The sequence below is a fragment of the Micromonospora sp. NPDC005710 genome (assembly GCF_040630995.1).
GTDB lineage: Bacteria > Actinomycetota > Actinomycetes > Mycobacteriales > Micromonosporaceae > Micromonospora.
On record NZ_JBEXYP010000005.1, the window covers coordinates 115,344 to 343,727 of the forward strand.

A 228,384-nucleotide genomic window follows, 5' to 3' on the forward strand; every position below is an offset into this window, starting at 1 on the left:
TCGGCCACGATCTCCAACACGCCCATGCGCTCACTGCCGTCGACCACCGGCACCCAGACCCGCGTACCCCCGTCAGCGTCGGTGCCCTGGCAGGTCGACGCGGTGCTGAACGCCCGTCCAGCCAGGGTGCCGTCGATGTCGATCGGGTCCCGGTCCGGGGCGCTGCCGCCGAGCAGCGGGAGCAGCAGCCGCTGCTGATGATCCACCAGATAGATCACCAAAGCGCGCGCGTCCAGCAGAGGCGCCGCCCTCATCGCCATCTCCGGCAGATCGTCCGGGCGCGCATGGTGGGACTGCTGCAGCAACTGCCGCAGCGATTCCAAGCTGCTCACAAAGCATCCTTCCCCGTACCGACCCATGGATTGTCACTCAGCACCGCCACTGAGGCTCGCGCTGCGGAGCCACGTCACACCGAGGTCGGCCTCTGCCACCTGGTGCCGCCCGCCCGGCCGAGGCCGCGCGGCCGACCGCCGGGGGAGATCGAGGTGATTCTGGCACCGCCGAGGATGACACCTGGTGATGGGTGGCTCGGCCGACGCGTGGGCGGCTCTCCATCCGTGCCCGCCACCTCAGCTCGACGACCTCGTCGCGGCCGTGGGCCGCGCCCCGACACGTCGGCTGCGGGCCGCCGGTCAGCGGGTGGGTGCCGCTGGTACGTCGGCGAGGTGTTTCGTGATGCGGAGCAGCACCCGGCCCGGCGTACCGCTGACGAAAGCTGCCGTGTCGGCGAGTGCGCCGATCAGGGGCAGCCCGCGGCCGCCGACGGTGAGCGGGGCGGGGAGGTCGGCGTCGAGTCGGTCGTTGTCGGGGCTGCGACCGCGGTTGCCGACCTCGATCAGGCAGACCTGGTCGTCGAGGCTGATGGTGACGTCGACGTCGCTGTCGGAGTCGGCGTGGATCACCGCGTTGGCGCATGCCTCGCTCATCAGGACGGCCAGGTTGGCGCGAACGTCCTCGCTGACCTCGGTGAGGCTCAACAGGGTGGTGAGGACACGGCGGGCGTGGGCCGAGGTGGACGGGTGGCGGGGGAGTGACAGCGTCGTGCTCACCCGCATCTGCGCAACTCCTTCCGGCCCGAGGACGACCCCGCCGGACCACTGTTGGCATCCTGGGGCGCGAGGTATCGGTTGATCAGCGCTACCGATGCCACACCGCTACCCCGTCCGAGCTCAGGCGAAACGGTGATGTTGTCCGCTCGGCGTGCACCGCCCTGCGGCGGTTGACCCGGGAAGGAAATAGGGTAGGCGGGACCGTCGGCGTCGGGAGGTTGTCGTGGAGCTGCTGCTGTCGGCCCGGCCGGGCCGAGGTTGCACAGTGCTCGAGGTGCGCGGCGAACTGGACATGGCGACGTCCCCGGAGCTGCGCGAGGGTCTGCAACGGCTGGTCGACGCCGGTGACCGTCAGGTGGTGGTGGACCTGGCCGAGGTGGGCTTCATGGACTCCAGCGGGCTGGGCGCGCTGGTGGTGATGTTCAAGGCGTGGCGGAATGCCGGAGGTCGGCTGTGCCTGGCCGCGGTGCAGCCCGCCGTGCGCAGCGTCCTGTCGGTCACCTCGGTGGATCAGGTCATCGACGTCTACCACAGCGTGTCGGAAGCTGAAGCCGACATGAGTCCCACCGACACGCCGGCCCGGTAGTCAGCCGGGCAGCGCGGTGCTGGCACGTGCCTGGTCAGCGCCGGCGGTGCTGCGCCGGTCCTCGCTGTGCCCGCCGTGCCAGTCGACGATGAACAGGGTCGCGTCATCGGCAAGCGTCGGTCCGCTGACCTTGAGCACGGCGTCGGCCAACGCCCGGACGGCCTCGCGCGGGTGCAGGCCGGCGATCGACCGCAACATGGTCGGTAGGTCCAGGGTGGCGGCGTTGCGTTCCCGCACACCGTCGGTGACCATCACCAGACGGTCGCCGGGGCGCAGCGTGACCTCGCCGGCCTGGAAGGCGGCCTCGGCGAACATGCCCAGGGGAAAGTTCCCCGGCAGCGTCACCGCCCGCGTGTCTCCGTCGCGTACCAGCATCGGCGGTACGTGCCCGGCGTTGAGGAGCGCGCAGACCCCGTTGCGCAGGTCCAGGCGGCCCAGGACCGCGGTCGCGAAACTGCCGGGCACGGCGCTGTGTGCGGCCACGTCGGCGTTCGCGGACTGGGCCTGCTCGACCAGGTCCACCCCACGGCGGCGACTGTTGCGCAGGCTGCCGACCCCGAGGGTGGCCGTCAACGCGCTCGCCACCCCGTGGCCCATCGCGTCGGTAACGCTGAAGTGCAGCGTGTCGCGGGCGAGGCTGTAGTCGAAGGTGTCACCGCCGACGCTCGCTGCCGGTTCCAACCAGCCGGAAAGGGTGAACGCGCTGGCCTCGCAGGTGAACGAAGCCGGCAGCAGGCGGCGCTGGATCTCCCCCGACAGGGTGAACGGGGTCGTTCGCGCCCCCCACTCGAACAGATCGGTGTGCCGCCGGTTGGCGATCACCACGAACGCCAAGACGTGCGCGGTGCGACCGATCTCCTCCAGATCACCGGCATCCGGCTCGTCCGGCAGGAGCATCTCCAACAGACCAATCGCCTCACCGCGGTCGGTCACCGGCGCCCACACCATCCACCCGTCACGCTGTGCGACGACTTGCACCGCCTGCGTGCGCAACGCCTGCTCCGTGGGACCCCCGTCGAACGGCATCACCGTGGCAAGCTCGTCGTCCTCCCGGCGCCCCTCTTCGACGCCCTGCAGCGGCACGTGGGACATCCGGACCAGCGCCCGGCCGCTCAGGTCCGCGATCAGGAACGCGACGCTCCGGGCCCCGAGCGCCGTGCCGACCTCCCGGGTAACCGCCTCCACCGCCTCGACCGGCGAGGCGTTCTCCGCAGCATCCAACATGTAAGCCATTATCTGACCCCGACTACTCTCCACCGTTGGAGCCTACGAGACCGTGCCGGTTGTCGCCTGGGCACACCATCGCCAGGCAGCCCCAACGCCTGCGCGCGATCCGTTGCCGGGCGCGACGGCCACCAGACGTCGACGACCGGGTCGTGACCGACAACGCCACGGTTGGCCCTCTCGCTGACCCGTTCCTCACCGTACGACTCTGGTAGTGCACTTCGTCGTGACCGCCTGGAGGGCGTCGAGGTCGCGGCGAAGGTCCGCCACACGCGCCTCAGCCGAAGCAACCAGCGAGTCGGAGACCCGCGCCCAGTCCTGCGCCGACGGCTTCTCGGGTAGCGCCTGGAAGATGTCGGCGATCTCCCGCACTGTCAGCCCGACTCGCTGAGCGAGCATGAAGATTGGTGGGGCCTGCGTCGTGTTGGTCATGGTCCCACCGTGCTGCACCGTGCTCTTGACTTCAACCATCCTTGAAGGTCCAGCATCAGCTGTGTGTGCAGGTCCCAGGAGACAGCGGTGCCCCGTCGGTCCTTACCCCACGCCCGCACCAGATCGCCCTGGCCGGCGCAGGCATGACCCGAACGATATCGAAGGAGCAGTCATGGCCCTCCCCATGCAGGCCGACGCCAACCAGGTGGCCGCGTACTGGACGCGGCTGGCGTACGAATCCATCATCCGGTTCACCCGTGACGAGCAGGCCAAGCGTGGCTTCACGCAGCCGCAGTTCTGGATCCTGCGCCACCTGTCCCCGCGCGACCTCGCACCCGTCGACGGCGCAGCAGTGACCATTCCTCAGCTCCAGCAGGCCATGGCCGAGTACATCCGCCCCGACGACGACCTCGCGAGCGAAGCCGAGGTGCTCCTCAGCCACGGATGGATCCACGCAGATCACGACGGCCACCTCCGAATCACCGACGCCGGCGAGGCAGCTTGCCTGCGGATGAAGCAGTTCGCCCCCGAGATCCGCTCGCAAATCCATCGAGGAATCGACGACGAGGACTACGTAGCGGCGCTGAGAGTGCTGCACACACTCATCGCCAACACCACCCGGGCACCGGAGACGGACGCCGCGAAGCTTGCTTGAGAGGCGATCGGGCCCTGCTCGCAGCGGCGGTACCCTCCGGACCTGACCGACGAGCAGTGGCTCCGTCGGCTGAACCGCCGATCAGTCAAGCCAACAGACCACCGCGGCACCATCCCCGGCGGCTGCGGCGAAGAAGCTCCGGACCCCCGGCAGATGGTGAGCCACCCACGCAAGGTCGCCGGGTCCTTTCCAGGGGCCGGGGTAGATCTCGGCCCGATTCAACTCCTGCGCGTCGACGCCTCGGACGAGGTCGTCTTCGGTGAGCGCGGTCAGTCGCGAGGCAGCCGTCGCTACGTGGATTGGCCTCAGATACGAGGGCGGCCCGTAGCCCCAGTCGTCTTCGAGACCGTCCAGAAAGTCGAACATCTCCTCGCTGTCAGGCTCGACGTCTGGCAGCTCCACGAACCCCTCCGCGCCCAGGACCAACGGAATGTCGAAGCCCAGCCGCTCGAGGAGGAAGTCGAGCCCGTGCCATGCCTTGCCGGTGGTCGTCCAGCGTTCGGAGTCGCCATCGCGGTGCGTCATGGCGAGCCCGTAGGCCCAGTCGAGGTCGGTCTTCGCCCGCTTCAGCTCGTCCGGCGAAACGCGCAGCCAGTTGCCGTTCATGCTCACCGCGCGAGCCTAAGCACCGGCTACGACAGTTCCTCACCGACAACCGAACGTCCCCCGGGCTTCCTCGTCATCGATGCTCATCGGCCGACCATGCCACAGCGACGTTCACCGCTGGTTCCGACCGCGACCGGCGGCCGGGGACATCTGTCGTTTGTGGAATGCGTGTGCAGGGAACAGGGCACCGCATGGCGAATGGACGGGGCAGGTTTGGCGGCCGCTACCTCATGCGACTCCTCGGTGGCGTGGCGGTCATCTTCGGGATTCTGATGCTGTTCAGTGCGCTGACCCGGGGCGACCTCTTCGGGTTGGGGCTCGGCGTCGTCCTCGTTGGCGGTGGCGCGTTCCTCCTCAAGAGGTCGGGCCGGACCGACGGGGCACGAGAGGTGGCCGCTACCCGCACGAGCTGATGACGCGGATTCCCTGAACGGGAGCAGAGACGGGCTCCCGAAAAGAGGCCGGCCGTGGCATCGCGGTGAGCGATGCCACGGCCGGATCGTGGTAGTTCAGTTGGTCGCCTTGGCGGCGGCCTCGATCTGACTGGTGACCGCGTCCGTGACCATGGGCAGGTGGGGAGCGACCGCGTCGCCCGGGGTGCTGAACAGCGTCGGCGCCCGCACGCCGGGCAGTACCCCGGCGACCCGATGCCTGCGGCAGACGCGCCGGACCGCAGCGAACGGTGACTCCGAACGGAGGAACTACCGCCAAGCGGCGTGGAACGGGCAGCTCCGCTTGCTGTAGTTGACCCGGAGGCCGGGTGTCGGGCATGAGGTTCGGAGGTGGGACGGCTGATGCGTCTCGACAATCTTGGGCACGTCGCCTACCTGTCACTCGACAGCCGACGTACGGTGCGCTACCTCTGTGCCGGGTCGGGGCCCGCCCTGATGCTCCTGCACACGATCCGGACGCAGCTCGAGTACTTCGCCGACGTCATCCCGATCCTGGCCCGCACCTACACGGTGTACGCCGTGGACCTCCCCGGCCACGGCCGGTCCTCGAAGCCGGCGGACGCCGAGTACGACGAGCCCTACCTGCGACAGGGCGTCATCGACACGATCCGCGAGCTGAAGCTGCGTGACCTTACCCTGGTCGGCGAGTCGATCGGCGGCGTTCTGGCCCTCACCGTCGCCAGTCGGATGCCGGAGACCGTCAGTCGGGTGGTCGCGTCGAACCCGTACGACTACGACACCCGCTTCGCCGACGGCGTACGCCGGGGACGACGTACGGCGAATCTCATTCTCGGGGGCGTCGCCCTCCCGGTGGTCGGGCCGTTCCTGGGTGCGGCCGAGAACCGGTTCGTCACCGCGACGATCATGAAGGGCGGTTTCGCCGGCAGCACGGGGGTTCCCGGCCCGCTTCTCGACGCCTTCGCCGCAACCCAGAAGGAACCCGGCTATCCGTACGTCGAACGCAACGTCTACCAGAACTGGCGCTCGTGGGGTGCGGCGCGCGCCTACTACGCGACGGTGCGGGCACCCCGCACCCTGATCTACGGCGAACGCGACTGGTCCCGACCGGCGGAACGGGCGCGTACCGCGAAGGCTCTCGGCGAGGAACCGGTCGTCGTGCCGGACGCCGGCCACTTCACCATGCTGGAGAAGCCCGCCCGGATGGCCGAGATCATCGCCTGAGCCGCCGCACCGTTGACGCGTGGGGCCGGATCACGGAAGGAGGAGGGCCTTGCCGGCGATCGAGCGTGCCTCGATCGCGCGGTGAGCTTCCGCGGCGGATGACAACGGGAACTCGCGTGCGATCACCAGGCGTATCCGCCCCTCCGCCGCCTCGGTCAGCGCCCTGCTGGCCAACTGCACCATCCGACGCGCCTCGAACTGAACGTCCGCGATGCCGTACCGGCGGATGCCCCGCGCGTCGGCACTCCGCGGGTCCATGGCGGCGAAGTCGCCACTCGCCGCCCCGTGGGCCGAGATGCGCCCGCCGTCGGCCACCAGATGACAGGCATCGCTGCCCAGACGTCCTCCGACCCCGTCCAGCAGCACGTCGACCGCGTGACCGCCCAGGGCTTCGCGTACCGCGTCGGTCCACCCGTCCGCCGTGTAGTCCACCACGGCGTCGGCGCCGAGCCGTCGTACCAGTGTGAGCTTGTCAGTGCCACGGGCCGCTCCCACGACCTGCGCACCGAGACGGTGTGCGAGCTGGACGAGAAGCGTTCCCATGCCACCCGCAGCGGCCAGGATCAGGACCCGGTCGCCGGGCTTGACGCCGACGCCGTCGAGGATGCCCATGGCCGTCACCCCGTCGTGGGCGAGAGCAGCCGCTTCTCGCGGGCCCAGGCCGTCCGGGACCGGCACGAGCCGGTCGACGTCGGCGCGAACCAGTTCGGCGTACGACCCGCGCGTCCCGGCACCCGCGAGGACGTGGCGGCCGAGCCAGGACGCGGAGACGCCCGGACCGATGGACAACACCGTTCCGGCCGCCGCGCCGCCCGGTACGTACGGTGGGGTGACACCGAACCTCTCACCCCAGCCACCGCGGATCTGAGTCTCGACGTAGATCGTGTCCACTGCCTCGGCACGAACGATCACCTGCCCCTCTCCGGCCTGCGGATCGGGCAGCTCCACCGGGGTCAGAACCTCCGGGCCCCCGTACTCGGAAACCTGAATCGCACGCACGTTCGCCTCCGTTCCGCCGTGGCCCGATCGACGCGGACCCGTCGTGACCACTCCTGCCACGACGCTAGGACCTCACCCTTGGTTGAGGTCAACCGGATCGTCCGGGCAACAGAGCACGATCGAATAAGCGCACCCGGTGGACGGAATGGGATCGTGGCGGCGCGACACGGCGGCCGCCGTGCCGCCCGGGGCGCCGGCCGCCGTCTTTGGCACGAGCGCCGCCCGACCGGTCCACGACCCACTGCTGAAAGGCAGGACGACAATGGCGCACATCGATCTGGGGATCGACGAGAAGCAGTTTCCCGGCATATCCGGTCCGATGCAGTACCGCCCGGCGACAGCGAAGCCGCTCAACGAGCTGGCCGAGGTGCTGCTGCGCGCCCCTCACACGCTCCCGGCCGGCGAGCGTGAACTGATCGCGGCGTACGTCTCCGGGCGCAACGAGTGCACCTTCTGCTGTGCGTCGCACTCGGCGTTCGCCGCGGCGCAGCTCGACGAGGGAATGACGCTCGTCGACCAGGTGCGCGCCGACCTCGACAGCGCTCCGATCTCGGCCAAGTTGCGGGCGCTGCTGCGTATCGCCGGTGCGGTACAGATCAGCGGCCGAAACGTCACCACGGAACTGGTCGCCGACGCCCGCGCGGAGGGCGCCAGCGACCTGGAGATCCACGACACCGTTCTGATCGCCGCCGCGTTCTGCATGTTCAACAGGTACGTCGACGGGCTCGGCACCTTCGCGCCCGAAGGGCAGGACGCCTACGCCGAGTCCACCCGTCGAATCGTCGAATTCGGCTACGGATCGGCAGTAGCGCAGCCGGCAGGTGAATCGGCTGCCTGAGCACAGACAAGGGTGACCACACCCCGATCCCCCTGCGATTCTCGACGGAGACGCCTGGCCAGGCCCGTCACCCGTGAGGTTGGAGGGATCGATGGACTACCCACGCCGTCTGCTCGACGCCGCGACGCAGCTCAAAGCAGACATGGTCGACCGGCTGAGCACGCTCGTCGCGACCGAGTCGGCACCGGGCTCGCTGCCCCACCTCGAGTCCTGTGCCGACCTGCTCACCCGCTGGGGTGAGGAAGTGCTCGGCCGGCCCGCCACGCGGGTCGTGATCGACGGTCTACCACACCTGCTGTGGCCGGCCGCCGACCAGCGGGTGCTGCTCCTCGGCCACTTCGACACGGTCTTCCCGGTCGGCACCACCGGGTCCCGGCCCTTCACCGTTCACAACGACGTCGCGACCGGGCCCGGCGTGTGTGACATGAAGGGCGGCATCGTGCAGATGTTCACGGCACTGCGCCTGGTCGAGGACACCTCGGCGGTGGGCGTGCTGCTCACCTGCGACGAGGAGTCCGGGTCCGTCACGTCACGGCCCCTGATCGAGCGTGAGGCGCGGCGCTCCGGTGCGGTTCTCGTCTGCGAGGCGGCCACCCCGGACGGGCACGTGAAGGTGGCCCGGAAGGGCGGCTCGGTGTACCGCCTCACCGTCCGGGGTCGCGCCGCCCACGCCGGCGTCGAACCACGGCGTGGGGTCAACGCCACTGTCGAGGTCGCCCATCAGGTCCTCACGCTGGGCGCGCTCGGCGCGGCGGACAGCGGTGGCACCTCCGTCACGCCCACTCTGCTCTCCGCCGGCACCACGACGAACACGGTGCCCGAACGGGCCAGCCTGGCCGTCGACGTCCGGGCCTGGACCGCTGACGAACTCGAACGCGTGGACCACGCCATCCGCGGGCTGGTGCCGTTCCTGCCCGAGGCGACGCTTGCCGTGCAGGGCGGGATCAACCGCTACCCGATGTCACCCGAGCTGGCGCGGCCGTTGCTGGAACTGGCCCAGTCGATCGCCCGCCAGCTCGGCATCCCGGATCTCGTCGGCGCGCACGCCGCCGGGGCGTCCGACGGCAACTTCACCGCCGCGCTGGGCGTGCCGACCCTCGACGGCCTGGGCGCCGTGGGTGGGGGAGCACACGCCGACGACGAGTACGTCTGTGTCGACCGAATGCCGGAGCGGACGGCGCTTCTGGCCGGACTTGTCGACGCATTGTCCACAATGGAGCGCATCGGAACGCGACCCATCGACGACATCCCATAGTCTGGCCTGGCGTCGGCGAACGACCGGCAGCGAGGGGTCGGCGTCGCCATGACCACAGGACAACGCTCGGGATCGCCCATTCCCCTGCTCGGGGTCGAGGAGGAGTTCCTCGTCGTCGACGGCGAGCGGGGTGAGGTAGTGCCGGAGGCGGCCACTGTCGTCGACCTCGCACGTCCGGCCCTCGGCACCCGGGTGGGCGGTGAGATCACCAAGCTTCAGGTCGAGACCCGCACCGACCCGTGCCGGAGTCTGGACGCCCTGAGCGCGCAACTCGTCGAAGGTCGGGCCGCCGTCCAGACCGCAGCGCTGTCGGCCGGTCTGCGGGTGATCGCGACCGGCTCGCCGGTGCTCGGCAGTGCCGTGCCGCCGCCCATCACCGAAGGGCCGCGCCAGGACCTCGGCACCGCCACCTTCCGTGGACTGCACGACGAGCTGGCGATCTGCGCCGTTCACGTCCACGTGGAGGAGCCCGACCGGGACCGCGCCGTGCTGATCGGCAACCACCTGCGCCAGCACCTTCCGGTGTTTCTCGCCCTCACCGCCAACTCGCCCTACTGGTCCGAGCGTGACACCGGATACGCGAGTTGGCGCAGCGTCACATGGGGCCGGTGGCCGGTGGCCGGCGCGCCCCCGTTGCTGAGGTCCGCGCAGGAGTACGACGACCACGTCGACATGCTGCTGGAGGTGGGCGCACTCGTCGACCGGGGCACGATCTTCTGGGATCTCCGCCTGTCGACGAACCACCCGACACTCGAGGTGCGGGTGGCCGACGTACCCGTCACCGCCGCCGAGTCCGCGGCCCTGGCCGCCCTGGTGCGGGCGGTCGTCGTCGTCGCCGGTCACGCCGTCGACCGGGGCGACGAGGGACCGGAGCTGGTCCCCGAGCTGATGCGGCTCGCGTACTGGCGCGCCGCCCGCGACGGGATGGGCGGGCACGGCATCGACGCCGTCACCGGCCGGCTGCTGCCCGCTGCGGAACTGGCCGGTCGGTTGGTCGAGCTGGCCCGACCGGCGCTCGACGAAGCGGGCGACAGCGAGCGGGTCGAGGAGTGGCTGACACGCCTCGCCACGAACGGCGACGGGGCCACCCGCCAGCGGGCCGCCGCGGCACTGCGCGGCCGCCTGACCGACGTGGTCGACGAGCTCGCCGACCAGACCGCCCCGAACGTGCCCTTTCGCGAAGACAGCACGAAGACGTAACGATGAACCCGCCGGCCTCGTCGATGCTGGGGGAACCCCACGCCGCGGCGGGCTGGCCCTACCACGGCGACCGGCACACCTGATCAGTGGAGGCCACCGGTGACCGAGGCAGACCTGCAGTCCAGGGTTCCGATCCAGCACACCCGGATGAGGCCGGCGGACATGGCGCGCGAGGCGGAGGCGTTCGCGGAACGGATGGCGCGACGCCGTTCGGTGCGGGACTTCGCCAGCGACCCCGTCCCCGACGGCGTGATCGAGGCCGCGATCCGGGCCGCCTCGACAGCACCCAGTGGTGCGAACGTCCAGCCGTGGCGGTTCGTCGTCCTGACCGACCCGGCCCGCAAGCGCCGGCTGCGCGAGGCTGCTGAGGCCGAGGAACGTGCCTTCTACGATCGCCGCGCCTCAGCGGAGTGGCTGGATGCCATCGCCGGGCTCGGCACCGACTGGCAGAAGCCGTTCCTGGAGACCGCACCGGCGGTCATCGTCGTTTTCGAGATCCACCAGGGGCCGCGCAGCCCGAAGCCGTACTACGTCAAGGAGTCCGTGGGCATCGCCGTCGGTCTGCTGATCACCGCCCTGCACCACTGCGGCCTGGTCACGCTGACCCACACACCCAGCCCGATGCGATTCCTCAACGAGGTGTGTGAGCGGCCGCCGGAGGAACGCCCCTACGTGGTCATGCCGGTCGGATATCCCACGCCGGACGCCCACGTCCCCGACCTGACCCGCAAACCCCTCGACGAGGTCATGATCCGCTGGTGAGGTCCCTGGTCAGGAACTCGACCAACGGCTCGACGTGCCGGTCCGGGCGTCGCCACTCGGCCAGGAGATCCTCCAGCAGGTGCTGCTCGGCGAGCAGTTCCGCCCCTCGGTACCGCCGGATCACCGGGTGGATGAAGGCGCTCTCCCGCGCCCGGTCCGGGGTCGGGTGCCGGTCGATGGCGAAGACGTCACCGTAGTCGTCACGGCCCCACCGGAGCGCGAGCGTGTACCACTGCGTGGCGGACGCGAAACGCTCCACGGCGTAGTCCTCGGGCAGGTCCTCGTAGTGGTGGAAGTCGCCGGTGGCGTCGTCACGCACGAGGACGTCGCAGAGGTATTCGAACTGGGTCCACAGCGCCGAGGACCAGTTCACCCGGTCGAGCATCAGCTTGGTCAGCGATGCGGCGTCCGCGGGCGTCGTCTCGAACGACAACGGCACGTCGTCGTACCGCTCCCGCAGCAGCCGGGTGAACGTGCGGAGGTTGTACCGGAAGCCGTCGATGAAGGGCGACGACGCGTGCTTGACGTCCCGGGCCTGGGCGATGGTGCCCGCGAAGTAGAGGTCGTCGACGTTGCTCGACTGCCAGTCGGGGCGTAGGCCGGGCATCCGGCCGTCACGCACCATGTCGGGTCGGGACGTGTCGTCGAACACCGTGGTGTCCATCCGGAAGCCGGTGCACCGCAACACCGTGTGGTAGTCGAGCACGGCGGTCTCACCCTGGGCGTGGGTGTAGGTGATCGACACCTGGAAACGCCCGTCGACCGGCCGGATCTCGTCGATCGTGCAGTCGAGCACCGAGTGCAGCGTCTTGAACTGGTAGCTGTCCAGGATCGCGCCGTACTGCCCACGGACGTCGCCGGGGTGTTTGGTGTTCCAGGCGAGCCGTAGGGGTTGCCGGCTGGCGAGGTGCACCATCGAGGCCCGGCCGAGGATGGACGACGCGGTCTCGAACGCCGAGTTGCCCTTCCCGATGATCAGAACCCGCTGGTCCTCGTACGCGGTGGGGTCGACGACCATGTCCTCGTACCCGATGGCGTGTTCGATGCCCTTGATGGCCGGCACGAACGGCCGGCCCCAGCCCGTCGCGACGATCAGGCAGCGTGCCCGGACCTCGTCCTGGCCGGTGCGCACCGTGAAACCGTCGCCCGTCCGCGTGATCCGCTCGACCGTCGTGCCGTAGCGGACGTTGAGCTGGTGGACCCGTTGGAACTCCGCGAGGTAGCGCACCAGGTCGTCGGCCGCCGGCAGGTACTCCTCGCTGAAGTTCGGAAACAGCAGATCGGGGGAGTCGTTGAGCAGGGAGTTCCAGTCCCAGCGGAGACGGATCTCGGGGTCGGGGCTGTCGGTGTGCACCTTGTTCAGTGAGATGAGCCGGCGGTGCCGGGGGAACCGCCGGAAGAACCCGCCCGGCCCGTCACCACTCTCGAGCGTCAGGTAGTCGGCACCGTGCTGCTGGAGGTAGTAGCTCAGTTGAAGCCCGGCGGGCCCCGCGCCGACGATGACGTACCTGTGCTCGTTGCCGACCATCCTGTGCCCCTTCGACGGAGTGCTGCGTCCATCGACCATGGAATGGATAGCGGGACGTGTCAATGCTTGATGGCGGCCGAACAGGTCGCTCGCCGAACGGGACCGACCGACGTGTGGCTCTCCATCCGGCGGGAATCCCTGTTCGCGATAGTGCGCACCAGCCGGTCGTTGCCGTGGGGGTCGCCGAACATGGCACGTGAGAAGTAGCCGCGCCGCGCGGGGGCCGGGCCCGTCGACCGGGCCCGTCCGGGCTGGGTGGAGGACGTCGCGGACCTGCCGGCGCGGGTCCGATCGACCGCCGCCCGACGGTTCGGGTCGCGGCCTGCGCAACCGGGAAGGTGACCGCGGCGCTGGGCAGTACCCATCCTCAGGTGGTGTCCCCGACCAGCGCGAGGAGTTGATATGGGCCTGATCCGGCGTCGGCTGCCCAACGGGCAGGATGTCACCCAGGTCGACGCCGCCGAGGCGGCGTTGCTCTACCGCGAGATCTTCGTCGAGGAGTCCTACCGGCGTCCCGGTGGCGCTCGGCCCACACCCGGTGTCATCTTCGACATCGGTGCCAACATCGGGTTGGCCTCGATGTTCTTCAAGGCCCGCTACCCGGCCGCGTTCATCGTGGCGGCCGAGCCCGGCCCGGACACCTACCGCGCGCTCGAGGAGAACTTCGCGCGGCACGTGCCGGACGGGGTGGCCCGCAACGTCGCCATCACCGCCACGAACGGGCACGCCCGGTTCGGTTACTACCCCAAGGCCCCCGCGGAGTCCGGGCTGTACACCGAGCAGGTCCGCGAGACCGCCCTGGCCAGGCAGTTGCTCATCGAGGGCGGTGTCCCGGTACGCGATGCGGAGCACCTGGCCACGTCCCGGCACCAGCTCTCCTACGTGGAGTGCGAGACGATGACCTTCTCCCGGCTGCTGCGGGAATCCGGCGCCGACCGGGCGGACCTCGTGAAGATCGACGTCGAGAAGGCCGAGGCCGACGTGATCGCCGGCATCGCCGACGACGACTGGGCGAAGATCGGCGAGCTGGTCGTCGAGGTGCACGACATCGACGGGCGCCTCGGCACCATCGAGGCGTTGCTGCGCCAGCGGGGCTTCGACGTCACCGACACCCAGGAACGCCGTCTCGCCGACACCGACCTGCACCTGACCTTCGCCGTCCGCGCGGTCTGAGAAACCCGTCGAGGAGTCAGCAATGGACAACGGATCACCCGTCAGGCTCGACCTGAGTGGCACCGACATCCACGCCGAGGCGGCCCGTATCCGCGCGAACGGGCCGGTGGCCCGGATCATGCTGCCGGGTGGGGTGCCGGCCTGGTCGGTCACCGGCTACGACGCGGCGAAGGAGATCCTCGCCGACGACCGGTTCTCCAAGGACCCGCGTCAGCACTGGATCGCGTACGCCAACGGCGAGATCGGGCCCGACTTCCCGCTCATCGCCTGGGCCCGCATGGAGAACCTGACCAGCTCGGACGGGCCCGAACACGCCCGTCAGCGGCGGCTGATCCGCACGGCGTTCACCCCGCGTCGGGTGCAGACCCTGCGGCCGGCGATCGAACGGCTGGTCGCTGACCTGCTCGACGACCTCGCCAAGCACCCGCCCACCGAGATCGTCGACCTGAAGGCGGGGTTCGGGCACCCGCTGGCGGCCCACGTGATCGGCGAGTTGATCGGTCTGCCGGTCGGCGAGCGGGTGGGCGTCGTCGGCGGTGGTGGCGGCTACGCCACCGCCAGCGCGAAGATCACCCCGCAGGAGGCCGCCGCGGCCTTCGCCCGGCTGCGGGCACAGATGCACGACCTGATCGAGCGCAAGCGTCGGGAGCCCGCCGACGACCTGACCAGCGACCTCATCGCCGCCCGCGACGAGGGCGCACGGCTCGACGACGACGAGATGGTCAGCACCCTGCTCCTGCTGCTCAACACCGGCACCGAGCCGGCGATGAACCTGCTCGTCAACGCCGTCCGGGCGATGCTGAAAGCGCCGGAGCAGCTGCGCCGGGTCCGCTCGGGCGCCGCCGGTTGGGCCGACGTCCTCGAGGAGACGCTGCGGGTGGACGCGCCGGTCGCACACCTGCCGTTCCGGTTCGCCGTCGAGGACGTCGAGATCGCCGGCGTCCGCATCGGCAAGGGCGAACCGATCCTGATGCACTTCGCCGGGGCGGGCCGCGACCCGGCCGTGCACGGACCCGAAGCGGACCGGTTCGACGCGGACCGGGCCGACAAGCGGCACCTGTCGTTCGGCCACGGCATCCACCGGTGCCTCGGGGCCGCGCTGGCCCGGCTGGAGGTGGAGATCGGTCTGGACACCCTGTTCCGGCGCTTTCCGGGGCTGCGCCTCGCGGTGCCCGACGCCGAGTTGACCTCCCAGGGGACGTTCGCCATGAACGCGCCCGCCTGGCTGCCCGTGCTCCTCGGAATGGAGAACTCCCGATGGCGCGAGTGACAGCCGACATCTCGATGTCGATTGACGGTTACGTGACCGGCCCCGACGACAGTCGCGTCCTGCCGATGGGCGTGGACGGCCACCGACTGCACCAGTGGATCTACGACCTGGCCACCTGGCGGGCCCGCGTCGGCCTCGACGGGGGCCGGGCCAACCGCGACGCGGAGATCCTCGACGAGGGGTTCGCGTCCGTCGGAGCCCACGTGATCGGCCGGCGGATGTACGACCACGGGGAGAAGCCGTGGGGCGACGAGCCACCGTTCGGGCTCCCGGTCTTCGTGGTCACCCACGAGCCCCGACCGACCCTCGAGCTGGCCGGCGGTACCCGCTTCGAGTTCGTACCCGAGGGTGTCGAGAGCGCCGTCAGCCGCGCGCTGGCCGCCGCGGGCGGCCGGGACGTGTCGGTGCTCGGGGGTGCCAATGTGATCCGTCAGTGCCTGCGTGCCGGCCTGCTCGACGAGGTGGTGCTGCACGTGGTCCCGGTGCTGATGGGCCACGGGGTACGCCTGTTCGACAAAACCCACGACGGCCAGGTGGAACTGCCGATCAGCCGGGTCGAGCAGCCCGACCAGGTCGTCCACCTGTGGCTGACCCCGCGGGCGTTCAGCGCGGGTCGCTGAGCCGGGCCGCGCGCGACTCCAGGTACCGGCGTTCGGGCAGGCTCGTGGTGCGCTGCGCGGCCCGCAGGTAGCCCACCCGGGCACCGCCACGGTCGCCGGCCATCTCCAGCAGGTGGGCGCGTACCGCGTCGAGCCGGTGGTTGGCGATGCGGTCGTCGAGGCCGTCGAGCAGGCGCAGCCCGACCTCCGGACCCTTGGCCATGGCGGTCGCGACCGCCCGGTTGAGCGTCACCATCGGGTTCGGATCGAGCTGTTCCAACAGCTCGTAGAGGGCGGCGATCTGCGGCCAGTCGGTGTCGTCGACGGTCGCCGCCTCGGCGTGCAACGCGGCGATCGCCGCCTGGATCTGGTAGGACTCCACCGGCCCGTCGCTCAGGCTGCGGGTGACGAGCGCGACGCCCTCGCGGATCGACTCCCGGTGCCAGAGCCGCCGGTCCTGCTCGGCGATCGGCACCAGCGTGCCGTCCGGGCGGGACCGGGCGTCGCGCCGGGCGTCGGTCAGCAGCATGAGCGCGAGCAGCCCGGCGACCTCACCGTCGTCCGGCAGCAGCCGGTGCACCTCGCGGGTCAGCCGGATCGCCTCCCGGGTCAGCTCGCCACGCTGCAGGTCCGGGCCGGAGGTGGCGGTGTAACCCTCGTTGAAGATCAGGTAGAGCACGTGCAGCACCACCCGCAGGCGTTCGCGTCGCTCGGCCGGCGGTGGCATCCGGAACCGGGTGCCGGTCGACCGGATCCGCTGCTTCGCCCGGCTGATCCGCTGCACCATCGTCGACTCGGGCACCATGAACGCCGCGGCGATCTGACTGGTGGTCAGGCCGCCGACCGCCCGGAGCGTCAGCGCGATCTGCGACGGCGCGGACAACGCGGGATGACAGCACATGAACAGCAGCATCAGCGTGTCGTCGTGCTGGTAGGGCAGGTCGTCGACACCGGCGGAGACCGCCTCGTCGGCACGGCCCATCACCGCGACGATCACCTCGCGGTTGCGCCGGGCCTGGTCACTGCGCCAGTGATCAGCCAACCGGCGGGTGGCGACGGTGCGCAGCCAGCCGCGGGGATTGTCCGGCAACTTCTGCTCCGGCCAGCGCAGCGCCGCCTCCAGCAGGGCTTCCTGCACCGCGTCCTCGCACGCCTCGAACTTGCCGTAGCGGCGGTAGAGCGCGCCCAGGACCTGCGGCGCGAGCTGGCGCAGCAGACTTTCGACCTCCGAGCGGGAGGCCACGTTACCCTCATCAGCCACGGTGCCGGGGTTCCTCCAGTGCCCTGGGCGACGAACCCGCGGGCGAAGCGTGTGGACGAGAACGTTGCTGATTACCGGCGGCAATGTCGAAAAACGAGGTACAGCTCCGACTTCACTGCGAAAGGGTACGCGGCCCTGATGGGACCGCACCGCCATAACCAGGAGGTATCTTCCATGCAGGACGAGATCGTGGCGCCGACCGACACGGCTACCGCCGTGGCCGCGCAGCTGCGTGCGGGCGTCGTCGGCGAGGTGATCGAGCCGAGCGACAGCGGTTACGACCAGGCCCGCACCATTTTCCAGGGCGGCGTCGACCGGCGACCCGCCGTGATCGTCAGGGCGGTCAACGCCGCCGACGTCGCGCATGTCGTCTCGGTCGCCAGCGGCTCGGAGCTGCCGTTCGCGATCCGCAGTGGCGGCCACAGCCTGTACGGCGTCTGGGACGACGCGATCGTCCTGGACCTCTCGAAGATGAACGCGTTGGAGATCGACGCCGACAGTCGTACGGCCTGGGCGGAGCCCGGTGTGCTCGCCGGCGAGTACACCGAGGCCGCCGCCGAGCACGGTCTGGTCACCGGCTTCGGCGACACCGCCTCGGTCGGCCTGGGTGGCCTGACCGTCGGCGGTGGCATCGGCTACCTGGTGCGTGCGCACGGCTTGACCATCGACAACCTGATCGGCGCCGACGTGGTGACGGCGGACGGCCAGCACCTCACCGTCGACGCCGACAACCACGCCGACCTGTTCTGGGCGATTCGTGGTGGCGGCGGCAACTTCGGGGTCGTCACGAAGTTCCGCTACCGGCTGCACTCCGTGCCGACAGTGCTCGGTGGCCTGCTGGTGCTGCCGGCGACCCCGGAGGTCGTGGCGGAATACCTGCGCATCTCCTTGGACGCGCCGGACGAGCTGTCCAGCATCATCAACATCATGCCGGCCCCTCCGATGCCCGGCGTGCCCGACGAGGCGGTCGGTCAGCTGGTGGTCCTCGCGATCCTGGTCTACGCCGGCGACCCGGAGGAGGGCGCGAAGGTGCTGGCGCCGATCCGCGAGCTGGGTGTGCTCGCCGACATGGTCCAGCCGATGCCCTTCAGTGCCATCTACCAGCCGGAGGACCCGAACTACCACCCGCTGACGTTCAGCCGGACCAACTTCGTCGACGAGGTCGACGAGGCCACCGCTGGTCGGATCCTGGAGACGCTGCAGACGTCGTCGGCGACGATGCCCGTCGCCCAGCTGCGTCCGCTCGGTGGGGCGATGGCGCGGGTGCCGTCCGACGCGACAGCGTTCGCGCACCGCGACCGCAAGATCATGTTCACGGCTGCCGTCGTGTTCGAGAAGCCCGAGGAGGCCGACGAGCACCGCGCCTGGGTGAACGAGTTCGCCAAGGTCGTGCAGCGCCCGGGTGGCGGCAGCTACGTCAACTTCCTCTACGACGATGCCGCCGAGCGCATCCACGAGGCCTACCCCGACGCCACCTACGCGCGGCTCGTGGAGCTGAAGCGCAGGTACGACCCGAACAACCTGTTCAAGCTCAACGGCAACATCTCGCCCTCCTGAGCAACAGGCACGAGCGGTCGTCCATACCGCATCCTCGGAGATGACGACCGATTTCCACTGGTGCCAGAGTCGTAGGCGATCAGCGGGTGGAAGTTTCGCCGGCGTTCCCCGCCCCCTCGGGGAGCGCTGGCGATCCCGTGACATCACGGCGATCCGCCAAACCCTTGACGACCTACGACCCGAGGGACCCCTCCATGACGCAGAACGCGGAGAAAGCCACCATTCGGGTGGGCCGGTCGCCGGCACACGAGGCGATCGAACCATCACCATCGGTCCCACCGTCGCCCCGGTCGTCGTCGATCTGGCGTCAGCCCTACCTGTGGCTCGTCGTCCTCGCCGGCGCCGTCATCTTCAACCTGCTGTACGCGTTCCCCCGCTACTTCAGCACCGACTCGGCCAACAGCCGCAGCATCCTCGACCCGGGCGTCCCGGTGCACTACAGCCTGGTCGTCGCGCACGTGATCACCGGAAACATCGCGATGATCACGGTGTTCCTCCAGTTCTGGGGCTGGCTGCGCCGCAACCACCCGAAGATCCACCGGATCAGCGGACGCGTCTACATCTTCGGCGGGGCCCTCCCGTCGGCAGCCCTGGGCGTGTTCACCCTGATCCCGCTGCGGGCCGACCACCAGGGCAGCATCGGCATCGTCACGATGGGCGCGGCCTGGCTCGCCACGACGATCACCGGCCTGGTGATGGTCCGCAAGGGACGCTACGCCGAGCACCGCCGCTGGATGGCGTACAGCTTCGCGTTGGCGTTGGGCACCACCTGGGGCCGCATCCTGGTCGGCATGTTCACGATCTGGCCCACGATGCCGTTGCCCATCAGCATGATCGTCGAACTCGCGAACTGGCTCGGCTGGGTCCTCAACCTGGTGGTCGCACACGTCATCGTCGAACGGATGGCCAAGCGTCAGCACACGCCGGACGGCACCGAGGTCATCACGTACCCCACTCCCGCCTGAGCCCTCCGCGCCGGGCACGACGGAAGCCGCCCCCCCACCCCTGGGGCGGCTTCCGTCGTGCCCGGCCCCCGTTCTCCGGGGTCGCGGCCGACAGCGGCGGCAACGACGAATGGCCGGACGCGTCCGGCCATTCGTCGTTCGTCGGTGGGCGCGTTCAGGCGGTGAGCCGCCCGAAGTGCGCCTGGGTGTAGACACGGGGGAGGGCCGTCGTCAGGAGCACCGCGAAGCCCGCGTGGCTGTGACAGGTGGACAGGTCCCGCCAGACCCGTTCCAGGCGCCCGTCGCCGGTGACCGAACTGGTCCCCGCCGTCGGTTGGATGACCGCCTCGACGCCCCGCCAGGCCAGTTCCGCGGCCTCGCGGCAGATCATCGCGATCCGCAGGTCCTCCTCCAGGGTGAAAGCGGCCGGTTCGCGGGTCGTCAGCTCGTGCCACTGGCGGATCGCGCTCAACGTGATCGCCTCGGCCGCCGAGATCATGGCCGTGGCCTGACCGAACCACCGCTGGTAGTCCGGATCGTCGACGCGCAGGGTGATCGGCGGCGTCGACGTCTTGCGGGTGGAGAGAACCTCGCCGTACGCCTCGAGCGCGCCCTGCGCGATCCCGACCCCGAGCGTCGCGCCTTCCAGACACATCGAGCTCATCGGTGCCCCGCCGTACTGCGGATGGTCGTGTAGCGCGCTCCCACTCGTCCCGGACGTCACCGAGACCTCGCCCAGGTGGGTGTGCTCCAGGCCGAAGTGGTCCGGGATCTCGGCCCGGTCGAAGCGGACGCTGTGGCTGCCACTGCCCTTGAGCCCCAGTTGCCCACCCCAGTCGTCGAGACGGGTCCAGGTGCCCCGAGGCGCGACGAACAGCAGCGGATGGGGTGGTTCGCCCTCGCCGCCGGCGACCATGGCGTGGCCGATGAAGTGGGTGGCGTAGGGGATCCCCGAGCAGTAGTTCCACGTTCCGTCGATGATCCAGCCACCGTCGGGGGAGCGGGTGGCGGTCCCGCCGGGGGCGATCACCGCCGGTGCGATGAAGTCACCGTCCCGGAACAACTCGTCCTGCGCCTTCTCCTCGAACAGCATCGCGGTCACCAGCGAGTGGGCCGCGCCGAGGCAGAACATCCAGGCCGTCGACGGGCAGCCCCGGGCCAGGATCATCACCACCCGCAGGAACGTCTCGAACTCGAACTCGTAGCCGCCGTACCGGCGGGGCACCGTGATCCGGTAGAAGCCCGCGTCCCGGAACATCTCGTGGACGTCCTCGCCGTAGAACGTCCGACGCTCCACCTCGGACTGCCGCGCGAGGAGTTCGGGGACCATCGCCGTGGCCCGGGCGATCAGGTCCGCCGGCGTGAGATCCGGCTCGGGCACCGGGGGAAATCCCTGGTCGGTCGACACGGGACTGCTCATTCGAGTGGCCTTCCCACGGTGATGACGGCGTATCCGACCTTGCCCGCCCCGGCCTCGAAGTAGTAACCGAGCGCCTTGCCCAGCTCGTCGACCGCCTCGGCGCCGAACTTCTCGGTGAGGTGGGTGCGCTGGCTCTCCGCCTCGGCCACGTACTTCGGCCCCTTGCCGAACACCCGCGGCCCGCACTGCAGGTACTCGTGGAACTCGAACCCGGCGCTCGTCAACGCCTCGACCCACTCCTCGGTCGACTTGAGAAACTGCGCGTTGAACGTCGCCGCGAACTCGGCCGCCTCCTCGACACCCATGCTGCTCCCACGGGTGGTCTCGGTGAGCGCCAGCCGGCCACCGGGCCGCAGGACGCGGTACAGGCCGCGCAGCACCCGGTCCAGGTCGGTGGCGTACAACAGGGTCTCCATGGCGACGATCGCGTCGAACGACCCGTCGGGGAAGTCAAGCGTGTTCCAGTCGCCGTGCTCGAAGGTGACCGAGGCACCGAGGTTCGCCGCGGCGGCGCGCTTGGTCGCCTCCTCGACCTGCACCGTGCTGATGTTGATCCCGACTACCGTGACGCCGTGATCCTGCGCCAGCTCCAGCGCGGGTGTGCCCAGGCCGCAACCGATGTCGAGGACCCGTTGGCCGGCACGCAGCCCGAGGGAGTCGCCGACCCGGCGGGTGATCCGCTGGGACGCCTCCCGCATGGATGCCTCGTCCACCGCGTCGTACCAGTACGCGAGGTGAACCTGCCCGTCGTTGAACGCGTTGGACATCGGCGTCGACTCGTCGTACATCGTCGCGATGTCGATCGGCGCGGTTGTGGTGTTCTCCATCCCTCTCCCACTTTCCTTGTCGGGCCGCCGACCGTCAGGACGGGCGGCGTTCGGCGGTGACGAAGACGAACGTGCCCGGGTACGACTCGGCGACGATGCTCAGGCCGGCGTCGTCGAGCCACTGCTTGATCTCGTCGATCTCGAAGAGCACGAACCCGTCCGGGCGGGCCGGGAAGTGGTGCGACCGCTGGTAGTAGCGATAGACCGGCGAGTCGTCCCAGCGGAACGTCATGAGCGTGAGGGTGCCGCCGGGGCGCAGGCAGCGGCCGATCTCGGCGATCGCCCGACCCGCGTCGGGCACCGCCTGCAACGCGTTCCAGAAGTTGACCGCGTCGAGGCTGGCGTCCGGGAACGGCAGATCGAGGGCGTCACCGCGGACGGCCGGCACCTCGGGCAGCCTGCTGCGCAGGTCGTAGAGCATCGCCTCGTTGAGGTCCAGTGCGAGGACCCGCTCGGTGCCGACGGCCTCGCAGACGATGGCGGTCCAGCGGCCCGCGGCGGCGGCCAGGTCGAGCACGGTGCCGCCCCGGTGCCAGAGGTGGGCGGCGATGTACTCGTCCTCGTCGGTCGGGGCGACCTCGCCGGACCAGTTGCGGCCCATGATGCGGAGGAAGTTCGGGCGCATGCCCTGCTCGTAGTGGAAGCCGATGCCGGCGAGCACCGCAGCGTTCTGCAGCACGTCGGCCTCGGCGTCGTCGCTGGAGTCGCTCTTGCCGGCGCCGGGGCGCAGCCGCTGGGACAGGTCGAGCACGCCGTGGGTGATCCCGTAGGCGGCGTCGCACTGCCCGCACCGCGCGACGGTCGTGTCGAAGGTCAACGGCCCCCGGCAGGCCGGGCACTTGAGCGCCTCCCGGTGCCGTTCGAAGGCGGCCGGGTCGAGGTCGCGGGGGTTGGTGTCCACGACCAGGTTGTGCGGGCTCGGGTCGACGGCCGCGGCGGGCTTCCCGTTGCCCTGCGCCCACAGTGCCTTGGCCCCCATGGTGGCCAGCACCGAGCGGGTGTCGCCGTCCCAGGTCGTCCGGATCTGGGCGGGGTTCAGGGCCCGGATCCACCGCCTGTCGAACTCGCGTTCCGCCTCGCTGATGTTCCACTCGGCCGGCGACGGCCAGGCCCGCCCGATGTTCGGGTCGGCCTCGTCGAGTGTGTCGAGGGCCCGCTCCAGCCGAGTCCGGTCGGGCGCGTCGAGCCCGAGGTGCCGGGTCGCGTCGAGGATCCGCGTCCGGTCGGTGGGGAAGTGCGCCAGGAGGTAGACCAGCGCGAGGGTGATCGGCGCGTCGGGCTCGCTGGCGCCGCGGGCGGCGTCGAGGTAACCGTCGATGCCCTTAAGCACCGCCGTCGCCACCGGCCCGTCGGTCACCGGGTGCTCAGCCTCGGCGAGCAGGCCGAGCAGCACCAGCAGGTAGCCCCGTCGGTCGGCGTCGACGCTGCCCAGTGCGCCGATCAGTTCCGGTACGGCCGAGACCGCAGTGGGTCGGGCCGTCCCGTCGGCCCAGAGGGCGTCGACCAGGTCGTGGAAGGCGTCGTCGATCCGGTCAGGGGCTGCGTCTCGGTACGAGCCGAGCAGCTCGTCGAAGGTGATTTCCGCGGTCTCGGTCATGTGCCCGTCCCGTCTCGGCGGTGTCCAGGTCAGCGGCAAGGCGCGTACGCGCCGGCTGCCCGACAGGTTGCCACCCTGCGTGGGGGCCAATCACCTCTGACGTTGCGCTGCGTAAAGACCAGCGGAATTTCGTCGTCCACTTCGGACAGGTTGCTGGGAATCCAGCAATCTGGAAGATGCAGCCGCGAATGATCGCCTGAAAAATAACTGCCTGAACTTCCGCTCTCGAACGACTCACGACCTCATGCCCGGCGACGCCCGAGCGTGGAGGCGTTCGATCATCTCCACCCACCGTCCGGCAAGGGGGGGCGGGCCGGTGGGCGATCTTCGGCTGCGCCGCGGATGGCCCACGCAACACGTAGGGCGTTTGTCAGGCAATCGTGAGGGGAGCGTGTAATGACAGCGACCGAGGCGACGCACTCCGACGCCGAAATCGGCACAAACCACAAGCGGCGGTACGCGCGATACGACGGCCTCCGCGGCGTCTGCGCGATCTTCGTGGTGATCTACCACATCGGTTACCAGTCCGGCATCAGTGAGCTGCCCGGCCACGACGGTGTTCCCATCCTGGGCAGCCTCGTGCCGGCGTTCCGGATCTTCCTTCCGCCGTTCTTCGTCCTGTCCGGTCTGCTGCTCTACCGGCCGTTCGCGCGGGCCATCATCGCGGGCACACCACGCCCCGCCACCGGCCCGTTCATCGTGGGCCGGGCACTGCGCCTGCTGCCCGCCTTCTACGTGCTCACGCTCGTGGTCATGTTCACCCTCAACCTCTCCGCTGTCGACGGCGCGTGGGAGGTCATCAAGCCGTTCATCCTGCTGCACTACTGGTTCACGCCGGACATGGCACAGTGGTGGCCGGGCATGGAGCACACCTGGACAGTGCCGGTCGAGATGTCCTACTACCTGGCCCTGCCGATCCTGGCCTGGCTGATCAACCGAAGCGCCCGCCGGGGCGCCGACCCGGCCGCGCGGGCCCGCCGCATCATCGTGCCGTTCGTGCTGATGACCGTGATCGGCACCGCCTGGACGATCTTCTGCTACCTGCCGTCGCAGGCCGAGCACACCTACTACTTCGTCTTCTGGCCGCTGGGCTACGCCGGGTTCTTCGCCGCCGGCATGGCACTCGCTACGCTCTCCGCGTACCGGGACGTGACAGGCGTCGTGCCGGCCCTGCACCGGGCGGTCGCCAAGCACCCGCTGCTCTGGTGGCTCGGCGCCCTCGGGGCGCTGCTGCTCTACATCCCCAAGCCGTTCGCCCCGCAGGTAGTGGTCGGCACCTGGCCCGCGATGGCCCAGCACCTGGTGGAGTACGTCCTGTTCTTCGCGTTCGGCCTCCTCGCGGTCGTGCCGCTGACAGTGCCCGAGGTGCGTTCGCGGTTCATGGACGCGGTGCTCACCAACCCGCCGATCCGCTACATCGGCCGCCTCTCGTACGGCGTCTACCTCTGGAACGTCCCGGTCATGTACTACTACTTCCAGTACGGGACGATCTTCGGCAACCAACCGCTCGGGCTCAACGACGCCCGACCCACGCTGCCCTTCGGTGAACTGGTCGGCTTCGTCCTCTACGTGATCGTCGGCACGGCGCTCTTCACGCTCGTCAGCTACTACGTGGTCGAGCGTCCGGCCCTGCGCCTGCGGCACGTCTTCAACGCGCCCACCTCCGCACTGGAACTCGGGTACGCCACGGAGCCCGCCAGCGACGCACGCCCCGCCGACCGGGCCGAGCCGCAGGACGCCAGCGCGACGCGAAGGAGCACCGAACGATGAACCGGCTGATTTCACGGCTCGGTGCGGGCAGTGTCGCCCTGTGCACCGTCCTGGCCCTCGGCGTACCGGGACCGGGGCAGGCAGCGCCCGCCCGGTCCGCCCCGGCGCCGTCGCCCGTGCGCACCGGCACCGTCACGCTTGTCACCGGCGACAAGGTGGCCCTCGACCGGGACCGCGTCGTCGCCATCACCCCGGCGCCCGGCCGAGTGGGCACCCCGTTCCGGCAGTACCGGCAGGACGGCGAGTTGTACGTCGTACCCGCCGACCAACTCGCGCGGGTCGCGTCGGGGCGGCTCGACCAGCGGCTCTTCGCCGTGTCGGCGCTGGCCCGGTCGGGTGTCACCGACGCCCGCGCCGCCGACCTGCCGCGCCGGGCCGTGCAGCGCCAGGCGGTCGCCACCGACGGCGTCACGCTCACGCTCACCTTCCTGGACCGGCGGGGCATCCCGACGGCCGACTACTTCGTCAGCCTCTTCGACACCGTGTCGCAGCAGGAATACAGCGGCTACCACGAGTCCGGCACCACCACGGTGACCGTTCCCGCCGGCCACTACTACCTGGAGGCGGGCGTCAGCGGTGCCAGCACCACCGACGTGGTGCCGTTCGACTTCTTCGTGGAGCCGGACATCGCGGCGACCGGAGACCTGGCGTTGACCTTCGACGCCCGCGACGCGAAACCCCTCACGTTCGGCCTGGACCGGCGCGGCGCCACCGGCATCATCGACGTGATGCCCAACCGCAGGACCGGCGTCGCGTCGGTCGGCTCCACCGTGCACGGCCCGCAGGAGGAGATTCGCGTCCGCCCGTCACGGACGGCCGCCCCGGGTCAGTTCACCGTCACGGTCGCCGCGCACCTCGGCAAACCGGACGGCAACGGCGGCTTCCTCGGCTCGCCGTACCAGTACCACCTGCAGTGGAGCGAGGACGGCACGGTACCGGCGGACCTGCACCGGGTGTTCCGCGACGCCGAGCTGGCCAAGGTGCGCAACGTCATCGCCGCGCAGGTGCCCGGCGCCGTCGACCGCAAGCTCTATTCGGCGTACGTGCAGCCACCGGCGACGGTCACCGAATTCACCTCACCCGGTGCGGCGTTCTTCGAGGACGTGTACGAACTGGATGCGGACAACAACCTCAACTGGCAGATAGCCGACCTGCCCCGACCGGCCGGCATCGCCGGCAGCACCCGCACCGAGAAGTGGAATCTCGGGCCCTTCGGGCCGGCCTTCGCCACCAGCCCGGTGCTGCCCGTGGTGTGGTGTGGTCGTTTCGGGGACCAGATGAACTTCGAGATTCCGCACTTCTCCGACCAGAATCCCGACCACTTCGGATTCTCCGGAACCCTCGCCGAGGAAATGCGGATGTTCCGTAACGGGCAGCCGCTGATTTCCCAGGACTCCGAGTTCGGGATCTTCACGGTGCCACCGGCGACCGCCACCTACCGCCTGGAGACCCGGTCCACCCGCGACACGTCACCGTTCTCGACCGAGGTGCGGGGCGCCTGGACGTTCCGGTCCGGGCACGTGGCGGGCGGCCCGGCCAACGAGGCGGCGCTACCGATGGCGGCCCTGCGCTTCGCACCCGCGCTCGATCAGCAGAACCGGGCGGCTGCCGGCCAACGATTCAAGATCCCGCTGTACCTGCAGGCGCAGCAGGGCGCTGTCCTGGGCGAGTGGGGCGGTGTCACCCTCGACGCGTCGTACGACGATGGCGCGACGTGGCAGTCGGCGCCGGTGGTGAAGACCGCCACCGGCTTCACCGCGACCGTCACGCACCCGGCGACGACCGGATTCGTGTCACTGCGGGCCAGCGCCACCGACAGCCTGGGCAACAAGACCGAACTCACGATTATCCACGCGTACCTCCTGAAGTAAAGGGCCGAAAGACCGCACCTTCGGAGTGCAGCCCGCACTCTCGAAGATGGCACATCTCCCATCGGCTGTGACGATGAAGTGCGGTCCCGGGAATCTCCTCATCCGGTCGATTCCCGGGACCACCCGATTCGGTCGGACCCGAAAGGGGTGAGTGGTGGGTATGAGTTCCTTCGACATCGACCGCAATGAGCCGATAGCGATCGTCGGGATGGGTCTGCGTTTTCCCGGCGGCATCAACTCTCCGCAGACGTACTGGGATTTCCTCGTCGCCGAGCGCAATGCGTTGCGCGAGGCGCCGCAGGAACGGTGGGCGGGTTACGCGGCGATCAGTCCGGCGCACGCCGCCGCGACCCGGCGGGCGCTGAAGTACGGCAGCTACCTCGACGACGTGGCGGGCTTCGACGCCGAGTTCTTCGGGGTGTCCCCGCGCGAGTCCGAGCTGATCGACCCCCAGCAGCGCATCACCCTGGAGGTGGCCTGGGAGGCGCTCGAGCACGCCGGCATCCTGCCGCACTCGCTCGCCGGCAGCGACACCGCCGTGTTCATGGGTGTCTGCACCGACGACTACGGCCGCCGCATGCTGGAGGACCTCCCCCGGCTGGAGGCGTGGATGGGCATCGGCTCGTCCATGTGCGGTGTGGCGAACCGGCTGTCGTACGTGCTGGACCTGCGCGGCCCGAGCGTCGCCGTCGACACTGCCTGCTCCGCATCCCTCGTCGCGATTCACCAGGCCTGCCAGGCGCTGCGGCTCGGTGAGACGGACCTGGCGTTGGCCGGTGGTGTGATGTTGGTGGCCAGTCCGGCGTACCTGCTGGTCCTGGAGGCTGCCGGTGCGCTCGCGCCGGACGGCCGGTCCAAGGCGTTCGACGCGTCCGCCGACGGCTACGGCCGGGGCGAGGGCTGCGGGGTCCTCGCTTTGAAGCGGCTGTCGCAGGCGCGACGCGACGGGGACCGGATCCACGCGGTGATCCGGGGCAGCGCGGTCTGCCAGGACGGGCGCACGAACGGCATCATGGCGCCCAGTCAGGAGGCGCAGGAGGAGTTGGTGCGGCGGGCCTGCCGGGCCGCCGGTGTGTCGCCCGCCTCACTCGACTACGTGGAGGCGCACGGCACGGGCACCGGTCTGGGTGATCTCGTGGAGATCGGCGCCCTGTCCACCGTCGCCGGCGCGGACCGTTCACCGCAGGCCCCGCTGCTGGTCGGCTCGGTCAAGACCAACATCGGGCACCTGGAGGCCGCCTCCGGTGTCGCCGGTCTGATCAAGATGGTCCTGTCGATGCAGCACGGCGCGATCCCGGCCACGCTGTCCGCCACCGTGCCGAACACCGAGATTCCCTGGGAGACCTCCGGCCTGTCGGTGGTCGACGAGCTGACGCCGTGGCCGGACACTCCGGGGCCCCGGCGGTCTGGCACCGGCAACTACGGCTACGGCGGCACCATCGCCCACGTCATCATCGAGGAGGCCCCGCAGGAGCCGATCGTCGATGCGCCGACGAGCCCTCCGACGAGTGTCGACGAGAGCGAGCGGGTCTATCCGCTCTCCAACGCGACCCTCGCCGGCGTCGCCGCGAACGCGGGCGCGCTGGCCGACTGGGTGGAGCGTTCGGACGCGGACCTCACCGACATCGGTCACACGCTCGCCCACCGCCGGCAGCCGCTCAACGCCCGCGCCGCTGTCGTCGCCGCGGACCGCGCCGAACTCGTCAGCCGACTCCGCAAGCTCGCCACCGGCACCGCCGCTGCGGGCGTGGCCACCGGTACTGTCGCGCGGGGCGTAGCCGCCGACGCGGTCTGGGTGTTCTCCGGGCACGGGGCGCAGTGGGTAGGGATGGGTCGGGAACTGCTCGACAGTGAGCCTGCGATGGCCGAGACGATGGCGGAACTGGGGCCGGTGTTCCGCGCCGAGTTGGGCTTCGATCCCCTGGTGGCACTGCTGGAGGACGACTTCACCGAGGTCGACCGGGTGCAGGCGATGACGTTCGCGATCCAGGTGGGGCTCACCCGGATCTGGGAGGGCTACGGCCTGCGTCCGGCGGCGATCGTCGGGCATTCGATCGGCGAGATCGCGGCCGCGGTCGCGGCCGGCATGCTCGACCTGCAGCAGGCGGCGCACCTGGTCTGTCGCCGGTCCCGGTTGCTGCGCCGGGTCGCCGGTCAGGGCGGCATGGCGATGGTCAACCTGCCGTTCGACGAGGTCACGGCCCGGCTGGCCGACGTCCCCGAGGTCGCGGCGGCGGTCGCGGCGTCCCCCACGTCGACGGTGATCAGTGGGCCGTCCGAACACGTCGACGAGATCGCCGACCGTTGGCGGACCGAGAACCTGGTGGTGCGGCGGGTCAACTCCGACGTCGCCTTCCACAGCCCGCAGATGGACGGGTTGGTCGACGAGCTGCGAGCCGACCTCGCCGACCTGGTCAGCCGGCCGGCCACCGTGCCGGTGTACACCACCGCCCTGACCGACGCGCGCTCCACGGCGGACCGGTCCGCCGACTACTGGGTGACGAACCTGCGCAACCCGGTGCGCTTCGAGCACGCCATCCGCGCCGCGATCGACGACGGGCACCGGGTCTTCCTGGAGATCTCCGCCCACCCGATCGTGCAGCACTCCGTCATCGACATCCTCGCCGTGGTCGGCGTCGAGGACGGGGTCATCGCGCACAGTCTGCGCCGGGAACGCCCGCAACGGCCGACCCTGCTGGAGAACCTCGGCGCCCTGCACTGCGCGGGCGTGCCGGTCGACTGGGCGATCCTGCAACCCGGCGGTGACCTCGTCGACGCCCCGACCAACGTGTGGCAGCACCGTCGGTACTGGATCGACAGCGCCCGGCCGGCGGCTGCCAACCTCGAACACGACGTCGAGACCCACACCCTGCTCGGGGCACGTACCGCAGTGCAGGGCACCACGCCCGTGCTGATGTGGCGGACGTTCCTCGACGACACGAACCGGCCGTACCCCGGCGGGCACGCGGTGCTGGGCACCGAGGTGATCCCCGCTGCGGCCACCCTCAACACGCTGTTCCAGGCGGCCGAGAACGCGCCGCTGCGTGACGTCGCGTTGCGGGTGCCGATCGGCGTGCTGGTGCCCCACGAGATCCAGGTCGTCCGCCAGGACGGCACCGTACGGCTCAGCTCTCGGCTCACCACCCAGCAGGACGACAAGTCCTGGCTCACCCACGCCAGTGCCGAGATCGTCGACGCGGCGCCAACGGCCGAGCGGGTCGACCCGGAGACGCTGCGCGCCGCGCACCCGGAGACGCTCGACCCCTCCTGTGTCTGGGACCGGCTCGCCGCGATCGGCGTGGTCGGTATCGGCTGGCCGTGGGAGGTCGAGGCCGTACGCCGACACTCGTCCGGGATGCTCGCGACAGTCGTCGCGGACCCCACCGGTGGTCAGTCGGAGCGGACCTGGGCCTCGCTCACCGACGCCGCGCTCTCGGTGGCGCCGGTCATCTTTCCCGGCGACCCGCTGTTGCGGATGCCGGGCTGGCTGACCGAGGCCACGCTCGTGTTGCCGCCACCACCGAAGGCGTTGATCGCGGTACGGCTGATCGCCGGCTCCGACGACGAGGTGGAGGTCGACGTCGAGGTGCGGACCCTGGACGGGGACCTCGCCGCCCGGTTCACCGGCGTCCGGTTCGGGGCGGTGCGCAAGGAGGTGCTCATCGACCTCGGTCCCGAGGAGGAGCAGACCGCCGAGGAACAGGCCTGGCAGACGCTGTCCGGTCCGGAGTTGCGGGACTTCGTACTCGCCGCGGTCCGCGAGGTGGCCGCCGGTGAGGTACGCATCCCGTTGGAGGACCTCGACGTGCACCGGCCGCTGGCGGAGCTGGGCGCGGACTCGCTGATGACAGTGGCCATCCAGCTGCGGTTGGAGCGGCGGTTCCGCACGCCGGTCCCGTCGACGCTGCTGTGGAACCGACCGACGGTGGCGGCGGTCGCCGAGTACCTGACCGACGAACTGACAGCCGACGTCAAGTAGCAGTCACAGAGGGGAACGACCACCGTGCCCGAGCCTGATCCGCACACCAGGATGATGGCGATCCTGCATGCGCCGCTGATCACGCAGATGGTGGTCGCCGTCGCCGAGCTGGGTATCGCCGACCAGCTCGCCGACGGGCCCCAACCGGTAGAGGCGTTGGCCGCGAAGGTCGACGCCCGTCCGGACGCCCTGAACCGGATTCTGCGGGCGCTTGCCGGCGTCGGGGTGGTCGCCCAACCGGCGTCGGGGGTCTACGGTCCGACGCCGCTGCTCGACACACTCCGCACCGACGCACCGGGGTCGCTCGACGCGTGGGCCCGGTTGTGGGGGCTGCCCGAGCGTCAGGCAGCCCTCACGGCCCTCACGCTCGGCCTGCGCGACGAACGACCACCGTTCGAACAGATCTACGACCGGTCCTGGTGGGCCCACCTCGAACGACGACCCGAGCAGGCGGCGGTCTTCCGCGACGCGATGGGTGATCTGTCCCGTCAGCTCCACGCCCAGGCGGTCGCCGCGTACGACTTCTCCGGTGTCCGCCGGGTCTGTGACGTCGGCGGCGGCACCGGCAGTCTGGTGGCCACGCTGCTGAGGTCGTACCCGACGCTCACCGCTGTGCTCCTGGACCGGCCGGCGGTCGTCGCGCACGCCCACGCGGCTCTCGACGCGGCCGGTGTCGCCGACCGGGTGACGGTCGAAGGTGGGGACTTCTTCACCGCGGTGCCCGGCGGCGCCGACGCGTACCTCCTGTCGATGATCCTGCACGACTGGACCGACGAGCAGGTCGTCACCGTCCTGACGAACGTGCGCCGGGTGATCGACCCGGACGGCCGCCTGTTCGTCGTCGACGCCGTCATCCCGGAGGACGACCAGCCGCACGACGGCAAGCTGCGCGACATCATCATGCTCGCGCTGCACCCGGGGCGTGAGCGCACCGAGCGCGAGTTCGCGGCGGTGTTCGACAGCGCCGGATTCCGGCTCGCCGAAACACGCGAGGTCTCGGCCTCGACCGGTCTGCTCGTCGCCGTCCCCGTGTAGCGCTCAGGAGAACCCATGACCACCGAGCAGGACAACAGACTGCCACCGTCCGACGTGCGTCAGCGGTGGGACACCGTGCCGTACCCGGCCGACGCCGCGGACAGGTATCGCGCCGAAGGGCTGTGGCAGCCCCGCACGATCCCGGGCGAGCTGCGGGAGACCGTCCGCGCCCACCCGGACCGCGTCGCCGTCGTCACGCCGGGCGTGCGGTGGACGTACGCGGACCTCGACCGGCACTCCGACGCGATAGCCGCCGGTCTGCTGGACGCCGGGTTGCATCCGGGTGAGTCGGTGATCCTGCAGATCACCAACAGCGCTCTCGCGGTGGCCACCTGGTACGGCCTGCTCAAGGCCGGCCTGATCCCGGTGTGCACGCTGGCGATCCACCGACGCCACGAGATCGAGGAGATCGCCCGGCAGACCCGCGCCTCGGCCCATCTGGTGCAGGCCGATCTGCGCGGCTTCGACCTGGTGGCGTTCGCCGACGAGATCCGCCGGTTGGTGCCGAGCATCCGCCTGTTGGCCAGCATCGGGGGTCGCCCCGGCGCGTCCGGTCAGGAACGGATCGAGGATCTCGTCGACCGCCCGCTGTCCGACGGGCAGGCGGCCCGGCTGGCGCAGATCGACGCGAACACCGACCTCGACGCCCCCGCCGTGTTCCAGCTCTCCGGTGGCACCACTGGCGTGCCCAAGGTGATCCCCCGGCTGCACCCTGAGTACTGGTACAACGCTGTCGCGACCGCCCGCTGGTGGGGTTTCACCCCGCAGGACCGGCTCGGGTTCGGTCTGCCACTGGTGCACAACGCCGGCGCCACGAACGCGGTGCACGCCGCGCACTCGGTGGGCGCCGCGCTGCTGCTCGCCACACCGGTCGCCGACGATCTGCTGGCCCTGATGGACGACGAGCGGGCCACCTGGTTCATGAGCCCGCCGGGCCTGATGATCGAATACCTGCGGCATCCACGCTTCGACGGCGCGTTCGCCAGTGTCCACAGTTGTGTGCTGACCGCGGCGAAGGTGTCCCGGGAGCTGTTCGACGCGATCGAGGCGCGCGGGGTGCACGTCACCCAGGCGTTCGGGATGACCGAGGGGTTGTTCCTGTTCACGCCACGCGACGCGTCACCGCGGCTACGCGCCACCACTGTGGGTGTGCCGATCAGCCCGCTGGACGAGGTGGTCGTGCTGGAGCCCGGCACGCTGCGGCCGACGCCGCCGGGGGAGATCGGTGAGCTGTGCGCGCGGGGTCCGTACACGGTGCCCGGCTATCTCGGCGTGCCGGTCGGCGCCGACGTGGCGTTCACGCCCGACGGGTTCTACCGCAGCGGCGATCTGGTCCGCGGGCACGACCTGGACGGCCTGGTCGCCTACTCGATCGAGGGCCGGGTCAAGGACCTGATCAACCGAGGCGGCGAGAAGGTGAACGCCGAGGAGGTGGAGCGGATCCTGCTCGGTCACGAGTTGGTCGTCGACGCGGCGTTGGTGGCGATGCCGGACGAGCGACTGGGGGAGCGCGCCTGCGCCTACCTGGTGTGCCGCCCGGACGGGCCGCTGCCGACGCTCGACGACATCCGGAACTACCTGGAGGAGTTCGGCCTGGCCCGCTTCAAGTGGCCGGAGCGGATCGAGTTCGTGGACGCGCTGCCGCGTACCCCGATCGGCAAGATCTCCAAGCAGTGGCTCCGCGAGGACATCGTGCGTCGCCTGGGTGGCCCGCGCCCCTGACCCCGCAGCACCCGAAGGCCGGCCGTACTCACGTACGGCCGGCCTTTGTCGTACCCGCCCGGAGCGTCGGATCTGAGTAGAAAGTGGCTTTGATGGCAAAATGCCGGTCGTGGCTCCGACCTACAGGGTGAGGGGCACGCAACGAGTGCCATGACGACCGGGTAGGAGACAGACGATGAGCGATCTTCAGAAGCAGGTGCAGGTGCTGGTCGACGGGCTGGTGGACGACGGCGCCGAGGACGGCGTGCAGGTCGCCGTCTATCGCCACGGTGACCTGGTGGTCAACGTGGTGGCAGGGCTCGCGGACACGGCCTCCGGCCAACCTGTTCGGCCGGACACCCTCTTCTACTCGGCGTCGACGGGTAAGGCCGCCGCATCGACGGTGGCGCACGCGCTCGTGGACGACGGCGTGTTCGACTACGACACCCGGGTCGCCGACCTCTGGCCGGAGTTCGCCGCGCACGGCAAGGGCGAGGTACGGATCCGACACGTCCTGACACACTCGGCAGGTGTGCCGGCGGTCCCCGCGGACACCACCATCGAGCAACTCACCGACTGGAACGGCATGTGCCAGCTCATCGCCGACATGGAGCCCTGGTGGGCGCCCGGCGAGCGGGTCGGCTACCACGCGGCCACCTTCGGCTACCTGATCGGCGAGGTCGTCCGCCGGGCCACCGGCAAGCCGATCTCGACAGTGCTCGCCGAACGCGTCGCCGGGCCGATCGGAATGGCCGACGAGTTGTTCTTCGGGGTGCCGCAGGAGCACCTCGGCCGGGTGGCCCGACTGACCGACGACCCGGCGGGCAAAGCGGCGTTCGCCTCGATGCCACCGGAGTTTCCGCTGTTCAAGGCCGTTCCACCGGCGATCGTGCCGAACGCCGACTTCGGCAACCGGGCGGACGTGCTGACCTCGGACATGCCGTTCGCCGGCACGATGAGCGCCCGGGCGATCGCGACGATGTACGCCGCGCTCACCGGTGCGGTGGACGGCGTACGGCTGATCTCCCCGGAGCGGTTGGCCGAGGCCACCACGCTGGCCACCGCCGGCCTCGACGACGAGATGACCGGCGGCACCTCGACCTGGGCTCTCGGCTACTGCCTGGGCTGGCCGGGCACCTCCGACCCGTCGGACCGCCCGACGGTCTTCGGCATGGTGGGCATCGGCGGCAGCGCCGCGTTCGCCGACCGGGCGACCGGCGTCACCGTCGCGGTGACCAAGAACCGGTTCAACCCGATCGAGATGAACATCGTGCAGCGGGTCACCGAACTGGCCGACGAGGCGTTCGTCTGAGCCCTCCGGACACCGGCCCACTCGCGGGACAACTGGAAAAGCCCGTCGATCGATGACACATTTGGCGGCGCGGCTCCGACTGCACTGTGAAGGGTGCCGATCCGGCACAGCCTCTTCGAAGGAGTTCTTCCGTGAAGTACATGCTGTTGATCCACGCGAACCCCGCAACTGTCACGGGACGGTCCGAAGCCGAGACCACAAAGGTCTACGCCGAGATCGACGCCATCACCAAGGAGCTGTCCGAGTCCGGTGAGCTGATCGGCGGCGAGGTCCTGGCCGACGTGTCCCAGTCGAAGGTCGTCCGCGTCACCGGCGGCGTGCCGGTGACCACCGACGGCCCGTTCGTCGAGGCCAAGGAGCACCTGGCCGGCTACCTGATCGTCGAGACCGACAGCGAGCAGCGCGCGATCGACATCGCGGCCCGGTGGCCGGACGCCAGCGAGGGCGGCGCCATGGAGGTTCGGCCCATCATGGACATCGGCGGAACCGAGATGTGAGGTGGGCTGCGGGCCGGGCCACCCCGCTGTGGCCCGGCCCGCGCCCTCGCCGGCGCCGCTGGTCAGTCCGGCAGCCCGCGGACGAACGTCCGCAGGTCGGTGACCAGGAGAGCCGGCTGCTCAAGGGCGGGGAAGTGACCGCCCCGGTCAAACTCCGACCAGTGCGCGAGCGTCGGCAGGATGCCCTCCGCGAAGCGCCGTACCGGCCGAACCGCGTCCTCCGGGAACGCCGCCACGCCGACCGGCATGGCCAGCGGCCACGGGCCACCCCAGGTCCGCGCGAAGTCGGCGTCGCGGTGCGTCGACTCGAAGTAGAGCTGCGCACTCGACCCCGCCGTCGCCGTCAACCAGAAGATCGTGACAGTGGTGAGGATGTGCTCGCGGCTGATCGCGTCCTCCGGCGCCTTGTCGGCGGCGGACCACTCCTTGAACTTCTCCACGATCCAGGCGAGCTGCCCGACCGGGGAGTCGGTGAGCCCGTAGGACAGCGTCTGCGGTCGCGTCGACTGGATCTTCTGCCAGCCCATGCCGTCCTGCTGGAAATCCAACGCGAAGCCCAGTTTCGCCTGGTCGGCGGGGCTGAGTTCGCCGAACTCGTTGAAGTCCGGCGGCGGGAACGTCACGCACATGTTGAGGTGCACCCCGCGGACGTGCTCCGGGTCGGCCAGACCCACGCGCAGCGAGATCGGTGAGCCCCAGTCACCGCCCTGGGCCACGTACCTGTCGTAGCCGAGGTCCGCCATCAGCGTGGTCCACGCCCGGCCGACGCGCTCGGTGTCCCAGCCGGCCTGCCGCGTCGGCCCGGAGAAGCCGTACCCCGGGATGGTGGGGACGACGACGTGGAACGCGTCGGCCGCGTCGCCACCATGGGCGGCCGGGTCGACGAGCGCGTCGATGATGTCGACGAACTCGAAGCCGGTGCTCGGCCAGCCGTGGGTGAGCAGCAGTGGCGTGGCCCCCGGCACCTGCGAGCGGACATGCAGGAAGTGCACCTGGGCGCCGTCGATCTCGGTGACGAACTGCGGTATCTGGTTGAGCCGACGCTGGGTGGCGGCCCAGTCGTAGCCGGAGTGCCAGTACTCGGCCAGCTCCCGCAGGTAGCCGACCGGCACGCCACGGGTCCACCCCACGTCCGGGATCTCGTCCGGCCACCGGGTCGCGGCGATCCGTCGGCGCAGGTCGTCGATGTCGGACGGTGGAACGTCGATCTGGTACGGGCGCATCGTCCTACCTCTCGGGTTGTGGCCGGCTGACCGGGGCTACCGCCAGGGTCTGCGCCGGCGGCGGTACGGGCCGACCGGCCTTGCGCAGCACGCGGACGATCCGGTCGGGGCGGAGCAGGCTGGTCGGCGGGTCGATCAGGCCGGCCACCCGGATGAAGCCGTTCGTCAGTTCCGCGTCGTGTACGGCGGCCTTCTGGTACCGGGCGATGTACGCGTTGATCGTGCGGACCTTCGCGGTGCGACGGCCCTGGACTCCCGCGTAACCGAGGTCGGCGCTGGCCGAGAAGTCCCACGGTGAGTCGATCTCGGCGGCGATTCTGCGGAAGAACTCCCGCCAGTGCGGGACCGCGCCCTGGCGCAGGAGCTCGCCCAGCACCACCGACTCCACGGCGGCAACGGTCATGCCCTGGGCGTAGATCGGGTTGAAGCTGCACACCGCGTCGCCGAGCACCAGGAACCGCTCCGGGAACCGGGTCAGGTGCTCGTAGCGGCGTCGGACACTCGCCGGGTAGCGGAACTGCACCGGGTCGTCGAGCGGCTCGCAGTCGGCGAGCACCTTGGCGATCTCGGGCACCGGCACCGAGCGGACGAACTCCCCGAAACCCTCCGGATCGGTGGGCGGGTGGTCGCCGAGAATGCCGGTCAGCGACAGTTCCAGCTTGTTGTCGTCGCCCGGCAGTCGGTAGAAGAACGCGCCGCGCGGCTGCGCCGGAGTGGCCGCCGGGATGATCGCCAGGTCGCTGCCGAACGGGTCGTACGGCGCCTGGTAGTGCCGCGTCGTGTAGGCGAGGTCGATCTTCACCTTGTCCTCGGTGGGCCGCGCGTACCCCAGCTCGGCCAACCAGGCCGGCGTGCGCGAGCCCCGGCCGGTGGCGTCGATGACCAGGTCGGCGTCGAGCACCTCGGGCGTACTTCCGGGTGTCTGCGCCTGGATCCGCGCGCCGGTGACGGTCGCGCCGTCCGCGGTGACCGCCAGCCCGAGGACGTCGCGCTTCTGCAGGAACCGAACGTTGGGGATGGCCTGCACCCGCTTGCGCAGGTGGTATTCGAGCACGGGTCGGGTGGCGGGCACCGACAGGAGCCCGGAGGTCGACGGCTTGAGCCGCTGCCCACCGAAGATCCACTGGATGTCGCCGTTGAAGTCACCGGGCCGGACGCCGGCGTCGACCAGGTCGGCCATCAGGCCGGGGAACTGCCGTTCGAAGATCTGCTGGCCCTTCGCGACCAGCCCGTGCGCATGCCGACCGTGCGGGACTCCCCGCCGGTACGTCGGGTTGTCCACCACCTCGTCGCGGTCGACGAGCACCACGTCGTCGAACGACTCGGCGAGTTCCTTCGCCGCGAGCAGCGCCCCGAGGCTGGCGCCGAGCACGACCACACGATCGCCCACCTTGCGGCCCATGGTCACCGCCCTCCCTCGATCGTCGTCAGCGCCGCGTCCGGGCGGGTCAGCAGCTCGCGCAGCAGGTGAAGGTAACGGTCGACGAGGTCGTCGATCGTCTTCTGGTCGAACAGGTGGGCGCTGAAGCCGATCGCGCCGACGATGTCGTCGGACGGGCCGAGGTGCAGCGACCAGAGGATGCCGTCGGGCATGTCCGAACCGACCGGCTGGGAGATGACCCGCCGCCACACCGCCGAGTACTCCAGGTCGCCCACCCGCTCGCGCTCCATCACGAACGGCGGCTGGATGACCTGGAAGAGACAGGGCACGACGCCGGGCCCGATCGACGCCATCAGCTCGGGCGCCTCCTGCAGGACGTGCAGCAGCGGCACCTCGTGGGAGTACGCGCCGAGGCAGGTGGCGCGGGTCCGGGTGACCACGTCGCGGAAGGTGGCGGCGTCGGACAGGTCGGTCCGCAGCGGAACGAAGTTGAAGAACGAGCCGACCGTCTCCTGGAACCGGCCGTGCCCGCGTCCGGGAGTGAACGTCGGCACCGTCAGGTCGGTGCTGCCGGTCCACCGGCTCGCCAGCACGTAGAAGGCGGACAGCAGCACCATGAACGGTGAGGTGTGCGTGTCGGCCGCCAGGGCCGTGGTCGCCGAGCGGAGTTCGGCGTCGGTCACGAAGCGGTGCCAGGTGGTGGTCGGTACGGTGTCCGCCGCCAACTCCCGGTCGGCCGCGGTCACCATGATCCGCCCTCCGGCCAGCTTGTCCCGCCAGTAGTCACGGGCCGCGGCCAGCGGCGGGCTGTCCGCCTCCTCGTGCTGGGCGGCGATGTACTCGCGGTACTGCGGGGCAGTGCCCACGCCGGGCGTCTCCCCGGCGGCACGCTGGGCGTACGAGCGAGCCAGGTCGCGCAGGATGATCTGCATCGACCAGGCGTCGGCCGCCGAGTGGTGCGTGGTGAGGATCAGCACCGAGTCCGTCTCGTCGAAGCGCCCCAGCGTGGCCCGCAGCAGGGGCAGGTCGTGCACGTCGAGCGTGCCGGCCTCGATCTCGTTGATCAGCTCCTCGGCGCGGTGCTCGCGGTCGGCGGGGTCCACCCCCGGCAGGTCGCGGACGTCCACCTTCGGCGAGGTCACCGACAACACCCGCTGCCCGTGTTCGCCGTCGCGAAGGACAGACGTCCGGAGAGCCTCGTGCTGCCCGATCACGTCGGCCAGCGCCAGTTCGAGGGTGTCCACGTCGACCCGGCCGTGCACCCGCCAACCGTCGGCGATCAGGTAGTGCGGCCCGAACGGACCGGTGGTCTCGCCCGTGTCGAACAGCAGGAGAAACTCCTGCTGCAGCGAGAGCGGGAGATCCGCTGTCGCCGGGGCTGGTTGCTGCGAGATGGTCATGAGCGCTCCTCGTGGAGAGTCGGGGCGGGGTCAGTCCACGACGAACTGTCGCGGCCCGGGCGGACCCGCCCGCAGGCCGAGGCAGTCGGCGTTGTAGTCGTCGAGCAGGTGCTGGGCCTGCTCGGACGCGCGGGCGAAGCGGCCCGCCGGGTCGGCGTCGTGCAGGAGGATGTCCTCCATCGCGTGTGTCATCAGGCCCTGGATGCGGGGAAACTCGCCGAGGACGGCCCCGCGGGCGGCAGGTGAACCGTCGGTCGCCAGCAACTGCTCGATGGCGACCCGCTGATGCGGGCGCTCGTCGAACCAGCCATCGCCGGCCAGCCTGTCGATGGCCGTCGTGGTGACCGGGATGAACCAGGTCGCCTTGTGCCGCTCCGCGACGGCCCGCGGGTCGAGCAGGTGCTGCAGGAACGCGAGCGCGCCGTCCCGGACCGCCGGCTCCACGGTGTCGGTGAGCCAGATCGCGTCACCGCCGACGATGTTGCCCGCGTAGCGGACCTCGCCGTTGTGGGGCATCCGGCCGACCTCGACGCTGAACCCGTGGTCGCGGCCGGCCTGGATCAGCCACTCCGCCTCGACCGAGGAGCTGAGGACGAACGCGACCCGCTGCTCGGCGAACGCGGTGAAGTTCTCCTGCCAGGCCCGGCCGGTGTTCTCGCCGTACGCCTGCCCGCCGGTGTAGTGGTAGTGGCCGGCGCGGTGCAGACCGCGCCACCACTGCGCGAAGGCCACCATCTCCGGCCCGGCGAGGTCGACCTTCTCGGCGCGGCCGTCCCGGCCGTTGGCGTGGTCGGCGAGCAGACCACCCTGCTGGGCGACCGCCTGCTGGAAGATCCATCCGTGGTTGGGCCAGGTGATCGCCGGCCCGCCGGTGTGCGCGCTGACCGCCGTGCAGGCGGCAGTCACCTCGGCCCACGTGGTCGGCAGCGCGCTCACTCCCGCCGCCGCGAGCAGCGTGGTGTTGGCGTACAGCAGGGTGGTCGAGACCAGCGGGGGAGCCGCGAGCAGCAGCCCGTCCGCCGAGTAGTAGCCCCGCGCCGGGGCCACGATGTCGTCGGTGACCACCGGCACGCCGAGCACCTCGGTGCGCCCAGCGAGCGTCGTCGCGACCGGCCGGAACAGCGGTGCGCCGTCGACGTCGCGCATGTCCCGGGCCAGTTGCGTGGAGGTGTGGAAGTACTGCACGAGGGCCGGGGCGGCGCCGCGTCGGGCTGCGGCGTCCACATCGGCCGGCAGAGTCTTGTAGCTCGACTCGCGGATCCGGATCCGGTAGTCGGGGTGGGCGTCGTGGAAGCTCGCGGCCAGGGCCCGGATCCCACCCACGTAGTCGGGTACGGCCGGGTAGCTGGGCAGCCAGATGTCGATGCTGATGGGCTCGGCGTCCGTCCTCACGCAACAGTCCTCCGGCAGCTCGATGGGGTCGCCCAAAGGTTGCCCGTCGCGGCGGGAGGCGGTCATCTTCGCGAGTGCTGCGCCCCGCCGTCGGCGGCGACAGCGCACGACGGAAGTCGTCCCGGGCACCGGTTCGCAACAGACCCTGAGTACGCCGCACAGACATGTCGAAAACCGCGAGTCGGCTCCGACATGGCGGTAGAGGGGCCTGGGGGCGTCGAAGACCGCCGTCGCAGGCTCATGAGGCCGAGAAGGGATCGACACGATGGATAACCCCACGTCGACGCCAGCGAACGATCTGGCGGGACGTAAGGAATGGATCGGGCTGGCGGTGCTGGCGCTGCCGGCGATGCTCGTGGCGATGGATATCGGAGCACTGTTCCTGGCGCTGCCGCACCTCAGCGCGGACCTCGGCGTCAGCAGCGTGGAGCAGCTGTGGATCATCGACATCTACGGGTTCCTGCTGGCCGGCTTCCTGCTCACCATGGGCACCCTCGGTGACCGGGTCGGGCGCCGTCGGCTGCTCATGATCGGCGCTGTCGCCTTCACTGTGGCCTCGGTCCTCGCCGCGTACGCCAACAGCGGCACCACCCTGATCATCGCCCGCGCGTTGCTGGGCATCGCCGGTGCGACCCTGTCACCGTCGACGCTGGCGCTGATCACCAACATGTTCCGCAACGAGAAGCAGCGGGGCGTGGCGATCTCGATCTGGGCGTCCGCGCTGTTCGGTGGCACCGCGATCGGGCCGATCGTCGGCGGCGTGATGGTCGAGCACTTCTGGTGGGGCTCCGTGTTCCTGCTCGGCGTGCCGTTCATGATCGTGCTGCTGGCCACCGGTTTCGTGCTGCTTCCCGAGTACCGCGACCCCAACGCGGGCAAGTTCGACCTGTTCAGCGTGGTGCTGTCGCTCGGCGCGATCCTGCCGGTGGTGTACGGCGTCAAGGAGTTCGCCGCTAGTGACTCGGACAACCCGGCCATCGCGGGCGGCGCGATCCTGCTCGGCCTGGTGATCGGCTGGATCTTCGTCCGACGCCAGTCCCGGCTGGAGCACCCGTTGATCGACCTCACGATGTTCCGGAACGCCGCCTTCAGCGGCACCCTCGTCACGATGATGTTCGCCTCGGCCGCGCTCGCCGGCGTCAGCCTGATGAGCACGCAGTACATCCAGAGCGTCGAGGGCCTGTCACCGGCCGCGTCCGGTCTCTGGCAGGCGCCCACCGGTCTGGGCATCGCGATCGGCAGCATGGCCACGCCGATGCTGATGAAGTCGCTCAAGCCGGCCACCGCGATCATGATCGGGCTCGGCATCTCCCTGGTGGCGATGCTGGTGCTGACCCAGGCCGGCAGCTCCGGTTGGCTGATCGCTGTCGTCGTCGCCGTCGCGCTCGTCGCACTCGGCACCGGTCCGCTGTTCACCCAGGGCACCGGGATGGTGGTCAGCTCCGTACCCCCGGAGAAGGCCGGGTCGGCCGCGTCGCTCTCCGAGACCAGCAACGTGTTCGGTTCGACGCTGGGCCTCGCGCTGTTGGGCAGCGTCGGTGCCGCCGTGTACCGCGACCGGATGGCGGACGCGCCGCTGACCGACGTACCCCCGGAGATTGCCGACGTGTCCCGGGAGAACGTCGCCGCGGCGACGGCCGCCGCCGACTCGCTGCCGGGCAACCTGGCCACCGCCCTCCGCGACGTCGCCGGTGACGCGTTCACCTCCGCGATGAACGTGGTGGCGGGTGTCGAGGCGCTGCTTGTCGTCGCCCTTCTCGTGCTGGTGGCGCTGACGCTGCGCAACAAGTCCGCCGCACAGCCGTCCGGGTCCGACCCGGCGTCGTCAGCCCCTGCCTCGTCCTCGGCGTCCGCGTCCGCGTCGTCGGAGACCGTGCCCACCACCGGTGCCGTCTAGTCCGGACACCCCCATACGCCAACGGCGGTCGCCCATCCCCCCGGGCGACCGCCGTTGGTCCGTCCGCAGTGCACCTACCGCAGCATCGTCGTGCCGGGGCTGGCGTCGAGGCGGAACAGTCCGCTCGGATCGATCCGGGTGCGGACCCGGTCCGCCCGGTCGATCTGCTCCGGGCCGAGGTGCCGTTGCGGCTGCTGCCAGCTCTCCACGAACGTCGGCGCGGTGCGACCGGTGTCCCAGGGTGCCAGCGCCGCCCGGACGACAGCGCAGTGTTTCTCGATCGCCGCGGTGGCCTCGGGGCCGTCCGGGATCGCGTTGCCCAGGTACGAGTAGCGGGCGTCGAAATGGTCGAGTGCCCCGCCCCGCGGGTCCGGCACGGCCAGCGCCCCACCGAGCTGGCGCAGCTCCGCCGTGATCAGCGGCGATCCCGAGCCGGTCGCCGCCAGGAACGCGGCCGACGCCCGCTCGTCGAGGTCCGCGAGCAGCAGGTGGTCGCCGACGATCGGCACCGGCTCGTCCGGCCCGAGCTGAGCGCGGACCACCTCGGCCGGCGTGCACGGCAGCCACGACTCGACCACCGGGGCGGCCACCGCGCGCAGCTCGTCCAGCAGCTCGGTCAGCCCGCTCGGCGCGTCGTCGGCGCGCACCTCGGTCGCCGCCACGCCGATCATCGTTCCGCTTCGCAGCTCGGCCGGCACCATGGGTACGTCCGGCAGGTTGAGCACCTGGAACGCGCTGGTGACCTCCCACGGCGCGGTAGCTGCCCACCGGGTCCACCGCCTCAGCAGCTCCTCCGCGTGCACCACCGGCCAGTACGCCGAACCGGTGACCACCGGGCGCGCCGGGAACAGCCGTATCTCGACAGCGACCACCACCCCGAACCCACCTCCGCCGCCTCGCAGGGCCCAGAACAGCTCCGGGTCGGTGTCGGCGTCGACGCGGTGCAGCTCACCGTCCGCGGTGACCAGGTCGACGGCTGTCACACTGTTTGCCGCGAGCCCGACCAGCCGCCCGTAGACACTGACGCCGCCGCGCAGCAGGTAGCCGACCGCGCCGACGTCGGCCGACGACCCGTGTGGCGCGGCCAGGCCGTACGGTGCCGCCGCGTCGACGACGGCGCCCCAGCGGGTGCCGGCGGGAACCAGCGCGGTACGACGCGCCGTGTCGATCCGCACCGCGCCGTCCATCTCGGTACGCACCAGCACCGACCCGCTCATGTCCCGCGCCGCCGCGGCGCCGTGGCCGGTGCTGTGCACCCGCACCGGCAGGCACGTCGTCCGGGCGTACGCGAGCACGTCCCGCAGCTCGGCGAGGGTGCGTACGGTACGCGCGGCGGCCGGTCGGGGTGCGCCGTGCAGGTTGAACACTGTCGTGGCGTGTTCGTAGGCCGGATCGTGGGGGAAGTACACCTCGCCTGCCATCGTGGCTCCCTGGGTGGTGTGGACCGCTCAGTCGGGCAGCCGCACCGACAGACCGTGCCGGAAGACGTCCCGGGGGTCGTAGCGGCGCTTGACCCGCTGGAGGCGGGGATAGTTGTCCTTGAAGTAGAGGGTGTGCCAGGGCACGCCGGAGGTGTTCCACTCCGGATCGGCCAGGTCGACGTCGGGGTAACTGATGTAGGACCCGTCACTGATGTCGCCGGACACCGGGACACCGCCGCTCTCGGCGTAGACGTCCCGGTAGAACGCGCGGACCCAGGCGGTGTTGACGGCGTCGTCGTCGGGTGACTGCCAGGCGCCAGCGCTGTACGACGCCTTCACCACGCTGTCCCGCTGTGCCGCCGCGGTGGCGTCCGACGGGACGGCGTTGACCTGCCCGCCGAACGCGGTGAGCACGATGCCGGCCGCCGGGTTGGCGTACTCGGTGTCGGAGAGGTAGCGGAAGATCGTGGCCAGCTGCTTGTCGGTGTAGCCCCGGCGCAGATAGCCGGCCTTGTTCTTGTAGCGCCCCTTCGGGTCGCTGGGCCAGCTGTACGAGGGCATCCAGCTCGCCATCCAGTCGACCACGTCCCGGTCGACGGTCTGGGGGGTCAACCCGGTCCCGTCCCCGATCGCCGCGAGTTGGTCGTCGAGCATCCGGGCGGCACCCTCGACCGCGTCGTCGACAACGGCGGTGAGCGCCACGATGCCGGCCGAGCGGTGCATGACGATGAGGTTGCTCCACAGCTGGGTCTCCGGTGCGCCGACGGCGCTGTGCCTCTCCAGCCAGCCGCAGTAGTTCGCAATCAGTCGGGTCAGCGCGTCCTCGGTCATCCCGTCCCACGACCAGAGCACGTCGCAGCGGCGGATCCGGCGTGGCGCCGTGGGCAGCAGGCGCGACGGGTCGTCGGAGTCGACTCCCGGGCTGCGCAGCCAGAACCGGGTGACCACGCCGAAGCTGCCGCCACCGCCGCCCGCCGTCGCCCACCACAGGTCGTGGTGCGGGTCGTCGGGCTCCCGGGTGGCGATTACCACGTCGACGGTGCCCGACTCGTCGACGACGACGACCTCCACCGCGTACAGGTGGTCGACGACCAGTCCGTCGCGGCGGGACAGGTGACCGTAACCGCCGCCGGTGAGGTGACCGCCGACGCCCACCTCGAAGCAGGTGCCACCGGGAATCGTGACGCCCCAGGTGTCGTACAGGATCGGGTAGAGCGCCCCGAGGGTGATGCCGGCCTCGACCATGATGGCCCGCCGCTGCCTGTCGTAGGACACCGCGTTCATCGGCGCGAGGTCGATGAGCACCTGGATCTCGGGGTTGGCGAAGAAGTCCTCGAAGCAGTGGCCGCCACTGCGCACCGCCACCCGTCGGCCCGAGTCGACGGCCTCCCGCACCGCTGCGGCGACCTCCGTGGTGGTGCGGACCTGACGGACGTGCTCCGGGCGGCCGGTGAACCGGTGGTTGTACCCCTCGACGAGTGCGGCGTAGCGCGGGTCGTCGGGCAGGATGTCGGTCATGTGGGTGGGTCCCTCCGCTGGGCGACGACCATCAGACCCTCACATCCGCCTGCTGGCGGACGCATCTCTGATCGTGCGAACAGGTCGGCCGCCCCGCCGACAGCAGGCGGGGCGGCCGTTTCGTCCACCGCGTCGGACGCGTTCAGGTCCGCGCCGGGCTCTCGAGCACCGCCGGGTCGGCGTCCGGGTCGGTGAGCAGGATGTGCGGGTCCTCCATCTCGTACCAGCCGACGCCCGGCGGGCAACGGTCGTAGCCGAGCAGACGCTGGACCTCCTCGGGGAGCGTGAGGACGACGTCGCGCGGCACCGCCAGGAACTGGTTTTCCTCCTGCCGCAGGTTGCCGAGGTCGTACGAGACGGTGAGGCTGGTCCGTGGCTCGGTGGAGACGTTGCCGCCGCCGCCGTGGTAGACGCCGCCCAGCCAGAGCAGCGCCGACCCGGCGGGCATCGCGGCCGGGATCGCCTCGCTGTAGCGCGGGGCACGTTCGTCGTCCCAGTGATGGCTGCCCGGGATCACCAGGGTCGCGCCGTTCTCCTGGGTGAACTCGCTCAACGCGAGCATCAACTGCACGCGTGTCGTCGGGCCCGGGTGTCGACGCAGGTGCAGCGAGTCGTCGCGGTGCAGCGGCTGACGCCCCTGCCCCGGGTCGATCTGGATGGCCTGGGTCGCGCTGATCTGGATGTTGGGCGTCATCTCGATGCGGGCCTGACCGACCCACATGTGCACCGGCTTTTCCATGATCTGCCGCGCCGCGCCCAGATACAGCGGATGCAGGAAGATCGGGGTCAGATGGCTGGTACGCCGGAACAGCGACGAGACCCGTCGGGTCAGGTGACCGTCGTACCCGCTCTTGCTGTAGCGAGTGCCGTCGAGCAGGGGGCCGAGGTCTTCCCAGAGACCGTCGAGCGTGCTCTGGTCGACGAAGTTCTCGATGATCACGCAGCCGTCGCGCTCGAGCACGGTGACCACGTCGTCGAGGGGGGCATCGGACGTCACCCGGACGAACTCCACCATTGTCGGACTACCTTCCTCGGGCTTCGGCCTTCGCGACGATGTCGCGGGTGAAAGTGGCCAGGTTCGGGTCTTCGAAGAGGTCGCCGAGGTCCATCTGGACGCCGATCTCCTCCTGTACGCGGGCGACGATCCGCACAGCGGAGATGGACTGCCCGCTCAGTTCGAAGAACGTTCCGTCGGTCCGGTCGGCGGGGACGTTGAGAACGTCCCGCCAGATGGATTCGACCCGCTTCTCGATATCGGTGACGGTCGTGCCGGGTGGGTCGATCGGCATGGGAATCCTCCCGAGGTAAGAGCTGATGGTTGCCGCACGGGTCGGCCGGCGAATTCGGCGACCCCCACCGAATATGATGTCGGTGATATCGCTGAATGTGTTCTTCGCTGTTGCGCTCTCGTCGGGCGTATTCGTTTGGCCCCGGACACAAGGACGACCGGGCCCGGAGCGTTTGTCGCATCCAGGCCCGGCCGCGTCTGTTCACCCGGTTACAGGTACTGCGTGTTCGGCCCCATTCCGCACAGAATCCGGCCGTACAGTTCCAGGTTGGTGTTGGGGTGCATGATCGCGTGCAGGTTCAGCGTCTGCACGTCGCGTTGGATCCGCTGGATCGGCACGTGCTGGTAGACCGAGGAGCCTCCGCTCGCGGTGCGGAGCACGTCGACGGCGTCCTTGGCCGCCTGGCAGGCGGCGCCGAGGTCGAGGCGCGCCTTGGCGCGTTCCTCGAGCGTCCACTCCTCACCCGACCTGCCCTTGCGGTCCACCCGGTCGGCGGCCCGGTACTCGTGGAACTCGGCCTGGTCGATCTTGATCTCGGCCTCGGCCACCTGGAGGTGGGTGAGTGGCGCCTGGCTCTGGTCGGGATAGTCGGTATAGGTGATCTTCCGACCGGGGAGCCGCTCGAAGAACGCCTCCTTCGCGGCGCGGGCCAGACCCAGCGCTGTCGCGCCGACCGTCGCGCAGGCCACCGGCATGAACGGACCACCCCACATGCTGGTGTTCGGGTCCTGCTGCAGCGGGTGCTGACCCATGATGATCGGCACCATCGACACGACACGTTCCTCGGGCACGAACACGCCCTCGGCGACCGTCGAGACGCTGCCGGAGCCGCGCAGGCCCGACGTGTGCCAGTCGTCGATGATCTGCAGATCAGCGATCGGGACCAGCGTCATGATCGGTTCGTAGCCCCCGTCGGGGGTGGGCCGGACGGCCGCGTTGGTGTTCCACTGACTCTGCGTCGCACCGGTGTTGAACGACCACTTGCCGTTGAGCAGGTAGCCGCCCTCGGTCGGGACGGCCATCGCGGTCGGGCTGAGGATGCCGGCGATCCGGACCGACGGGTCGGCGAAGACCTCCTCCCGCACCGAGTCCGGGAACAGGCCGGTGACAAAGCTGCTGATGTGCCAGACCGCCACGGTCCAGGCGGCTGAGCCGTCACCGCGGGCCAGTTCGGCGATGACCTCGACGACGGCCCGAGTGTCGGACTCGTAGCCGCCGAACGCCTCGGGCACCCGCATCCGCAGGATGCCCGCGTCACTCAACGCCTCCACGACCTCGTCGTGCAGTCGGCGATTGTCCTCGCTCCACTGGGCGTGCCGGGCCAGCAACGGCACCAGCTCCGTGGCCGCGCGAACGAGGTCGGCGCGGGGCGGAGCGTCGGTGATCGACATCGATCCTCCTCGAAAGGTTTGGGGAGTCCGTGAATTGCGCGTCGGAACTGACGGCGGACGCCCATCTGACCCTCGCACCACGGCTGCCGTCACGCATCTTCCGGAGTGCGCTGCTCCCCGGTGGGGCAAGAGTCGGACCGGCGCAATATGGAAGGTGCGCCGTTCCGGTTCGGGCAGGTGATATTGACTTCCGTCGTAGCACCCTTTGCTGCGCCCGTCGTCGAAGGGATTTCCGACATGGAACGGTTCCGGGTGGACATTCTTCAGGAGGACGTGGAGGATCTCCGTCGCCGACTGCGGGAAACCCGCTGGCCCGTGCTCTTCGACGCCGGCTGGGACCGCGGCGTGCCCGTCGACTACCTCCGCGAACTCGTGGACTACTGGTGCGACGAGTTCGACTGGCGTGCGATGGAGCGGCGCCTCAACGAGGTCCCACAGTTCGTCACCACGATCAACGGTGCGCCGGTGCACTTCCTGCACGTACGCTCACCGGAGCCGAACGCCACTCCGATGATCATCACGCACGGCTGGCCCGGCTCGGTGACCGAGTTCCTCGACGTGATCGGCCCACTGACCGACCCCGTCGCGCACGGCGGGGACGCGGCCGACGCCTTCCATCTGGTGATCCCGTCGATGCCGGGGTTCGGGTTCTCCGGGCCGATGCCGGCGCCCGGCTGGAACAACCTCACCGTCGCCAAGGCCTGGGCGGAGCTGATGAGCCGGCTCGGCTACGACAGCTACCTCGCGCAGGGCGGCGACTTCGGCGCCGGAATCTCGTACGCGTTGGCCCAGATCGACGCGGAGCACGTGGTGGGTCTGCACCTGAACACCCTCGTGACCACGCCGGCGGCGGACGGTTCGGACGTGCTCGACGACGAGGACCAGCGGCGCCTGGCCCGCTCGCAGCGCTTCCTCGACGTGCTGGCCGGCTCCATGAAGCTGCAGGCGACCCGGCCGCACACCATCGCGTACGCGTTGAGCGACTCGCCGGTCGGCCAGCTCGCCTGGATCGTGGAGAAGTTCAAGGACTGGGCCGACTCCGGCAAGGTGCCCGAGGACGCCGTCGAGCGGGACCGGATCCTGGCCATCGTCTCGATCTTCTGGTTCACCGGCACCGCAGGTTCGTCGGCGCAGTTCTACTACGAGACCGTCGACTATCTGCCGATCTCGAACCCCACGGTGCGCTACGCCCCGATCCGGCAGCCGCTCGGCGTCGCGGTGTTCCCGCAGGGTGTGTTCCTGCCGATCCGCCGATTCGTCGAGCGCGACTTCCCGACCCTGGTGCACTGGTCGGAGTTCGACCGTGGTGGCCACTTCGCGGCCCTGGAGGAGCCCGACCTGTTCGTCGGCGACGTGCGGGCCTTCGCCCGCGTCGTGCGGGCCGGCTCGTGACGGACACCGAACCCCGGGTGGACGATTTCCGGGCGGTGGGGGAGCGGCTGCGCAACTGGGGTCGCTGGGGCCTGGACGACGAGCGCGGCACCGTCAACCTCATCACACCGGAGCGGCTTGTCGCGGCCGGCCGACTGATCCGCGCGGGACGGACCTTCGACCTGGGGATCAACCTGGACGACAAGGGGCCGCAGAACGGCCGCTTCCGCAGCAACCCGGTGCACCTGATGTCGGAGACCGGTGCGGAGCAGGTGTTTCCCGGTGGCTTCCGGTACGCCGACGACTTCCTGTTCATGCCGATCCAGGCCTCGTCGCAGTGGGACGCGTTGGCCCACGTCTTCTACGACGGCCAGTTCTACAACGGGTTTCCCGCCGACGAGCTGACCGTCAAGGGCGCTGCCCGCTGCGGAATCGACAGGCAGGGCAAGGGGATCGCGGGTCGGGGTGTGCTGCTCGACATTCCCGCGGTTCGTGGTGTGCCGTGGCTGGAGGTCGGCGACGTCATCACCCCCGACGATCTGGACGCGGCCATCACCCGGCAGGGCGGCGTGGACGTCGGCCCCGGAGACATCCTGCTGGTTCGTACGGGGTGGCGGCGCAAGTTCGTCGAGCAGGGGCAGGACGCCGGGTTCATGGCCGGGGAACCCGGCCTGGGCCTGGCCAGCTGCCAGTGGCTGCGCGACCGCGACGTCGCCGCGGTCTGCGCGGACAACTGGGCGGTCGAGGCGTTGCCGGGCGAGGACCCGGGCGCATTCCTGGCCGTGCACATGGTGTTGATCAGGGACATGGGCCTGACGCTCGGCGAGATCCTCGACTTCGAGGAGCTGACCGAGGACTGCCGGGCCGACGGGGTGTGGGAGTTCTTCTTCGCGGCGCCGCCGCTCAAGATCACCCGAGCTGTCGGTTCGCCGATCAACCCGCTCGCCATCAAGTGATCCGACCACCCTGAAACGGGGCAGCCATGGGACGCCACCTCTTCACGTCCGAATCGGTGACCGAGGGTCACCCCGACAAGATCGCCGACCAGATCAGCGACGGGATTCTCGACGCGCTGCTGGCCGCGGACCCGCACAGCCGGGTCGCCGTCGAGACGCTCATCACCACCGGGCAGGTGCACGTCGCCGGCGAGGTGACGACGAGCGCCTACACCGACATCCCGACGATCGTCCGGGAGACGATCCTGGGTATCGGGTACGACTCGTCGCACAAGGGTTTCGACGGCGCGTCCTGCGGCGTCAGCGTGTCGATCGGGGCGCAGTCGCCCGACATCGCCCGCGGGGTCGACCAGGCGGGAGCCGCCCAGGGCGCGGGCGACCAGGGGATGATGTTCGGTTTCGCCTGCGACCAGACGCCGGAGCTGATGCCGCTGCCGATCGCGCTGGCCCACCGGTTGTCCCGCCGGCTCACCGCCGTGCGCAAGGACGGCCTGCTGCCCTACCTGCGGCCGGACGGCAAGACCCAGGTCACCATCGAGTACGACGCCGGCCGTCCGGTGCGGGTCGACACCGTAGTGGTGTCGGCTCAGCACGCCGCCGACATCTCGCTGGAGTCGATGTTGACTCCGGACGTCCGGGACCGCGTCGTGCTGCCGGAACTGGAAACGCTCGACCTCGACGTGGACAACCTCCGGCTGCTGGTCAACCCCACCGGGCGATTCGAGATCGGTGGCCCGATGGGTGACGCGGGGCTGACCGGTCGGAAGATCATCGTCGACACCTACGGCGGATACGCCCGCCACGGTGGCGGTGCCTTCTCCGGCAAGGACCCGTCCAAGGTGGACCGTTCGGCGGCGTACGCGATGCGGTGGGTGGCGAAGACCATCGTCGCGGCCGGCCTGGCACGGACGTGCGAGACCCAGGTGGCCTACGCGATCGGCGTCGCCGAACCGGTGAGCCTGTCGATCGAGACGTTCGGCACCGAGAGCGTCGCGCCGGAGCGGATCGAAAAGGCCGTGGCGGAGGTGTTCGACCTGCGTCCGGCGGCCATCATCCGGGACCTCGACCTGCTGCGCCCGGTCTACCGCGCGACGTCGGCGTACGGGCACTTCGGTCGGCAGTTGCCCACCTTCACCTGGGAGGACACCAGCCGGGCCGAGAGTCTGGCGTCGCTCGCCGCGTAGCGCCTGCGCGCCGAGAGCGCAACCCTCTCAACGCCGCAATTCGGAAGTTGAGGGATGGAACCCCATATTGACATGCTTTTCCGAGCAGAAGGGGGCGGTGGTCGCAAATGTCCATGCACGACACGACGAGCATGCTTCCTACCTCCGCGGCGCAGGACGGCCTCTGGTTCCTCGATCGTCTGACGCCCAGGACCCCGGCGCTGCACCGCTACCGGGCGTACCGGATCGCCGGACCGCTCGAGGTCGCCGCACTGCGGGCGGCCTGGACGGCGGTTGTCGACCGGCACGAGATCCTGCGCGTCCGCTTCACCGAATCCGGTCGCGCCGTCCTCGACGAGAGCCTGCCCGCCGCGATGTCGGTGGTGGACTGCTCGACCGGCGGGCGCCAGGGCCAGCCGACTGTCGAGGCGTTCCTCGCCGCCGAGGTGGCGGCCCCGTTTCTCCTCGACCAGGGCCCCCTGGCCCGGCTCGCCCTGGCCCGACTGGCCCCGCTGCGGCACTGCCTCGTGCTCGTCGCGCACCAGATCGTCGCGGACGAGCCCTCGATGTCGACAGTGATCGACGAGCTGGGGCGGCACTACGCCGCGGCACTGGGCGGCGCACCGGCGCGCCCGGTCGGCACGGAGGCCGCACCGCGGTTCTCCGACCACGTCCGCGCCACACGCGCTGTCGAGGCCGCCGCCCGGCGGGCCGAGAAATGGTGGCGGGAGTCCACCGCGCCGGCACCTGTCGAACTGCCCAGCAACCGGAGCCGGGGCGCCGACGTCGACTGGCGGGCCGGCGTGTACCACTTCGACTGGGGCGTCGAGCTGAGCAACGACCTGCACCGGCTCGCGCTCGACGCCGGCACGGCGCCGCTGGCGGTCGTGCTCGCCGCCCTGGAAGTGGTGCTGGCGCGCTACAGCGGAGAGCGCCGGATCGCGGTCGGCACCCGGGTGGGTACCCGGCTCGCGACCACGCCGACCGGGCTGGTCGGGCCGTTCGAGAACCTCGCCCTGATCGACGTCGACCTGACCGGCACGCCTACCTTCCGGGAGCTCGTCGATCAGGTCGCCGGCCGTCTCGACGCGATGTCCGACCAGCGGCACCTGCCGTTCGGCCGGCTCGTGGAACTGCTCGGCGCACCCCGCGACCCGCGCACCATCCCACTGGTGAACGTGCTCGTCGACGAGGCCGCCGACGAGCACTCCACAGTGCGCCTGGCGCACACCACGGCGACCCGGCAGGACATCGACCCTCCGGCGACGATCGCCGACCTGGAACTGCGGGTGGCGACCCGGCCGGCGACGATCGGCACCATCGCCTACCGCACCGAGTTGTTCGACGACGACACCGTCGAACGGATCGCCGACCAGATGCTCAGCGTCCTCGCCGCCGGGATCGCCACACCTGACACGCCGGCGACCGCCCTTCCAATGGATCAGCCGACCCCCGGCGCCGACGAGCTGGGCGGCGACGACCGCATCGCCGACGGGCCCCCGGTCGCCGTGCCGGTGCACGAACTGGTGCGGCGGATCGTCGACACCCACCCGGAGCGCCTGGCGGTGCTGTCCGACAGCGGCGGTCTCACGTACGCCGGGCTGTGGTCGCGGGCCCGCGAGATCGCCGCCGCCCTGCTCGCGCGGGGTGCGGGCGGACGCCCGGTGGTGGTGCGACTCCCGTCCGGGCCGGAGCAGACCGCGGCGTTGCTCGGGGTGCTCGCCGCCGGCGCACACCTGTGTTGGTTCGGCACCGGGGAGGTGGGTGGCCGCGGTCGTGCCGTGCTCGCCGACCTGCGTCCCGCGTGTCTGCTGGTCGCCGGTGACCCGGACGACGACGAGCTGGCCCGCTGGGCCCGCATCGAACTCGACATCGCCGTGCACGACGTGGCGACCCTGACCGGGGTCGGGGCGCTGCCGACTGTCGACGCCGACGCGGTGGCCTACGTCGCCTACACCTCCGGATCGACCGGACGGCCCAAGGGCATCGCCCAGCCGCACTCGGCGTTCGGCCAGTTCGTCACCTGGCTCGGCACCCGGTTCGAGATGGGCGACGGTGCCCGGGTGGCGCAGTGGGTGGCGCCCGACCACGACCCCGCGCTGTGTGAGGTGTTCGCCACCCTCACCAGCGGCGGCACACTGTGCCTGACCGCGCCCGACATCCGGATCCACGGCGAGAAGCTCGTCGACTGGATGGCCAAAAGGGAGATCACCCACCTGCAGACCGTGCCGAGTTTCGCCCGCGAACTGCTGCGGGTGGTCACCAGCCGCACGGACCGGCCCATCCGGGCCCTGCGGCACCTGCTGCTGATGGGTGAGGCGCTGCCGGGGGAGCTGGTCAACCGGCTGCACGACAACCTGCGCGGCGTACGCCTGGCGAATCTCTACGGACCGACCGAGACGATCGCCGCCACCTGGCAGCCGATCGACCGACCGGTGGATGGTGCGACGCCCATCGGACGGTCGATTCCCGGCCGGCAGGTGCTCGTCCTCGACGCCGACGAGCGACAGTGCCCGGCCGGTGTCACAGGCGCCATCGTCATCCGCAGTCCCTTCGTGGCGGCCGGCTACCTCGGTGCCGCCGATCCCTCCACGGCGTTCGCCCCGGTCGGCGGACAGTCCGACATCCGCACCTACCGCACCGGTGACCTGGGCCGTTGGCGCTTCGACGGCGCCCTGGAGTACCGGGGCCGCGAGGACTTCCAGATCAAGGTGTACGGCGTACGCCTCGAACTGGGCGACGTCGAGGCCGCCCTGCAGACGCACTCCTCGGTCCGCGAGTGCGGCGTGGCAGCGGTCCATGGACCGGACGGGCTGGTCAACCGCCTCGACGCGTACGTCGTGCCGATCCGACCCGGGGAGGGCTCGCCCGAGGTGTGGCGGGCCCACCTGCGCCAGCGGCTCGGCAAGGTCATCCCCGTCGTCTTCCGTACCGTCGACGGCCGCCTTCCCCGCAACGTCGGGGGCAAGGTCGACCGGCGGCGGCTGCCCGAGCTGGCACGCCCGGTGGGGGCTGCGACGACGACGTCGCTCACCGACACCGAGCAGACCCTCGCGGCCCTGTGGGCCGAGGTGGTCGACGCGGGCCTACCGGGGCTCGACGACAACTTCTTCACTGCCGGTGGACGCTCCGCGCTGATCCCGGCGCTGCTCCACCGCGTCTCCCAACGGTTCGGCGTACACGTGCCGATCCGCGACTTCTACGCCAACCCGTCGCTCCGCGCCCTCGCCAACGCCGTCAGCGTCGCCGGCGGCGAGGACGGACCACGACGGTAGGCACCGGGCAGAGCCCACCCGGGCGAGCCCACCAGACCCGACCTGGCACCACGGCTGTGATGAGGTGAGGACAGTGACAACGAACGAGAACATTGTCGTGCTGGACGGCGATACTCTCGACATTCCGGGCATTCGCCGGATCGCCGAGGACGACACCGCCTGCGAGGTGTCGCCGTCGGCGCTCGCCCGAGCGGGCAAGAGCCGCGCGATGTTCGAGGACATCGTGCGTCAGGACATCCCGGTGTACGGGGTGACCACCGGTTACGGCGAGATGATCTACATGCTGGTCGACCCCTCCAAGGAGGTCGAACTGCAGACCAACCTGGTGCGTAGCCACAGCGCCGGCGTCGGGCCGCTGTTCGCCAGGGACGAGTCGCGGGCGATCGTGACGGCTCGGCTCAACGCGCTGGCCAAGGGTCACTCGGCGGTACGCCCCGAGTTGCTGGAGCGGCTCGCGCTCTACCTCAACCTGGGCATCACTCCGGCCATCCCGGAGATCGGTTCGCTCGGCGCGAGCGGTGACCTCGCACCCCTGTCGCACATCGCGTCCACCGTGATCGGTGAGGGCTACGTGCTCGACGGCACCGGCAAGGTGCCCACCGGTCAGGTGTTGCGCAAGCACGGCATCGAGCCGCTGGAGCTGCGTTTCAAGGAGGGGCTCGCGCTGATCAACGGCACGTCGGCGATGACAGGTGTCGGCGCGCTCGTGGCCGACCGGGCCATGACCCAGGTGCGTCAGGCGGAGATCGTCACGGCCCTGGTGATCGAGGCGCTGCGGGGCTCGATGAGCCCGTTCCAGCCGGAGGGGCACGACATCGCGCGACCGCACCAGGGGCAGATCGACACGGCGGCCAACCTGCGGTCGCTGATGCGCGGCAGCCTGTCCACTGTGGAGCACAGCCAGCTTCGCAAGGAGGTGGCCGCCGGCAAGGAGGACGGCAAGGACGTCACGCGGACGAAGGTCTACCTGCAGAAGGCGTACTCGCTGCGGGCCATCCCGCAGATCCTGGGCTCCGTCCGTGACACGCTCTACCACGCGAACACCAAGATCGGCATCGAGCTGAACTCGGCGAACGACAACCCGCTCTTCTTCGAGGGCGAGGAGATCTTCCACGGCGCCAACTTCCACGGGCAGCCGGTCGCCTTCGTGATGGACTTCCTCACCATCGCGCTGACCCAGCTCGGCGTGCTCTCCGAGCGGCAGTCCAACCGCCTGCTCAACCGGCACCTGAGCTACGGCCTGCCGGAGTTCCTGGTCACCGGTGACCCCGGCCTGAACAGTGGTTTCGCCGGCGCCCAGTACCCGGCGACCGCCCTGATCGCGGAGAACCGCACCATCGGACCGGCGAGCACGCAGAGCGTCCCGTCCAACGGCGACAACCAGGACGTGGTCAGCATGGGCCTGATCTCCACCCGCAACGCCCGCCGGGTGCTGCGGAACAACGACACGATCCTGGCCCTGGAGTACCTGGCCGCGGCGCAGGCCGTCGACATCTCCAAGCGGTACGGCGACCTGAGCCCGGTCGCCAAGGCTACCTACGACCACGTCCGGTCGATGGTGCCGACGCTGGACCGCGACCGTTACATGGCCGACGACCTGGAAACCGTCACCGCCGCCCTGTCCCGCGGTGAGTTCGTGGCCGTGGCCGCTCAGCAGAGCGACCTACGGTGACCAGGCCCTACACCGGAGCGGAGTACATCGAGAGCCTGCGTGACGACCGCGAGATCTACCTCTACGGAGATCGGGTCAAGGACGTCACGACGCATCCGGCGTTCGCCAACGCGGTCCGCATGACCGCGCGGCTCTACGACTCGCTCCACGACCCGGCCACCGCACCGGTGCTCACCGCACCGGTCGACAGTGGCGGCACGGGCTTCACCCACCGGTTCTTCACCACCCCGCACAGCGCCGAGGACCTGGTCGCCGACCAGAAGGCGATCGCCGCGTGGGCCCGGATGAGCTACGGCTGGATGGGGCGCAGCCCGGACTACAAGGCGTCGTTCCTCGGCACCCTCGGCGCGAACGCCGACTTCTACGGCGAGTACGCGGACAACGCCCGCGCCTGGTACCGCCGCTCCCAGGAGCAGGTGCAGTTCTGGAACCACGCCGTCGTGCACCCGCCGGTCGACCGCAACCGGCCGCCCGACGAGGTTCGCGACGTGTTCGTCCACGTCGAGCGGGAGACCGACTCCGGCCTGATCGTCAGCGGCGCGAAGGTCGTCGCGACCGGGTCCGCGCTCACCCACTTCAACTTCATCTCGCACCACGGAATGCCGGTCAAGCGGCGGGAGTTCGCGCTGATCGCCACGGTGCCGATGGGCGCCCGCGGAATGAAACTGATCTGCCGGCCGTCGTACGCCGCGACGGCCGCGGTGATGGGCAGCCCGTTCGACTACCCCCTGTCGTCGCGGCTGGACGAGAACGACACGGTGCTCATCCTCGACAAGGTCGAGATCCCGTGGGAGAACGTGTTCGTCTACGGCGACCTCGGCAAGGTGCAGATGTTCGGCGGTCGCTCGGGGTTCACCGAGCGGTTCACGTTCCACGGCATGACCCGGCTGGCGGTGAAACTCGAATTCATCGCCGGCCTGCTGGCCAAGGCGCTGGACCTGACCGGTACGAAGGACTTCCGCGGGGTGCAGAGCCGTCTGGGGGAGGTGCTGGCCTGGCGCAACCTCTTCTGGGCGCTGTCCGACGCCGCCGCCCGCAACCCGGTCCCCTGGAAGAACGGGGCGGTGCTGCCCAACCCGGAGTACGGCCAGGCCTACCGGTGGTTCATGCAGGTGGGTTATCCCCGGGTCCGCGAGATCATCATGCAGGACGTGGCCAGCGGCCTCATCTACCTCAACTCCAGTGCCGACGACTTCAAGAACCCGGCGATCCGCGGATACCTGGACCAGTACATGCGGGGCTCCGACGGCAGCACCGCGATGGAGCGGGTGAAGCTGATGAAGCTGCTGTGGGACGCGGTCGGCACCGAGTTCGGCGGCCGGCACGAGCTCTACGAACGCAACTACTCCGGCAACCACGAGAACACCCGGGTGGAGATGTACTTCGCGCAACTCGCCTCGGGGCAGATAGACGGCTACAAGCGGTTCGTCGACGAGTGCATGAGCGAGTACGACCTCGACGGCTGGACCGTGCCGGATCTCGCGTCCTTCGACCACCTGCGGTGGGCGCGCAACGATCTCTCCACGAACTGAGGAGCGCTGATGTTGCACAACAAGGTCGCCGTGGTCGCCGGTGTGGGGCCAGGGCTCGGACGGGCGATAGCGCTCGGCTGTGCCCGGGCCGGTGCCGACGTCGTACTGGCCGCCCGTAACGAGTCGGTCCTCGCCGGCGTCGTCAAGGAGGTCGAACAGCTCGGCCGGCGGGCGCTCGCGGCGCCGACCGACCTGACCGACGACGCCGCGGTGGCCGCCCTCGCCGACTCGGCGCTGAAGGCGTTCGGGCGGGTGGACGTGTTGGTGTACAACGCGTTCGCCGCGCCGGCCTTCGCCGACCTCACCGCCATCGACGTCGACGCCGTGCGGGCGAGCCTCGACACCGACGTGTTCGGGGCGCTGCGGATCACCCAACGGCTCGCCCGGACGCTCACCGAGCACAACGGCGCCATCGTCATGATCAATGCGATGGTGGTGCGGCAGTCGAAGCCGTCCTTCGGCGCGTACCGGATGTCGAAGTCCGGTCTGCTCGCGCTGGCGCAGAGCCTCTCGACGGAGCTCGGCCCGTCCGGTGTGCGGGTGAACACTGTGATGCCCAACTACGTCTGGTCCGACGGGCTGCGCGGCTACTTCGCCTACCTGGCCCAGGAGCGCGGCGTCACCGAGAAGCAGGTCTACGACGAGACGGCGGCGAGCCTCGACCTGCGTCGCCTGCCCGAGGCGGACGAGGTGGCCAACGCCGTTGTCTTCCTCGCGTCAGACCTGGCCAGCGCGATCACCGGGCAGTGTCTCGACGTGAACGCCGGCGAGCTGCACCGCTGACAGATCGGGGCGCAGCACCTCGGCGCCCCCGAGGTACACGTGCCGCACGGCCGCTCGCGGCCGTGCGGTCAGCACGTGGGCAAGCATCCGCACGACCCGGGGCAACGCGCCGGGCACGTCGATCTCGGCCGCGCACATCAGCGGTACGTCGTGCAGGCCGAGCTGCCGCGCGGCGACCGCCGGGAAACAACTCACCAGGTCGGGTGTGGCGGTGAACAGGATGCTGACGAGGTCGTCCGGCGCCAGTTCGTTGCGCCGGACGACCTCGTCGAGCAAAAGCCGTGTACCGGCCCCGACCACCTCCGGACTGTCCCGGTCGACCTGGATCGCGCCCCGGATCGCCCGCAGTGTCGGTGCCGTCATCGTCGTACCCCGTCGTCAGCGCGTCGCGGCGGCGAACTGGCCGGGTTGGCGGCCCGAACCGGCCGGACCCCGGTACGCCTGCGCGATGTCCAGCCAGTGCTCGGCGTCCGGGCCGACAGCGGTCAGCCCCAGGTCGTCGCGGTGCCGCCGGCGTGTCACCAGCAGACAGAGGTCGATCGCCGGGCCGCTGATCCGCTGGTCGGCGTCCGGCGGCCCGAACGTCCACGTGGCACCGGACGGGGCGGTGAGCGTGTAGCCGAACTCCACGTCCGGCACCTCCTCCTCACGGGTCAGGTAACCGAAGTCCCAGGTGCGCACGGCGAACCCGCACAGGTGCCGGATCCGGTCGGTGTGCCGGCGCTCGACACCGAGCGCGTCGGCGACGTCCTGCCCGTGGCCGAACAGCTCCATCATGCCGGCGCCGGCCAGGATGGCGGCCGGCATCGGACGGACCAGCCACGGCACGATGTCGGCCGGCGCGTGCGCCGCCAACGCCTTCTCCGCCGTCGACCGCTCCTCCTGCCACTTGGCGAACAACGCCGGCGGTGAGGCGGCGAGGTACGGGGCCATCGCGGCGGCGACGTTGGACTCGAAGCTGCCGCTCATCGAGGCGAGGAACCGGCTGAACGTGTCCGGGTCGGACGCCGAGAGCGCCGCCAGGCGGAACACCGCGGCGAGGTGGGCCACCTGGTGGGCGACGGTCCAGCCGACGGCTGGCGTCTCGGTGCGCCAACCGGCGTCGTCCAGGTCGGCGATCATCGTGTCGAACGCGTCGCCCTCGCTGACCAGATCGGCGAACACATCGGGCTGTGCTGACATGTGGTTCTTCCTTCCGCTACAGGGCTCGTGTCGTGCCACGCGGGGGGACACCGGTGTTCCCGCGGCCGGACAGCTGGTGCGCGGTGCGCGCCTGTGGAGCAGGTCGGATCAATCATTGGACGGTCAGCCCCGCGCCGTCGTCTCGCTACGTGCGCGACCTGCGCGGATTCCCCACTGAACGCACGCTCGGAGATGTCCGTCCGGTGGCCGATCGGCCAACCTAATCCCTATGAGCGACCCCACGACGATGAGCCCGCGCGAGCTCGCGGTGTTCGTCAAGCAGACCCCCAACGGCGAGCTGCGCCGGCTGATGCACGGCCCGCGGCGGACGGACGTCATCGAGGAGATCTTCACCAACATGCCCCAGGTGTTCCGCGCCGATCGTGCCGGCGCGCTCACCGCCGTGATCCAGTGGCGGATCGGCGACCGGCCGGACGGCGGCGTCGACGTGTACGAGATGGTCATCGCCGACGGCGCCTGCGTCAGCACACCGGGCAACGGCCGGCATCCCGATCTCACGCTCTCGCTGGGTGGGGTCGACTTCCTCAACCTGGTCACGGGTAACTCGCACGCGGTGGCGCTGGTGATGCGTGGTCGCCTCAAGACCAAGGGCGACCTGGCCCTGACCGCGAAGTTCCCCACCCTGTTCGATCCGCCCAGAGGCTGACCCGGCGGTCCGCTTCCGCCGACGCCCGAGAACGACGCCGATGACTCCCGCAGTCATCGGCGTCGTTCGGTTCGGGGGCGCCGGTCGGGTCAGGCGACGCGGTCGCGGGGGCAGTTCTGGTAGACGGAGAGCAGCCACTCGCCGTCGTGGTTGACGAGAATCCAGGACGCCCGGATGGCTGCCCGGTCGGGAAGCGTCGTCTCGCCAGCCGGGATGACACCACCCTCCGTGATCAGCGCTACCGCACCCGGGGCCAGTTGCTTGATCTCCACCGGCGTGCCGGTGACCCGGGTGCCCTTAAAGGGGCCGCCGAACGCGGTCGACATGAAATCGCGAATGTTGTCCTTGCCCTGGCGGTAGACACCTGGCAGCAGCATCGACCCGTTGTCGACGAAGATGTCCGCGAACGCCTGCGCGTCCTGGGCCGCCCACGCTTTGACCAGGCGGCCGGGTACCGCCGCTATGGCCGCTTGGTCGGCGCCGGAGAGGCCGGTCACCAACGGTGCGGAGGAACTGGGGGTCATCGCTGGTCCTCGATTCTTGGATGGTGGCGAGAAGGCCGGTCGGAGTTGCATCCCGACGTTGCCGAGGCTAGTGCTGGCAGAAGCCGTTCCGTTCTCCTGAAATGCGCGTTGGTCGCGTCCAACTCGGCATTTTGAAAGAAGACTGCGCACCACTGTTGGCGGCATGCTCGGATGGCCACGACAACCACAGTTGATTCCGATCGGGGACTTCGACAGGAGGACAGCCCCGTGACCGGGCACCGTCGCGTGATCTCTGGCCTTGTCGTGGACGACGACAGCCACCGGGCTCCACCCGGTCAGCCTCCGGCGGGGCTGCTCACCGTCCGCCGCGGCGGCTCACACCCTGCGCGTGGTGGCTCACGCCGTTTCCGCGGCGGCTCACGCCCTGCGCGCGGTGGCTCACGCCGTTTCCGCGGCGGCCTCCGCGTGAGCGGGGTGCTCGGATGAGCCCTTGCCGAGCCACTGGTGTACGTAGTGCTCCCGTGCCATCCGGTGCACAGCGGTCAGCGCGACCTCCAGCAGCACCGCTCGCACCACAGCGGCCGCCCGGTCGACGTCCGCGCCGTCGGCGGGCAGTAGGGCCATCTCCTGTGCCACGAGCTGCTCGCTCACTGCCGCGTACGGCGCGAAGAACTGGATGCTGCAGTCGCAGCCGAGCCGGCGGAGCGCGGCGACGACCTGCGCGAGCTGGCCACGGCCGGCCGCGTCGGGGTGCACCACCCAGCCCAGCTCGTCGATGAACTCGTTGACGTCGGCGGTGGCGTCGGACAGGTTGGCGGCTTCGCCGACGAGTGAGTGCACCACGTCGTAGAGACCCGCCAGGGGAAGCTGGCGGTCCTCGATACTCGCGAGCAGTTGCCGGACGGTCGACAGGTCGAGCTTCCCGACGTGGGTCAGCGCACGGATGAGTTGCAGGCGGCGCAGGTGACGCTCGTCGTAGTCGGCCTGGTTGCGACCGGTGGGTCTACCAGGAGGAAGGAGCCGTTCGCGGAGGTAGTACTTGATTGTGGCGACGGGTAGGCCCGTCTCTTTGCTCAGATAGGAAATGCGCATCGGTGCCCCCAGGTAGACGCGTCATGTCGACCACTCTTCGATGAGTCGTTGTAGGTGGATCACGGCCGCGTGCCCGTGCACGCCAGAAGCGGGGGCACGGGCACGGGTGGTTGGTTGGTTCCGGTCAGGCGGCCGGACGGTCGACCGACCGGGCCGGAACGCGTGCGGAGAGGAGGGTGGCGGCCCGGGCCTTCTCCTGGGCGGCCACGACGCTGAGCGCGACCTTGCGGGCGTCGAGGAGTGCGAGCAGGACCGGTGGGTCCAGAGCCGTTACGGGCTGGAGGTTGACATCCACGGTGAGCACTGTGTCGTGGCCGATGGCGAGGGGCCCGTGGGTGGCGACGCAGACGGGACGACTGTGCTGGTCGGTGGCGATCTCCGTGGGATCACCGGTGACCGACTGGGCCAGCAGGTACCAGGTGCCCGGCGGCACGCCGGTGAAGTGGAACAACCCGGGACCGGACAGGATGGTGCACCGGATCGGTCGGCCCTCGGGTATGCGGTCCGGGAAGAGACCGACGAACACGAGACCCAGGCTGGCCTGGCTGGAAGGGTGCACCTGGCCATGGATGCTGGCTGTCGATGGTGTGCCCGCGGCCGGCATCGGTGCCACGGGAATGTGCGGGGCGTACCCGGCGAGTTTGCGGTACGCCGTCGGTGACATTCCAACGCTCTTGCTGAAACGCGAGCTGAACGTTCCAACGCTGTTGTAGCCGACTCGCACGCTGATGTGCGCGACGTTGAGCGATGTCGAGACCAGTAGATCCTTGGCGCGTTGCAACCGGAGTGCCGACAGGAAACGGCCTGGCGACACCCCGGTTGCGCGCTGGAAAATCCTGGTGAAGTGGAATTTGCTGAACATCGCCGCTCGGGCCATGTCGCTTACGGTGATTTGCTCGCTGAGGTTCTCGCGCATTGTCGCGATTGCGCGCTTCGCTGCTTCCTCGACCGCGTCCCCCACGATTCCTCCCCAGCAATTCGTGAGAACTTCTTGCCGGTCTCACCAAAGGCGTAAATCAAATATCTGAGATACGCCTCTTCGGTCACCGCCGGTGTCCGCTTGGTGATGCACCGAGATCCATGTCGACGTTAGTCGATCCCGCCCTCGGCCGCAACTGTGCAGATTTGCTTGGATACGGAGCGCAATCGTGGAGTAGGGGGCCTGCGTGGTAGATAGTGATAGTCTCTAATGCAAGCCGAGGAGTTAAAGCAGCTCAAAGGGTGCGTTAAGTTCAATCTTCCGCATTGTCTATATTCGCCCGGAGCATCAGCCTGTGGGGGCGGCGACAGCGGGCGCCGTGGCCGGGGCGGGCAACGTGCCGTTGTAGCTGACCGGAACCCCTCTCGCCTGGGCCGCGGCGACGATTCCCGGCATCGCCCGCTCGGCCAGCGCCGCGATCGTCAGGGCCGGGTTGACGGTGAGGGCGCCGGGCACCGCCGAGCCGTCGGTGACGAAGATGCCCGGATGGTCGCGCAATTCGTGTCGGTCGTCGAGGGCCGAGGTTGCCGGGTCGTCGCCGATTCGGCAGGACGCGAGCGGATGCACTGTGTACGCGCCGACCAGGTCGTTGGTCCAGGGGGCGACCCGGGCCAGCCCGTCCCGTTCGAGAATGTCCTTTACCTCGGCGTCGGACAGTGACCATCCCCGCCAGGTGTTCTTCGTCGGCTCGTAGCGCAGGGGGCCCACTCCGAGCATCTGCTGCGAGAGTCGGTGCGAGTTACCGGTCTCCGGTGGCGGGCCGAACACGCCCTCGTTGTCGTCCTCCGACATCGTGAAGATCGTCAACCACGACTGCCACTGGCGCAGCATCTGCTTCTTCTCCAGCCCGAACCAGCTCGGCTCGGTCGCGCCCGGGACCTGCGCCAGAATCGTGCCGAGCCCGGGCGGGAAGTAGAGCTGTTCCAGGGAGAAGCGCTCGTATTCGGGAAGTGATCCGTCGAGCTTGTCCCAGGAGGCGACGGTGGGGCCTCGTCCGATCTGATAGGCGGAGTACGCCTGTCCGTCGGATCGACTCAGGCCGAGAACGTCGCGTACCTTCTCCTCGTCGAAGATGGCGGTATTCAGCCTTTCGCCGTTACCCGAGAAATACCGACCGACCGCGTGCGGCATTTTCCCGAGGTGTGGCTCCGAACGTTGAAGAATGACCGGAGTAGCGCCGGATCCGGCAGCGACCACGACAATCTTCGCGTCAATCTCGCCGGAATCGTGCAGGATTCTGTAATCCTCGCCGTCAACAATCCGGTAATGCACGCGATATCCACCGTCGGGATTGCGGGAAAGGTGCTGCACCTCGTGCAGTGGACGGATTTCGGCGCCGTGGTCGAGAGCCGCCGGCAGATAGTTGAGCAACAGGGAGCGCTTGGCGTCGAACTTGCAACCGGCCATCATCCAGTTGCAGTTCGTGCAGAGGTCCACGTCGATGGCCGACGGCGCCGGGTTGGCGGTCCGTCCGGCGTGCCGACATGCCGCCCCCCAGAGCCCACCGGCATAGGGGATGCGGTCCCAGCTCTGCTGGGTGATCGGCAGCGCCTCCGCCACCCGGTCGTACCACGGATCGAGGGTGTCCCGGTTGATCGCCGCCGGCCACATGCGGCGGCCGATGCTGCCCTGCCGCTCGAAGACGAACCGGGGTGCCCGGGGCATCGTGGCGAAGTAGACCACGCTGCCGCCGCCCACACAGTTGCCGCCCAGGATGCTCATTCCGTCGCCCACGACGAAGTCGAAGATCCTGGTGTACGACTTGCCGAGTTCGAAATCGTGGTCGAACTCGTCCGCGCGCAGCCACGGCCCGCGCTCCAACACCACCACGCTGGCGCCACCGGCGGCGAGGTGATAGGCCGCGATAGCGCCGCCGAACCCGCTGCCGATGACGAGGACGTCAGTCGATTCCGTAGCAGTCATGCGGGGCTCCCCGTCGCAGTCGTCTGTGGATGGTGGTTGGCCAGTTGCCGTCCGTAGCTGAACTCCGGGAACCGGTAGACGCCGTCGGCGTTAGGTCGGGAATAGCCGATGGTGAGAAGCCCCGGATGGCCGGTCGCGAAGGCCGTCGGCGTGCTCATGTGCGCGGCACTGTCAAAGGCCATGTTGCAGAACAGGGCAAGGCTCACCCACATCTGCTTCTCGGGATGGCCGGGGTCGGTGAGGATGCGCACCAGCGCGGTGCGGTGGTCGAAGGGCAGCGCCACGAACGACGGCACCGACGTGTCCAGGCTGAGGCCTGTTTCGTACGCGTAATCGTCGGCGTGCTCGTTCAGTGTCACCGCGAGGGAATCGAGCGCTTCGGCCAGACCGCCGGCGGGCAACTCCAGTAGTGCGAGCGCACCGGCCGCGACCGCGCCGGCGCCGGTTGCGGCGCCCGCGATCGCCCGATCGTCCGGCCAGCGTTTCTCTCCTGGAATGATCGTGTCGGCAAATGCCTCGATCGTGATGGTCTTGTCTGGAACTTCCACGAAATGCCTCCAGGCCGCAGATTCATCGCTGCGGACATTGTGTTCCTGTCGCGATCCGAGCCGTTCTTCCGTCGTGCCGTCGGCCGACCGCGCACGCCTGAAGACGAACCGCCGGGGCGCCCGCACGCACGATGGAACAAACCTTGGGAGGTACGAGCGACATGCCGATGCTGGGTGCGATCCGCCGGATGGCGCTGACGCCGTCGCTGGCCGACGTCACTTTCAAAGGCCGGGGCTTCCCGGTCAGGCCGAGCCCGACAACCGAACGTCTGGAGGCGATCCCGCAGGCGGTCATCTGCGGCTTCGAATGGGGTATCGAGGCGCGCGACCAGTGGGAACTGGAGCGACGACTGGAACTTGTCGACCAGGAGCAGCGTGGTTTCGCCTACGAGGGCGCGACCATGGCACTGACCGTCCGCGACGTCATGCCGGGTGGGCGTCGCCACCAGGCCCGGGACCTGCTGCGCGGCCCCGGCCTGCCGCACACCTTCCTGACCTACATCGGGATCGGCTTCGCGATGGCCCGACTGCCCCGTCCCCTGTGGAAGAACGTGCTGCCGGATCTGACCGGCACCCCCTACTACCCGACGATGAGCTGGTTGGCAGTCGACGGCTACGGCTTCGACCGTGCCTACTTCGAGACCGACAGGTGGGTGCAGCAGCAGCGCCCGCTGCCGGCGTACCCGTGGCTCGGTCGCGCCGACTACTTTCCGCGCGCCGTCGACCAGGGGATCGGTCGCGCGCTGTGGTTCATCCACGGCGGCGAACCCGCCGACGTCACGGCTGCCGTCGACCGGTTCGCCCCGGAGCGGCGGTCCGACCTGTGGAGCGGTGTCGGTCTGGCGGCGACGTTCGCCGGCGGCACCACACCCGAAGGGCTGCGGCACCTCCGGACCGCCGCCGGCGAGCACCGCGACCACCTCGGGCAGGGCGCGGTCTTCGCCGCGAAGGCGCGGACCTTCGCCGGCTACCTGCCCGAGCACAGCGAGGCCGGGGTCACGGTCCTCGCCGGCCTGCCCGCCGCGAAGGCAGCGGTGCTTGCCGACGAGGTCGCGGCAGTGGGCTTCGGCGACACCGAGGATCCCGACTACGAGGTGTGGCGCCACCGGATCCGGGCCCGCCTCAACGCCATTCACCAAGAAGACAGGAGGGTTCGATGAGCGTTTGGCGCAGCCTGCGACGCAGGGTGCTGACCCCCAACGTCGCGGCCACCAGGATGGACGTCCGCGGCTTCCACGTGAAGTCCGACACCGGACGGGAGCGGTTGGAGAACGTCGGCAGCACATTCCTCGCCGGGTACGCGTTCGCGGCCGAGGCCAAGCGGCCCACGGACGCCGAGTCGTCGCTGGAGCAGGTGCCGACCGGCTATCGCGGCTTCGCCTACGAGGGTGCCGCGATGGCCCTGGCGATGCGCGACGGGTTACCGGGCGGCGGGTCGCGGCACGTCGCGGACTTCCTCGACGGGCGGGCCCGACACCACGTCTACATGGTCTACGTCGGGGTGGGGTGGGCGATGGCCCGACTGCCCCGTTTCCGCTGGTCCACCCTGTACGCCCCGGACCCGCTGCTGCGCTGGCTGGTTCTCGACGGCTACGGATTCCACCAGGCATACTTCGTCACCGATCGATATGTGCACAAGCAGTTCCGCGACGAACGTTTCCCGTGGCCGGGCCACCCGTACGCCAACAACGCCATCGACCAGGGCATCGGCCGGGCGTCGTGGTTCGTCGGCGGCACCGACCCCGATCACGTGGCCGGCCTGCTCAACCGTTTCCCGGAGGCGAGGCGACCTGACCTGTGGGCGGGCACCGGTCTTGCCGCAGGGTACGCGGGCGGCGCGTCGGACACCGAGCTGCGCCGGCTGCGGGACCTGGCCGGCCCGTACCGCCCGCAGCTCATGCAGGGCGTCGCCTTCGCGGCGGCGTCCCGGGTCAAGGCCGACCTCGTTCAGCCGCACACCGAGCTGGCGACCGAGCTGCTGTGTGGCATGTCGCCGGCCAGCGCCTCGAAGGTCACCGACGAGGCGCTCGTCGACCTGCCGGCTGACGGGCAGATCCCGGCGTTCGCGGTCTGGCGGGAGCGCATCGCGGCGGCCATGGTCGCCAACTTCGGCAGCTGAACTGCGACAAGGGGCCCCGCCGTCCGGCGGGGCCCCTTGTGTTCGTGCGGTGCAGCCCGCCGCTCACCTACCGCTGCGGACCGGTGACCCGGTGACCGGGTGGGCTGGTCGCCGGCGTTGCCGAGAGGATCACGGACGCGTGTCGGGTGTGTCTGACGCGGCCTGGTAGGGCCGGCGGAGGTACAGCAGTGCCAGCACGACCACCACGGCCAGCCCGTCGACGAAGAGCAGGAAGGCGCTGATCGGGTCGATCGAGTGCTGGTGCGCGGCGAGCGCGTCGGCGGTGGCCTGCTGGACGACCTCGGACGGCGCCGGAGGTGCCACCCCGGTGCCCACACTGAACCGCAGGCTTCCGGTGGCCTCGCCCCCGTTGGCGAGCGCCATGTGGAACGCGACAGTCAGGTTGCCCGGCCGGGCGACGGTGATCGGCACTGTCACCGTGCGCTCCGGGCCCTGTCGCGCGTCGCCCGACTGGATCGGGTTGCCCGCGTCGTCGAGCACGGCGACGTGGGAGAGCGCCAGGTCCGGCGCGTCGGAGAACGTGAGCGCGACGGCCGCGGGCGCCGCCGGAACGGCGGCACCCGCGGCGGGGTCACTGGTGATCAGACCGCCGTCGGCGAAGGCCGGCGACGCGACGCTCGACAGCAGGAGGACGAAGAGCAGCAGCGCCCCACCTCGGCGGACCATCAGGCCAGCGACGCTACGGGACGGGGCGCGCAGCTGCAGCGCATCACCTCGGCTTCGGCCCGGCTCGGCCGCAGGTGGTAGTAGACGGCGACGAGCATCGGGATGAAGACGATCGAGTTGTAGAACAGGTGCAGCTCGACGCGGGGCATGACGAGCTGCAGGACGCTCGTCGGCACCGCGGCGCCGAACATGGTGAAGCCGCCCTGCACCTGGATGAGGAGCAGCAAATGCTCGATGTGGTGCCAGAACTGGATGGCGAGAGCGATCGTCCACCAGGTGCGGGCCCGACCCACGAAGCCTGGCCGCAACAGGAAGAGGCCGACGAGCATCACGATGGCGTAGCCGTAGTGCAGATACTCCGAGGTGACCAGCCACGGCCAGAACTGTCCGAGCACGCCGCGCGACGCGGGTCGGGGCATGTCGAGCACGAAGATCTGGTACGCCTGCACGAGGTGCTCCGCCCAGTGGGCGATGACGACCACCATGAAGGTGTTCAGGGCGGCGCGGTGGTGCCGGCCGTTGAGGGACGCGAGGAAGCCCGACCTCGGTGGGGCCGCGACAGCGGACATGGACACTCCATTCGTCGGTGGGCGTGGCCCGGCGCTTACGGTAGTCAATGAGTCACCGAGGGATTTCTTCGAACGTGCGCTGTACCCTGCTCGGTCCCGGCGAGCCGGCCGGGGCTTCTGCGGGCACCACACGGTGTTCGTGCGGATCCATCCGATACCGCAAGTTCGGAGACGGCCCCGGCCGGTCGGCATCGACATCCTTGGGCTTGCGATCGAAGGGAGAGCACCGTGGGCATGATCATGATTCGAGGCACCCGCCGAGCCGCGGGGACGGTACGGCACGTCACGCCGGTACCGATCGCCGTGGCCGAGGGCCTGGTGGCCACTGTGTACGAGCAGGTCGAGCGTGACTTCGGAATGCTCGCCCCGCCGGTTGCCCTGCACTCACCGGCTCCCGAGCCACTCGCCGGAAGCTGGATGATCCTGCGCGAGACGCTTGTCGCGAGGGGTGTCGTGGACAGGGGAACGAAGGAGGCGGTGGCGACCGCCGTGTCCATCGGCAACGCCTGCCCCTACTGCGTGGATGTGCACAGCTCGACGATGCACGGCCTGGCTCGCGGGCGGGAGTCGGCGCAGATCGCCTCGGGCAACCTCGACGAACTCGCCGATCCGGTCCTGCGGGCGGTCGCGGGCTGGGCACGCGACAGCGGGCACGTCGCCGCGGCGGTGCCGGTGCCGGCCGCGGCGGTCCCCGAGGTTCTGGGTGTGGCGGTGGTGTTCCACTACATCAACCGCATGGTCAACCTGTTCCTCCCCGAGTCGCCCTTCCCGCCACGGCTGCCCGGCGCCGCACGGACGACGGTCCGGAGGGTCTTCGGGCGGTTGATGGACCTGAGCGGTAGCGGGCCCGAGCCGGGGGCGGCGCCGACGCTGCTCCCCGCCGCGCCGGCGACGGCGGTGCCGGGATGGGCGGCCGACAGCCCGAGTATCGGCGACGCGTTCGCGCGGGCCGGCGCCGCCTTCGACCGTGCCGGCCTGCGTTCCGTGCCCGGCCCGGTACGGTCGCTTGTCACCGATCGGCTGGACGCCTGGGACGGACGGCCTCCGGGGGCCAACCGCGGCTGGCTGAGCGAGGCGGTCTCGGCCCTGGCGCCGGCCGACCAGCCCGCCGGTCGGCTGGCCCTGCTGGCGGCGTTCGGGTCGTATCAGTCGATCGAGGCCGACTTCGCCGCAGTGCGGGCGACGGGAGCGGGCGACCAGGAACTGATCGAGGTCACGTCCTGGGCGGCGATGAGGGCGGCGCTGCGGGTCGGCACGCTCGGAGTGGGGCCGTCGGCGTCAGCGGCGTGATGCTGGTGCGACGTCCACACCCTCAACGGAGGTAACCATGGTCGCCGCCCGCGTCGTCTCGTCGGTCGTTCAGCGCCAGGTCAAGTACGTGACGCCGGTCGCACCCACCGCAGCCGACGGTCTGGTGGCCGAGGTCTACCGGCAGGCCACCGACGAGATGCGCCTGGTGGTACCCCCGCTGCTGCTGCACTCGCCGGCCCCCCTGACACTCGCCGCCTACTGGATGCTGATGCGCGAGCCGCTGATGACCGGTGGCGCCGTCGACCGGCTGGCCAAGGAGGCGGTGGCGTCGGCGGTGTCGGTGGCCAACATCTGCCCCTACTGCGTCGACATGCACAGCACGGGGATGTACGACCTGTCGACGGAGCACGACGCCGAGGCGATCGTCGCCGACCGGGTCGCGGACATCGTGGATCCCCGGGTGCGGACGCTCGCCGGCTGGGCGCGGGTCGCCCATCAGCCGGCGGCCTTTCCGGCGTTCGACCTGACGCTCACGGCGGCGGAGCGCGCCGAGTTGGTGGGCGTGGTGGTGGCTTTCCACTACCTGAGCCGCATGGTCAACGTGTTCCTGTCGAGCTTTCTGCTGCCGCCGCAGCTCGGCTCCCGGGCCAAGCGGAGGATGAAGCGCGGCGTCAGCAGGTTGCTGCACGCCAGCCTGCGCGAGGAGCACCCGGCTGGTCGCTCGTTGTCCCTCCTGCCCGCGGCCGACCTGCCGCCGGAGGCGGGCTGGGCGGTGGGCAACCCGGCGGTTGCGGAGGCGGTGGCCCGCGCCAACGCGGCCTTCACCGCCGCCGGGGAGCGATCTGTCGCACCGCGGGTGCGAGCCCTCGTCGCCGCGCACCTCGACACCTGGCAGGGCGGCGACACCGGCCTGAGTCGCGAGTGGTGCGAGCGGGCGATCGCCGACCTGCCGGAGCCCGACCGGTCCGCGGGTCGGCTCGCTCTGCTCGCGGCCTTCGCGTCGTATCAGGTCGACGAGGAGACCGTCGCGGAGTTCCGGGCCTGGCACGAGGGCGATGCCGTGATGGTCGAGACGGTCGCCTGGGCCAGTTTCGCCACCGCGCTCGTGGTCGGTCGCCGTCACCTTCGGTAGTCGGCCGGGAAATCGCAATTATCTCGCGGGGCGATGCCCCAAAAATATCGGCGCATGTCCGGTTATGGGGCGCAGCGCACGAATGAAGAAGCCCCCAGCACAGACGAAGAAGACATCGTTAAAGGGCCCCTGCGACGCTCTATCCAGCGCACTCACCGAAATCGGTGGGTCGGGAAGTGCGGTGATAGACAGTCGCCAAACTCCCTGTTAGAAGGGGTCGGAACTGGAAACTCGCGCTCACGGCTATCGGTGCTGAAGCCCTTTCCGTGGAGCCGTCCAGGCATCGGTTGAATCGCATTAACGAACCTCTGTTAATGGGATTCCCGGCCCCGTACCCGTCCGTCACAATCGGAGGTCAAGTAGATGTCGCAGAAGGGTTCATGGCTGCATCGGCGGCTACCCGCAATCGTGGCGCTGGCCCTGGTCGCCCTGCTCTTCCAACTGGGGAGGTTGCCCTCCGCCTCGGCGTCCGAGTTGGCGCAGACGGCGAGCGGCTTCGCGTTCCAGCCGTCCTCGATCGCGATGCCGGGGGGCTTCCCGCAGCAGACGGTCCGCAAGGTCAACCAGAAGTACCAGGACATCAACGCGTGGATCTCGTCGGTCGGCTCAGGCGTCGCGATGAACGATCTCGACGGGGACGGCCTGCCCAACGACCTGTGCATCACCGATCCCCGTATCGACCGGGTGGTGGTCACCCCGGTGCCCGGTACCGGCACTCCGCGCTACACACCGTTCGCGCTCGATCCGGCACCGCTGCCGATGAGCGACACGATGGCGCCGATGGGGTGCGTCCCCGGCGACTTCAACGAGGACGGCCGCACCGACGTGTTGGTCTACCTCTGGGGACGTACGCCAATCCTCTACCTCGCCAAGGCTGGTGCGGTCGGCCTGACAATGAACACCTTCCGACCGGTCGAGGTGATGCCCCAGTCGAACGGTGACCGCTACGACGGTCCGCAGTGGAACACCAACACCGTCGCGGTCGACGACTTCGACGGGGACGGCCACCTGGACATCTTCGTCGGCAACTACTTCCCGCACGGCCCGGTCCTGGACGACACCAAGAAGGACGGTGTCGCGATGAACCACTCGATGTCGCAGGCGTTCAACGGCGGTGAGGACTACTTCTTCCGGTGCACCGGCGCCACCGCCGGCGCCGAGCCGACGGCGACGTTCGAGCTCGTCAGCAACGTCCTTCCGCGCGCCGTGTCGAAGGGCTGGGCCCTCGCCGCGGCAGCGAACGACGTCGACGGGGACCTCCTGCCGGAGCTCTACGTGGCGCACGACTTCGGCCCCGACCGGATGCTCTACAACAAGTCGACCCCCGGCAAGATCAGTTTCGCCCCGGTGAAGGCGGTGCGCGACCCACTGGTCCCCAAGTCGAAGCGGGTGGGCGCCGACTCGTTCAAGGGCATGGGCGTCGACTTCGGCGACCTGGACGGCGACGGCCTCTACGACATGTACGTCAGCAACATCGCCACCACCTTCGGCCTGGAGGAGAGTCACTTCGCCTTCGTCAACTCCGCCAAGGACCAGAACGACCTGCGTTCCCACCTCGACGACGGCACCGCCCCGTTCAAGGACGAGAGCGCGCCGCTCGGGCTCGCCTGGTCCGGCTGGGGCTGGGACGTGAAGATGGCCGACTTCAACAACAGCGGCCAGCTGGTCGTGGCGCAGGCGACCGGCTTCGTCAAGGGCGAGGTCAACAGGTGGCCACAGCTGCAGGAACTCGCGATGTCCAACGACAACCTGCTCAGCAACACCACCTGGTGGCCGAACCTGCGCCCCGGTGACGACATCGGCGGCAGCCAGCGGTTGCACTTCTTCGTCAAGTCCGACAGTGGCCGCTACCTGGACATCGCGCCGCAGTTGGGCCTTGACGCGCCGGTGCCGACCCGCGGCATCGCGACGGGTGACGTCGACGGCGACGGACGGCTGGACTTCGCTGTCGCCAGGCAGTGGGACGAGCCCGTCTTCTACCACAACCAGAGCCCGAACCCCGGCGCCTTCCTCGGCCTCCGCCTGACCCACCCCGCCCCGGCCGGTGCATCGGCCCCGACCGCTGGTTCGCCGGTCGTCGGCGCCCAGGTCAAGGTCACCACGGCGGACGGTCGGGTGCTGCTCGGCCGTGTCGACGGCGGCAGCGGCCACTCCGGCAAGCGCAGCAACGAGGTCCACATCGGACTCGGCAGGGACGTGACCGGCCCGGTACAGGTCGAGCTGTGCTGGCGCGATCGCACCGGTCAGTCGCACAAGCAGCAGCTTTCGATGACTCCGGGCTGGCACTCGCTCGAGCTCGGCGCCCAGGCCCAGGAGAGGTGAACGACATGACCACCAGTACCGTCACCCCGCCCCGTCACGATCCGAAAGTCAACATCGCGCTGCGCAACTTCGCGATCTCGATCTCGGTCTTCAACATCCTCGGCTTCACGGTCTTCGGCTTCGAGCAGCCCTGGACCTGGCCCTTCATCGCGGTCTTCGCCGGCTACACGATCGAAATCGCCCTGGAGGCCATCGGTGCCCGCGTCGAGGGCCGAGCCCCACGATTCAGCGGACGAGGGATGCGAGGGCTCATCGAGTTCCTCTATCCGGCGCACATCACCAGCCTCGCGCTCAACATGCTGATCTACGTCAACGACCGGCTCTGGACGATGCTCTTCGGTATCGCTGTCGCCATCGGCGCCAAGTGGGTTTTGCAGGCCCCCGTCCGGGGCCGGATGCGGCACTACATGAACCCGTCGAACTTCGGCATCGCGGTGATCCTGTTGGTCTTCCCCTGGGCCAGCGTCGCACCGCCCTACCACTTCACCGAGTACATCACGGGCTTCTGGGACTGGCTGATCCCGGCGCTCATCATCCTCGGCGGCACGATGATCAACGGCAAGCTCACCGGTCGGATGTGGCTGATCATGGGCTGGCTGTCCGCGTTCGCCCTCCAGGCGATCGTGCGCGGGGTGGTGCTCGACACGTCCATCCCGGCGGCCCTGGGCATGATGACCGGCGTCGCGTTCGTGCTGTTCACCAACTACATGGTCACCGACCCGGGCACGTCGCCGTCGGCGCCGGCCGCGCAGGTGGTGTTCGGTGCCAGCGTGGCAGTGGTCTACGGCCTGCTCACCGGCTTCGGCATCGCGTACGGCATCTTCTTCGCCACCGCGGCCGTCTGCCTCATCCGAGGCGGCTTCCACTGGACCCTGCACTTCATCGAGAAGTCCAAGGCCGACCGTGCACCAAGCATCGGCACGGCAGCGATGCCGGTGCCGGCGAGCACCGGAAACGGCAACGGCAAGGAACACACCGGCAAGGAGGTCGTCCCCGCATGACTCGTGTAGCGATAGTCGGCATGGCGTGCCGCTATCCGGACGCCACGTCCCCCCGGGAGCTGTGGGAGAACGCCCTCGCCGGGCGGCGTGCGTTCCGCCGTCTCCCCGACGAGCGGATGCGGCTCGAGGACTACTGGGACCCGGACCCGAACACGCCCGACAAGTTCTACGCCCGCAACGCGGCGGTCATCGAGGGGTACGAGTTCGACCGCATCGCCTACAAGGTCGCCGGCAGCACGTACCGCTCGACGGACCTGACCCACTGGCTCGCCCTGGACATGGCCGCGATGGCCCTGGCCGACGCCGGCTTCCCGATGGCCGAGGGGCTGCCCCGGGAGCGCACCGGCGTGGTGGTCGGCAACACCCTGACCGGTGAGTTCACCCGAGCGAATCAGTTGCGGCTGCGCTGGCCCTTCGTCCGGCGAATGGTCGCCGCGGCGCTCAAGGACCAGGACTGGGACGACGACCACCTGATGACCTTCCTCGACTCGTTCGAGGCGACCTTCAAGAGTCCGTTCCCGGAGGTCGACGAGGACACTCTGGCCGGCGGGCTCTCCAACACGATCGCGGGACGGATCTGTAACCACTTCGACCTCAAGGGCGGTGGCTACACCGTCGACGGCGCCTGTTCGTCGTCGCTGCTGTCGGTGGCGACAGCCAGCAAGACCCTCATCGACGGTGACGTCGACGTGGCCGTCGCCGGTGGTGTGGACCTGTCGATCGATCCCTTCGAGATCATCGGGTTCGCGAAGACGGGTGCGTTGGCAACCGGTGAGATGCGCGTCTACGACCGTGGGTCGAACGGCTTCTGGCCGGGCGAGGGCTGCGGGATGGTCGTCCTGATGCGTGAGGACGACGCCCGGGCCGCCGGCCACCGCATCTACGCCACGATCGCCGGGTGGGGGATCTCCTCCGACGGCAAGGGCGGGATGACCCGACCCGAGGTGAGCGGCTACCGCCTCGCGCTCGACCGGGCGTACGAGCGCGCCGGCTTCGGAATCGAGACGGTGGGCCTGTTCGAGGGACACGGCACCGGTACGCGGGTCGGTGACGCCACCGAGTTGACGGCGCTGTCCCTCGCCCGTCGGTCCGCCGACCCGACCGCCGCTCCGGCGGCGATCGGTTCGATCAAGGGCATGATCGGGCACACCAAGGCCGCCGCCGGTGTCGCCGGCCTGATCAAGGCGGCGCTGGCCGTGCACCACCAGGTGCTGCCCCCGGCCATCGGCTGCGTCATGCCGCACGAGATTCTGGCCGACGACGACAATCCGGCGCTGCGCGCGCTGCGCAAGGCGGAGCCGTGGCCCGACCTGCCGACCGTCCGGGCCGGAGTCACGGCGATGGGCTTCGGCGGAATCAACACGCACATCGTTCTCGAGGGCGGCCCCTCCCGACGTCGGCGCGGGTTCGACAGCCGCACCAGTCGGCTGGCCTCCTCCGGCCAGGACGTCGAGCTGCTGCTTGTCGACGCCGCCTCCCGGGAGAAGTTGCGGGAGCGGCTCAACCGGCTCGTCGAGTTCGTCGACGGCGTCGCGTACGCCCAGCTGGGCGACCTGGCCGCGACCCTGCACGGGGAGCTGCGCGACCTGCCCCACCGGGCGGCGGTCGTGGTGTCGTCACCTGCCGACGCGGTCGCGCGACTGCAACGGCTCTGTGCCGCGTTGGACGCCGGCCAGACGAGCCTGGTCAGCGCCGACGAGCGCAGCTTCCTGGGCCACGTCGGCGGCCCGGGCCGGATCGGCTACCTCTTCCCCGGGCAGGGCTCGGGGCGGGGGACCAGCGGCGGTGCCCTGCGCCGCCGGTTCACCGAGGTCGACGAGGTCTACACCAAGGCGGCCCTGCCCACCTCGGGCGACATGGTCGCCACCGCGGTGGCCCAGCCCCGGATCGTCACCGGTTCGCTGGCGGGCCTGCGGGTGCTGTCGGCACTCGGCATCGAGGCGACCACCGCTGTGGGGCACAGCCTCGGTGAGATCACCGCCCTGCACTGGGCGGGCGCGTTCGACGAGGACACCCTGCTGCGTACCGCGATGGTCCGCGGCCAGACGATGGCCGAGCACAGCTCGTCGGGGACGATGGCGAGCATCACGGCGGCACCCGAGGCGGTCCGGCCTCTGCTGGCCGACCTCCCGGTGGTCATCGGTGGCTTCAACGGTCCACAACAGACAGTGATCGCCGGCACGGCCGAGGGGATCGAGGAAACCTGCCGCCGCGCCGGCGAGGCGGGCCTGGCCACCACCCCGCTGCGCGTCTCGCACGCGTTCCACTCACCGCTTGTGGCGCCGGCCGCCGACGCCTTCGGCGACCGGTTGACCGACGAGACGTTCGACAGGCTGTCGGGTCGGGTGGTGTCGACGGTGACCGGCGATGTCCTTCCGGCCGACACCGACGTGCCGGCCCTGCTGCGCCGCCAGATCACCGACCCGGTGCTCTTCGCCCAGGCGGTGGCCTTCGCGGCGAAGGACCTCGACCTGTTCATCGAGGTCGGCCCCGGTCGGGTGCTGGGGGCGTTGGCGACAGCGGCGACGGACGTGCCGTCGGTGTCCCTCGACACCGACGACGAATCGGTAGCCGGTCTGCTCAACGCCGTCGGCGCCGCGTACGTCGTCGGCGCGTTCCGGGTCGACGACGCGCTGTTCCAGGGTCGCCTGACCCGGCCGTTGCAGCTCGGGGCGAAGTTCAGCTTCTTCGCGAGCCCCTGCGAGGCCGCGCCGCCGCTGACCGTGCAGCCCCTGCGGCGGGCCGTCGAGACGAAGACGATCGAGGTCGACGCCGACGCCTCCGAGCCGCCGCTGCACCTGCTGCGTCGGTTGGTGGCCGACCGCGCCGAGCTGCCGATCGACATGGTCCGCGGCGAGAGTCACCTCCTCGACGATCTGCACCTCAGCTCGATCACTGTGGGACAGGTGGTCAACCAGGCCGCCCAACTGCTGTCGGTGCCGAGCGCCCAGACGCCGACGAACTTCGCCGTCGCCACGGTCGGGGAACTGGCCCAGGCGTTGGAGGACCTGGCCGGCTCCGCCGGGGAGGGCGGTGCGGCGACGGCGGCCACGGTGGCCGGTGCCGGCGCCTGGTCCCGGGCGTTCTCCGTCGACCTCGACGCCGTGGCGCTGCCGCCGCGCGTCGAGGTGGAGGCCAACGGCCCCTGGCGGTGCTGGTCGCGGGACGGCGACCCGCTCGCCGAGTCGCTGCGGCCGGCGTTGGAGCACGGCGGCGTCGGTGGCGGCGTGCTGGTCTGCCTGCCGGCCGACTGCACCGAGGCCGACCTGGCACTAGCACTCGACGGGGCCAAGGCGGCGATCGCCGACAAGCAACGCGACCGGTTCGTGGTCGTGCAGCGTGGTCGGGGAGCCGCCGGGCTGGCCAAGTCGCTGCGGTTGGAGATGCCCCGGATCCGGACCACCATCGTCCGCGTACCCGCCGACTTCGACGACCACGCGTTACTGGTCGCGGAGGTGGCCGCCACCGGGCGGTTCCACGAGGTGCGCTACGACGCCGACGGGGTGCGGCGGGTGCCGACCCTGCGGGCGATGCCGGTGCGACCCGCCCGGGAGTTCATGCCGATCGACGCGTCGGACGTGCTGCTCGTGACCGGCGGTGGCAAGGGCATCACCGCCGAGTGCGCGCTCGCCGTCGCGCAGGACACCGGTGCGGCGTTGGCAGTGCTGGGTCGCAGCGACCCGGCGACCGACGCCGAGTTGGCCGCCAACCTCGACCGGATGACCGCAGCCGGGGTACGCCTGCACTACGCCCGCGCCGACGTCACCGACCCGGCGCAGGTCCGGACCGCTGTCGAGGGCGCACGCCAGAAGCTGGGACCGGTGACGGCGGTCCTGCACGGTGCCGGCCGCAACGAGCCGGCGACGGTGGCCAACCTGGACGCGGAGGCGTTCCGGGCGACGTTCGCCCCGAAGATCGACGGGCTGCGCGCCGTCCTCGACGCCGTCGAGCCGGGCGCGTTGCGGATGCTCGTCACCTTCGGCAGCATCATCGGCCGGGCCGGCCTGCGCGGTGAGGCGCACTACGCGACGGCAAACGACTGGCTGGCCGACATCACCGAGGACTTCGCGGCGGCGTACCCGGAATGCCGGACGCTCTGCCTGGAGTGGTCGGTCTGGTCCGGCGTCGGCATGGGCGAGCGGCTCTCGGTCGTGGAGGGTCTGCAGCGCGACGGGATCGTCCCGATCTCGCCCGACGAGGGCGTACGACTGCTGCGCCGCCTCGTCGCCGACCCCGACGCCCCGCCGGTGGTGGTGATCAGTGGCCGCACCGAGGGCATCGACACGGTGCGTCGGGAAACGCCGACGCTGCCGCTGCTGCGGTTCGTCGGCACGCCGCTCGTGCACTACCACGGTGTCGAACTGGTGACCGAGGTCGAACTCAACGCCGGCATCGACCTGTATCTCGCCGACCACCTGCTCGACGGCAACCTGCTGTTCCCGGCGGTGTTCGGCATGGAGGCCATGGCACAGACCGCCACCGCGCTCACCGGGCGCGCCGAGGTGCCGACGATGGAGGACGTCGAGTTCCTCCGGCCGATCGTCGTACCTGTCGACGGCAGTGTCACGATCCGGATCGCGGCAGTGGTGACCGGCGACGGAGACGTCGACGTCGCGATCCGGGCCGCCGACACCGGCTTCGCGGTCGACCACTTCCGCGCGCGGCTGCGCTTCGGCGACCCCGGAGAGCTGGACGGCCCACCGGACGAGTCCGGCGCCGGCCTGCCGCTGGTGCCCCTCGACCCGGCTACGGACCTGTACGGGGGCATCCTCTTTCAGGGTCAGCGGTTCCAGCGGCTGCGCGGCTACCACCGGGCGGCGGCACGGCACGTCGACGTGGACGTGGCAGCGGTCGCGACCGACGGCTGGTTCGCCAGCTTCCTCGGCGGTGACCTGCTGCTCGGTGACCCCGGGATGCGGGACGCGCTCATGCACGGTCTGCAGGTCTGCGTACCGCACGCGACGCTCCTGCCGGCCGGCATCGAACGCGTGCACGCCGCCGGTCGGGTCCTCGCCGACAAGGGTGAGGCCCGGTTCACGGCGACCGAGCGCAGCCGCGACGGTGACACCTACCTCTACGACATCGCGGTCCGCACGCCGGGCGGCGACGTGGTGGAACGGTGGGAGGGCCTGCGCCTGCAGGCGGTGCGCAAGGGCGACGGGCGCGGCCCGTGGGCGGTGCCGCTGCTCGGCCCGTACCTCGAACGGTCGCTCGACGACCTGCTCGGTGCCCGGGTCGCGGTGGCGGTTGAGCCACACGGCGCGGACGACCCGCCCCGACGCGCCATGACCGGCCTCGCGGCCGGACGGGTGTTCGGCGGCCCGGTCGAGGTGCGCTACCGGCCCGACGGCCGCCCGGAGGTCGACGGCGACCGGGTCGTGTCGGCGGCACACGGCGCCGGCGTGACCGTCTGCGTCGGCGGTCAGGGGATGCTGAGCTGCGACATCGAGGCGGTCTCCGAACGCGACGCGGCGACCTGGTCGACGTTGCTCGGCCCGCACGAGGGCCTGGCCGGCCAGCTCACGAAGGACACCGACGAGGACATCGACACCGCGAGCACCCGGGTCTGGACGGCGATCGAGTGCCTCCGCAAGGTCGGACTGCCGGTGCAGACGCCGATCACGCTGAGCGCGGTCGGTCCGCACGGTTGGCTCACGCTGGCCTCCGGCGCGCTGCGGATCGCCGTGCTGGTGACCCGGCTGCGTGACATTGACGCCCCGGTCGTCGTCGCGGTGCTCACCGACGGGTGGTCGCTGCGATGAGCAAGTACTTCGAGTACCCGCACACTGTCGGTTTCGAAGAGACCAACCTCGTGGGCAACGTCTACTACGTCAACTACCTGCGCTGGCAGGGACGGTGCCGGGAGATGTTCCTCAAGCAGCGGGCACCGGACGTGCTGGCCGACCTGCAGGACGACCTCAAGCTCTTCACGCTCAAGGTCGACTGCGAGTTCTTCGCCGAGATCACGGCGTTCGACGACCTCTCGGTCCGGATGCGGCTCGTGGAGTTGGCGCAGACCCAGATCGAGTTCGGCTTCGACTACGTGCGACTCGACCCGGACGGCGGCGAGACGCTCGTCGCCCGAGGCCGGCAACGGGTCGCGTGCATGCGTGGCCCCAACACCCGGACACTGCCGGCGCGGGTGCCGGAGGCGTTGGCTCGCGCACTCGAGCCGTACGCGCAGGGGGAGGCGAGATGAGCGGCGAACTGCTCAGTCCGAGCGAGGTGGCCGGATCGAAGTTGCTCCGGCGGGCGTTCGGAACGTTCGCGACAGGCGTCACCGTCGTGACGGTCGGCGGCGCCACACCGCACGGCATGACGGCCAACTCGTTCGCGTCGGTCTCGCTGGACCCGCCGCTCGTGCTGGTCTGTGTCAGCCGCGACGCGATCATGCACCAGATCCTCAGCGAGGCCGGCACCCTGGGCATCTCGGTGCTCGGAAACCGGCAGGAGAAGGTGGCACGCCACTTCGCGGATCGGTGGCGGCCACTGGGCCTGGCGCAGTTCGGCGCGGTGGAGTGGACGCCGGGCACCGTCACCGGCGCCCCGCTCATCGACGACGCGGTGGCGCACTTCGAGTGTCAGGTCTGGCGCACGTACGACGGCGGTGACCACACGATCTTCCTGAGCAGCGTGGTGTCGCTGCGCTGGGAGAGCACCGGTGACGTGTTGGTCTTCGTCAACGGGCAGTTCCGCGGCATGACCGAGCCGGCGCCGGTGCCCGAGCCGAGCGAGGCGGCGACATGACAGTCACCGCGTCGCGGCAGCGGCCGCCCGGGCCACCGTTCTGGGCGGCGCCGAAGCTGCTGTGGAAGCTCGGCCGGGACCGGCTCGGGCTGATGTCGTCGGCAGCCGAGGCCTTCGGTGACGCCGCCCGCATCGCTATCGGCCCGAAGGTTCTCTTCTTCTTCAACCACCCCAACCACGCCAAGCATGTGCTCGCCGACAACCCGGACAACTACCACAAGGGCGTCGGGCTGGCCCAGGCCAAACGGGCCCTCGGCGACGGGCTGCTCACCAGCGAGGGCGATCTGTGGCGCAAGCAGCGACGGGTGATCCAGCCGGTGTTCCAGCCCAAACGGATCGCCCGGCAGGCCGACGTGGTGGCCGAGGAGGCCGGTCGGTTCGTGGACCGTCTGCGTGACCACGTCGGGCGGGGCCCGGTCGACATCGCGGGCGCCGCCACCGGGCTCACCCTCGGTGTGCTCGGCCGTACCCTGCTCGACGCGGATCTCGGCGGCCTGGGCGACGTCGGCGGGTCCTTCGAGGCGATGCAGGACCAGGCGATGTTCGAGATGGTCACGATGAGCGCGGTGCCGATGTGGGTTCCGCTGCCGCACCAGGTGCGGTTCCGCCGCGCCCGTCGTCACCTGCAAAGGGTCGTCAACCAGTTGGTGGACGCGCGCGGCGGCCGGCTCGACGGCGACGACGCCCTGAGCCGGTTGATCCAGTCCACGAACGCCGAGCCCGACGCCGCGGTCGGGCAGCAGCGGATGCGCGACGAGTTGATCACGCTCTGCCTGGCCGGCCACGAGACGACTGCCAGCACCCTGAGTTGGACGTTCCATCTCCTCGACGAGAACCCGGCCGTCTGGGAGCGGCTGCGGGCGGAGGCGCTGTCGGTGCTCGGGGACCGGCAGCCCACCTTCGACGACCTGCACCGGCTGCGATACACGGCGACCGTGATCGAGGAGGCGATGCGGCTGTACCCGCCGGTGTGGATGCTCTCCCGCATTCCACAGAGGGCGGACACGATCGGCGGGTACGACGTGCCCGCCGGGGTCGACGTGCTGATCTGCCCGTACACCCTGCACCGCAACCCGGAGTTCTGGCCGGAGCCGGAGCGGTTCCGCCCGGAGCGGTTCGACAAGGACGGCTCCGCCTCGCGGCCCCGGTACGCCTACATCCCTTTCGGCGCCGGCCCGCGGTTCTGCGTCGGCAACAACCTCGGGATGATGGAGGCGGCGTTCGTGGTCGCGATGGTGGCGCGGGAACTGCGGCTGGCCAAGGTGCCGGGATACCGGGTGGTGCCCGAGCCGATGCTGTCGCTGCGGGTTCGCGGCGGTCTGCCGATGACGGTGCACGAGGCATAGCGGGATCGGATCGGGCTGCGGCTCGGCGAGGGCGCCCTTTCGTGGTGGCCCGCGCGGAGCCGCAGCCCGATCGGCGTGAGCCCGTGCGAACCGAGCGTCGGGATCAACGGGCGCGGCCGAGCGACAGGAGCAGGCCGGTGCCGGCCAGGGCGACCCCGGCGGCCGCCGTGTACGCGGGTAGGTGGGCCGGGATGCCGAGGTGGACGGTGATGCCGAGGATGCGGGACAGGCCCCAGGGCAGCAGCGCGAGCTGATCGTTCCACACCGTCAGCGCGCGTTCCAGGCTCACCGCCGCGACCACTGCGGACAGGATCCCCAGGGGCACACCAGCGGCGGTGAGGGTCAGCCCGACGGCGCTTCGGCGGCTCCTGCCGTACCGGTCCCGCAGGACCACAGCGACGGCCACGAACAGCCAGCAGAACGCCGCGAACGCGACGGTGACGTACGCCGCCCGCAGGCTCGGCGCGGTCCAGAAGACGAACCAGTAACCGCCCGGTCCGCGCCCGGCGAGCGCCGTCAGCAGCAGCACGCTGCGCAGCAGCGCGACACCGCCGACCACTGCCCAGAGGTGGAACGGATCCCGCCGGCCGACGACGAGACGTGCGACGAGGGCGAACAACGCCCACCCACCGAGGGTGACCAGCAGGTGCGCCGGCGCCGCGAACCAGGTCGACACGAGCCGGCTCGCCACCAGCACCACGGCCGGGACCAGCCACACCAACACCCGGTCCGCCCGCCGCGCCGGCGTCGGCAGGGCGGCGACCCGCCACGGCCGGAGCGCGCCGAGCAGCAACCCGTGGGCGGCCGCCGCGCCGAAGCCGCGTGCGCGCAGGCCGAGCAGCACCACCAGCAGGATCGACCCGAGCAACGCCCGGGCCGCCCAGGCCATCGCCGGGTCCCGGTCGGCGCGCCGCGCCCCGAGGTCGGCGGCGGTGAAGTTGTACGCGGGCAGGTCCAGGTTCGCGCCGTAGCGCTGCCGGTGCGCGTCACGCGCGTCCTGGTACGCGGCGGTGGCCAGCAGCCAGTCGTGGCGGGCGGTCGGGGCACCCGTGTCCAGCCACTGGGCGTGCCGCAACACCATGGTCCGGTACGCGCCAAGCGTCTCGAACAGGTCGACCTGGTAGTCGAGCGTCGCGGTGAAGCGCCCGCGCAGTTCGGCGTCCCGCCAGGTCGCCGGTGCGGTCGCCGCGACCAGGTCGCGCATGCGACGGGCCAGCGCGACGGCCTGCGTGCCCTCCTCGATCGCCTCGTCGACGCGGCCGCCGGTCACCGCGTAGATGCTGTCCAGTGCGGCGGAGTCGCCGGTCACGATGTCCCACTCGAAGATCCACATCATGGGCGGCGGTTCCAGCCCGAGCGCCCGCACCGACCGGTCGGCGTACGGGCCGATGTAGAGCCCCTTGGTGACCGCCTCCCGGGACAGCGCCATGGCCTGCCCGATAGCGGCGACGGTGGCCGGGTCGCCGGAGAACGTGCGGTACGCCCAGTCCGCGGTGACCTGCGCCGGGTCGGCGTGCGGGTCCCAGGCCAGGCGGCCGACGGCGTACGTGTTGAGGTCGTAGAGCTGCCAGAACCCCGCACGTAGGTACAGCGACATGGGCCCGGCGCGCAGCGGCCCACCGTCCTGGGTCCAGTTCCAGACACCCTCGACGTTCGGGTTCGCGGCAAGGAACGCGCGCAGCGCCTGTCGGTGCAGCGGGCCGAGGTCGTTGGGCAGCGAGCCGAACGCCTCGAACTCGCGCCGGGCCTGGAACTCCACGATGCGGCGGTGCCCGCCGCCCAGCAGTGTGGTGTTCAGTGGCAGGTGACTGTAGAAGTCGCCGAGCGTGTACTTGGTGGACACGATGAGGTGCGGATCGTCGAGCCCGCCGAGGACCTGCGCGTACGACGCCGGGTTGGTGTGCAGGTCGCCGACCGCGCCGACGCCCACCGTCCAGGTGCGGAAGATGATCTCCTTTCCGGCTGGGCCTGCGGTGTCCAGCAACGCCCGCAGCATCGCGCGCACTGACCTTTCCGTGGTGACCGCGAGCCGTGACGAGTAGTCCCAGCCCGCCGCGGCGTACACCTCGCCGCCCTCGCCGACGCGGACCATCAGGCCGTCGACGAACGGCATGCTGTCGAACAGCTCGGCCAGACCGGCCTGGTAGACCTCCCACAGCCGGGGGTCGGCCGTGTCGAGGCCGCCGACGGTCCGCGTCAGGTACGCCTCCAACGGGGGTGACACCGCGAGCATGTCGGTCAGCAGGAAGACCCGGACGCCCATGTCCTCGGCGTACCGGAAGACGGGGCCGAACGCCGCGACCATCGCCCGGGCGCGGTCGACGTGCGGGTCGCCGGACGGGTAGACCGCGCGCCCGTCGCCGACAGTGGCGAATGTGACGTACTCCAGGAAGCCGGGCACGACGATCCCGTTGTATCCCTGCGCCACGGAGTGGTCGACGAACTGCCGGAACTGCGCGTCGATGCGGGCGACAGCGCCGGCGTCCACCCACGGCGCGTGCGGCAGCACCGCGGATCCGACGACGTCGGTGTTCAGCCCGTAGTCGTCGCCGGCGGCGAAGACGGCCGGGTCGGGCTCGCGCCCCACCGAACCCGCGTCGGTCAGCCGCAGGCCGAGCCGAGGGCTGACCACCCGACCCGCGTCCGTCGCGGGGAGCGCCTCGGCGCCGGAGCGGATCCGGTCGGCCAGCCGGTACATCCCGGCGGCCACGCCCGCGACGTCCCCGCCCTGGACGGTCAACTCGCCGCCGCGCACGTCGAGCCGGTACGACTCGGGCGTCCCGCCGAGGGTGGGCCGCACGTCCGCCCGCAGCGTCCTCACCGCCGACAGGTCCGGGGCCGCGGCCCGCTCCGTGCCGGTGCCCGGCGCGGCAGTCACGGACCTCGCCGTGCTCGACGTGGCCGCAACCAGCACCGGCCGGGGCCGGCCCCGGACGACGACCGCGTCGGCGACGGCGGCTGCCGCCTTCCGGACGCGCAACTCGTCCGGCACGACGAGGGAGGCCAACGGCGGGACCGGTGCGGGCGTCCGCGCCGGGGCGGCGACAGCGTCCTCGCGCGGCACGTCGGCGGGGGCGTGGCTCAGCCCCAGCGTGTCACCGACCCCCCAGGCCACGGCGGCGCCGAGCGCCACCAGGACCGCCGCGGCGACGAGCAACGGGTACGGCCGGCGAACCTGGGCACCATGAGCCACGCTCGCATGGTAATAGCCGACCGGCGTGGTTCGTACGCCGACGGAGGGCCGGCGCCACGAGCGCCGGCCCCACTGTGGTCGACCTGATCAGGAGCTGAAGAAGGTGCACTGGAAGGCCATGTCGTCCACCCGCACGGCACCGCTGCCGCCGAGCAGGGAGACCCGGACGAACACCTGGGACGGACCGTTCGCGTAGCTGGCCACGTCATGCCGCCGCCAGACGGTGTCGGTGATGCGGACGGTGCGCAGCGCGAGATAGGTCCAGCTCGCCGGATCGATCACCTCGACGTTGAGCACCGCCGGCCCGCTGACCGCGCGGACGAAGAACCCGCCGCCGCAGGTGGTGGAGTGCCCGGCGGTACGCGGACGTACGGTGAGCAGCTTGCCCACCCCGGACCAGCCGCCGGCCGAGGTCGTGAGAATGGCGTTGTTCGAACCGGATCGGGCCGTTCCCGCTCCCAGCTCGTAGGCTCCGCTGCCGGCGCCGGAGCGGTGGAACTCCCACACGGCTGCCGGGCTCCCCTCGAACCCGTCGGTGTGCTGCCAGAGGTCCGCCTGGGCGGGGCCGACGGCCACGGTCAGGGCCACAGTGGTCGCCAGGACGGCCGCGGCGCTGAGGCGTGCGGCTCTGGTGAGTGCGGTTCTCATTGCTGTCTCCTTCGGGTGTCGTCGCTCGTCACGGCGCGCCGTAGATGACGACCTGGTACGTGTTGATCGCCTCGCCCACCGGCTGGTGCCAGGTACGGGGCGTGGCGTTGCACTGGGTTCCCTTCCGGTTGGCGTGCGAGTTCAGCGCGTACCCGGTGTTGGCGGCGAAGAGCGGCCCGCCACTGTCGCCACCGAGGGTGCAGATGTTCGTCTCGACCATCTGGCGTACGGTGCCGCCCGCGCCGTTGACAGTCACATTGGTCTTGAGCACGGAGCCGCACCTGAGTCCGGTGGTCTTGCCCGAGTTGCAGACCGACAGGCCGCTCACGGCCGTCGCCCAACCGTGGATGCTGCGGCTCGTGTTGTTCCACAGGTTGATGGCGCCGGTCGCCCAGACCGACGGACCGTTCATCCAGACGAGGCCGAAGTCGTTCTCCGGATAGTTGCTCTCCAGCGACGGCCCGACGTCCTCGCCGTTGGGCAGCGTCCAGTGTGGAAAGCCCTGCGTGCAGTGGCCGGCTGTGATGATGTAGTTGAAGGTGAAGTCGGTGGCGGTGAAGCCGACCGAGCAGCCGCCCAACGAGTCCCCGCTGGAGATCCCGACGTTCGGCTGGATCGGGCCGTCGCTGGTCTCGAACCGGACCGCCGCGCCGAACCTGCGCGCCACCGACCGTTGCACGGCGTTCTTCGCTCCCGACGCCGGCAGGCTCACGACCACCTGGTTCGTCTCCGGGTCCACCCCCCAGGTCGTGTTCGGTTCACTCGCCGCGGCCTCCAGCGCCCGCTGGATGGTCCGCAGTTGCCGTTCGTCACGAGCGACGAGGCGTGCCTTCGCGCCGGCGGCGGTCACCTTCGCGGCAGCGGTGGCGTCGGTGACCGTGACGACGAGGTCGCCGTCGGACAGGTACGCGCCGCCCGAACTGGCACCCAGCTCGGCTGTCAACTGGTTGGCGAGTCGCACGTTGGCGTTCTCGGCACTGAGCAGCTTCTCGGCGGCATCGCGGGTGATGCCCCGCTGCTCGGCGATCGCCTCGGCCATGTCCGGCGCCCGGTCCGCCCGTTTCCCGTCGGCGGTGCCGGCGACGGAGGTCGGGGCTGCCCGGCCATCGGTGCGGGCCGGATCCGCCGCGCCCCCGGGCTGCGCCGGCCGGTCGAGCGGTCGGGCCGCCGCTGCCGTCGGGACGAAGGCCACCGACGCCACGACGGCGAGTGCCACTGCGAGCAGGGGCCCGCGGCTCGATCTTGTCGTACGCGGGTGGCTGGCAACACGTTCTGACATTCACCGCTCCCATCACGAGGGGACTGGTCGGCCAGGTCAGGAGCCGGACGGCCCGGACCGGACGGCAATCCTCGCAATCGGGAGCAGGCAGCGAGTGCGATGTTGGACGCGGCTGGACGGGGCTGGACAGCTCCCGCACGCGGTTCGCCACGAGAGCGCTGTCGCGTCGGCGCGGGAACCCGGCCTCCATGGCGATCATCGGCATCTATCGCTACGATCCGATATCGACAGATCACTGAGCGTTGATGTGTGCTGCCCGCAGGCCCCGGACGCTGACAATCCGCGCCGCTACGACAGTGGTGCCGGCCTACGGATCACGCCGTCTCGACGAAGGGAATCCGGATGACGGAAAGCGCGCAGACCACCGGGAGCCGAGTCGTTCCACCCGCGCGGCAGTACCCGTTCAGTGTGCCCGACCGCCTCGTCGTCGATCCGACCTACGGCGAGCTGCGCGACAACGAGCCGATGACCCGGGTGAAGCTCCCCTACGGGGAGGAGGCGTGGCTCGCCTCCCGGTACGAGGACGTCCGGACGGTCCTCGGCGACGTGCGCTTCGGCCGCGCCCCGGCCGTCCAACGCGACGAGCCCAGACTCACCGCGCGCCAGCAGGACAGCGGCATGCTGACCCTGGATCCACCCGATCACACCAGGCTGCGCCGGCTGGTGGCGAAGGCGTTCACGGCGCGCCGGGTGGAGGCGCTGCGACCCCGCACCCAGGAGATCGCCGACGGGCTGGTCGACGACATGGTCCGGCTCGGTCCACCGGCCGACCTGGTGGAGCACGTCGCCACGCCGCTGCCGATCCAGGTGATCTGCGAGCTGCTGGGGGTCCCGTACGCCGACCGCGACCTCTTCCACACCTGGTCCGAGGCGATCGTCTCGACCACCTCCCTGCCCATGGAGACGATCCAGGAGTACCTGAACAATCTCTGGGGCTATATCGGTGATCTGGTCTCCGTGCGCCGCCGTGAGCCGGGGATCGACGACCTGCTCGCCGCGTTGGTGCGGGCCCGCGACGAGAATCAGGATCGGCTCAGCGAGACCGAGCTGGTGGAGCTGGCCGGAGGGCTGCTCGCGGCCGGCCACGAGACCACGGTGACCCAGATCCCCAACTTCGTCTACGTCCTGCTGCAGAATCCGGACCAGCTCGCTCGGCTGCGGGCCGACCCGTCGCTGGTGCCGGCCGCGGTCGAGGAGCTGTTGCGCTACGTGCCGCTCGGCGTCGGCTCGTCCTTCGCCAGGTACGCGAAGGAGGACGTCGAGGTCGGCGGGGTGCTGGTCCGTGCAGGTGAGCCGGTCCTCGGCTCACTGTCGTCGGCTAATCGGGACGGTACCGTCTTCGCCGACCCGGACCGCCTGGATCTCGGCCGCGAGCAGAACCCGCACCTGGGCTTCGGGCACGGCGTGCACCACTGTGTCGGCGCGCAGCTGGCCCGCATGGAGTTGCAGGTGGCCGTCGCCACTCTCGTGACTCGCCTGCCCGGATTGCGGCTCGCCGTACCGGAGGCTGAGCTGAAGTGGAAGCGGGGCATGCTGGTGCGGGGTCTGCTCGGCATGCCGGTGGCCTGGTGAGTACGGCGTGGCGGATCGGGGTGGACTCGCGCCGCTGCATCGGCACGAGCATCTGCGCCGGCACCGCGCCCGAGCACTTCCACCTGGTCGGCGACCGGTCCGCGCCGCTGGCCGACGTCGTCGCCCCAGCCGATGTCATCCTCGACGCCGCCGACTCGTGCCCGGTGGAGGCGATCACGGTCCGCGACGCCGCCGATGAGCGACTGATCGCGCCGCAGGATTGACCCGAGTCCGGCCGCCTGCCCTGCCTGAGCGGGGCAGGCGGAGCAGGCGACTCGTCGTCATGCGGAAGGCCTGTCGCTGTCTCTGCTCGGAGTCAGGACGTGTCGGCTCCGGTCCCCGGTCCAGGCCGCTTCGAGGATCGCGGTCAGGCTGGCGGTGTCGGTCGGACCCGGATGGTTCTGGATCAGGCGGGTGACACCGCTGGCCATCTCCGCGAAACGGGGGAGGTCGGCCCGTGCGACGCCGATGTCGGCCAGGGTGGGAGGGATGCCGATGTCGGCGAGGAGCCCGTCGAGCCAGGTGAGGAACGTGTCGGCGGCCTCGGCCTCGGAGGCGTCGGACACGTCGAGCCCGCACACCCGGGCGAGGGTGGCCAGCCGATCGCCGATGGCATCCCTGGCGGCGTCCAGCGCATAGGGCAGGAGCAGCCCGACGCCCAGGCCGTGCGGCGTGTGCGTGGCCGCGCCGATCGGGTACTGGAGGGCGTGGGGGGCCGCGTTGCCCGCGTGGGAGAACGCGAGCCCGGCGAGCATCGACCCGTAGGACATGTCCGCGCGCGCGTCCGTGTCACCTCCGTCCCGGACAGCACGACGCAGGCTCCGGGCGATCCGCTCCGCGGCCAGGAGCGCATAGTGGTCGGTGACCGGGTTGCGGCCGAGGAACACCTGCTCCACCGGGTCGCGCGGCCCGTGGGCCCGGGGTCGGGCGGTGTAGCTTTCCACCGCGTGACACAACGCGTCGATGCCGGAGTGGGCGGTGACCGTCGCCGGGCAGGTGTAGGTCAGTTCAGGGTCGACGATGGCGAAGTCGGGGACGATGTGGACGCTGGACACCCCCACCTTCAGCTCGCGGTCCGGGTCGGTCAACACCGAGACGGGTGTGAGCTCGGAACCGGTGCCCGACGTCGTCGGCACCGCGACGAGCGGCATCGTCGGCCCCGGCACCCTCGACTCGCCGTAGAAGTCGCGCGGCGTGCCACCGTAGCGGCGGATGACGCCGACGATTTTGGCGAGGTCGATCACCGTGCCACCCCCGATGGCGAGGATCACGTCGGCGTCCACCTCGGCCGCGGCCGAGACGGCCAGGGCGACATCGGTGAGCGGCACGTCGGGAGTCGCATCGGAGAACACCTCGACGGCATCGACCTTCTCCCGAACGGCGGCCACGATCTCGGCGACGCCCGGCTGCCCCAGGAGAACCTGGTCGGTCACGATGAGGACCCGCGAGCCGCTCTCGGCCACCACTCGTGGAATGTTCTGCGCGACCCCTTCGCCAACGATCAGCTGGCGTGGTCCGCGGAAGGTCTCAAGCATGTGGGGGCCTCTCCGAAACGTCGGCGGCGATGTGCGGGGCGAGCGCGCGCAGCGGCAGGCCGGTCACGGGAGGTCGATCGCCGCGTAGGTGAGGTCGAGATACTCGAGGATGCCCTCGTGCGACCCCTCCTTGCCGATCCCGGACTGCTTCACGCCCCCGAAGGGAGCTGACGGGTCCGAGATCAGACCACGGTTGATGCCGAGCATTCCTGTATCGAGCCCTTCGGCGAACCGGAGCGCCCGCTGGAGGTCGGTGGTGAAGACGTATCCGACCAGGCCGTACTCGGTGTCGTTGGCCTTCGCCATCACCTCGTCGTCGGATGTGAACGAGATGATCGGCGCCACCGGGCCGAAGATCTCCTCCTTCAGCATCCGCGCGTCCTCGGGCACGTCGACGAGAACCGTGGGCGGGTAGAAGTGGCCCGGCCCAACCGGGCGTTCGCCGCCCACCAGGACCTGGGCGCCGCGATCGACAGCGTCGGCGACCAGCTCGTGGATCTTCGTGACCGAGGCGTCGTCGATCAACGCCCCCACGTCCACGCCGTCGTCGAGACCATGGCCCACGGACAGCGCGCCCATCCGCTCGGCGAAGCGCGCCGTGAACTCCTCCCGCACCGGCTCCTCGACGTAGATCCGGTTGGCCGCGATGCAGGACTCCCCGATGTTGCGCATCTTGGCCACCATGGCACCGTCGACAGCGACGTCCAGGTCAGCGTCGGCACACACGATCAGGGCGGCGTTCCCACCCAACTCCATCGAGGTACGCAGCACGTTGTCCGCAGCCTGTCGGAGCAGCACACGCCCGACCTCTGTCGACCCGGTGAACGAGAGCTTGCGGGTCCGACTGTCGGCCAGCAGTGCGGAGACGACCTCGCCGGAACGCGTGGTGGTCACGACGTTGACGACGCCCTGGGGAACACCCACCTCCTCCATGATGCGGGCGAGGTACAGCATGGTGAGTGGCGTCAGGGCCGCCGGCTTGGTGATCGTCGTGCAGCCCGCGGCCAGTGCCGGTGCGATCTTGCGGGCGCCCATGGCCAACGGGAAGTTCCAGGGCGTCACGAAGACGCACGGACCGACCGGCTTCGGCACGGTGAGGATGCGGTAGCCGCCTCCCGGAGCGGTGCTGTAGCGCCCCTCGACGCGTACCGCCTCCTCGGCGAACCACCGGAAGAACTCGGCGCCGTAGGCCACCTCGGCGCGAGCCTCGGCGAGCGGCTTGCCCATCTCGAGCGTGATCAGCCGGGCGACGTCCTCGGACCGCTCGCTGAGTGCCCGGTACGTGGCGGTCAACAACTCCGACCGTTTCCGCGGCGGGGTCGCCGCCCACTCCGCCGCCGCCTTGCTTGCCACGTCCAGGGCGGCCAGCCCGTCGACGACACCGGCGTCCGCCACCTCGGCGATGGTCCTGCCGGTGGCCGGGTCCTCGACGGCAAAGGTGGCTCCGCTCACGGCGTCGCGCCAGCCGTCGCCGATCCGGAGCCTCCGGTGCTCGGGGGCCAGGACGTCCGTCGGGTCACTCATTGCGTGCCTCCTGTGATGTTCTTGGTGCTCGGTGCCGTCGCGACCCGGTCCGGCTACCGCCCGGCCTCGGACAGCGCCAACCCGGTGTCCGCGTCGAACAGGTGCGCACGGTCCAGGTCGACAGTGACAAGTAGCCGTTCGCCGGGCGTACCGGTGACAGTGGGTCGTGCCTTGACCTTGAGGATCTCCGTCCCCACTCGGACGTCGACCACCGTTCGGTCACCGAGCGGCTCGAGCCCGTAGAGCTCACCCGGCAACGACGCGTCCCCACGCTGCTCGACGGACAGGTCCTCCGCACGCAGCCCCAGCAGCAGCGGTCGGCCGTCCTCAGCGGTGGTCCAACGGGGCCGCGGCAGCGTCCAGCCTTCCGCACCAACGAGACGATCTCCCTCGGCGCGGCAGGCGAGCAGGCTGATCGGAGGGCTCCCGACGAATCCCGCGACCCACTGGTTGGCGGGACGCTCGTACACCTCGGTCGGCGTTCCGACCTGTTGCACCTTCCCCTCCTTGAGAACCGCTACCTGGTCGGCCATGGACAGGGCCTCCACCTGGTCGTTCGTCACGTAGACGAAGGTCGCTCCGAGGCTGCGGTGGATGCGGGTGAGCTCGGTGCGCATCTCGACGCGCAGCTTGAGGTCGAGGTTGGTCAGCGGCTCGTCCATGAGGAACGCGCGCGGGCTACGGACCAGCGCCCGGGCCAGGGCGACACGCTGCATCTCACCGCCCGACAACTGCGCGGGACGACGCTGCAACAGACGCTCGATGTGCAGCAGGCTCGACATCTGCTCGACGGCAGAGGCGATCTCGCCCGACGAACGGCGGCGGGCCCGCAACGGTGACGCGATGTTCTCGTACACGGTGTGACGCGGGTAGAGGGCGTAGCTCTGGAAGACCATGGCCAGGTCGCGGGCGGCCGGGGAATCGCCTGTCGCGTCCCTGCCGTCCAGGTGCACCGACCCGGCGTCCAGCTTCTCCAGGCCGGCGATCGCCCGTAGGGTCGTCGTCTTGCCCGCCCCGGAGGGCCCGAGCACGACGAAGAACGAGCCGTCCGGTACGTCGAGCGTCACCCCGTCCAGGGCCTGGACCTTACCGAAGGACTTGCGCAACCCTTGCGCCGCAACGGTTCCCATCAGGCCACCAACTCTTCCGTGCTCACGTCGTAGACCGCCGGGGTCCCGCCGGTGTGCCGCAGACCGACAGTCGCGTCAGCGGCGAAGCGGACGGTCGGGGGCATCCGAACCCGTACGTCGCGCTTGCCGCTGTGGTCGACCACGTAGATGATTTCGTCGCCCAGCCACTCCGCCGAGACCACGCGGGCCGGGACCGACCGTTCCGCCCCCGGTGCGGTGACCTCCAGCGCCTCCGGGCGGACGCCGGCGACCAGGCGACGGTCGCGGGACAGGCCGGGCGGTGGGGTGAGAACCAGTCCGCCCTGACTGCGCAGCTTCCCGTCGGCCACTTCCACCTCGACCAGGTTCATCGGCGGGGAGCCGATGAATGCGGCGCAGAAGAGACTTGCCGGGCGGTCGTAGACCTCCAGCGGGGTGCCGATCTGCTCGACACGGCCCTTGTTCAGGATGGCGATCCGGTGACCGAGCGACATCGCCTCGACCTGGTCGTGGGTGACGTAGACCATCGTCGTACCGAGTTCGCCCTGCAGGTGCTTGATCTCCGTACGCATGTCCGCCCTCAGTTCCGCGTCCAGGTTGGTGAGGGGTTCGTCCATGAGGAATGCGCGCGGTCGTCGCACCAGCGCCCGAGCAAGCGCGACGCGCTGCTGCTCCCCGCCGGACAGTTGGCGCGGTCGTCGGTCCAGCAGCGAACTGAGGCGCATCAGCCGGGCTGCCTCGGCGACCCGTTCCCGCACCTCCGACTTGGGCAGTCCCTCGGCCCGCAGGGGGAACGCCAGGTTGTCGCGGGTCCTCAGGTGCGGGTAGAGAGCGTAGAACTGGAACACCATGGCGATGTCGCGCTCGGCGGGCGGCAGGTCGTTGACAAGCGTGTCACCGATGCGGATGTCGCCGGTGGTCTGCCGCTCCAGGCCGGCGATGGCCCGCAGTGTTGTCGTCTTGCCGCACCCCGAAGGGCCGAGCATGACGAACAGTTCGCCGTCGCCGATGGACAGGTCCACGTGCTCGACCGCGACGGTCCCGTCCGGGTAGCGCTTGTGCAGCGCGGTCACCTCGATGCCCGCCATCAGCGTCGCACCGCCCCGAGCGTCACACCGGCGATGAGGTGCTTGCGGACCAGGTACGCGAAGACGAGCACCGGTAGGGCGAACACCACCGAGGCGGCGGCCACGAGACCCCAGTCCGTGGTGGTGCCACCGATGAGCCCGGCGATGGCGGGTGGTGCCGTGCGCACCTCGTCGCTGGAGGTCAGGAAGATGGCGAACACGAACTCGTTCCACGAGAAGATGAGCGCGAAGACCGCCGTCGCGGCGATGCCGGGCACGAGCAGGGGAAGGGTGAACCGCCAGAACGCCTGCAGGCGGGTGTAGCCGTCGAGCATGGCGGCGTCCTCGTACTCGGCGGGCACCTCGTCGACGAAGCCCTTCATCATCCAGATCGTGAACGGGACGTTGAACGCGGCGTAGATGAGGATCAGACCGAGCTTGCTGTCGATGAGTCCGACCTGGCGGTACATGAGGAAGATCGGGATCACGACCACCACGGGCGGCATGAAGCGGGTGGACAGGATGAAGAACAGTTGGTCCTTCTTGGCCTTCACGGCGAAGCGTGAGTAGGCCCAGGCCGCCGGGACCCCCAGGACGGTGGCCAGCACCGTGGAGACCCCGGCGACGATGGCGGAGTTGAGGAACGAGACGGACAGGGTCGAACGACCGCCGCCGGGAGCGACGAACACGTCCTTGAAATGCTCCAGGGTGACCTGGAAGCCGAAGAACTTGGCCGGGATGGCGTAGACGTCCCGGTTCTCCTTGATTGACGTCTCGATCATCCACAGCACCGGAAAGAGCATCACGACGGCCAGCACGACCAGCAGCGCGACCTCCAGCCCGGAGCGGCCCCGACCGCCCTGGCGGCGTGCGGGGGGCGAGTGGTCCCGGGCCGTACCTGTGGACACGGCCTCGTCGACGGAGACGGCCATCAGTCCTCCTTGAGCTTGTTCAGGTAGCGCAGGTACAACTGCGTGAGGACGATGACGACGAGGACCATGAGGATCCCGTACGCCGAGGCGGTTCCGGTGTTGAAGCCCAGGAACGCGACCTTGTAGACGTGGAACGACAGCGTCTCGGTGGAGACTCCCGGGCCTCCGTTGGTGAGGATGTAGACGAGGTCGAACAACCGGAAGGCCTCGATCGCCCTGAACATCACGGCGATGAGGAGCAGCGGCCACACCAGTGGAAGCGTGATGGTGCGGAACTTGAACCACTCGGACGCCCGGTCGATCGAGGCAGCCTCGTATAGGTACTTGGGAACCGCGGTGAGGCCCGCGAGTGCGATGAGCATGATGAACGGCGTCCACTGCCAGGTGTCGACCACGATCAGGGACACCAGGGCCGTCCGCTGCCGGGTGAGCCACTCCACCTGCCCCAGGCCCACCGACCCGAGCATGCTGTTGACCACGCCGAACTGCGCGTCGAGCATGAATCGCCAGAACAGCCCGACCACGACCGGCGACAGCATCATCGGCACCAGGAACAACGTGGTCAGCACACCTCGCCCGTGCGTCCGTCGAGAGATCAGGTAGGCGATGGTGAAGCCGAGCACGGTCTGCAGGCCGACCGCGCCGATCACGTAGATCACCGTGGTCAGGACCCTCTGGTGCACCTGCGCCGACGTCAGGATGGCTGTGTAGTTCCCGAACCCGATGAAGTTCGCGGGCCCGCCGCGGGTGGCCGAGTAGTCGGTGAACGACAGGTACAGCGCCCACAGCAACGGGAACACCGACATGGCGAGCAGGAGCAGCAGTGCGGGGGAGGTGAAGGCCACGGCGAGCCCGCGGTCGGTCAGCCGCCGGGACCGACCCGGTGCGGGCGGCGTCGCGGACGCCACCTGCCCGGGGTCGTCGGTCGTCAGAGGGACGGGGGCACTCACAGTCCGCCGCCGCCCTTGCGGCTGCTGGAGTCGAGCACGCTCTGCTGTTCCTTGGCGATGTCGTCGAGCGCGTCCTTCGGCTTCTTCGCGCCGTTGAGAGCAGCGTTGACGTTGGTGTTCTCGATGTCGACGAGACGCGCGTACTCGGGCACGTTCCACATGTCCCGCATCCGCGGGACCGAGTCGGCGTACACCTTGTTGAACGGCCCGGCGTTGAGGAACTCGGGTGACTGGATCGCGTCCGTACGCGACGGCACGCCACCGGCCGCGGCCCACTTCTTCTGGATGTCAGCCTGCTCGAACCACCTCATGAAGTTCAGGGCCTCGGCCTGGTTGGCAGCGGCGGAGTAGGCGGACACGTGCATCCCCATGCCGCCGAGAGGGACCAGGTTCGTCTTCTGGCTCGGCAGGGTGGCGAAGCCCAGCTTGTCGAGAATCTGCTCCCGCGTGGTGCCGAGCGTCGACTGCTTCGGATCGAGCAGGCCGCCGCTCGCGGCGATCCAGTTGAACGCGATGCAGGCCTTGCCCTGGGCGACCGCGGCGTTCACCTCGTCGATGAACCAGTTGCCGGAGCCCTTGGCGGTCAGCGGCTTCATCTTGTTGACCAGGACGTCCATCGCCTCCTGACCCGCGGCATCGTTCAGAACACCGTTGATCTTGCGCGCCTTGGCGTCCCAGAGGTTGCCGCCGTAGACGCCGTTGACGGTGTTGTAGGTGACCGCCGCGGCGTCGGAGCCGTTGGCCTGGTGGAAGGCCAGCCCGCTGACGCCGGGGTTGTTCGCCTGGCACTTCTCGGCGGCTGAGATCATGTCGTCCCAGGTCTGCGGCGGCTTGTCGCCGATCAGGTCCTTGCGGTAGATCATCGTCCAGGTGTCGCCGAGCAGCGGCAGCCCGTAGAGGCTGGCGTTCTCGTCGCGCTTGCCGGTCTCCGCCTGGGGGTACTGGCCGTAGGCCGCCAGCAGGTACGGGTCATAGGCGGCGACGTCGATGTTGCTCTTGACGAAGTCGGTGAGGTCGAGGATGTTGCCGTTCGTCACGGCCTCGCCGATGTGTTGCGAGTCCAGGATCGCGAGGTCGAAGTCGGTCTTGCGCGCGGCGAACTGGGTGAACATCGCGTCGTGCCAGTTCGCGTTCGGTACGGTGTTGACCTTGATGGTCGCGTTCGGGCGTTCTTTCTTGTACTCCGCGTTGGCGAAGTCCTCCAGCGCCTGGGCGGGGGGCCAGTCGAACCAGATGAAGCTGAGCGTCAGCGGGTCCTTGGTGAGCTCGGGGATGGTCGCCGGCGCCTTCGGGGCGCTCGCCTTCGTGTCGTCGTCCTTGCTGTCGCCGCACGCCGTCACTGTCGTGGCCACCAGCAGCATGGCCGCCGTCGCCAGCTGCACCCGCCGACGGGGGGCGGACATCCGTCCTGTTCGCTTCAGATATCGCATCACTGCCTGCTTTCGGGTTGGGGACTTCTAGTGCCTCGCTATGTGCTTCGCCGAGCAGTTGCTGGGTTGTTCAGGCGCCGTGCCAGGGCTGTCGCGGGGGCCGGCGTCACGATCGGTTTGGAGCGCTGGCGGGTGGTTCCGCGATGGTGCAGGATGGCGAGCACCCGGCACTTTTCCTATACGATCGAGCGGGGCGTCAGCATCCCGCAGCGTTGTGACTGATGTCAACAGGTTCCCGAAGACGCAAGAAAGGACCTCACGTCACGATGGACGAGGAAGCGATGACCGGGCGGGGCAGACGGGCCGCGAACGGCGGAACGCCGCCGGGAAGGTCTGGCGGCCGGCTTGCCGACGAGGTGTACGACACGCTGCTCGGACAGCTGATGTCGTTACGGATCGAGCCGGGCTCCCGAGTCACGATCGACGTCCTGGCGCGAGAGTTGGGGGTCTCCCAGACGCCGATCCGGGACGCTCTGAACCGGATGGAGGCAGAGGGTCTGGTCGTGCGGGTGCCCCATGCCGGTTACCGCATTCCTCCCCAGATCAACCGTCACCGATTCGAGGACATGCTCGAGGTGCGCCTGCTCCTCGAGCCGGCGGCGGCGCGCCGGTCCGCCGAACGCGCATCCCTGGCGCAGGTTGCCGGCCTGCAACGAATGCTGGGGGAGATGGCGGAGTTGGAGGGGGGCAACGAGCCCCTGGCCTATGGCGCCTTCGGGCTCCGCGACGCCGCCTTCCACGACCTCGTCGCACTGAGCGCGGAGAACCAGGTCATCCGTGAGGCGCTCGCCCGCCTGCACAGCCACGTGCACCTTTTCCGGCTTCACCACGACACCCAGGTCACCCACCTGGCCATGGCCGAGCACGAGGAGGTCGTGGCCGCGATCGCCGCGCGTGACCCCGACGCCGCCGCGTACGCGATGCGTCGGCACATCCTGCGGTCCGGCGAGCGCTTCCGTCGATTGTTCGACGAGATCAAGGACGTGGACGCGGCGCCGGTAGAGGCTTGACGGGCGGGCGGGGCGGAGGAATGCTAGCCCAATCGGATCGGATTGGATCGTGTCCACCCCACCGCCACCAAACACGAGGAGAAGCAGGTGCCCCGAGCGCTGCTCCTGACCGGCGACGCCGCCGAGGAACTCGACACCATGTATCCCTACTACCGCGTGCAGGAGGGCGGTTGGGACGTCGACGTCTCGTCACGGACGCTTCGTGACGTGCAACTGGTCATCCACGAGTTCGACCCCAACTCCGACGCGTACGTGGAGAAGAACGGCCGGAAGCTGCCTGTCGACGTGCCGTGGGCCGAGGTCGACGTCGAGCGCTACGACGCCCTCATCATCCCCGGGGGACGCGCTCCCGAGTGGATCCGGGTCGACGCCGACGTCAGGCGCATCACCGAGCACTTCTTCGCACGCAATCTCCCCATCGCACTGGTCTGCCACGGCGCACAGGTACCAGCCGTGTACGGGCTGCTGAAGGGTCGGAAGACGGCGTGCTTCCCGCCCATCACCGGTGACATGGAGAACGCGGGCGCGACGGTCATCGACGCTCCCGACGTCGTGGACGGCAACCTCGTCTCCTGCCGGGGATGGCCCGACATGCCGCAGTTCGGCAGGGCGATGATGAAACTCTTCGCCAAGTCGGTCGACACCGCGTCGGCATGAGCGCACCCGGCCCGCCCCGGTGACCGCAGCACTTCGGACGGTCGACGTGGACGGGTCTCCCGTCCACGTTTTGGAGAGCGGCACCGGGCCCGCGGTGCTGATGCTGCACGGCTCCGGACCCGGCACGACCGGGTCCGGAGCCTGGGCACCGACGGCGCAGGCGCTGGGCACGTCCTGGTACCTGGTGGCCCCGGACCAGGCGGGGTTCGGCCGGACACCCGTCCCGGCGGGTTCCCGGGGTGGTCTCCGGCTGTGGACCGAGCAGGCCGCGGCCCTGATGGACACTCTCGGGGTCGAGACCTACGCCGTGGTGGGCCACTCGATGGGCGGTGCGGTGGCGCTGGCATTGGCGGCCGCCCGCCCGGAGCGGGTCACCGGTGTCGTGGCGGTCTCGACGATGGGCGCCCCCGGGGCGCCGCTGTCCGCCGATCTGGACGCGGTGTGGGCCGCCCCCGCCGGCGCGCTCGGGGCGCGGGACATGCTGAGTCGCCTCGTCCTCGACCAGGCGCTCGTGACCGACTCGGCAGTCGACGCCCGCGCGGCGGCGATGCGCGCAGGGGAGGCGGCGTTCGCGTCGTTGTTCCCTCCACCCAGGCCGCGATGGGTCGTCGACCTCACCCTCTCGCCGCGAACGCTGGCAGCGGTGCGCGTGCCAGTGCTGCTCGTCCACGGCGCCGAGGACCGGGTCACCCCGCTCGGGACGGCAGCCCAGCCCCTGCTCGAACACCTCACGGATGTCCGTCTGCACGTGCTCGACCGGTGCGGGCACGTGCCGGCGATCGAGCACCCGCAGGAGTTCAGGCGCCTGCTGTCGTCCTTCCTCCGCCGAAACCACGCCCACTGACGGCGGCGGCAGGTCGGCAGCCGATGTGGCACGGGCCGGCCCGCGGTCAGCGCGGCAGGCGCGGCAGCGTCGGGCTGTCGAGCCAGGCACCGAACAGGTCGTCCAGCGGTTCGCGGGCGAAGCGCTGGGCGTGCAACCGGAACTGCCCGGTCGTCACCGTCGCGTGTCGATGCTCGGCCACCCAGGCTCGCAGGAGCGCGAAGAACGACTCGTCGCCGACCCTCTTCCGCAAAGCGTGCACGGTGAGAGCGCCACGCTTGTAGACGAGCGGGTCGAACATCCGGTCGACGCCGGGATCCGCGACGACGACGGTGCGCGGGCGAGCCGCGACCCACGCGTACCACTGGGCGGCCAGGGCGTCTGTCGACTGGTCACCGCAGACACCTGACCACAGCCACTCGGCGTACGTGGCGAAGCCCTCGTTGAGCCAGATGTGGCGCCAGTCAGCCACGGTGAGGCTGTTGCCGAACCACTGGTGGGCCAGCTCATGCACGACAAGGCGTTCATGCGTGCGCCGCCCGTCGACGTGGTTCCGCCCGAAGACGGCCATCCCCTGCGCCTCGACCGGATCGTCGAGGTCGTCGTCGGCGACCACGACGACGTACTCCCGGAAGGGGTACGGCCCGAACAGCCGCTGCAGCGCCGACATGATCTCGCCGTGTCGGCCGAAGTCGTGGGCGACGTCCCTGCGCAGCGCCGGCGGGATGGCCACGCGTTGCACCACGTCACCGACGGCCAGATCCACCATCTCGTAGCGTCCGATCTGGACGCTCATCAGGTACGGCGAGGTGGGTTCGCGCCGCTCGTACACCCAGGTCGTGCCGCTCGCCCCCCGCCGCTGGAGCACCCGATCACCGGTCACCACCACGGTGTACGGGGAGGCGGTCGTGACAGCGACCCGGAAGGTGGCCTTGGCGCCGGGCTGATCGTCGCAGGGGAACCAGGACGGTGACCCGTTCGGCTGGCTGGCGACGAGCACCCCGTCGGTGAGCTCCTCCCACCCGAGTTCGCCCCACCGGCCGGAGATGGGCGTCGGCTTTCCCGCGTACCGGATCTCCACCCGGAAGGTGTCCTCGGCGCCGATCGGGCGCTCGGGTTTGATCTGCAACTTGCCCGGCCGGTGCAGGTACTTCGCGGGACGCCCGTCCACCCGGACGTCCTGAACGCGGAGGCGACCGAGGTCGAGGGTGAACCGGGACAGCGACTGGACGGCCACCGCGGTGATGTCCGCTCGGCCACCCAGACGGTTCGACGCGACCCGGTAGTCGAGGTCGAGGTCGTAGTGCCGCACCCGGTAGCCGCCGTTGCCGTGTTCGGGCAGGTACGAGTCGCCGGAGCGATCAGCGCCGGGCGTGGCACCGCGAGGCGTCGACGCCTTCGGGTTCGTCACGTCCGTGAAGCCGGCGCCGGCCAGGTGGTGATCGGGTTACCCCACCAGCGGCTGTCGCAGGGCACGGCGTCGCCGCGGGTCACCAACGAACCGGGCCCGACAGTGGTCCGCGCGCCGATGCTCGCGCCCGGCAGAACGATGCCGTGCGGGCCCAGCGCGGCGCCCGCGCCCAGCGTCACCTCGTCCATGCTCATCACACGATCATGGAACAGGTGGGTCTGCACCACACAACCGCGGTTCACCGTCGCGCCGTCACCGAGACGCACCAGGTCGTACTCGGGCAGCCAGTAGGTCTCCAGCCAGACACCCCGGCCGACCTTCGCGCCGAGCGTGCGCATCCACGCGGTCAGCAGTGGCGTGCCGGTCGCGAAACGGACCAGCCACGGCGCGGCAAGAACCTCGACGAACGTGTCCGCGAGCTCGTTGCGCCACACGAAGGAGGTCCACAGCGCGCGCTCGGTGACCCGGAAACGCCCGACCAGCAGCCACTTCGCGGCCGTCGCGATGGCGGCGGCGACGATCGCCGCGCCCAGCAGCACCGGCCCGCAGACGAGTGCCGCCACCCACCACCCGGCAGCCCGCCACACGAGCGCGAGCGCGGCCAGCACACCGACCGCCAGGGCACCGGCGCACATCACCGGCACGATCCGGCACAGCTCGATCGCCGCCCGGGCCAGCTTCAGCCGCAGAGGCGGATCGAAGGTGCGACTGGTGTCGGCCGCCTCCACGGTCCGGCGCAGCGGCATCGGCGGCGCGCCGAGCCACGACGAGCCCTTCTTCGCCTTGAACGGCGCCGACGACAGCACACCGACGAGCCCACGCTTGGGCACCGAACGCCCCGGCGCGGCCATACCCGAGTTACCGAGGAATGCCTGCTTGCCGATGCGGGCCGGGGCGACCCGCAGCCATCCGTGGCTCAGCTCGTACGTCGCGACCATCGTGTCGTCGGCCAGGAAGGCCCCGTCGGCGACGGTGGTCATCGCCGGCAACGCGAGCACCGTGGAGGCCTCCACCCCGCGCCCCACCTTGGCGCCGAGCAGCCGCAACCACACCGGGGTGAAAAGACTGGCGTACAGAGGGAACAACCCGACCCTGGCCATCCCCATCAGCCGCTCGGTCGTCCAGACCTGCCACGCCACCCGCCCCTGCACCGGGTGGTGCCCGGCGCGAAGGCCGATGCTGAGCGCCCGGACGGCCCCGAGCACCAGCAGCGCGTAGACCACCACGTAGGCGACGGTCCCCACCGCGACGGCGGCCAGCGCCGCGCCCACCTCCGGTCGGACGGTGAGCGTCCAGGCGAGCAGGGCGAGCGCCGGCAGGGTGGCCACTACCGGGACCAGCCCCAGCATCTGGGCGGTGATCCCGTACGCGAGCGGCCAGAGGCGTGCACCCGTCCGCGATCGCGGGGGACGCTGTGCGGGCCACCCGTCCGAATCCTTGCCAGCGGCGGCGGCCGGTGAGCCGGCCCAGTGCTGGTTCGCCGGTACGGCCCCCGCCACCGTCGAGCCCGCGGCGACGCGGGCGCCCTTGCCGATCCGAGCGCCGGGCATCAGGGTGCTGCGGGATCCGACCCGGGCGCCGGCACCGACGCGGACCCTACCGATGCGGACGACATCGCCGTCCACCCAGTGGCCGGACAGATCGACCTCCGGCTCGATCGCCGCGCCACGGCCGAGCTTCAGCAGGCCGGTCACCGGCGGAGCGGAGTGCAGGTCGACGTCGGCCCCGACCTGCGCGCCGAGGGCCCGGGCGTACGTGATCATCCAGGATGCCCCGGCCACACTCGTGGCGCCGGTCAGCTCGGCGAGGCGTTCGGCGGCCCACAGCCGTAGATGCACGGAGCCACCACGCGGGTAGCTGCCGGGGCGTACCCCGCGCAACAGCAGCCGCGCTCCCGATGCGGCCACGGCGATCCGGCCCGGAGGGCTGAACAGCACCAGCCAGCCCAGCGCCACCCACCACCAGGACACCACAGGTGCCCAGGGTGCCGGCGCGAGCACTGTCAGCACGTTGCCGAGGGTGGCCAGGACGGTCAGCCAGCGCAGCCCGACAAGCGCCAGCATCGGCACCGTCAGCGCGGCCTGGACCAGCCCGGCGCGCCTCGGCGTCGGCCGGACCTCCCGCCGCGTCGCCGCCGTGGTGTCGAGCGCGTCGAGCACGGCCGCGAGCCGCGACAGTTTCGGGTGCAGGTAGATGTCGGCCACCGACACACGTGGGTGCCGACGCCGGATCCACGCCACCAGTTGCGCCGCGTTCAGGCTGCCGCCGCCGTGGGTGAAGAAGTCGGCGTCCGCCCCGGTGGGGCGTACACCGAGAATCTCCGCCCAACCGCCGGCGAGCCATTCCTCCGTCGCGGTCAGCTCAGCCGCGGTGTCCTGCGGGGTGGCCAGCGGCCAGGGCAGCGCGGCCCGGTCCACCTTGCCGGACGTCCGGGTCGGCAGCGCATCCACCACGGCCAGCAGCGGCACGAGCGCGGCCGGCAACTGCTCACGGATCCGCAGCGCCGCCGCCGCGGCGTCGAACGTGACCTCGTCGTGCGGAACCACGTACCCCACCAGCAGTTGGTTGCCCGCGGCCGTGCGCTGCACCGCGGCGGCGGCACCGGCGACGTTCGGCAGCGCCTGCAGCGCGGCGTCGATCTCACCCAGCTCGATCCGGCGTCCGCCGAGCTTGACCTGCTCGTCACCGCGGCCGACGAACAGGAGCCCCTCGGGTTCCGCCCGGACGATGTCACCGCTGCGGTACGCCCGCTTCCAGCCGAGCGCGGGCAGCGCGGCGAACTTCTCGGCGTCCTTACCCGGATCCAGATAACGCGCGAGCCCCACCCCGCCGATCACCAGTTCACCGGTGTCACCCATCGCCACCGGAGCACCCGAGGCGTCGACGACGGCGAGCTCCCAGCCGACCAGCGGCAGCCCGATGCGTACCGGCCCCTCGCCGGTCATCCGCGCGGCGCAGGCGACCACCGTCGCCTCGGTCGGTCCGTACGTGTTCCAGACCTCCCGACCCTCGACGGCCAGGCGCTGCGCGAGCTCCGGTGGGCACGCCTCCCCGCCGAAAATCAGCAGCCGGACCTCCTCCAGTGCCTCGACGGGCCACAGCGCAGCCAGCGTCGGCACCGTCGACACCACCGAGATGCGCTGCTCGGCCAACCACGGACCGAGGTCGACGCCGCTGCGGACGAGCGACCGCGCGGCCGGCACCAGACACGCGCCGTGCCGCCACGCCAGCCACATCTCCTCGCAGGACGCGTCGAACGCCACAGACAGCCCGGCCAGGACCCGATCCTGCGGGCCGATCGCCTCACTGGCTTCGTCGGTGAGGAACAACCGCGCCTCGGCGTCCACGAAAGCCGCCGCCGCACCGTGGCTGACCGCGACACCCTTCGGGGTGCCCGTCGAACCGGAGGTGAAAATGATCCAGGCGTCGTCGTCCGGGCCGGGCCGGCCGACCCGGCCCACGGGGCTGCGGCGCACCGACACCTCCAGCCCGTCACCGAGCACCGCCACGACCCCCGCCTCGGCGAAGACGAGCTCGGCGCGTTCCTCGGGATCGTCCGCGTCGACCGGCACGTAGGCCGCGCCCGCCGCGAGAACACCGAGGATCGCCAGGTACAGCTCGCCCGTACCGGATGAGATCCGGATGCCCACGCGGTCGCCGGCACCGATGCCCTGCGCGGAGAGCGACTCCCGGACGGCCGCGACCGCATCAGCCAGGTCGCGGTACGTCAGCGTGCTCGCGCCGCTGTCGAGCGCAACCGCATCGGGGTACGCGCGCACGGAGTCGTCGAAAATGTCGACGAGCGTGCGGCGGGCCGAGGCCGGGGAGGATCGGAACACCGCAGGGACAGTCGGTGCGGTAGCTGTCGGCGGTAGCGCGACCACCTGAAGTTCACTCGTCACGGGCACCCGGCGTTCACCATTCTCTCCGACGGATCGGCGTCGACCAGGCGTGTGCGGTACGCGGACCGGCCCTGGGCAGCGCTCAACGCTACGTCGCGGTCGGCGCAAAGTGCCGGACAAGCGACGGCTTCGTGTCCACCACCACAGTTCACGCCCTGGTTCATCGCCGCCGTTGCGCGTCAACGGTGTTCCGGCAGGCGGCGGGAAGGCGACCCTGCCCGCCACGGTCCGGGCTGGCGATCAAGGGAGGCGATACCGCGTGCCCAGGTCTGGTTTTCCGACGGCGACCTGCGTGCTGTCCACACGCACCGGAGGATCAGGCAGGCCGCCTCCCCGCAGCCGTAGCCGCACGGTGGGGCTCGGCCGGGTCCAGGTTGTGGTGCAGCGACCAGCGGTCCCAGATCCGGCGATTTGCGGCGTACGAGTCCACCAGAACGCCGTCAACGTCGAACGGCACGGCGGTGCCGCTGTGGTCGTCTCCGCTGGTACGAGCGGGGGAGGTCTCGGTCACCGAGCCTCGTCTGCCGATCGAGTCGTCCGCTGCATCTGCTCGATGACGTTCACGGTCTGCGCTGTGAGTTCATGGATGAGCCGCCCTGCCTGTCGCACGTCCCGGACGAGCTCGACCGATTGGCCGGCGTACATTGCCATGTCCGCCAGGTCGCCGGTCATGCCGGGTAGGGGCATCAGATCCTCGTACCGGTAGTGGGCCTGGCCCTCGCTGTCGATGGCGACGACGTCGCCTTCGTCCGGCCGCCCTGGCGCTTGAGGTGGACCGGCCAGTTCCCACCGTCGGAGGGTCGAATTTCGCAGTGCGCGGTGCGCGGCGTCGGGCCATCCGCCGTCGAAGCATTGGGTGTGGACGGTGTCTTCGGCGGTGGCAGCGACCAGGCTCTGCCGATACACCTGGTGGGTGAACGCTTCGGTGGACGCCAGGAAACGCGTGCCCAGCCATGCGCCCTGTGCGCCGAGGGCCAGAACGGCGGCAAGGGCCGCGACCCTCGCTGATGCCACCGGCGGCCATGACCGGAATCGGGCCCACCGCGTCGACGACTGCCGGCACCAGAACCATCGTGGCGGTCGTGCCGCGAACATGACCTCCGGCCTCCCAGCCCTGCGCCACGATGACGTCGACGCCGCAGGAGGCGGCGTGCACAGCCTCCCGCACGCTGCCGACGGTGTGCATGTGCAACGCACCGGCGGCGCGGATCTGTCGGCTGACGGTTCCTGGATCACCCCAGAAGGTGGAGATGACCGGCAAGTTCGGGCACCGCCGCAGAGCCTATCGGCGCCTGCACCACCGGCACGTCGACACCCAGGCGCTCGCACAGTGGGGTCCGCAAGGTGAACGTCATGTCCGCCTGACTCCCCGCGCTTCGGAATTCGAATCATCAGTGAGGAGGTACCGTATCGGAAATAGAAGCACCAGGGGAAGTGGGGCAAGAATATGGCAGCGCCGAGGCCGGGAAACCCGGCTCGCGGGTCGAGCACCGGCCGCCCCTTGATGGCGGCGCTCGACCTCTTCGGTCGTCGGTGGAGCTTGCGCATCGTCTGGGAGTTGCAGCGCGGGGCACTTGGCTTCCGCGCGCTGCAGCACCACTGCGACAACATGTCGTCAAGCGTCTTGCGGCAGAGGCTGACCGAGCTGATGGAGGCGCGCATCGTCATGCAGGAGCCGGACACCGCCTATGCCCTCACCGAGCTCGGACAAGGTGCCTACCGAGCCCTGCGCCCCCTCGTCCGGTGGTCGGACGAGTGGGCTCGCGCACTCGGCCCCGGCGACCCGGTTACCGAGCCGGAGAGCCCGGCATGACGGGAAGCATCGGCAACGACGTGACAATTGTCGATGCCTGCACGCGCGGCGGTGAAGGTGGTAGCCCTACCGCCGTGCTCGTCGATGACGTCACGTTCAGCGACAGCACGCGGCGCGCGATCGTCAGGCGCGCCGGCACCTCGCACGCCGCCTTCGTCGACCCGGACTCGGGAACCACGCCCACTGTGCGGTTCTTCACCGCATCGGGGGAGCTCACCAACTGCGGGCACGGCACGATCGCCGCCCAGGCGTTCCTGTTGCACAGCCGCCGGTTGAGGGCACACCGCCTCCGTCAGCGGACCGGCGGCCGCACCTTCGACACCACCGCCGTCCAGCGCGACAACGGCATCGAGGTCTGGTTCGACCAGGGCCCGGTGGAGCTGCGGAGCTGCACTGCCGCGGCACGTGACAGCCTCCTCGCCGCTCTGGGCATCGGTGTGGACGACCTGGCCGTTGACGACGTCCCGTGTGTCGCCTCACCGGGTACGCCGCGCCTGCTCGTACCGGTCAGAACGCCGGCGATCCTGCTCTCGGTTCGTCCTGATCTGCGTCGGCTCGCAGCCGACTGCCGCCGCCTCGGCTATCTTGGCTGCTTCGTCTATACGCTCGACCCGAACCGAAACGCGGGGGCCGCGCGGATGTTCGCGCCGGCGATCGAAGTCGGCGAGGACGTCGTCAACGCCAACAGCACAGGGTGCCTCGCCGCACACCTGTTCGCGACCCGCGGCCAGCGCGGCGTCGACGTGGAGCAGGGGCATGCCGCCGGCCGTCCCTCGTCGGTCTTCGCCACCGCATCCGGCACCACGCAGGGCATTTCCGCCAGGGTGGGCGGGATGGCGACGATCCGGTCCCGTCCCACCGACACTGTCGACGGAGACGCCTCCTGACCGAGCCGGCCGGAGCGCAGCGGCGCCCCGGCCGGTCCGGTGATCTGGTGCGGAGGAGGGGTCTCTCAGGTCACCCGCAGCGTTGACCGTTGACCGTGAAGGCCGCTGGCGCCGGGTTGGTGCCGCTCCACGTGCCGTTGAAGCCGATGCTCGTGGACGCGCCGGGGGCGAGTCTGCCGTTCCAACTCATGCTGTCCGCGGTGACGCTCGTACCGCTCTGTTTCCAGGTGGCCGACCATCCCTGGCTGACCTTCTGGCCGGCGGTGGGGAAGTCGAAGGCGAGTTTCCAGCCGTCGATCGCCGTGGTGCCGGTGTTCTTGATCGTCACGGTCGCGGTGAAGCCGCCCGGCCAACTGTTCGCCGCGTAGCCGACAGTGCAGCCACCGGTCGGGGCGGTGGGCGCGGTCCGCACGGTCAGGCCGGGTGAAGGCGCCGAGACGTTGCCCGCCGCGTCGCGTGCGGTCACCACGAAGGTGTACGGGGTGTCCGGCGTCAGCCCGGTCACCGTGTACGTGGTGCCGGTGGCGCTGCCCACCTTCACGGTGCCGGTGGTGTCGACCCGGTGCACGTCGTAGCCGGTGACGGCGGTGTCGTCGGTGGACGGCGTCCAGGTCAGCGCGACGCTGTCGCCGGTGATCGTGCCGGCGGTCGGTTTGCCCGGGACGGTCGGGGCCTGGGTGTCGCCGGGCGTGGTGCCGCGCGGCAGCACCAGGTGGGTGATGGAGTTGGCCGGGAAGGTGGCAGTGAGGCCGCCGGCGGCCACCGGAAGGTCGGCCTCCCGGACGACGCCGGTGAGGTCCGCCGCGCTGTACCGGTAGACCTGGGCGGTGCTGGCGGAGGCCCCGGTGAGGGCGACCGGGCTGGTCAGGTCGTCGCCGGTCTTGTTGACGACGACCACTGTGAGAGCCTTGTCGGCGCTCCGCTCGGCGGCGTACACGGCCAGTTTGCCCTGGTCGGCGCTCGTCGCCCGGACGGAGGTCTCGCCGAACGCGCCGCCCTTGCCGTCGTAGTTGCGGTAGACGCGGAAGGCGTTGGCCACCGGTTGGTCGGCAGTGGGTGCGGTCCAGAGGGTGGCGAGGTCGAGCCCTTCGCGGCCGAAGATGCCGAGGACGTCGGCCTGGGCCAGCGCGCCGTTGAGCGAGCCGAAGCCGCCCCAGTTGTACTCGGTCATCGCGACCTTCGTGCCCGGGTAGTGCTGGTCGACCAGCTCGCGCAGGCGCGGGATGAACCGGACCGGGCTGTTGATCCAGCTCTCGTCCACGTAGGTCGGGTCCCAGAGTTGGCGGGTCGAGCGCAGTCGCAGCGCCTGGGTGTTGGCGTCGCCGGCCGCGTCGCCGAGCACGCCGGACTGCTGCGGGTAGAGGTGGACGTCGAAGTAGTCGAGGATGCGGGTGCCGTGCTGCTGCTCGTACTCGCGCATCCGATCCAGATACCACGGGCCGAGGTCCTGGCCGCCGTGCGCGGCCTTGTCGGGCGGGTTCGACCAGCAGCCGGTACGCGAGCAGGTGTCCTGGTCGAGGCCCGAATAGAAGATCGAGTTCAGGCCCCAGCCGACGGGACCGAGCGTCTTCGCGCCGGGGTCGGCGGCTTTGATCGCGGCGGCGTACTCGTAGGTGCGGTCGCGTAGCTCGTCGTAGCCCATCCCGGTCGGGCGGACGTCACGGTGGGTGGATTGCCACAGGTCCGGCTCGTTGTCCAGGTTGTAGAACTGGACCCCGCCGTTGGCGGCGGCCCCGAACTGCCCCTTGAGGTGGTTGACGAAGTCGGTGACGTAATCCGGGCCGACGGCGACGCTGGTGTCCTTCGGATCGTTGCCGGTGACGAGTGACCCGTCCGGCTTCTTGCCGTTGCCGCAGTCGGGCGCCCACTGGTCGGTGGACTCCTGCGGGCCGTACTTGGCGACGCTGAAGCCACACGCCCGCGACCGGTCCTTGGCGATCCAGCCGAGCATCGGCACTGTCATGACCGTTGCTGCGCCGGTGGTCTTGTTCTCCTGCACGAACCGGTCGGTCTCCGAGCCTTCGGGGAGGTCGCCGGGATTCGTGTTGTCGTTGGGAATGTTCTCGAAATACCAGTCCGACGCGCGGTTGGTGGTGTCGACCCGGAAGTTGTAGCGGGTGGTGGCGTTGCCGCCGTAGCGGTGCACCGGCAGCCGCAGGTCGCGAGCGAGGGCCTGGTCGGCGAAGTTCATGCCGTAGACGTACGGGCTGATCGTGTGTCGGGCGGCGGTGGTGTCCACGGCAAGCGCTGGGCCGGCTGCGGCGAGGGCGGGTTCCGGCAGGGCCAGACCGCCGAGGGCGGTGGCGAGCACGACCGGGAGTAGGGCGGTGGTGGGACGCACGAGCATTCCTCTCTAGGATAGAAGCTCGACGATGGGAGCGCTTCCATAGCGTTGCGCCTTCCCGGCCGTGAGTCAACGAGGGGCGACCCCGGTCGGCGTCATCACATATACTGATGTATATCTATATGGTCGACGTTGATGCGGTAGTCGCTGGCCCGGCCGCGGTGGCGTGGGACCAGCAGTCCTGGAGGATGACAATGCGCAGTCTTCTCGCGGTGTTCAGCACCGCCCTGATTCTCAGCGCCGCGGTCGGCGGCACTCCGGCCGGCGCATCGCAGGGCTCCCCGCCCTCGTGCCCCCGTGGCCTGCTCTTCTGCGAGGACTTCGAACGACTGCCCACCGGAGGGCCCAGCACGATGAACTGGGGCGTCGACACCCGCCACGGCACGCTCACCGTCGAACGTGCCCGTCGTGGCAACCAGGTGCTGCACATCCAGACGGTTGACAACGGACGCGCCTTCCTGCGCGTCGACGACTTCGCCGCGCCGGGCAACCGCTTCTACGGCCGGATGCGTCTGCGCGTCGATGCCTTTCCCACGGCACCGGACTGGGCACACTTCACACTCGTCGAAGCGACCGGCACCGGCAGCGCGGAGGTCGTCCGCCCGGTCGGCGGCCAGTACGCACCCACGGTCCCCGGGACCTTCTGGGGTGTCGGCGCCGACGGCGGTCCGACCGGCGACTGGACCAACTGGCGGGAGTCCGCCCCGGTCGCCGAGGACACCTGGCAGTGCTTCGAGTGGAAGCTCGACGCGACGAACAACCGCGTCACGGTGTGGATCGACGGCGTGGCGAACCCGGAGTTGACCGCCTCCACGAGTGACCACGGTGGCAACGATGTTCCCTTCGTCCTGCCGACTGTCGACACTGTGAAGATCGGCTGGCAGTTGTACCAGGGCGGCACCACGCCTGGCGAGTTCGACGTCTGGATCGACGACATCGCCCTCTCGAGCAGGCGGCTCGGCTGTTGAGCTGGACCCCTGGTAGCCCGTCCTGCGGGGGTGCGGCTGTGCAACCGGGCCCCGGCGCCGACGTCTCCATTGGCGCCTCGTCGCTCCAGACGCCGCGGCTGCTGTTGCGCCGCCTGCACGGTGACGACCTGGACGGGCTCGCCGCGGTCAACGCGCAGCCCGAGGTGATGCGCTACATCCACGACGGCCGCACCCTGGACCGGGCCGCGACCGCGGAGCGTCTGGCCACCTATCTGCGGCACTGGGACGAGCACGGCTTCGGCCTGTACGCGGTGGAGATCAAGGAGACCGGCGACATGGCCGGCTTCACCGGGTTGGCGGTGCCGACCTTCCTGCCCGAGATCATGCCGGCCGTGGAGATCGGCTGGCGGCTCGGCCGCGCGTACTGGGGTCGGGGCCTGGCCACCGAGGCGGCCCAGGCCGTTGTGGCCCAGACTCGTGCCGAGTTCGGCCTGCGGCGGTTGGTCAGCATCCACGTCGTCGGCAACGAGGCGTCCGCGCGGGTGATGACCAAGCTCGGGATGACGCTGGAGCGTGAGACAGTGCAGCCGGGCACCGGCCGGCAGGTCCGGGTCTACGCGATGGACCTGTGACACTTCAGCCTGCGTTCAGCTTCCGCCCTGGCGATGCGTCGCAACCTGTTTGGCGGTGTGTCCCCCGAAAGGGGAAAGCTGAGTGATTCTCCTCTTCTGTCCAAGAGCTCCGCTCAGCGCCGTTACGGTGAGTTTTGGGCGATCAGGCACATCATCGTCGGCGCCCCGCCCGGCCACTGTCGGTACACGCGCCGCTCGCCGGTGCGACCGACCGGTTGCGCCTTCGGAGGGGTAGCGGTGGCGCCAAGCCGATCTGCCCGCGTTCGGAGTCCAGTGACCAACGAGGGGGAAGAGACATGCTCGGTATCTCGCTACGTCGGCCGAAGACCATCGCGGCGACGATCGCCGCCGCAACACTGGTGACGGTGCTCGGCTCAGCCGCCCCAGGCGTGTACGCGGACGGGGGTGCACATCCCACCCCCGACCAGGGGCACGGCACCAGACCGACAATCGTCCTGGTGCACGGAGCCTGGGCGGACGGTTCGAGCTGGAACGGGGAGATTAGCAGGCTCCAGGCCCGCGGTCTCGACGTTCAGGTCGCGCCGCAACCCGGCCGCGGGCCGTCGATCGACAGCGGCTACCTGAAGGACTTCCTGTCCACCATCGAAGGTCCCATCGTGATCGCCGCCCACTCGTACGGTGGCTTCGTGGCGAGCGACGCCGCCACCGGCAACAACAACGTCAAGGCGCTCGTCTTCGTCGACGCCTATGCCCCGGACAAGGGGGAGACCGTCGAAGAACTCACCGCCGGATCCGGTTCGATTCTTGAGCCGGCCCTGACCGACCCGACGAGCGTGTTCAAGCTCGTGCCGTTCCCCGGCGCTCCGGAAGGGGCGGCCGACGCGTACGTCCTGCCGAAGGTGTTCATCAACGGCTTCGCCAACGGTCTGCCCCGGCGGCAGGCACAGGTGCTCGCCGTGACCCAGACCGCCCTGGCCACGAACACCCTGGGGGAGCCGGCCACCGAACCGGCGTGGAAGACGATCCCGTCCTGGGCCGTGATTGGCACCGAGGACCTGGTCATCCCGCCGGCACGCCAGGAGGAGATGATGAAGCGGGCGGGAGCCGACATCACCCGCATCGACGCCGGTCACCTGGGCCTGATCTCGAATCCCGGTGAGGTGACCGAGGTCATCCTGGAGGCGGCCCGGACGACCGCCTGACGTCTCCCCGACACCGGCCGCGGCGGCGGCGCGGCATTGCCGGTTCCGGCACGCGATGCCGGCGATACTGTCGGCGTGGAGTACGTGTCCAGAGTGCCGCGACCGCCGCTGGACGGGCTGATCGACGACCTCTACTACCTGGAGGGTGCGCGCCCGTACGCCCGGCTGACGCTGCCGCCGACGCCGGCGGCGCTGCTCATCGTCAACCTCGGGGCGCCGTTCCTCATCCGTGCCGGCGCCGACGTCGAAGCGGCCGAGTACGCCGACGGTTGCGTGGTGACCCCACCCACCCGCGCCTACGAGTTCGGCTACCCACCGCGGACCAGGTCCGTCGGCGTGCACCTCAAGCCGTGGGGACTGGCGCCGTTCCTGCCGATGCCCGCGGCTGAGCTGTGTGACCGGCCGGTGACTGTGGAACAGGTGTGGGGCCGGCGCGCCGTCGCGGAACTGCGCGACCGACTGACTTCGGCCGAGGGACCTCACGAGATGCTGACGCTGCTCGAGGAGGAGCTGATGCGACGCCTCGGCGACGCGACCGGCCTGGGGCTGGTCCGCCATACGAGCCGCGTCATCGCTGCCACCAGAGGGGCGGTGGCCATCGACGAGCTGCGGGCCTCGGCCGGTGTCAGCAGCACCCACCTGGCGCGGCGGTTCAAGGATCTCGTCGGCGTCACGCCCAAGCGGTTGGCCCGCACCTACCGGTTCACCGCCACCGTGCTCGCGATCGACCCCGCCGAACCGATCGACTGGGCGGACCTCGCCAGTGGCGCGGGCTACTTCGATCAGGCCCACTTCGGCCACGAGTTCCGCGCCTTCACCGGGCTCACACCGACACGGTACGTCGAGGTCAGGCGGCGGTTCCTGGAGGAACATCCCGGCCACGTGCTGGATGGTTGGCCGCTGCCGACCGATTGATTCCGTACAAGAGCGACAGCTCACCGCCCGCTACCTTGGGGGCACCTTCAAGCAGAGGAGCGCCCCTTGGGCACTGTCGTCATGTACAGCTCGGTGTCGGTGGACGGGTTCATCGCGGACGAGAACGACCAGCCCGGACCATTGTTCGACTGGTTGCTCAGCGGTGACGTGCCGTTGGACGAGAGCGGCGTGTTGAAGGTGTCGCAGACGTCCTACGACCACACCCGGTCGTACTGGGACCAGATAGGAGTCACGATCGCCGGTCGCCACGTCTTCGACATGACGGACGGCTGGGACGGGAAGCCTCCCGGCGGGGTCGACCACGTGGTGGTCGTGAGCCACCGGCCGAAGCCCGAGGGCTGGGACCCGGAGGCGCCCTTCCACTTCGTCGACGGCGTCGAGGCGGCCGTGGCCAGGGCGCAGGAGCTCGCGGGGGACCGCATCGTCGAGGTAGCCGCAGGCGACGTCGGAGGCCAGGTGTTTGCCGCGGGTCTGGTCGACGAGGTGCGCATGGACGTCGTACCCGTCGTGTTCGGGTCCGGGAAGCGGTACTTCGGTTCCGTCCACGTCCAGCACCTGTTGGAGGACGCCGACGTGGTGATTCAGGGCAACCGTGTGCTTCACCTCCGCTATCGGGTGCGCCGTTGACCGATGGGGTGTCGATGGCATGATGCCCTGGTTCAACCATGTTCATCGATCGAGGGGGCGACGATGTACGGAACAGACAGATCGGCGACGCGACGGCGGATACGACAGCTCACCGCAGGAGTGGTCGGCGCATTGACCGTCCTGGCCGCCGCTCCGGCGCCCGCGCGGGCGGCCACCTGGTTCCCGATCCAGGTCGTGTCCGAGGCCGGTTGGAGCGGACAGGACCAGCCCTTCGTCGCGGTCGACCGGCAGGGTGTCTCGCTGCTCGCCTGGGCTGGCTGCGACAACAACGCGAGCGGCTGCTACGACCAGGTGAAGGCGCAGATCGCGTCGGCCGACGGCGTGCTGGGGCCGGTCCAGACCCTCTCACCGCTCGGCGCGTCCGCCTCTTGGCCCAAGGTCGCGTCCGACGACGACGGCGACTCCGCGGTGGTGTGGACACAGGACGGACTCGTGGCAGGCCGCCGGTTGTCCGCCACCGGCGAACTGGGCCCTCTGCGCATGATCGCGACGTGGAGCGGGATCAGTCCAGCCGTCGCGGTGGACCCCTCGGGTCTGGCGCTGGTCACCTGGACGGAGACCCGCGACGGCACGTACACGACCAAGGCCCGTTATTTCGGCGCGGACAGCTCTCTCGGTCCGGAGCTGACCCTGGGCGTCGGTGCGGACCAGCCGGTCGTGGCCGTCGACCGCACCGGGACCGCTCTCGTCGCCTGGACGGAGACCTACGGGCGGGTCGTGGTGCGCCGGGTCCGCCCGGAGGGGGTATCTGCTCTGCGCGTCATCGCCGGGGCGGCCACCGACGTCAGGTACGCCAGCGTCTCGGTCGCCCTGGACCGGGACGGGGACGCGGTGATCAGCTACCGGTGGTCGAAGGCGGGTGAGCCGCCTCGCCTGCGGGTCAGGCACTACAGCAGCACCGACACGTTGGGCAGCGTCATCAGCGTCTCGCCGGCCGCCCACGAGCTGAGCTTGTTCGACGAACTCGCCGGTGACCTCGACGGTGACGCGGTGCTGACCTGGGGCCGCTGGACCCCGGACGGCACGCAGGTGTTCGCCCGCTCGATTGCCAGCACCGGCGCCCTCGGCACTGTCACCAGGCTCGGTGCCGGGGACTGGCCAAAGGTCACAGTGGACGACGACGGTGACGGCCTGATCACCTGGCAGGCGCCCAGCCCGGACTTCTCGACCAGTCAGGTGTACGCCAGGACGGTCGGGCAGGACGGCGCGTTCGGCGCGGCCGAGATCCTCGCCCCCGACGGGCGCTTCGCGCAGCCGGCGTCCAGCCCGACGGGTCGATTCTCGGTGATCTGGCAGAAGGGCTCCTATCCGAGCGACATCCGGGTGCGCTTCGGTGGGGAAGCGGGCTGACCCGGCACCCGTGGAGACCAGCATTCACGGAGAACGCCCTGGCAGTGATCATCCTCGCCAGGGCGTTCCCGGGGGCTGGGCCGATCGGGCTTGAGCCGTCCGGTCAGCGGTTGGCGGGGACGCAGCAGCCGTCGGTGCATGCGCTCGTGTCGCCTGCTGAGGCGGGGGAGCGCAGGGCAGCGGCCGGGGCGCAGCAACTGTCGCCGCGCCAGGCTTCGCGGCCTTCCTTCACCGCTACCGCGGCGATGACCAGAGCCGCGGCGGGGTCGGCCCACCACCAGCCGAACAGCGAGTTGACCGCCAACCCGACCAGCAGCACCGCCGAGAGGTACGTGCACAGCAGGGTCTGCTTGGAGTCCGCGACTGCCGAGGCCGACCCTAGTTCGCGTCCCGCGCGGCGCTGTGCGGCCGACAGGACCGGCATCACCGCCAGCGACACCGCGGCCAGGGCCAGGCCGACAGGGGCGTGCTCCGCCCGGTCGGCGCCGACGAGCGCGCGCACCGACTCGACTGACACGTAGGCGGCGAGGGCGAAGAAGGACAACGCGATGATCCGCAGCGCGGCGCGTTCCCGGCGTTCGTGGTCGGGGCCGGAGAACTGCCAGGCCACGGCGGCGGCGGAGGCCACCTCGATGACGGAGTCGAGCCCGAACCCGATCAGGGCGGTCGAGGAGGCCATCCTCCCGGCGGTGATGGCGATGACCGCCTCAACCACGTTGTAGGTGATCGTCGCGGCGACGAACAGGCGTACCCGCCGGATCAGGGCCGACCGTCGGGCCGGTGACGGGCCGACCGACATCAGCGGACGTGGCGCGTTCATCAGCAGCACCCTTCGGAGTCGGCGGCCGGGCAGGCGGCCGGATCGACGGCCAGGACGAGGCCGAGCAGGTCCCCGAGGGCGTGCGCGAGGCGCGCGTCGGCCAGTTCGTAGCGGCTGCGGCGGCCTTCGGGGACGGCGACGACGAGACCGCAGCCGCGCAGGCACGCCAGGTGGTTGGAGAGGTTCTGCCGGCTGGTGCCCAGCAGGTCGGCCAGGTCCGACGGATAGCCGGGCCCGTCGCGCAGCGCGAGCAGGAGCCGGGCGCGGACCGGTTCGGACAGGGCGTGACCGAAGCGGGCCAGGACCTGGCCGTGCGTGAGCGCCTCCATCCCCCGACAGTACATCAACGAGTGAATAAACAAGATGCTGAACCAACAGCTCGGGGGCCTTGACGACGGCTGGCCGACTCATCTTAGTATGCGCATGTGAGCATGATTCGTGGGATGATCGACGGGTGCGGCGCTTGCGGCACAGTCGACGCGGTCCAGGAGGATCACTGATGGGGCACGACCACGGCCACAGCCATCAGGTGACAGCGACCGGGCAGCACCGGCGCGCCCTGGCCGGCGTCCTCCTGGTGTCGGTGCTGATCTTCGCTGTCGAAGTCGTCGGCGCGGTCGTCACCGGCAGCCTCGCGCTGCTCGCCGACGCCGGCCACGTCCTCGCCGACGCCAGCGGCATCGCCCTCGCCCTCGGCGCGGCCATGCTCGCCGCCCGCCCGGCGACCGGGCGACGCACCTTCGGCTGGGCTCGCGCCGAGATTCTCGCCGCCGCCGTCAACGGCCTGATCCTCGCCGGGATGGGCGTCTACGTCTTCGTCGAAGGGATCCGGCGTCTGTTCGAACCAGCCGACGTGCAACCCGGTGGCATGGCCGTCTTCGCCGCGATCGGGCTGGTCGGCAACCTCGTCGGTGTGGCGTTGCTCTACCGGGCCCGCGCCGCGAGCCTGAACATGCGCGGTGCGTTCCTCGAGGTCGCCACCGACACCGCCACCTCCGTCGGCGTCCTCGCCGCCGCCGCGGTCATCGCGCTGACCGGCTTCACCCGGGCCGACGCGATGGTGTCCCTCCTCATCGGCCTGGTCATCGCCCCACGCGCGCTGCGGCTGCTGCGCGACGCGGTGAACATCCTGCTCGAAGCCGCCCCCGCGGAGGCCGACCTCGAACAGATCCGCCGACACATCACCGACGTCGACCACGTCCTTGGCGTGCACGACCTGCATGTCCACACGGTGACCTCGGGACTGCCGGTCCTCACCGCGCACGTCGTCGTCGACGACTCCTGCTTCCACGACGGCCACGCACCCCAACTGCTCGACGCCCTGCAAACCTGCCTGGCCGGGCACTTCGACGTCGACCACTCCACGTTCCAGCTCGAACCCGCAGGCCACGCCGATCACGAACACCCCGCTCACCCCTGAACAGCCATCGGAGGGTACGACCGACAGCGTCCGGATCTGCGGAGCGGGTCGGGGGCGCGTCGGTGCGGGCTGGCCGTGCTCGACCGGCACTTCCCCGTCCGGTGGGGGAGAATCCAACTCATGTTTGTCATCAGGGAGCGGTTCTTCTCCGTCGGCGACGACTTCGACGTCCTCGACGAGCACGGCAACAAGGTCTTCCACGTCGACGGCAAGGTGCTCAGCGTCCGCAACAAGGTCGTCATCGAGGACGCGTCCGGTCAGGAGGTCGCCACCCTGCACCGGCACCTGGTGGCGCTGCGTCCCACGTACGAGATCCGGATCGGCGGCGAGAAGGCCGCGGAGGTCCGCAAGAATCTGCTCACGCCGTTCCGCGACAAGTTCACCATCGACGTGCCGGGGCCCGACGACCTGGAGATGAAGGGTGACCTGCTCGACCACGAGTACGTGATCGAACGCGACGGCACCGAGGTGGCCTCGGTCTCCAAGCGGTGGCTGACGATCCGGGACACCTATGCCGTGAAGGTCACCGCAGGCGTCGACCCGCTGCTCATCATCGGCAGTGTCCTGGCGCTCGACCTGGCCCTGAACCGCGCCAAGAAGAAGGACGACGAGGACTGACGGCCGCCGGGGTGGGGGCAGCCTGAGCCGTGCGGCTCAGGCTGGATCAGCCTCGCGTGCCGGCAGGTGGAGATGTTGCAGGTCCTCCGGGACCGGTAGGTCCGGTTGGTAGACCAGCATCGGCGGCTGGTTGTCGGTGTCGGCGCGGGCGGCGGGAGCGTCGGCGAGGGAGAACTGGTCCCGGAGTCGACCGAAGAAGTCGTCGACGTCGGCGACGATGAGCTTCGCGCGGCGTCGGGCCGGGTAGACGGCGACCCAGTCGCCGGGGTCGAGGATCCCGTGGACGCGTCCGTCGACGACGACGGTGACCTGACCCGAGCGAGGGAGCACCTGGACCCCCACTGGTTCGTCCGGGGCGGTGACCATGCTGCGGTTGAACGCCATGTGCGGGGCGACCGGGGTGAACACGAGGGCGTCGAGGCGCGGCGACAGGACCGGTCCGCCCGCGGCGAACGAGTACGCGGTGGAGCCCGTCGGCGAGGCGACCATGACGCCGTCGGCGGAGTAGGTGGCGAACAGCCGCCCGGACAGGTACACCGCGACGCTGGTCTGCCGGTCCCGGCCGAGCTTCTCGAACACGACGTCGTTGAGGGCGCTGAGGCCCAGCGGGACGCCCCAACCCACCTGATCTGGTGTGCCTGGACGGGGAACGGGCGGGGCGGGTGCGGGACCGCGTCCGTAGCGCAGCAGGGTCTGAAGCTCCGGCGGGACCTGCAGCGGTCGCGACGCCCGCAGGGTGAGCAGCATGCGTTCCTGGATGGGCGCGCGGCCGGTCAGGGCGGCGCCCAGCACTCTCGGCAGGTCGGTGGCGGCGAACGGGGTGAGGAAGCCGACCCGGCCGGCCTTCACGCCGAGGACTGGTGCGTCGGCCTCCACGGCGACGGCCAGTCCGCGTAGGAGAGTGCCGTCGCCGCCGATGGTGACGACGAGCTGCGGTCGCTGCGCCAGGTCGGCGAGCACGTCGGCAGGGCTCTGCTCGTCCTGCCAGACGTCGAGTGCCTGCACCGTCGCGCCGTGCTCGGCGCAGATCCGGGACACCATCTCCGCCGTCTCAGCGGCCTGCGGCCTGGTCGGGTGTACGACGACACCAACGAGCATCCGAAGCTCCACGCCTCTCGGGTCGACGTCGTCTGACGTGACACTGCGGCAATACTCTACGTACACGTCCTCCGGCCAGGTGCGCGGCGTCCCGCCTGACGCTCGGCGGCGAGACGATCACGTCGTACGCTGGCCGGATGATCGACTTTCGCGCGGCGGTGGAGGCACGGGATCCCGATGCCATGGCGGCGGCCCTGGCCGACAACGTGGTGTTTCGCAGCCCGGTGGCGTTCACGCCGTACCCGGGTAAGGCAATCACCGCGGCGATCCTGCGCGGTGTCCTGCGGGTGTTCGAGGACTTCCGGTACGTCCGTGAGATGAGCGGCGACAACGGTCGTGATCACGCGCTGGTGTTCGAGGCCCGGATCGGTGACGTCGCCATCGAGGGCTGCGACTTCCTGCACCTCGATGCGAGCGGCCTGATCGACGAGTTCACAGTGATGGTTCGTCCGCTGTCCGCCGCGCAGGCTCTGGCCGCCGCGATGGCCGCCCAGTTCGAGCAGATCCAGCGGGAGGCCGCCGCCGGCTAGCTAGCGCGTGGGGAAAGCGGCGAAACGTCGGCATTGGCGTCTGGTGAACGACGGGTATCCCGGACGGGGATGCTGCGCCGATCATTGCCCGGAGATAGATGTGAGTCAGTCTCACCTCCTGGTGCGACGCCCGGGCGCGGAGGACGAGACGTCGGCACCGTAAGCCGGGCGTGACCCGTACGGCCCGACTCCGCGTCCCCGGAGGATCGCCATGCCCCGTCCCGCTCTCCGCAAACGGCTCGCGGCGTTCACCGCCGCCGTCCTGACCGCGAGCGTCCTGACGGTGACCCCGCCGTCACCGGCGCTGGCCGCCACCACGTTCGCCGCCAACGACTACTGCCTCGGCCAGTGCGCCGACATCCTGCCCCCGGGGCAGAACGGCAACGCCACGCTTGTCGCCATCCTGGCGCACCAGGCGCTCGGCACCCGCCCGGCCCACTCCAGCGACCAGCTCGACGAGTACGCGAACCTGGTCTACAACTACGCCGGGCTGACCGACGAACAGATCGCCCACTTCTACAACGACGCCTCGTTCGGTGTTCCCGCCGCGCAGGTCGAGAGCACCGTCTCACCGCGCTCGGACGTCACCATCGTGCGGGACAAGGCCACCGGCGTCCCGCACGTCACCGGCACCACCCGCGGCGGCACCATGTTCGGTGCCGGATACGCCGGGGCACAGGACCGGCTCTGGGTGATGGACCTGTTGCGGCACGTCGGCCGCGGCAACGTCACCTCGTTCGCCGGTGGTGCGCCCGGCAACCGGGAGTTGGAGCAGAGCGTCTGGGCCAACTCGCCCTACACGGAGGCGGACCTCCAGGCCCAGGTGGACGCGCTGCGCACCAAGGGCGCCCGGGGCCAGCAGCTCTACACCGACGTGGTCGACTACATCGCCGGCATCAACGCCTACATCGACAGGTCGATCGCCGACGACAACTACCCGGGCGAGTACGTGCTCGCGGGTGCCGGCAAGCCGAAGCACTTCACCATGACCGACCTGATCGCCACCGCCGGGGTGATCGGCGGCCTCTTCGGCGGGGGCGGCGGCAGCGAGATCCAGTCCGCGCTCGTCCGGGTGGCCGCCCGCGCCAAGTACGGGGCGACCGAGGGCGACCGGGTGTGGGCGGCGTTCCGGTCACAGAACGACCCGGAGACCGTCCTCACCCTGCACGACGGGCAGAGCTTCCCCTACGGGGCGACGGCGCCGGGCGCGACGAGCGCGGTGCTTCCCGACGCCGGCTCGGTGGTCGCCGAACCCCTCGCCTATGACGCCAGCGGCGGGGCCGCCTCCCGCACCGGATCGAGCACCGCCACCAAGGAACTGCTCGGTGGCCTGTCCAACCTGCGCGCCCACGGCATGTCCAACGCGGTGGTGGTCTCCGGACGGCACACCACCACCGGCAACCCGGTAGCCGTGTTCGGGCCGCAGACCGGCTACTTCGCGCCGCAGCTGCTGATGCTCCAGGAGTTGCAGGGGCCGGGCATCAGCGCCCGCGGTGCCGCGTTCGCCGGGCTCAACCTGTACGTGCTGCTCGGCCGGGGTCAGGACTACGCGTGGAGCGCGACCTCCGCCTCCCAGGACCTCACCGACACGTACGCGGTCCCGTTGTGCACCACCGACGGCACCGCCCCGACGCTGCGTACCAACAGCTACCTCTACCACGGGCAGTGCCTCGCCATGGAGGCGCTGGAGCAGCGAAACTCCTGGTCCCCGACGCTCGCCGACTCCACCCCGGCCGGCTCGTACACACTGCGCGCGCTGCGTACGAAGTACGGGCTGGTCTCCTACCGGGGCCTGGTGAACGGGCAGCCGACCGCGTTCACCAAACTGCGCTCGACCTACCGGCACGAGGCCGACTCGGCGATCGGCTTCCAGGCATTCAACGACCCGGCGGCGATGGGCAGCGCGGCGGCCTTCCAGGAGTCCGCAGCCACTGTCGGCTACGCGTTCAACTGGTTCTACGTCAACTCGACCGAGGCGGCGTACTTCAACTCCGGCTCGAACCCGGTTCGTCCGGCCACCGCCGACCCGAACCTGCCCACGAAGGCCGAACCGGCATACGAGTGGGCCGGCTGGAACCCCGACACCAACGACGCCGCCTACACCCCGGCGTCGACGCATCCGCAGTCGGTCAACCAGGACTACTACGTCAGCTGGAACAACAAACAGGCGCGGGACTTCGGGGCCGCCGACGGCAACTTCAGCTTCGGCTCCGTACACCGGGCTCAGTTGCTCGACGGTCCGGTGCGGGCGGCGATCGCCCAGCGCAAGCTCGGTCGTGCCGACGTCGTGAAGATCATGGCGGACGCGGCGGTGACCGACCTGCGCGGCCAGCAGGTCCTCGGCGACCTGCTGCGGGTGCTGGACAGCACACCGGTCACCGACCCGGCGCTGGCCGACGCGGTGGGCAAGCTGCGGGCCTGGCAGCAGGCCGGGGTCCGCCGGGTGGAGACGTCGCCCGGTTCGAAGGTCTACCAGCACGCCGACGCCATCCGGATCTTCGACGCCTGGTGGCCGCTGCTCGCCTCGGCACAGTTCCGCCCCGGCCTCGGGCCGGACCTCTACGCCGCGCTCGTCGACGCCATCGAGGTGAACGAGGCGCCGTCTGGCGGCCAGAACGGCGGGCGTGACGGCAGCGTGAGCTGGGCGTTGCAGGGGCAGGCGCACAAGGGATCGTCGTTCCAGCACGGCTGGTGGGGCTACGTCGACAAGGACCTGCGCAGCGTGCTCGGCGACCCGGTGGCCGGCGGGCTGGGCCGCGCGTACTGCGGCAACGGCAACCTCGGCGCGTGCCGGCAGGCCCTGCTCGACACGCTCGGCCAGGCCGCCGCGGTGCCGGCCGGCACTGTCTACCCGGGTGACAAGTCCTGCGGGGCCGGCGACCAGTGGTGTGCCGACTCGATCGCCCACTCCGGGCTCGGCGGCATCACCCACCCGGTGATCGCCTGGCAGAACCGCCCCACCTACCAGCAGGTCGTCTCGTTCCCGGCGCGCCGGGGTGACGACGTCACGAACCTGGCCCAGGGCCGCCCGGCAACCGCGTCGAGCACCCAGTTCCTGACCAGCTACACCCCGGGCAAGGCCGTCGACGGCAGCCTTGGCAGCCGGTGGGCCAGCAGTTACAACGACAACCAGTGGCTCCGGGTCGACCTCGGCGCGGCCCGCAGCGTCAGCCGTGCGGTATTGCGCTGGGAGGCCGGTTACGGCACCTCGTACCGGATCGAGGTCTCCGCCGACGGCAGCTCCTGGACGCCGGTGTTCGCCACCACCACCGGCAACGGCGGCGTCGACAACGCCACCTTCGCCCCGGTCACCGCCCGTTACGTGCGGGTGTACGGGGTCAAACGCGCCACGTCGTACGGGTTCTCGCTCTACGAGTTCGAGGTGTACGGACGCTGATCGCGGCAGTCGCCGTCAGAGCCTCCCCGGTGATCCTTGCCGGGGAGCCTCTGACGGCGAAACTGGTCGGCACGGCTCAGAGGCGCGGGTCCTGGTGCGCCAACCCGGTTGCCGGCCCGAGCGGGACTGCCTAGCGTTCTCATCGTGGAGCACGAGGGTCTTGACACAGGCAGGCGCGCCCGATGAGCGATCGTCGTCGCGAGATTGCCCGGCAGACGGTCGCGATCACCGACACGGGTCGCTACCGCAATGGCGCCGGTGACGAGGTCGGCATCGGCGAGATGGTCCGCACCGCGGTCGCCGGCACGCACCTGCACCTGCCGGACGAGGTGTTCGCGGTCCGGAACGTGGAGCCCGGTGAAGGCAGGGTGGAGGTGACGAACGAGTCGACGTTGCAGGCGGCCCGTCGACTCGCACCCGGAGCGGCCTGCCTGGTGTTCGCCTCGGCGCGGAGCCCGGGTGGCGGGTTCCTGAACGGAGCCGAGGCGCAGGAGGAAAACATCGCCCGCTCGTCGGCGCTGTACCCGTGTCTCCTCGCCGCCCCGGAGTTCCACGCGTTCCACAGGGCACAGCGGGACCTGCGGTACACCGACCGCGTCATCTTCTCCCCGAACGTGCCGGTTTTCCGCGACGACGAGGGCGATCTGCTCGACCAGCCGTACACGACGGCGTTTCTGACCGCCGCGGCGCCGAACCTGGGCGCGATCCTCGGCAACCAGCCCGAACACGCCGCGGACGTACCGGCGGTGCTGGCCCGGCGTGCCCGCCGCGTGCTGGAGGTTGCGGCAGCGCACGGACAGCGGGCGTTGGTGTTGGGTGCGTGGGGATGCGGTGTGTTCCGCAACGACCCCGCCACGGTCGCCGAGGTGTTCGCCGACGCGCTGCGGGAGGTCGACTGCTTCGACCACGTCGTGTTCGCCATTCGCGACAACCTGCCGGGAACACCCGTGTACCGCACGTTCGCGGAACGCTTCCCGGGAACCGCCGCGGATCCGGCGGCCAGCGAGCGGCGGTGAGCGGAGCGGACGTCACCTGATGACGGAGCGCGCAGTTGGTTGACCGACGCCCACCACCACCCTGACGGCGGGGCGCGGGCTGCCAGCGTTACGCGGACAATGAAGAGATGAAGCGAGAGGTACGCATGATGCGGGTGACCGGGGCGCGCGCCAACGGCGCGGTGGCGACAGGCGCGCGGGCCGCGGGGGCGGCTTCGCTCGGCGCGCTCGCCGTGGGCGCGTTGGCGGTCGGGGCCGTAGCCGTCGGGGCGCTGGCCATCGGGCGGCTGGCGATCCGCCGGGCGGTCGTGCGGGAGTTGCGCGTCGGCCGGTTGGAGATCGACGAGTTGGTGGTGCACAGCCGACCCGCGGCCGAGGGATGACCACCCCCGCCTGCGAACGAGGCACCCGGCTCACGGCCGCACCGTTCCTCCGCGGTCTGGCCCCGATCGGCGGCGGCACTGTCGGTATCCTGCACCCGTCATCCGACAAACTCCCCTGCGTGTTCGTCCCCCCGGTAGACCCGAGCGCACAGGGACGCGGCCCTGAGAGGACCCGGCCATGCGCCTGTCGTTCCCGTTGCAGCAGAATCCGAGCCCGGCGAACGCGGAGCGCCGAGCTGGGATCATGGCGAATCCGGGGTTCGGCAACTACTTCACCGACCACATGGCGCGGGCGGTGTGGAGGCCGGACGGCGGTTGGCAGGATTCGGAAATCATCCCCTTCGGCCCGATCCTCCTGCACCCGGCGGCGGCCGTGCTGCACTACGCGCAGGAGATATTTGAGGGGATGAAGGCGTACCGGCACCGGGACGGCTCGATCTGGTCGTTCCGGCCGGAGGCCAACGGTGAGCGCTTCGCCCGATCCGCCCGACGGCTCGCGCTGCCCGAGCTGCCGGTGCCGGACTTCATGGCCTCGGTCGAGGGCCTGGTCCGCGCCGATCAGGGCTGGGTGCCGGAGGAGGACGAATACAGCGTCTATCTGCGGCCGTTCATGTTCGCGTCCGAGCCGTTCCTGGGGGTCCGTCCGGCGAAGGAGGTCACCTACCTGGTGATCGCCTCCCCGGTCGGTGCGTACTTCTCCGGTGGCGTCAAGCCGGTCTCGATCTGGCTCTCCACCGAATACACCCGGGCGGCGCGGGGCGGCACGGGCGAGGCGAAGTGCGGCGGCAACTACGCGGCCAGCCTGGCGCCGATGGTCGAGGCCGCCGAACACGGCTGCGAGCAGGTCTGTTTCCTCGACGCCGCGGAGGGCCGCTACGTGGAGGAACTCGGCGGCATGAACGTCTACTTCATCACCGCCGACGGTCGGATCATCACCCCGCAGCTCGGCACGATCCTCGAAGGCGTCACCCGGGGGTCGATCCTCATCCTTGCCAAGGATCTGGGCCTGGAGGTCGAGGAGCGCCCGGTCGAGATCCGGGAGTGGCAGGAGGGTGTGGCGTCCGGCGCGATCACCGAGGTCTTCGCGTGTGGCACCGGCGCCGTGGTCACCCCGGTCGGCCGCCTGGCCTGGGACGGCGGGGAGGTGACGGCCCCGAAGGCCGGTGCCGAGGACTCGGTGACCATGCGGCTGCGCCGCCGTCTGCTCGACATCCAGTACGGTCGGGCCGCCGACCCGTACGGCTGGATGACCCGCCTGGTGTGACGAGGACCGTCCAGCCGCGGGGCGTCACGGCGTGCGGTAGTGGCCGCTGAGTCGACCGAGTTTCATGGCCAGGTGCAGGCACAGCCGCTCGTTGCCGTCCTTGAGGTCGGTCCCGGCGAGCTGCTCCACCCGTTGCAGCCGGTAGTAGAGGGTCGTCCGGTGCAGTCGGAGCTTCTCGGCGGTCGCGTGCGCGTTGCCCGCCAGGTCGAGGTATGCCTCCAGGGTTTCCAGCAGCACCTGGTGGGCGTCGTCGCGCAGTAGCCGCTCCAGCCCCGGGTGGACCCCCGCCACGTCGAGGTGCTGGCTGTCCAGTTGGGACAGCACCCGGTAGATGCCGAGGCCGGCCCAGGAGACGACCCGGCCCAGCGCGGGCAGTTGGATACCGACCCGGGCGGCCTGCGCGGCCTCCTGGTAGGACTCGACAGCGCTGGACAACCCGGCCCGGGGCTGGCCGATGCCGGTCACGGCTCGGCCCACCGAGGTCAGGCCGCGGGTGGCGGTGCCCAGCGCCTCGTCGAGGTGCGCGGCGGAGGCTTCCGGCGAGGGCCGGCCGGCGATCCGGTCACCGCAGACCAGCAGCACCCCGTGATCGGGCCAGACCAGGTGCAGGGTCTCGCGCACTCCGATCCACCGGCGGGTGGTGACCAGGGCCTGTTCCAGGGCGATCCGGGCGACCTCGTCGGGTTGCCGCGCGCCGGTCGGCACGAGTTGGGCGACGAGCGCGACTGTCGACCCGTCCGCGACGACCACGCCCTCCTCCAGCAGCGCCCGCGCCGCGTGTTCGCGCGCCTGCCGGCTCTCCACCAGCAGGGTGCGGGTGGCCTCGGTCTCCCGCTGCGAGGCGAGCTCACCGAGCAGGTTCTCCCGGTAGAGGGCCAGGGACAGGTCGGCGAAGGGACCGGTCGCGGTGGCGATGTCGGCATCGGTCATCGACCCGTCCGCGTCGATGAACCAGACGAACCCGAGCAGCAGGTCGTCGTGCCGGATCGGCACGCACACCCTCGCCAGCAGGTCCAGTTCGGCGCATGCCGGGGTGCGGATCGGCGCGTGCGCCGTGAGCACCCCCATGCCCCGGAACCAGGCGATCACCTCCGGCGTCGTCTGGCGGCGCAGGATCGACGTGCGACGGACGTCGTCCATCGGGCCGTCGTGCTCGCTGTAGGCGACCACCCGCTGTCGCCGGTCCTCGATGAGGGCGGGTCGCCCCACCCGGGCGGCGACGGCGTCGGCGATTCGCTGGAGCTCACCGTGCATGTGACTCCCATGGATGCGCTGCTGGACAGGGATCGCGCGACCGCCAGTCCTTACCCTCCGGTGCGGGTGGGTCATCGCGCAAGGTCCACTGTCGAAATCGCCACCTGTGACGGCGGCAACGTGACGTATCCCGCACCTGTCCGAAGACCCGCGTCCACCAACGGCTCGCCGCGGTCTGCGCGGGTGCGCGTCGGGTAGGGGCAGCGGCGCGAGAATCAAACGCCTACCGTGAGGTCATCCGCTGGTGTCAATGCAGGGGGCGCGATGACAGACTTCACCGAGGGCCCGCGCGGCTTCGACCTCATGCTCAGCGAAACTCGCCGGCAACTGGCCAAGATGGGAGCCGCCGCGGCTGCCGGCGCCACGGTGCCCGGCACGCAGAGCGCGGACACCGAACCGGAGACGGTGATCGGTGAAGGCTCAGAACCGGGAGGGTGGGCGCAGGCTACGGTGTCCGCAGGCCGGCTGCGCTCGTTGGTCGTCGACCCGCGGCTGCTACGCGAGGGCTCCGAGGCGGTCTGCGACAAGGTCATCGCCGCGGTCAACGCCGCCTACGCGGACCTCGGCCGGCGTGCCACCTCCGACCTGGATGCGGCGGACACCGCTGATGTCGAGCAACTCACCGCCGACCTGTCCCGCCTCCAGGACGAGTCGATGCGCAACATGACCATGTTCACGCAGGCCCTGACGTCCGCGCTCGAACGCATCCAGGCCCAGAACAGGTAGCCCCCGGTGAACGACGGGTTCGATGTGGAGCCGGACACCCTCACCGAGCAGGGCGCCGGCATCGCCCGGGTCGCCGAAACCCTGCAGACGGCGTGGCAGCAGCTCGCCGGCCAGGTCGACGGGCTCGGGGACATCTTCGGTGACGACGATGTCAGCAGCCTGATCGCCGCCACGTACCAGGCCGCACACCAGATCGCCGCCGAGTCGTTCGAGGCGACGGTGGCGAGCCTTCATGGCTTCGGTGCCGGCCTGCAGGAGATGGCCGAGCGCTACACCCGTGTCGACGAGGAGATCGCCGATGGGTTCCGCCAGCTGATGCGCTGACTGGCCCGAGGAGGCCGACGTGGGACTGCAACTGCCCGGCGAACTCGCCACCCTGCTCAACGAACTCGGCTACACCTGGCCGAACGCGGACGAGAGCAAGATGTTCGAGCTCGCCCAGATGTGGATCGGCTTCGCCGAGCAGATCGCCGCGCTGCCGACCGAGGCTCGTTCGTCGGGGCAGGCGGTGCTCGCGCAGAACCACGGCGCCGCCGTCGACGCTTTCGCCGCGCTGTGGACGGCGGGCTCGTCGGCCGTCACCGCGCTGGACAACGCCGTCACCGGCGCCCAGGTCATCGGCGCTGCGCTGATCGTCTGCGCGATCGTCGTCCTGGCCCTGAAGATCAGCGTGATCGTGCAGCTGACGATCCTCCTGATCCAGATCATCCAGGCGATCGCCACCGCCGGGCCCACGTTCGGTGCGTCCCTCCTGGAGATTCCGGTCTTCAAGATTCTCGCCGACTTCGTCATCGACTATCTCGTCGGGCAGGCACTGGAGGCGCTCCTTGGCTAAGGGCGGTAAGGGCGCCGCGAAGAAGGTCGACGGCGTCGCCAGTGGCATCATCGCCAAGAAGGCGGCCGAGTTCTTCGAGGTCCCCGACGTGCCCGGCGGCAGCGGGCGTCTACCGGGTGGAGCGCCTGGGTGGCCGCCGGGGAAGCCGACCGGCCCGAAACCGCCGCACGGAGCACCCGGCGCCGCGGAATGGCGCTACCAGAGGTATCTGCACAGGGCTCACGGCAAGGGCAAGGGGCCGAACGACGTGCTGCCCTTCGAGGCGTGGAAACAGACCTCCTACGACCCCGCCGTCCGGGGTGGGCGGCCCGGCCGCCGGGGCGGCCCGGACCAGGTCGCGGCCAAACAGCATCTCACCGAGCACTACGGCGTTCAGGAAGTCGAGAACGTCAAGCTCGGCTCACACTACCCCGACGGGATACGACCGAACGCCGCTGGCGGGACCGACTACTTCGAGGTGGGCGCGATGACGCAGGGTGGCCTTCCGGAGTCGCGCGAGCGGGTCAAGTTGGCAAACGAGTTGCCAGCCCTCGGTGACAACGACAGCCTGCAATTCGTCGACAAGATGAATCCCGACGAGGACCGCTGGCTCAAGTACGCTGACGGCGACGACCCCCTGACCAAGAGATACATCCCACCCGCTGCCGGGGAAGGGTGACCAGGTGTCCCAGTTCCACAACATCTTCTGCAGGTCCGACGCGCCGCTGACGGCGTCGCAGATCGCGGAGAGCGCCGACGAGTCGTGGTATGGCGACGGCGATCCTTCGTTCACGCCCCCACCCGGTGATGATCTGGCGTGGCGGCGGCTGGAGATGCGCCTGCCGGGCATCCGCCGTCCGATCATCTTCCTGCGGGACGCGGGCTCCGCCGAGACGAGGTTCTACGTCGACGCCGCCCTGGAGGAGCCGCCCGGCGCGCTCCCACCCGAGGTCGCGGACCAGATTCGCGCCACCCGGCAGATCATCGGCATCGAACTGTGGCCGGAGACCCTCGACGACGACGCATGGGAGTTGCTGGACATCGTCCAGGCCTTCATCGCGCGGACCCTCGACGGCCTGCTGGTGACCGAGGACGGGGTCTACGACGCGGGCCTGCAGCCCCTCGTCTGACGTGGAGTGAGCCGGCCGGTGTCGACCGCCGCGCAGGCCCCGCTCCGAGCCCGCCGGTCCTTCAGGTGTCGGAAGTTGCCGGCGTACCCTGCCGACATCTGCACGGTGACCGGCACCGGCCCGCCCTCCTAGATTCGCTGCGCGGCCTGCTGACAGGTGTTCCGCGAAACCCCCACCGGGGCGCCGGCGCCGCGTTTCCTCAAACGAGAGGTGGTTTCGTGCACCGTACCCCCCATCGAGCCCGGCTGAGGCGGGCCGTGCTGGCCGCAGCCGTGGCGACCACGCTCGTGGCGACCGGGGCGGCGCAGGCCGCCGCGGCCCCGGCCAACCCGGCCGGCGGCACCGCGCCGTTCCAGGTCCTCGACCCGCAGGCCTGGCAGAACCCGGACACGATGACCTGGAACGACTACAAGGCCGTGCCCGGCAAGAACTGGGCCGACCCGAGCGTGTCCGGCTCGGTCCGCAACTTCAAGATCGCCCTGGTGGCGCTCGACTATCCGGACGAGACGTTCGCGGTCTCCCAACGGGCCCGCTCGACTGTCTTCGGCAACCCCCAGTCCGTCGCGACCAACATCCCCCGGGCGGACGTGCCGAAGTTCTACCAGGACTTCCTCAACACTCCGAACACCCTCAACAAGGGCCACACCCTGCACGAGTACTGGATGCAGGACTCCAACGGCCGTTACGGCGTCGACCTCACCGGGTTCGGGCCGTACCAGGTGCCGGCGAAGTCCTACCAGTACGGGCTGGACAACGGGTTCAACCCGGGTGCCTGCCCGAGCGGGGACGTGTGCGGCAAGAACATCCGCACCGACGGCCTGGGCGCCTGGCGGGCAGCCGTCGGAGAGGAGGTCGCCAACCAGTACGAGTTGGTGTTCATCCTCAGCGCCGGGCAGGACGAGTCGTCGACCTGGCAGGAGTTCGGGCAGATGATCTTCCAGAACAAGGAGGACGTGCCGGACGCCTGGGGCCCTCCCGACCCCAACCTGCCGAACTGGGCGAAGACCCGCTACGTGGACTGGACCTCGTGGAAGGCGGCGGCGACGCTGTGGCCGAACGCCGGCGGCGGCTCCTCGACGCAGGGGGAGAGCTCCGGCATGGGTGTCTACGCCCACGAGCTGACCCATCTGCTGGGCATCGGCGACAACTACAACAACCCGTACGGCGAGCCGCTGCGTAGGGCTTACACCGGGATCTGGAGCATGATGTCGCGCGGGTCCTTCAACGGCCCGGGCGGTCCGCACACCCGCTGGCAGATCCCGCCGACGAACGGCGGCTCGATGGGCTCGCTGCACACCGTCCGGGACAAGATCAAGATCGGTCTGCTCGGTGAGGAGCACGTACTGCGGCTGTCGCGGGAGGCGTTGGCCTCCTCGGGCCTGGTGGTCGCGCAGGTCACGGCCCGGGCGGTCGACGCCGGCCCGAAGGGTCTGACCGGTGTGAACATCGCGCTGAACAAGGACCTGTCACCGACCTGCGGGGTCAGCACCGACCCGTTGTGCGACGGCGGCAGCTTCAACAACTACACGGTCGAGGTCGTCGACCGGATGGGCGCGGACTCCTTCACCCCGGACAGCGGCGTGTTGCTGAGCAAGACGAAGAACGCCGACAGCGCGCCGTTCCAGTGGGTGGTGGACGCCAACCCGCAGGACATCGACATGATCGATTTCTACCGTCCGGACGGCACCCCGCAGAAGATCACCATGGGTGACTACCGCCAGCTCTCCGACGCGCTGTTCCACGCCGGCGCGGACACCGGCAGCCAGTACGAGTACGTCGACGAGGCCAACCGGCTGCACTTCTACATCATCGACCTCAAGCGGGACTCGGCCGGCTCGCTCTCCTACACGGTGGCGGTGCGGTCGCTGGACGGCACCGGCGGGCCGAGCAGTCACGACGTGCTGCTGGGCAAGGGCGAGGTGACCGGCGGCGGCAAGCCGACCAACCGTGGTGTGACGTGCTCGTTCGAACTGACCAACACCGGTTCCTACTCGGCCGGCGGGCAGCAGCACCCGGAGAACGTCAGCGCGTACCTGAAGTCGGACGTCTACCGCCTGTCGGCGGAGGTGGCCGGCAAGGGCTGGCGGACCTGGCTGCCGAACCAGCTCGCCACCGCGCAGTTCGGCAAGGCCACCACCGTCACGGTGTCGGTCGGTGCCACCGACTCCGCCGCGGCCACCGGTTTCGTGAAGCTCACCGCGACCTCGGAGAGCGACCCGACGAAGACGGTGACCAAGCAGTGCCGGGTCGAGAAGTCCTGACCGGCACCCGAGGCTGATCCCGTAGCTGTTCGGGTCCGCGGCCGCCGCCGCGGACCCGAACAGGCGGGCGGAAGGAGGACGACGTGCGGCGAAGCATCCTGACCCTGCTGCCCCTGCTGCTGGCCGGCACGACCGGTTGTGGCGCCGTCGGCGCCGCCCAGGAGGCGGTCTCCCCGACGACCGTCCGCGTCCTGGTGCGTGACATCAACATCCGGGCCGCGGGCGTGGACTGTGCCGGCACCGGTCCGTACCAGCACTTCCACAACCGGTCGCCGTTCCGCGTACTCGACCCGGACGGGGCGGCGCTGGCCAGCGGGGAGTTGCCGGCGGGGACCGCGGTGGCCGCCTTCGCCGAGGATCTGGGGGTCGAACGCCTGCCCACCTACTGCGAGTTCGCCGTCGGAGTGCGCGTGCCGCAACGGACCCTCTACCGCTTGGAGGTGGACGGCCGCCCGGCGCTCGACCTGACGCCGGACAGCAGCGAGGGCCCGGCGCTGGTGGCGGTGGTCCCGTCATGAGCCGGGCACTCCTGCCGCTGCTGCTGGCGGCGGCGTTACTGGTCGGATGCAGCGTGCCCGAGCCCGCGCCCGCGCCGACGCCCGCCGGAGGGGCGGCGGCACTGCCCGGGCCGGTCCCCGCCGACCTGGTGTTGCGCCCGGCGCCGGGCACCGCCCCGGCCGCCCCGGCGTTCAGCGGCGCGCTCACCGACGGCACCCCGTTCACAGCGGCCGAGGTGTGGGCACAGCGTCCCGTCGTGCTCACCTTCTTCAGCTCCTGGTGCACCACCTGCGCCAGCCGCCAGGCCGCCCTCAGTGACCTCGCCCGCGCCTACCGCGACCGGGTGGTCTTCGTCGGCGTGGCCGGCACCGACCAGGCCGACGAGGTCCAGGACTACCTGCGCACCAACCGGGTGGAGTATCCGGTCGTCCTGGACGACCAGCAGACGATCTGGCGGTCGTACGCGGTGCGGGAGCCGCCGACCGTCGTGCTGGTGGCCAAGGGCGGCGCCCTGCTCCGTGGCTGGCCAGGTGGGCTGGACGCACCGACACTCGACCGGCGACTGCGGGAGTTGGTGCTGGCCGGCCAGCCGTAGCCCCGCCGCCCGGGCACCCCCGTCGAACCACACCCGGTGAAGTTCCTACACGTGCAGGTGGTGACTCGGGCCACCGGCTCGTAGCGTACGCAGCCTCGGACACATCAAGGAGACTGCATGTCTACAGTGGGAACGCGCTGGCGCACGGCCGTGGCCGTACTGTCCGCGACGGTGCTCGCCGCCCTCGGCGCGGCACCGCAGGCGCTGGCAGCGGACGGCCCGCCGTCGATCGTCGTCCAGGACGGCGTCACCCAGCCGGTGTTCGGTTACGCCGACGCCATTCGGGAACGCCTCTTCATCGACTCCACCTTCGACAGCGACAACGATGGTCTGCGCGACATCATCGCGTTCGACCTGATGCGGCCGGCGGCCACCGCGCAGGGGCTCAAGGCCCCGGTGGTGATGGACGCCAGCCCCTACTACTCGACGGTCTGCCGGGGCAACGAGTCCGAGTGCAAGGCGGACCTCGACGGCGACGGGCTGCTGGACAAGTGGCCGCTGTTCTACGACAACTACTTCGTGCCGCGCGGCTACGCGGTCATCCTGCTGGACATGGTCGGCACCAACAACTCCACCGGCTGCCCCACCACGAACGCCAACCAGGACAACCTGAGTGCCAAGCAGGCCGTCAACTGGCTCAACGGCCGGGCCACCGCCCGCAACGCCGCCGGTGAGATCGTCACTGCGGACTGGCACAACGGTAAGACGGGGATGATCGGCAAGTCGTACGACGGCTCGCTGGCCATGGCCACGGCGGTGACCGGCGTGAAGGGCCTGACCACCGTCGTACCCATCAGCGGACCGACCGAGTACTACGACTACGTGCGCAGCAACGGCGTGGTCACCCGCGGCAACAGTTACGTGGCGTCGCTCGCCAACACGGTCACCAACCCCGAGCGTCGGGACTACTGCAAGCCGGTGCGCGACGCGATAGGTGCCGCCGACGGCGACGAGCACGGCGACTACACGGCCTTCTGGAACGAGCGCAGCTACGTCAAGAAGGTCCCCAACGTCACCGCCAGCGTGCTGCTCTACCACGGTCTCAACGACGACAACGTCCGGCCGGACCACTTCAGCAAGTTCTGGTACGCCCTGGCGGAGAACAACGTGCCGCGCAAGCTGTGGCTGTCCCAGGAGGGCCACGTCGACCCGTTCGACTCGCGCCGCGCGGTGTGGGTGTCGACGCTGCACAGGTGGTTCGACTTCTGGTTGCAGAACGTCGCCAACGGCATCATGGATGAGCCGCGGGTGGATCTGGAACGGTCCGCCGACGTGTGGGAGACCCACGCCGACTGGCCGATCCCCGGCAAGGCCGACACGGAGGTGTTCCTCCAGCCCGGCACCACCGGCGCGGGCGGTCTCGGGCTGGTGCCCACCGCGAAGCCGGCGACCGGAGCGTTCCAGGACAGCCGCACGCAGAGCCAGAACACCATGATCCTCAACCCGGACGTGGTGCAGCCCAACCGGCTGGCCTTCCTCTCCGCACCACTCTCCGCGCCGCTGCACATCTCCGGCACGCCCACTGTGCAACTGCGGGCCTCTGCCGACCAGACCGACACCAACCTCGGGGCGATCCTTGTCGACTACGGCACCGACGAGCGGGTCGCCCACCGGGTCTCCGGGGAGGGAATCATCACCCTGACCACCGAGGACTGCTGGGGTGAGAGCAGCCCGACCGACGACGGCTGCTACAAACAGACCACGAAGCGGGTGGCCACGGCGGACTACGAGTTGGTCACCAAGGGGATCATGGATGCCCAGAACCGGCAGTCGATCCGGGTCGCCGTGCCGCTGGTGGCGGGGGAGTCGTACAACTTCAGCTTCCCGCTGTTGCCGGAGGACTATGTCTTCAAGCCCGGCCACCGGATCGGTGTGATCATCGTGGCCAGTTACCCGCAGTACTCCAGCCAGGCGGACACCACCGCCGCGAACCTGCAGGTCGCGCTGAAGAGCAGCAACATCGTCCTCCCTGTGGTCGGCGGCACCGCCGCCGCGCACGCCGCCGGCCTCTGACCGGCTGACCGGTGGGCCGCTCAGGGCGGCTCACCACCAGGTGCGGCCCGGCGATCACCCCTCCGCGGAGGGTCGTGGATCGTCGGGCCGCACCCGGTGCCACCCGGTTGCGAGCTGCGCCTCGCCGGCCCCGCGGGTCGCGCTCACCCCGCGCGTGGGGGTCAGCACCGGCGCACGGCGAGCACTCCGACGGTCGCCAGCAGCGACCCCGCGAGGAGGAACATCCACCGGTCGTGGGCCGCGTCCCAGCCGCCGCCCACACCGACGAGCAGAGCCAGCGGGGCCGGCAGCAACGCGACCACCGTCATCCCGGACAGCAGCATCGGGGCGGCGAGTGGACTGCCGATCCCGCGCGACGAACGCCGCCAGCCGACCGCCGCCGCGAGGAACGCGACCGCCGTGACTGCAACGGCCTCGCGGGTCAGGTCCGCGTACGGCAGTGCCGCCGTCTCCCGCCCGGACCGGGTCACCAGCAGCGCCGCGGCCCAGCACGCACCGCCGACGACCATCGAGGGCGCAGCTCGTAGCAGCGCGCCGAGCCAGGCCGGCACCGGCAGGGTCTCCGTGGTGGGCTTCGCGGGGTCGTCGAGCGCGAACGTGACACCGAGGCCGACGCAGGCCATCGCCAACCGCAGCAACGTGACGTGCTCGTCGAGAGAGAGGAGCGACCCGGTCACGGCCGGTGGGGCCACCACTGCCACCCCGACGATCCCGGCCGCCAGCAGCGGGACGGTCCGCGTCGCCCGCAGCGTCGGCCAGACCAGCACCATTGCCGTCCGCAGTCGCCCGCCCCGCCCCGGCGCGGAAGCACCGACGGGGTCTGCGCCGGACGTTCGGCTCAGGCGGTGCACGGGAGCTCGCCCTGATCCTCAGACGGCGGTTGAATCGGCACCCCGAAGATGGCGCCGAAGCGTTCCAGCGGTGTGTCGGGTGCGGTCAGTTCGGCCCAGTGCCGCTCGACGAGCGGTGCCACCTCGGCGGGCGGCGGCTCCAGCAGCGCCAACGCCGGTGCCGCCGCCCGGTCTTGCACCGAGATGCCGTACATCGCGGACATGTCGGCGAAGGCGAGCGCTCCGGTGCTCGTCTCGTCCAGCGAGCGCATCCCGGCCAGGATGGTCGGCGACGCTCGCCCGACCAGCAACACCAGGAGCGCCGCCCGCGCCCCGCAGAGGAAGTTTCCCCCGTCGTACGCCTGCCCGGCCATCAGCCGGTACGCGACTCCCGCGGCGAGGACGGCGGCTGAGCGGTCGTCGCCCCACACGGTGCCCACCCGCACCGCCTCCGCGGTGCCCGCCGCCGCGTCTTCGGCCTTCCACCCGGCCACCGTGCGCAGGTCCTCGGCGACCGAGCCGGTCTGCCCCTGCGCGGAGAGCTCATCGAGCGCGGTCCGTTGCCGCACCGCCAGCGCCGGCCCGGACACGGTGATGCTGTCCGGTACGACCGCGCGTACCGAGGTCACCACCGACTCCCAGCCGGAGACGAACCCGTCGAACCCGTCGAAGTAGCAGTAGGTGACGTCATCGCGCAGGACGCACGACTGGATGCTCGCCGGCCGGTCCTCGACAGTCGCGCGGGCCGCCGCGATGCCCGGGTCGGGTCGCGACTGGGCCAGTCCACCGCCGACGCCGAGGATCAGCCCGACGGCGAGGGCCGCCGCGACGACCGCACGTCGCGCCCCGGCCCGGGCCAGCGCCGCCGCGACGAGGAGCACGGTGATCCCGACGAGGTAGACGAGGTGCCGGGCCACGGGCCGTTCGGAGACGCCGGGGGGCACCGCGGCCAGGAACTCACTGGGGTAGACCGGCAGCAGGAACCGCCGCCACCCGGCGTCGACGAAGGCCAAGGTGATCGCCGCGAACTCCACCACCAGGACGAGCAACACGAGCAGTGCGGCGATGAGGGTGGAGCGGATCAGCACGCCGGCGAGCACCCCGGCCGCGCCGAGGAGCAGCGTCAGTGCCGCCGGCGTCACCACCGCGGCGACGTCGACGTTCCCGGCCGCGCCCGGGAGGACCGCGGAAACCCCGACCCGCAGCCCGACGAGCAGGAGACTGAGGCCGGCCAGCGGGAGCAGTGCCAGCAGGAACCCGCCGACCCGCCACGCCGGCGGCAGCACCAGCACGTCGTAGGACCCGTCGACCTTGTGCCGGCGGGCCCGTAGCGTGACCAGGTTCGCCACGATCAGCGCCGACCCACCGAGGATCGGCAGCGCGAGCAGCTCAATGGTGATCAGCTCGTCGGGGAGCACCGGATATCGGCTGGCCGAGCCGGACAGCCAGCCCCACAGCCACGGGCCGAGGAACAGCAGCGCGGCCGCGATGGTGAGCGGGTGGCGCAGCATCCGGACCGACTCGAACCGGGCGAGTGCGAACAGGGCCTGCCGACGCACGTGCGTCGACGGCGGCGTGGGACGGGTCGGCGTGCCCACCGTCAGGGTCGCGGTCATCGCGCGCCGCCCGAGGTCACCGGCGCGTCCGCGCCGACCAGCATCAGGTAGCCGTCCTCGATCGACGGCTCCACCAGCGCCGCCCCGGGCGGCGGGTCACCGACATGGCGGTGCAGCCCCGTGCCCGTCCGCCACGACGCCAACGCCCCGGCCTGCCGCTCCGCGCTCGTCCACACCCTTCCGGCGGCCAACCCGGCCAGCTCCGCCGGGGTGCCCTCGAACCGCACCCGACCCCGGTCGAGGACGACGACCTCCTGGCACAGCGACATCACGTCCTCGGTCTGGTGCGTGGAGAGCAGCACCGTCTTGCGTTCGCCCAGGTCCGCGATCAACTCCCGGAACCGCAGCCGCTGCTCCGGGTCGAGGCCGACCGTCGGCTCGTCGAGGATGACGAGTTCCGGGTCGCCGACCAGGGCGGCCGCCAGCGCGAGCCGCTGCCTCATGCCGCCGGACAGGGTCCGGATCCGGGATCGCCGTCGGTCGTCGAGGCCGACGGCGGAGAGCACCCGGGCGACCTCCGCGTGCCGCGCCGACCGGCGGGTGAGCTCCTTGAGGATCGCGACGTAGTCGACGAACTCGAACGCGGTGAACGACGGGTGGAAGCCAGGGTCCTGCGGCAGGTAGCCCAGCAGCCGCCGGACCGCGAGCCGCCCGGACGGTGTGCTCGGGTCGTGGTCGAAGACCCGCAGCGTGCCGCCGTCGGCCGCCAGGGCGGTCGCGATGATCCGCAGCAGCGTCGTCTTGCCCGCGCCGTTCGGCCCGAGCAACCCGGTCACGCCGGTACGCAGCGTGAACGTGACGTTCTCCAGCGCTGTGGTGCGCCCGTAGCGCAGCGCCAGACCGTCTGCGTGGACGGCAGTCATGGAACCCTCCTCATCAGGTTGGGGACGTGGTAGCGGTCGTAGGTGCCGCGCTGACGGGACAGTGCCACGGCGGCGATCCCGCCGACGATCACGACGCCAACCTGCCCGGCCGCTGTGAAGACGAGCCGGTCGCCGGAGGTGGCGACTACCACCGCCGCCCAGCCGACGCCGACGACGACCGCGGCCGGGCCCGCGCCGAGCCGCGCCGAGAGCAGCAGCGACAGCACGGTCAGGGCGAGCGACGGCAGGAACCAACCGGTCGCGCGCAGCCCGTACTCGTAGATGACGAGGCTGGCCACGGCGGACAGCGCGGTGGTCGCGGACAGGACCGCGAGGCACCGCAACAGCAGTAACCGGAACGAGCGGATCGGCGCGACCACCGCGATCTCGTAGGTGGGGTCGATGCCGGGCGTGAAGGACATCGCGACCGCGACCAGCGGCAACAGAGGGGCCACGGCGAGGAACACGACCGGATCGGTGACCATGGCGACCGTTGCCGTCAACACCGCCGTGACCGCGATCGCCACGAGCCACGACAGCCGCAGCGCCGGCGTCGCCGCGAGCAGCCGCGCGGTGTGGTCCGGAACGCCGACCGTGATCATCAACCGTTCGACAGGCCCCGGCCGCGGCGCGTCCAGGGCGACGTCGAGGCGGGCCCAGCCTCCGTCGATCGCCCGCCCCTGGTCGACGGTCGCGGCGGCGGCGAGGCGTTCGCGGCACTCACCGCACGCGGCCAGGTGCGCCTCCGTGGACCACAGACCAGGCGCGGCGAGGGTACGGGCGGCGTACGCGCGTAGGTCCTCGTCGAGCAGGTGCCAGGTCATGTCAACTCCTCTCGCAGCTGCCGGCGGGCCCGCATCGCCCGCGTCTTTACGGTGCCGGTGGGGATGCCCAGCAGGACGGCCGCCTCGGCGGTGGTGAGGCCGTCGAGGACGGTGGCGCGGATGACAGCGCGTAGCTCCGGGGAGAGGCGGGCGAGGGCCCCGCCGAGGTCGCCGTGCTCGAGACCGATCAGCACCTGCTCCTCGGCGGACGACTCGTCGCGACCGCGCAGGCGGGCGAGCAGCCGGCCGAGCCGGTCACGGGAGGTGCGGCGACGCAGCGCGTCGATGAGCCGGCGCGAACCGATCCTCCACAGCCAGGCAGCGGCGTCGGTGTCGCGAGGTCGGAACGAGGCCGCGGCACCGGTCCAGACGGCGAGGAACGTCTCCTGCACGACGTCGTCGACGAGGGCGTCGTCGACGCAGCGGTAGCACAGGCGTAATCGCAGCCACGGCGCGTGCCGGCGATAGAACGCCTCGAACGCGTTCCGGTCGCCGCCCGCGGTCAGGGCCAGGAGGGCGGCGTCGTCCTGGGCGGTCATGCCTACCTATCGCAGCGGGACCGCGTTCTGGTTCGCGATGCCGGCACGGCTTCGTCAGAGGATGGTGACGGCGATCACCTGTAGCACTTGAGGCGGTGCTGCACATGTCTGTCCTGGACGCAGTCGTGTGTCCAGGACAGGAGCTGAGTATGACGACCGCGATGCTCGACCGCGCGCCGACGCCGCTGCCCGTCCGCAGCCCTCCCGGACGGGCGCCACGGTTGTACGTGCTGGACGGGTTGCGGCTGATCTGTGCTCTTGCGGTGGCCGGATACCACTTCGGCGACTCGTGGAGGTTGGACGGGGTGCACCCGCCGACGTACTTCCTGCCGGACGCGGCACCGGTGCTGATCTACGGCTTCCTCGGAGTCGAGACGTTCTTCCTGATCAGCGGATTTGTGATCCTGATGAGCGGCTGGGGGCGCACCGTCCGCGCGTTCGCCGCCTCCCGCGCCGCGCGGCTGTACCCGGCGTTCTGGGTGTGTGTGGTGACCACGACGGTCGTGACAGCAGTGTTGCCGATCAGCGGCGGGCTGCCGTTCCCAGCACAGCCGGACGGGTGGGGCGTACTGGTCAACCTGACCATGCTGGCGGATCCCCTCAACACGCCGCTTGTCGACACCGTGTACTGGACCCTCTGGATCGAGCTCCGGTTCTATCTGATCGCGGCGTGCCTTCTTGCGGCCAAGGTGACCGACCGGGGAGCGAAGATATTCGGTGCCGTGTGGCTGGCCGTCGCCGTGATCATGCCGGCTTTCCGGGGTGCCGCCCTGGACGAGGTGGTGATGTCCAACTTCGCGCCGTACTTCATCGCCGGAATCACCCTGTTCCTGCTTCGCCGCAACCGATCCGATCGGTGGCTGTGGGTGCTGTTGCTCGCCACGTGGCTGGTCAGCCTGCAGCGTGTGCACGAGCGTGTTCTGGAGTTGAAGCCCGGCTTCGAGGTGGCCGTCTGGCCGGCGCCGGTCCTGCTCACCGTGGTGTACCTTTTGATGCTCGTCATCGCGCTCGGCTACACCGACCGGGTAAGCATGCGCTGGCTGGCTACTGCGGGTGCGCTCAGCTACCCCTTCTACCTTCTGCACCCGCGCATCGGATACAGCGTGATCCGCAACGTGTACGAGGAAACCGGCCTCCCCGCGTCGGCACTGATCGGTGGCACCGTGCTCGGTCTACTGGCGGCGGCCTGGCTTGTTCATCGCTTCGTCGAGCGCCCGCTCGCCCCCTTGGTCCGCGGTGTCGTCATGGGCCGGCGACGACAATGACGGAGAGACGCGACGCGCCACCCAAGAGGAAGAGTGTGGATCCAACGACAGCGGATGCCGATTCCGCCTTCCGTGAGCTGTTCGAGGCCGCATATGACGATCTGCTGCTCTTCGTCGAACGCCGTGCGCACCTCGCCGTTGCCGACGACGTGGTCGCCGAGACGTTCCTGATAGCGTGGCGCCGCTTGGACGAGGTGCCGGAATCGCTCGGTGAGGCCCGCGCCTGGTTGTTCACCGTCGCCCGCAACGTTCTGCGCAATCGGCAGCGCAGCGACCAGCGGCAGCAGAGCCTCGCGCTTCGCGTCCTGCGGGAGCCCGATGCGACGAGCAGCGTCGAGGCCGACCTGGCGGCTGCCCGCGTCGACCTGGTCACGGCCTGGCAGCGCCTGTCGTCCGCCGATCAGGAAGTGCTGACGCTGACCGCTATCGAAGACCTCACCGGGCCGCAGGCAGCACACGTACTGGGCATTTCCCGTCCCGCGTTCAGTCTGCGCCTGCTGCGCGCCCGCCGCCGTCTGCGTCAGCATCTTGGTCAGCAGCCGACCAGCGAGCCCACAGACGTCCCCGCACCGGCCGGCCCTTCACGACGCGGAGGCTCCGCATGACCCACGACGATGTCCTCGACCAGGCAATCCGCTCTGCCGCGGTTCCGGTGCCCCCACGTGTCGGGCAGGAACCCGCGCGAGAACTGCTCGAGCGGATCGTCGCCACTGATCGGCGACCACACCCGGCACCAGCGCGCTCGCCGCACCGTCGGCCTCGCCTGGTGATCGCGGGCGCGGCCGGAGCGCTCGCCGCCGCCCTCGCCTTCACCCTGACACTTGTCAACGCTGGTCCCGCGTTCGCGTCGTGGACGCCCGAGCCGAGTCCGATCTCGGACACCGAGGCCCGTGACATCGCCGGCAGATGCCTACCGGCCCAGGAGGCGAGCGTCGCAAGGGTGGTCATCGGTGAAAAACGCGGCGAGTACGCGTACGTGAACGCCGTGTCGCCGGCGGGAAGCCAGACGTGCTTCCGCGATCGCAACGGCGACGTGCGAAACACCAGCATCCTCACCGTGCTGACCAGCGCCGAGCGGCTCGGCGCCCGGGGCATCGAGATGTACTCGTGGGGTCAACTGAGCACCGACGAGGGTTACGTCCGGATCATGGCGGGACACGTCGGCTCACAGGTGACGAGTGTGGAGATCACCTTGCGGACCGAGGATGGCGATTCGTCGCGGACGGCGCGGGCAACCGTTCGCGACGGTTACTTCGGCGCCTGGTACCCGGAGGGCCTCGATGAGTCGAACAGCAACACGACAACACTGACCATCCGCCTCGCGGACGGCAGCACGGTGGCCAACCTGTCCGCCAGCGAACTGTACGAACAGCCGAAGCTGGACTGAGATGGTGTTTCGGTAGGGGCGGCCTACCGCCGGCCGGGAAGCCGGCTGGCGGTAGGCCCACGCACCGTCGCCGGTCAGCGGCCCTGCAGGCGCTTCACGTTGTCGCCGAAGGTCCACCCCTTCGACCCGTCCCAGTTCGCCGACCAGGTCATCAGGCCCTTGAGGCCGGGCACGGAGTTCCAGGCCTGGGTGACCAACGACGTCGACAGGTGACCGCCGCCCGCCCCGACCTGCGCCGGTAGGCCCGGGACCTGCTTGTCGTACGGCACCCGGATGGTGGTGCCCTGGATGGTGAGGCCGTTGTTCAGGCACTGCGTCTGCACCGTGAAGCCCTGCACGGTGCCCGCCGGGTACGAGTCGCCGGCGCAGCCGTACATGCTGCCGTTGTAGTACTGCATGTTCAGCCACCAGAGCCGGCCGTTGTCCACGTACTTCTTGATGATCGGCAGGTACGAGCCCCAGATCGAGCCGTAGACCACGCTGCCCCCGGTGACGTAGGCCGTCTCCGGCGCCATGGTGAGGCCGAAGTTGGACGGCATCCGGGCCAGCACGCCGTCGATGATCCGGATCAGGTTGGCCTGCGACGTGGACAGCGTGTTGATGTTGCCGCTGCCGGTCAGGCCGGTCTCGATGTCGATGTCGATCCCGTCGAAGTGGTAGGCCGTCAGGATCGGCACGATTGTCGCGACGAACCGGTCGGCGACGGCGGAGGAGCTGAGGTCGATGCCCGCGGCGGCCCCGCCGATCGACATCAGGATGGTGGCGCCGGCCGCTTTGGCCTGGCACATCTCGGCCGGGGTGGACACCTTCACGCCGGCGTCCATGCCGTTCTCCCAGAGGACCGTGCCGTCCGCGCGGATCACCGGGAACGCCGCGTTGATCACGTTGTAGCCGTGCTGGTTGAGCCGGCTGTCGGTGATCGGGATCCAGCCGAGGCCGGGGTGCACGCCGTTGGAGGCCCCGTCCCAGTTCTCCCAGTAGCCCTGCAACACCTTGCCGGTGGGTCGTGACTTCACCGCGCAGGTCCCACCGGTCGGCGGCGGCGTGGTGGGCGGAGGAGTGGTCGGCGGGGGCGTGGTGGGTGGCGGGGTCGTCGGTGGTGGCGTGGTGGGCGGCGGCGTGCTTCCCGAGCACGCGCCCAGATCCCGCCACAGCGACGGGGTCGCGGCGGGGTTCCAGCCGGCACCGGGGTGCGCGGTGTGGGTGACCAGTGCCTGGTAGAGCCGACCGCCGTAGGTCACCTGGGCGCCCGCCTGGTAGGTGGGGCCCTCGGCCCAGGCCGGCGCGGTGCAGGCGACCATGGCGACGGCGTTGGCCGAGGACACGGCCGCCATGCTGCTGGGGACGAAGGCGACGGCGGCGGTGAGGGTCATCGCCGCCCCGGCCACCACTGCGAAAATTCGACGGCTTCTCATGCTCACTCCCAGGCTTCGACGACCCGTGACCTCCACATATTGACGTCAGTGAAGTTTATTATCAAGGGTTGTTTACAGATCCGGGAAAGTTGGGAGGCAGGGCTGGGCTGCTGGCAGCGGCCACGTTGCTGTCCGTCGCCGGCGGCCGCTCCTTTGGTGGCGAAGTGGCGAACTGCGGTCTTCCGTCGAGCGCCGCTGACGATGCTGGGCTGACCCGTGGGCGATGTCCGGACCATCGACACGCCTGGACACAAATACCCCCTGGGGGTATATGGTGGCGGTGAGGAGGCGATGAGGATGTCGCACGAGGACGCGCATCACCGGATGCAGTCTCATGCCGGGCATGACAAGCACGCCGGGCACGACCCGGAGATGTTTCGGCGCAAGTTCTGGCTGAGCGCGGTCCTGACGGTGCCGATCGTGGTCACCAGTCACATGGTGATGGACTGGTTCGACTACCGGCTGGGCTTCCCGGGCGTCGACTGGGTGGGCCCGGCGCTGGGCACTGTGGTCTTCGTCTACGGCGGGTGGCCGTTCCTGCAGGGCGCGGTGCGGGAGGTCCGTGACCGGGCGCCGGGGATGATGCTGCTGATCGCGATGGCCATCACCGTTGCCTACGTGGCGTCGGCGGCGACCGCGCTGGGCGTGTTCGACCTGGACTTCTGGTGGGAGTTGGCGGCCCTGGTCACGATCATGCTGCTCGGGCACTGGCAGGAGATGAAGGCCATCGGCCAGGCCCAGGGCGCCCTGTCGGCCCTGGCCGCGCTGCTGCCCGACGACGCCGAACGCCTCGGCGGTGACGGGCGGCCCGAACGGGTGCGGGTCGGCGACCTGGACGTCGGCGATGTGATCCTGGTACGTCCGGGCGGGCGGGTGCCGGCCGACGGCCGCATCACCGACGGCCGCGCCGAGTTGGACGAATCGATGATCACCGGCGAGTCCCGGCCGGTCGGCCGCGACCGCGGCGACCGCGTGGTGGCCGGCACCGTTGCCACCGACGCGGCCATCCGGGTGCGCGTCGAGGCCGTCGGCGAGGAAACCGCCCTGGCCGGCATCCAACGCCTGGTCGCGCAGGCCCAGCATTCCAGCGGCCGGGCGCAGGTGCTCGCTGATCGTTTCGCGGCCTGGCTGTTCTTCGTCGCCACCGTCACCGCCGTTGCGACGCTGCTGATCTGGACACTTGTCGGCAACCTCGACGAGGCCGTCGTCCGCACCGTCACGGTGCTGGTGATCGCCTGCCCGCACGCACTGGGCCTGGCCGTCCCGCTGGTGATCGCCCTGTCGACAGCCGTGGCCGCGAAGGGCGGCATCCTGGTCAAGGACCGCCTCGCCCTGGAGCGGATGCGCACCATCGACACGGTGCTGTTCGACAAGACCGGCACCCTGACCCGCGGCGAGCACGTCGTCGCCGGTGTCGCCGCCATCGGCGGCATCAGCGAGGCCGACGTACTGGCCGTCGCGGCGGCGGTGGAGGCCGACAGCGAACACCCCCTCGCACGAGCCATCGTCACCGCCGCCGCCCAGCAGGGTGCCCGGCGCACCGCTACCGGTTTTCGGTCGCTGACCGGTCGCGGGGTGCGCGCCGACGTCGACGGCACCAGCTACGCCGTCGGCGGACCCGCCCTCCTGCGCGAACTCGACGCCACCGTGCCCGACGAGCTTGAGGAGCACCGGGCCGGGTGGTCCCGGCGGGGAGCGGCGGTACTGCACCTGCTGCGCTTCCACGGCGAGCGGGCGAGCGTCATCGGCGCCCTCGCACTTGAGGACCAGGTCCGCCCCGAGGCTCGGCAAGCCATCGCCGAGCTGCGTCAGCAGGGCATCCGCAAGATCGTGATGATTACCGGGGATGCGCGTCCGGTGGCTGAGGCGGTCGCCGCCGACCTCGGCTTCCGGCCCGGCGACGACGAGGTGTTCGCCGAGGTACTGCCCGCCGACAAGGACGAGGCCGTCGGCGAGCTGCAACGCCGGGGCCTGCGGGTGGCGATGGTCGGTGACGGTGTGAACGACGCTCCCGCACTGGCCCGCGCCGACGTCGGCATCGCCATCGGGGCCGGCACCGACGTCGCGATCGAATCCGCCGGCGTCGTGCTCGCCTCGTCCGATCCGCGCGGGGTCATCGGAGTCATCCGGCTCTCTCGCGCCTCGTACCGCAAGATGATCCAGAACTTGGCCTGGGCCGCCGGCTACAACGTCGTCGCCCTGCCCGTGGCTGCCGGTGCTCTGGCCTGGGCCGGGGTGAGCCTGAGCCCCGCGGTCGCCGCGGTGCTGATGTCCGCCTCCACCATCGTGGTCGCGCTCAACGCCCAACTGCTGCGCCGCGTGCAGTTGCGCCACCCGGATCCCAGCTCGGGTACGCCGGTTCGCCCCGACGGAAACTGATTGGGTGGCACCTGTCGGATCCGTCACGAGCACCCGGTCATCGCCGCGCCGGCGGCAACGAAACGGCCGCCGGCGCGGCCCGGCCTCAGAGCCGGGAGGTGAAGGTGGCCAGGAAGCGGTGTGGGGTGACGACGCCTGCGTTGTCGAAGCAGATGACGTCGACGTCGGCGTTCGTGGTGTACGTCCAGGGTTGGGTGAGGTGGCAGTAGTTGCTGCCCGCGCCCTGCGCCACCACCTGGGCGTGCGTCTCCTTGAGGCCGATCTGCGGGAAGGTCGCCAGGTAGCGGCCGGTGGGCACCAGCGGTGCCACGGTGTTCGCACCGACACCGAGCACCGAGTTGTCGTTCGTCGGCCCGCCGACGGCGGTACCCAGGTAACCGAAGTACGACGGCGGGCCGAGGGAGCCGATCACCGGCCGCCGACGGTGGTACGAGAGGGCGAAGTCGGTGTTGACGAACGCGCCAGCCTGGTCGTAGCAGAAGACGTACACCTCCACACCGGTGCCGACGGCGCTCCAGCTGTAGACCTTGCAGCGACGGGGCCCGGCGTTTGGCTGCACGGCGGTGACCTGCACGTTGCCGGCGAGCAGCCCGGCCAGTCCCACCCCGGGCAGCCGCACCAGGTACTGCCCGACGCCCAGCGGCCCGACCGTGTTCACGACGCCGGTCGAGTTGTACGACTGCGCCACCAGGCCGCTGCTCCACTGCACGTAGGCGTGGGAGGTGCCGGCCGGCAACACGCCCGAACTGGTCGTCCAGAGCACTGTGAACGGAGTGTCGTCACGCGTGCCTCCGGGCTTGTGGCACTGCACGTCGACGATCTCGTCGGCGCCGGACTGGAACCAGCGAACCACCTCGCAGTAGTGACCGGTCCGGTTCACCGGGGTCACGTGCGGCACGCCCCGTGCGCCGGCACCGATCTGCGGGAAACGGACCTGGAACCGGCCGGGTGCGAGTTTGACGCCGTCGGCCCAGGCGGCCGGGAAGGCGGTCTTCCAACTGCCCCACTGCCGGCTGGTGTCCAGCACGGTCCACACCGCGACGGTGGGATCCTTGACGTACGCGAAGCCCCATCGGTCGGCGGTGGCCGCCGCGGCCGGTGCCGGCGGCGCGAGTGCGCTGGCGGCCAGGACGGCGGCCAGCGCCGTCGTGACGATTGATCGGAGACGCATGATTTCCTCCACATGACGGGAACATGTCGGGGAGGAGTGTGCGCGCAGTGAATTGATGGTCACAGTCGGCTACATCGCATAATGGTGTCGGCTGTCCGCTACTCATGGCCGACCTTCTGGGCAGTGCGGCGACACCGGCTCGCTCAGCGGAGGTGGTTGGCGAGCTGACGCACCGCCTGGGTGAACGCCTCCTCCGATTCGCAGGGCCGGTGACCTTTGATCGGCGGCGGGAAGATGTCGCCGGACGGGGGTGTGACTCCGTACGGGTCGCAAAGCCGTCGGTCCACTGTCGCCTCCCGGTCGGACGAGGTGGGTGCCTCGTCGGGACCGTGTGGCGGGAACACGCGGCCGCCGATGGGGTCGGTGTCCCGCCACAGATTGATCCACCGCCAGTCCACCCGGTCGGCGATCTCGTGAATGACCTCGTCGTTGACGTAGGCGGGGAACAGCCGGGCGTACAACCGGCGAAGGGGCGAGCCGTGGGTCAGCAGGGCGATGTGGTTGGTGACGCGCCGTGGCAGTTGGAGCACAGTTGCGGCGAGCAGCACGGAGCCGTGGCTGTGTCCGGTGAGCACCACCGCGTTGCCGGAGTCGACGAGGTGGGTGATCCGGCAGGTCAGTTCGGGGACTGCCCGTTCGGCGTAGCACGGCGGCGCGAACGGGTGCGCGGCTCGGGGCCAGAACGTGCCCAGGTCCCACAGCACGCCCACGTAGCGGCGGAACCTGGGGGTGCGGTAGGCGAAGATCCCGCCGATGATCAGGCTGAGGAAGATGGCGGCGATGAGGTAGCTGCCGACACCGATGCTGAAGTTGACGAAGCTGGCCGGCAGCCCCACGTAGCGCTCGATGAGTTCGTTGGGAGGCGTCGGCAGCAGGCCGAGCGTGACCGCTGCTGTGCCGATTCCGGCCAGGCACGCGTAGAGCACCGCGAGCGGCACCAGTCGCTCGGTGAACCGGGCATGGGCTACGGCTCCGCGTACCTGCCGAAGCCGCGGCCTGGCATCGGTCGGTGCGTCCGGGAAATCGCGAGCGACGATCGCCGACGCGGCACGTATTCGACCCGGTCGGGACACCAGTGACATCACGCCGGCGACGGCCAGCGTCACCAGCACTGCCAACGAGAAGCCGAGGATCGCCCAGATGCAGGCCTGTGGTGGGCTGTTGATCAACGCCTCCGCGGTCGGTGCGCCCCTGTTCAGGATGTCCGACACCCGGTAGAGCAGTTCGGCGGAGAAGGTGAGCGCCAGGCTGATCGCGGCGACGGAGGCTGCCAGGGCGCCGAACCCGAACCCGAACCCGAGCGAGGGCCCGGGGCCCGGCCGTCGATCCCGGTACCGGAACAGTGCCGCCCCCAGTGCGAACAGCAGCACCGCCTGACCGATGCACAACCCGATGACCGTCAGGTTGTAGCCGGGTAGCCCGTTCCTCTCCGGCCAGGAGGCCGAACTGGTCAAAAGGTGAACCCAGACCAGCGCGGTCAGGCCGAGGACGATGATGCGCAGCACGCTGACCAGCCGGTCGAGCCGCCCTTCCGTACGCGCGGACAGGGGTGGAGGGCAGAGCAGAACCGCACACGTGACCAGCAGAAGTCCGGCAGCGGTCGTCAGTGCGACGGTGGCCATCGACAGACCCTGTGCGGCCCGGGCGCTGAGCAGGCTGAGGTCAAGCGTGGCGAACGCCGCCGCGACGTGTATCGAGCGCAGCCGGCCGACCAGCGGTTCGTTGTCCCACCGGCCGACGGCGGTGAGCGGGGGCGCCGCCGGCAGGGGCGGGTCGGCCGCACGGGCGGCGGCGAAGGGGAGTGCCGGGCGGGCGGCGATCACCCACACGAGGCTGATCGCCGCCGCTGGCACCAGCGCGAGCACCGCCAGGCGCAGTCCGGCCGGACGCCCTCCGAGCCAGGAGAGCCAACTTCGTCCGGCCAGGCACTCCGGCGAGGACATGCACTTCCAGGCGATCACATCCAGCGCGACCCCGACGATGCTCAGCACGTACATCGCGGTCAGGGTGAGCGCCAGCAACCGGCAGAGGGCCTTGATCACCGCGTCGGAGCCGGCTCCGGCCGGACGCATCCAGATGGCGAGGTTGATCAGCATGAACGGCAGCAGGATCACCATCGACAGCGTTCGCACCGCGCTGCCCGCCGGCAGGTTGTTCCAGCGGTAGGCCTCCCGCGTCACTCCGTCGGCCTCGCCGCCATCGTGAATGTCCGGCCGGGACCGGTAGAACCCGCCCCGGTGGTCACCCGCCACCTGCTGCGCGTGCGGTTGATTCAACAGGTCGTCCGGGCCCGTCGCGGACACCCCGTGCACCCGCAGTTCCACGAAGCCGTCAGCGCCCGCGCGCCCGTCCGCGTCTCGCTGATTCATCCGGTACCGGCCCCCCGGCGTGTACGCGGCTCACGCCGACCCGCTCGGCTGATCCGACGGCGCCCCGCGTGGCGTCACGGCGTACCCAGGGACTGCCGAAACAACCCAGCGCGGTGGGTTGTGCGCGACGCCGCCGTTCTTCGGGTATCGCGAACGACGACCTGCAAGGCGTGGTACCAATACCCGGATAGGCCAAGCCGGCAGAAATGGGCGGCCCATGTCGACACGGGCAGCAGCGCTGCTTCGAAAGCCTGGGCAACCGCAACGACCGAGCCTGTTGGAACTCTTCTTCGACCTGGTCTTCATCTTCGCCCTCAATCGGGTCTCGCAACGGCTGGTCGAGGAGCTCACCGAGAAGCGAATCGTCCTCACCGAGGCCGGCGAGACGCTGCTGTTGCTGCTGGCCTTCATGGTGCTGTGGTTCGTCACGGCGTGGGTCACCGACCTCTACGACCCGCAGCGGCCGCAGCTCCAACTGCTCGTCTACACGGCCATGCTCGGTGCGCTGGTGATGGCGGTCGCGGTGCCACGCGCGTTCGGTGACAGAAGTCTTGCCTTCGCTGGCGCCTACGTCGCCGTCCACATCATTCGCGGGCTGATCATCGTGCCGATCCTGCGTGGTCACGAGGCCCAGCGCCGAGCGGCCGGGGTGTTCTTCTGGTTCACGCTGTCGGCCATACCGTGGATCGCTGGTGCGATAATGACGGACCTGGCCCGCACCCTGTCGTGGACGCTCGCGATCGCCATCGACGGCACGGCACTGCTGCTGTTCTATCCCGCCCCATGGACCCGCTCCAGCCAGCAGCAGTGGCCCGTCCTGGCCGAGTACATGTCCGAGCGCTACCGACAATTCTTCATCATCGCCCTCGGCGAACTGATTCTGACGACCGGGTCGGCCTACAGTGACACATCCTTCCGGCAGGGTGGAGCGGCGGCGGCCTTCGCGGTCGCATTCATTACCACCGTGCTGCTCTTTCGCGTCTACCTCTTCAAGGCGGGCCAACTGTTGCCCGAAGCCATCAGAGCCGCCGCTGAGCCCCCGCATCTCATCCGGGAGGCGTTCCTCGCGCACGTCCTCATGGTGGCGGGGATCGTCGTCGTCGCCGTGGGCTACGAAATCGTGATCGAACATCCGTTCGGCCACACCAACGCGGCGTGGATTCTCGTTGTCCTCGGCGGACCGATGTTGTTCCTGATCGGGCGGGCCCTGGTGGAACATGCGGTGTTCGACCGGGTGTCCCGTTCTCGGTTCGTCGGCGCTCTGGCGCTTGCCGGCGCCTCGCCGCTCATGATTCCCTTGCCGCCGCTGGCCGTGGCCGTCACCGCAGTCGTCGTCCTCGCCGGCATCGCCGCCACCGACGCCGTCCACGCCCGGGGGAAACCGCCCGAACGGCCGCACCCGCCCAATTCCAGACGGTGAGTCGGCGGATACGCCCTAGCTTCGAGGAAGCACGGTGATGGCCGCGACGGCGCTGTTGACGACGGTTGCCGTCACGGTGCGGGTCACCGCTGCCGCCGCGGCGTCGGCGCCCCAGTTGCCGCGCTCGAGTTCCTTGGCTCGGCTGATCACCGGTGACGTCCAGGGGATTTCGCGGTCGAACTGCGGGAGCGTCCCGCTCGCCGAGAGCAGCGCCGCGAGGGCGGCGACGCGGGCTTGCGGTTCGGCACCCTCCACGAGGACCTGCCGAACGTCGGCGAGCAGGCGGGCCCGCCGTTCGGTCCTGCCCTCGCGCAGGGCCGTCGTCCGGAACAGGCCGAGCACCTTGCGGGGCTCCTGGTCGATGTCGCCTCGCGCGACGAGCCGTTCCAGCACCGGCTTGCGCAGGGCGGGGCCTATCGCGGCCAGGGCGGTCTGCACCCCCCTCGGCTTCTCGGCGAGGTAGTCCCAGGCCGGGCGCAGGAGGTCGTCCGACGGTGGGTGGCCCGCCACGCTGCTGACCCGCCCCCGGTCCGTCGTGGTCAGGTGATCACCGAGGGCGAGGTCGGCGAGGACGGCTCCGCCAAGGACGTAGAAGAGGGTGGTCTCTCCGGCGATGGTCCCGGATCTGGGTTGGAACAGGAGGAGGAGGAGATCTTCCACCAGGGTCGGCGCGTCCGACCGGGGTTGGGTGGTCATCGACGGGGCTCCCAGCGGAAGAGTCGGGTGGCGAAAGCTACGGCGATGACGACCCAGCCGAGCGTGGGCGCCAGCAGGAGCAGGGAGTCGGTCACCGCGACGCCGCCGTTCCAGGCGTTCATAGTCAGTTCGGTGGCCGCGCCGCCGGGCAGCAGCCGTTTGAGCCAGGCGAGGTTCTCGGTGCCGGAGATGCCCACCCAACTGGCCACGGCGATCACCCCGAGAGTAACGGGCAGGGTGGTGACCTGGGCATGTTCGGGGGAGTTGGTCAGCCCGGCCGTGGCCAGCGCCAGGCCGATCATCATGGCCACTGTCGCGAGGACCGCCACCACCAGTAGGGCGATGTTCGCCGGTCCGCCGGCGACCACGGCCAGGGCAATGAGAATCGCTGTCACCTGCACCACGCTGAGGAGGAGTACGGGCAGCAGTAGGCCGGCGAGGATGCCGGCGTCGCTTTCGGCGGTGGAGCGCAGCCGCTTGAGGAAGAGATTCTGCCGCCGGGAGGCCAGGGTGGTGACTGCCGTGGCGTAGAGCCCGAACGCGGCGATCGTGAACATGACGATCGCGGCGATGTAGCCGAGGCTGCCGAGGGCGGCGTAGGTCTCGTGCTGGCGGATGAAGAACGCGCTGACGACCACCGGGATGATGAGGCTGGTGATGAGCACCAGCCGGTTGCGGAAGATCTGGATCAGTTCGCTGGACGCGATGGACAACACCGTGACGATCCTCTCGGAAGAACGAATCAACTGTTGATGGCGCGGAAGACGTCGTCGAGGCGGGTCGGCCCCGCCGCCAGGTCCCGCAGCTCCACGCCGTGGTCCTGCGCCCAGCCGAGCAGGAGGTGCAGGTCCTTCTGCAGCTCGAAGGTCTCGACAGTGACCTTCCCGTCGGCGTCGGCGGCGGCCCGCACCGGCAGCGTCGGCGCGGCTGCCGGGAGGGAGAAGCGGATGACCGAGGGCAGGGTGCGGATCAGCTCGGAGACGGTGCCTTCCCGGTGGAAGGCTCCCTCGTGCATCAGCCCGATCCGGTCCGCGCGCTGTTGCGCCTCTTCCAGGTAGTGCGTGGTGAGCACGATCGTCGCGCCGTTCTCCCGAAGCCGGTCCACCGTCGCCCAGACGGCGTCGCGGGACTGGATGTCGAGGCCGGTGGTCGGCTCGTCCAGGAACATCAACTCCGGGGTGCCGTAGACCGCGGTGGCGAAGTCCAGCCGCCGCTTCTCCCCGCCGGACAACTGCGACACCTTGCGGCCGGCACGACCGGTGAGGTCGACCAGGTCGAGCACCCGGCCGACGTCGTCGGTGCGTCGGGTCAGCCGGCCAATCAGGCCGACCGACTCACGGACGGTCAGATCAGGGGAGAATCCACTCTCCTGGAGCATAACTCCCATTCGTGGACGTACCGCTCGCCGGTCGGTCGGGCTGTGCCCGAAGACGCGTACGGTGCCCGAGGTTGGCCTCCGGTGCCCTTCAATGACTTCCAGGGTCGAGGTCTTCCCGGCGCCGTTGGTGCCCAGCAGGGCGTACAGCTCTCCGGGTCGTACCTCGAAGGAAAGGTCCTTCACGGCGTGAAAGTCGCCGTAGGTGAGGTTCAACCGTTCGACTTCGATGACGGGTGTGGTGGACATGCACCAATGACAGCGCGGGCACGGCCGACCCGTCAGTGGCACCACGTCATCTCCGCATGTGACGTGGTGTCACTGGTCGCGGCTCCTGGCTGCCGGATACTGGCGTGGTGACCGCCCCGCGCTTCACCGAGTCGACGCAGGGACGGCTGCGCCGGCTCAACCTCGCCACGTCACTGCCACCGGTGGTGTTCGCCGCGGTGGTCCTGCTCTGGACCGACGCACGTACCTGGTGGCACCTGATCATCCTGGCGCCGGGGGCCGTGGCGGCCGTGGTGGCCTTCGAACGGTGGACGGCGAACGACCTCGCCAGGGTCGCGCTGCCCAGCCTGATCGTGGCGGCAGTGGTCTGGCCGCTCGGGGTCCTGGTGACCGGCAGCCCCAACGCCTACTGGGGTGTCTGCGCGGTGGGTTCGCTCGCCCTGCGCGAGGTGCGGCGACATCGGGCCCTGACGATGGCCGGGCTGTTCACCTATGTTGCCGCCGTCGGCGCGGCGCGACTGCTGGTGCAGCGGGACGACATCGCCGGCGTCCTGGTCACCTACGTCCTCGTCCCGACCGTCCTCACCGTCGTCGTGACGGTCTTCACAGTGGTGGGAGAGCGGTTCTACGACCTCATCAGTGAGCTCGAACAGACCCGGGAACGCGCTGCGGAACTGGCCGTGGTCCGGGAGCGCGTGCGGTTCGCCAGCGACCTGCACGACATCCAGGGCCACACCCTGCACGTCGTCAAGCTGAAGATCGCCCTGGCCCAGCGGCTGCTGCTGAGCGACAGCGCGCGGGCGGAGAAGGAACTGCGGGAGACGTACACCCTCGTCAGCGACACCATCGCGCAGACCAAGGAACTCGCCTACGCGCAGCGGCGGCTCAACCTCACCGCGGAGATCGAGAACGCGAAGAACCTCTTCGAGGCCGCCGGCATCCGGGTCCGGGTCACGCGGGAGGCCGAGGTCGATGCCCGCTCCAGCGAACTGCTCGGGCAGGTGCTGCGGGAGACGACCACGAACATCCTGCGGCACGCTCAGGCCACCCAGGTGCAGATCACGCTCACCGCGTCAGGCATCACCATCGTCAACGACGGCGTGACCGCCACCACGCCGCCCGAGCTCAGGGGACTGGCGGCGCTGAGGCAACGGGTGGCCGGCGACGGGGGTGAGCTGACAGTGGAACAGCAGGACAAGAGTTTCCTGACGGCGGCGCTCTTCCCACCCGCGCGGGCCGACGCGGCGCCGACGGTCACGGGAAAGGACCGCCAATGACCACCATCGTGCTCGCTGACGACGAGGCGCTGCTGCGTACGGCCCTTGCCGCGCTACTGCCGATGGAGGGCGACATCACAGTGCTCGCCGAGGCCCAGGACGGGCAGACGGCGATCACCGCCACCCTGCGCCACCGACCCGACGTGCTGGTCATCGACCTGGAGATGCCGGGCGTGGACGGCCTGGGCGCGGTCGCCGAGATCCGCCGTGAGCGACCGGAGCAGGTGATCCTCATGCTGACCCGGCACGCCCGCCCGGGCGTGCTGCGCAAGGCGCTGAGGCTCGGCGTCCAGGGCTTCGTCAGCAAGTCCGCCGAGCCGGCCCACATCACCTCGGTCATCGCCGCCCTGCGCGAGGGGAAACGCTGGATCGACCCGGACGTGTCCGCGCTTGCCGTCACCGAGGACAACCCCCTCACCGACCGTGAGGCCGACGTCCTGCGGGTCACCGGCGAGGGCTATTCGGTCGCCGACATCGCCGCCAGGCTCCACCTCGCTCCGGGTACCGTCCGCAACTACCTCTCCAATGCGATGCGCAAGACCCAGACCCGGACCCGGCACGAAGCGGCTCGCTACGCCCGCGAACACGACTGGCTGTAACCACCAGGCGCCCGACCGGCGTCGGACCCGCGGTGCCGACGTGAGGCAGTTGGGACGCGTACGTCGAAATGTCACTGTGAGGTGGTGACGCGGTGTCACTGCCGGGAGGCGGCGATCAGCGCTGCAATGGGATGTCCACCAATGCGGAAAGGACCATCCCCGATGAACGCCCCACGATCCGACGGACCCTGGCAGGGGACGGGACGCCCGAGCCCTTCTGACGCGGGAGGCGGTCGCCTCCTGACGTCGGAGCAATCCGGGCCGGCCGTCGACAGCTCCCGACCCTTCGGCGCCCACCTGCGCATGAGCTGGTGGAAGCCGCTCGTGGTCATCCTCGTACCGCCGCTGGCGATGCTGGTCCTCCAGGTGCTGCTCTACCAGGTCGTCGGCGTGATCGAGGGCAGCGACGACCCGATGTCGGCCACGCTCACGCCGTTGAAGTTGTTGGCTGTCAACATCAGCATCGGCGCGTCCGGCGTTCTGGCGATCCTGCTCCTGGTGTGGATAGCCAAGGTGCCGTGGCGGAGCCTCATCAGTTTCCCCCGAGCCTTCGACTTCCGCCGCCTGACGTCCTACCTGGTCGGAGCGGCGCTGGTGGTGGGTGCCGGGATCGGTGTCGTGGCGCTTGTCGCGCCCGACTCCCCGGGCTGGACCGCCTTCGGGGTCACCGGCACGACGATCGGCGTGCTGGTGGTCACCGTACTGAGTACGCCGCTACAGTCCGCCGGCGAGGAGCTGATGTTCCGCAGCGCCGTGCTGCCCGCCGCCGCGTCCTGGGTGCGCGCGGTCCGCCCGGCCCTGGTCGTCGGGCTCGTCGTCTCCGGCCTGGGCTTCGCCGTGGTCCACGGGTCGGCCGACCCCTGGCTGTTCGGCTACTACACGTTCATCGGCATCAGCACCGGCCTGATGGCCATCATCAGTCGCGGCATCGAGGCGCCGGTCGCCTTCCATGTCGCGAACAACGTCCTGTTCGGGATCGTCAACACGGTGCTGGCGGACGGCGAGCCCTACGCGATCGACAGGTCCACCGATTCCGGTGACGCGACACTGCTGATCCTCGGCGGCGTCAACATCGCCATGGTGGTGCTGGTCTGGGTGCGTGAGCGGCGCGCCCGGGCCGTCAGTGGTCGGTGAAGGCGTTCACCCAGTCGGGCAGTTGTTCGGACGGCAGGAAAGACTTCAGGTCGCCGACCGTCTGGTTCGCCGTACCCCATACCTCGTACCGGCTCCCTGGGCTGATCGGGGTGCGGTCGAGCAGCAGACCGTGGAGCAACTCCAGCGTGAGGTCATCCACCCGGCCGTGGAGCCGGGCGGTGTGCATCAACGCGAGCAGGCTCTGCCGGCGGGTCTCCGGATTGGGCCAGCGTAACCCTCGGGCGACCCTGGGCAGGACCGCATCGGTATCCGGGTTGTTGTAGACCAGAGCGATCAGTGCGGCCCCGACGTGTTGTTCCCCGCGGTCGAAGGCCGCGTCGACGTCCTCGGGCTTCTGGCAGTCGTTGAGGTTGCTGGCCCGCGCCCAGTCGAGGGCGATGGGCGCGGTGTCGTCGCCCTGGCCGCTGTCGACGTGGTTCCGCGGGCTCAGCGCCTCGGGGACGATGACCAGGTTGGCCATGTCGACGACCGGCCGGTAGCCGAGGGCGGCGTAAATCTTGTTCGAGGTCGGGTTGGCCTGGTCGGTGAACAGGCAGGCCCGTGCACCCTCGGCCTGGATCCGGCGGGAGACCTCGGCGACCGCGTTGCTGGCCCAACCGCGTCCGCGCTGGGACGGCGGTGTGTACACCGGGCCCACGCGGGCTACCCCGAACGACGGCGGGTTGGCCCCGGTGAGGTGCACCGGCTCGCCCGCGTCGTCGACCCAGAACCACAGTCGTCCGGCGCGGAGCCGGCGCAGCAGCTCAGCCCGGTCGAGGGCTTCGTGCGTCCTGGCACCGCGTTGGCGGCCCGACTGTTCGTCGGCGTCGCCCACGAACGCGGCACACCATTGTGTGACCAGGTCCAGGTCGTCCTCGGTCGCGGCCACCAAGCGGCCTGGCACCGGCGGCGGCCACGTCAGCTCGCCGAGTTCGTGCAGCCGGGTGTGCTGGGCGACGTGGACCCGCCCCCCGCCGAGTCGGGTCAGCTCGGCGGCGCACAGCTCGGCGGCGGGCAGGGCCCCGTTCACCGCGAGGACCTCCTCCCCGCGCTCGTGCAACGCGTGCGCCAGCGCGACCGCCGCCTCGCCGGGCATGGGCAGCAGAAACGGCGGGTGGGGAGCATGGGGCGCGGTACGCATCCCGGCGCCGACGACGGCGCCGGAGTCGTCGCTGACCACCAGCCACCAGGTGCGGCCGGGCCGCGAGATTCCCTCGGCCCGCTGCGACAACATCCGGTACGCGATGGTGGTCACTACCGTGTTGACGACCGGATCGGCGCTCAGGTGGTCACCCGCGGCGGCGAGGAATTCGCCGGAATCCGTGCAGAACCGCAGCCGCACTCCGGCCCTCGGGACAGTGCTCATCCGCGTACGCTAGCCACCGCCCAGGCGATGGCGACACCGGATTTCCGCCGTGGCGCGGCCCCTGCGAGCGCTGAGCCGTCCAGGCGGCGGGGTACGCGCCACGAGTGGCGCGCAGGGCCGGGTGGACCCGGCGTGATGCCGGGTCCACCCGGTTCAGATCCTCTGGAACCAGCCCTGCCGCGTGTCGATCTGCACACCCTCGAACAGGTGGTGCAGGTCAAGCATGATCATGATGCGAGGGCGGCGAGCCGGAACTGTTGGTTGGTCTGTCCGTGGCAGTCGTAGAGCTGGATCTGGGCGCCGTTGGCGGTGCTCCAGGCGTCCAGGCACCGTCCGGACTGCACACCACTGATGGTGCCGTTGGAGTTGACGTTCCACTGTTGGTTGGTCTGGCTGTGGCAGCTGTAGATCTGGACTGCCGCGCCGTTGCCGGTGCCGGCGGCGTCGAGGCACATGTTCCCGTACACCTGGAGTTGTTTGGTCGAGGTGTAGGTCCATGCCTGGTTGGTCTGCCTGTTGCAGTCGTAGAGCTGGACCCGGGTGCCGTTGTTGCGTGAGGCGTTGGGGACGTCGATGCAGCGGCCTGACTGTGTGCCGATGATCTCGCTGGCCGCGCCGGGTGGGGTGGTCGGCGGATCGGTCGGCGTCGGGGTCGGGGTCGGGGTGGTCGGTGTCGAGGGCAACAACGGGCACGTGCTGCGGTACGTGACCACGCCGCTGGAGTCCAGCAGCGGGCAGAGGAACTGGCTGTACCGGGCGTCGTTGTCGACGAACATCTTGACGAACGGGAGCATGGTCCGGACCATCACCGGGTTCGACCGTCCGACCATGAATCCATGATCCGCACCGGCGACCTCCAGGTAGACGCTCTCCGTCGTGGCCGGGAGGCTGTTGTACAGGCCGGTGGCGTAGGACGGGGTGACCACCGTGTCCGCCTGTCCAGCGAAGATCATGGTGGGCACCCGGTCGTTGGCCAGGTTCGACGACGGCGAGTACGGCGCGATGCCGACCACTGCCTTCAGCGACGGGCGCCGGGTGGCGGCGCTCAGCGCGCCACCGCCGCCCATGGAGTGACCGGCGACCGCCAACCGGTTGGGGTCGACGCGGTCGCGTACCGGGCTCTGCTGGGTGAGGTAGTCCAGCGCGGCGAGCAGTTGGGTGCCTCGGGCCGTGTCGAAGTCGTTGCGGCTGTTGGTCTCGATGCCGATCACGACGAAGCCGTGGGAGGCCAACCACGGTCCCATCCAGGCCAGTTCGGCCGAGAACAGGGCCGTGTACCCGGGCGAGATCGCGATGGCCCCGAAGGTGCCCTGGCTGGTGTCGGTGGGGTAGTAGATCCGGCCGCCGTTGAAGCCGTACCCGGTCGGGACGCTCACCGAGGTGTTGGCGAAGGGGCCGTTGACGGCGGTGACGCTGCTGCGGGTGGGGTCCGGGCCCCGCTGGTACGGGTTGTCGGCAGCCGAGGCCGACCCGGTCGCCACCGTCATGGTGAACAACCCGACCGCGGCGGCGATCCCGGCCGCGGCGAGCTTGACCAGTCGTCCCCGAAATGGACGGGACGTCCGGCCAGTACCGCTGTTTCCCGGGGGCGGGGGGTGGTGTCCGTGTCCGCGCACTGTCGCTACCTCCTGGTGGTGGGTGGTGTGGGGCGGGCGGGCTCGCAGTGGGTGCGAGCCCGCCCGCCCCGGCGTTCTCCGGTCGTCAGCGCTGCAACGTGAGCAGACCCGGCCGGTACGGCAGGAGGCCGTAGTCGCCGCCGGAGCTGGGGGAACGCCCCTGGTAGAGCAGTTGCAGGTTGCAGGCGTCGACGGTCATGGTCTGATCGGCGTTGCTGCGGATCAGTTCGCCGTGACTGATGTCGTTGGTCCACGTGGCGCCGCTGTTGGCCTTGCCGGCGAAGGGGTTGCTCTCGCTGGCGGCCTGCGGAGTCCACGTACCGCCCAGGCTGGTGGCGGTGAACGAGCGGAAGTAGCGCCCGTTCGCGCCGATCGCCTCGACGAGCATGAGGTAACGGCTCTGCCCCTGGAGCTTGTAGACCTGAACCCCTTCGAAGAGGTTGTTGGTCGAGTCGGTCATGATCGTCGTGTAGTTCGACCCGAAGCTGCCCGGGAAGTTGCCGATGGGCATGCTGGCCCGGTAGATCCTGCCGTTGTCGCCGGCGAAGAACAGGTACATGTTCTGGTCGTCACCGATGATCGCCTGGTCGATCGGGCCGGTGCCGGAGTCGGAGATGCTCCCCGTGAAGAGCGTCTGCGCCGCGGACCAGCTGTTCACGTTCGTCGGGTCGGTCGACGTGCGGTAGGAGAAGGCGGGGCCACCCCACTGGTAGGTCAACACCCAGATGTTGCGCGGCGCGAAGTAGAACAACGACGGCGCCACCGCGGCGAACGGCATCTGGTTCTGCGATGCCGAACCCAGCTGGTTCAGGTTCGAGACGGGACCGAAGTTCATCGAGCCCCACGTGGTGCCCGTGTCGTGCGTCGTGGCGTAGACCAACTGCTGGCCGTTGTACGGCGCGTGGGTGAAGTCCTTCAGCGACACCCACCCGGACCTCGGCTGCGCCAGCGCACTCGTCGAGGACCAGCGGTACGACGACGGAAGGTCACAGGTCCCGCCGGTGGGCGGCGGCGTGGTCGGCGTTGGCGTCGGCGTCTGGGTGCCACCACCGAGGGCGGCGAGCCGGAACTGTTGGTTGGTCTGTCCGTGGCAGTCGTAGAGCTGGATCTGGGCGCCGTTGGCGGTGCTCCAGGCGTCCAGGCACCGTCCGGACTGCACACCACTGATGGTGCCGTTGGAGTTGACGTTCCACTGTTGGTTGGTCTGGCTGTGGCAGCTGTAGATCTGGACTGCCGCGCCGTTGCCGGTGCCGGCGGCGTCGAGGCACATGTTCCCGTACACCTGGAGTTGTTTGGTCGAGGTGTAGGTCCATGCCTGGTTGGTCTGCCTGTTGCAGTCGTAGAGCTGGACCCGGGTGCCGTTCGTGGTCGCGGAGTTGGGCACGTCGACACAGCGGCCCGACTGCGTGCCGACGATCTCGCTGGCCGAGCCCGGTGGCACGGTGGGGGTGGGCCCGGGGGTGGTCGGCGTCGGGGTGGGCCCGGGGCCGGCGCTGTTCAGCGCCTCCAGGGTGGCCGTGTACGCGGCCTTCTTGTTGCCGCTGCAGTCGAAGAGCAGCGGGGTGCCGCTGGAGCGCCACGAGTCACAGTCGCGCACCCCCCACACGGTGAGCCCGTTGCAGCGAGCCACGGCCAGGCAGTCGTTGACCACACTGCGGTAGGTGTTGGCCTGCGTCGTACCGGAGCCCTCGATGTCCAACTCGGTGATCTGCACGTCCACTCCGAGGGCGGCGAAGCTGGACAGCGTCGTGCGGTAGTTGCTGTTGTACGGCGAGTTGGCGTTGAAGTGCGACTGGAAACCGACGCAGTCGATCGGCACGCCGCGGGACTTGAAGTCGCGCACCATGTTGTACACGGCCTGGGTCTTGGCCCAGGTCCAGTTGTCGGTGTTGTAGTCGTTGTAGCAGAGCTTCGCGTCCGGGTCCGCCGCGTCGGCCGCACGGAAGGCCGCCTCGATCCAGTCGTTACCGGTGCGCTGGAGGTTCGAGTTACGACGGGCGCCGCTGTTGCCGTCGTCGAACGCCTCGTTCACCACGTCCCACGAGTAGATCTTGCCGCGGTAGTAGGTCGCGACGCGGGTGACGTGGTTCAGCATCGCGTTGCGCAGCGTGCTGCCTTCCATGCTCTGCATCCAGCCCGGCTGCTGCGAGTACCAGGCCAGGGTGTGGCCGCGGACCTTCCAGCCGCGGGAGATGGCGTGGTTCACGATCCGGTCCGCGTTGCCGAAGGTGAAGTTGTTCTGCTGCGGCTCGGTCGCGTCGATCTTCATTTCGTTCTCAGGGGTGATCGCATTGAACTCGCGGTTCAGGATCGTCGTGTAGGCGCTGTCGTTGAGTTTGTTGGCGGCGACGGCGGCACCGAAGTACCTGCCGGACTGGGCCGCGGCGGCACCGAGGGTCGTCTCGGCGGCCTGGGCCAGATTGGGCAGCAGCGACACAACCAGGGCCAGAATTATCGCGGCCGTTCCGGAAAATGTGAGCGTTCGTAGCCGGGTGCGCCCGGTGGGACGGGTCCGGGAAACCATACGGATCCTCCAGTGGTGGGGGTGGGGTTTGCTGTTGCTGTTCCGGTGCGAGACCCCGTTCGACAGACGGTGGTCACGGTGGTGGTTTCGCCTCGGCGAGCCCTGGACCGCGTCGGGCGTCCGCCCGAACGCGAGTGGGCTGGGCGGCTGGCCAGCGGTTCAAGGATGCTGACGGGTGGACCCGGTCGGCCGCCGGGTAGTGGTTGTGGGTGACGGGCTCGGTCGGTGGTGGATGCGGCCACCTGGCAGTCGGGTGGGGCGGGCGGTGGCCTGAGGCGCCTCCAGTGCTGGAATGATCTTGTTAACGTTCACACTTGTCGATGGCTCTCAGGCTGGCAGAAAATTCCAGAAGTTTCAACCGGTAGTTTCGGTCCTGTTACGGAGCTGGACCACACCCGACGGCGCTGCGACGGCGACGCGTGGATGCCGCGACGACGGGCGTGGGCGTAGGGTGCCGTCGATGGTCGGTGATGCTCGGTCGGATGGGTGTTCGACACCTTCACTGTTGCTGGGCGGGCTGGCGATGAACCCGGCAGCGCCGGCCGACGTGTTGCTCCGGCTCATCGAGGGGTGGCCGGAGGAGGCGTGCGACGGGCTGAGTCGCCGCCGCGAGCTGCCACCGCCGGTGCGGGACGCGATGCTGCACCACCCCTCGCCCAGAATTCGCGGAGCGCTCGCCGCTCACCCGCAGGTCGATCCGTCGGCGCGTACCCGGATGCTTGCCGACCCGGTGGGGTGGATGAGACGTCGCGCGTTCGGCCGGCCCGGTCAGCAATCGCTGCCTGACGAGGTGCTGGTCAGGTTGTTGACCCACCTCGACGGTCCACCCTCGGACACGCCGTTCACCCGCGAGGAGTTGATCGGCGAGCTGTTCGAGGCAATGGGGAACGACAGGCGTCTGTTCCAGCTGGCCGCCACACACCAGCGGTCGGGGGTCCGCCGATTCGTGGCCAATTCCGTGTACTGGCGGGACGAGACGTCGCATCAGGCGCTGCTGAAGGATGAGGCGCCGGAGGTACGGGAAGCCGCCATGGCGTCCGACGCGCACCGCCAGCAGGTGATGGAGCCTGCGGATCTACCGGACCAGCACTCGCACAGATTCTGGTACGTGCTGAGGCGTCCACTGTCCCGGGCGCTTGTCGGTCAGGTGCTCGCCAGCGGCGACGCGGCCGCGCTGCGGGTGATGGCCGAGAACCTGAGCGTCCCGCCGGACGTGGTGGAGACACTGCTGCGTCACCCTGACCCGTCGGTGCGGCAGGCAGTCGCCGGCCGCGTCGACCTGAGCGGCGAGCAGCTTGTCAGGCTCGCCACCGATCCGGCGGTCGAGGTCCGAACCGCGGTCTCCACCCACCCCGGCCTCACCGAACCGCAGCGGGCCAGCATCGACATCGACGTGACGACTGTCCCGGGCGACGGACACTTTGGTTCCTCGGACGTGCGCTGCCGCGACATTCCATCTCGCCAAGGCGCCGCGCCGGGACTCGCGGACGCGCTGCGGTGGGCGCGCTCGGTCAACCCGCTGCTCCGCCGCCGAGCGGCCCGCAACGCTGAGTTGCCGGCGGAACTCGTCACCATCCTCGCCGACGACCTCGATCTGGGCGTACGGGTCCTGCTCGCCCAGCACCACCCGGGCGCGCCGCCGGCACTCCTGCTGCGCTGCTTCCTCGAGTACCACTGCTGCGGCCGGGACCGGTTGACTGAACTCCCGCAGTTTCCCACCGACGGGTTGGCTCGATTCTCCGACGACCCCGACCCGGACGTACGACGGCTCGTCGCCCTCGACCCTCACGCCGACCCCGAACTCGTCGACCGGCTGAGCACCGACCCGGACGCCACAGTGAGACGGGCGATGGCACGTTGCCCACGCCTCCCGGCACCGCGGATCGTCGCGCTTCTCGGAGATCCTGAACTGGCCGAGGCGGCCGCCGCCAATCCGGCCCTGACGGTCGAGCGGATGCAGCGGATCCTGGACAGGATGACAGCCGCCTGACCTATCGATCCCACGAGTCGACGAGGAGAGCGTAGGTGTAGCCGTCCAACCAGCCCAGTTCGGCGTGCCAGGAATCGCCGACGCCGTGCTGCTCACGACGCATGCCGACCTTCTCGAGTATGCGCACCGAGGCGAGGTTGTCCGCGAAGCAGCCGGCGGTGATTCTCCGAACGCCGAGCCGGTCGAACGCGTGCGCCACCAACGCGGTGACCGCCTCGGTCGCGTAGCCGATTCCACAGTAGGCGGGATCAAAGATGTAGCCGAGATGGCCCTCGGTCCGTTGTGGCATGCCCGGTTGACCCATGCCGTCGACGACGTCGAGCGAGACGGTCCCGATCACCACTCCGTCGAGCGTGGCCGCCATGCTGTGGTCGTTGGGGTCTGCGGCCGCGCGTTGCCACGCCGTCCGGAAGGATGCGGGGTCGACCTGTGTCCGGAGTAGCCACCGGGTGACCTGTGGCAGATTGCGGTACTCCAGGATCCGGTCGATGTCCTCGTCCCGCACCGGCCGGAGCTCGAGGCGTTCGGTGCGGACGGTGGTGTTCTCCATGAGGCGGGACGCTAGTGGACGCACGCCCGGTACGCAGGTGCGTTTGCGGCCACCGTCACGGGGGGTCGCCGCGATCGTCACCGGTGCGGCTCGCTCTCCCGGGGGAGCGGAACCGACCCCTGGGAGGGAGGCGTCGCGCCGCTGGCTTGGCGAGAGTGCTGGTATGCCCGCTTTCACAGGCCGCCGGTGGGCGTACGGCGCCATCGCTTGGTTGATCTTTTTCGTGGTATCCCACGTGATCCTGGTGTTCGTCCCCGGTGACGATCCGACGGGTGACGGCCCCTGGAGTATGAGGGCCTACGTGATCTTCAACGTGGTGCTCATCGCGATGTCGGCAGTCGGAACAGCCGTCGTGCTCGCCACAGTGCGCCCGGTGGCTCGACACGTTCCCCGCGGGTTGATCCTGACGCCCCTGTTGGCGGGCAGCGTGCTGCTCGTCGTCCGGGGTGTTCCAGGAATGGTCGAGAATCTGCTGATGGTCACCGGGATCCGTCGCGGCGGCTTCGTGGGGGTAGCGGACATCTCCACCGGAGAGTTCTGGACCGGCATCGGCATCAACAGCTACTTCTTCGCCGGAGCGGTGCTGCTGGTCGGGACGACCATCTCCTACGGCCGCCGATCGGCGGCGAGCGCGGCGATGACATCAGGCGACGCGCCACGTTGAGGCGTGCCGGCGTCCGCGCCTACGGTTGCTCGTCGGCCTCGGGGGTGAGCTGCCGCATCAACACCGCGAAGCCGCGGCCTGACTCGACGAAACCCAGTTTCCGGTAGAGCGCCAGAGCCTGGTGATTGCTGTCGGTGACCTCGAGTCGTAGTTGTCTGATTCCGGCCGAGTGCGCCTGGTGCAGGACGTGCGAGATCATCGCGGTGGCCAGGCCGCCGCGCCGCCAGGGTGCCCGCGTGCCCAGACAGTGCAGAAGCGCCGTCGGTGTGTCGGTGCTGCCGTCGGTGAGCGCGAAGAGGAAGGCGGCCACCGGGTTGTCGCTGGGCTGGGTCTCGGCGAGCAACAGGCAGGAGAGGTCGGGCAGGAACCCCGGGTGTGCGGTGGCGTGCTGGGGCCAGGTGCGCCGGTCTGGTCGGAGCGCGGCCGAGCTGTCGGCGTAGGCCTCGTTGTGGGCGAGCCGGGCCAGTTCGTCGTAGCGCTCGTCGACGGGTGTCAGCACCAGGCCGGGTGGCAGCACGGGGGCCGGCGGCGAGTCCGGCACCGCCAGGACGAGGTCCCGTTGGTGCCGGACCACCGCGAAGCCGTCACTGATGAGCCGCTCGCGGCCGGCCCGGTCGTTCTCGGCGCACCGGGTGCCGAGGACGGCCTTCACGGACCCTCGGTCGTCCCGCAACTGCCTCGCCTGATCGATGAGCCAGTGGTGCAGCTCCGAGCGGACGTCGTCCGCGACCTCGGGATGGAACGCACTTGTCAGGCGAATGCGGAGCACGTCGTCAGCCGTTCCCATGTCGGCAACCTCGCCGTACGCGGCGACGGTGTCGGTGTCATCGCGGCCCACGCGGGTGCGCCCGGCGTTGTCCGGCCCGAGAGTGGCCAGCCGATTGCGGACGTCCTCAGCGCGCTGCTCCAGGCCGACGGGTGCGACCGCCTCGATGCGCCGAAAGAGTGCTGCCAGTGGTGCTGCCTCGGCTGCTGTGGCGCGACTCCACCCCGTGATCCTCATCGAGGATCAGCCTAGGAACGGGTTCGACAGAGGTCAATCGCACGCCGGAGTGTTGAGGGGGTGGGGGAGCTCGGCGTCTGATATGACCCGATGCGCCTGCTCGCCAATTATGATCAGAGAACTATGAGTCGCCTACCCTACGTGAACCCAGCCGACGCGCCCGCCTCGGTCCGCGAGGCGCTGCAGGCCGCGCTTCCCCTGAGCTTTTTCCGCGTCATGGCCCACGCCGAGACCGTGTTTCCGGCGTGGATGGGCTGGGGAGGCAAGCTGCTCAAGGACTTGACCCTCGACCCGCTGCTGCGCGAAGTCGCGATCCTGCGAGTTGCCCGGCTGAGCGACGTCACGTACGAGTGGGTTCAGCACGAGCCGATCGCCCGCTCGGTCGGCGCCACCGACGAGATGATCCACGCGCTCGGGCGCGACGAGATCCAGGCCGTCGCCTTTTCGCCGGAGCAGCTTATTGTCCTGCGTTTCACTACCGAGGTCGTCCGCGACGTCCGCCCGTCCGACGAGACCGTCACCGCGTTGACAAGGCTCCTTACCCCGCGCGAGGTGGTCGAACTCCTGATGGTGATCGGGCAGTACATGATGATCGCCCGGGTCGCCGCGGTGGCGGACCTGGATGTCGACGAGCCGATGGGCGCCACCGTCTACGGTGCCGCCGGTTGACGGATCAGGCGCCGTACGTCCTTGGGGCGTAGAGCGGTCACGGACGTCTCGACGACGCCGACGGCCGCCCGTCAAACAACCTAACCTCCTAGGATGCTGTACGGGTTGTGCGGCCACCGACTCCACGCCGACCCCCGCCTCGGCACCAAGGACATGACGGTACGGAGATGATCGCGCACGTACCGGAACCATCGCCTCGAGTCCGCAGCCGTAGCTGAAATTCACTCCGAAATCCGGTAACCAAATCGGCTGGCCAGCCCGTCTGGTCAGTGACGGATCGCCACTACGGGCGTCCGGGCCGAGGAGGGGTACGGGACATGGGTGACGTCCGAGGGCGTTTCAGGGACGACCTGGCCCGACACCCCGCTCCGCCGTTGGGTGACCTGGTCGAGCAGTCGGTGGTGCAGGGCCGCCGACTGCGCCGCCAGCGCCGCCTTGCGCAGTTCGGCGCCGGCGGGTCGGCGTTGGCGGTGCTGCTCGTGATCGGCCTGATTGCCGGGCCGCTCGGCTTCGGTGCGGATGACGCCGGTCAGCTCGGCGGGCCGAGTGTCGGTGCGCCGGGCGGGGCGGTCGACACCGCTCCGTCGTCCCCGAGCGGCTCCCCGGGTGGGTTCGAGGGGGGCACCGACGAGGAGCAGCAGGAAGACCCCAGTCGGTTGGTGTCGCCAACTCCCTCGACCACGGTGATCGAGACCTTGAGGATGAGCCCGGGGCCGGGGGGGAAGCTGCTGACCACCACACCGCAGGGCGCGCTGGAGCTGCTGATCCGGCTGCTGCCCAGGGGAACGACCAGCGGTTACGCGAGCCTGGAGAGCAGCGGGGCGGGCCCTGGCATGCCGTACGTCCAGCTCTACCTGGACCGAGGTAAAGGGCCCGGCATGGTGCGACTCTCTATCTACCAGGACAAGCTCGGCGGCGACCCCGCCCCGGGGACGGTGGAGCTGACCGAGATCGCCGACAACTGTGTGCAGGACAAGATGGTCACCGTCTACCACCGAGGTGGTCTCCAGATCGATCTGATGATCGCCACCTGTCTGGCCTGGGACGGCAAGGGGGTCACGCCGGCGCTGCCCGTCCTCACCGTGAAGGAGGCGACCGAGGTCGCCGCCAACCCGATGTGGGGGACGAGACTGCCGGCCGAATTCGTGATCAACGGTGCCAAGAGGTTCCCGAAGCTGGCCCAGTCGAATGGCTGACGAAGACTTCGTGGAGTTCGCGCAGGCGGCCGCCGGCCGGCTGCGCGACGCTGCGTTCCTGATGTGCCGCGACTGGCATCTCGCCCAGGATCTCACCCAGACGACGCTGGCCAAGGTGTACGCCAACTGGCGGCGGGTCCGCCGGGCCGACGACCCCCACGCGTACGCCCGCAAGATACTGCTGCGCTGCATGATCGACCTCCAGCGGCGTCGCTCCAGCCGCGAGTTGGCGATGTCGACGCCTCCGGAGCGGGGCGAGGAACATCCGGCCGAGTTGCGCATGACGTTGCTCGACGCGGTCGCCACCCTGCCGTTGCGGGATCGGGCGATCATCGTCCTGCGTTACTGGGACGACCTGAGCGTGGACGCGACTGCCGAGGTCGTGGGTGTCTCCACCGCTGTCGTCAAGAGCCAGAGCATGCGCGCCCTCAACCGCCTGCGCGAGTTGCTCGGCGAGACCCGTTCCGAGTTGTTCGCCGAGGAACGCCATTGACCGGTCCCGTCTGCGGCGGGGGAGCGGCGGTTCCGGATGGGATCGGGCCGGTGGCAGGTATCTGTGTCGGGAAAGGGTTTCCGGTGTCCGTATCGAGCAGCACAACATGCCGGGGCTGGCCTCGCGGTGGGGGTCGGGGTTCGGCTGTTGTCCTGTCGGCGGTCCTGTCGGCGGCGGTGGTGCTGGCCGCAGGGTGCGATGGGCGGAAGCCCGACGTCGCCGCCGATGTACGGAACAGCGCGACGGCAGACCGGGGCGAGCTGGGCCTGCTGCTGGGTGCGGGTGATCTGGGAGCGGACTGGCAGGTGGACGACGCGCGAGCCGGTGTGCCGCCCTGGCCCTGGGAGCAGAACAGCTGCCCCGACTATCGGCGCGGCGACTACCCGGCCACGGCGCATCGACGCCATGCCGTGGAGCGCTACTACCGGCTGCCTGACGGCTCGTCGCCCGCCCACCACGTCGTCGAGACGTTCGAACCTGGGTGGGCCGAGCGCAACATCGATGACGTTCGTCGGGTCCTGCTGCGGTGTGCGAGCTATCCGGTTCTCGGATCGCAGGTCTCGTTCGACGTCGTCGATCCTTACTACCTGGAGGGTGCCGGAATGCTCATCCGAGGTCGCATCGCGCGTGCGGGCGTCCCGAACACCGTCACGTACGTCGTGATCGTGAAACGAGGAGAGACGGTCTCGACGGTTCGCCTGCCCGATCCGGGCAGCAGGACCGTGGTGAACTCGATCGCGGCGAGGGTGGTGGCCCGCCTTGGCTGAGCGCAGCGGTCGGCAGGTGTCGCGCCGGTGGGTCGTCTCCGCTGTCACCGTGTCTCTGGCCGGTGTCGCGACGGCCGCCTTCGGTGCCACGCGTCCTCGCGACGGCGACGGCCCGTCGCACGGTCCTACCCCTGCCAGCCCGGTCCCCACCACGCCGGCCATCGACCGGGTCGACGAGGCGAGGAAGCGCATCAGGGCCTACGTGGAGCGGTACGACGGCCACCTGGCGGTCGCGGCACTCGACCGACAGGGAACGGCCGCGGTGACGGTCGGCACCAGACGGTTCGAGACCGCCAGCATCGTCAAGGTCAACATTCTCGCGGCCCTTCTGCTGCGCCAGAACCCGCCGGGTAGGGCCCTGAGTGCCGACACCCGACGGTTGGCTGAGGCCATGATCGTGTCCAGTGACAATGACGCGGCGGGGGCCCTGTGGCAGCGCATCGACGGCTCACGCGGTCTCGCCGCCGCGAATCGTGCGCTCGGGTTGCGCGAGACCAAGCCCAGCGTGCACTGGGGAATCACCACGACCACCGCTGCCGACCAACTACGTCTGCTGACGGCGCTGACGTCGCCGGACGGACCGCTCACCCCGCAGGACCGCACCTTCGTCATGGGTCTGATGCAGAAGGTGATCCCCGACCAACGATGGGGTGTGACAGCCGCGCGGGAGACGGGCAGCCGTTCTTCCTACGTCAAGAACGGGTGGGACACGGTCGATGTCGACGATGGTCGCTGGCTGGTCAACAGCATCGGACGGATCGTCGAGGCCCGTCACGACTGGCTGATCGCCGTACTCTCCGACCATCACGTGAGCCAGAAGGAGGGCATCCGCGTCGTCGAGAGGGCCGCGACGTACGTGCTCAAGGAGCTGCGCGCCGCCACTGCCGGCGACGGTGCGTCGTAGGAGCGGATGCCGAGAACACCTACGCCGGTGGCGGCGCTGTCGACTCCCGGATCCGCAGCGACGGGCTGATGACGATCCGGTGGGTGGGCCGGTCAGGGTCGGCGAGCCGGTCGGCGACAAGACGAACGGCGGCCCGTCCGATGGAGCGTCGCGGCGGTCGCACCGCGGTCAGCGGTGGGCTGAAGAGCCCGGCGACTTCGTCGTCGTAGGCCACTATGGACAGATCGCCGGGCACTGACAGGTGTCGCTCCTCGCAGTGCTGCACCAGCGCGATCGCCTCCGCGTCGGCGTGCACCAGCAGCGCCGTCGTCCCGGTGGCCCGGCATCGGTCGAGGACGTCGTTGAGCACGGTGTCTCGCTCTGGTGACCGTGCGTCGGGTGCCACGGCGACCACTGTCGAATCCGGGTCGAGGCCACACTCGGTGGTGGCATCGAGCCAGCCGCGCCGCACGTGCTGGCTGGTGGGGCTGTTGGCGTCGAGCACCAGGCCGACCTTCTGGTGTCCGAGCGAGGTGAGGTGGCGTACCGCCATGGCCGCGCCGAGCGCGTGGTCGGTGACCACCGACTCCATGACCGCGTGGTGGTCGCCTGCCGTCGCGGTGCGTTCCAGCAGGACGACCGGAACGCCTACCTGGTCGAGCCACTCGATTGTGCGTTCGGCGGTGGGCGCGTCCATGCTCGGCGCGATGATCAGCGCATCGACGCTCATCCGACTGACGAGCCGGGCCAGTTGCGGCTGGTCGTCATCGGTGTCGTAGGAGGAGCCACGCAGGATCACCCGCATGTCAAGCTCGCGGGCGGCGCTTTCCACGCCCCGAGCCACGTCGGGCCAGTAGTAGTCCAATGAGGGCACGACCATGCCGAGGGCACGCCCCACCAGCGGGGCCTGCTCCGCGGCGGGTGCCTCGTCGGCTGCCGGGACGTCGTCCGGCAGGATCAGGGCGACCCCGCCGTGGACCCGGCGTACCAAGCCTTCGGCGGCGAGTTCCGCGATGTCGCGCCGGATGGTGACCGGTGCGGCGCCGAGCACGTGGGACAGGTCGGAGATGCGCATGGAGCCGTCGCGGTGCAGGGCGGCCAGCAGTTGCTGGCGGCGGGTGACCTGAAGCGGCCCGCGGGAGGACTCCGCCGCGGCGACGACAGGACTGTCCTTGGTCATGGGGGACCTCCGAGGAACGCTACGTGCGGCGAAAGCCCTTGCCTGGTGGGGACGAGGTCGCCGGCCGGGTCGAACGCGGTGTCGATCGCGAGCCGGATCAGTTGGTCTCCCCGTACGTCGATCAGCATAGGATCCGCGATCCGGCGGATCGTCGTGGCGCAGGGCGCCGAGGTCGGCTGAGCCCGACCGGACCGACGGTCCGCAGCGGCCACGGCTCCGAGGACTGATGGAGCGGATGTGAGCGATCGTGATCGTATCAGACCGTTTCTCAGGAACCAGTGCGTCGATCAGCACCTATATCGGAGCTTTGAGACCTGCTTCTGATCGGACGTGTCCACTTTGGTTCGGGAGAGGCATTGACTCGTTCCGTTGTGAGCGTTTTACTTCGGAAACCCTGCTGATGCCTGCGCGTCATATTCATCGGCAACGCCCCACTCGCCAGACTTTACGGAGGCGGATCGATGCGACAGGACCTCGGATGACGTTCGGGGCTACCGGCCGGACGGCACCGGAGGCGGGGTCGGATGCCACTCCCGCCACAACCTGGAACCGGGATGACTGGTTGGCCCTCGCCGACCGGATGCTCGCCGCCGCCCGACCGTTCGCGTCGCCCGGACACGCCCTCGTCACCTTTCCCGGACCGAAGGGAGGGTACGGGCAGGCCATCGACGGACTGGAGGGCTTCGCCCGTACCTTCCTGCTTGCTGGTTTCCGCATCGCTGGCGCCCAGGCAGTGGGCCTGGACGAACTCGTCGACCGGTACGCGGCGGGTGTCACCGCTGGCACCGACCCGAACTCTCCGGACCGTTGGACGCGTCTGGACGAGCACCCCCAGGCGAAGGTGGAGGCCGCCTCCATCGCGTTGGCCCTGGACATGACCCGTCCGTGGATCTGGGATCGGCTGGCGCCGGTGGTGCGCGAGCAGGTGGTGGACTATCTGCGTCCGGCGGTCGGCGACGACACGTACCCACGGATCAACTGGGTCTGGTTCCGACTTGTCGTCCAGACGTTCCTGCGTTCGGTGGGCGGGCCGCACTCGCTCGACGAGATGGCCGAGGACCTGGCCACGCACGACGGCTTCGCCCGCGGCGACGGTTGGATGTCCGACGGGCCGGAGCGGGCGTACGACCACTATGTGGGCTGGGCCCTGCACCTGTACCCGACGCTGTGGGCTCGGATGGCCGGCGCTGCCGGCCTGGCCGAGCAGCGCCGCGAACGGGACCTGGACGGCCTCGACCGCTTCCTCAGCGACGCGGTAGCGCTCGTGGGTGCCGACGGATCGCCGTTGATCCAAGGGCGGAGCCTTACCTACCGCTTCGCTGCGGCGGCGCCGTTCTGGGTCGGCGCGATCGCCGGCGTGCCCTCGATCAGCCTCGGCCGCCTGCGCGGCGCGGCCACCCGCGTCGTGCGACACTTCGTCGCCAACGGCGCCCTGGACGAACGAGGTGTACTCACCCTCGGCTGGCACGGGCCGTGGCCGCCACTGGCGCAGTCGTACTCCGGGCCGGGCTCGCCGTACTGGGCCAGCAAGGGCCTGCTCGGCATCGCGCTACCCGCCGACCATCCGGTGTGGACGAGCGCAGAGGAGCCGTTGCCGGTGGAGGAGCGCGACTCGGTACGGGCGATACAGGCACCAGGCTGGCTGGTCTCCGGCACCCGCGCCGACGGCGTCGTCCGCGTCGTCAACCACGGCACCGACCACGCCGTCGAAGGTGCCACCGTCTCGGATTCCCCGCTCTACGCCCGACTGGGCTACTCCACCGCGACCACCCCGGTCCTCGTCGACAGCGGCTGGGCCAGTCCGCTCGACCAGTCCGTCACTCTCGTCGACGACGCGGGCCGGGTCACCCACCGCGCCGGCATGCGCCTGCTGACCGTCCACGTCGGCGCCGACGGCGTGGGCGTGGCCGGGTCACGTGCCCTCGCCCACTGGCTCGACCCGGACCCGGGTCAGCGCGATCACGGCGGCGGTCGCGTGGGCCGGTTCCGACCGGCCGGGCACCTCACCGTGTATTCGCTGGTACGCGGCCCGTGGGAGCTACGGCTGACCCGCGTCGACGACCTCGCCGACGGCGTCGAGGCGGCTGCGCTGCGGCTCCGCATCGGCGGCTGGGCCGTTGCCGGGGATGCCATGGCCACCGCCGAGGGCGGTGCGGCGGTCGTGACGGGAGCCGACCTGACCAGCCGGCTGGAGAGCCTCCACGGCGGCGGAACGGCAGGCGTCACCGCCGTTCCGCACGGCGGGCCCCTGGTCGGCGGGCTGGTCGTGCCATGGCTGGAGCACCCCGTCCGACCGGGGGCATGGATCGCCGCCTTCACCGAGCTGACCAGGGTGTCAGTGGTCACGGCCGGGCGGGCGTGCCAAGCCCTTGTCGACGAGAACGGCCGCGGCCTCCACCTGGAGGTCGACTGGCCCGACGGGATCAGCACGTCGACCCGTCTGGACACGGAGCATGCCAGGCCCACCCCGGCGTCCTGGTAGCAGTGCGGGCCCGACCTGGGCCCCTTGACCTGAAGGAGAGAGGATGAAGCGTGCGATACCGGCCGTCATCAGCGCCGCGACGGCCCTGACGCTGGTTCTCGCCGGCTGCGGGGGCGGAGACGAGCCAGTCGACCCCAATGCCCCGGTGACGATCACCCTGGCTGGTTGGAGCCTGTCGTCCACGCCCGAGTTCAAGACGCTCGCCGACGGATTCAAGGCGACCCACCCGAACGTGACGGTGGCGCTCAAGGAGTACGCCTCGGGCAACGACTACGACACCCAGATGATCACGGACCTGGCTGCCGGCACCGCCCCGGACGTCTACGTCATGAAGAACCTCAAGAACTTCTACACCTACCAGAGCGGTGGTCAACTGCTCGACGTCTCCGACGCCACCTCCGGTCTCGGCTCGGTCCCGGCGCTCGCGTCGTACCAGGTCGATGGCAAGACGTACGCGGTGCCGTACCGGCAGGACTCGTGGGTGCTGTTCTACAACAAGGACCTGTTCGCGAAGGCGAAGGTGACGCCACCGGACGGCAGTTGGACCTGGGACGACTACGCCGACGCGGCGAAGCGGCTGCACACCGGGCTGAAGGGGGCCGGCTCGACCGCGACCGGCGCGTACCAGCACACCTTCCAGTCCACAGTGCAGGGGTTCGCGCTCGCCCAGACCCCCAACGCGGACCTGCTCTCCGGGGACTTCGGCTACCTCAAGCCGTACTACGAGCGGTCACTGGACCTGCAGGCGGCCGGAGCGCAGCCGACACTCGGCACCGCGAAGACCAACAAGCTCACCTACCAGGCGCAGTTCGGCAAGCAGCAGTCGGCGATGCTGCTGATGGGCACCTGGTACGTTGCCACGCTGCTCAACCAGCGAAAGAGCGGCGACGCCGACACGTTCCAGTGGGGGATCGCCCCGGCGCCGCAGTTCGACAAGTCCACCACCGGCACCTCCGCCACGCCTGTCACCTTCGGTGATCCGACCGGCCTGGGGATCAACCCGAAGATCAGCAAGTCCAAGACCGCCGCGGCCAAGGCCTTCCTCCAGTACGCGGCCGGCCCGGATGCCGCCAAGGCGCTGGCCGGGATCGGCATCACCCCGGCCCAGGTCACCGAAGCCGTCACCGCGACGCTGTTCGGGCTCGACGGTGTACCGCAGGACGACCTGTCGAAGTTCGCCTACGCCAAGCACCTGATCAATCCGGAGAACCCGGTGTCGAAGCACACCGCCGGCCTGCAGAACCTCCTCAACGAGACGCATTCGGCGATCCTCTCCGACAGCAAGGGCGTCGATGCGGCGCTGAGCGAGGCGCGGACCCGCGCCAAGAACGAGGTTCTCAACCAGTGAGCTGATGGCGGGCCCGGCGCGCCTGAACCGCACGCCGGTCCCGCCACCATGCCGAACGCTCCCGGAGACTTCCTATGACAACATTGCCGCGCACGAGACCCAGGAACCGGCGGCTGGTGTCGCGCAACACGGTCGCCGGCTGGTCGTTCATCCTTCCCAACTTCGTCGGCTTCGCCGTGCTCACCCTGCTACCCGTCGTCGTGCTGTTCTACGTGGCCTTCACCAACTGGAACGCCTTCGGGGTGGCCGAGTGGACCGGCACCGCCAACTTCCGGCGAATGTGGGGCGACGCGAGCTTCTGGACCGCACTGCGCAACACCGTCTACTACACCGCCTTCCACATCCCGCTGACCCTCGCGGCGTCACTCGGGCTGGCACTGCTGCTCAACCGCAAACTGCGTGGCGTGCGGTTCTTCCGCACCGTCGCCTTCTTTCCCTACGTCACGTCGATCGTGGCGATCGCGACCGTGTGGAACCAGCTGTTCAGCCCGGAGTACGGCCCGATCAACGCTCTCCTCGGTGCCGTCGGGGTGGACAACGGCCCGGGCTGGACCACGTCGTCGACCTGGTCGATGCCGGCGGTCATCATCGTCGGCACGTGGCGGTACATGGGGTACTACATGCTGCTGTTCCTGGCCGGCCTGCAGACCATCCCGGCCCAGCTCTACGAGGCGGCCGAGACCGACGGGGCCACACCGTGGCAGCGGTTCGTGCACGTGACCCTTCCCGGGCTGCGGCACACCACCTTCTTCGTCACGGTGCTGCTCACCATCGAAAGCTTCAAGGTCTTCGACCTCATCCTCGTGATGACCGGCGGCGGACCTGGCCAGTCGACACTGGTGCTCTCGCAGTACGTCTACCAGAAGAGCTTCGAGGAGAACCAGTTCGGCTACGGCTCGGCGGTCTCCGTCGTCCTGTTCGCCATCTGCTTCAGCATCACGGTCATCCAGTTCATGGTCAACAAGCGGAGGAACAGCTGATGACCGCGGTCGACCTCTCCGCGCCCACCCCGGCCCTCGCGGCGCCCGACAACCGCAGCGCGCCCGGCCGACCGGTCCGGTCCCGGAGTTGGCGGTTCATCGGGTATGCCGCCCTCGTGCTCGCGGCGGCCGGGCTGCTGCTGCCGTTCTACTGGATGGTGGTGGCGTCGTTGAAGACCAACAACGACGTCTTCACCATCCCGATCACCTGGCTCCCCGATCCCGTGGTGTGGCGCAACTACCTCGACATCTGGCAGCGCTCGGACCTGACGACCTGGTTGGGGAACACCCTGCTGCTGTCGGTGCTCGTCACCCTCCTCCAGGTGGTGACCGGCAGCTTCGCCGCCTACGGCTTCGCCCGGGTCCGCTTCCCCGGCCGCGACGCGCTCTTCCTGGCGTACGTCGGAACGATCGCGGTGCCCTGGCAGTCGTACATGATTCCGCAGTTCATCCTCATGTCGAAGCTGCAGTTGTCGAACACGCTGTGGTCGATCGTCGCGATTCAGGCGTTCGGCGCGTTCGGCGTGTTCCTGATGAAGCAGTTCTACGAGACGATCCCCGAGGAGTTGAGCGAGTCGGCGCGGGTGGACGGGCTCAGCGAGTTCGGCATCTACCGACGGATCATGCTGCCGCTGTCCCGACCGGCGCTTGCCAGCCTGGCCCTCCTGACGTTCGTGACCACCTGGAACGACTACCTCGGCCCGCTGATCTACCTGCGCAGTCCGGAGCTGCGCACCATTCAGCTCGGGCTGAACACCTTCATCTCCCAGTACAACGCCGAGTACGCGCTGATCATGACGGGCTCCGTGCTGTCAGTGCTGCCAGTGGCCGTCATCTTCCTGCTCGGCCAGCGCTACTTCATCGAGGGCATCGCCACGACCGGACTGAAGGGTTGAGGTCCGTGCGATCGCGCCACCACACCATCACCGCCGTCTTCGACGGGGTCTACGTCGCGCTCGTCAGCAATCTTCTGCTCGTGCTCGGATGCCTGCCACTGGTGACGCTCGCGTTCACCACCGACGCGGCGCGCTCCTGGCCGCTGTACGCGCTGACCGCTCCGCTCTGCGCGCCAGGGCTCTGTGCGGCCTTCGCCGTCATGGCGGCCTACTCGGCCGGCGACTCCGGCGGCGTGCTGCGTACCTACTGTCGCGCCTGGCGGGCCACCGCCCGGCCGGCGATGCTCTGGACGGCTGCGGCCGTGACTGTCCTGGTCGTACTCGCCGTCGATGCCCGCGCCGCGTGGGGCCACCGGGTCGGCGCGCTCGCCCTGCCGGTGCTGGCGACCCTCATCGTCCTCACCGTCGCGACCACGCTGCTCGGGTTGGTGACCCTCACCGAGCGACCCACCGCACGGTTGCGGGAGGTGGCCCGCGCCTGCGGGTATCTGGCGGTGCGCCGGTGGTACCTCACCGCCGTGTCCCTGCTCGTGCTCGCGCTGCTCGCCCAGATCCTGGCGGCCCGGCCCGCGATCGCGCTGGGCCTCGCCGCCGCGCCACTGCTGTACGTCGTCTGGGCCAACAGCCGCTTCACCCTGCGCGCCGTCCTCGACCCACCGGCCACCGCACCCCAGAGCACCTGAACACCAGACTCCGGCCACCGAGCCGGGACACCGACGACACATCTGCCCGGCACCGGACCGGACACACGAGGGAGATCAGCATTCATGACGGCGACCGACGTCCGTCCCCACTCCGACGCAGAATCCACGGCGGCCGCGGTGGCCGCCGCGATACGTACCGTCGACGCGAACATCGCGACCTTTGGCGACAGGTACCCCGCGGACACCACAGTCGCCAACCGCTACCCGTTCCGGCCACCGGGTGGTGGCCAGCCCGAGGGGGCCAACATCGGCTGGACCACAAGCTTCTGGCCCGGCATGCTCTGGCTGGCACACGACCTGACCGGTGACGACCGCCACCTGCGTGCGGCGATGTCCCACGTGGACAGCTTCGCGGCCCGGGTGACCGGCGGCATCGACCTGGACACCCACGACCTCGGGTTCCTCTACACCCTCGCCTGCGTCACCCCGGCCCGCCGTACCGGTGACGTGCGGGCCCGAGGCGCGGCTCTCGCCGCCGCCGACCACCTGATGACGCGCGTCCTCGAACCCGCCGGGATCATCCAGGCCTGGGGCGACCTGAACGACCCCCGCCAACGGGGCCGCACCATCATCGACAGCCTGATGAACACGCCGCTGCTCTTCTGGGCCAGCCACACCACAGGCGACGACCGCTACGCCGCCGCGGCCCGGCGGCACACCGCTCAGCTACGCCAGCACATCCTGCGCCCGGACGGCACGACGTTCCACACCTTCTACTGGGACACGAACAGCGGCGAGCCGTTGCACGGCGAGACCGAGCAGGGCCACGCCGACCACTCCTGCTGGGCCCGCGGGCAGGCATGGGGCATCTACGGATTCAGCCTCAACCATCGGCACACCGGCGACCCCGCGCTGCTCGCGGCCGCACGGATCTGCGCGGACCGGTTCCTCGCCCAACTGCCCGACGACCACGTCGCGTACTGGGACCTGGAGTTCGGCGACGGCAGCGGCCAGGAGCGGGACAGCTCAGCCGCCGCCATCGCCGCCTGCGGCCTCGTCGAACTCGCCGACAGCCTCACCGACCCGGCCAGCGCCGGCCGGTACCGGACCGCCGCCGAAGACATTCTGCGATCGCTCATCGAGCACTACTCCACCGGCGGTCATCAGGTGTCGAACGCGCTGCTCCTGCACGGCGTCTACGACAAACCCAAGGGCGTCGGCGTCGACGAGGGAACCCTGTGGGGCGACTACTTCTACCTGGAAGCCCTCACCCGCGCCACGATCCCGGGCTGGACCAGCCCCTGGTGAACGCCAGTTCCGACCCGGACTGCCCCCATCCTGCGAAAGGTGACCATGGACTACCGCTACCACTGCACCATTCCCGCCGCCGCCGGCCGGAACACGCTTCCCGTCAATCCCTGCCGACTGCTGGACTTCACCCTGCTGCGGCTCGCGGCCGGCGAGTCCTGGACCGGCGAGTCCGGTGACCGGGAGATCCTTGCCGTCATCCTCGGCGGAACGGCCGACTTCACCGTCGCCGGGCATCACTTTCCGCAGGTCGGGCGGCGTCCGGACGTCTTCTCCGGCAAACCGCACTCGGTCTACGTCCCGGCCGGCTGCCCGGTGACCGTCGAGGCCGTCACCGCCGTGGAGATCGCCCTGCCCAGCGCACCCAGCGAGCTGGCCGCCGACCCCTACGTCATCGCGCCCGAGCAGGTCGCGACCGGCCGCTGGGGAGCGGCCAACTTCGGCCGCACCTACCACCAGATCCTCACCGAAATCTCCCAACCGGACCTGCCCGCCCGCCGGCTCATCGTCGGTGAGACGTACACACCCTCGGGCAACTGGAGCACCTACCCACCGCACCGTCACAAGGTCGATGACCTGCCCGCCGAGGCCGCGCACGAGGAGATGTACTACTACCGCGTCAACCCGGCGAACGGGTTCGGCATCAGCCGGGTCTACACAGACGACGGATACGAGGAGAACGTCACCATCCGCGATCACGTGATGCAGATGATGCCCGAGGGGTACCACACAGTGGTCAGCGCACCTGGCTACACCACCTATTTCCTGTGGTTCCTGGCCGGCACACAGCGCACCCAGGGCGCTCGCGAAGACGCCGACCTCGCCTGGGTGGGCCAGGCCGTACCGACCCTGCGCGGCCTGGGCCTGTAGCACTCGACGTGCGGCGCCCGACCCGGATCACCGGCGCGGGTCGCCTGCGGGTAGTAGCCCGACGTCGGTGGTTCGGCCAAGGCCCGTCCTCAAAAAAGGGTGGGCGCGTGGTCCGGCCCAGGGCGCCAAAGCCCTGGGCCGGAGTGGTGCCGTACCTGTCGGTCTCGCTGGTCAGGCGACGGTGATGTCGCTGCACCACATGTAGGTCTGGTCCAGGTGCGACGCCCTCCAGAGCACGAACAGGATCTGGTTCCCGCTGCGTGCCGGGAGCGAGACGTTGAACGAGATGTTCTGCGCCGGCGCGTAGCGCCCGGTCGTCGTCACCAGGTCGAGGTTGCCCCACCCGAGCTTCTGGGTGGTGGGGTTGAAACCCTGCTTGGTGATGTAGACCTGGAGGTAGTCGGCGCCGTGGCTGGCCTGGTCGTACAGCTGGACCGTGAGGTTGCGGCTGACGGGGGTCGTCTTCCACGCTCCGGGCTGGTTCACGCTGTCGTTCCTGGTCAGGCCGTTGCTGCACAGCTGCCCATCCGGGGTGCGGGCCTGGTACTGGCCGGCGAGGCCGTCGCGCAACTGGCTCATCCAGTTCCACATGGTGTCCGGGTTGGCCTGGAACGCCCGCCAACACATCGGGTCCTGCTGCTGCATGGCCGGGTTCATGTGCTGGTTGCCCCAGGCCTTCCAGCACTGGTAGGCACGACTCATCGGGTTGATGATCGTGCCGTGGGCCTGGGCTGCCCCGGCGAACGGCAGCATGCCGGCCACGATGGCGAACAGCATGACGAGTGCCCGGAGGGACTTACGGACGGGTGACCGGGATCGTCCACCGGATTGATCGGGCTTGTGTGAACGCACTGCTCATCCTCCGCTCTTGGGGTACGAGAATTCAGCGTGGAAACGCTCCCAAACCCACTGTTGCATCTATTAACGTAAATATCAATACTGATCTATTTATGCCCGGATGTGGATCGAGCTGACCGGGGTGTCCACTGCTGCGGCATCGCGGTACCGGCCGCGCGGCGCGCTCACAGCCCGGCTGCGGCGTCGTACCGGCGGCGCTGTTCGGCCATCTCCGACTCGGTCAGCGCCTCCTTGAGCGCCAGATCCGCGTACTTGGGCGGGAACATCTGCCGCACCCTGTCGGTGAACATGACCTCGGCGGTCGCCTCGACCACCTGGATGCCCGGCGGCTGGGTGGACATATCCATGATCACGGGACCGGCCAGCTTGACGGCCACGTCCCAGGGGCGCTTCTGCTCGGCGACCCCGCAGAGGTGGAAGCCGTAGACAGTCCGCACGTCGGCGAGCGCGGCGACCTCTGTCGGCTCGTAGCCGTAGACGCGGACCCCGCAGATCACTGCCGGCTTCGCCTGGGCGGTCGCCTGCTGGGCACTGTGGCCGGCGTGGTTGTGCTGCCCCGGGTCGGCCTGTTCCAGCGTGCTCCGCATCCGGGCGGTGATCTGCGCCTGCAGATCCGCCGGCTCCGCCTCCGGGCCGACCCGGTTGACCAGTACGACAGTGCCGGCCGACACCGCCAGCAGGATCACCGCCACCCACACGAAGCGGTTTCGGTACCAACCCGCGAAGTTCTCTCGGGAAACCATGATTGTTTCTCACCTCGTCGCCGGTTCTGGTGCGCTGGCAGGCCGATTCGGATGCCCGGCGGCTCACGCGTCGAGCGCGTCGGCCGTCTGGGACGCGCGCCGGGGTATACCTGTGGCGGACGCGGATGACTGCCCGGCACGCTGCCCGTCGTCGTAGAGGTGGCCCGGCGATCCGGCAGTCGAGCGTCCGCCGAGGCGGCGCGCTGCCGGCGCTGCGATGCTCCCGTGCTGGCCGTTCTCAGCGCGGTTGCCCCCGCGCTGCGGCGATATGAGCCATTCCAACACGTCTGGAACAGCTTGGCAACATCGATGAACATCAGCGTGGGATCGGGCTGGCCACTCCGCCCTCCGTCGCACCCGAGCCCGTCGCCGCCACGGCTGCGCGCGAGGACGGCCGCCCGGCATGCCTGGGCGTCCGTGGAACGGCAGACGCGCCAGCTCCCCGATCCGGATTGCCGGGCACGTCGTCGGCCTGGTCGGGCCGATCGGCCGCCGGCAGGTCCACTCTGCTGCAACTGGCCCGTGGGCTGCTCGACTCGACCCCAAGGCGGATCGAGGTGCTCGGTACACGGCCGGCCAGCGGGTCGGGCGGTGTCGAATAGAGGCTCGGTGCGCGGCGCGGGGCAATCAGGGCGTGCCTGGGGGAGTCTCCTGGTACGCCCTGAGTCGGTCCTGGGCCCAGCCCAGCGACCGGCATCCGTCCGGTCGGCACCGGGGGCAGTGGGCCTCCTGGTGCTCAGCGATGGTCCATGCGGCCAGCCGGGGAACCCAGATCTCCCGCGGGATCTCCTCCGGGACGCTCACGGCCTGGGGGTGGAGGCCAGGCGGTGAGCCTTCACCACGCCAATGGCCCAGTTCAGCATGTCGCAACCGGCGTCCCAGCACTGGACACACGTTCCGGTGGCGCGGTGAGGGCTGGCCGGTTCCGCGTGCTGGGTGATCACTCGTTTGGCCGTCCAGAGGACCAGCGCGGGGGTCACGGGACCGTCATCCATGGGCACAGCTCCACCTCCTGCAATGGCAGGTCCGGGAACGGAGCCCTGCTCGCGTACCCGGACCGCTACCCGGTGTGTTGCCCGTCTAGGGGACCAAACTTGCCCACCCTCTGTCAAGTATGCAAGTGGTCCGGCTACGTATCGAAACCGGCGCTGAGCAGCGCCTGCGAGTGATTCCACCAGGGCTTTCAGGTCCGACAGTGGGTACCGTAGCGATGCTCAGAAGATGGCCTGGCTACGGAGGTTGTACGGGAGCGCGGAGCTTCAGGAGCGCTTGGGCGTGTCGCGCGTCCGGGTAGTCCAGCTCACCAGCCGGCCCGACTTCCCGGAGCCCTTCGACCACCTGGCCGGCGGGACCGTCTGGCTGGTGGAGGACGTGGAAGCCTGGATCAGCCAGCACCAGCCGTGGAAGGCCAGGGGAGCGGACGAACCCCCGCCGCCGGAGAGCTGAGCGGCCAGGAGAGCGGACATGGAACGGCCCGGATCACCTTGTCCGGGCCGTATTCGGCACGGAATTCACTGCTTGGTGATCTTCTCCAGGTACTTGGCCGCGTGTCGTACCGATGGCGAGTCAGCACACGACCGGGCCGGGTGGGGGCCGTCGACGCTGAGCCAGTCCGACTGATCGTCGCAGCGGCTGCCTCTTTGAAGGGGGCCGATGGGTAGCGGCGACGCATGGCAGGATGCGCCCGTGCGTCCCCGTCTGATCCTGCTGACTGCGGCGGCCTCGTGCGCAGCCCTTCACGTCGCAGGCGTCCTCACGGCAAATCCGATCTGGCGCTACGCCGAGGTGCTGAGCATCGGCCTGCTCCTCGCCTACGCCATGACCAGCCGATCGCAGAGTCACCGCTGGGCGCTGTGGACAGCCGTCGCTGTGCTGCTCGTAGGCGCTGTCCGCACGGTGCCGACCGCTCGGGGCAGCGTCAGCTACGGCTGGATGATGCTCGCGCCTGACTCGGGCATTGATACACCGTCCGCGTTCGAATCGGGTGTCTCCCTCTGCTGGCCCATGGTGACCACGGTATGTGTGCTACTCGTCGCGTGGCACCGTGGAGGCTGGCAACGACACACGGTGGCTCCGGCTGTCGTGGGGGCAGCGCTGATCATCGGGTACGCGGTTTTCCGCGTCGGTGGTATCTGGCGCGCTGTCGCTGCCGAGTCTCCGTACGCGAGCGGCGCCGACGAGGCCGAGACGATGATGGCCGTGAGTACGGCTGTCCTGCCACCCCTGGTCCTCGGGATAGCCGCGTTGGCGCTCGCCGCGGCGCTCGCCGGCCACTGTCGACGGCTCGCCTCGATCGGCGCGGCGCTCCTGGCCCTCACGGCACTGCCACTGACGGACACGTGCATCGACGCGGTCCCGATGCCCCTCGCCGTCGGCAGCGCCAACGCCCTGTTCGCCTGGCACGCCATCACGCCCACACAGTCCCTACCGCGACCGATGCCGGCGCTCACGGCGGTGGTCGAACTGACCGCGTACCTGCTGCTCGTCGCAGGCCTCACCGATCCTCCCGGACAGACACGCGAGTCAACGTCCGAGGCCTGAAAGCGCCCTGTCGACCAGGGCGATCACCTTCGCGATCTGACTCTGCGGGTGCCAAACCCCCATCCGCGCTGGTCACGTGGCCTGCACGTGTTCGTTGATCAACCGCTGGGCCCGTCGAGCAGTCCGCTGCGGGCCAGGGGCAGCGTCAGAAGCTGCTGACCAGCTTCACGAACGCCTCGTCGACAGTGGCGGGATCGGTCGCGTCGAAAGCCTTGCCCGACGACGCCTTGGCGATCTGGTCCAGGGTGGCGAAGTCCGACTCCCGGTCGAAGGCGATGCAGAACACCTTCACCGGACGCTCCGGGTCCAGGGTCACCTCGGCAAGCAACCGGGCCAGGTCGTTGTCCTTGCCGTACTCGTTCTTGCCGTCGGTGAGCACCACGATCGCGTTGATCCGCTGCGGGTCGTACCTCTCGAGCAGTTCTCGGTGGGCGGCCCGGACCGTCGCGTAGAGCGCGGTGCCGCCGCCGACCTGCAGGCCGGCGACCTTGCTGTTGATCCGCTTCTGGTCGAACGCGCCGAGCGGGACCTCCTCCCGGTAGGGGCTCTTCGGCCGCTGTGGGGTCTCCGAGGAGAACGACCAGAGCCCCACCCGGTCTTCGGTGTTGAGCAGGGCGAGGCCCTTGGCCGCCGCCGCCGAGGCGACCTGGAAACGGGTACGGGTGCCCACCTTGGCCTCCATCGAGCCGGAGGTGTCCAGCGCGATCAGGATGTTCGCCTTCTTGCGGAGCGTGCGCCAGCCGTCCAGCATCGCGCTGACCACCTCCGGGGCCGGCGGCTCGAAGTAGTTCAGCCCGCCGGCCGGCTCGGCGCCGACGCTGGCGAGCAACTCTGCCGAGGCACGGCGTTCGTGGTCACGAAAGCCGAGACGGGCGAAGCTCTCCTGCTGGGGCCCCTCGGTCAGAAATTTCCGGAAGTCGGCCGCTGCCGCGCGCTGCCGCTTGTCCGCCGACGGCAGCACCACGAACGGGTGGTCCAGGATGAACGTGCCCTCCTTGGGGTGGACGGCGACAAGCGGGACGTTCGGCCGGCGACCGCGCTCCTGCCCTTCCTGCCGGGGGCTGAGCGCGCCCGTGTTGTAGAGGTCCACCAGCTCCTCCTGCAGGACGATGGCGCTCATGTCGTCAGTGCTGCCCTGCCTGCCGGCCAGGTCCGCCTCGGCGAGGCTGCGCAGCAGGTCCACCGAGTCGTCGCTGTAGTGCGACACGTTGGCTTCGATGCGGCGGACGAACTGGGTGACCGCCGGGTCGGCCAGGTCGGACCGGGTCAGGTCATTGGCCCGTTGCACCGCCGCGTAGTAGGTGGCGATGGTCGCCGCCAGCCCAGAGGTGGACAGGTTCGGGTTGTCCTTGCCGAAGGTGAAGCGACCCCACTCCGGCTTGCCGAAGTCCGCCCACCCGTCCCGCCCGGAAAGGCCGAGGATCTGCCCCCAGCCCAGCGACCCGCGCTCGCGTACCAGATCGGCCTTGGGCTGCGGCATCGCGATCACCAGTGGGCTGTTGGCGATCGACGGGTACTGGTCCGGGGTCTGCAGTTCCCGCCCGGCGGCTTCGTCGAGCAGCCTGAGCTGGCCGGTCCACAGGCTCGACGTCGGCAGCCAGACCTGCGGTTGCGGCAGGCCGGTGCGGGTCCAGTCGGTGGCCAACGCCTCGGTGGCCTTGCCCGAGTTCAACGCGCTGACCTGCACCTGGGCGCAGCCGCCACCGGCTGTCGGCCGGTCGCTGCGGTTGTAGCGCTCGGCCAGGTCGACCAGCAGAGCCGCCTTCTCCGTGGAGGAGTTGACGTGCAGGGTGGTGGCGCAGTCGTTGCCCGCTTCACGCTGCCTAACGAACACGAACGCCCCGGCGATGACCACCAGCCCGGCGGTGACAGCGGCGGTGTACGGCAACCACTGCCGCGTACGAGTGGCGGTTGGGGCCATCGGGGCGTCCTCCTCGGCGGGCGGCTGGTGGCAGTCAACCTATCGATGCGGCGCCAGCCGTCGACCCCGACCCCGGTGCGTCGGTCACCAGTGCTCGGATCGCCTCCCGACAGCCGTCGCGACGAGCAGCCGAACCAGGTAGACCACGACGAAGGCGACAGCCCCGACCGCGGCGGCCGGAACGACAGCGCTGGACGCGACGTAGCCGGTGGCCGCGCCGACCGCACCGAGGAAGAGCGCGGTCGAGATGCCCCAGGCGTCAGGGGCCTCCCGACGCAGCCGCCGCAGAACGCCGTCGCCGCCGGCACCGCCGGCAGGCTGCGTCATCGGGGCGTGCGCGGGCTGCGTCCGGTCCGGTAGGTGCGTCGGCTGTGTGTGCGCCGGCTCCGGTGGCCGGGCCTGGGTCGGCACCGTCGGCCGGGTCGGCGTCTGCGGCGGCGTCCAGCCCGGCTGCGGTGCCGTCGGCGTGACCTGGGGGAGCTGTGGGTTCGGCGTGGGTGCGCCGGCGGTCTCGTTGCCGACCTCCAGCAGGCTTTCCCGACGGAGCGGCTCGGCGACCCTGCCGTCCTGCCGGAGCAGTCGCACCAGTACGCGCTCGGCGGCCGGCCGGTCGGTCGGATCCTTGGCCAGGCACTCCCGGATCAGCTCGTCCAGAACGGGAGGCAACGCCGGCAGGTCGGGTGGATCGTTCAGCACCCGGTGCATCACGGCGAACAGCGAATCGTTTCCGAACGGCGGCCGACCACCGGCGGCGAACGCGATCGTCGCCGCCCAGGCGAAGACGTCGCACGGCGGGCCGATCTCGTCGTTGCGGAACCGCTCCGGCGCCATGTACGCGGTGGTCCCCATGACCCGGCTGGAGGCCGTTTCGGTGACGCCCAGGGCCCGGGCGATGCCGAAGTCGATCACCCGAGGGCCGTCCTCGCCCAACACCACGTTGTCCGGCTTCAGATCGCAGTGCACCACCCCGGCGCTGTGGATCGCGGCGAGTGCGGTGACGGTGCCGACCGCGAGCCGGTGCAGGGCGTTACCGGTCACCGGGCCGCGTTCGCGGACGTGCCGGTGCAGGGTCAGGCCCTCGATGAACTCACTGACCACGTAGGGCCGCTCGCCGTCCACCTCGGCGAAGAGCACCTGCGCGGTGCAGAACGGCGCGACCCGGCGCGCGGCGGCGATCTCCTTGACGAACTGTGAGCGCGCCCGTGGATCACTCAGGTCGACGTTCACCATCTTGACCGCGACCCGGTCACCGGCGTCGTCCTCACCGAGGTAGACGACGCCCTGCCCGCCCGCGCCGAGCCGGCCGACCAGCCGATAGGGGCCGGCGGTCACCGGATCGTGCGTCCACAGCTTCGCCAACCCTGGCACCGGCGGGCCGGCCAGCTCTGACATCCCGACTCCATACGTGTCGTGCCCGGCCACCGGCGGCTCAGGGCACGGCCATCGTGCCATGTCGACCACCGGTCGCCGAGGACACACGCCATGGGCCGAGGCATTGCGGCGCGACCGCAATCATTGCCCCGGTCCGGTCGGTGACAGGTGGTCACCGCTGACGTACGTTGGCCCGGTGGCCACCTTCTGGACCGTGGGATGCGATGCCGAGGATCCCCAGCGGGTCGCTGACTTCTGGGCGTTGGCCCTCGGCTATGTGAAGGAGCCCGGCTTCGACGAGCCCGACAACGCGTCGATAGTCGACCCGGACGGCAGGGGCCCGGCCATCGGCTTCCTCAAGGTCCCCGAGGGAAAGTCCGCCAAGAACCGCATGCACATCGACATCCGGGTGGCCGGTCCGGGCTCGACGGACGTGGTCGAGCGCGCCCGCTTGATCCGGCAGAGGGTGCCCGATCTGGTCGCCGCCGGCGCGACTGTGGTCCGCGAGGAGTGGTACGGCGACGTCCTCGGGCACGTCGTCATGCAGGACCCCGAGGGCAACGAGTTCTGCGTGGCGTGACCTCCGTCGAGCCGCCGCCGCCGACGGAGGACGCGCACACGTCTGTCGTTCGGAGGCAGGTGGCAGACTCATCGGCGTGGACGACGTGGCCGCATCGACGGTGGATGGTGAGCTGGAGAGCGTGAGCCTGGTGGACCTCGCCGTCTCTCGGCTGACCCGGGAAATCCTCAGCGGCAAGAGCGACCCGGGTGAGCGCCTGGTGGAGGAGCAGTTGACCCGGCGGCTGGGGATCAGCCGGGCTCCGTTGCGGGAGGCCCTGCGGTTGTTGGCCCAGCAGGGGCTGGTCGAGCACGTGCCGCGGCGTGGAGTCCGGGTGGCAACCCTGTCGGACCGCGATGTCCGGGAGCTGTACGAGCTGCGTGACGTGCTGGAACGCTTCTCGGTGCGGGCGGGGATCCCGGTCGGCCGGGATGGTGACCTCGCCGGGTTGCGCGCGACACTCGACCAGCTGCGGGAGGCGACCCGGGCCGGCGACCGGATGGCTGTCGCCGAGTCGCACCGGGAGTTCCACGTCGCGCTCGTGGCGCTCGCCGGCAACCGGCAACTCTCCGCCGTGTACGGGTCGATCCTGGTGAAACTTCAGCTGTACATGGCGATCAACCTGCGCCGGGAGGCGGAGTTGGCGCAGCCACTGGACGGGGTCCACCGGCATGAGCGGCTGTTCGAGGCGGTCGCCGGGGGAGACCCGGAGGAGGTGCTCACCGTGCTCTCCGGGCACGGTGCGCGTTCGTACCTCGGCTAGCGGGGGGCAGCCGCAGGCCGGGGGCACCCGCCGTCATGTCGTCGTTACGTGCCGGATGGTTTGCCGTAACAGAACTGTCGACAATCGACTGTATGCCAGAGCGGATGAGGTCCATTGCGGAGCTTCGGTCGGCGTATCGGGCGGGTGACCTGACCCCGACGGACCAGGTTGAACGCGTCCTGGATGGGCTTGCTGGGCATGACCACGGACCGGTCTGGATCAGCACCGTCCCGGCCGACCGGCTGCGGGAGCGCGCCGAATCGCTCACCCGCCACGGTGATCCCGCGCTGCCGCTGTACGGGATCCCGTTCGCCGTCAAGGACAACATCGACGTGGCAGGCATGGTCACCACGGCGGGCTGCCCCGACTTCGGGTACGAGGCCGTCGAGGACGCGCCGGTGGTGCGACGGCTCCTCGACGCCGGCGCGCTGCTGGTCGGCAAGACCAACCTCGACCAGTTCGCCACCGGCCTGACCGGTGCCCGCTCGCCGTACGGCAGTTGCCAGAGTGTGTTCGGCGGCGGCCTGATCTCCGGGGGATCCAGCTCCGGCTCGGCGGTCGCGGTGGCCGCCGGCCAGGTCAGCTTCGCCCTGGGCACGGACACCGCCGGCTCCGGGCGGGTGCCGGCGGCGCTCAACGGAATAGTCGGCCTCAAACCCACCAGGGGTCTGCTCAGCACGGCCGGAGTGGTCCCCGCCTGCCGCTCGCTGGACTGCGTGTCGATCTTCGCCCCCGACGTGGCCGGCGCACTCGACGTGCTGCACGCCGCCCGTGCCGTCACAGCGGCCGACCCCTGGGGGCGTCCGTTCCCCGCCGAGCGGGTCATGCCCCGCCCGCCGGGGACACTCCGCCTCGGCGTGCCCCGGACGGAAGACCTGGAGTTCTTCGGCGACACCGGTCAGGAGACCCGCTTCGCCGCGGGCGTGGAACGGCTACGCACCTTCGTCGGCTCTCCACGGTCGGTGCCGCTCGGTGCCTTCTTCGAGGCCGGCGACCTGCTCTACCGGGGGCCCTGGGTGGCCGAGCGGCTCGTCGCCCTGGGCGGCTTCCTGCGTTCACACCCCGAGTCGGTTCTCCCGGTCACGCGGACCGTGCTGGAGACCGGTTGGCGCTACGACGCGATCGACGCCTTCCGGGGCCAGCACCGCCTACGCGAACTGCGAGCACAGGTCGACCAGCTCTGGCAGGACATCGACGTGCTCGTGGTACCCACCGTCGGCACCACCTTCACGCTCGACGAGATCGCCGAGGACCCGATCGGGCGGAACGCGATTCTGGGCCGCTACACCCAGTTCGCGAACCTGCTCGACCTGGCCGCGGTGACCGTGCCCAACGGGTTCACCAGCTCCGGGCGCCCGGCGAGCCTGACCCTGGTCGGCCCGGCGTTCAGTGACAGCACACTGGCCCGGCTGGCCGCCACCCTCACCGAGGGCAGCGCGCCGACCGGCGTGGTCGAGGCCGGCCCACCGCCGCTGCAACGCTCGGCGGAACTGCTCGTCGCCGTGGTCGGCCGGCACCTGAGCGGCGAATCCCGCAACGGCGAGCTGCTCGGCCAGGGCGCGGTCCTCGCCGGCACCGCCCGCACCGCACCGCTGTACCGGCTCTACCGGATGGACACCCCCGATGGCGAGGGACTACCCGGCCTGGTCCGGATCGGACCGGACGGGTCGGCCGGCCACCCGATCGAGGTCGAGCTGTGGCGGCTGCCCAGCGCCGCGCTCGGTGGCCTGCTGGCCGGCGTGCCGGCACCCCTCTCACTCGGCTGGGTCCGGCTGCACGACGGGCGCGACGTGCTCGGTTTCCTCTGCGAGGCGTACGCGGCGGGCCCGCCGGCCGAGGACATCAGCGCCAGCGGCGGGTGGCGGGCCTACCGCCGTTCGGCGGCCCGGCGCTGACACGTCAGCACCACCGATCACGACAGGAGGCGAAAGGATGGGCAGCATCGGGCCGGTACCGGCCAACCCCTACCCGTGGCCCTACGACGGCGCGGCGGACACCGCGCGTACCGCACTGCTCTGCATCGACTGGCAGACCGACTTCTGCGGACCGGGCGGCTACGTCGACGCGATGGGTTACGACATCGGCCTCACCCGGGCCGGCCTGCCGGCCACCGCCCGGCTGCTGGCGCACGCACGATCGCTCGGGATGCTCGTCGTGCACACCCGGGAGGGACACGACCCGCAACTGTCGGACCTGCCGGCGAACAAGCGGTGGCGTTCGGCGCGCATCGGCGCCGAGATCGGCGCCGACGGCCCGGCCGGCCGGATCCTGGTCCGGGGCGAGCCGGGCTGGGAGATCGTGCCCGAGGTTGCCCCGGTGGCCGGCGAGGTGATCATCGACAAGCCGGGCAAGGGCGCGTTCTACGCCACCAATCTCGACCTGGTCCTGCGGACCCGGGGCATCACCCACCTGATCCTCACCGGCATCACCACCGACGTCTGCGTGCACACCACGATGCGCGAGGCGAACGACCGGGGGTACGAGTGCCTGATCCTCTCCGACTGCACCGGCGCCACCGACAAGGCCAACCACGAGGCCGCCCTGCACATGGTCACCATGCAGGGCGGCGTCTTCGGCTGCGTCACCACCTCCGACGACGTCATCGCCGCCACAGCCCCGTGAGGTGCACACCATGCTGACCATCGCCGCCGCCCGGCCGGGCCCGTACTCCTTCGACCCCTCGACCACGGCGCTGCTCGTCATCGACATGCAGCGCGACTTCCTGGAGCCCGGCGGGTTCGGTGAGAGCCTGGGCAACGACGTCGGCCAGTTGCGCCGCACCATCGCACCGCTCGCGGCGCTGCTGGCCGACGCCCGCGCCGTCGGCCTGAGCGTCCTGCACACCCGCGAGGGACACCTGCCGGACCTGTCCGACTGCCCGCCGGCCAAGCTCAGCCGCGGCGCGCCGAGCAGACGGATCGGCGACCCCGGCCCCAAGGGCCGCATCCTGATCCGTGGCGAGTACGGCCACGACATCATCGACGAGCTGACGCCGCTGCCCGACGAGCCGGTCATCGACAAACCCGGCAAGGGCGCCTTCCACGCCACCGACCTGGACGTCCTGCTCACCGAGCGGGGCATCCGCAGCCTCCTGGTCACCGGGGTCACCACCGAAGTGTGCGTGCACACCACCGTCCGGGAGGCCAACGACCGCGGGTACGAGTGCCTCGTGCTCGCCGACTGCGTCGGGTCCTACTTCCCCGATTTCCACCGGGTCGGACTCGACATGATCGCCGCCCAGGGCGGCATCTTCGGCTGGGTCGCCGACTCGGAGCAGGTCCGCGCCGCGCTGCCCACCACCCCCGTGTTGCAGTCCTCCTCCTGACCGGGAGCAGCCATGACCTCGACCACACCCACAGTCGTCCCGCTCCCGTACTGGGTCCGCGGCGACACCAACGCGTTCTTCGGCTTCGGCGTCAACGTCCTGGTCAACGTGCTCACCCTGACCGGGCTCTGCCTCGCCGTGGTGAACCTCCCCGAGGGGGAGGTGTTCGGCACCATCCTGCCGGCGCTCGGCATCGCCCTGGTCGCCGGGAACATCTACTACACGTACCTGGCCCGCCGGCTGGCCCGACGGGAGAACCGCACCGACGTGACGGCTCTGCCGTACGGGCCGAGCGTGCCGCACATGTTCATCGTCATCTTCGTCATCATGCTCCCCATCTACCTGCGCACCCAGGATCCCGTACGGGCCTGGGAGGCCGGGCTGGCGTGGGCCTTCATCATCGGCGTGATCGTGCTGATCGGCGCGTTCGTCGGGCCGTACATCCGCCGGTACGCGCCCCGGGCCGCGCTGCTGGGCACCCTTGCCGGCATCTCCATCACGTTCATCTCGATGAACCCGGCCGGGCAGATGTGGCGGATGGCCTGGGTCGCGCTACCTGTCTTCGCGTTGCTGCTGATCGGTCTGCTGACCGACGTCAGGTTGCCGTTCAACTTCCCGATCGGGCTCGCCGCGCTGCTGCTCGGCACCGCGATCGGTTGGGCCGGTGGGGCGATGTCGGTGCCGGACGTCACGGCCGCGGCCCGGGACATCGCCATCGCCGTCCCCTCGTTCAAGCTGGACCTGCTCTTCACCGGGCTGGCCGACATGGCGCCCCTGCTGGCGACGGCGATCCCACTCGGTGTCTACAACTTCACCGAGGGCATGACGAACGTGGAGAGCGCGGCCACCGCCGGTGACAACTACAACCTGCGCAGCGTGCTGCTCGCCGACGGCGCGGGCGCGGTGATCGGGGCGGCACTCGGCTCGCCGTTCCCACCGGCCGTCTATGTCGGGCACCCGGGTTGGAAGGCCGCCGGTGGACGCAGCGGCTATTCGATGGCGACCGGTGTGGTGATCGCGTTGCTCTGCTTCTTCGGCATGTTCGGGCTGCTCGGCGCGATCTTCCCAACCGCGGCGATCGTGCCGATTCTGCTCTACATCGGGTTGCTGATCGGGGCGCAGGCGTTCCAGGCGACCCCCAGGGCGCACGCCGCGGCCGTGGTCGCCGCGCTGATCCCGAACATCGCGGCCTGGGCGACCGGGCAGATCGACAACACTCTGGCGGCGGCCGGCACCACCGCGGCGGCGGTCGGCAACGATGCGCTCAACGGCGCCGGCGTGATCTATGACGGGCTGCTGGTGCTGGGTCAGGGTGCGATCCTCGCCGGTCTGGTGCTCGGCGCGGTAGTGGTCTTCATCATCGACAAGCGGTTCGTGCGGGCCGCGATCTTCGCCGGTTCCGGCGCGGTGCTGTCGTTCATCGGGTTGATCCACGGCGAGCGGATCGAGTGGAACGCCAACGGCCAGGTGGCGCTCGGCTACCTGTTCGTCGCGGTGATCTGTGTGGTCTTCGCGCTGGGCCGCCCGACGCCCCGCGAGCCCGACCCGGACGAGGCCGGACTGGACGGAGAGCCCGGCCGGGCCGAGCCCGCCACCGACCGGTCGGCCGTCGAGCCGCGGACGTCGGCGCTGAGCGGCTGAGCCGGCGGGCCGGTGCGGGGACATCACCGAACCCGACCGGGGCTGGCAGTTCCCTGACCGAACGGATCGAAGGGACGTACCGCATGGAGATCGACCGGACGGACGTGGTCGCCGAGGTGGCGGCGGCCTTCGCCGACTACGAGCGGGCGCTCGCCGACGGCGACGCCGACCTGATCTGCGGGTACTTCTGGGATTCCGAGCGGACCGTGCGGTTCGGCCTCGCCGACCACCAGTACGGGCTGGAGGAGCAGCGCAAGTGGCGCGCCGCGCAGCCACCGCTACCGGCCGGCCGGCAGCTCGTCGACACGATCGTCACCGCGTTCGGCCCGGACCTGGCGGTCGTGACAACCCGATTCGGGGACGCCGGCACCGCCGCCACCGGTCGGCAGACCCAGACCTGGGTACGCCTGCCCGTCGGCTGGCGGATCGTCACCGCGCACGTCTCCGCCTCCGCCGCCTGACGGCGACGCGCCGCCCGGGACCGGACCCGGGCGGCGCGTCTGCGACCTGACGGTGCGTGGTACTAGTTGCGCCTGCTCCACTGCTGGTTGGCGCCGCCGTGGCAGGCCCAGAGGTGAAGTTGCGTGCCGTTGGCGGTGCCGGAGGCGACGGCGTCGAGGCACAACCCCGACTGGGCCGAGGTGATCGTGCCGTTGGAGTTCAGGTTCCACTGTTGGTTGGCCTGGCCGTTGCAGTCCCAGATGATGACCGCGGTGCCGTTGCTGCTGCCCGCCCCGCTGGCGTCCAGACACTTGTTGCCGTAGACGGTCAGGGTGCGGTTGGCGGTGTAGGTCCAACGCTGGTTGGTGCCACCGTGACAGTCCCACAGTTGCGGCCGGGCGCCGTTCGTCGTGCTCGAGTTGGGAACGTCGATGCACCGGTTGGCCGGGCTGCTGGCGATCAGACCGTTCTGCTGGCCGGGCGGCGGGGTCGTCGGTGGGGTCGTCGGCGGGGGAGTGGTGGGCGGCACGGTGGACCCGAACTGGGCGAAGAAGTTCCACACCTCCTGCTTGACCCAGCTCCGGGCGCCGCTCTCGCAGCCGGCGCACCCGTCGACCGGGCCCTGCTGGTGGCCTCCGTCGAACGCCGCCCAGAGCACCGGGTAGCCGGACCGGCAGCCCGCGTAGGCGGTGGTGATGTGGGTCAGGCTGCCCGCCCTCGGCTCGGGTGGGCTCTGCGCGGCGCATCCGTTGTTCTGGACGAACCTGTCGCGCAGCGAGCGTCCGCTGGGGATGTTGTCGTTGATGCCGTGAATTCCCAGATACGCCACCGGTTGGGTGCCGCCGCTGCATCCGCTGATCGCCCCCGGCGCCGCGATTGCCGCTACCGCGCGGAACACCGTCGGCCGGGAACACGCCAGCGAGTAGCTCATCGCCCCGCCGTAGCTGAACCCGACCGAGAACCGTTGTGTCGTGTCGACACAGAGGGCGTTGTCGATCACGCGGATCATGTCGTCGGTGAAGGTCACGTCCTCACCGTTGGAGTTGCCCCAACCGTTGTTGAGGCCCTGCGGGGCGACGAAGATGGTGGTGTTGTTCGCCTGCGAGAGCATGCCGTAGTAGGCCCACGGGGCTCCGTCGCTTCCGCCGGACGCGACCTGACCGGCGGTGCCACCCAACCAGTGGAACCCGAAGGCCAGCCGGTGGGCGTAGGTGTTGTTGTAGCTGTCCGGCAGTCGAAGGATGAAGCTGCGACTCTTCCCGCTGCTCTGGATGGTGTGGGTGCCGCTGCTCAGCCCTGGTGCCTTGCCGCAGCCGGCGGTGGTGGCAGCGGCCGCCGGCGCGACGGTCGTGACGACGTACAGGGCGGCGGCGACCAGCGCCATGACCGCCATGGCTGCCACCAGCCAGGGGGCGGGGAGTCTACGAAGCGGCACTGCTGAACCTCCGTGGTGGTGGGGCGTCCGTGGGGTCGGTCCGGAGAACCTCGCGGGGTTCAACTCCGGCTCCATCGTTGGTTGGCCGCGCCGGTGCAGTCCCAGATCTGGACGCGCGTGCCGTTGGCAGTGCCGTTGCCGACCAGGTCCAGGCACCGGCCCGAGCCGACTCCGGTGATCGAGCCGTCGGTGTTGAGCCGCCACTTCTGGTTGGACTGACCGTTGCAGTCCCAAATGATCACCGAGCTGCCGTTGGCGGTGCCGGCACCGTTGACGTCGAGGCACTTGCTGCCGAAGACGCGCAGCTCCTGGGCGGAGGTCGCCGTCCAGTTCTGGTTGCTCTGGCCGTGGCAGTCCCAGATGATCGCCGCGGCGCCGTTGGTCTGCGACGCGCCGTTGACGTCGAGGCACCGTCCGGCCGACGTGCTGCGCAGCACCGACGTGCCGCTCGGCGGCGGGGTGGTCGGTGGCGGCGTCGTCGGTGGGTTGGTCGGGTCGGTGCTGCCGAACTGGGTGAAGAACTTCCACACCTCACCCTTGGTCCACGTCCTGGCACCGCTGTCCCCGCCGCCGTCGACCGGGCCGGGGGTGTGCCCGCCGTCGAAGGCGGCCCAGACCACCGGGTAGCCGGCCCGGCAACCCGAGTAGGTGGTGGTGATGTGGGTCAGGCTGCCCGCCCTCGGCTCGGGTGGGCTCTGTGCCGTGCACCCGTTGTTGCGGACGAACGTGTCGCGCAGGGACCGTCCGGCGGAGACGTTGAGCACCGGGTCCCCGATGCCGTGGATCCCCATGTACGCGACCGGCTGGGTGCCGCCGCCGCACCCGCTGAGCTGCCCGCCGGAGTAGACGGCGACGGCGCGGAAGACAGTCGGCCGGGAGCAGGCAAGTGAGTAGCTCATGCCGCCGCCGTAGCTGAAGCCGAGCGCGAAGCGTTGCGTGGTGTCGACACACAGGTCCGCCTCGATCAGGCTGATCATGTTGTCGACGAAGGTGACGTCCTGGCCACCGGGGTTGGCCCAGCCGTTGCCGTTGCCCTGGGGGGCGACGAAGATCGTGCTGTTGTTCGCCTGTTGCCGTAGCCCGTAGTAGGACCAGGCGGCCCCGTCGGCGCCACCGCCGTCGACGTCGTTGGCGGTGCCGCCGTTCCAGTGGAACCCGAAGATCAGCCGGTAGGCGTGGTTCCGGTCGTAGTTGTCGGGGATTCTCAGGATGAAACTACGATTCTGGCCGCTGCTCTGGATGGACCGTTGGCCGCTGGTCAACGTGGGTGCCTTGCCGCACCCGGCGGTCACCGCGGCCGCGCCGACGGGCGCGGCCGACGCGGTGGTGCTCACGCCACCGGCCAGTGCCGCCGCGCTCACTGTCACGACGACGGCAGCCGCCGTCGCGAGAAGACCAAGGATGGGTCTACGTCTTGTCATGAAGGGGCTCCCGCCACTCGGCACGAACTGGGTTGAAAGGGGTCCACGGCAACCCGCACACCGTCACGGCGCGTCGGTGCGGGCGACCTTTCACGACCACGTTCGCCGTGAGCGATCCCCGGAAGACGCGACGTGTCGACGGCGCCCGGCCGGCTCGTCGGCGCGAGTTTCCGCCACTGGTCTCGCCGCCCACGCAGGACCAGTTCGTCGTTGAATCGACGGTGGCCACACCGTGTGCCCGAACACCACGTGACCGTTCGACAATCGGTGCCGAAACACCTGGTTCGGCGTCGAATCGATTCGCCCCGACGCTAGGTCGGATAACGAAATATGTCAATGCCGTGTCCGGCAGGTTGCGACAGGGACGACCCGGTCAGGCGCTCGTGAGGTCCGCCGCGCCGAAGGAGACAGCGAATCGTTTGCACCAGATGGAGACGCTCCGGAAGTCGCCGGGGTCCACCGACGTCGGTAGCTCGTACACCTGGTTGCCCCTGTTGCCCTTGAGCCTGGCCAGTTCGACCCATTCGCCGTCATCGAACACCCGCCACCCGGCCGTACCCCGGACGACCGGCTGGTCGGTCAGCCACACCCGCAGGTCCGGACCGTTCGACGTGTCCAGGTCCCGCAGGACGAGCTGGTGACTTCCGTCGGCGAGCCGGTGAATCTCGGCACTGCCCGTCGTCCGGTGCTCATGGGTGACGAACTCGCCGGCGCTCAGGATCTCGTCCGCCGCCGGGGTCGGGCTCGCGGACACCGGGGCCGGCGTGACCGGCGTCGTCGCGACGCGGGGAACCGTCTCGTCGACGTAGGTGTCGGTGAACAGCTTCCACGGCTGGAACCAGTACAACGCCAGCAGTGACACCACGACGGCGCAGGCGAGGCCGGCCCGGACCACCGGCGACCGGAACAGTCGTTCTCCCATCACCGCAGCGTACGGTCGCGGTCCCCGTCGAACCGGCCGCGAATCCTTTCCGAACCCTTACGACGTCGTTCCGGCCAGCACCTGACCGCACGGGCAGGCTACCTGCTCCGTCGGCAACGCCGTCACCGCGTCGCCGAGCAGGAGACGCAGGCGATCGATGTTGCGGGCGAAGACCGTGAACACCTCCTGCTGGGTCACGCCGTGACCGACCTCGACACCCGAGTCGAGGTCGGTCACCAGGGACAGCGCGGTGTAACACAGTGCCAGCTCACGGGCCAGCACCGCTTCCGGGTGGCCGGTCATGCCGACGACCGACCAGCCCTCCCGGCCGTACCACATCGACTCGGCGCGGGTGGAGAATCGGGGCCCTTCGATGACGACCATGGTCCCGCCGTCGACCGGCTGCCAACCGGCCGAACGGGCGGCGTCGAGGACAGTGGCCCGTCCGACCGGGCAGTACGGGTCGGCGAAGGGCACGTGGAACACCTTGGGGACCTGCCCGTCCGCGCCCGCCTCGCCGTCGTGGTAGGTCTGCGCGCGGCCACTGGTCCGGTCGATCAGTTGGTCCGGTACGACAAGGGTCCCGGGCCCCAGATCCGGTTGCAGGCCGCCCACCGCACCCGGTGCGAGCACCTGGCCGACGCCGAGCTCACGCAGCGCCCACAGGTTGGCCCGGTAGTTGATGCGATGTGGGGCAAGGGTGTGCCGGCGCCCGTGGCGGGGCAGGAACACCACCGGCCGCCCGGCGAGACTCCCGACGGACAGCGCGTCACTCGGCGGCCCGTACGGTGTGTCGACGGTGACCTCGGCGACGTCGTCGAGAAACTCGTAGAAGCCCGATCCGCCGATCACACCGATCGGCGGTCGGTCGGTCGCGCCGATGTCTCCTGCTGACATGGGTACCCCTTCTGGGCGACTGGTGGAGAACGGGTGGGGCCGACTCACCGACTGTCGGTTCGTCGGTTCGCGGCGCGCCGCTCGACAGTGGTGGCGACGACAAAGACGACCACGATCACGGCCCAGAGGACAGCCAGCCCGACGGTGAGGCCCAGCGGGTAGTCGCGGTCCGGCAGGCCCGGGTTCGCAGGCGCCGAGGGCGGTCGCCACAACAGAGGGACCGCGATCAGCAGCAACGTGGCGCTGGCCGCCATACCCGCGGCGATCCAGGCCAGGCGTGCGCGGTTCGTCACCAGCCGACCCAGCGCGAGTCCGACCAGGCCGACAAGCGGCGCCACCACGAGGTCGTGCAGCACCGGGCCGCCGATCAGCCACGGCAGTGTGGTGCCGAGCTGCGGGAGGAGCAGCCAGCCGCCGTACGCGGTGATCGCGACCCCGAGCACGAGCAGGAGCAGTCGGACGGCTCTCACCGCAGCACCTCCAGCCGGGCCACCCACTTGGTCTGCAGGACGCCCGGCCGGCTCGGAGCAATGAGTCGGCAGGGATATCCGTGATCGGGGGACAGCTCATCGCCATTGATCCGCAGGGCGAGCAGGGTCAGCGGGTCGCGGGCATGGGCCGGCGGGAGTGTGCTGGCCGCGTACAGGCCGTCGGCCTCCAGTGAGGTGACCCGGACCGGTCGGCCGATCGGTGCGCCGGCCCGTCGGAGCAGGTCGACGACGGGCACGCCGGTCCAGTGCGCCGAGGCGCTCCAGCCCTCGACGCAGGCGATCGGCAACTCCGCCGTCCGTTGCGGCAGGGCCGCCAGGTCGGCCAGGGACAGGGTGTCGCGTCCGCCCGGCCAGACGATCTCCAATCGCCAGCCCGGCGGTACGACGACACGCGCGGCAGCAGCCGTACGGTTGATCGGAACGCCCTGCGGCCCGGACGCGGAACGCCACGCCAGGGGCGACACCCGACGGAGCCACGGCACGGTGACCCCGGCGGTGGCCAGCACGGCGACGCCGGCCACACCCGCCGAGGTACGCAGGAACGCACGTCGCTGCGCGTCGGGCCCCGGTGCCGCGGCCCGCACCGCGCTCCCGCGTCGCAGTGGCGTGCCCAGCGCCGCCCAGGCGACCGGCACCTTCACCGCGACGTGCAGCAGCATCGCCCCCACCACCAGCCAGGCGACCGCGTAGTGCGCCCTCGGGAAGAAGAACCCCCACGGGTACGACTGGGCGACATTGAACAGTCCCGTGACCAGTTCGAAGAACGCGGCGCTGACCAGCACCAGAACGGAGATCCGTTCGAGGGCGTGGGCGGACAACCGGATCGGCTGGCGCAGCGGCGGGCGGACAAACAGCCGGGGATAGACGCTCCACATCTTCGCCAGCAGCAACGGGATCGCCGCGACACCGGAGAGCACGTGGACGCCCTGGGTGATGCGGTACAGGTTCACCGGTCGGGTCGGCCAGGTGAACCAACCCGGAGGGTGCTGAAGGTAGTGGCTGAGCAGCCCGGTGCCGAAACACAGGCCGAACGCCACCCCGAGCCACAGACCCAGCCGGGCGGTGACCAGCGGTGAGTGCGAGGGCGCGGTGAAATCCTCGGGGGCGGGCAGGCGTGGTCGGCGGATCACGAGCGCACCAACTCGGCGAACCAGCGTGGACCGAACCGGAAACGGTCGCCGACGCGCAGGCCGGCGGCATCGGCGATGCCTGCCACCGCCTCCGCACCGACCCGCGCCCAGCGAAACGCCGGTCCCCGCCGATGCCGGTCGCCCGACGATCCGGACTGGACGAACGCCTGCCCCTGCCACTGCCCGGCCCCCGGCGGTTCCACCTCGACCACGAGCGTCCCGTCGGCCGCGATCAGGGCTCCGCACCGGCGCAGGAGTCGGACCGGGTCGCCGCCGATGCCGATGTTGCCGTCGATGAGCAGGGCGTGCGCCCACCTGCCCTCGCCGGGAAGTGGGTCGAAGACGTCGCGTCGCAGGGCGACGACCCCCCGGTCCTGGGTCAGGCGCACCGCCTCGGCGCAGATGTCCACTCCCAGTGCGACGAGGCCGCGCTGGGCGAGTGCCCGAGTCAACCGGCCGGGGCCGCAGCCGAGATCGATAGTCGGCCCGGTGCAGCGGGCGGCGACGGACTCGATCGCCGGCTCGGGCGGGCCGTGCCACCGCCGTACCGGCAGCAGGTCACGTCGCCCGTCGGCGTGCACCAACCAGTGCTCGGGTGGGGCGGCGGGCATCGGGCCGCCCGGCGTGCCCCCCAGGTTGTTGTCGGCGGACCACCCACCGAGTCTGCCCAGCGCCGCGTCGAAGCCGTTGCGACTGATCGTCGAGGTCACCGGGGGCGTCCGTCCACCAACTGGCCACCGACCGAGGCGACGGCCTCCGCGAACCGGGTGCCGGGCAGGTCGGCCGCGACGGCCAGCGCTGTCGACCAGTCGTCGACATCCCGCTGCCGGGGAAGGATCGCCGGTCGGACGCCGTGCCGGCGCAGGGCGGCGAGGGTGTGCCGACCGGTGTCGCTCGTCGACATGGGTACGTCGCGCAGCGCGGCCGCGTACCTCGGGTCGCGCAGCCCGAGTGCCCACCAGCCGCCGTCGGCCGCCGGCCCGAACACCGCCTCGTGTGCGGCGAGCAACTCCAGTGCGGTGGTGAGCAGCGGCGGCCGGATCTGCGGCGTGTCCATGCCGATCTGCAGCACCGGCTTGCCGGGAAATGCCGCAGCGGCGTCGGCGTGGGCGTTGGCGAGACGGTCGGCGAACGTGCGGCCTCGCTGCGGGAGCAGACGCCACCCTGCCAACGCGGTGGTGAGTTCGTCGCCGTACACGGCGTCGGTGAACCCACCCGCGTGGGCCAGCACGGGAATCGCCGAGTCGGTGGCACGCACCGCCGCGATGGTGTCCAACAGCGACGCCGCCGCTATCCGGGCCGCCTGGGTGGGATCCGCCGGCGGGCAGAGACGCGTCTTGGCCAGCCCGGGGACCGGCGCCTTCGCGACCAGGAGCAGAACGTTCATCGACCACCACCGGCGTCGGCGCGCAGCACACCGGCGAAGTCCCGGGTCGCCCGCCACGTGCCCCGGACCGACCCGGAGACCTTCGAGCTGGTGCCGGCGGCCCGGGGCGCGTACGCGACGTCCAGTTCGAGAATCCGCCAGCCCGCCCCGGCCGCGCGCAGCAGCAGCTCCAGCGGGTAGCCGAACGCGCGGTCGGTGACACCGAGGCCCAGCAGCGCCGCACGGCCGGCCACCCGGATCGGGCTGATGTCGTACACCGGCACACCGCGACGTCGCAGCAGCGCGGCGACGAGCGCGTTCCCGGTGCGGGCGTGCCACGGCCAGGCATCCGCCGAGACCGGCCGACGCCGCCCGACGGCGAGATCGGCCCGACCCTCCCGCACCGCGGCAACGAGCCTCGGCAACTCCGCCGGATCGAACGAGCCGTCCGCGTCGAGCACGCCGACCAGGTCCGCCTCGGCCGCCAAGAGGCCCGCGTGCACGGCAGCGCCGTACCCGCGTCTCGGCTCGTGGACGACCCGGGCCCCGTACTCGGCCGCGACGACCGGAGAGCCGTCGGTCGAGCCGTTGTCGACCACGATGGCGCGGAAGCCCGGTGGCAGCGCGCTCAGTACGGCGGGCAGCGCGGCCGCCTCGTCCAGACACGGCAGGACCACGTCGATCGTTGGGTGCATACCGGCGACGCTAGGCCCGCCACCAGCCGCCGGGACCGCTGTCGCTCCTTACGAATCGCTTACACGGCACCGGATCTTACGAGTCGCTGACGTCACACCGTCCGGCCACCGGTTTCCTGGTCGGAGGTCGTAACGTCGGCCGTCACCATGACCACGATGACCCGGCCGGGACGCTCCCGGCCCGCCGACCTGATCGTCCTCGGCGCCGAGGTGGCACTGCTCGCCGTCGCCGTCGCCGTCGGCGCACTGCTCAACCGGCAGGGTGTCCGGCTGCATGCGGACGCGGCGCCGCTCTACGCCTCCTGGCGGCCCCATCTGGGGGCCGGCACCCCCGTGGCGCTGCTCGTCGCGGCGCTGTTCGTCTGGCGGGGGACGCGCTGGGGCTCCGACACCCGGTGGCCGCGCCTACTGGGGGTCGGCTATCTCGCCTCGGTGCTCTGGACGCTGTCGCTGGCCCTGGTGGACGGATGGTCGGCGGGTTTGGCCGAACGGCTCACCGTGCAGGCCGAGTACCTGCACGAGGTGCCCCGGGTGACTGACGTCGGCGTCATGCTGTCCGGCTTCGCCGACCGGATCCTCGACTTCCAGCCCGATTCGTGGTCCACCCACTCCGCCGCCCACCCACCGGGCGCGTTACTGCTGTTCGTCTGGCTGGAGCGGATCGGACTGGGCGGCGGGACTGCCGCCGGGCTCGCCTGTGTGCTGCTCGGCGCCACCGTCACGGTGTCGGTTCCGGTGACGTTGCGGGCGCTCGGCGCCGAGGACGCGGCCCGGGCGGTGTGGCCGTTCCTGGTGCTCCTCCCGGGAGCGGTCTGGGTGGGCGCGTCCGCGGACGGGATCTTCGCCGCGGTGGTCGCGGCCGGGCTGGCGCTGCTCGCGGTGGGGGGACGGCCCGCGGCCGCGCTGGGCGGGCTGCTCCTCGGCTTCGCGCTCTACCTGTCGTACGGGTTCGTCCTGGTCGGGTTCCTCGCGTTGACGGTGGTGCTGCTCCGGGCCCGGGACCGCCTCGGTGTGCTGCTGGCCGCGGCGACGGCGGTCGCGGCCGTCGCCGCCGCGTTCACCCTCGCCGGCTTCTGGTGGCCGGACGGCTACCACCTGGTGACACGTCGGTACTACCAGGGCTGGGCGGCGGAACGTCCGTACGGTTACTGGGTCTGGGCGAACCTCGCCGCCCTGCTGCTCTCGGCCGGCCCGGTGGTCGGGCCGGCGCTGCGACGGGCGGTGACCGCCGTGTCGGTCCGACCACCGCACCGACCGTTCGCGACGGCCATCCGGCAGCGGATCGCCGGGCCCGGACCCACTGTGTGGTTGCCCCTCGCGGCGACGGCGGCCGTGCTCGCGGCGGACCTGTCCGGGCTCAGCAAGGCCGAGGTGGAGCGGATCTGGCTACCGTTCGCCGTCTGGCTGCTGGTCGCCACCGCGCACCTACCCACCGGCCACCGACGGTGGTGGCTGGCAGCCCAGGCCGCCACGGCTCTCGCCGTCAACCACCTACTGTGGACGGTGTCGTGACCGATGCCGGGTCGCGCATCACCGCGGTGGTGAAGTCGGCGACGCCAGCGGCGAAGCCGACCCGGGCGGTGAAACCGAGCAGCCGGGCGGCGCGCGCCGGGTCGGCCACGACGTGCCGCACGTCCGCCGTCCGCCCGCCCCCGACGGTCACCGGCGACGGCCCGCCCATCGCCGACGCCAACTCGCGGGCCAGCTCGCCCACCGTGTGCGGGTCACCCGAGCAGACGTTGACCGCCGTCAGGGGATCCGGTGTCGGCGTCGTCAGGGCCAGCAGGTTGGCCGCCGCCACGTCGGTCACGTGCACGAAGTCGCGCCGTTGCCGGCCGTCCTCCAGCACCCTCGGCGGTCGCCCGGCGGCCAGCGCGGACCGGAAGATCGACGCGACCCCCGAATACGGGGTGTCACGGGGCATCCGCGGACCGTAGACGTTGTGGTAGCGCAGGGCCCAGACCGATCCGCCGGTCTGCCGCGCCCAGGCGCCGGCGAGGTGCTCCTGGGCCAGCTTGGTGGCCGCGTACGTGCTGTGCGGCTCCAGCGGTGCGTCCTCGGGGACGAGACCGGGGGAGAGCGCCTGGTCGCAGCGCGGGCAGGTCGGCTCGTACCGGCCCTCGGCCAGGTCGACGGCCCGACGGCCGGCCGGCCGGACGATCCCGTGCGTCGGGCAGTGGTAACGACCCTCCCCGTAGACCACCATCGAACTCGCCAGCACCAGTCGGCGTACCCCGGTGGCGTGCATCGCCGCGAGGACGGTGGCCGTGCCGAGGTCGTTGTGCGCGGCGTACCGGGGGGCGTCGGCCGGGTCGATGCCGTGGCCGACCATTGCCGCCTGATGGCACACCGCGTCGACGCCGGCCAGTAACCGGGTCAGCAGGTCGGTGTCGCGTACGTCGCCGACCACCAGGTCGTGCCGCCCGCTCCACGGTGGCGCCGTCGCGCCGTGCGCCTCGGGCAGCAGCGCGTCCACTGCCACCACCTCGTGCCCGTCGTCGCAGAGCAGGTCGGCGACGTGTGAGCCGATGAACCCGGCCGCACCGGTGACAAGTATCCGCATTCCGGTCACCGTAGGACCTCCCGTACGCCCGCTCGGGGTTCCGCGCGCAGCCGTAAGAACCTCGCAAGCTTTGCCGGGGCGGACCTGACCCCGGCCGTGGCTACGCTGGGCCGATGGACACCTGGGGGAGACGTTGACGGCGCCGAACGGGGTAGCTCCGTGACACAGCGCGTGCTGGTGGTCGACGACGATCAGACAGTGAGCGACGTCATCCGTCGGTACCTCGAGAACGACGGCTTCCAGGTCAGCCTCGCAGCCGACGGCGCGGCGGCGCTGGTGGCGGTGGAGCGGCAGGCGCCGCACCTGGTCGTGCTCGACCTGATGCTGCCCCGGATCAACGGTCTGGAGGTGTGCCGAGCGCTGCGGGTACGACCGGACGGCGTACCGATCGTGATGCTCACCGCGCGCGGTGACGAGTCCGACCGGATCCTCGGGCTGCAACTCGGCGCGGACGACTACCTGACCAAGCCCTTCTCCCCACGGGAACTGGTGCTGCGGGTTCGTTCGGTGCTCCGCCGTGCCGGCGGTGGCACACCTCCCGAACGGCCGGAGGCGCTCACCGACGGCGCTCTGGTCGTGCACACGGCCTCCCGGACCGCCCGCCTCGCCGGTGCGGATCTGGCGCTGACGCTTCGCGAATTCGACCTGCTCGTCCACCTCATGCGCCATCCGTCCCGGGTGTTCGGCCGGGCGGAGCTTCTCGAGCAGGTCTGGGGCTGGAACTTCGGCGACCACTCGACAGTGACAGTGCACGTACGCCGGCTGCGGGAGAAGATCGAGGCCAACCCGGCCGATCCGCTGCGGATCGTGACCGTCTGGGGCGTCGGCTACCGCTACGAGCCCGCCCATGCGTGACGTACTCCTGATCTTCGCGCTCGCCCTCGGCGCGGCGCTCGCCATCGGGCTCGCCGGTGCGCTGCTGCTCCGCGCCCTTCGACGCAGCTCGATCACCGTGCACCTCAGCGTGCTGCTCACCACGACTGTGGTCGCCGTGGCCGTCGGGGTGATGGCGGTCGCGGAGGCGATGTTCCTCTCCGCCCACGACCTTGAGGTGGTCCTGATCACCGTCGCGGCGGCGGCGGTGGTCAGCCTCGCCGTCGGCGGGCACTTCGGCCGGCGACTGGCCCGCGCCGCGGTCTGGCGCGACCAGGCCCGGGAGCGGGAACGGCAACTGGAGAAGGGCCGCCGCGACCTGGTCGCCTGGGTCTCCCACGACCTGCGGACCCCACTCGCCGGGCTGAGGGCCATGGCCGAGGCGTTGGAGGACCGGGTGGTGCGTGACCCGGACACTGTCGACGAATACCACCGACGCATCAGGCTGGAAACCGACCGGATGACCCGACTCGTCGACGACCTGTTCGAGCTGTCCCGGATCAACGCCGGGGCGCTGCGGTTGTCGTTGACGGCGGTGCCGCTCGGAGAGGTGGTCTCGGACGCGCTGGCCAGCACCATCCCGCTGGCAGACGCCCGGCGGATCAAGCTCATCGCCAGCGAGTCCGGGTGGCCGACGGTTGCCGCGAGCGAACCGGAACTGGCTCGGGTCGTGGCCAACCTGCTGCTCAACGCGGTCCGTTACACCCCTGAGGACGGCACCGTACGCATCGAAGCCGGCCGGGAGGAGGACCACGCCTGGCTGTCGGTCGCCGACACCTGTGGCGGCATTCCCCCGGCCGACCTTCCCCGACTGTTCGACATCGCATTCCGTGGTGAACCGGCCCGCACTCCCGGCCGCGGTGACGGTGGGGCGTCCGGAGGGCTCGGCCTGGCCATCGTCCACGGCCTGGTCGAGGCACACGGCGGTCGGGTCGAGGTGCGCAACACCCCCGACGGCTGCCAGTTCATGGTCCGCCTGGCGACCGCCTGAGGTGGACCATCTTCAGCGGCGTCGTGGCCAAACGCGCCGAGCGGCTGGTCCTCGGCGCGGGTCCCGTCGAGCCGCTGCTGAGGCGGAGCGGACAACCTCGTCGCCTGCGCGCCGTCACACCAGCCAACGGCCATCACGCATCAGGTCACGACCGGCGATCTCGTTCTCCTCCCGCCACGCCTGTATCCGGCAAGGCGTCACGCGGAAGTACGCGTAGCGGGTCGCGCCGACCCGCGCGTCCCAGAGCTTCGCGGCGAACGCGTCGGCCAGGTCGGGGGGCACGGTCTCGCGAGAGAACGTCTCGGCGGTGCCGTCGATGAGCACCACATCGCGGGTCGTGCCGAGCGACATCCGCACCCGCCTGAAGGATTGCAGATTGCGTGCGGTCGGGCTGGACTCGGCGGTGGCCAGGATGAAGGCTGTGCCGTCCCAGAGGAAGGACAGCGGCACCAGGTAGGGGTTGCCGTCCCGGTCCGCTGAGGCGACCCAGGCGTCCAGGTCGCGGTCGAAGCGGGCGAGTGTGTCGTGCTTACGTTGCGTCGGATCGCGCGGGGGATCGGGTTCCACGTCTGCATCCTCCTTGAGATCGGCGCGGCTTCACCGGCACGGCACATGCGAGCCACCTCCGCTCTGCGGCGATCCACGAAAAACGGAGATCGTCCACCAGAACGACACTGGTCTCGCTGGTGGCCATCCGACGATGATGCCCCAGGTGCCGTGCTTAGGCATCCGGATCTGCCGTCCTCCGACGGCCTTTAGAGATCCTCGGCGAGATCGCGTGGCTGGAAGATTCCTACGATGCTGGGCACTACGCAGCTTTCGTCGACAGGTACTACCTGACCACCTGATCGGCTCAGCGAGCTGGCCGATTGCCCTCGGCGAGTTTCTTGAGGTTGAGCAGTTGTCGGCGAGCCATGATCAGGTCGCCGACGGACAGGCCGGGTGCGGCCCACCGGGTCGTCCGCATGGCGACCTTGAGCAGTAGGCGCGTCGAGTCGTGGTCCTGCGGCAGGAGGACGTAGGACATGAAGGCGCCCATGATGGTGCTCGTCAGGTGTCTGCCGGGGTCGACAGAGACGATCGTGCCGAGTTTTCGTCCGCCAGCGGTGGTGAACGCCTCTCCGACCTGGGGCTCGGGCAGGCCCTCCAGGTGGCGAGGGGAGCGGTGGCCGAGGTTGTCGATCCAGTCGTACGAGTAGGGGCCAAGCCTGATCTGGGCTACCCACTGCCACACCGTTGCGGCGGGCACGTCGATCCGTACTCCCCGCCACGCCTGCAGGGTGGGTGAGACGACGAAGTCGTCGCAGGGATAGGCGCGCAACGTTTCGCTGGCTGTCACACCCCACCGGTCACCGATCATGCATCCATCATCCGCCCTGTGGCAGGTCGACGAGTCCACGGCGAGCATCGTCGGGCGTGAGTCGATGTCGGACGAGTGGGGCTGCGGCTCAGTCGACCCGCTGGGCCAGCACCTGCCCTGGCCAGGAACCGACCAGGAAGGTTTCGGTGGGAGTGAACCCGTGGCGCTCGTAGTAGGCCACCAACTCGCCGCCTCCGCCCGCCCAACAGTCGACCCGGAGCAACCGCACGCCAGCTCGCCGGGTTTCCTCCACCGCGTGCGCCAACAGAGCCGACCCGAGTTTCCAGCCGGCGAATCGTCGATCGGAGACCAGGAGGCGGACGTACCGCTCGGGCTCCTCCGCAGGCGCGATCGGAATCCGCGGGTCGGGCCCGGAGTCCAACACGAGAGCTGCGGCCGAGGTCCCGTCCACTTCCGCTATGTACGGGATGTTCTCGGTCAGATACCGATCGACCTGGGCAGCCCGTTCGGGCTTCTCGGAGAACGGCTCGGTGCCCCACTGCTCGGTGTTGCCGCGGTCGTTCATCCAGGCCACCGCCGAGTCGAGCATGTCCAGTACGGCAGAGGCGTCGGCCGGGCCGCCGCGTCTGATCCGTACGTCGCGGGTGGTGTCGTCCATGGCGGAATGGTAGTCGGCCGGTCGACCCAGGCCTGTTGATGCTTCGTCATCGGATGTTCGGCATCGCGTCGACTCGGATCGATAGTGTGCGCGGTGGCCGCCACCGACGGCGGTTCGTGCGAAGGGACGTCGATGCGCAGGACAACGGACGGGTGGGCCCGTGCCCTGGGCGCGGTCGCGCTGGTGGCGGCGCTGCTGCCGGCAGCCCCGGCGGCTGCCGCGAGCGTGGGCTTCAAGGCGGCCACGCTGAACATCTACTACGGGTTGAGCCAGGCGGACTTCGCGCACGACCTGAACCTGATCGCGTCCAGGGCCGACCTCGTCGGTCTCAACGAGGTCGGTGCCCGTAGGGCGTTCCTGACGAGCTGGGCTGCCGACAACGGCTGGTGGTTGTACGCGCCGGGCGGGACCAACCAGGCTGGCGAGGCCCTGATCGCGAAGAAGAGCATGTTCGACGTACTCGACAAGGGTTCGATCTTCGTCTGTGACACGAACGGTCCGGGCGAGGTGCCCCCGGCGCGGTACAACAACTGGGTCAAGTACCGGCACAAGGCCAGTGGCCGCAACGTGACCCACATCAACGCCCACGCGGTGGCCAGTATCGAATCCAACGGGCGGCCGGAGGACCTGCCGCGCACCCGGTGCGCCGAGGCGCAGTTCCAGGGTCTCAGGGAACTGGCAGTCGACAAGCAGGACGAGGGCCAGGTCATCGTGAGTGGTGACCTCAACGTCGACTTCAGCGCCGACCGGAGCTACGGGTACGCGAAGTTCCCGTGGCAGGTCTTCGAGGCCAACGAGCTGCCGAACCTGCGCTCGAACTACAACCTCCTCGGCGAGAAGGGCACCGGAACGCACGGCAACCGGCACATCGACTACGTCTACTTCTGGAAGCGGTTGCCCGAACACCAGCTGATGTGGATGACCGACTACGACGTCGTCGGCGGCACCAGGTCCGACCACAACGGCGTCGCCGCCACGTTCACCATCCAGAGCTGACTTTCCGCCCTCCGCCGGCTACGAGTCCCGTCGTTCGGGATGTCCCCGGAAGACGGTCAGGCCAGCGATCGGCTAACCACCATCGAGCCCTACTCTGCCCGCCACGCCGCCAGCGCGCGTACCGCTGTCGACGACACCACCGCCAGTTCGGGCTGGGCCGGCAGAAACACCGTGGGTACGCCCAGCGACTGGTTCATGGCGGCGAGCTGGTACTCGGCCCGGAGGTCCGTGGTGTTGCGCACCCCGCGGCGCGCTCGTACCCGTTCGGCGGTCGGTGCCGTCGACCGCGACGACTCCGGTTTCACTGCCGTACCACCCGCAGAGCATCGTTGATGACCTGCTCCGAGGCGATTGGGGCCCACGAGGCGAACAGGTCCCGGAAGTAGGCCGCGTGGCGTTCGGCCGTCGCCGGATCGTGCTCGATGACGTCCAGTTCGTTGACGATGCTCAGGTCCACGAGACACCGACGTTGAGTCTCGTCCGGTGTCCGCACCTCACGCGTGAAGCGATCGAACACTTCGCCGGTCCTGGCCAGCCCTGGCCAACTGCGTCCACGGTCGCAGGAGCCGTACAGATAGACGAGCTCCTCGGCATTGGCGCCAACGAGATCCCGCAGCACGGCACGATCGGCCCGATCAAGCAGGGTGACGTCGAATCCGTCGGTGCCGTAGGCGGCGTGGGTGAGGCCGGCGGCCTGCACGTGACTGTCGCAGCCGAGCAGGGCGAGTCGTTCGCTCACCCGACACAGGTGGGCGTACAGATTGCCGCCGGGGTGGGCGACCCGTTCGGCGCCGTGCCGGCGGAGCCAGACCCGAACGCCCTCGTCGGTGTTCATGGTTCGACTGTAGGTATCGGCCGGTGGATCGGTTGTGCTCGGAGCGTGGGCGATATGTCACAGCCGCGCGGCCATGTCCCGCGAGCCGCGCTCGATCTGCTCGGCTTGACACTCATCGATGCGATCGCTAACACTTGTCCGCAACGCGACGTTAACGAACCGAACACATTCCACGTGTGATCGTGCGCCCCTTCACGGAACCGCATGCGGAGACACCACTCGTCAGCACCGCCTGAAGTCAGAGTCCAGAGATCGGCTAGTTGTGTTAACGCTAACATAGATGATCTTGCGGAAGGGGGCCTGGATGGTGGTTCCACGGCGCGGAGCAGCGACATTGCTGCCGGACGCATCGACCAAGCGCCTGCGTGCCCTCCTCGTGCTCTGCACCGTGGCCGCCGCGGCCGTCGTGGTGATGACCGACGGGCCGGCGAATGCCGCCACGCTGCCGACCGGCACCGTCTCACTGGAGGCGGTCAACCAGGCCGGACGCTACGTGAGGCACATCGACTATCTCGGTCAGCTCGACCCGGTCGCCTCCAGCAGCACCAACCAGACCAAGCTGGACGCCACCTTCACCGTGGTCAACGGCCTGGCGTCGCCGACCTGCTACTCGTTGCAGACCAGGACCGGCCTGTTCCTGCGGCACCGCGACTACCGACTCCGGGTCGACCCGAACACCGGCGACGCGGGGTTCCGGGCCGACGCCACCTTCTGCGCGGTGGACGGCTCGGTGAGCGGATCGGTGGCGCTCACCTCGTACAACTACCCGAACCGACGGATCCGGCACCGCGACTTCGCGCTCTGGCTCGACGCCTACCAGGACACGGCAGCGTTCCGGGCGGACAGCTCCTTCCGACTCGTCGCGCCCTGGGCGCCCAGGACCACGAAGGGCCCGGTGATTCCGGGCCTCTTCGCCGACCCGCACCTCGCTGTCTTCAACGGCCGCTACTACCTGTACCCGACCACCGACGGCTACGCGAGCTGGTCCGGCACCTACTACAAGGCGTTCTCCTCCACCGACCTGGTCAACTGGACCGACCACGGCGTCGTCCTCGACCACGGCCCGGACGTGTCCTGGGCGGACAACTCGGCCTGGGCGCCCGCGGTGGCCAGCGCCAACGGCCGCTACTACCTGTACTTCAGCGGCGGCGCGGCCAGCGGCAACACCGCCAAACAACTGGGCGTCGCGGTGGCCGACAGCCCCACCGGGCCGTTCCGCGACGCGCTGGGCCGTCCGCTCATCCGCAGCGACCAGTTTCCCGGCGGGCAGGCGATCGACCCGATGGTGTTCACCGACGACGACGGGACGTCCTACCTGTACTGGGGGCAGGGCGTGGCACGGGCGGTGCGGTTGAACTCCGACCTGGTCTCCTTCGACACGGCGCAGGCACGGGTCGTCACCCCCTCGGGCTACAACGAGGCACCCTTCGTGTTCAAGCGCAACGGTCTCTACTACTTCATGTGGTCCGAGAACGACACGCGCAGCGAGGACTACCGGGTCGCGTACGCCACCGGCTCCTCACCCCTCGGGCCGTGGACCCGGCGCGGTGTGGTGTTGCAGAAGCGGCTCGACGTCGGCATCAGGGGCACCGGTCACCACTCAGTGGTCCGGGCGCCCGGCAGCGACACCTGGTACATCGCCTACCACCGGTTCGCGGTGCCGGCCGGCAACGGCACCAACCGCGAGACCGCCATCGACCGGATGGAGTTCGACACCGACGGCACCATCCGCACCGTCGTGCCGACCCTCTAGCTGACTCGTACGCCCCTGCGCGAAGGAGAGAGACACATGTCGAGAGTCCTCGCCCGGCTCGGTGCGGTCGCGGTCGCCGCATGCCTGCTGTTCACCACCTGGTCGGCGGCGACACCGAAGGAGGCGGCCGCGCTCGATCCGACAGTCGGCTACCTGATGGCGCACTTCACCGGCGAGTCCTCGACCGACCAGCAGATCTACCTCGCCCACAGCACGGACGGCCTGCGCTGGAACGACCTGAACAACGGTGGCCTCGTGCTGCGGTCCACCGTCGGGACCCGTGGCGTCCGCGACCCCGCCCTGATCCGCTCGCCAGCCGGCGACCGGTTTTGGATCATCGCCACGGACCTCTGCATCGGGTGCGGTCAGGACTGGTCGACCGCGATCAACAACGGCAGCCGCAACCTCGTCGTGTGGGAGTCCACCGACCTGATCAACTGGTCGGCACCGTGGCTGCTGAACGTCGCCAGCGCGATCCCGGACGGGCGCAACGCCTGGGCCCCGGAGGCGATCTGGAACCCGGCCACCGGCGACTACGTCCTCTACTGGGCAACGAACGTCCCGCTCAACGGGGCGACCAAGCACCGCATCTACTACGCGCGTACGGCGAACTTCCGCAGCGTCACCACCCCGCAGGTCTACGTCGACCGGCCGGGAAACCAGGAGATCATCGACACCCAGATCGTCGAGGTGCCGACCGGCGTCGGGGCCTACCGCTACGTCCGGGCCTCCCGGGACGGCCAGATCGCCCTCGAAGGCAGCAACTCCATCCTCGGCACCTGGACCAGTCTCGGGAACCTCTCCGGCATCGGGCTGACCGGCTCCCAGGTTGAAGGCCCGATGTGGATGAAGATGAACACCCGCAACGAGTGGGTCCTCTACCTCGACCAGTACTCCAGCGGACGCGGCTACCTACCGGTCCTGACCACCGACCCGTCGAACCCGGGGAGCTACCGACTCCCGACGTCCGGCTCGTACGGCATGGGTGGCACCCGGAAACGGCACGGATCGATTCTCAACCTGACCGCAGCCGAACAGAACCGGGTGCTCGCCCGCTGGCCCGCCACCACTGTCAACCGGCTCCAGTCGTACAACTTCCAGGACCGGTACGTGCGGCACTACGACTACGACGTCCGCATCGACCCGAACGTCAGCCCCGCCCAGGACGGCCAGTGGCGGCTGGTGCCCGGCCTGGTCGGCTCCGGCACCGTCTCCATCCAGTCGGTCAACTACCCGGGCTACTACCTGCGCCACTACGGGTTCGACTTCCGGTTGGAGGCCAACGACGGCACCGCCACCTTCGCCGCCGACGCCACCTTCCGGCAGGTCGCCGGCCTCGCCAACTCCTCGTGGACGTCGTTCCAGTCCTACAGCCACCCGGACCGCTACATCCGGCACTACGCCTACCTGCTCCGGCTCGACTCGGTGCCCGATGCGCAGAGCCGTGCCGACGCCACCTTCCGCCTGACCAGCTGAACCTGGTCCCTCTTCAAGGAGTTCCGACTGTGGCACTACATCGACGGGTGCTCTCCGCCCTGGTGGCCGCGTTGACGGCGATGGTTGGCATCGTCGCCGTCGCGTCGTCGCCGGCCACCGCCGCCACCAACCAGTTCCGAGGCATGAACTGGGCCGTGTTGGGTGACAACTTCAAGACCGGGCCCCTCGTCGTGCAGGGCCTGAGCGCGTCCGACAGCAACGCGACGGTGCGGGCCAAGGCCAACGCCCTCTACGACGACATGGCGTCCACCATGGGGATCAACACCATCCGGCTGCCCGTCAACACCCACACGGTGGGTACGGCCTGGTGGGAGGCGTACCGAGGCGCCATCGACGCCGCCACCGAGCGCGGCTTCAAGGTCATCCTGGCGTACTGGGAGGACGGCGCCGCCTCCGGCGGCCGGATCACGAACCTCGCCGCGTGGAACGCGATGTGGTCCACGGTGACCAACACGTACGGCACGAACACGAACGTCTACTTCGAGCCGATGAACGAGCCGCACGGCTACAGCTCGACCGAGTGGCGCAACGTCGCCGCCAACTGGCTCACCTACCACTACTCGGCGGTGCCCGGCCGGGTGCTCATCGGCGGTACCGGTTTCAGCCAGGACCTGCGCGACATCTGCAACGACAGCCGCTTCAACTCGACGCTGCTGTCCTTCCACTACTACGCCTTCTTCTACGGCGCGATGACCTACGACGCCTTCCGCAGTCACATCCAGACCCGCCTCGGCAACTGCGCCTCCCGGGCGGTCGCGACCGAGTTCGGCGCGCCGATGAACGACGGTCGCAACTACGCCGACGCGGGCAGCACCGACAACTTCGTGCGCTACATCCGCGCCATGGCCCAGGTCATGCGCGACAACCAGATGGGCGGCACCTACTGGCCCGCCCTCGGTGGCAAGACCGGCACCATCGGCTACGACTGGTACTCGATGTACTCCCTCACCGGCAGCGGCACCGACCTCAACCTGACCGTCCGCAACACCTCCGGCGCGGACCGGATCCGGTACGGCTGGGGCGACACCATCGGCGGCGGCGACCCGACGACGCCCCCGCCGTCGACCGGAACCTTCTACCGGATCACCGTGCGACACAGCGGCAAGGCCATGGACGTCCAGCAACCGAACACCGACAACGGTGCCCGCGTCGGCCAGTACACGTACGGCGGCAATGCCTGGCAGCAGTGGCAGTTCCAGGACGCCGGCAGCGGCTACTGGCGCATCATCAGCCGACTCAGCGGAAAGTGCCTCGACGTGGTGAGCGCGTCGACCGCCGACGGTGCCGAGCTCGTCCAGTACACCTGCGGCACCGGCACCAACCAGCAGTTCCAGATGGTCACCAACGGCAGCTACTTCCAGCTCCGCGCACGACACAGCAACAAGTGCGTGGACGTACCGGCAGCGGCGACCGCGGACGGGGTGGTCCTCAAGCAGTACGCGTGCAACACCGGCACCAACCAACAGTGGTCACGTACCGTCGTCTGACGGCCACGCGTCGCCCCCGGGTCGCAGCCCCGGGGGCAGACGGGCAGGAACGACAGTCCCGACGTGGCGGGGGAGCATTCGCCTGGGCCTGGCGTTGCGCTACCGTCAAGGCGCGCACCCCGGCGTGGGTCAGTCCGCGGCCGCCGGCCGCCGATGGCCCGTAGGACACCACCAGATCCAAGGAGAACCCGATGCCGGATCCCGAGCCGAGCCAGGACGCCCCCGCGGTGGCTGCCGACACCTCGACAGCAGCCGAGACGGAAGCCGAGACCGACGCGCCTGATGTTCCCGCGAATCGTGCTGCCCGGCGCGCGAAGGGCAAGGTCGCCTCACCGCAACCGCATGGGAAGTCGCAGCAGTTCGGCGGGCGGGGCTCGGTCCAGGGCCCTCGCCAGTGGGGTAACCGCCGAAGCGGCTGATCGGCCGGGCACGGGCATCGGCGGTACGTCGTCGGGGCGGAAGCGGCCCGCCCGGTGGCGACGGGCCGGGGGAGGGAGCGAGGGTGGCGCAGCGGAGAGCACTTGTGGTCCGGGGTGGCTGGGAGGGACACCAGCCGGTCGAGGCGACCGAGTTGTTCCTCCCCTTCCTCGAACGTAGCGGCTATGCCGTCCGCGTCGAGGAGTCGACAGAGATCTACGCCGACGCCGCCGAGATGGCCGGGACCGACCTCGTCGTTCAGTGCATGACGATGTCGCAGATCACCGCGGAACAGGTGGCGGGCCTCAGCGCGGCGGTCATCGCCGGCACGGGCTTCACCGGCTGGCACGGCGGCATCGTGGACTCGTTCCGCGCGTCAGCCGAGTACCTGCATCTGGTGGGCGGTCAGTTCGCCACCCATCCGGGCCTGGAGCCGTGTGAGCGTCACGGTGGCCCGGAAGACAACTTCCTGCCGCACGCGGTGCGCATCACCGATCTCGGTCGGGAGCACCCCGTCACCTCGGGCATCGAGGACTTCGACCTGGTCACCGAACAGTACTGGGTGCTGCACGACGACCTCATCGACGTGCTCGCCGTCACCACCCACCCGACGCAGGCGTGGCATCCGTGGCACCGCCCGGTCACCTCGCCGGCGATCTGGACGCGCCTCTGGGGGGCCGGACGCATCGTCGTGACGACCCCGGGCCACAGCCTGGACGTGCTGGCGCACGCCAGCGTCCGTACCGTCATCGAGAGGGGCATGGTGTGGGCGACCCGCACCGCGTCGGCGTCGTAGGTCTCGGGGTCATCTCCCGCGCCTACCTCGACACACTCGTCGACCACCCCGAGGTGAGCATCGCCGCGGTGGCCGACCTCGACGCTTCCCGGTCGGCAGCGGCCGCGGCCACGATCCCCGGAGCCGAGGCGATGAGCGTCGAGCGTCTGTTCGACCGCCCGGACGTGCAGACGGTGCTCAACCTCACCATCCCCGCCGCGCACGCGGACATCGCGCTGGGTGCGATCGACGCCGGCAAGAACGTGTACGTCGAGAAGCCGCTGGCCGTGACGTTCCCGGACGGCCGCTCGATCATCGGACGGGCCGCGTCGGCCGGCGTCCGCGTCGGGTGCGCGCCGGACACCGTCCTCGGTACGGGGACGCAGACGGCGCGGGCGGCGATCGACGGCGGGCTCATCGGACGCCCGATGTCCGCGTCGGCAGTCATGGTCACCCCTGGGCACGAACGCTGGCATCCCCACCCCGATTTCTACTACGCCCCCGGCGGCGGCCCGATGCTCGACATGGGGCCGTACTACATCTCGGCGCTCATCCACCTGCTCGGGCCGGTCCGGGCGGTGACCGGAGCCGCCAGCCGCCTGCGCGCCGAGCGTGTCATCGGCTCGGGCCCGCGCACCGGCCAGCGGATCCCGGTGGGGGTGGACACCCACCTCACCGGCGTCCTCGAGCACGTCAACGGGGCGCTCTCCACCATCACGACGAGCTTCGACGGCGTCCGGACGACGGCCGCCCCGATCGAGGTGCACGGGGAGGCCGGCACGCTCGCCGTGCCCGATCCGAACTACTTCGACGGGGAGGTCCGCCTCTTCGCGCTCGGCGGCACCGAGTGGCGTGCCCTCGAACCGCTGGCCGGTTACGCCGAGGGTTCCCGGGGCGTCGGTCTGATCGACCTTGTCCGGGCCGACGATCGGCGTCCGCCGCGTGCCGGCGGGGACGTCGCACTGCACGTACTCGAAACGATGACCAGCCTGCTCCGCTCGGCGGCGGAAGGCCAGCGGGTCGAGCTGACGACCACCGCGCAGCGACCCGCACCGGTTCCGCTCACGCCGGTCGAGGACTGGAAGGCGTACGACGCGAAGGTTCGCTGACGAGGGCCGACCCGTGCTGGTCTCGTGGTCACCGTGCACTGCCGAAGTGGTGGGTGAGCGAGGCGTGCAGCGTGGTGGCGTCCCCGGCGGACCAGGCGATGAAGCAGTCGGGGCGTACGAGCATCGCGGTCGCCGTCGTGCCCTCCAGTGGGCCGGTGACCACGTCGACCCGGTCTCGCCAGGGCGCGGCGATCCCGGCGAAGGCGCCAGTGGAGTCCAGCAGCAGCGGCCGGCCGGTACGGGTCAGTTCGGCGAGGCGTGTCGCGCCGTCGTCGGTGTGCACGACGACGTCGGGGGCGTAGCTGCCGGCCAACGGGTCGGTGGGGTCGGCGGGGTAGCGGACGTCGGCGCCGGACATCAGCGCCGCGACGTGCCCGGTCACCTCCGGCTTTCGCAGCAGTTCGGCGAACAGTTCCCGCAGACCGGTGACGTCGTCGCCGGGAGCGATGAGCGCCGACTGCGCCCGGGTGGACATGACGACCCGTTCGGCGACGGGGCGACGCTCACTCTCGTAGGTGTCGAGCAGGCCCTGCGGTGCCCAGCCACGCACTGTGGCGGCGAGCTTCCAGCCCAGGTTCACCGCGTCCTGTAGGCCCAGGTTGAGGCCCGGGCCGCCGATCGCGGGGTGCACGTGCGCGGCGTCGCCGACGAGCAGCACACGGCCGGCGCGGTAGCGGGCGGCGATGCGGGTGTTCTGCCCGGTCGACCGTCGCAACAGGCCGGGGCCGTCAGGCGCGCCGAGGGGAAGGTCGGCCCCGAGCACCCGGGCGACGCTGGCGCGCAGCTCCGCCAGGCTCATCGGGGCCTCGTCGTGTGATGGCGGGTCGGGCCACTTCGTCGTGCTCAGGATCGCCGGGCGGCCGGGGAACGGGGCCCAGGCGATCAGGCCACGCGCCGTGCGGGTGTGCCGGAACGGCGGGACGACGCCGTAGCCGGGGGCGCGCAGGCCGCCGGTCTCGGGGTCGAGGAATGACGCGGGCACGGTCACCGTGGCGGTGCGGGAGATCGACCGGTCGCTGGTGACACCGGGAAAGTCGATGCCGGCGAGGCGGCGCACCACACTGCGGCCCCCGTCGGCGCCGACGACGTACCTGCTGGTGAGCTGCGTACCGTCGGCGAGGTGGACCTCGACCGCGTCGCCGCGTTGACGGAGGTCGACGACCTCGTGGCCGCGGCGCAGGTCGATGCCGAGTTCGGCGGCTCGGGCGGCGAGACCGGCCTCGAGCTGGGCCTGCGGTACGCCGAGCGCGTAGTGCGGGTTCTCCGCGAGCATCGTGAGATCCAGCGGGAACGCGCCGAAGGTGAATGCTGGTTGGGGGGTCGGCGGGGTGCTCTCACCGCTGAGTCGCTCGTAGAGGCCACGCCGGTCGAGCAGGCGGACGACCTGGCCCACGAGACCGTTGGCGCGCGGCTCGCCGGTGGGCGCGGGGTGGCGTTCGAGGACGACGGGGTGTACGCCGGCGAGGGCCAGTTCGCAGGCGAGCATGAGGCCGTTGGGGCCGGCTCCGACGATTGCGACATCGATCACTGTGGTGATCCCTTCGGGGTGTGCGTCATCGTCACGGCGGGCGCGGCGCGTGGCCGGCCCGCCGCGGGAGGGGGACGCGGCTGGGGACGTGGGTGCGGGTTACCTGCTGCGCGAGGGCGCAGCTTCGTCAGCGAGGTGGGGCCGGGAGGCCGGCGGCGACCTGGGTGAAGGCGTCGGTGATGAGGTGTTCGATCGGGGCGGGCGGATCGGCGCTGTCGAGGTAGTGCTGCATGGCGACGCCGACGGCGGCGCTGGCGGCGGCCGCGACGAGCCTCGGATACATTTCGGTGGCGAGGTCGGTGCCGGTGCGCTCGGCGACCGCGGCGGCGAGTTCGGCTTCGGCGACCGCGGCGGCGCGCAGCCGTTCGCCCTGTAGGGCGGGCTCGGCGAGCATGGTGCGCACCCCGGTGACCCACTGGGTGTGGGCGGGGGAGGGCATCGCCTCGACCTCGGGGCCGCGGGTGAACTGCTCCAGAGCGGCCTTGGTGAGCGCCACCCAGAGCTGCTCGTCGGCGGGGCGTTCGCGCAGCGCGGCGGCGGTGCGCAGGCTGCGGTCGAGGTGGCGGGACGCGATGGCCTCGGCCTTGCTGGCGAAGTAGTTGTTGAAGGTGCGCGGGGAGACACCGACAGCTTCGGCGATGTCCTCGACGCGGACGTTGTCGTAGCCGCGCTCTGCGGCCAGGTGGATCGCAGCCCAGCCGAGCGCCGCCCGCGTCTCGGCCTTCTTGCGCTCCCGCAGCCCCGTCATGCCGCAACGGTAGCACTAGTTGCGTGATCGGCAAATATGCGCGGCACGCAAAAATATCCGCTGGGGTGGGTCGGTCGTTCCGAACACCGACAATGGCGGAGTGGCCCCCGCCTTCGTCCTGCACCACCACCGCAAACCACGACCGCACTTCGACCTGCGGCTCGAGGAGGACGGCGTGCTGCGCTCGTGGGCGGTGCCCCGCGGTCTGCCGGACAGCCCCAGCGACAACCGGCTCGCGATCGCCGTGCCCGACCACGACCTCGCGCACCTCACCTACGAGGACGTCGACAAGTCGATAGCCGACATCGGCACCTGGGAAGAGCATGATCGCAGCGACCGACGGATGCTGTTCACCCTGCACGGTCGCACCGGTCGCCGACGGTACGCGCTCATCCGCACGGGCGAGGGGTGGCTGCTCCACCTGACGAAGGAGCAGCACCCGGACGACACCCGCGATGCGGCGGACGAACGGCGATAACGGTCAGCGGGACCCCGACACAGGCCCTACCATCGCCGGCATGGCGACACGGCTTGTGCAGATCAACATGAAGGCTCGGAACGACTCCACCCTCGGCGGTTTCTGGGCGCAGGTGCTCGGCTGGGCAGTCTCCACCGAGGGCCCCGGCGTGACCAATCTCGAACCCGTGGGCTTCGTCTATCCCGACCCCGTCGCCGTCTGCATCGACCTCGTCGTCTCCTCGGAGCCCAAGACGGTGAAGAACCGGGTGCACGTGGACCTCGCCACCACCTCGACGGCCCACCAGGCACAGCTGATCGCGCGTTTGACGGACCTCGGCGCAACGGCTGCCGACATCGGCCAGGGTGACGTGCCGTGGACGGTCATGGCCGACCCGGAGGGCAACGAGTTCTGCGTGCTGGAACCCCGAGGGCTCTACCGGGACACCGGGCCGATCGCCGCCGTGGTGGTCGACTGCGCCGACCCGCGAGCCATGGCCCGCTTCTGGAGCGAGGCCACGGACTGGACCCTGCACGAGGTGACCGACAAGGGTGCGAGACTGCGCTCCGCCAAGGGCGTCGGCCCCTACCTCGAGTTCGTCCGCACACCTGACGCCAAGAGTGGATGGAACCGCGTCCACCTCGACGTCCGCCCGTATCCCGGTGACGACCCGGAGGCCGAGGCGGCCAGGCTACGGACTCTCGGCGCGACGCCCATCGACCTGGGTCAGGACGTCCCGTGGAGAGTCCTCGCCGACCCGGAGGGCAACGAGTTCTGCCTCCTCACCCCCAGCTGACCCACCGAGGAACGCTGCCGCACGCGGACGTTGGCATCAGGGCAACACCGCTCTATGGTGGGGGGATGCCGCCGGTGACCTTCCGCTCGCCCGCCGCCACCGAGGTGGCGGTGGGTGGTGCTGTTCGCGTGCCGACGGCGACCCGCCCCGAGGCCGACATGCGGGTGCCGGTTGTCCGCGCGTCGCGCATCGCGCCCACGCACACCACGTCGAGCCCGATGCGAAATGGCCGAGGCCCACCCGCGTAGTCGTTGCACACCCAGAACGACCGCCAGGGCGAAGCTATCCAAGCTTCGGCCCTTTTTGTTTTTCCGCCCCTCTCGAAAGGCAGATCATGAGCGTCGATCATCGTCGTGTTCCCGACCAGGGTTGGCTAGCTGACCTGCGAGCGTCCCTGGCTGACGACTTCGCCACGCAGACGGCCCGGCTGCGGGAACTGACCGAGCTGAACGCGGACACCGGCGACCCCGGCGAGGCCCACAACCAGGCCGCGCTGCTGCTGGCCACCCGCCAGAACATCGAGCAGATCACCGGCGCGCTGAGCCGGATCAGCGACGGCACCTACGGTGCCTGCCAGAGGTGCGGCCGGAGCATCCCGGCCGAGCGACTCGAGATCCTCCCGCACGCCCGCTTCTGCGTTCCGTGCCAGGAGAAGCAGAACAGGTGACGTCCCGGTGTGGCTGCCGTACCGCCGGTGCGGCAGCCACACCGGCACCTGCAAGCAAGGCAGCGGCGTGCGTTCGTCGGGGTGACCTCCGGTCCGCCGACCACTCGTGCCGGCAGCGGTTGCGAGCGGATCTCCGTCGCGTTACGTTGAGATGCCATCGACGATCGTCTACATCGTTAGTACGGGGGTCGCATGTCCACGCCTGTCACTCGTCGCACCGTTCTGGCCGGAGGAGCCGGTGCCGCCATCGGCTTGGCAGTGCCCGGCCCCGCCGCCCACGCCAGTGGTCACCAACCCACGAGTGTGCGCTTCACTCTCGACGCGACGACACTGGACGGCGGTGAGCAGGTCACCTCGGTCACCCTCGACACCGGCCGGCTCGGGCCGATCGACCCGACCACGCTGACCCCCGCAACGTTCACGGTGCACGCCAAGGCCACCAGCCCGATCCCGATCGCTCCGGGCGACCTGATCTTCAGCGAGTACGACCTGGACCGTACGGTGACCGCCGCCCGGCTCGACCGGCAGGGCAACATCGTTCTGGAGTTGAGCCACGCCGAAGGTCAACCCGGCGGTGGCACCCTCGGCTACATCGTGAGCAGGGGCCGCAACGTCCAGCTGGACCTCGTCTACACCATCACGCAGAACAGGCCGATCGTCCGCCGGCACGGCTCGCCGCTCACCATCACGCGCTTCGTCCAGGGTCGACTGTCGAATCCCGAGGTCGACGCTTTCAGCCACCACATCTCGGGCTCGGGCCTGAAATACCGGCTCTACTCGCCGGACCACACGCCCCGGCACGGTCGGCGGCCGCTGATCGTCTGGCTGCACGGCGGCGGCGAAGGTGCCTCACTGCGCGACGACTACTACGACAACGAGACGACACTGCGCGCCAACCGCGGCGCCCTCGGGTTCGCCACCCCGCAGGCCCAGCGGATCTTCTCCGGCGCGTACGTCGTCGCTCCGCAGAGCACCTCCTACTGGATGGAGGACGGCCCCCGCTTCGCCCCGCTGATTCGCGAGATCGTCCAGGATCTCGTACGCCGCAAGCGTGTCGACCCAGACCGGATCTACGTGGTCGGGTGCAGCAACGGTGGCTACATGTCCCTGGAGATGACAGTCGCCTACCCCGACCTGTTCGCCGCCTCGGTGCCGATCTGCGGCATCGTCGAGCCGCTCAGCGGAGAGGGCCCGCCGCTGGTCACCGACGCGGAGCTGGCGGCGATCCGGACCCCCACCTGGCTGGTCACCTCCCGAGACGACGACACAGTGCCACCCGAGACGAACACGGTCCACGCCCACGACCTCATCCCGGGGTCCCTGATCTGCCTGTACGACCGCGTCGTCTGGAACGGCTACCAGTTCCCCGGCCACTGGTCCTGGATCTACGTGGCCCGCAACGACCCGAGCATCAACGGCACCCACATCTGGCAGTGGATGGCCCGCCGGCACCGCTGACCTGCCCTCCAACGCCACGCGTACCTGCCGCGCCGATGCTCCGGCGCGGCAGGTGCGTCACTGCTTGCGGCGTAGCTCGCGCAACACGCCGTGCCGGCGCACCGCCCACGCGAGGCGCCGGACGCGCGGATGGAGCACGAACAGCACCGCCGCCCGGCGGATCAGGCCGAACCGGTTGTCACTCAGCTGATTCTCGATCGCCTGCCAGATCAGCTCGCGCACCTTGGCGCTGGCAAGCACCGCCCGTACCTCATGGCGCACCACCGGATCCTCGGCCGCCGAGGCGACGGCGGCAGCCAGACCCGGGCGGTCCGCCAGCGGCTCCACCGCCGCCGCGACGAGCGGCCCGCGTACCTCGTCCCGCTCCAGCAGCAGCAACACCGCTTCCCGAATCTCCACAGTGTCCAGGCCGGACCGCAGCAGGTTCAGCAGGCTGCGCTCCACCTCATGGTCATGGTCCGGAACGGACAGCGTGGCCAGCAGCCCCGCGATCTCCTCAAGGTCGACGACGTGCCGTACCCCGGAGCGGAACTCCGGCAGCTCCCATGCGACCTGAAGAGCCTTGACAAGATTGCGGTCCATGGGTCATCCGCTACCCGCTGGCGCCGGCCGACGAAACCCCGCGACCGGCCCGGGCTGCGGGCAGCCGGGATGCCCGCCTGACGGGTCACTCCAGGTGGAAGGTGGCCGAGGCGCGTTCGGCGCTCGAACTGACCGGCTCGATGTAGAGCAGCCCGTCCCGGTGGCGCACCTGGCGGCCCGGGAAGTTCTGCGACTCCAGGGAAATGCCGGTGCTGTCGGCGAGGCCGGCCTGACGACGGAAGCTCGCGTCGCCGCCGAACAGCGCCGAGCCGTCGTTCTTCTCCACGTACAGTGCGTAGCCCCGGTGGCGCAGGTAGTAGCCGGGGAAGTTTGTCGACTCCAGCGACACCGACCCGCCGCCGGCGAGACCGGTGACGATGCGGAACTGCGAGTCGGCCAGGTTCGTCACGTTCGGCTCGAGCCGCGCCCGGTAGTCGTAGTGCCGGATGTAGCTGCCGGCCTGGTCATGAGAGCGCAGCCGCGCCGGTGTGGCCCCGTCGGGCACCGGAATGCCGAAGTTCGGGGTGCCGTCGGCGTTCCAGTACACCTTCTGCAACCTCGTGCGTCGGTTCGGGTCGTTGAGCGGGTCGCCGGTGATGTCGCGGTAGTTACGATCGTGGTAGACGAGGATGTCGCTCTGCCCGTCCTCGGAGACGGTGAACGAGTTGTGGCCGGGGCCGTACTGGCCGGTGGCCGCGTTGCTGGCGAACACCGGGGTGGGGCTCTTGCTCCAGGAGGCGGCGTCGAGCAGGTTCGCGGTGGCGGAGGCGCTCAGCATCCCGAGGCAGTAGTTGGCGTCCGTGGCGCTGGCCGAGTAGGTCAGGAAGAGCCGGCCACCGCGCTGGACCACCGCCGGTCCCTCGGCGACCCGATAGCCGCGGGTCTCCCAGTCGTACGTCGGGACGACCAGCCGGGTCACAGTGCCCGTGATCTGCCACGGATTGGCACCCATTCGGGCGAGGTAGACGTTGGAGTTGTTGGAGATGCCCGGTTCCTGCTGCGCCCAGGTGAGGTAGCGCACCCCGTTGGCGACGAAGGTCGAGGCGTCCAGGCTGAAGGTGTCCCAGGGTGTCGTGATGCGACCGCGTTCCGCCCACGATCCGGTGAGCGGATTGGCGTTCGCGTTCTCCAGCACGTACATCCGGATCCGCCACACGTCATCGGTGCGGCCCGCGGCGAAGTAGACGTACCACCTGTTGTTGATGAAATGGATCTCCGGCGCCCAGATGTGCGCGCCCATCTCCCCGCTTGTGTGACGACTCCAGATCGTCGTCTCCGCCGCTGTCGCCAGACCCTGCACTGTGGTCGCCCGACGCAGCACGATCCGGTCGTACTGCGGCACGGTCGCGGTCAGGTAGTAGTAGCCGTCGGTGTGCCGGAAGATGTGCGGGTCGGCCCGCTGGTTCACCAACGGGTTGGTGTAGTTGACGGCTGGTGCCGCCTGCGCCGGCCCGGCCCCGGGCAGGCCGGCTGACACGACGAGGACCACGAGCACCGCGGCCAGCACCGACCGGAGCCCCCGAGGGGCACCGCGACCGGCGGGCCCCGGGTGGACGGCCCGGTGCGGGTCGGTTCGAGGAGATGGCAGCGGCATGTGTCCTCCGCGAGAGGAAGACCGCCAGTGACCAGCGCCCGGAGCGCCGCGGCGAGTCCGTAGCCGATCCGGTCGACGCGGGGCAGGACCGGGGGAGAGGCGCGAAGGGCTGGGATGTGACGGTGGTGTGGCAACCAGGTAGCGGAATTCATGTTGGCGTTAACATCGACACATGTCAAGGTGTCGACGAGACGCAGCGGGCCAGCGTCGTCGACGGGGCTGTGGTCGACCCCGACCGGGTCTGGTTTCGCGAGCAGCTCCGGGCATCGTGGCCCTTCATCTCACCGGAACACCCGCGCGGTAGACGAGGAGCGGGCGGCGTACTACGGTGATGTCGCCCGTCGGATCGCCGTCCACGACCAGCAGGTCGGCGTCGAATCCGGGTTGGACACGGCCCTTGCGTCGCCCCAGGCCACACACGTCCGCACCGACCGAGGTGGCTGCGGCGAGGGCGGCGGTGGCGGACATGCCGCAGGCCACGTACTCGACGAGCGTTTCCGGCAGGACCCCGTGCGGCTTCGCGGGGCCGAGGCCCGCGTCCGACCCCGCCACCAGGCGAACCCCGGCCCGGTGCAGGGTGGCGACGCCGTCGCGCAGTGCGGCAGCGCTGAGCCCGGCCCGCGCCGCCGTCTCCACCACCTCCGGTGGCGTGACCACTGCCGGGTCGGTGCCGAGCGTGGCACAGACCGCCAGCCCGGACGCGGCCAGCCGGCCCGCGAGCTCACCAGGGACGCGGGCACCGGCCGCGGTCACGCAGGTGCAGTGCTCGATACCGTCCACACCGACGCGCAGCGCCTGCTCGACCGCGCTGAGCGCGTGCGCGTGCGCGGTCACCGGCAGGCCCAGATCATGGGCCTGCGTCACCGCGGCCGTCAGCTCCTCGTCGGTGAACTGTGGCCTGGTGGTGTCGGTGCCGGGGGTGAACACTCCACCGCTGGCCATGACCTTCACCAGGTCCGCACCGGCCGCCGCCCGCACACGCACGGCCGCACGGATCCCGTCGACACCGCCCGCCTCGCCCCCCAGCGACCAGCAGTGCCCGCCGACGCTGGTGACCGGTGCGCCGGCCCCCACGACAGTCGGAAGGT

At 70.1% G+C, this 228,384-nt stretch carries 201 protein-coding genes and 1 pseudogene (2 of these 202 running past the window's edge); 112 read left to right on the forward strand and 90 right to left on the reverse strand.

Features of this window, described 5'->3' with window-relative positions; genetic code table 11:
* Both ABZ406_RS08750 and ABZ406_RS08755 read right to left on the reverse strand, forming a co-directional pair.
* Positions 1–332 carry the beginning of a PP2C family protein-serine/threonine phosphatase gene (locus ABZ406_RS08750; protein WP_357757524.1) on the reverse strand. It extends 916 nt beyond the left edge of the window, so 332 of the gene's 1,248 nt are visible here — the first part of the coding sequence; its start codon is at positions 330–332; the stop codon falls past the left edge of the window.
* A 300-nt stretch (positions 333–632) separates the two neighbouring features.
* Entirely contained in the window at positions 633–1,055 is a 423-nt protein-coding gene (locus ABZ406_RS08755; protein WP_357757527.1) for an ATP-binding protein, read from the reverse strand.
* A gap of 217 nt (positions 1,056–1,272) precedes the next feature.
* Here ABZ406_RS08755 and ABZ406_RS08760 point away from each other — a divergent pair, with 217 nt between their 5' ends.
* The gene (locus tag ABZ406_RS08760; RefSeq protein ID WP_357757530.1) at positions 1,273–1,635 is read left to right on the forward strand and encodes an STAS domain-containing protein; all 363 of its coding nucleotides are present in this window, start codon (positions 1,273–1,275) and stop codon (positions 1,633–1,635) included.
* On the opposite strand, the gene ABZ406_RS08765 is transcribed toward ABZ406_RS08760, so the two are convergent.
* Together ABZ406_RS08765 and ABZ406_RS08770 are read right to left on the reverse strand one after the other, a co-directional pair.
* Entirely contained in the window at positions 1,636–2,859 is a 1,224-nt protein-coding gene (locus tag ABZ406_RS08765) for a PP2C family protein-serine/threonine phosphatase (protein ID WP_357757533.1), read from the reverse strand.
* 195 nt (positions 2,860–3,054) lie between these two features.
* Positions 3,055–3,291, reverse strand: coding sequence for a MerR family DNA-binding protein (locus ABZ406_RS08770; RefSeq protein ID WP_357757536.1), 237 nt, complete (start codon positions 3,289–3,291; stop codon positions 3,055–3,057).
* A gap of 172 nt (positions 3,292–3,463) precedes the next feature.
* Here ABZ406_RS08770 and ABZ406_RS08775 point away from each other — a divergent pair, with 172 nt between their 5' ends.
* Entirely contained in the window at positions 3,464–3,946 is a 483-nt protein-coding gene (locus ABZ406_RS08775; RefSeq protein ID WP_357757539.1) for a MarR family transcriptional regulator, read from the forward strand.
* Positions 3,947–4,027: 81 nt separating this feature from the next.
* Here the strand turns inward: ABZ406_RS08775 and ABZ406_RS08780 are convergent, their stop codons facing one another.
* Positions 4,028–4,552, reverse strand: a complete 525-nt coding sequence (locus ABZ406_RS08780; RefSeq protein ID WP_357758167.1) for a DUF1877 family protein — start codon at positions 4,550–4,552, stop codon at positions 4,028–4,030.
* Between the two features lie 191 nt (positions 4,553–4,743).
* Between ABZ406_RS08780 and ABZ406_RS08785 the strand changes: the two genes are divergently transcribed.
* Both ABZ406_RS08785 and ABZ406_RS08790 read left to right on the forward strand, forming a co-directional pair.
* Positions 4,744–4,965, forward strand: a complete 222-nt coding sequence (locus tag ABZ406_RS08785; RefSeq protein ID WP_357757542.1) for a hypothetical protein — start codon at positions 4,744–4,746, stop codon at positions 4,963–4,965.
* Between the two features lie 381 nt (positions 4,966–5,346).
* Positions 5,347–6,186: an alpha/beta fold hydrolase gene (locus ABZ406_RS08790; protein ID WP_357757545.1), complete on the forward strand. Its 840-nt coding sequence runs from the start codon at positions 5,347–5,349 to the stop codon at positions 6,184–6,186.
* A gap of 30 nt (positions 6,187–6,216) precedes the next feature.
* Here the strand turns inward: ABZ406_RS08790 and ABZ406_RS08795 are convergent, their stop codons facing one another.
* Positions 6,217–7,185, reverse strand: a complete 969-nt coding sequence (locus tag ABZ406_RS08795) for a zinc-binding dehydrogenase (protein ID WP_357757547.1) — start codon at positions 7,183–7,185, stop codon at positions 6,217–6,219.
* Between the two features lie 262 nt (positions 7,186–7,447).
* Between ABZ406_RS08795 and ABZ406_RS08800 the strand changes: the two genes are divergently transcribed.
* The 4 genes from ABZ406_RS08800 (at position 7,448) to ABZ406_RS08815 (ending at position 11,240) form a co-directional block, all read left to right on the forward strand.
* Positions 7,448–8,023, forward strand: a complete 576-nt coding sequence (locus ABZ406_RS08800; protein WP_357757550.1) for a carboxymuconolactone decarboxylase family protein — start codon at positions 7,448–7,450, stop codon at positions 8,021–8,023.
* Between the two features lie 91 nt (positions 8,024–8,114).
* Positions 8,115–9,278 carry a M20 family metallopeptidase gene (locus ABZ406_RS08805; RefSeq protein ID WP_357757553.1) on the forward strand — a complete coding sequence of 388 codons (1,164 nt, stop codon included), beginning with the start codon at positions 8,115–8,117 and terminating at the stop codon, positions 9,276–9,278.
* 48 nt (positions 9,279–9,326) lie between these two features.
* Positions 9,327–10,478, forward strand: a complete 1,152-nt coding sequence (locus ABZ406_RS08810; RefSeq protein WP_357757556.1) for a glutamate--cysteine ligase — start codon at positions 9,327–9,329, stop codon at positions 10,476–10,478.
* 162 nt (positions 10,479–10,640) lie between these two features.
* Complete coding sequence (locus ABZ406_RS08815) at positions 10,641–11,240, forward strand: nitroreductase family protein (RefSeq protein ID WP_357758169.1); 600 nt, start codon at positions 10,641–10,643, stop codon at positions 11,238–11,240.
* On the opposite strand, the gene ABZ406_RS08820 is transcribed toward ABZ406_RS08815, so the two are convergent.
* Positions 11,224–12,768, reverse strand: coding sequence for an NAD(P)-binding domain-containing protein (locus ABZ406_RS08820; RefSeq protein WP_357757559.1), 1,545 nt, complete (start codon positions 12,766–12,768; stop codon positions 11,224–11,226). The genes ABZ406_RS08815 and ABZ406_RS08820 overlap by 17 nt on opposite strands.
* Before the next feature lie 402 nt (positions 12,769–13,170).
* On the opposite strand from ABZ406_RS08820, the gene ABZ406_RS08825 reads away from it, so the two are divergent.
* From ABZ406_RS08825 to ABZ406_RS08835, 3 genes are read left to right on the forward strand one after another with little or no spacing between them, the layout of a single operon-like run.
* Positions 13,171–13,941 carry an FkbM family methyltransferase gene (locus ABZ406_RS08825; RefSeq protein ID WP_357757561.1) on the forward strand — a complete coding sequence of 257 codons (771 nt, stop codon included), beginning with the start codon at positions 13,171–13,173 and terminating at the stop codon, positions 13,939–13,941.
* Positions 13,942–13,963: 22 nt separating this feature from the next.
* Positions 13,964–15,211 (forward strand): cytochrome P450, encoded by a 1,248-nt coding sequence (locus tag ABZ406_RS08830; RefSeq protein ID WP_357757564.1) that lies wholly within the window; start codon positions 13,964–13,966, stop codon positions 15,209–15,211.
* A complete protein-coding gene (locus ABZ406_RS08835; protein ID WP_357757567.1) occupies positions 15,199–15,831 on the forward strand; it encodes a dihydrofolate reductase family protein in 633 nt (210 codons plus the stop codon). The genes ABZ406_RS08830 and ABZ406_RS08835 overlap by 13 nt, the downstream gene beginning before the upstream one ends.
* Here ABZ406_RS08835 and ABZ406_RS08840 read toward each other — a convergent pair.
* Positions 15,815–17,071: a sigma-70 family RNA polymerase sigma factor gene (locus ABZ406_RS08840; protein WP_357757570.1), complete on the reverse strand. Its 1,257-nt coding sequence runs from the start codon at positions 17,069–17,071 to the stop codon at positions 15,815–15,817. The two genes, ABZ406_RS08835 and ABZ406_RS08840, sit on opposite strands and share 17 nt — an antisense overlap.
* Positions 17,072–17,245: 174 nt before the next feature.
* Here ABZ406_RS08840 and ABZ406_RS08845 point away from each other — a divergent pair, with 174 nt between their 5' ends.
* Positions 17,246–18,628 (forward strand): FAD-binding oxidoreductase, encoded by a 1,383-nt coding sequence (locus ABZ406_RS08845; protein ID WP_357757574.1) that lies wholly within the window; start codon positions 17,246–17,248, stop codon positions 18,626–18,628.
* 194 nt (positions 18,629–18,822) lie between these two features.
* A complete protein-coding gene (locus ABZ406_RS08850) occupies positions 18,823–19,593 on the forward strand; it encodes a DUF2306 domain-containing protein (RefSeq protein ID WP_357757577.1) in 771 nt (256 codons plus the stop codon).
* Between the two features lie 154 nt (positions 19,594–19,747).
* On the opposite strand, the gene ABZ406_RS08855 is transcribed toward ABZ406_RS08850, so the two are convergent.
* The 3 genes from ABZ406_RS08855 to ABZ406_RS08865 are packed head-to-tail and all read right to left on the reverse strand — an operon-like array spanning position 19,748 to position 23,416.
* The gene (locus ABZ406_RS08855) at positions 19,748–20,953 is read right to left on the reverse strand and encodes an acyl-CoA dehydrogenase family protein (protein ID WP_357757579.1); all 1,206 of its coding nucleotides are present in this window, start codon (positions 20,951–20,953) and stop codon (positions 19,748–19,750) included.
* A 35-nt stretch (positions 20,954–20,988) separates the two neighbouring features.
* The gene (locus ABZ406_RS08860; RefSeq protein ID WP_357757583.1) at positions 20,989–21,819 is read right to left on the reverse strand and encodes a methyltransferase domain-containing protein; all 831 of its coding nucleotides are present in this window, start codon (positions 21,817–21,819) and stop codon (positions 20,989–20,991) included.
* Between the two features lie 34 nt (positions 21,820–21,853).
* The gene (locus tag ABZ406_RS08865; protein ID WP_357757586.1) at positions 21,854–23,416 is read right to left on the reverse strand and encodes a class I SAM-dependent methyltransferase; all 1,563 of its coding nucleotides are present in this window, start codon (positions 23,414–23,416) and stop codon (positions 21,854–21,856) included.
* Between the two features lie 396 nt (positions 23,417–23,812).
* Between ABZ406_RS08865 and ABZ406_RS08870 the strand changes: the two genes are divergently transcribed.
* From ABZ406_RS08870 to ABZ406_RS08900, 7 genes are all read left to right on the forward strand, one after another.
* A complete protein-coding gene (locus ABZ406_RS08870; RefSeq protein WP_357757589.1) occupies positions 23,813–25,186 on the forward strand; it encodes an acyltransferase in 1,374 nt (457 codons plus the stop codon).
* Positions 25,183–27,057 carry a hypothetical protein gene (locus ABZ406_RS08875; protein WP_357757592.1) on the forward strand — a complete coding sequence of 625 codons (1,875 nt, stop codon included), beginning with the start codon at positions 25,183–25,185 and terminating at the stop codon, positions 27,055–27,057. The genes ABZ406_RS08870 and ABZ406_RS08875 overlap by 4 nt, the downstream gene beginning before the upstream one ends.
* A gap of 160 nt (positions 27,058–27,217) precedes the next feature.
* Positions 27,218–31,036, forward strand: coding sequence for an acyltransferase domain-containing protein (locus tag ABZ406_RS08880; RefSeq protein WP_357758172.1), 3,819 nt, complete (start codon positions 27,218–27,220; stop codon positions 31,034–31,036).
* Positions 31,037–31,090: 54 nt separating this feature from the next.
* On the forward strand, positions 31,091–32,071 hold the full coding sequence (locus ABZ406_RS08885; RefSeq protein ID WP_357757595.1) for a methyltransferase: 981 nt from the start codon (positions 31,091–31,093) through the stop codon (positions 32,069–32,071).
* Positions 32,072–32,086: 15 nt separating this feature from the next.
* Complete coding sequence (locus ABZ406_RS08890) at positions 32,087–33,793, forward strand: AMP-binding protein (protein WP_357757598.1); 1,707 nt, start codon at positions 32,087–32,089, stop codon at positions 33,791–33,793.
* Between the two features lie 175 nt (positions 33,794–33,968).
* Positions 33,969–35,084 carry a serine hydrolase domain-containing protein gene (locus ABZ406_RS08895; protein WP_357757601.1) on the forward strand — a complete coding sequence of 372 codons (1,116 nt, stop codon included), beginning with the start codon at positions 33,969–33,971 and terminating at the stop codon, positions 35,082–35,084.
* 140 nt (positions 35,085–35,224) lie between these two features.
* On the forward strand, positions 35,225–35,581 hold the full coding sequence (locus ABZ406_RS08900; RefSeq protein ID WP_357758174.1) for a YciI family protein: 357 nt from the start codon (positions 35,225–35,227) through the stop codon (positions 35,579–35,581).
* Positions 35,582–35,643: 62 nt separating this feature from the next.
* Here ABZ406_RS08900 and ABZ406_RS08905 read toward each other — a convergent pair whose 3' ends face one another.
* From ABZ406_RS08905 to ABZ406_RS08920, 4 genes are read right to left on the reverse strand one after another with little or no spacing between them, the layout of a single operon-like run.
* Positions 35,644–36,804 (reverse strand): epoxide hydrolase family protein, encoded by a 1,161-nt coding sequence (locus ABZ406_RS08905; protein WP_357757604.1) that lies wholly within the window; start codon positions 36,802–36,804, stop codon positions 35,644–35,646.
* Between the two features lie 4 nt (positions 36,805–36,808).
* The gene (locus ABZ406_RS08910; RefSeq protein WP_357757607.1) at positions 36,809–38,206 is read right to left on the reverse strand and encodes an FAD-binding monooxygenase; all 1,398 of its coding nucleotides are present in this window, start codon (positions 38,204–38,206) and stop codon (positions 36,809–36,811) included.
* 2 nt (positions 38,207–38,208) lie between these two features.
* Entirely contained in the window at positions 38,209–39,585 is a 1,377-nt protein-coding gene (locus ABZ406_RS08915; RefSeq protein WP_357757610.1) for a condensation domain-containing protein, read from the reverse strand.
* A 30-nt stretch (positions 39,586–39,615) separates the two neighbouring features.
* The gene (locus ABZ406_RS08920; protein WP_357757613.1) at positions 39,616–40,977 is read right to left on the reverse strand and encodes an extracellular solute-binding protein; all 1,362 of its coding nucleotides are present in this window, start codon (positions 40,975–40,977) and stop codon (positions 39,616–39,618) included.
* Positions 40,978–41,242: 265 nt separating this feature from the next.
* On the opposite strand from ABZ406_RS08920, the gene ABZ406_RS08925 reads away from it, so the two are divergent.
* On the forward strand, positions 41,243–42,874 hold the full coding sequence (locus ABZ406_RS08925; RefSeq protein WP_357757616.1) for an MFS transporter: 1,632 nt from the start codon (positions 41,243–41,245) through the stop codon (positions 42,872–42,874).
* A gap of 74 nt (positions 42,875–42,948) precedes the next feature.
* Here the strand turns inward: ABZ406_RS08925 and ABZ406_RS08930 are convergent, their stop codons facing one another.
* The 5 genes from ABZ406_RS08930 to ABZ406_RS08950 all read right to left on the reverse strand — a co-directional run bounded on the left by ABZ406_RS08930 (position 42,949) and on the right by ABZ406_RS08950 (position 48,493).
* Entirely contained in the window at positions 42,949–44,295 is a 1,347-nt protein-coding gene (locus ABZ406_RS08930; protein WP_357757619.1) for an FAD-dependent oxidoreductase, read from the reverse strand.
* Positions 44,296–44,322: 27 nt separating this feature from the next.
* Positions 44,323–45,813, reverse strand: a complete 1,491-nt coding sequence (locus ABZ406_RS08935) for an FAD-binding protein (RefSeq protein WP_357757622.1) — start codon at positions 45,811–45,813, stop codon at positions 44,323–44,325.
* Between the two features lie 142 nt (positions 45,814–45,955).
* Positions 45,956–46,828 carry a phytanoyl-CoA dioxygenase family protein gene (locus ABZ406_RS08940; RefSeq protein ID WP_357757625.1) on the reverse strand — a complete coding sequence of 291 codons (873 nt, stop codon included), beginning with the start codon at positions 46,826–46,828 and terminating at the stop codon, positions 45,956–45,958.
* A gap of 7 nt (positions 46,829–46,835) precedes the next feature.
* Positions 46,836–47,102: a phosphopantetheine-binding protein gene (locus ABZ406_RS08945; RefSeq protein ID WP_357757628.1), complete on the reverse strand. Its 267-nt coding sequence runs from the start codon at positions 47,100–47,102 to the stop codon at positions 46,836–46,838.
* 209 nt (positions 47,103–47,311) lie between these two features.
* Entirely contained in the window at positions 47,312–48,493 is a 1,182-nt protein-coding gene (locus ABZ406_RS08950; protein ID WP_357757631.1) for an acyl-CoA dehydrogenase family protein, read from the reverse strand.
* Positions 48,494–48,730: 237 nt separating this feature from the next.
* Between ABZ406_RS08950 and ABZ406_RS08955 the strand changes: the two genes are divergently transcribed.
* The 7 genes from ABZ406_RS08955 (at position 48,731) to ABZ406_RS08985 (ending at position 59,245) form a co-directional block, all read left to right on the forward strand.
* The gene (locus ABZ406_RS08955) at positions 48,731–49,885 is read left to right on the forward strand and encodes an epoxide hydrolase family protein (RefSeq protein WP_357757634.1); all 1,155 of its coding nucleotides are present in this window, start codon (positions 48,731–48,733) and stop codon (positions 49,883–49,885) included.
* Positions 49,886–49,902: 17 nt separating this feature from the next.
* Positions 49,903–50,820: a cyclase family protein gene (locus ABZ406_RS08960; protein ID WP_357757637.1), complete on the forward strand. Its 918-nt coding sequence runs from the start codon at positions 49,903–49,905 to the stop codon at positions 50,818–50,820.
* Between the two features lie 26 nt (positions 50,821–50,846).
* Positions 50,847–52,004: a methionine adenosyltransferase gene (gene metK, locus ABZ406_RS08965; RefSeq protein ID WP_357757640.1), complete on the forward strand. Its 1,158-nt coding sequence runs from the start codon at positions 50,847–50,849 to the stop codon at positions 52,002–52,004.
* Between the two features lie 107 nt (positions 52,005–52,111).
* A complete protein-coding gene (locus ABZ406_RS08970) occupies positions 52,112–55,258 on the forward strand; it encodes an AMP-binding protein (RefSeq protein ID WP_357757643.1) in 3,147 nt (1,048 codons plus the stop codon).
* Between the two features lie 73 nt (positions 55,259–55,331).
* Positions 55,332–56,930: a tyrosine 2,3-aminomutase gene (cmdF, locus tag ABZ406_RS08975; RefSeq protein ID WP_357757646.1), complete on the forward strand. Its 1,599-nt coding sequence runs from the start codon at positions 55,332–55,334 to the stop codon at positions 56,928–56,930.
* On the forward strand, positions 56,927–58,462 hold the full coding sequence (locus ABZ406_RS08980; RefSeq protein ID WP_357757649.1) for a 4-hydroxyphenylacetate 3-hydroxylase N-terminal domain-containing protein: 1,536 nt from the start codon (positions 56,927–56,929) through the stop codon (positions 58,460–58,462). The genes cmdF and ABZ406_RS08980 overlap by 4 nt, the downstream gene beginning before the upstream one ends.
* A 6-nt stretch (positions 58,463–58,468) precedes the next feature.
* Positions 58,469–59,245, forward strand: a complete 777-nt coding sequence (locus ABZ406_RS08985) for an SDR family oxidoreductase (protein WP_357758177.1) — start codon at positions 58,469–58,471, stop codon at positions 59,243–59,245.
* Here ABZ406_RS08985 and aroH read toward each other — a convergent pair.
* Together aroH and ABZ406_RS08995 are read right to left on the reverse strand one after the other, a co-directional pair.
* Positions 59,180–59,608, reverse strand: coding sequence for a chorismate mutase (aroH, locus tag ABZ406_RS08990; protein WP_357757652.1), 429 nt, complete (start codon positions 59,606–59,608; stop codon positions 59,180–59,182). The two genes, ABZ406_RS08985 and aroH, sit on opposite strands and share 66 nt — an antisense overlap.
* 15 nt (positions 59,609–59,623) lie before the next feature.
* Positions 59,624–60,427 carry a TIGR03084 family metal-binding protein gene (locus ABZ406_RS08995; protein WP_357757656.1) on the reverse strand — a complete coding sequence of 268 codons (804 nt, stop codon included), beginning with the start codon at positions 60,425–60,427 and terminating at the stop codon, positions 59,624–59,626.
* Between the two features lie 229 nt (positions 60,428–60,656).
* Between ABZ406_RS08995 and ABZ406_RS09000 the strand changes: the two genes are divergently transcribed.
* Positions 60,657–61,094: an SCP2 sterol-binding domain-containing protein gene (locus tag ABZ406_RS09000; protein WP_357757659.1), complete on the forward strand. Its 438-nt coding sequence runs from the start codon at positions 60,657–60,659 to the stop codon at positions 61,092–61,094.
* An 89-nt stretch (positions 61,095–61,183) separates the two neighbouring features.
* On the opposite strand, the gene ABZ406_RS09005 is transcribed toward ABZ406_RS09000, so the two are convergent.
* From ABZ406_RS09005 to ABZ406_RS09025, 5 genes are all read right to left on the reverse strand, one after another.
* On the reverse strand, positions 61,184–61,618 hold the full coding sequence (locus ABZ406_RS09005; RefSeq protein WP_357757662.1) for an SgcJ/EcaC family oxidoreductase: 435 nt from the start codon (positions 61,616–61,618) through the stop codon (positions 61,184–61,186).
* Positions 61,619–62,017: 399 nt separating this feature from the next.
* On the reverse strand, positions 62,018–62,671 hold the full coding sequence (locus ABZ406_RS09010) for a MerR family transcriptional regulator (RefSeq protein ID WP_357757665.1): 654 nt from the start codon (positions 62,669–62,671) through the stop codon (positions 62,018–62,020).
* A gap of 124 nt (positions 62,672–62,795) precedes the next feature.
* Complete coding sequence (locus tag ABZ406_RS09015; protein ID WP_357757668.1) at positions 62,796–63,632, reverse strand: AraC family transcriptional regulator; 837 nt, start codon at positions 63,630–63,632, stop codon at positions 62,796–62,798.
* Between the two features lie 306 nt (positions 63,633–63,938).
* On the reverse strand, positions 63,939–65,573 hold the full coding sequence (locus tag ABZ406_RS09020) for a GMC family oxidoreductase (protein WP_357757671.1): 1,635 nt from the start codon (positions 65,571–65,573) through the stop codon (positions 63,939–63,941).
* Positions 65,570–66,121 (reverse strand): DUF5987 family protein, encoded by a 552-nt coding sequence (locus ABZ406_RS09025; protein WP_357757674.1) that lies wholly within the window; start codon positions 66,119–66,121, stop codon positions 65,570–65,572. Before ABZ406_RS09025 ends, ABZ406_RS09020 begins: the two co-directional genes overlap by 4 nt.
* Before the next feature lie 161 nt (positions 66,122–66,282).
* Here ABZ406_RS09025 and ABZ406_RS09030 point away from each other — a divergent pair, with 161 nt between their 5' ends.
* Both ABZ406_RS09030 and ABZ406_RS09035 read left to right on the forward strand, forming a co-directional pair.
* Entirely contained in the window at positions 66,283–67,281 is a 999-nt protein-coding gene (locus ABZ406_RS09030; protein ID WP_357757677.1) for a DUF1702 family protein, read from the forward strand.
* A complete protein-coding gene (locus tag ABZ406_RS09035; protein ID WP_357757680.1) occupies positions 67,278–68,240 on the forward strand; it encodes a DUF1702 family protein in 963 nt (320 codons plus the stop codon). The genes ABZ406_RS09030 and ABZ406_RS09035 overlap by 4 nt, the downstream gene beginning before the upstream one ends.
* Positions 68,241–68,369: 129 nt before the next feature.
* Here ABZ406_RS09035 and ABZ406_RS09040 read toward each other — a convergent pair whose 3' ends face one another.
* Complete coding sequence (locus tag ABZ406_RS09040) at positions 68,370–68,927, reverse strand: copper resistance protein CopC (RefSeq protein ID WP_357757683.1); 558 nt, start codon at positions 68,925–68,927, stop codon at positions 68,370–68,372.
* Positions 68,927–69,496, reverse strand: a complete 570-nt coding sequence (locus tag ABZ406_RS09045) for a hypothetical protein (protein ID WP_357757687.1) — start codon at positions 69,494–69,496, stop codon at positions 68,927–68,929. The genes ABZ406_RS09040 and ABZ406_RS09045 overlap by 1 nt, the downstream gene beginning before the upstream one ends.
* 234 nt (positions 69,497–69,730) lie before the next feature.
* Between ABZ406_RS09045 and ABZ406_RS09050 the strand changes: the two genes are divergently transcribed.
* The 8 genes from ABZ406_RS09050 to ABZ406_RS09085 all read left to right on the forward strand — a co-directional run bounded on the left by ABZ406_RS09050 (position 69,731) and on the right by ABZ406_RS09085 (position 83,295).
* Positions 69,731–70,786: a carboxymuconolactone decarboxylase family protein gene (locus tag ABZ406_RS09050; protein WP_357757691.1), complete on the forward strand. Its 1,056-nt coding sequence runs from the start codon at positions 69,731–69,733 to the stop codon at positions 70,784–70,786.
* 37 nt (positions 70,787–70,823) lie between these two features.
* Positions 70,824–71,879 carry a carboxymuconolactone decarboxylase family protein gene (locus ABZ406_RS09055; protein WP_357757694.1) on the forward strand — a complete coding sequence of 352 codons (1,056 nt, stop codon included), beginning with the start codon at positions 70,824–70,826 and terminating at the stop codon, positions 71,877–71,879.
* Between the two features lie 363 nt (positions 71,880–72,242).
* On the forward strand, positions 72,243–74,201 hold the full coding sequence (locus tag ABZ406_RS09060) for a CRTAC1 family protein (protein WP_357757697.1): 1,959 nt from the start codon (positions 72,243–72,245) through the stop codon (positions 74,199–74,201).
* A gap of 5 nt (positions 74,202–74,206) precedes the next feature.
* Positions 74,207–75,202, forward strand: coding sequence for an enediyne biosynthesis protein (locus ABZ406_RS09065; RefSeq protein ID WP_357757700.1), 996 nt, complete (start codon positions 74,207–74,209; stop codon positions 75,200–75,202).
* Positions 75,199–80,964: a type I polyketide synthase gene (locus tag ABZ406_RS09070; protein WP_357757703.1), complete on the forward strand. Its 5,766-nt coding sequence runs from the start codon at positions 75,199–75,201 to the stop codon at positions 80,962–80,964. The genes ABZ406_RS09065 and ABZ406_RS09070 overlap by 4 nt, the downstream gene beginning before the upstream one ends.
* Positions 80,961–81,401, forward strand: coding sequence for an acyl-CoA thioesterase (locus tag ABZ406_RS09075; protein ID WP_355422172.1), 441 nt, complete (start codon positions 80,961–80,963; stop codon positions 81,399–81,401). Before ABZ406_RS09070 ends, ABZ406_RS09075 begins: the two co-directional genes overlap by 4 nt.
* Entirely contained in the window at positions 81,398–81,949 is a 552-nt protein-coding gene (locus ABZ406_RS09080; protein ID WP_357757707.1) for a flavin reductase family protein, read from the forward strand. Before ABZ406_RS09075 ends, ABZ406_RS09080 begins: the two co-directional genes overlap by 4 nt.
* Positions 81,946–83,295, forward strand: coding sequence for a cytochrome P450 (locus tag ABZ406_RS09085; protein WP_357757709.1), 1,350 nt, complete (start codon positions 81,946–81,948; stop codon positions 83,293–83,295). The genes ABZ406_RS09080 and ABZ406_RS09085 overlap by 4 nt, the downstream gene beginning before the upstream one ends.
* Positions 83,296–83,398: 103 nt before the next feature.
* On the opposite strand, the gene ABZ406_RS09090 is transcribed toward ABZ406_RS09085, so the two are convergent.
* From ABZ406_RS09090 to ABZ406_RS09100, 3 genes are all read right to left on the reverse strand, one after another.
* Positions 83,399–86,488, reverse strand: a complete 3,090-nt coding sequence (locus ABZ406_RS09090; RefSeq protein ID WP_357757712.1) for a hypothetical protein — start codon at positions 86,486–86,488, stop codon at positions 83,399–83,401.
* Positions 86,489–86,575: 87 nt separating this feature from the next.
* Positions 86,576–87,136 carry a hypothetical protein gene (locus tag ABZ406_RS09095; RefSeq protein WP_357757715.1) on the reverse strand — a complete coding sequence of 187 codons (561 nt, stop codon included), beginning with the start codon at positions 87,134–87,136 and terminating at the stop codon, positions 86,576–86,578.
* Positions 87,137–87,164: 28 nt separating this feature from the next.
* The gene (locus ABZ406_RS09100) at positions 87,165–88,415 is read right to left on the reverse strand and encodes a S1 family peptidase (RefSeq protein ID WP_357757718.1); all 1,251 of its coding nucleotides are present in this window, start codon (positions 88,413–88,415) and stop codon (positions 87,165–87,167) included.
* Between the two features lie 342 nt (positions 88,416–88,757).
* Here ABZ406_RS09100 and ABZ406_RS09105 point away from each other — a divergent pair, with 342 nt between their 5' ends.
* Positions 88,758–89,987 carry a cytochrome P450 gene (locus ABZ406_RS09105; protein ID WP_357757721.1) on the forward strand — a complete coding sequence of 410 codons (1,230 nt, stop codon included), beginning with the start codon at positions 88,758–88,760 and terminating at the stop codon, positions 89,985–89,987.
* A complete protein-coding gene (locus ABZ406_RS09110; protein ID WP_357757724.1) occupies positions 89,984–90,211 on the forward strand; it encodes a ferredoxin in 228 nt (75 codons plus the stop codon). Before ABZ406_RS09105 ends, ABZ406_RS09110 begins: the two co-directional genes overlap by 4 nt.
* A 57-nt stretch (positions 90,212–90,268) precedes the next feature.
* Here the strand turns inward: ABZ406_RS09110 and ABZ406_RS09115 are convergent, their stop codons facing one another.
* From ABZ406_RS09115 to ABZ406_RS09145, 7 genes are all read right to left on the reverse strand, one after another.
* A complete protein-coding gene (locus ABZ406_RS09115) occupies positions 90,269–91,522 on the reverse strand; it encodes an iron-containing alcohol dehydrogenase (protein WP_357757727.1) in 1,254 nt (417 codons plus the stop codon).
* A 63-nt stretch (positions 91,523–91,585) separates the two neighbouring features.
* Positions 91,586–93,046, reverse strand: coding sequence for an NAD-dependent succinate-semialdehyde dehydrogenase (locus ABZ406_RS09120; RefSeq protein WP_357757730.1), 1,461 nt, complete (start codon positions 93,044–93,046; stop codon positions 91,586–91,588).
* Positions 93,047–93,099: 53 nt separating this feature from the next.
* A complete protein-coding gene (locus ABZ406_RS09125; protein WP_357757732.1) occupies positions 93,100–94,176 on the reverse strand; it encodes an ABC transporter ATP-binding protein in 1,077 nt (358 codons plus the stop codon).
* Positions 94,176–95,243: an ATP-binding cassette domain-containing protein gene (locus tag ABZ406_RS09130; protein WP_357757735.1), complete on the reverse strand. Its 1,068-nt coding sequence runs from the start codon at positions 95,241–95,243 to the stop codon at positions 94,176–94,178. The genes ABZ406_RS09125 and ABZ406_RS09130 overlap by 1 nt, the downstream gene beginning before the upstream one ends.
* Complete coding sequence (locus ABZ406_RS09135) at positions 95,243–96,154, reverse strand: carbohydrate ABC transporter permease (protein ID WP_357757738.1); 912 nt, start codon at positions 96,152–96,154, stop codon at positions 95,243–95,245. The genes ABZ406_RS09130 and ABZ406_RS09135 overlap by 1 nt, the downstream gene beginning before the upstream one ends.
* Complete coding sequence (locus ABZ406_RS09140; protein WP_357757742.1) at positions 96,154–97,062, reverse strand: sugar ABC transporter permease; 909 nt, start codon at positions 97,060–97,062, stop codon at positions 96,154–96,156. Before ABZ406_RS09140 ends, ABZ406_RS09135 begins: the two co-directional genes overlap by 1 nt.
* 38 nt (positions 97,063–97,100) lie before the next feature.
* Positions 97,101–98,507: an extracellular solute-binding protein gene (locus ABZ406_RS09145; protein ID WP_357757745.1), complete on the reverse strand. Its 1,407-nt coding sequence runs from the start codon at positions 98,505–98,507 to the stop codon at positions 97,101–97,103.
* 293 nt (positions 98,508–98,800) lie between these two features.
* On the opposite strand from ABZ406_RS09145, the gene ABZ406_RS09150 reads away from it, so the two are divergent.
* The 3 genes from ABZ406_RS09150 (at position 98,801) to ABZ406_RS09160 (ending at position 101,045) form a co-directional block, all read left to right on the forward strand.
* Complete coding sequence (locus ABZ406_RS09150; RefSeq protein ID WP_357757748.1) at positions 98,801–99,544, forward strand: GntR family transcriptional regulator; 744 nt, start codon at positions 98,801–98,803, stop codon at positions 99,542–99,544.
* 87 nt (positions 99,545–99,631) lie between these two features.
* Positions 99,632–100,201, forward strand: coding sequence for a DJ-1/PfpI family protein (locus ABZ406_RS09155; protein ID WP_357757751.1), 570 nt, complete (start codon positions 99,632–99,634; stop codon positions 100,199–100,201).
* 70 nt (positions 100,202–100,271) lie between these two features.
* On the forward strand, positions 100,272–101,045 hold the full coding sequence (locus ABZ406_RS09160) for an alpha/beta hydrolase (protein ID WP_357757754.1): 774 nt from the start codon (positions 100,272–100,274) through the stop codon (positions 101,043–101,045).
* A 46-nt stretch (positions 101,046–101,091) separates the two neighbouring features.
* Here ABZ406_RS09160 and ABZ406_RS09165 read toward each other — a convergent pair whose 3' ends face one another.
* The 5 genes and pseudogenes from ABZ406_RS09165 to ABZ406_RS09185 all read right to left on the reverse strand — a co-directional run.
* A complete protein-coding gene (locus ABZ406_RS09165; RefSeq protein WP_357757757.1) occupies positions 101,092–102,435 on the reverse strand; it encodes a M1 family metallopeptidase in 1,344 nt (447 codons plus the stop codon).
* Positions 102,432–106,343: a Pls/PosA family non-ribosomal peptide synthetase gene (locus ABZ406_RS09170; protein ID WP_357757760.1), complete on the reverse strand. Its 3,912-nt coding sequence runs from the start codon at positions 106,341–106,343 to the stop codon at positions 102,432–102,434. Before ABZ406_RS09170 ends, ABZ406_RS09165 begins: the two co-directional genes overlap by 4 nt.
* 310 nt (positions 106,344–106,653) lie before the next feature.
* On the reverse strand, positions 106,654–106,848 hold the full coding sequence (locus ABZ406_RS09175) for a hypothetical protein (RefSeq protein WP_357757763.1): 195 nt from the start codon (positions 106,846–106,848) through the stop codon (positions 106,654–106,656).
* Positions 106,845–107,351, reverse strand: coding sequence for a nitronate monooxygenase (locus ABZ406_RS09180; RefSeq protein WP_357757766.1), 507 nt, complete (start codon positions 107,349–107,351; stop codon positions 106,845–106,847). Before ABZ406_RS09180 ends, ABZ406_RS09175 begins: the two co-directional genes overlap by 4 nt.
* Before the next feature lie 37 nt (positions 107,352–107,388).
* Positions 107,389–107,598: pseudogene (locus ABZ406_RS09185) on the reverse strand (nitronate monooxygenase); the annotation flags it as partial.
* 243 nt (positions 107,599–107,841) lie between these two features.
* On the opposite strand from ABZ406_RS09185, the gene ABZ406_RS09190 reads away from it, so the two are divergent.
* Positions 107,842–108,150, forward strand: coding sequence for a helix-turn-helix domain-containing protein (locus ABZ406_RS09190; protein WP_357757768.1), 309 nt, complete (start codon positions 107,842–107,844; stop codon positions 108,148–108,150).
* Positions 108,147–109,037 carry a PhzF family phenazine biosynthesis isomerase gene (locus ABZ406_RS09195; protein ID WP_357757772.1) on the forward strand — a complete coding sequence of 297 codons (891 nt, stop codon included), beginning with the start codon at positions 108,147–108,149 and terminating at the stop codon, positions 109,035–109,037. The genes ABZ406_RS09190 and ABZ406_RS09195 overlap by 4 nt, the downstream gene beginning before the upstream one ends.
* Positions 109,038–109,107: 70 nt before the next feature.
* Here the strand turns inward: ABZ406_RS09195 and ABZ406_RS09200 are convergent, their stop codons facing one another.
* Positions 109,108–111,384, reverse strand: coding sequence for a glycoside hydrolase family 44 protein (locus tag ABZ406_RS09200; RefSeq protein WP_357757775.1), 2,277 nt, complete (start codon positions 111,382–111,384; stop codon positions 109,108–109,110).
* A 191-nt stretch (positions 111,385–111,575) separates the two neighbouring features.
* Between ABZ406_RS09200 and ABZ406_RS09205 the strand changes: the two genes are divergently transcribed.
* From ABZ406_RS09205 to ABZ406_RS09230, 6 genes are all read left to right on the forward strand, one after another.
* Complete coding sequence (locus ABZ406_RS09205; RefSeq protein ID WP_357757778.1) at positions 111,576–112,349, forward strand: hypothetical protein; 774 nt, start codon at positions 111,576–111,578, stop codon at positions 112,347–112,349.
* A gap of 38 nt (positions 112,350–112,387) precedes the next feature.
* Positions 112,388–112,942: a GNAT family N-acetyltransferase gene (locus tag ABZ406_RS09210; protein WP_357757781.1), complete on the forward strand. Its 555-nt coding sequence runs from the start codon at positions 112,388–112,390 to the stop codon at positions 112,940–112,942.
* A gap of 296 nt (positions 112,943–113,238) precedes the next feature.
* Positions 113,239–114,105 (forward strand): alpha/beta hydrolase, encoded by an 867-nt coding sequence (locus ABZ406_RS09215; protein WP_357757783.1) that lies wholly within the window; start codon positions 113,239–113,241, stop codon positions 114,103–114,105.
* A 75-nt stretch (positions 114,106–114,180) separates the two neighbouring features.
* Positions 114,181–115,020, forward strand: coding sequence for a helix-turn-helix domain-containing protein (locus ABZ406_RS09220; RefSeq protein ID WP_357757786.1), 840 nt, complete (start codon positions 114,181–114,183; stop codon positions 115,018–115,020).
* A gap of 66 nt (positions 115,021–115,086) precedes the next feature.
* Positions 115,087–115,668, forward strand: coding sequence for a dihydrofolate reductase family protein (locus tag ABZ406_RS09225; RefSeq protein ID WP_357757788.1), 582 nt, complete (start codon positions 115,087–115,089; stop codon positions 115,666–115,668).
* A 63-nt stretch (positions 115,669–115,731) separates the two neighbouring features.
* The gene (locus ABZ406_RS09230; protein ID WP_357757791.1) at positions 115,732–117,039 is read left to right on the forward strand and encodes a hypothetical protein; all 1,308 of its coding nucleotides are present in this window, start codon (positions 115,732–115,734) and stop codon (positions 117,037–117,039) included.
* A 103-nt stretch (positions 117,040–117,142) separates the two neighbouring features.
* Here the strand turns inward: ABZ406_RS09230 and ABZ406_RS09235 are convergent, their stop codons facing one another.
* Positions 117,143–117,859 carry a cation transporter gene (locus tag ABZ406_RS09235; RefSeq protein WP_357757794.1) on the reverse strand — a complete coding sequence of 239 codons (717 nt, stop codon included), beginning with the start codon at positions 117,857–117,859 and terminating at the stop codon, positions 117,143–117,145.
* Positions 117,859–118,188 (reverse strand): metalloregulator ArsR/SmtB family transcription factor, encoded by a 330-nt coding sequence (locus ABZ406_RS09240; RefSeq protein WP_357757797.1) that lies wholly within the window; start codon positions 118,186–118,188, stop codon positions 117,859–117,861. Before ABZ406_RS09240 ends, ABZ406_RS09235 begins: the two co-directional genes overlap by 1 nt.
* A gap of 170 nt (positions 118,189–118,358) precedes the next feature.
* On the opposite strand from ABZ406_RS09240, the gene ABZ406_RS09245 reads away from it, so the two are divergent.
* Both ABZ406_RS09245 and ABZ406_RS09250 read left to right on the forward strand, forming a co-directional pair.
* Entirely contained in the window at positions 118,359–119,279 is a 921-nt protein-coding gene (locus ABZ406_RS09245) for a cation diffusion facilitator family transporter (RefSeq protein ID WP_357757800.1), read from the forward strand.
* 120 nt (positions 119,280–119,399) lie between these two features.
* Positions 119,400–119,897: an LURP-one-related family protein gene (locus ABZ406_RS09250; protein WP_357757802.1), complete on the forward strand. Its 498-nt coding sequence runs from the start codon at positions 119,400–119,402 to the stop codon at positions 119,895–119,897.
* Between the two features lie 36 nt (positions 119,898–119,933).
* On the opposite strand, the gene ABZ406_RS09255 is transcribed toward ABZ406_RS09250, so the two are convergent.
* On the reverse strand, positions 119,934–120,995 hold the full coding sequence (locus tag ABZ406_RS09255; RefSeq protein ID WP_357757805.1) for an NAD(+)/NADH kinase: 1,062 nt from the start codon (positions 120,993–120,995) through the stop codon (positions 119,934–119,936).
* 137 nt (positions 120,996–121,132) lie between these two features.
* Between ABZ406_RS09255 and ABZ406_RS09260 the strand changes: the two genes are divergently transcribed.
* The 5 genes from ABZ406_RS09260 to ABZ406_RS09280 all read left to right on the forward strand — a co-directional run bounded on the left by ABZ406_RS09260 (position 121,133) and on the right by ABZ406_RS09280 (position 127,564).
* Positions 121,133–121,525: a nuclear transport factor 2 family protein gene (locus ABZ406_RS09260; RefSeq protein WP_357757808.1), complete on the forward strand. Its 393-nt coding sequence runs from the start codon at positions 121,133–121,135 to the stop codon at positions 121,523–121,525.
* Positions 121,526–121,736: 211 nt separating this feature from the next.
* Positions 121,737–124,922, forward strand: a complete 3,186-nt coding sequence (locus ABZ406_RS09265; RefSeq protein ID WP_357757811.1) for a penicillin acylase family protein — start codon at positions 121,737–121,739, stop codon at positions 124,920–124,922.
* Between the two features lie 182 nt (positions 124,923–125,104).
* A complete protein-coding gene (locus ABZ406_RS09270; RefSeq protein ID WP_357757814.1) occupies positions 125,105–125,938 on the forward strand; it encodes a TIGR02452 family protein in 834 nt (277 codons plus the stop codon).
* A 107-nt stretch (positions 125,939–126,045) separates the two neighbouring features.
* The gene (locus ABZ406_RS09275) at positions 126,046–126,300 is read left to right on the forward strand and encodes a hypothetical protein (RefSeq protein WP_357757817.1); all 255 of its coding nucleotides are present in this window, start codon (positions 126,046–126,048) and stop codon (positions 126,298–126,300) included.
* A gap of 178 nt (positions 126,301–126,478) precedes the next feature.
* Positions 126,479–127,564, forward strand: coding sequence for a branched-chain amino acid aminotransferase (locus ABZ406_RS09280; RefSeq protein ID WP_357757820.1), 1,086 nt, complete (start codon positions 126,479–126,481; stop codon positions 127,562–127,564).
* A gap of 24 nt (positions 127,565–127,588) precedes the next feature.
* On the opposite strand, the gene ABZ406_RS09285 is transcribed toward ABZ406_RS09280, so the two are convergent.
* Positions 127,589–128,818, reverse strand: coding sequence for a helix-turn-helix domain-containing protein (locus ABZ406_RS09285; RefSeq protein WP_357757823.1), 1,230 nt, complete (start codon positions 128,816–128,818; stop codon positions 127,589–127,591).
* A gap of 264 nt (positions 128,819–129,082) precedes the next feature.
* Between ABZ406_RS09285 and ABZ406_RS09290 the strand changes: the two genes are divergently transcribed.
* The 9 genes from ABZ406_RS09290 to ABZ406_RS09330 all read left to right on the forward strand — a co-directional run bounded on the left by ABZ406_RS09290 (position 129,083) and on the right by ABZ406_RS09330 (position 136,855).
* Complete coding sequence (locus ABZ406_RS09290) at positions 129,083–129,544, forward strand: YbaB/EbfC family nucleoid-associated protein (protein WP_357757825.1); 462 nt, start codon at positions 129,083–129,085, stop codon at positions 129,542–129,544.
* Between the two features lie 6 nt (positions 129,545–129,550).
* The gene (locus tag ABZ406_RS09295) at positions 129,551–129,868 is read left to right on the forward strand and encodes a type VII secretion target (protein ID WP_357757828.1); all 318 of its coding nucleotides are present in this window, start codon (positions 129,551–129,553) and stop codon (positions 129,866–129,868) included.
* A gap of 19 nt (positions 129,869–129,887) precedes the next feature.
* Positions 129,888–130,379 (forward strand): hypothetical protein, encoded by a 492-nt coding sequence (locus tag ABZ406_RS09300; RefSeq protein WP_357757831.1) that lies wholly within the window; start codon positions 129,888–129,890, stop codon positions 130,377–130,379.
* Complete coding sequence (locus ABZ406_RS09305) at positions 130,372–131,037, forward strand: hypothetical protein (protein ID WP_357757834.1); 666 nt, start codon at positions 130,372–130,374, stop codon at positions 131,035–131,037. The genes ABZ406_RS09300 and ABZ406_RS09305 overlap by 8 nt, the downstream gene beginning before the upstream one ends.
* A 4-nt stretch (positions 131,038–131,041) precedes the next feature.
* Positions 131,042–131,488, forward strand: coding sequence for a hypothetical protein (locus ABZ406_RS09310; RefSeq protein ID WP_357757836.1), 447 nt, complete (start codon positions 131,042–131,044; stop codon positions 131,486–131,488).
* A gap of 218 nt (positions 131,489–131,706) precedes the next feature.
* Positions 131,707–133,749, forward strand: coding sequence for a M6 family metalloprotease domain-containing protein (locus ABZ406_RS09315; protein ID WP_357757839.1), 2,043 nt, complete (start codon positions 131,707–131,709; stop codon positions 133,747–133,749).
* Between the two features lie 83 nt (positions 133,750–133,832).
* A complete protein-coding gene (locus ABZ406_RS09320) occupies positions 133,833–134,267 on the forward strand; it encodes a hypothetical protein (RefSeq protein WP_357757842.1) in 435 nt (144 codons plus the stop codon).
* Positions 134,264–134,842 (forward strand): TlpA disulfide reductase family protein, encoded by a 579-nt coding sequence (locus tag ABZ406_RS09325; protein ID WP_357757845.1) that lies wholly within the window; start codon positions 134,264–134,266, stop codon positions 134,840–134,842. The genes ABZ406_RS09320 and ABZ406_RS09325 overlap by 4 nt, the downstream gene beginning before the upstream one ends.
* Before the next feature lie 117 nt (positions 134,843–134,959).
* Positions 134,960–136,855 (forward strand): CocE/NonD family hydrolase, encoded by a 1,896-nt coding sequence (locus ABZ406_RS09330; RefSeq protein WP_357757848.1) that lies wholly within the window; start codon positions 134,960–134,962, stop codon positions 136,853–136,855.
* 161 nt (positions 136,856–137,016) lie between these two features.
* Here the strand turns inward: ABZ406_RS09330 and ABZ406_RS09335 are convergent, their stop codons facing one another.
* From ABZ406_RS09335 to ABZ406_RS09355, 5 genes are all read right to left on the reverse strand, one after another.
* Complete coding sequence (locus tag ABZ406_RS09335; protein WP_357757851.1) at positions 137,017–137,625, reverse strand: hypothetical protein; 609 nt, start codon at positions 137,623–137,625, stop codon at positions 137,017–137,019.
* Positions 137,626–137,693: 68 nt separating this feature from the next.
* Entirely contained in the window at positions 137,694–139,301 is a 1,608-nt protein-coding gene (locus tag ABZ406_RS09340) for a hypothetical protein (protein WP_357757854.1), read from the reverse strand.
* Positions 139,298–140,164 (reverse strand): ATP-binding cassette domain-containing protein, encoded by an 867-nt coding sequence (locus ABZ406_RS09345; protein ID WP_357757857.1) that lies wholly within the window; start codon positions 140,162–140,164, stop codon positions 139,298–139,300. Before ABZ406_RS09345 ends, ABZ406_RS09340 begins: the two co-directional genes overlap by 4 nt.
* Complete coding sequence (locus tag ABZ406_RS09350; protein ID WP_357757860.1) at positions 140,161–140,988, reverse strand: hypothetical protein; 828 nt, start codon at positions 140,986–140,988, stop codon at positions 140,161–140,163. Before ABZ406_RS09350 ends, ABZ406_RS09345 begins: the two co-directional genes overlap by 4 nt.
* A complete protein-coding gene (locus tag ABZ406_RS09355; RefSeq protein WP_357757863.1) occupies positions 140,985–141,527 on the reverse strand; it encodes an RNA polymerase sigma factor in 543 nt (180 codons plus the stop codon). The genes ABZ406_RS09350 and ABZ406_RS09355 overlap by 4 nt, the downstream gene beginning before the upstream one ends.
* A gap of 149 nt (positions 141,528–141,676) precedes the next feature.
* Here ABZ406_RS09355 and ABZ406_RS09360 point away from each other — a divergent pair, with 149 nt between their 5' ends.
* Genes ABZ406_RS09360 through ABZ406_RS09370 form a run of 3 tightly spaced genes read left to right on the forward strand, consistent with a single transcriptional unit; the run spans position 141,677 to position 144,179 of the window.
* On the forward strand, positions 141,677–142,792 hold the full coding sequence (locus tag ABZ406_RS09360) for an acyltransferase (RefSeq protein WP_357757866.1): 1,116 nt from the start codon (positions 141,677–141,679) through the stop codon (positions 142,790–142,792).
* Positions 142,789–143,397 (forward strand): sigma-70 family RNA polymerase sigma factor, encoded by a 609-nt coding sequence (locus ABZ406_RS09365; protein ID WP_357757868.1) that lies wholly within the window; start codon positions 142,789–142,791, stop codon positions 143,395–143,397. Before ABZ406_RS09360 ends, ABZ406_RS09365 begins: the two co-directional genes overlap by 4 nt.
* The gene (locus ABZ406_RS09370) at positions 143,394–144,179 is read left to right on the forward strand and encodes a hypothetical protein (RefSeq protein WP_357757871.1); all 786 of its coding nucleotides are present in this window, start codon (positions 143,394–143,396) and stop codon (positions 144,177–144,179) included. The genes ABZ406_RS09365 and ABZ406_RS09370 overlap by 4 nt, the downstream gene beginning before the upstream one ends.
* 74 nt (positions 144,180–144,253) lie before the next feature.
* Here ABZ406_RS09370 and ABZ406_RS09375 read toward each other — a convergent pair whose 3' ends face one another.
* Positions 144,254–145,594 (reverse strand): glycosyl hydrolase family 18 protein, encoded by a 1,341-nt coding sequence (locus ABZ406_RS09375; RefSeq protein WP_357757874.1) that lies wholly within the window; start codon positions 145,592–145,594, stop codon positions 144,254–144,256.
* Between the two features lie 297 nt (positions 145,595–145,891).
* Here ABZ406_RS09375 and ABZ406_RS09380 point away from each other — a divergent pair, with 297 nt between their 5' ends.
* Entirely contained in the window at positions 145,892–147,973 is a 2,082-nt protein-coding gene (locus ABZ406_RS09380; protein WP_357757876.1) for a heavy metal translocating P-type ATPase, read from the forward strand.
* A gap of 85 nt (positions 147,974–148,058) precedes the next feature.
* On the opposite strand, the gene ABZ406_RS09385 is transcribed toward ABZ406_RS09380, so the two are convergent.
* Together ABZ406_RS09385 and ABZ406_RS09390 are read right to left on the reverse strand one after the other, a co-directional pair.
* Positions 148,059–149,144: a hypothetical protein gene (locus ABZ406_RS09385; RefSeq protein WP_357757878.1), complete on the reverse strand. Its 1,086-nt coding sequence runs from the start codon at positions 149,142–149,144 to the stop codon at positions 148,059–148,061.
* Between the two features lie 143 nt (positions 149,145–149,287).
* Complete coding sequence (locus tag ABZ406_RS09390) at positions 149,288–151,513, reverse strand: hypothetical protein (protein ID WP_357757881.1); 2,226 nt, start codon at positions 151,511–151,513, stop codon at positions 149,288–149,290.
* 277 nt (positions 151,514–151,790) lie between these two features.
* On the opposite strand from ABZ406_RS09390, the gene ABZ406_RS09395 reads away from it, so the two are divergent.
* On the forward strand, positions 151,791–152,933 hold the full coding sequence (locus tag ABZ406_RS09395; RefSeq protein WP_357757884.1) for a low temperature requirement protein A: 1,143 nt from the start codon (positions 151,791–151,793) through the stop codon (positions 152,931–152,933).
* Between the two features lie 15 nt (positions 152,934–152,948).
* Here ABZ406_RS09395 and ABZ406_RS09400 read toward each other — a convergent pair whose 3' ends face one another.
* The 3 genes from ABZ406_RS09400 to ABZ406_RS09410 are packed head-to-tail and all read right to left on the reverse strand — an operon-like array spanning position 152,949 to position 155,253.
* The gene (locus ABZ406_RS09400; protein ID WP_357757887.1) at positions 152,949–153,629 is read right to left on the reverse strand and encodes a GPP34 family phosphoprotein; all 681 of its coding nucleotides are present in this window, start codon (positions 153,627–153,629) and stop codon (positions 152,949–152,951) included.
* A complete protein-coding gene (locus ABZ406_RS09405; RefSeq protein ID WP_357757890.1) occupies positions 153,626–154,345 on the reverse strand; it encodes an ABC transporter permease in 720 nt (239 codons plus the stop codon). The genes ABZ406_RS09400 and ABZ406_RS09405 overlap by 4 nt, the downstream gene beginning before the upstream one ends.
* Positions 154,346–154,371: 26 nt before the next feature.
* Positions 154,372–155,253 (reverse strand): ABC transporter ATP-binding protein, encoded by an 882-nt coding sequence (locus tag ABZ406_RS09410; protein ID WP_357757893.1) that lies wholly within the window; start codon positions 155,251–155,253, stop codon positions 154,372–154,374.
* Between the two features lie 107 nt (positions 155,254–155,360).
* Between ABZ406_RS09410 and ABZ406_RS09415 the strand changes: the two genes are divergently transcribed.
* From ABZ406_RS09415 to ABZ406_RS09425, 3 genes are all read left to right on the forward strand, one after another.
* Positions 155,361–156,509, forward strand: a complete 1,149-nt coding sequence (locus tag ABZ406_RS09415; protein ID WP_357757896.1) for a histidine kinase — start codon at positions 155,361–155,363, stop codon at positions 156,507–156,509.
* Positions 156,506–157,108 carry a response regulator transcription factor gene (locus tag ABZ406_RS09420; protein ID WP_357757899.1) on the forward strand — a complete coding sequence of 201 codons (603 nt, stop codon included), beginning with the start codon at positions 156,506–156,508 and terminating at the stop codon, positions 157,106–157,108. Before ABZ406_RS09415 ends, ABZ406_RS09420 begins: the two co-directional genes overlap by 4 nt.
* A gap of 303 nt (positions 157,109–157,411) precedes the next feature.
* A complete protein-coding gene (locus ABZ406_RS09425) occupies positions 157,412–158,242 on the forward strand; it encodes a CPBP family intramembrane glutamic endopeptidase (protein WP_357757902.1) in 831 nt (276 codons plus the stop codon).
* Here ABZ406_RS09425 and ABZ406_RS09430 read toward each other — a convergent pair.
* The 3 genes from ABZ406_RS09430 to ABZ406_RS09440 form a co-directional block, all read right to left on the reverse strand.
* Complete coding sequence (locus ABZ406_RS09430) at positions 158,229–159,608, reverse strand: GNAT family N-acetyltransferase (protein WP_357757904.1); 1,380 nt, start codon at positions 159,606–159,608, stop codon at positions 158,229–158,231. The two genes, ABZ406_RS09425 and ABZ406_RS09430, sit on opposite strands and share 14 nt — an antisense overlap.
* A 227-nt stretch (positions 159,609–159,835) precedes the next feature.
* Positions 159,836–161,095 (reverse strand): ricin-type beta-trefoil lectin domain protein, encoded by a 1,260-nt coding sequence (locus ABZ406_RS09435; protein ID WP_357757907.1) that lies wholly within the window; start codon positions 161,093–161,095, stop codon positions 159,836–159,838.
* 214 nt (positions 161,096–161,309) lie between these two features.
* The gene (locus ABZ406_RS09440) at positions 161,310–163,748 is read right to left on the reverse strand and encodes a non-reducing end alpha-L-arabinofuranosidase family hydrolase (protein WP_357757910.1); all 2,439 of its coding nucleotides are present in this window, start codon (positions 163,746–163,748) and stop codon (positions 161,310–161,312) included.
* Positions 163,749–164,208: 460 nt separating this feature from the next.
* Here ABZ406_RS09440 and ABZ406_RS09445 point away from each other — a divergent pair, with 460 nt between their 5' ends.
* Entirely contained in the window at positions 164,209–165,738 is a 1,530-nt protein-coding gene (locus ABZ406_RS09445; protein WP_357757913.1) for a hypothetical protein, read from the forward strand.
* Between the two features lies 1 nt (position 165,739).
* Here ABZ406_RS09445 and ABZ406_RS09450 read toward each other — a convergent pair whose 3' ends face one another.
* Entirely contained in the window at positions 165,740–166,288 is a 549-nt protein-coding gene (locus tag ABZ406_RS09450; protein ID WP_357757916.1) for a GNAT family protein, read from the reverse strand.
* 163 nt (positions 166,289–166,451) lie between these two features.
* On the opposite strand from ABZ406_RS09450, the gene ABZ406_RS09455 reads away from it, so the two are divergent.
* Positions 166,452–166,952, forward strand: coding sequence for a hypothetical protein (locus tag ABZ406_RS09455; protein WP_357757919.1), 501 nt, complete (start codon positions 166,452–166,454; stop codon positions 166,950–166,952).
* Between the two features lie 19 nt (positions 166,953–166,971).
* On the opposite strand, the gene ABZ406_RS09460 is transcribed toward ABZ406_RS09455, so the two are convergent.
* Positions 166,972–167,955 carry a GNAT family N-acetyltransferase gene (locus ABZ406_RS09460; protein WP_357757922.1) on the reverse strand — a complete coding sequence of 328 codons (984 nt, stop codon included), beginning with the start codon at positions 167,953–167,955 and terminating at the stop codon, positions 166,972–166,974.
* Positions 167,956–168,096: 141 nt separating this feature from the next.
* Here ABZ406_RS09460 and ABZ406_RS09465 point away from each other — a divergent pair, with 141 nt between their 5' ends.
* The 5 genes from ABZ406_RS09465 to ABZ406_RS09485 all read left to right on the forward strand — a co-directional run bounded on the left by ABZ406_RS09465 (position 168,097) and on the right by ABZ406_RS09485 (position 171,984).
* Positions 168,097–168,624 (forward strand): carboxymuconolactone decarboxylase family protein, encoded by a 528-nt coding sequence (locus ABZ406_RS09465; protein WP_357757925.1) that lies wholly within the window; start codon positions 168,097–168,099, stop codon positions 168,622–168,624.
* A gap of 317 nt (positions 168,625–168,941) precedes the next feature.
* Positions 168,942–169,820, forward strand: a complete 879-nt coding sequence (locus tag ABZ406_RS09470) for a hypothetical protein (protein WP_357757927.1) — start codon at positions 168,942–168,944, stop codon at positions 169,818–169,820.
* The gene (locus ABZ406_RS09475) at positions 169,813–170,313 is read left to right on the forward strand and encodes a SigE family RNA polymerase sigma factor (RefSeq protein ID WP_357757929.1); all 501 of its coding nucleotides are present in this window, start codon (positions 169,813–169,815) and stop codon (positions 170,311–170,313) included. The genes ABZ406_RS09470 and ABZ406_RS09475 overlap by 8 nt, the downstream gene beginning before the upstream one ends.
* 176 nt (positions 170,314–170,489) lie before the next feature.
* Positions 170,490–171,080 (forward strand): hypothetical protein, encoded by a 591-nt coding sequence (locus ABZ406_RS09480; protein WP_357757932.1) that lies wholly within the window; start codon positions 170,490–170,492, stop codon positions 171,078–171,080.
* On the forward strand, positions 171,073–171,984 hold the full coding sequence (locus ABZ406_RS09485) for a serine hydrolase (protein ID WP_357757935.1): 912 nt from the start codon (positions 171,073–171,075) through the stop codon (positions 171,982–171,984). Before ABZ406_RS09480 ends, ABZ406_RS09485 begins: the two co-directional genes overlap by 8 nt.
* 19 nt (positions 171,985–172,003) lie before the next feature.
* On the opposite strand, the gene ABZ406_RS09490 is transcribed toward ABZ406_RS09485, so the two are convergent.
* Positions 172,004–173,143 (reverse strand): substrate-binding domain-containing protein, encoded by a 1,140-nt coding sequence (locus ABZ406_RS09490; protein ID WP_357757938.1) that lies wholly within the window; start codon positions 173,141–173,143, stop codon positions 172,004–172,006.
* Between the two features lie 478 nt (positions 173,144–173,621).
* Between ABZ406_RS09490 and ABZ406_RS09495 the strand changes: the two genes are divergently transcribed.
* The 7 genes from ABZ406_RS09495 to iolB all read left to right on the forward strand — a co-directional run bounded on the left by ABZ406_RS09495 (position 173,622) and on the right by iolB (position 181,671).
* The gene (locus ABZ406_RS09495; protein WP_357757941.1) at positions 173,622–175,625 is read left to right on the forward strand and encodes a DUF2264 domain-containing protein; all 2,004 of its coding nucleotides are present in this window, start codon (positions 173,622–173,624) and stop codon (positions 175,623–175,625) included.
* 43 nt (positions 175,626–175,668) lie between these two features.
* The gene (locus ABZ406_RS09500; protein ID WP_357757944.1) at positions 175,669–176,973 is read left to right on the forward strand and encodes an extracellular solute-binding protein; all 1,305 of its coding nucleotides are present in this window, start codon (positions 175,669–175,671) and stop codon (positions 176,971–176,973) included.
* Positions 176,974–177,089: 116 nt separating this feature from the next.
* Positions 177,090–177,953: a sugar ABC transporter permease gene (locus ABZ406_RS09505; protein WP_357757946.1), complete on the forward strand. Its 864-nt coding sequence runs from the start codon at positions 177,090–177,092 to the stop codon at positions 177,951–177,953.
* Positions 177,953–178,849, forward strand: coding sequence for a carbohydrate ABC transporter permease (locus ABZ406_RS09510; RefSeq protein ID WP_357757949.1), 897 nt, complete (start codon positions 177,953–177,955; stop codon positions 178,847–178,849). Before ABZ406_RS09505 ends, ABZ406_RS09510 begins: the two co-directional genes overlap by 1 nt.
* A gap of 5 nt (positions 178,850–178,854) precedes the next feature.
* A complete protein-coding gene (locus ABZ406_RS09515) occupies positions 178,855–179,532 on the forward strand; it encodes a hypothetical protein (RefSeq protein ID WP_357757950.1) in 678 nt (225 codons plus the stop codon).
* 84 nt (positions 179,533–179,616) lie between these two features.
* Positions 179,617–180,801, forward strand: coding sequence for a glycoside hydrolase family 88 protein (locus tag ABZ406_RS09520; protein ID WP_357757952.1), 1,185 nt, complete (start codon positions 179,617–179,619; stop codon positions 180,799–180,801).
* Between the two features lie 45 nt (positions 180,802–180,846).
* Complete coding sequence (iolB, locus tag ABZ406_RS09525; protein ID WP_357758180.1) at positions 180,847–181,671, forward strand: 5-deoxy-glucuronate isomerase; 825 nt, start codon at positions 180,847–180,849, stop codon at positions 181,669–181,671.
* Between the two features lie 171 nt (positions 181,672–181,842).
* On the opposite strand, the gene ABZ406_RS09530 is transcribed toward iolB, so the two are convergent.
* Positions 181,843–182,448 (reverse strand): lytic polysaccharide monooxygenase, encoded by a 606-nt coding sequence (locus ABZ406_RS09530; protein WP_357757955.1) that lies wholly within the window; start codon positions 182,446–182,448, stop codon positions 181,843–181,845.
* 245 nt (positions 182,449–182,693) lie between these two features.
* Positions 182,694–183,272, reverse strand: coding sequence for a hypothetical protein (locus tag ABZ406_RS09535; RefSeq protein ID WP_357757958.1), 579 nt, complete (start codon positions 183,270–183,272; stop codon positions 182,694–182,696).
* Positions 183,273–184,547: 1,275 nt separating this feature from the next.
* Between ABZ406_RS09535 and ABZ406_RS09540 the strand changes: the two genes are divergently transcribed.
* Together ABZ406_RS09540 and ABZ406_RS09545 are read left to right on the forward strand one after the other, a co-directional pair.
* A complete protein-coding gene (locus tag ABZ406_RS09540) occupies positions 184,548–184,718 on the forward strand; it encodes a DNA-binding protein (protein ID WP_357757960.1) in 171 nt (56 codons plus the stop codon).
* Positions 184,719–184,958: 240 nt separating this feature from the next.
* Positions 184,959–185,813, forward strand: coding sequence for a hypothetical protein (locus tag ABZ406_RS09545; protein ID WP_357757963.1), 855 nt, complete (start codon positions 184,959–184,961; stop codon positions 185,811–185,813).
* A 145-nt stretch (positions 185,814–185,958) separates the two neighbouring features.
* On the opposite strand, the gene ABZ406_RS09550 is transcribed toward ABZ406_RS09545, so the two are convergent.
* Both ABZ406_RS09550 and ABZ406_RS09555 read right to left on the reverse strand, forming a co-directional pair.
* Positions 185,959–187,734 (reverse strand): extracellular solute-binding protein, encoded by a 1,776-nt coding sequence (locus tag ABZ406_RS09550; RefSeq protein ID WP_357757966.1) that lies wholly within the window; start codon positions 187,732–187,734, stop codon positions 185,959–185,961.
* Positions 187,735–187,818: 84 nt separating this feature from the next.
* Positions 187,819–189,126 carry a serine/threonine-protein kinase gene (locus tag ABZ406_RS09555; protein WP_357757969.1) on the reverse strand — a complete coding sequence of 436 codons (1,308 nt, stop codon included), beginning with the start codon at positions 189,124–189,126 and terminating at the stop codon, positions 187,819–187,821.
* Positions 189,127–189,301: 175 nt separating this feature from the next.
* Here ABZ406_RS09555 and ABZ406_RS09560 point away from each other — a divergent pair, with 175 nt between their 5' ends.
* From ABZ406_RS09560 to ABZ406_RS09590, 7 genes are all read left to right on the forward strand, one after another.
* Positions 189,302–189,685, forward strand: coding sequence for a VOC family protein (locus tag ABZ406_RS09560; RefSeq protein ID WP_357757972.1), 384 nt, complete (start codon positions 189,302–189,304; stop codon positions 189,683–189,685).
* A gap of 76 nt (positions 189,686–189,761) precedes the next feature.
* Positions 189,762–190,427: a GntR family transcriptional regulator gene (locus ABZ406_RS09565; protein ID WP_357757975.1), complete on the forward strand. Its 666-nt coding sequence runs from the start codon at positions 189,762–189,764 to the stop codon at positions 190,425–190,427.
* Between the two features lie 104 nt (positions 190,428–190,531).
* Positions 190,532–192,322, forward strand: a complete 1,791-nt coding sequence (gene atzF / locus ABZ406_RS09570; RefSeq protein ID WP_357757979.1) for an allophanate hydrolase — start codon at positions 190,532–190,534, stop codon at positions 192,320–192,322.
* A gap of 37 nt (positions 192,323–192,359) precedes the next feature.
* Positions 192,360–193,049: an isochorismatase family cysteine hydrolase gene (locus tag ABZ406_RS09575; RefSeq protein WP_357757982.1), complete on the forward strand. Its 690-nt coding sequence runs from the start codon at positions 192,360–192,362 to the stop codon at positions 193,047–193,049.
* A gap of 10 nt (positions 193,050–193,059) precedes the next feature.
* Positions 193,060–193,752, forward strand: a complete 693-nt coding sequence (locus ABZ406_RS09580; RefSeq protein WP_357757985.1) for a cysteine hydrolase — start codon at positions 193,060–193,062, stop codon at positions 193,750–193,752.
* A gap of 12 nt (positions 193,753–193,764) precedes the next feature.
* Positions 193,765–195,393 (forward strand): regulator, encoded by a 1,629-nt coding sequence (locus ABZ406_RS09585; protein WP_357757988.1) that lies wholly within the window; start codon positions 193,765–193,767, stop codon positions 195,391–195,393.
* 83 nt (positions 195,394–195,476) lie between these two features.
* Complete coding sequence (locus tag ABZ406_RS09590; RefSeq protein ID WP_357757991.1) at positions 195,477–195,854, forward strand: AtzH-like domain-containing protein; 378 nt, start codon at positions 195,477–195,479, stop codon at positions 195,852–195,854.
* Positions 195,855–195,916: 62 nt separating this feature from the next.
* Here ABZ406_RS09590 and ABZ406_RS09595 read toward each other — a convergent pair whose 3' ends face one another.
* The 9 genes from ABZ406_RS09595 to ABZ406_RS09635 all read right to left on the reverse strand — a co-directional run bounded on the left by ABZ406_RS09595 (position 195,917) and on the right by ABZ406_RS09635 (position 204,191).
* On the reverse strand, positions 195,917–197,218 hold the full coding sequence (locus ABZ406_RS09595) for an RICIN domain-containing protein (protein ID WP_357758183.1): 1,302 nt from the start codon (positions 197,216–197,218) through the stop codon (positions 195,917–195,919).
* Between the two features lie 110 nt (positions 197,219–197,328).
* Positions 197,329–198,690 carry a ricin-type beta-trefoil lectin domain protein gene (locus ABZ406_RS09600; RefSeq protein WP_357757994.1) on the reverse strand — a complete coding sequence of 454 codons (1,362 nt, stop codon included), beginning with the start codon at positions 198,688–198,690 and terminating at the stop codon, positions 197,329–197,331.
* A 373-nt stretch (positions 198,691–199,063) separates the two neighbouring features.
* On the reverse strand, positions 199,064–199,612 hold the full coding sequence (locus tag ABZ406_RS09605) for a DM13 domain-containing protein (protein ID WP_357757997.1): 549 nt from the start codon (positions 199,610–199,612) through the stop codon (positions 199,064–199,066).
* Between the two features lie 57 nt (positions 199,613–199,669).
* Positions 199,670–200,509 (reverse strand): S-methyl-5'-thioadenosine phosphorylase, encoded by an 840-nt coding sequence (locus ABZ406_RS09610; protein ID WP_357757999.1) that lies wholly within the window; start codon positions 200,507–200,509, stop codon positions 199,670–199,672.
* A 44-nt stretch (positions 200,510–200,553) separates the two neighbouring features.
* A complete protein-coding gene (locus ABZ406_RS09615; RefSeq protein ID WP_357758002.1) occupies positions 200,554–200,979 on the reverse strand; it encodes a hypothetical protein in 426 nt (141 codons plus the stop codon).
* Complete coding sequence (locus ABZ406_RS09620; RefSeq protein ID WP_357758005.1) at positions 200,976–202,130, reverse strand: molybdopterin-dependent oxidoreductase; 1,155 nt, start codon at positions 202,128–202,130, stop codon at positions 200,976–200,978. The genes ABZ406_RS09615 and ABZ406_RS09620 overlap by 4 nt, the downstream gene beginning before the upstream one ends.
* On the reverse strand, positions 202,127–202,741 hold the full coding sequence (locus tag ABZ406_RS09625) for a methyltransferase domain-containing protein (protein ID WP_357758185.1): 615 nt from the start codon (positions 202,739–202,741) through the stop codon (positions 202,127–202,129). Before ABZ406_RS09625 ends, ABZ406_RS09620 begins: the two co-directional genes overlap by 4 nt.
* Before the next feature lie 95 nt (positions 202,742–202,836).
* On the reverse strand, positions 202,837–203,517 hold the full coding sequence (locus tag ABZ406_RS09630) for a DUF2064 domain-containing protein (RefSeq protein ID WP_357758008.1): 681 nt from the start codon (positions 203,515–203,517) through the stop codon (positions 202,837–202,839).
* Positions 203,514–204,191 carry a glycosyltransferase family 2 protein gene (locus ABZ406_RS09635; protein WP_357758011.1) on the reverse strand — a complete coding sequence of 226 codons (678 nt, stop codon included), beginning with the start codon at positions 204,189–204,191 and terminating at the stop codon, positions 203,514–203,516. Before ABZ406_RS09635 ends, ABZ406_RS09630 begins: the two co-directional genes overlap by 4 nt.
* Before the next feature lie 156 nt (positions 204,192–204,347).
* Between ABZ406_RS09635 and ABZ406_RS09640 the strand changes: the two genes are divergently transcribed.
* A complete protein-coding gene (locus tag ABZ406_RS09640) occupies positions 204,348–205,703 on the forward strand; it encodes a hypothetical protein (RefSeq protein WP_357758014.1) in 1,356 nt (451 codons plus the stop codon).
* Here the strand turns inward: ABZ406_RS09640 and ABZ406_RS09645 are convergent.
* A complete protein-coding gene (locus ABZ406_RS09645) occupies positions 205,675–206,754 on the reverse strand; it encodes an NAD-dependent epimerase/dehydratase family protein (protein WP_357758016.1) in 1,080 nt (359 codons plus the stop codon). The two genes, ABZ406_RS09640 and ABZ406_RS09645, sit on opposite strands and share 29 nt — an antisense overlap.
* Before the next feature lie 159 nt (positions 206,755–206,913).
* Between ABZ406_RS09645 and ABZ406_RS09650 the strand changes: the two genes are divergently transcribed.
* Positions 206,914–207,609: a response regulator transcription factor gene (locus tag ABZ406_RS09650; RefSeq protein ID WP_357758019.1), complete on the forward strand. Its 696-nt coding sequence runs from the start codon at positions 206,914–206,916 to the stop codon at positions 207,607–207,609.
* Entirely contained in the window at positions 207,602–208,618 is a 1,017-nt protein-coding gene (locus ABZ406_RS09655; RefSeq protein WP_357758022.1) for an ATP-binding protein, read from the forward strand. The genes ABZ406_RS09650 and ABZ406_RS09655 overlap by 8 nt, the downstream gene beginning before the upstream one ends.
* Before the next feature lie 114 nt (positions 208,619–208,732).
* On the opposite strand, the gene ABZ406_RS09660 is transcribed toward ABZ406_RS09655, so the two are convergent.
* From ABZ406_RS09660 to ABZ406_RS09670, 3 genes are all read right to left on the reverse strand, one after another.
* The gene (locus ABZ406_RS09660) at positions 208,733–209,185 is read right to left on the reverse strand and encodes a pyridoxamine 5'-phosphate oxidase family protein (RefSeq protein WP_357758025.1); all 453 of its coding nucleotides are present in this window, start codon (positions 209,183–209,185) and stop codon (positions 208,733–208,735) included.
* Positions 209,186–209,471: 286 nt separating this feature from the next.
* Positions 209,472–209,978, reverse strand: a complete 507-nt coding sequence (locus ABZ406_RS09665; RefSeq protein ID WP_357758028.1) for a polyketide cyclase — start codon at positions 209,976–209,978, stop codon at positions 209,472–209,474.
* 88 nt (positions 209,979–210,066) lie between these two features.
* Positions 210,067–210,597, reverse strand: coding sequence for a GNAT family N-acetyltransferase (locus ABZ406_RS09670; protein WP_357758031.1), 531 nt, complete (start codon positions 210,595–210,597; stop codon positions 210,067–210,069).
* A 132-nt stretch (positions 210,598–210,729) separates the two neighbouring features.
* On the opposite strand from ABZ406_RS09670, the gene ABZ406_RS09675 reads away from it, so the two are divergent.
* Positions 210,730–211,593, forward strand: a complete 864-nt coding sequence (locus ABZ406_RS09675) for an endonuclease/exonuclease/phosphatase family protein (protein WP_357758034.1) — start codon at positions 210,730–210,732, stop codon at positions 211,591–211,593.
* An 89-nt stretch (positions 211,594–211,682) separates the two neighbouring features.
* On the opposite strand, the gene ABZ406_RS09680 is transcribed toward ABZ406_RS09675, so the two are convergent.
* Positions 211,683–211,835 carry a hypothetical protein gene (locus ABZ406_RS09680; RefSeq protein ID WP_357758037.1) on the reverse strand — a complete coding sequence of 51 codons (153 nt, stop codon included), beginning with the start codon at positions 211,833–211,835 and terminating at the stop codon, positions 211,683–211,685.
* Between the two features lie 59 nt (positions 211,836–211,894).
* A complete protein-coding gene (locus tag ABZ406_RS09685; protein WP_357758040.1) occupies positions 211,895–212,428 on the reverse strand; it encodes a DUF6817 domain-containing protein in 534 nt (177 codons plus the stop codon).
* Between the two features lie 280 nt (positions 212,429–212,708).
* Between ABZ406_RS09685 and ABZ406_RS09690 the strand changes: the two genes are divergently transcribed.
* From ABZ406_RS09690 to ABZ406_RS09710, 5 genes are all read left to right on the forward strand, one after another.
* Positions 212,709–214,181: a family 43 glycosylhydrolase gene (locus ABZ406_RS09690; RefSeq protein ID WP_357758043.1), complete on the forward strand. Its 1,473-nt coding sequence runs from the start codon at positions 212,709–212,711 to the stop codon at positions 214,179–214,181.
* Positions 214,182–214,217: 36 nt separating this feature from the next.
* Positions 214,218–215,657 (forward strand): glycoside hydrolase family 43 protein, encoded by a 1,440-nt coding sequence (locus ABZ406_RS09695; RefSeq protein WP_357758046.1) that lies wholly within the window; start codon positions 214,218–214,220, stop codon positions 215,655–215,657.
* Between the two features lie 29 nt (positions 215,658–215,686).
* Positions 215,687–217,165, forward strand: coding sequence for an RICIN domain-containing protein (locus ABZ406_RS09700; protein ID WP_357758049.1), 1,479 nt, complete (start codon positions 215,687–215,689; stop codon positions 217,163–217,165).
* Positions 217,166–217,667: 502 nt separating this feature from the next.
* A complete protein-coding gene (locus ABZ406_RS09705; RefSeq protein WP_357758052.1) occupies positions 217,668–218,378 on the forward strand; it encodes a ThuA domain-containing protein in 711 nt (236 codons plus the stop codon).
* On the forward strand, positions 218,348–219,466 hold the full coding sequence (locus ABZ406_RS09710) for a Gfo/Idh/MocA family oxidoreductase (RefSeq protein WP_357758055.1): 1,119 nt from the start codon (positions 218,348–218,350) through the stop codon (positions 219,464–219,466). Before ABZ406_RS09705 ends, ABZ406_RS09710 begins: the two co-directional genes overlap by 31 nt.
* Before the next feature lie 28 nt (positions 219,467–219,494).
* On the opposite strand, the gene ABZ406_RS09715 is transcribed toward ABZ406_RS09710, so the two are convergent.
* A complete protein-coding gene (locus tag ABZ406_RS09715; protein WP_357758058.1) occupies positions 219,495–220,994 on the reverse strand; it encodes an FAD-dependent monooxygenase in 1,500 nt (499 codons plus the stop codon).
* A gap of 127 nt (positions 220,995–221,121) precedes the next feature.
* A complete protein-coding gene (locus ABZ406_RS09720) occupies positions 221,122–221,742 on the reverse strand; it encodes a helix-turn-helix domain-containing protein (RefSeq protein ID WP_357758061.1) in 621 nt (206 codons plus the stop codon).
* Positions 221,743–221,842: 100 nt separating this feature from the next.
* On the opposite strand from ABZ406_RS09720, the gene ABZ406_RS09725 reads away from it, so the two are divergent.
* From ABZ406_RS09725 to ABZ406_RS09740, 4 genes are all read left to right on the forward strand, one after another.
* A complete protein-coding gene (locus tag ABZ406_RS09725) occupies positions 221,843–222,220 on the forward strand; it encodes a DNA polymerase ligase N-terminal domain-containing protein (RefSeq protein ID WP_357758064.1) in 378 nt (125 codons plus the stop codon).
* 40 nt (positions 222,221–222,260) lie between these two features.
* A complete protein-coding gene (locus ABZ406_RS09730) occupies positions 222,261–222,995 on the forward strand; it encodes a VOC family protein (protein WP_357758067.1) in 735 nt (244 codons plus the stop codon).
* Positions 222,996–223,329: 334 nt separating this feature from the next.
* Positions 223,330–223,662: a TraR/DksA C4-type zinc finger protein gene (locus ABZ406_RS09735; RefSeq protein ID WP_357758070.1), complete on the forward strand. Its 333-nt coding sequence runs from the start codon at positions 223,330–223,332 to the stop codon at positions 223,660–223,662.
* 192 nt (positions 223,663–223,854) lie between these two features.
* Complete coding sequence (locus ABZ406_RS09740; RefSeq protein ID WP_357758073.1) at positions 223,855–225,120, forward strand: PHB depolymerase family esterase; 1,266 nt, start codon at positions 223,855–223,857, stop codon at positions 225,118–225,120.
* Positions 225,121–225,177: 57 nt separating this feature from the next.
* On the opposite strand, the gene ABZ406_RS09745 is transcribed toward ABZ406_RS09740, so the two are convergent.
* The 3 genes from ABZ406_RS09745 to ABZ406_RS09755 form a co-directional block, all read right to left on the reverse strand.
* Complete coding sequence (locus tag ABZ406_RS09745) at positions 225,178–225,702, reverse strand: hypothetical protein (RefSeq protein WP_357758076.1); 525 nt, start codon at positions 225,700–225,702, stop codon at positions 225,178–225,180.
* A gap of 85 nt (positions 225,703–225,787) precedes the next feature.
* Complete coding sequence (locus ABZ406_RS09750) at positions 225,788–227,296, reverse strand: family 43 glycosylhydrolase (protein ID WP_357758079.1); 1,509 nt, start codon at positions 227,294–227,296, stop codon at positions 225,788–225,790.
* 276 nt (positions 227,297–227,572) lie between these two features.
* On the reverse strand, positions 227,573–228,384 hold the 3' portion of the coding sequence (locus tag ABZ406_RS09755; protein WP_357758082.1) for an amidohydrolase family protein. The gene runs 376 nt beyond the window's last position; the window shows 812 of its 1,188 coding nt (coding positions 377–1,188); its start codon lies off the right edge, out of view; the stop codon is at positions 227,573–227,575.

What these genes read in the sequence shown, in the direction of transcription:
- ABZ406_RS08755 (WP_357757527.1), bottom strand. Translation starts at nt 1,055, where the DNA reads ATGCGGGTGAGCACGACGCTGTCACTCCCCCGCCACCCGTCCACCTCG.
- ABZ406_RS08765 (WP_357757533.1), bottom strand. Translation starts at nt 2,859, where the DNA reads ATGTTGGATGCTGCGGAGAACGCCTCGCCGGTCGAGGCGGTGGAGGCG.
- ABZ406_RS08770 (WP_357757536.1), bottom strand. Translation starts at nt 3,291, where the DNA reads ATGACCAACACGACGCAGGCCCCACCAATCTTCATGCTCGCTCAGCGA.
- ABZ406_RS08775 (WP_357757539.1), top strand. Translation starts at nt 3,464, where the DNA reads ATGGCCCTCCCCATGCAGGCCGACGCCAACCAGGTGGCCGCGTACTGG.
- ABZ406_RS08780 (WP_357758167.1), bottom strand. Translation starts at nt 4,552, where the DNA reads ATGAACGGCAACTGGCTGCGCGTTTCGCCGGACGAGCTGAAGCGGGCG.
- ABZ406_RS08785 (WP_357757542.1), top strand. Translation starts at nt 4,744, where the DNA reads ATGGCGAATGGACGGGGCAGGTTTGGCGGCCGCTACCTCATGCGACTC.
- ABZ406_RS08790 (WP_357757545.1), top strand. Translation starts at nt 5,347, where the DNA reads ATGCGTCTCGACAATCTTGGGCACGTCGCCTACCTGTCACTCGACAGC.
- ABZ406_RS08800 (WP_357757550.1), top strand. Translation starts at nt 7,448, where the DNA reads ATGGCGCACATCGATCTGGGGATCGACGAGAAGCAGTTTCCCGGCATA.
- ABZ406_RS08805 (WP_357757553.1), top strand. Translation starts at nt 8,115, where the DNA reads ATGGACTACCCACGCCGTCTGCTCGACGCCGCGACGCAGCTCAAAGCA.
- ABZ406_RS08810 (WP_357757556.1), top strand. Translation starts at nt 9,327, where the DNA reads ATGACCACAGGACAACGCTCGGGATCGCCCATTCCCCTGCTCGGGGTC.
- ABZ406_RS08815 (WP_357758169.1), top strand. Translation starts at nt 10,641, where the DNA reads ATGGCGCGCGAGGCGGAGGCGTTCGCGGAACGGATGGCGCGACGCCGT.
- ABZ406_RS08820 (WP_357757559.1), bottom strand. Translation starts at nt 12,768, where the DNA reads ATGGTCGGCAACGAGCACAGGTACGTCATCGTCGGCGCGGGGCCCGCC.
- ABZ406_RS08825 (WP_357757561.1), top strand. Translation starts at nt 13,171, where the DNA reads ATGGGCCTGATCCGGCGTCGGCTGCCCAACGGGCAGGATGTCACCCAG.
- ABZ406_RS08830 (WP_357757564.1), top strand. Translation starts at nt 13,964, where the DNA reads ATGGACAACGGATCACCCGTCAGGCTCGACCTGAGTGGCACCGACATC.
- ABZ406_RS08835 (WP_357757567.1), top strand. Translation starts at nt 15,199, where the DNA reads ATGGCGCGAGTGACAGCCGACATCTCGATGTCGATTGACGGTTACGTG.
- ABZ406_RS08845 (WP_357757574.1), top strand. Translation starts at nt 17,246, where the DNA reads ATGCAGGACGAGATCGTGGCGCCGACCGACACGGCTACCGCCGTGGCC.
- ABZ406_RS08850 (WP_357757577.1), top strand. Translation starts at nt 18,823, where the DNA reads ATGACGCAGAACGCGGAGAAAGCCACCATTCGGGTGGGCCGGTCGCCG.
- ABZ406_RS08860 (WP_357757583.1), bottom strand. Translation starts at nt 21,819, where the DNA reads ATGGAGAACACCACAACCGCGCCGATCGACATCGCGACGATGTACGAC.
- ABZ406_RS08865 (WP_357757586.1), bottom strand. Translation starts at nt 23,416, where the DNA reads ATGACCGAGACCGCGGAAATCACCTTCGACGAGCTGCTCGGCTCGTAC.
- ABZ406_RS08870 (WP_357757589.1), top strand. Translation starts at nt 23,813, where the DNA reads ATGACAGCGACCGAGGCGACGCACTCCGACGCCGAAATCGGCACAAAC.
- ABZ406_RS08875 (WP_357757592.1), top strand. Translation starts at nt 25,183, where the DNA reads ATGAACCGGCTGATTTCACGGCTCGGTGCGGGCAGTGTCGCCCTGTGC.
- ABZ406_RS08880 (WP_357758172.1), top strand. Translation starts at nt 27,218, where the DNA reads ATGAGTTCCTTCGACATCGACCGCAATGAGCCGATAGCGATCGTCGGG.
- ABZ406_RS08885 (WP_357757595.1), top strand. Translation starts at nt 31,091, where the DNA reads ATGGCGATCCTGCATGCGCCGCTGATCACGCAGATGGTGGTCGCCGTC.
- ABZ406_RS08890 (WP_357757598.1), top strand. Translation starts at nt 32,087, where the DNA reads ATGACCACCGAGCAGGACAACAGACTGCCACCGTCCGACGTGCGTCAG.
- ABZ406_RS08895 (WP_357757601.1), top strand. Translation starts at nt 33,969, where the DNA reads ATGAGCGATCTTCAGAAGCAGGTGCAGGTGCTGGTCGACGGGCTGGTG.
- ABZ406_RS08900 (WP_357758174.1), top strand. Translation starts at nt 35,225, where the DNA reads ATGCTGTTGATCCACGCGAACCCCGCAACTGTCACGGGACGGTCCGAA.
- ABZ406_RS08905 (WP_357757604.1), bottom strand. Translation starts at nt 36,804, where the DNA reads ATGCGCCCGTACCAGATCGACGTTCCACCGTCCGACATCGACGACCTG.
- ABZ406_RS08910 (WP_357757607.1), bottom strand. Translation starts at nt 38,206, where the DNA reads ATGGGCCGCAAGGTGGGCGATCGTGTGGTCGTGCTCGGCGCCAGCCTC.
- ABZ406_RS08915 (WP_357757610.1), bottom strand. Translation starts at nt 39,585, where the DNA reads ATGACCATCTCGCAGCAACCAGCCCCGGCGACAGCGGATCTCCCGCTC.
- ABZ406_RS08925 (WP_357757616.1), top strand. Translation starts at nt 41,243, where the DNA reads ATGGATAACCCCACGTCGACGCCAGCGAACGATCTGGCGGGACGTAAG.
- ABZ406_RS08930 (WP_357757619.1), bottom strand. Translation starts at nt 44,295, where the DNA reads ATGGCAGGCGAGGTGTACTTCCCCCACGATCCGGCCTACGAACACGCC.
- ABZ406_RS08935 (WP_357757622.1), bottom strand. Translation starts at nt 45,813, where the DNA reads ATGACCGACATCCTGCCCGACGACCCGCGCTACGCCGCACTCGTCGAG.
- ABZ406_RS08940 (WP_357757625.1), bottom strand. Translation starts at nt 46,828, where the DNA reads ATGGTGGAGTTCGTCCGGGTGACGTCCGATGCCCCCCTCGACGACGTG.
- ABZ406_RS08945 (WP_357757628.1), bottom strand. Translation starts at nt 47,102, where the DNA reads ATGCCGATCGACCCACCCGGCACGACCGTCACCGATATCGAGAAGCGG.
- ABZ406_RS08950 (WP_357757631.1), bottom strand. Translation starts at nt 48,493, where the DNA reads ATGTCGATCACCGACGCTCCGCCCCGCGCCGACCTCGTTCGCGCGGCC.
- ABZ406_RS08955 (WP_357757634.1), top strand. Translation starts at nt 48,731, where the DNA reads ATGGAACGGTTCCGGGTGGACATTCTTCAGGAGGACGTGGAGGATCTC.
- metK (WP_357757640.1), top strand. Translation starts at nt 50,847, where the DNA reads ATGGGACGCCACCTCTTCACGTCCGAATCGGTGACCGAGGGTCACCCC.
- ABZ406_RS08970 (WP_357757643.1), top strand. Translation starts at nt 52,112, where the DNA reads ATGTCCATGCACGACACGACGAGCATGCTTCCTACCTCCGCGGCGCAG.
- aroH (WP_357757652.1), bottom strand. Translation starts at nt 59,608, where the DNA reads ATGACGGCACCGACACTGCGGGCGATCCGGGGCGCGATCCAGGTCGAC.
- ABZ406_RS08995 (WP_357757656.1), bottom strand. Translation starts at nt 60,427, where the DNA reads ATGTCAGCACAGCCCGATGTGTTCGCCGATCTGGTCAGCGAGGGCGAC.
- ABZ406_RS09000 (WP_357757659.1), top strand. Translation starts at nt 60,657, where the DNA reads ATGAGCGACCCCACGACGATGAGCCCGCGCGAGCTCGCGGTGTTCGTC.
- ABZ406_RS09005 (WP_357757662.1), bottom strand. Translation starts at nt 61,618, where the DNA reads ATGACCCCCAGTTCCTCCGCACCGTTGGTGACCGGCCTCTCCGGCGCC.
- ABZ406_RS09010 (WP_357757665.1), bottom strand. Translation starts at nt 62,671, where the DNA reads ATGCGCATTTCCTATCTGAGCAAAGAGACGGGCCTACCCGTCGCCACA.
- ABZ406_RS09020 (WP_357757671.1), bottom strand. Translation starts at nt 65,573, where the DNA reads ATGACTGCTACGGAATCGACTGACGTCCTCGTCATCGGCAGCGGGTTC.
- ABZ406_RS09030 (WP_357757677.1), top strand. Translation starts at nt 66,283, where the DNA reads ATGCCGATGCTGGGTGCGATCCGCCGGATGGCGCTGACGCCGTCGCTG.
- ABZ406_RS09035 (WP_357757680.1), top strand. Translation starts at nt 67,278, where the DNA reads ATGAGCGTTTGGCGCAGCCTGCGACGCAGGGTGCTGACCCCCAACGTC.
- ABZ406_RS09040 (WP_357757683.1), bottom strand. Translation starts at nt 68,927, where the DNA reads ATGGTCCGCCGAGGTGGGGCGCTGCTGCTCTTCGTCCTCCTGCTGTCG.
- ABZ406_RS09045 (WP_357757687.1), bottom strand. Translation starts at nt 69,496, where the DNA reads ATGTCCGCTGTCGCGGCCCCACCGAGGTCGGGCTTCCTCGCGTCCCTC.
- ABZ406_RS09050 (WP_357757691.1), top strand. Translation starts at nt 69,731, where the DNA reads ATGATCATGATTCGAGGCACCCGCCGAGCCGCGGGGACGGTACGGCAC.
- ABZ406_RS09055 (WP_357757694.1), top strand. Translation starts at nt 70,824, where the DNA reads ATGGTCGCCGCCCGCGTCGTCTCGTCGGTCGTTCAGCGCCAGGTCAAG.
- ABZ406_RS09060 (WP_357757697.1), top strand. Translation starts at nt 72,243, where the DNA reads ATGTCGCAGAAGGGTTCATGGCTGCATCGGCGGCTACCCGCAATCGTG.
- ABZ406_RS09065 (WP_357757700.1), top strand. Translation starts at nt 74,207, where the DNA reads ATGACCACCAGTACCGTCACCCCGCCCCGTCACGATCCGAAAGTCAAC.
- ABZ406_RS09070 (WP_357757703.1), top strand. Translation starts at nt 75,199, where the DNA reads ATGACTCGTGTAGCGATAGTCGGCATGGCGTGCCGCTATCCGGACGCC.
- ABZ406_RS09075 (WP_355422172.1), top strand. Translation starts at nt 80,961, where the DNA reads ATGAGCAAGTACTTCGAGTACCCGCACACTGTCGGTTTCGAAGAGACC.
- ABZ406_RS09080 (WP_357757707.1), top strand. Translation starts at nt 81,398, where the DNA reads ATGAGCGGCGAACTGCTCAGTCCGAGCGAGGTGGCCGGATCGAAGTTG.
- ABZ406_RS09085 (WP_357757709.1), top strand. Translation starts at nt 81,946, where the DNA reads ATGACAGTCACCGCGTCGCGGCAGCGGCCGCCCGGGCCACCGTTCTGG.
- ABZ406_RS09095 (WP_357757715.1), bottom strand. Translation starts at nt 87,136, where the DNA reads ATGAGAACCGCACTCACCAGAGCCGCACGCCTCAGCGCCGCGGCCGTC.
- ABZ406_RS09100 (WP_357757718.1), bottom strand. Translation starts at nt 88,415, where the DNA reads ATGTCAGAACGTGTTGCCAGCCACCCGCGTACGACAAGATCGAGCCGC.
- ABZ406_RS09105 (WP_357757721.1), top strand. Translation starts at nt 88,758, where the DNA reads ATGACGGAAAGCGCGCAGACCACCGGGAGCCGAGTCGTTCCACCCGCG.
- ABZ406_RS09115 (WP_357757727.1), bottom strand. Translation starts at nt 91,522, where the DNA reads ATGCTTGAGACCTTCCGCGGACCACGCCAGCTGATCGTTGGCGAAGGG.
- ABZ406_RS09120 (WP_357757730.1), bottom strand. Translation starts at nt 93,046, where the DNA reads ATGAGTGACCCGACGGACGTCCTGGCCCCCGAGCACCGGAGGCTCCGG.
- ABZ406_RS09125 (WP_357757732.1), bottom strand. Translation starts at nt 94,176, where the DNA reads ATGGGAACCGTTGCGGCGCAAGGGTTGCGCAAGTCCTTCGGTAAGGTC.
- ABZ406_RS09130 (WP_357757735.1), bottom strand. Translation starts at nt 95,243, where the DNA reads ATGGCGGGCATCGAGGTGACCGCGCTGCACAAGCGCTACCCGGACGGG.
- ABZ406_RS09135 (WP_357757738.1), bottom strand. Translation starts at nt 96,154, where the DNA reads ATGGCCGTCTCCGTCGACGAGGCCGTGTCCACAGGTACGGCCCGGGAC.
- ABZ406_RS09145 (WP_357757745.1), bottom strand. Translation starts at nt 98,507, where the DNA reads ATGTCCGCCCCCCGTCGGCGGGTGCAGCTGGCGACGGCGGCCATGCTG.
- ABZ406_RS09150 (WP_357757748.1), top strand. Translation starts at nt 98,801, where the DNA reads ATGGACGAGGAAGCGATGACCGGGCGGGGCAGACGGGCCGCGAACGGC.
- ABZ406_RS09190 (WP_357757768.1), top strand. Translation starts at nt 107,842, where the DNA reads ATGGCGGCGCTCGACCTCTTCGGTCGTCGGTGGAGCTTGCGCATCGTC.
- ABZ406_RS09195 (WP_357757772.1), top strand. Translation starts at nt 108,147, where the DNA reads ATGACGGGAAGCATCGGCAACGACGTGACAATTGTCGATGCCTGCACG.
- ABZ406_RS09200 (WP_357757775.1), bottom strand. Translation starts at nt 111,384, where the DNA reads ATGCTCGTGCGTCCCACCACCGCCCTACTCCCGGTCGTGCTCGCCACC.
- ABZ406_RS09205 (WP_357757778.1), top strand. Translation starts at nt 111,576, where the DNA reads ATGCGCAGTCTTCTCGCGGTGTTCAGCACCGCCCTGATTCTCAGCGCC.
- ABZ406_RS09215 (WP_357757783.1), top strand. Translation starts at nt 113,239, where the DNA reads ATGCTCGGTATCTCGCTACGTCGGCCGAAGACCATCGCGGCGACGATC.
- ABZ406_RS09230 (WP_357757791.1), top strand. Translation starts at nt 115,732, where the DNA reads ATGTACGGAACAGACAGATCGGCGACGCGACGGCGGATACGACAGCTC.
- ABZ406_RS09235 (WP_357757794.1), bottom strand. Translation starts at nt 117,859, where the DNA reads ATGAACGCGCCACGTCCGCTGATGTCGGTCGGCCCGTCACCGGCCCGA.
- ABZ406_RS09240 (WP_357757797.1), bottom strand. Translation starts at nt 118,188, where the DNA reads ATGGAGGCGCTCACGCACGGCCAGGTCCTGGCCCGCTTCGGTCACGCC.
- ABZ406_RS09245 (WP_357757800.1), top strand. Translation starts at nt 118,359, where the DNA reads ATGGGGCACGACCACGGCCACAGCCATCAGGTGACAGCGACCGGGCAG.
- ABZ406_RS09250 (WP_357757802.1), top strand. Translation starts at nt 119,400, where the DNA reads ATGTTTGTCATCAGGGAGCGGTTCTTCTCCGTCGGCGACGACTTCGAC.
- ABZ406_RS09255 (WP_357757805.1), bottom strand. Translation starts at nt 120,995, where the DNA reads ATGCTCGTTGGTGTCGTCGTACACCCGACCAGGCCGCAGGCCGCTGAG.
- ABZ406_RS09260 (WP_357757808.1), top strand. Translation starts at nt 121,133, where the DNA reads ATGATCGACTTTCGCGCGGCGGTGGAGGCACGGGATCCCGATGCCATG.
- ABZ406_RS09265 (WP_357757811.1), top strand. Translation starts at nt 121,737, where the DNA reads ATGCCCCGTCCCGCTCTCCGCAAACGGCTCGCGGCGTTCACCGCCGCC.
- ABZ406_RS09270 (WP_357757814.1), top strand. Translation starts at nt 125,105, where the DNA reads ATGAGCGATCGTCGTCGCGAGATTGCCCGGCAGACGGTCGCGATCACC.
- ABZ406_RS09275 (WP_357757817.1), top strand. Translation starts at nt 126,046, where the DNA reads ATGAAGCGAGAGGTACGCATGATGCGGGTGACCGGGGCGCGCGCCAAC.
- ABZ406_RS09280 (WP_357757820.1), top strand. Translation starts at nt 126,479, where the DNA reads ATGCGCCTGTCGTTCCCGTTGCAGCAGAATCCGAGCCCGGCGAACGCG.
- ABZ406_RS09285 (WP_357757823.1), bottom strand. Translation starts at nt 128,818, where the DNA reads ATGCACGGTGAGCTCCAGCGAATCGCCGACGCCGTCGCCGCCCGGGTG.
- ABZ406_RS09290 (WP_357757825.1), top strand. Translation starts at nt 129,083, where the DNA reads ATGACAGACTTCACCGAGGGCCCGCGCGGCTTCGACCTCATGCTCAGC.
- ABZ406_RS09325 (WP_357757845.1), top strand. Translation starts at nt 134,264, where the DNA reads ATGAGCCGGGCACTCCTGCCGCTGCTGCTGGCGGCGGCGTTACTGGTC.
- ABZ406_RS09330 (WP_357757848.1), top strand. Translation starts at nt 134,960, where the DNA reads ATGTCTACAGTGGGAACGCGCTGGCGCACGGCCGTGGCCGTACTGTCC.
- ABZ406_RS09335 (WP_357757851.1), bottom strand. Translation starts at nt 137,625, where the DNA reads ATGGTGCTGGTCTGGCCGACGCTGCGGGCGACGCGGACCGTCCCGCTG.
- ABZ406_RS09340 (WP_357757854.1), bottom strand. Translation starts at nt 139,301, where the DNA reads ATGACCGCGACCCTGACGGTGGGCACGCCGACCCGTCCCACGCCGCCG.
- ABZ406_RS09345 (WP_357757857.1), bottom strand. Translation starts at nt 140,164, where the DNA reads ATGACTGCCGTCCACGCAGACGGTCTGGCGCTGCGCTACGGGCGCACC.
- ABZ406_RS09350 (WP_357757860.1), bottom strand. Translation starts at nt 140,988, where the DNA reads ATGACCTGGCACCTGCTCGACGAGGACCTACGCGCGTACGCCGCCCGT.
- ABZ406_RS09355 (WP_357757863.1), bottom strand. Translation starts at nt 141,527, where the DNA reads ATGACCGCCCAGGACGACGCCGCCCTCCTGGCCCTGACCGCGGGCGGC.
- ABZ406_RS09360 (WP_357757866.1), top strand. Translation starts at nt 141,677, where the DNA reads ATGACGACCGCGATGCTCGACCGCGCGCCGACGCCGCTGCCCGTCCGC.
- ABZ406_RS09365 (WP_357757868.1), top strand. Translation starts at nt 142,789, where the DNA reads ATGACGGAGAGACGCGACGCGCCACCCAAGAGGAAGAGTGTGGATCCA.
- ABZ406_RS09370 (WP_357757871.1), top strand. Translation starts at nt 143,394, where the DNA reads ATGACCCACGACGATGTCCTCGACCAGGCAATCCGCTCTGCCGCGGTT.
- ABZ406_RS09375 (WP_357757874.1), bottom strand. Translation starts at nt 145,594, where the DNA reads ATGAGAAGCCGTCGAATTTTCGCAGTGGTGGCCGGGGCGGCGATGACC.
- ABZ406_RS09380 (WP_357757876.1), top strand. Translation starts at nt 145,892, where the DNA reads ATGTCGCACGAGGACGCGCATCACCGGATGCAGTCTCATGCCGGGCAT.
- ABZ406_RS09385 (WP_357757878.1), bottom strand. Translation starts at nt 149,144, where the DNA reads ATGCGTCTCCGATCAATCGTCACGACGGCGCTGGCCGCCGTCCTGGCC.
- ABZ406_RS09390 (WP_357757881.1), bottom strand. Translation starts at nt 151,513, where the DNA reads ATGAATCAGCGAGACGCGGACGGGCGCGCGGGCGCTGACGGCTTCGTG.
- ABZ406_RS09400 (WP_357757887.1), bottom strand. Translation starts at nt 153,629, where the DNA reads ATGACCACCCAACCCCGGTCGGACGCGCCGACCCTGGTGGAAGATCTC.
- ABZ406_RS09410 (WP_357757893.1), bottom strand. Translation starts at nt 155,253, where the DNA reads ATGTCCACCACACCCGTCATCGAAGTCGAACGGTTGAACCTCACCTAC.
- ABZ406_RS09420 (WP_357757899.1), top strand. Translation starts at nt 156,506, where the DNA reads ATGACCACCATCGTGCTCGCTGACGACGAGGCGCTGCTGCGTACGGCC.
- ABZ406_RS09425 (WP_357757902.1), top strand. Translation starts at nt 157,412, where the DNA reads ATGAGCTGGTGGAAGCCGCTCGTGGTCATCCTCGTACCGCCGCTGGCG.
- ABZ406_RS09430 (WP_357757904.1), bottom strand. Translation starts at nt 159,608, where the DNA reads ATGAGCACTGTCCCGAGGGCCGGAGTGCGGCTGCGGTTCTGCACGGAT.
- ABZ406_RS09435 (WP_357757907.1), bottom strand. Translation starts at nt 161,095, where the DNA reads ATGACGGTGGCGACCGGGTCGGCCTCGGCTGCCGACAACCCGTACCAG.
- ABZ406_RS09440 (WP_357757910.1), bottom strand. Translation starts at nt 163,748, where the DNA reads ATGGTTTCCCGGACCCGTCCCACCGGGCGCACCCGGCTACGAACGCTC.
- ABZ406_RS09445 (WP_357757913.1), top strand. Translation starts at nt 164,209, where the DNA reads ATGGTCGGTGATGCTCGGTCGGATGGGTGTTCGACACCTTCACTGTTG.
- ABZ406_RS09450 (WP_357757916.1), bottom strand. Translation starts at nt 166,288, where the DNA reads ATGGAGAACACCACCGTCCGCACCGAACGCCTCGAGCTCCGGCCGGTG.
- ABZ406_RS09455 (WP_357757919.1), top strand. Translation starts at nt 166,452, where the DNA reads ATGCCCGCTTTCACAGGCCGCCGGTGGGCGTACGGCGCCATCGCTTGG.
- ABZ406_RS09460 (WP_357757922.1), bottom strand. Translation starts at nt 167,955, where the DNA reads ATGAGGATCACGGGGTGGAGTCGCGCCACAGCAGCCGAGGCAGCACCA.
- ABZ406_RS09470 (WP_357757927.1), top strand. Translation starts at nt 168,942, where the DNA reads ATGGGTGACGTCCGAGGGCGTTTCAGGGACGACCTGGCCCGACACCCC.
- ABZ406_RS09475 (WP_357757929.1), top strand. Translation starts at nt 169,813, where the DNA reads ATGGCTGACGAAGACTTCGTGGAGTTCGCGCAGGCGGCCGCCGGCCGG.
- ABZ406_RS09490 (WP_357757938.1), bottom strand. Translation starts at nt 173,143, where the DNA reads ATGACCAAGGACAGTCCTGTCGTCGCCGCGGCGGAGTCCTCCCGCGGG.
- ABZ406_RS09495 (WP_357757941.1), top strand. Translation starts at nt 173,622, where the DNA reads ATGACGTTCGGGGCTACCGGCCGGACGGCACCGGAGGCGGGGTCGGAT.
- ABZ406_RS09500 (WP_357757944.1), top strand. Translation starts at nt 175,669, where the DNA reads ATGAAGCGTGCGATACCGGCCGTCATCAGCGCCGCGACGGCCCTGACG.
- ABZ406_RS09510 (WP_357757949.1), top strand. Translation starts at nt 177,953, where the DNA reads ATGACCGCGGTCGACCTCTCCGCGCCCACCCCGGCCCTCGCGGCGCCC.
- ABZ406_RS09520 (WP_357757952.1), top strand. Translation starts at nt 179,617, where the DNA reads ATGACGGCGACCGACGTCCGTCCCCACTCCGACGCAGAATCCACGGCG.
- iolB (WP_357758180.1), top strand. Translation starts at nt 180,847, where the DNA reads ATGGACTACCGCTACCACTGCACCATTCCCGCCGCCGCCGGCCGGAAC.
- ABZ406_RS09530 (WP_357757955.1), bottom strand. Translation starts at nt 182,448, where the DNA reads ATGCTGTTCGCCATCGTGGCCGGCATGCTGCCGTTCGCCGGGGCAGCC.
- ABZ406_RS09535 (WP_357757958.1), bottom strand. Translation starts at nt 183,272, where the DNA reads ATGGTTTCCCGAGAGAACTTCGCGGGTTGGTACCGAAACCGCTTCGTG.
- ABZ406_RS09550 (WP_357757966.1), bottom strand. Translation starts at nt 187,734, where the DNA reads ATGGCCCCAACCGCCACTCGTACGCGGCAGTGGTTGCCGTACACCGCC.
- ABZ406_RS09555 (WP_357757969.1), bottom strand. Translation starts at nt 189,126, where the DNA reads ATGTCAGAGCTGGCCGGCCCGCCGGTGCCAGGGTTGGCGAAGCTGTGG.
- atzF (WP_357757979.1), top strand. Translation starts at nt 190,532, where the DNA reads ATGAGGTCCATTGCGGAGCTTCGGTCGGCGTATCGGGCGGGTGACCTG.
- ABZ406_RS09575 (WP_357757982.1), top strand. Translation starts at nt 192,360, where the DNA reads ATGGGCAGCATCGGGCCGGTACCGGCCAACCCCTACCCGTGGCCCTAC.
- ABZ406_RS09580 (WP_357757985.1), top strand. Translation starts at nt 193,060, where the DNA reads ATGCTGACCATCGCCGCCGCCCGGCCGGGCCCGTACTCCTTCGACCCC.
- ABZ406_RS09585 (WP_357757988.1), top strand. Translation starts at nt 193,765, where the DNA reads ATGACCTCGACCACACCCACAGTCGTCCCGCTCCCGTACTGGGTCCGC.
- ABZ406_RS09590 (WP_357757991.1), top strand. Translation starts at nt 195,477, where the DNA reads ATGGAGATCGACCGGACGGACGTGGTCGCCGAGGTGGCGGCGGCCTTC.
- ABZ406_RS09595 (WP_357758183.1), bottom strand. Translation starts at nt 197,218, where the DNA reads ATGGCGCTGGTCGCCGCCGCCCTGTACGTCGTCACGACCGTCGCGCCG.
- ABZ406_RS09600 (WP_357757994.1), bottom strand. Translation starts at nt 198,690, where the DNA reads ATGACAAGACGTAGACCCATCCTTGGTCTTCTCGCGACGGCGGCTGCC.
- ABZ406_RS09605 (WP_357757997.1), bottom strand. Translation starts at nt 199,612, where the DNA reads ATGGGAGAACGACTGTTCCGGTCGCCGGTGGTCCGGGCCGGCCTCGCC.
- ABZ406_RS09610 (WP_357757999.1), bottom strand. Translation starts at nt 200,509, where the DNA reads ATGTCAGCAGGAGACATCGGCGCGACCGACCGACCGCCGATCGGTGTG.
- ABZ406_RS09625 (WP_357758185.1), bottom strand. Translation starts at nt 202,741, where the DNA reads ATGCCCGCCGCCCCACCCGAGCACTGGTTGGTGCACGCCGACGGGCGA.
- ABZ406_RS09630 (WP_357758008.1), bottom strand. Translation starts at nt 203,517, where the DNA reads ATGAACGTTCTGCTCCTGGTCGCGAAGGCGCCGGTCCCCGGGCTGGCC.
- ABZ406_RS09635 (WP_357758011.1), bottom strand. Translation starts at nt 204,191, where the DNA reads ATGCACCCAACGATCGACGTGGTCCTGCCGTGTCTGGACGAGGCGGCC.
- ABZ406_RS09640 (WP_357758014.1), top strand. Translation starts at nt 204,348, where the DNA reads ATGACCCGGCCGGGACGCTCCCGGCCCGCCGACCTGATCGTCCTCGGC.
- ABZ406_RS09645 (WP_357758016.1), bottom strand. Translation starts at nt 206,754, where the DNA reads ATGCGGATACTTGTCACCGGTGCGGCCGGGTTCATCGGCTCACACGTC.
- ABZ406_RS09655 (WP_357758022.1), top strand. Translation starts at nt 207,602, where the DNA reads ATGCGTGACGTACTCCTGATCTTCGCGCTCGCCCTCGGCGCGGCGCTC.
- ABZ406_RS09665 (WP_357758028.1), bottom strand. Translation starts at nt 209,978, where the DNA reads ATGATCGGTGACCGGTGGGGTGTGACAGCCAGCGAAACGTTGCGCGCC.
- ABZ406_RS09670 (WP_357758031.1), bottom strand. Translation starts at nt 210,597, where the DNA reads ATGGACGACACCACCCGCGACGTACGGATCAGACGCGGCGGCCCGGCC.
- ABZ406_RS09675 (WP_357758034.1), top strand. Translation starts at nt 210,730, where the DNA reads ATGCGCAGGACAACGGACGGGTGGGCCCGTGCCCTGGGCGCGGTCGCG.
- ABZ406_RS09685 (WP_357758040.1), bottom strand. Translation starts at nt 212,428, where the DNA reads ATGAACACCGACGAGGGCGTTCGGGTCTGGCTCCGCCGGCACGGCGCC.
- ABZ406_RS09690 (WP_357758043.1), top strand. Translation starts at nt 212,709, where the DNA reads ATGATCTTGCGGAAGGGGGCCTGGATGGTGGTTCCACGGCGCGGAGCA.
- ABZ406_RS09695 (WP_357758046.1), top strand. Translation starts at nt 214,218, where the DNA reads ATGTCGAGAGTCCTCGCCCGGCTCGGTGCGGTCGCGGTCGCCGCATGC.
- ABZ406_RS09720 (WP_357758061.1), bottom strand. Translation starts at nt 221,742, where the DNA reads ATGACGGGGCTGCGGGAGCGCAAGAAGGCCGAGACGCGGGCGGCGCTC.
- ABZ406_RS09730 (WP_357758067.1), top strand. Translation starts at nt 222,261, where the DNA reads ATGGCGACACGGCTTGTGCAGATCAACATGAAGGCTCGGAACGACTCC.
- ABZ406_RS09735 (WP_357758070.1), top strand. Translation starts at nt 223,330, where the DNA reads ATGAGCGTCGATCATCGTCGTGTTCCCGACCAGGGTTGGCTAGCTGAC.
- ABZ406_RS09740 (WP_357758073.1), top strand. Translation starts at nt 223,855, where the DNA reads ATGTCCACGCCTGTCACTCGTCGCACCGTTCTGGCCGGAGGAGCCGGT.
- ABZ406_RS09745 (WP_357758076.1), bottom strand. Translation starts at nt 225,702, where the DNA reads ATGGACCGCAATCTTGTCAAGGCTCTTCAGGTCGCATGGGAGCTGCCG.
- ABZ406_RS09750 (WP_357758079.1), bottom strand. Translation starts at nt 227,296, where the DNA reads ATGCCGCTGCCATCTCCTCGAACCGACCCGCACCGGGCCGTCCACCCG.